General features: G+C 66.5%; 197 protein-coding genes, 6 tRNA genes and 2 pseudogenes (2 of these 205 running past the window's edge). 97 read left to right on the top strand and 108 right to left on the bottom strand.

From position 1 onward, the window contains the following. Positions 1-148 carry the final stretch of a DUF6173 family protein gene (locus tag ACLBV5_RS02640; RefSeq protein ID WP_447604728.1) on the top strand. Its footprint begins 341 nt before the window's first position, so only the last 148 of its 489 coding nucleotides appear in the window; the start codon falls outside the window, past its left edge; its stop codon occupies positions 146-148. 31 nt (positions 149-179) lie between these two features. Here the strand turns inward: ACLBV5_RS02640 and pip are convergent, their stop codons facing one another. Together pip and ACLBV5_RS02630 are read right to left on the bottom strand one after the other, a co-directional pair. After that, complete coding sequence (gene pip / locus ACLBV5_RS02635) at positions 180-1,151, bottom strand: prolyl aminopeptidase (protein ID WP_392353313.1); 972 nt, start codon at positions 1,149-1,151, stop codon at positions 180-182. Positions 1,152-1,175: 24 nt separating this feature from the next. Further along, a complete protein-coding gene (locus tag ACLBV5_RS02630) occupies positions 1,176-1,547 on the bottom strand; it encodes a DUF423 domain-containing protein (RefSeq protein WP_025976794.1) in 372 nt (123 codons plus the stop codon). 47 nt (positions 1,548-1,594) lie between these two features. Between ACLBV5_RS02630 and ACLBV5_RS02625 the strand changes: the two genes are divergently transcribed. Then, positions 1,595-2,764, top strand: coding sequence for an MFS transporter (locus ACLBV5_RS02625; protein WP_447604727.1), 1,170 nt, complete (start codon positions 1,595-1,597; stop codon positions 2,762-2,764). Here ACLBV5_RS02625 and ACLBV5_RS02620 read toward each other — a convergent pair. From ACLBV5_RS02620 to ACLBV5_RS02610, 3 genes are all read right to left on the bottom strand, one after another. Then, positions 2,750-3,349, bottom strand: coding sequence for a hypothetical protein (locus tag ACLBV5_RS02620; RefSeq protein WP_447604726.1), 600 nt, complete (start codon positions 3,347-3,349; stop codon positions 2,750-2,752). The genes ACLBV5_RS02625 and ACLBV5_RS02620 overlap by 15 nt on opposite strands. A 90-nt stretch (positions 3,350-3,439) precedes the next feature. Further along, positions 3,440-5,992, bottom strand: a complete 2,553-nt coding sequence (locus ACLBV5_RS02615) for a tipN (RefSeq protein WP_447604725.1) — start codon at positions 5,990-5,992, stop codon at positions 3,440-3,442. A gap of 145 nt (positions 5,993-6,137) precedes the next feature. Continuing rightward, on the bottom strand, positions 6,138-6,329 hold the full coding sequence (locus ACLBV5_RS02610; protein WP_447604724.1) for a hypothetical protein: 192 nt from the start codon (positions 6,327-6,329) through the stop codon (positions 6,138-6,140). A gap of 153 nt (positions 6,330-6,482) precedes the next feature. Here ACLBV5_RS02610 and ACLBV5_RS02605 point away from each other — a divergent pair, with 153 nt between their 5' ends. Then, on the top strand, positions 6,483-7,961 hold the full coding sequence (locus tag ACLBV5_RS02605) for a phospholipase D-like domain-containing protein (RefSeq protein ID WP_447604723.1): 1,479 nt from the start codon (positions 6,483-6,485) through the stop codon (positions 7,959-7,961). Here ACLBV5_RS02605 and ACLBV5_RS02600 read toward each other — a convergent pair. From ACLBV5_RS02600 to folD, 5 genes are all read right to left on the bottom strand, one after another. After that, positions 7,946-8,692, bottom strand: a complete 747-nt coding sequence (locus tag ACLBV5_RS02600) for an endonuclease/exonuclease/phosphatase family protein (protein ID WP_253121775.1) — start codon at positions 8,690-8,692, stop codon at positions 7,946-7,948. The genes ACLBV5_RS02605 and ACLBV5_RS02600 overlap by 16 nt on opposite strands. A 70-nt stretch (positions 8,693-8,762) precedes the next feature. Next, entirely contained in the window at positions 8,763-9,446 is a 684-nt protein-coding gene (locus ACLBV5_RS02595; protein ID WP_244093333.1) for a TPM domain-containing protein, read from the bottom strand. After that, positions 9,446-10,300: a TPM domain-containing protein gene (locus ACLBV5_RS02590; protein WP_025976802.1), complete on the bottom strand. Its 855-nt coding sequence runs from the start codon at positions 10,298-10,300 to the stop codon at positions 9,446-9,448. The genes ACLBV5_RS02595 and ACLBV5_RS02590 overlap by 1 nt, the downstream gene beginning before the upstream one ends. Positions 10,301-10,308: 8 nt before the next feature. Further along, positions 10,309-10,989 carry a LemA family protein gene (locus ACLBV5_RS02585; RefSeq protein WP_253121763.1) on the bottom strand — a complete coding sequence of 227 codons (681 nt, stop codon included), beginning with the start codon at positions 10,987-10,989 and terminating at the stop codon, positions 10,309-10,311. Between the two features lie 210 nt (positions 10,990-11,199). Continuing rightward, positions 11,200-12,123: a bifunctional methylenetetrahydrofolate dehydrogenase/methenyltetrahydrofolate cyclohydrolase FolD gene (gene folD, locus ACLBV5_RS02580; RefSeq protein ID WP_313632400.1), complete on the bottom strand. Its 924-nt coding sequence runs from the start codon at positions 12,121-12,123 to the stop codon at positions 11,200-11,202. On the opposite strand from folD, the gene ACLBV5_RS02575 reads away from it, so the two are divergent. Genes ACLBV5_RS02575 through ACLBV5_RS02565 form a run of 3 tightly spaced genes read left to right on the top strand, consistent with a single transcriptional unit; the run spans position 12,083 to position 15,892 of the window. After that, entirely contained in the window at positions 12,083-14,032 is a 1,950-nt protein-coding gene (locus ACLBV5_RS02575) for a PPC domain-containing protein (RefSeq protein WP_447604722.1), read from the top strand. The two genes, folD and ACLBV5_RS02575, sit on opposite strands and share 41 nt — an antisense overlap. After that, positions 14,029-15,081 (top strand): type 2 isopentenyl-diphosphate Delta-isomerase, encoded by a 1,053-nt coding sequence (gene fni / locus ACLBV5_RS02570; protein WP_447604921.1) that lies wholly within the window; start codon positions 14,029-14,031, stop codon positions 15,079-15,081. The genes ACLBV5_RS02575 and fni overlap by 4 nt, the downstream gene beginning before the upstream one ends. Positions 15,082-15,130: 49 nt before the next feature. Continuing rightward, positions 15,131-15,892: a peptidase gene (locus tag ACLBV5_RS02565; protein WP_253121747.1), complete on the top strand. Its 762-nt coding sequence runs from the start codon at positions 15,131-15,133 to the stop codon at positions 15,890-15,892. A gap of 34 nt (positions 15,893-15,926) precedes the next feature. On the opposite strand, the gene ACLBV5_RS02560 is transcribed toward ACLBV5_RS02565, so the two are convergent. The 3 genes from ACLBV5_RS02560 to hutU form a co-directional block, all read right to left on the bottom strand. Then, on the bottom strand, positions 15,927-16,427 hold the full coding sequence (locus ACLBV5_RS02560) for a hypothetical protein (RefSeq protein WP_303683255.1): 501 nt from the start codon (positions 16,425-16,427) through the stop codon (positions 15,927-15,929). Between the two features lie 56 nt (positions 16,428-16,483). Further along, positions 16,484-18,013 (bottom strand): histidine ammonia-lyase, encoded by a 1,530-nt coding sequence (hutH, locus tag ACLBV5_RS02555; protein ID WP_313632404.1) that lies wholly within the window; start codon positions 18,011-18,013, stop codon positions 16,484-16,486. A 166-nt stretch (positions 18,014-18,179) separates the two neighbouring features. Continuing rightward, positions 18,180-19,853 carry a urocanate hydratase gene (gene hutU / locus ACLBV5_RS02550; protein ID WP_447604721.1) on the bottom strand — a complete coding sequence of 558 codons (1,674 nt, stop codon included), beginning with the start codon at positions 19,851-19,853 and terminating at the stop codon, positions 18,180-18,182. Positions 19,854-19,942: 89 nt separating this feature from the next. Between hutU and ACLBV5_RS02545 the strand changes: the two genes are divergently transcribed. From ACLBV5_RS02545 to ACLBV5_RS02520, 6 genes are all read left to right on the top strand, one after another. Beyond that, positions 19,943-20,641, top strand: coding sequence for a UTRA domain-containing protein (locus ACLBV5_RS02545; RefSeq protein WP_303683252.1), 699 nt, complete (start codon positions 19,943-19,945; stop codon positions 20,639-20,641). Between the two features lie 5 nt (positions 20,642-20,646). Further along, positions 20,647-21,537, top strand: coding sequence for an agmatinase family protein (locus ACLBV5_RS02540; RefSeq protein WP_447604720.1), 891 nt, complete (start codon positions 20,647-20,649; stop codon positions 21,535-21,537). Then, the gene (gene hutI, locus ACLBV5_RS02535; RefSeq protein ID WP_447604920.1) at positions 21,537-22,754 is read left to right on the top strand and encodes an imidazolonepropionase; all 1,218 of its coding nucleotides are present in this window, start codon (positions 21,537-21,539) and stop codon (positions 22,752-22,754) included. The genes ACLBV5_RS02540 and hutI overlap by 1 nt, the downstream gene beginning before the upstream one ends. A gap of 162 nt (positions 22,755-22,916) precedes the next feature. Then, positions 22,917-26,300, top strand: coding sequence for a class I SAM-dependent DNA methyltransferase (locus tag ACLBV5_RS02530; protein ID WP_447604719.1), 3,384 nt, complete (start codon positions 22,917-22,919; stop codon positions 26,298-26,300). Positions 26,301-26,437: 137 nt separating this feature from the next. Then, on the top strand, positions 26,438-29,179 hold the full coding sequence (locus ACLBV5_RS02525) for a valine--tRNA ligase (RefSeq protein ID WP_447604718.1): 2,742 nt from the start codon (positions 26,438-26,440) through the stop codon (positions 29,177-29,179). Between the two features lie 5 nt (positions 29,180-29,184). Then, positions 29,185-29,910: a TlyA family RNA methyltransferase gene (locus ACLBV5_RS02520; RefSeq protein WP_447604717.1), complete on the top strand. Its 726-nt coding sequence runs from the start codon at positions 29,185-29,187 to the stop codon at positions 29,908-29,910. Between the two features lie 73 nt (positions 29,911-29,983). Here the strand turns inward: ACLBV5_RS02520 and ACLBV5_RS02515 are convergent, their stop codons facing one another. Beyond that, on the bottom strand, positions 29,984-30,637 hold the full coding sequence (locus ACLBV5_RS02515; protein WP_392353359.1) for a glycine zipper 2TM domain-containing protein: 654 nt from the start codon (positions 30,635-30,637) through the stop codon (positions 29,984-29,986). Positions 30,638-30,794: 157 nt separating this feature from the next. Between ACLBV5_RS02515 and ACLBV5_RS02510 the strand changes: the two genes are divergently transcribed. Next, entirely contained in the window at positions 30,795-32,036 is a 1,242-nt protein-coding gene (locus ACLBV5_RS02510; protein WP_447604919.1) for a class I SAM-dependent RNA methyltransferase, read from the top strand. Here the strand turns inward: ACLBV5_RS02510 and ACLBV5_RS02505 are convergent, their stop codons facing one another. From ACLBV5_RS02505 to ACLBV5_RS02490, 4 genes are all read right to left on the bottom strand, one after another. Further along, the gene (locus ACLBV5_RS02505) at positions 32,037-33,113 is read right to left on the bottom strand and encodes a PA0069 family radical SAM protein (RefSeq protein WP_447604716.1); all 1,077 of its coding nucleotides are present in this window, start codon (positions 33,111-33,113) and stop codon (positions 32,037-32,039) included. A gap of 80 nt (positions 33,114-33,193) precedes the next feature. Further along, on the bottom strand, positions 33,194-37,432 hold the full coding sequence (locus ACLBV5_RS02500) for a translocation/assembly module TamB domain-containing protein (RefSeq protein WP_447604715.1): 4,239 nt from the start codon (positions 37,430-37,432) through the stop codon (positions 33,194-33,196). Continuing rightward, positions 37,429-39,216, bottom strand: coding sequence for an autotransporter assembly complex protein TamA (locus ACLBV5_RS02495; protein ID WP_447604714.1), 1,788 nt, complete (start codon positions 39,214-39,216; stop codon positions 37,429-37,431). Before ACLBV5_RS02495 ends, ACLBV5_RS02500 begins: the two co-directional genes overlap by 4 nt. A gap of 56 nt (positions 39,217-39,272) precedes the next feature. Further along, complete coding sequence (locus ACLBV5_RS02490; RefSeq protein WP_447604713.1) at positions 39,273-39,545, bottom strand: hypothetical protein; 273 nt, start codon at positions 39,543-39,545, stop codon at positions 39,273-39,275. 241 nt (positions 39,546-39,786) lie between these two features. On the opposite strand from ACLBV5_RS02490, the gene ACLBV5_RS02485 reads away from it, so the two are divergent. Beyond that, positions 39,787-39,863, top strand: a tRNA-Lys gene (locus tag ACLBV5_RS02485). A gap of 87 nt (positions 39,864-39,950) precedes the next feature. On the opposite strand, the gene ACLBV5_RS02480 is transcribed toward ACLBV5_RS02485, so the two are convergent. Genes ACLBV5_RS02480 through ACLBV5_RS02465 form a run of 4 tightly spaced genes read right to left on the bottom strand, consistent with a single transcriptional unit; the run spans position 39,951 to position 45,881 of the window. Beyond that, positions 39,951-41,090, bottom strand: a complete 1,140-nt coding sequence (locus ACLBV5_RS02480) for a hybrid sensor histidine kinase/response regulator (RefSeq protein ID WP_025976823.1) — start codon at positions 41,088-41,090, stop codon at positions 39,951-39,953. Beyond that, complete coding sequence (locus tag ACLBV5_RS02475) at positions 41,087-41,662, bottom strand: chemotaxis protein CheB (protein ID WP_025976824.1); 576 nt, start codon at positions 41,660-41,662, stop codon at positions 41,087-41,089. The genes ACLBV5_RS02480 and ACLBV5_RS02475 overlap by 4 nt, the downstream gene beginning before the upstream one ends. After that, on the bottom strand, positions 41,659-42,483 hold the full coding sequence (locus ACLBV5_RS02470; RefSeq protein WP_025976825.1) for a CheR family methyltransferase: 825 nt from the start codon (positions 42,481-42,483) through the stop codon (positions 41,659-41,661). Before ACLBV5_RS02470 ends, ACLBV5_RS02475 begins: the two co-directional genes overlap by 4 nt. An 8-nt stretch (positions 42,484-42,491) precedes the next feature. Continuing rightward, a complete protein-coding gene (locus ACLBV5_RS02465; protein WP_447604712.1) occupies positions 42,492-45,881 on the bottom strand; it encodes a response regulator in 3,390 nt (1,129 codons plus the stop codon). 227 nt (positions 45,882-46,108) lie between these two features. Here ACLBV5_RS02465 and ACLBV5_RS02460 point away from each other — a divergent pair, with 227 nt between their 5' ends. Then, a complete protein-coding gene (locus tag ACLBV5_RS02460; protein WP_025976827.1) occupies positions 46,109-46,657 on the top strand; it encodes a hypothetical protein in 549 nt (182 codons plus the stop codon). Here the strand turns inward: ACLBV5_RS02460 and tgt are convergent. From tgt to queA, 4 genes are read right to left on the bottom strand one after another with little or no spacing between them, the layout of a single operon-like run. After that, positions 46,654-47,766 (bottom strand): tRNA guanosine(34) transglycosylase Tgt, encoded by a 1,113-nt coding sequence (gene tgt / locus ACLBV5_RS02455; RefSeq protein WP_134580663.1) that lies wholly within the window; start codon positions 47,764-47,766, stop codon positions 46,654-46,656. The two genes, ACLBV5_RS02460 and tgt, sit on opposite strands and share 4 nt — an antisense overlap. Before the next feature lie 55 nt (positions 47,767-47,821). Continuing rightward, entirely contained in the window at positions 47,822-48,292 is a 471-nt protein-coding gene (locus ACLBV5_RS02450) for a hypothetical protein (protein WP_278070924.1), read from the bottom strand. A gap of 9 nt (positions 48,293-48,301) precedes the next feature. Then, the gene (locus tag ACLBV5_RS02445; RefSeq protein ID WP_447604711.1) at positions 48,302-48,586 is read right to left on the bottom strand and encodes a hypothetical protein; all 285 of its coding nucleotides are present in this window, start codon (positions 48,584-48,586) and stop codon (positions 48,302-48,304) included. 18 nt (positions 48,587-48,604) lie between these two features. Continuing rightward, positions 48,605-49,690, bottom strand: coding sequence for a tRNA preQ1(34) S-adenosylmethionine ribosyltransferase-isomerase QueA (gene queA / locus ACLBV5_RS02440; protein ID WP_447604918.1), 1,086 nt, complete (start codon positions 49,688-49,690; stop codon positions 48,605-48,607). 115 nt (positions 49,691-49,805) lie between these two features. Between queA and ACLBV5_RS02435 the strand changes: the two genes are divergently transcribed. The 3 genes from ACLBV5_RS02435 to ACLBV5_RS02425 all read left to right on the top strand — a co-directional run bounded on the left by ACLBV5_RS02435 (position 49,806) and on the right by ACLBV5_RS02425 (position 52,873). Next, positions 49,806-50,264 carry a MaoC family dehydratase gene (locus tag ACLBV5_RS02435; RefSeq protein ID WP_134580667.1) on the top strand — a complete coding sequence of 153 codons (459 nt, stop codon included), beginning with the start codon at positions 49,806-49,808 and terminating at the stop codon, positions 50,262-50,264. A 49-nt stretch (positions 50,265-50,313) separates the two neighbouring features. Next, positions 50,314-51,984 carry a lysine--tRNA ligase gene (locus ACLBV5_RS02430; protein ID WP_303706133.1) on the top strand — a complete coding sequence of 557 codons (1,671 nt, stop codon included), beginning with the start codon at positions 50,314-50,316 and terminating at the stop codon, positions 51,982-51,984. Between the two features lie 409 nt (positions 51,985-52,393). After that, a complete protein-coding gene (locus ACLBV5_RS02425; RefSeq protein ID WP_025976833.1) occupies positions 52,394-52,873 on the top strand; it encodes an SH3 domain-containing protein in 480 nt (159 codons plus the stop codon). Between the two features lie 62 nt (positions 52,874-52,935). On the opposite strand, the gene ACLBV5_RS02420 is transcribed toward ACLBV5_RS02425, so the two are convergent. The 5 genes from ACLBV5_RS02420 to ACLBV5_RS02400 all read right to left on the bottom strand — a co-directional run bounded on the left by ACLBV5_RS02420 (position 52,936) and on the right by ACLBV5_RS02400 (position 55,469). Beyond that, on the bottom strand, positions 52,936-53,571 hold the full coding sequence (locus ACLBV5_RS02420; RefSeq protein ID WP_447604710.1) for a S24 family peptidase: 636 nt from the start codon (positions 53,569-53,571) through the stop codon (positions 52,936-52,938). A 41-nt stretch (positions 53,572-53,612) separates the two neighbouring features. Then, positions 53,613-54,047 (bottom strand): hypothetical protein, encoded by a 435-nt coding sequence (locus ACLBV5_RS02415; protein ID WP_025976835.1) that lies wholly within the window; start codon positions 54,045-54,047, stop codon positions 53,613-53,615. 89 nt (positions 54,048-54,136) lie between these two features. Beyond that, a complete protein-coding gene (locus ACLBV5_RS02410; RefSeq protein ID WP_003168195.1) occupies positions 54,137-54,472 on the bottom strand; it encodes a hypothetical protein in 336 nt (111 codons plus the stop codon). A 116-nt stretch (positions 54,473-54,588) separates the two neighbouring features. Next, positions 54,589-54,993: a PaaI family thioesterase gene (locus tag ACLBV5_RS02405; protein ID WP_025976836.1), complete on the bottom strand. Its 405-nt coding sequence runs from the start codon at positions 54,991-54,993 to the stop codon at positions 54,589-54,591. Next, positions 54,990-55,469 (bottom strand): PaaI family thioesterase, encoded by a 480-nt coding sequence (locus ACLBV5_RS02400; RefSeq protein WP_303683241.1) that lies wholly within the window; start codon positions 55,467-55,469, stop codon positions 54,990-54,992. The genes ACLBV5_RS02405 and ACLBV5_RS02400 overlap by 4 nt, the downstream gene beginning before the upstream one ends. 72 nt (positions 55,470-55,541) lie before the next feature. On the opposite strand from ACLBV5_RS02400, the gene ACLBV5_RS02395 reads away from it, so the two are divergent. Further along, on the top strand, positions 55,542-56,579 hold the full coding sequence (locus ACLBV5_RS02395; RefSeq protein ID WP_447604709.1) for a ligase-associated DNA damage response exonuclease: 1,038 nt from the start codon (positions 55,542-55,544) through the stop codon (positions 56,577-56,579). Between the two features lie 7 nt (positions 56,580-56,586). Here ACLBV5_RS02395 and ACLBV5_RS02390 read toward each other — a convergent pair whose 3' ends face one another. Further along, entirely contained in the window at positions 56,587-58,173 is a 1,587-nt protein-coding gene (locus ACLBV5_RS02390) for a response regulator (protein ID WP_447604708.1), read from the bottom strand. Between the two features lie 198 nt (positions 58,174-58,371). Between ACLBV5_RS02390 and queC the strand changes: the two genes are divergently transcribed. After that, entirely contained in the window at positions 58,372-59,088 is a 717-nt protein-coding gene (gene queC, locus ACLBV5_RS02385) for a 7-cyano-7-deazaguanine synthase QueC (protein WP_447604707.1), read from the top strand. Beyond that, positions 59,085-59,720 carry a 7-carboxy-7-deazaguanine synthase gene (gene queE / locus ACLBV5_RS02380; RefSeq protein WP_447604706.1) on the top strand — a complete coding sequence of 212 codons (636 nt, stop codon included), beginning with the start codon at positions 59,085-59,087 and terminating at the stop codon, positions 59,718-59,720. The genes queC and queE overlap by 4 nt, the downstream gene beginning before the upstream one ends. Before the next feature lie 4 nt (positions 59,721-59,724). Here the strand turns inward: queE and ACLBV5_RS02375 are convergent, their stop codons facing one another. From ACLBV5_RS02375 to ACLBV5_RS02365, 3 genes are all read right to left on the bottom strand, one after another. Continuing rightward, positions 59,725-59,988 carry a hypothetical protein gene (locus ACLBV5_RS02375; protein WP_025976842.1) on the bottom strand — a complete coding sequence of 88 codons (264 nt, stop codon included), beginning with the start codon at positions 59,986-59,988 and terminating at the stop codon, positions 59,725-59,727. A 96-nt stretch (positions 59,989-60,084) separates the two neighbouring features. Next, the gene (locus ACLBV5_RS02370; RefSeq protein WP_447604705.1) at positions 60,085-61,065 is read right to left on the bottom strand and encodes an RcnB family protein; all 981 of its coding nucleotides are present in this window, start codon (positions 61,063-61,065) and stop codon (positions 60,085-60,087) included. A 153-nt stretch (positions 61,066-61,218) separates the two neighbouring features. Then, complete coding sequence (locus tag ACLBV5_RS02365; protein WP_447604704.1) at positions 61,219-61,776, bottom strand: RcnB family protein; 558 nt, start codon at positions 61,774-61,776, stop codon at positions 61,219-61,221. A gap of 191 nt (positions 61,777-61,967) precedes the next feature. Here ACLBV5_RS02365 and ACLBV5_RS02360 point away from each other — a divergent pair, with 191 nt between their 5' ends. From ACLBV5_RS02360 to ACLBV5_RS02345, 4 genes are all read left to right on the top strand, one after another. Continuing rightward, positions 61,968-62,270: a hypothetical protein gene (locus ACLBV5_RS02360; RefSeq protein ID WP_003168207.1), complete on the top strand. Its 303-nt coding sequence runs from the start codon at positions 61,968-61,970 to the stop codon at positions 62,268-62,270. A 92-nt stretch (positions 62,271-62,362) separates the two neighbouring features. Further along, a complete protein-coding gene (locus ACLBV5_RS02355) occupies positions 62,363-62,668 on the top strand; it encodes an ETC complex I subunit (protein WP_134580685.1) in 306 nt (101 codons plus the stop codon). Between the two features lie 543 nt (positions 62,669-63,211). Further along, the gene (locus ACLBV5_RS02350) at positions 63,212-63,979 is read left to right on the top strand and encodes a DUF4214 domain-containing protein (RefSeq protein WP_303706141.1); all 768 of its coding nucleotides are present in this window, start codon (positions 63,212-63,214) and stop codon (positions 63,977-63,979) included. Positions 63,980-64,452: 473 nt separating this feature from the next. Further along, positions 64,453-64,529: transfer RNA gene (locus tag ACLBV5_RS02345), tRNA-Arg, on the top strand. Here the strand turns inward: ACLBV5_RS02345 and metC are convergent. From metC to ACLBV5_RS02325, 4 genes are all read right to left on the bottom strand, one after another. Then, positions 64,488-65,681: a cystathionine beta-lyase gene (metC, locus tag ACLBV5_RS02340; protein ID WP_303706328.1), complete on the bottom strand. Its 1,194-nt coding sequence runs from the start codon at positions 65,679-65,681 to the stop codon at positions 64,488-64,490. The genes ACLBV5_RS02345 and metC overlap by 42 nt on opposite strands. A gap of 151 nt (positions 65,682-65,832) precedes the next feature. After that, the gene (locus ACLBV5_RS02335; protein ID WP_447604703.1) at positions 65,833-69,222 is read right to left on the bottom strand and encodes an error-prone DNA polymerase; all 3,390 of its coding nucleotides are present in this window, start codon (positions 69,220-69,222) and stop codon (positions 65,833-65,835) included. Further along, positions 69,219-70,775 (bottom strand): Y-family DNA polymerase, encoded by a 1,557-nt coding sequence (locus tag ACLBV5_RS02330; RefSeq protein WP_447604702.1) that lies wholly within the window; start codon positions 70,773-70,775, stop codon positions 69,219-69,221. The genes ACLBV5_RS02335 and ACLBV5_RS02330 overlap by 4 nt, the downstream gene beginning before the upstream one ends. Further along, on the bottom strand, positions 70,666-71,454 hold the full coding sequence (locus tag ACLBV5_RS02325) for an ImuA family protein (RefSeq protein WP_447604701.1): 789 nt from the start codon (positions 71,452-71,454) through the stop codon (positions 70,666-70,668). Before ACLBV5_RS02325 ends, ACLBV5_RS02330 begins: the two co-directional genes overlap by 110 nt. Positions 71,455-71,804: 350 nt before the next feature. Between ACLBV5_RS02325 and ACLBV5_RS02320 the strand changes: the two genes are divergently transcribed. Next, the gene (locus ACLBV5_RS02320; RefSeq protein WP_447604700.1) at positions 71,805-73,259 is read left to right on the top strand and encodes an AMP-binding protein; all 1,455 of its coding nucleotides are present in this window, start codon (positions 71,805-71,807) and stop codon (positions 73,257-73,259) included. A gap of 25 nt (positions 73,260-73,284) precedes the next feature. On the opposite strand, the gene ACLBV5_RS02315 is transcribed toward ACLBV5_RS02320, so the two are convergent. Continuing rightward, positions 73,285-73,989, bottom strand: a complete 705-nt coding sequence (locus ACLBV5_RS02315; protein ID WP_447604699.1) for a TetR/AcrR family transcriptional regulator — start codon at positions 73,987-73,989, stop codon at positions 73,285-73,287. Between the two features lie 262 nt (positions 73,990-74,251). Here ACLBV5_RS02315 and ACLBV5_RS02310 point away from each other — a divergent pair, with 262 nt between their 5' ends. Genes ACLBV5_RS02310 through ACLBV5_RS02285 form a run of 6 tightly spaced genes read left to right on the top strand, consistent with a single transcriptional unit; the run spans position 74,252 to position 83,410 of the window. Next, on the top strand, positions 74,252-76,840 hold the full coding sequence (locus ACLBV5_RS02310) for a TonB-dependent receptor plug domain-containing protein (RefSeq protein ID WP_447604698.1): 2,589 nt from the start codon (positions 74,252-74,254) through the stop codon (positions 76,838-76,840). Positions 76,841-76,861: 21 nt separating this feature from the next. Beyond that, the gene (locus ACLBV5_RS02305; RefSeq protein WP_447604697.1) at positions 76,862-78,124 is read left to right on the top strand and encodes a serine hydrolase domain-containing protein; all 1,263 of its coding nucleotides are present in this window, start codon (positions 76,862-76,864) and stop codon (positions 78,122-78,124) included. Between the two features lie 46 nt (positions 78,125-78,170). Then, positions 78,171-79,631, top strand: a complete 1,461-nt coding sequence (locus tag ACLBV5_RS02300; protein WP_227157961.1) for an MFS transporter — start codon at positions 78,171-78,173, stop codon at positions 79,629-79,631. Positions 79,632-79,691: 60 nt separating this feature from the next. Next, on the top strand, positions 79,692-80,573 hold the full coding sequence (locus ACLBV5_RS02295; protein ID WP_447604696.1) for an SDR family NAD(P)-dependent oxidoreductase: 882 nt from the start codon (positions 79,692-79,694) through the stop codon (positions 80,571-80,573). A gap of 8 nt (positions 80,574-80,581) precedes the next feature. Next, positions 80,582-82,228 carry a carboxylesterase/lipase family protein gene (locus tag ACLBV5_RS02290; protein WP_447604695.1) on the top strand — a complete coding sequence of 549 codons (1,647 nt, stop codon included), beginning with the start codon at positions 80,582-80,584 and terminating at the stop codon, positions 82,226-82,228. A 9-nt stretch (positions 82,229-82,237) separates the two neighbouring features. Next, positions 82,238-83,410, top strand: a complete 1,173-nt coding sequence (locus ACLBV5_RS02285) for an acetyl-CoA C-acyltransferase (RefSeq protein ID WP_447604694.1) — start codon at positions 82,238-82,240, stop codon at positions 83,408-83,410. Positions 83,411-83,495: 85 nt separating this feature from the next. On the opposite strand, the gene ACLBV5_RS02280 is transcribed toward ACLBV5_RS02285, so the two are convergent. Together ACLBV5_RS02280 and ACLBV5_RS02275 are read right to left on the bottom strand one after the other, a co-directional pair. After that, positions 83,496-84,740, bottom strand: a complete 1,245-nt coding sequence (locus ACLBV5_RS02280; RefSeq protein WP_447604693.1) for a DUF6880 family protein — start codon at positions 84,738-84,740, stop codon at positions 83,496-83,498. A 185-nt stretch (positions 84,741-84,925) separates the two neighbouring features. Beyond that, a tRNA-Asn gene (locus ACLBV5_RS02275) sits at positions 84,926-85,000 on the bottom strand. Between the two features lie 111 nt (positions 85,001-85,111). On the opposite strand from ACLBV5_RS02275, the gene ACLBV5_RS02270 reads away from it, so the two are divergent. Further along, positions 85,112-85,927: a TrmH family RNA methyltransferase gene (locus ACLBV5_RS02270; protein ID WP_303683224.1), complete on the top strand. Its 816-nt coding sequence runs from the start codon at positions 85,112-85,114 to the stop codon at positions 85,925-85,927. Positions 85,928-85,976: 49 nt separating this feature from the next. Here the strand turns inward: ACLBV5_RS02270 and ACLBV5_RS02265 are convergent. After that, a tRNA-Cys gene (locus ACLBV5_RS02265) sits at positions 85,977-86,050 on the bottom strand. 131 nt (positions 86,051-86,181) lie between these two features. On the opposite strand from ACLBV5_RS02265, the gene ACLBV5_RS02260 reads away from it, so the two are divergent. From ACLBV5_RS02260 to ACLBV5_RS02250, 3 genes are all read left to right on the top strand, one after another. Further along, on the top strand, positions 86,182-86,811 hold the full coding sequence (locus tag ACLBV5_RS02260) for a protein-L-isoaspartate O-methyltransferase family protein (protein WP_278068905.1): 630 nt from the start codon (positions 86,182-86,184) through the stop codon (positions 86,809-86,811). Between the two features lie 136 nt (positions 86,812-86,947). Continuing rightward, positions 86,948-88,522 carry a TolC family outer membrane protein gene (locus ACLBV5_RS02255; protein ID WP_313632451.1) on the top strand — a complete coding sequence of 525 codons (1,575 nt, stop codon included), beginning with the start codon at positions 86,948-86,950 and terminating at the stop codon, positions 88,520-88,522. Positions 88,523-88,691: 169 nt separating this feature from the next. Next, positions 88,692-89,258, top strand: coding sequence for a DUF2497 domain-containing protein (locus ACLBV5_RS02250; RefSeq protein ID WP_253121613.1), 567 nt, complete (start codon positions 88,692-88,694; stop codon positions 89,256-89,258). Positions 89,259-89,293: 35 nt separating this feature from the next. Here ACLBV5_RS02250 and recG read toward each other — a convergent pair whose 3' ends face one another. After that, the gene (recG, locus tag ACLBV5_RS02245; RefSeq protein WP_447604692.1) at positions 89,294-91,384 is read right to left on the bottom strand and encodes an ATP-dependent DNA helicase RecG; all 2,091 of its coding nucleotides are present in this window, start codon (positions 91,382-91,384) and stop codon (positions 89,294-89,296) included. Positions 91,385-91,471: 87 nt separating this feature from the next. On the opposite strand from recG, the gene ACLBV5_RS02240 reads away from it, so the two are divergent. After that, positions 91,472-91,801 carry an FAD assembly factor SdhE gene (locus ACLBV5_RS02240; protein ID WP_024352864.1) on the top strand — a complete coding sequence of 110 codons (330 nt, stop codon included), beginning with the start codon at positions 91,472-91,474 and terminating at the stop codon, positions 91,799-91,801. Next, a complete protein-coding gene (gene mfd / locus ACLBV5_RS02235; RefSeq protein WP_447604691.1) occupies positions 91,801-95,250 on the top strand; it encodes a transcription-repair coupling factor in 3,450 nt (1,149 codons plus the stop codon). The genes ACLBV5_RS02240 and mfd overlap by 1 nt, the downstream gene beginning before the upstream one ends. Here the strand turns inward: mfd and ACLBV5_RS02230 are convergent. Further along, on the bottom strand, positions 95,247-97,523 hold the full coding sequence (locus ACLBV5_RS02230) for a fused MFS/spermidine synthase (RefSeq protein ID WP_447604690.1): 2,277 nt from the start codon (positions 97,521-97,523) through the stop codon (positions 95,247-95,249). The genes mfd and ACLBV5_RS02230 overlap by 4 nt on opposite strands. A gap of 73 nt (positions 97,524-97,596) precedes the next feature. Here ACLBV5_RS02230 and ACLBV5_RS02225 point away from each other — a divergent pair, with 73 nt between their 5' ends. Both ACLBV5_RS02225 and ACLBV5_RS02220 read left to right on the top strand, forming a co-directional pair. Next, complete coding sequence (locus ACLBV5_RS02225; RefSeq protein WP_447604689.1) at positions 97,597-98,091, top strand: CinA family protein; 495 nt, start codon at positions 97,597-97,599, stop codon at positions 98,089-98,091. Further along, positions 98,088-98,330 (top strand): sulfurtransferase TusA family protein, encoded by a 243-nt coding sequence (locus tag ACLBV5_RS02220; RefSeq protein ID WP_278068913.1) that lies wholly within the window; start codon positions 98,088-98,090, stop codon positions 98,328-98,330. The genes ACLBV5_RS02225 and ACLBV5_RS02220 overlap by 4 nt, the downstream gene beginning before the upstream one ends. Here the strand turns inward: ACLBV5_RS02220 and ACLBV5_RS02215 are convergent. Then, complete coding sequence (locus ACLBV5_RS02215) at positions 98,296-99,186, bottom strand: YihY/virulence factor BrkB family protein (RefSeq protein ID WP_447604688.1); 891 nt, start codon at positions 99,184-99,186, stop codon at positions 98,296-98,298. The genes ACLBV5_RS02220 and ACLBV5_RS02215 overlap by 35 nt on opposite strands. Before the next feature lie 221 nt (positions 99,187-99,407). On the opposite strand from ACLBV5_RS02215, the gene ACLBV5_RS02210 reads away from it, so the two are divergent. Beyond that, positions 99,408-100,715, top strand: a complete 1,308-nt coding sequence (locus ACLBV5_RS02210) for a diguanylate cyclase domain-containing protein (RefSeq protein WP_447604687.1) — start codon at positions 99,408-99,410, stop codon at positions 100,713-100,715. A gap of 4 nt (positions 100,716-100,719) precedes the next feature. Here the strand turns inward: ACLBV5_RS02210 and ACLBV5_RS02205 are convergent, their stop codons facing one another. Next, positions 100,720-101,862 (bottom strand): bifunctional 2-C-methyl-D-erythritol 4-phosphate cytidylyltransferase/2-C-methyl-D-erythritol 2,4-cyclodiphosphate synthase, encoded by a 1,143-nt coding sequence (locus ACLBV5_RS02205; protein WP_447604686.1) that lies wholly within the window; start codon positions 101,860-101,862, stop codon positions 100,720-100,722. 66 nt (positions 101,863-101,928) lie between these two features. Here ACLBV5_RS02205 and dusB point away from each other — a divergent pair, with 66 nt between their 5' ends. The 7 genes from dusB (at position 101,929) to ACLBV5_RS02170 (ending at position 110,806) form a co-directional block, all read left to right on the top strand. Next, positions 101,929-102,978, top strand: a complete 1,050-nt coding sequence (gene dusB, locus ACLBV5_RS02200) for a tRNA dihydrouridine synthase DusB (RefSeq protein ID WP_134580722.1) — start codon at positions 101,929-101,931, stop codon at positions 102,976-102,978. Beyond that, a complete protein-coding gene (locus ACLBV5_RS02195; RefSeq protein WP_447604685.1) occupies positions 102,978-105,227 on the top strand; it encodes an ATP-binding protein in 2,250 nt (749 codons plus the stop codon). Before dusB ends, ACLBV5_RS02195 begins: the two co-directional genes overlap by 1 nt. A gap of 10 nt (positions 105,228-105,237) precedes the next feature. Further along, the gene (gene ntrX / locus ACLBV5_RS02190; protein ID WP_025976988.1) at positions 105,238-106,644 is read left to right on the top strand and encodes a nitrogen assimilation response regulator NtrX; all 1,407 of its coding nucleotides are present in this window, start codon (positions 105,238-105,240) and stop codon (positions 106,642-106,644) included. Continuing rightward, positions 106,644-107,504: a D-amino-acid transaminase gene (locus tag ACLBV5_RS02185; RefSeq protein WP_447604684.1), complete on the top strand. Its 861-nt coding sequence runs from the start codon at positions 106,644-106,646 to the stop codon at positions 107,502-107,504. Before ntrX ends, ACLBV5_RS02185 begins: the two co-directional genes overlap by 1 nt. A 106-nt stretch (positions 107,505-107,610) precedes the next feature. Further along, entirely contained in the window at positions 107,611-107,856 is a 246-nt protein-coding gene (gene hfq, locus ACLBV5_RS02180; RefSeq protein ID WP_003164861.1) for an RNA chaperone Hfq, read from the top strand. Further along, positions 107,857-109,170 (top strand): GTPase HflX, encoded by a 1,314-nt coding sequence (gene hflX / locus ACLBV5_RS02175; protein WP_447604683.1) that lies wholly within the window; start codon positions 107,857-107,859, stop codon positions 109,168-109,170. Positions 109,171-109,177: 7 nt separating this feature from the next. Beyond that, positions 109,178-110,806: a Na+/H+ antiporter gene (locus ACLBV5_RS02170; RefSeq protein ID WP_313632473.1), complete on the top strand. Its 1,629-nt coding sequence runs from the start codon at positions 109,178-109,180 to the stop codon at positions 110,804-110,806. Position 110,807: 1 nt separating this feature from the next. Here ACLBV5_RS02170 and mazG read toward each other — a convergent pair whose 3' ends face one another. After that, on the bottom strand, positions 110,808-111,596 hold the full coding sequence (gene mazG, locus ACLBV5_RS02165) for a nucleoside triphosphate pyrophosphohydrolase (RefSeq protein WP_447604682.1): 789 nt from the start codon (positions 111,594-111,596) through the stop codon (positions 110,808-110,810). Further along, the gene (locus ACLBV5_RS02160) at positions 111,597-112,982 is read right to left on the bottom strand and encodes an MFS transporter (protein ID WP_447604681.1); all 1,386 of its coding nucleotides are present in this window, start codon (positions 112,980-112,982) and stop codon (positions 111,597-111,599) included. It lies immediately after the preceding gene. Positions 112,983-113,100: 118 nt separating this feature from the next. On the opposite strand from ACLBV5_RS02160, the gene ACLBV5_RS02155 reads away from it, so the two are divergent. The 3 genes from ACLBV5_RS02155 (at position 113,101) to ygiD (ending at position 115,295) form a co-directional block, all read left to right on the top strand. Beyond that, complete coding sequence (locus ACLBV5_RS02155) at positions 113,101-113,958, top strand: D-alanyl-D-alanine carboxypeptidase family protein (RefSeq protein WP_447604680.1); 858 nt, start codon at positions 113,101-113,103, stop codon at positions 113,956-113,958. Next, on the top strand, positions 113,955-114,419 hold the full coding sequence (locus tag ACLBV5_RS02150) for a hypothetical protein (RefSeq protein ID WP_253121551.1): 465 nt from the start codon (positions 113,955-113,957) through the stop codon (positions 114,417-114,419). The genes ACLBV5_RS02155 and ACLBV5_RS02150 overlap by 4 nt, the downstream gene beginning before the upstream one ends. Positions 114,420-114,539: 120 nt before the next feature. After that, complete coding sequence (gene ygiD, locus ACLBV5_RS02145) at positions 114,540-115,295, top strand: 4,5-DOPA-extradiol-dioxygenase (protein ID WP_447604679.1); 756 nt, start codon at positions 114,540-114,542, stop codon at positions 115,293-115,295. A 21-nt stretch (positions 115,296-115,316) separates the two neighbouring features. Here ygiD and ACLBV5_RS02140 read toward each other — a convergent pair whose 3' ends face one another. Both ACLBV5_RS02140 and ACLBV5_RS02135 read right to left on the bottom strand, forming a co-directional pair. Then, positions 115,317-115,727, bottom strand: coding sequence for a DoxX family protein (locus ACLBV5_RS02140; RefSeq protein ID WP_025976997.1), 411 nt, complete (start codon positions 115,725-115,727; stop codon positions 115,317-115,319). Positions 115,728-115,809: 82 nt separating this feature from the next. Continuing rightward, positions 115,810-117,366: an AMP-binding protein gene (locus ACLBV5_RS02135; protein WP_447604917.1), complete on the bottom strand. Its 1,557-nt coding sequence runs from the start codon at positions 117,364-117,366 to the stop codon at positions 115,810-115,812. Positions 117,367-117,584: 218 nt separating this feature from the next. On the opposite strand from ACLBV5_RS02135, the gene lipA reads away from it, so the two are divergent. From lipA to gcvA, 15 genes are all read left to right on the top strand, one after another. After that, positions 117,585-118,559 (top strand): lipoyl synthase, encoded by a 975-nt coding sequence (gene lipA / locus ACLBV5_RS02130; RefSeq protein WP_278068929.1) that lies wholly within the window; start codon positions 117,585-117,587, stop codon positions 118,557-118,559. Between the two features lie 4 nt (positions 118,560-118,563). Beyond that, on the top strand, positions 118,564-119,016 hold the full coding sequence (locus ACLBV5_RS02125; protein ID WP_025977000.1) for a type II toxin-antitoxin system RatA family toxin: 453 nt from the start codon (positions 118,564-118,566) through the stop codon (positions 119,014-119,016). A 5-nt stretch (positions 119,017-119,021) separates the two neighbouring features. Next, on the top strand, positions 119,022-120,143 hold the full coding sequence (locus ACLBV5_RS02120) for an NAD(P)/FAD-dependent oxidoreductase (RefSeq protein ID WP_447604678.1): 1,122 nt from the start codon (positions 119,022-119,024) through the stop codon (positions 120,141-120,143). A gap of 148 nt (positions 120,144-120,291) precedes the next feature. After that, the gene (rpmF, locus tag ACLBV5_RS02115) at positions 120,292-120,474 is read left to right on the top strand and encodes a 50S ribosomal protein L32 (RefSeq protein ID WP_024352840.1); all 183 of its coding nucleotides are present in this window, start codon (positions 120,292-120,294) and stop codon (positions 120,472-120,474) included. Positions 120,475-120,585: 111 nt separating this feature from the next. Further along, a complete protein-coding gene (locus ACLBV5_RS02110; protein WP_447604677.1) occupies positions 120,586-121,191 on the top strand; it encodes a hypothetical protein in 606 nt (201 codons plus the stop codon). An 81-nt stretch (positions 121,192-121,272) separates the two neighbouring features. After that, positions 121,273-122,550: a phosphopyruvate hydratase gene (gene eno, locus ACLBV5_RS02105; protein WP_134580740.1), complete on the top strand. Its 1,278-nt coding sequence runs from the start codon at positions 121,273-121,275 to the stop codon at positions 122,548-122,550. 153 nt (positions 122,551-122,703) lie between these two features. Further along, positions 122,704-123,024, top strand: a complete 321-nt coding sequence (locus ACLBV5_RS02100; RefSeq protein ID WP_035302209.1) for an FtsB family cell division protein — start codon at positions 122,704-122,706, stop codon at positions 123,022-123,024. A 112-nt stretch (positions 123,025-123,136) separates the two neighbouring features. Beyond that, complete coding sequence (pdhA, locus tag ACLBV5_RS02095) at positions 123,137-124,165, top strand: pyruvate dehydrogenase (acetyl-transferring) E1 component subunit alpha (protein WP_025977005.1); 1,029 nt, start codon at positions 123,137-123,139, stop codon at positions 124,163-124,165. 3 nt (positions 124,166-124,168) lie between these two features. Continuing rightward, complete coding sequence (locus ACLBV5_RS02090; protein WP_447604676.1) at positions 124,169-125,524, top strand: pyruvate dehydrogenase complex E1 component subunit beta; 1,356 nt, start codon at positions 124,169-124,171, stop codon at positions 125,522-125,524. Then, positions 125,521-125,838: a DUF5076 domain-containing protein gene (locus ACLBV5_RS02085; RefSeq protein ID WP_303684139.1), complete on the top strand. Its 318-nt coding sequence runs from the start codon at positions 125,521-125,523 to the stop codon at positions 125,836-125,838. The genes ACLBV5_RS02090 and ACLBV5_RS02085 overlap by 4 nt, the downstream gene beginning before the upstream one ends. Then, on the top strand, positions 125,838-127,106 hold the full coding sequence (locus ACLBV5_RS02080; protein WP_445083239.1) for a pyruvate dehydrogenase complex dihydrolipoamide acetyltransferase: 1,269 nt from the start codon (positions 125,838-125,840) through the stop codon (positions 127,104-127,106). Before ACLBV5_RS02085 ends, ACLBV5_RS02080 begins: the two co-directional genes overlap by 1 nt. Before the next feature lie 15 nt (positions 127,107-127,121). Then, the gene (locus ACLBV5_RS02075) at positions 127,122-127,601 is read left to right on the top strand and encodes a glutathione peroxidase (RefSeq protein WP_447604675.1); all 480 of its coding nucleotides are present in this window, start codon (positions 127,122-127,124) and stop codon (positions 127,599-127,601) included. Between the two features lie 2 nt (positions 127,602-127,603). Beyond that, a complete protein-coding gene (lpdA, locus tag ACLBV5_RS02070; protein WP_447604674.1) occupies positions 127,604-129,010 on the top strand; it encodes a dihydrolipoyl dehydrogenase in 1,407 nt (468 codons plus the stop codon). Between the two features lie 66 nt (positions 129,011-129,076). Beyond that, entirely contained in the window at positions 129,077-130,078 is a 1,002-nt protein-coding gene (locus ACLBV5_RS02065) for a cysteine synthase A (protein WP_447604673.1), read from the top strand. 1 nt (position 130,079) lies between these two features. Beyond that, on the top strand, positions 130,080-131,036 hold the full coding sequence (gene gcvA, locus ACLBV5_RS02060) for a transcriptional regulator GcvA (protein WP_278068938.1): 957 nt from the start codon (positions 130,080-130,082) through the stop codon (positions 131,034-131,036). A gap of 186 nt (positions 131,037-131,222) precedes the next feature. Here gcvA and ACLBV5_RS02055 read toward each other — a convergent pair whose 3' ends face one another. The 3 genes from ACLBV5_RS02055 to ACLBV5_RS02045 all read right to left on the bottom strand — a co-directional run bounded on the left by ACLBV5_RS02055 (position 131,223) and on the right by ACLBV5_RS02045 (position 135,756). Further along, complete coding sequence (locus tag ACLBV5_RS02055; protein ID WP_447604672.1) at positions 131,223-133,238, bottom strand: TonB-dependent receptor; 2,016 nt, start codon at positions 133,236-133,238, stop codon at positions 131,223-131,225. Between the two features lie 317 nt (positions 133,239-133,555). After that, complete coding sequence (locus tag ACLBV5_RS02050) at positions 133,556-134,692, bottom strand: zinc-dependent alcohol dehydrogenase family protein (protein WP_447604671.1); 1,137 nt, start codon at positions 134,690-134,692, stop codon at positions 133,556-133,558. A gap of 71 nt (positions 134,693-134,763) precedes the next feature. Beyond that, positions 134,764-135,756 carry a zinc-dependent alcohol dehydrogenase family protein gene (locus ACLBV5_RS02045; protein ID WP_447604670.1) on the bottom strand — a complete coding sequence of 331 codons (993 nt, stop codon included), beginning with the start codon at positions 135,754-135,756 and terminating at the stop codon, positions 134,764-134,766. Between the two features lie 137 nt (positions 135,757-135,893). Between ACLBV5_RS02045 and ACLBV5_RS02040 the strand changes: the two genes are divergently transcribed. Then, positions 135,894-136,616: an HAD family hydrolase gene (locus tag ACLBV5_RS02040; protein WP_447604669.1), complete on the top strand. Its 723-nt coding sequence runs from the start codon at positions 135,894-135,896 to the stop codon at positions 136,614-136,616. Between the two features lie 148 nt (positions 136,617-136,764). Continuing rightward, entirely contained in the window at positions 136,765-138,423 is a 1,659-nt protein-coding gene (locus ACLBV5_RS02035) for a hypothetical protein (RefSeq protein WP_447604916.1), read from the top strand. Here ACLBV5_RS02035 and ACLBV5_RS02030 read toward each other — a convergent pair. Next, complete coding sequence (locus ACLBV5_RS02030; RefSeq protein ID WP_001138082.1) at positions 138,420-141,305, bottom strand: Tn3 family transposase; 2,886 nt, start codon at positions 141,303-141,305, stop codon at positions 138,420-138,422. The genes ACLBV5_RS02035 and ACLBV5_RS02030 overlap by 4 nt on opposite strands. Positions 141,306-141,430: 125 nt before the next feature. Between ACLBV5_RS02030 and ACLBV5_RS02025 the strand changes: the two genes are divergently transcribed. The 4 genes and pseudogenes from ACLBV5_RS02025 to ACLBV5_RS02010 all read left to right on the top strand — a co-directional run. Beyond that, a complete protein-coding gene (locus tag ACLBV5_RS02025) occupies positions 141,431-142,045 on the top strand; it encodes a recombinase family protein (RefSeq protein WP_000904906.1) in 615 nt (204 codons plus the stop codon). A 65-nt stretch (positions 142,046-142,110) separates the two neighbouring features. Continuing rightward, positions 142,111-142,914 carry an aminoglycoside O-phosphotransferase APH(3'')-Ib gene (gene aph(3'')-Ib / locus ACLBV5_RS02020; protein WP_001082319.1) on the top strand — a complete coding sequence of 268 codons (804 nt, stop codon included), beginning with the start codon at positions 142,111-142,113 and terminating at the stop codon, positions 142,912-142,914. Beyond that, the gene (locus tag ACLBV5_RS02015) at positions 142,914-143,750 is read left to right on the top strand and encodes an aminoglycoside O-phosphotransferase APH(6)-Id (RefSeq protein WP_000480968.1); all 837 of its coding nucleotides are present in this window, start codon (positions 142,914-142,916) and stop codon (positions 143,748-143,750) included. The genes aph(3'')-Ib and ACLBV5_RS02015 overlap by 1 nt, the downstream gene beginning before the upstream one ends. A 106-nt stretch (positions 143,751-143,856) precedes the next feature. Continuing rightward, a pseudogene (locus ACLBV5_RS02010) lies at positions 143,857-144,060 on the top strand (integrase core domain-containing protein); the annotation flags it as partial. Positions 144,061-144,079: 19 nt separating this feature from the next. On the opposite strand, the pseudogene ACLBV5_RS02005 reads toward ACLBV5_RS02010, so the two are convergent. Continuing rightward, positions 144,080-144,166, bottom strand: a pseudogene (locus ACLBV5_RS02005) (IS5/IS1182 family transposase); the annotation flags it as partial. Positions 144,167-144,189: 23 nt separating this feature from the next. On the opposite strand from ACLBV5_RS02005, the gene ACLBV5_RS02000 reads away from it, so the two are divergent. Beyond that, positions 144,190-144,927 carry a phage nozzle protein gene (locus ACLBV5_RS02000; protein ID WP_447604915.1) on the top strand — a complete coding sequence of 246 codons (738 nt, stop codon included), beginning with the start codon at positions 144,190-144,192 and terminating at the stop codon, positions 144,925-144,927. A 14-nt stretch (positions 144,928-144,941) separates the two neighbouring features. Here ACLBV5_RS02000 and ACLBV5_RS01995 read toward each other — a convergent pair whose 3' ends face one another. Beyond that, complete coding sequence (locus ACLBV5_RS01995; protein WP_368933455.1) at positions 144,942-145,388, bottom strand: surface-adhesin E family protein; 447 nt, start codon at positions 145,386-145,388, stop codon at positions 144,942-144,944. A gap of 81 nt (positions 145,389-145,469) precedes the next feature. Between ACLBV5_RS01995 and ACLBV5_RS01990 the strand changes: the two genes are divergently transcribed. The 4 genes from ACLBV5_RS01990 to ACLBV5_RS01975 all read left to right on the top strand — a co-directional run bounded on the left by ACLBV5_RS01990 (position 145,470) and on the right by ACLBV5_RS01975 (position 156,535). Further along, entirely contained in the window at positions 145,470-145,955 is a 486-nt protein-coding gene (locus ACLBV5_RS01990) for a hypothetical protein (protein ID WP_447604668.1), read from the top strand. A 72-nt stretch (positions 145,956-146,027) separates the two neighbouring features. Beyond that, on the top strand, positions 146,028-146,243 hold the full coding sequence (locus ACLBV5_RS01985) for a hypothetical protein (RefSeq protein WP_303698347.1): 216 nt from the start codon (positions 146,028-146,030) through the stop codon (positions 146,241-146,243). Between the two features lie 859 nt (positions 146,244-147,102). Next, entirely contained in the window at positions 147,103-150,477 is a 3,375-nt protein-coding gene (locus ACLBV5_RS01980) for an STY4851/ECs_5259 family protein (protein WP_303698346.1), read from the top strand. A 43-nt stretch (positions 150,478-150,520) separates the two neighbouring features. Continuing rightward, positions 150,521-156,535, top strand: a complete 6,015-nt coding sequence (locus ACLBV5_RS01975; RefSeq protein WP_312217731.1) for a DEAD/DEAH box helicase — start codon at positions 150,521-150,523, stop codon at positions 156,533-156,535. Positions 156,536-156,760: 225 nt separating this feature from the next. Here ACLBV5_RS01975 and ACLBV5_RS01970 read toward each other — a convergent pair whose 3' ends face one another. From ACLBV5_RS01970 to ACLBV5_RS01930, 9 genes are all read right to left on the bottom strand, one after another. After that, entirely contained in the window at positions 156,761-159,922 is a 3,162-nt protein-coding gene (locus tag ACLBV5_RS01970) for a UvrD-helicase domain-containing protein (protein WP_447604667.1), read from the bottom strand. Beyond that, a complete protein-coding gene (locus ACLBV5_RS01965) occupies positions 159,919-162,591 on the bottom strand; it encodes a RecB family exonuclease (RefSeq protein ID WP_447604666.1) in 2,673 nt (890 codons plus the stop codon). The genes ACLBV5_RS01970 and ACLBV5_RS01965 overlap by 4 nt, the downstream gene beginning before the upstream one ends. 497 nt (positions 162,592-163,088) lie before the next feature. After that, positions 163,089-163,165: transfer RNA gene (locus tag ACLBV5_RS01960), tRNA-Pro, on the bottom strand. Positions 163,166-163,237: 72 nt separating this feature from the next. After that, positions 163,238-163,654 carry a MerR family transcriptional regulator gene (locus ACLBV5_RS01955; protein WP_447604665.1) on the bottom strand — a complete coding sequence of 139 codons (417 nt, stop codon included), beginning with the start codon at positions 163,652-163,654 and terminating at the stop codon, positions 163,238-163,240. A 5-nt stretch (positions 163,655-163,659) separates the two neighbouring features. Next, positions 163,660-163,968: an integration host factor subunit alpha gene (locus ACLBV5_RS01950; RefSeq protein WP_003169453.1), complete on the bottom strand. Its 309-nt coding sequence runs from the start codon at positions 163,966-163,968 to the stop codon at positions 163,660-163,662. A 68-nt stretch (positions 163,969-164,036) separates the two neighbouring features. Beyond that, the gene (locus ACLBV5_RS01945; RefSeq protein WP_447604664.1) at positions 164,037-165,014 is read right to left on the bottom strand and encodes a beta-ketoacyl-ACP synthase III; all 978 of its coding nucleotides are present in this window, start codon (positions 165,012-165,014) and stop codon (positions 164,037-164,039) included. After that, entirely contained in the window at positions 165,011-166,093 is a 1,083-nt protein-coding gene (gene plsX, locus ACLBV5_RS01940; protein ID WP_262922554.1) for a phosphate acyltransferase PlsX, read from the bottom strand. The genes ACLBV5_RS01945 and plsX overlap by 4 nt, the downstream gene beginning before the upstream one ends. A 97-nt stretch (positions 166,094-166,190) precedes the next feature. Then, complete coding sequence (locus ACLBV5_RS01935) at positions 166,191-166,724, bottom strand: YceD family protein (protein ID WP_447604663.1); 534 nt, start codon at positions 166,722-166,724, stop codon at positions 166,191-166,193. Continuing rightward, on the bottom strand, positions 166,721-167,248 hold the full coding sequence (locus ACLBV5_RS01930; RefSeq protein ID WP_447604662.1) for a ubiquinol-cytochrome C chaperone family protein: 528 nt from the start codon (positions 167,246-167,248) through the stop codon (positions 166,721-166,723). The genes ACLBV5_RS01935 and ACLBV5_RS01930 overlap by 4 nt, the downstream gene beginning before the upstream one ends. 90 nt (positions 167,249-167,338) lie before the next feature. Here ACLBV5_RS01930 and bamE point away from each other — a divergent pair, with 90 nt between their 5' ends. Continuing rightward, positions 167,339-167,818, top strand: coding sequence for an outer membrane protein assembly factor BamE domain-containing protein (gene bamE / locus ACLBV5_RS01925; RefSeq protein ID WP_025977062.1), 480 nt, complete (start codon positions 167,339-167,341; stop codon positions 167,816-167,818). A 120-nt stretch (positions 167,819-167,938) separates the two neighbouring features. Here the strand turns inward: bamE and ACLBV5_RS01920 are convergent, their stop codons facing one another. The 15 genes from ACLBV5_RS01920 to gor form a co-directional block, all read right to left on the bottom strand. After that, positions 167,939-170,089, bottom strand: a complete 2,151-nt coding sequence (locus ACLBV5_RS01920; RefSeq protein ID WP_253121464.1) for a sodium-translocating pyrophosphatase — start codon at positions 170,087-170,089, stop codon at positions 167,939-167,941. Between the two features lie 174 nt (positions 170,090-170,263). Beyond that, on the bottom strand, positions 170,264-170,686 hold the full coding sequence (locus ACLBV5_RS01915) for a hypothetical protein (RefSeq protein ID WP_447604661.1): 423 nt from the start codon (positions 170,684-170,686) through the stop codon (positions 170,264-170,266). A 40-nt stretch (positions 170,687-170,726) separates the two neighbouring features. Continuing rightward, a complete protein-coding gene (gene thiL / locus ACLBV5_RS01910) occupies positions 170,727-171,716 on the bottom strand; it encodes a thiamine-phosphate kinase (protein WP_134580797.1) in 990 nt (329 codons plus the stop codon). After that, positions 171,703-172,239: a transcription antitermination factor NusB gene (gene nusB / locus ACLBV5_RS01905; protein ID WP_035302214.1), complete on the bottom strand. Its 537-nt coding sequence runs from the start codon at positions 172,237-172,239 to the stop codon at positions 171,703-171,705. Before nusB ends, thiL begins: the two co-directional genes overlap by 14 nt. Continuing rightward, complete coding sequence (gene ribH / locus ACLBV5_RS01900) at positions 172,236-172,697, bottom strand: 6,7-dimethyl-8-ribityllumazine synthase (protein ID WP_312447761.1); 462 nt, start codon at positions 172,695-172,697, stop codon at positions 172,236-172,238. The genes nusB and ribH overlap by 4 nt, the downstream gene beginning before the upstream one ends. Next, positions 172,694-173,830, bottom strand: coding sequence for a 3,4-dihydroxy-2-butanone-4-phosphate synthase (gene ribB, locus ACLBV5_RS01895; RefSeq protein ID WP_134580800.1), 1,137 nt, complete (start codon positions 173,828-173,830; stop codon positions 172,694-172,696). The genes ribH and ribB overlap by 4 nt, the downstream gene beginning before the upstream one ends. Further along, positions 173,827-174,417 carry a riboflavin synthase gene (locus tag ACLBV5_RS01890; RefSeq protein WP_447604660.1) on the bottom strand — a complete coding sequence of 197 codons (591 nt, stop codon included), beginning with the start codon at positions 174,415-174,417 and terminating at the stop codon, positions 173,827-173,829. Before ACLBV5_RS01890 ends, ribB begins: the two co-directional genes overlap by 4 nt. Positions 174,418-174,477: 60 nt before the next feature. Continuing rightward, the gene (locus ACLBV5_RS01885) at positions 174,478-175,242 is read right to left on the bottom strand and encodes a RibD family protein (RefSeq protein WP_447604659.1); all 765 of its coding nucleotides are present in this window, start codon (positions 175,240-175,242) and stop codon (positions 174,478-174,480) included. Beyond that, positions 175,242-175,715: a transcriptional regulator NrdR gene (gene nrdR, locus ACLBV5_RS01880; RefSeq protein WP_024352817.1), complete on the bottom strand. Its 474-nt coding sequence runs from the start codon at positions 175,713-175,715 to the stop codon at positions 175,242-175,244. The genes ACLBV5_RS01885 and nrdR overlap by 1 nt, the downstream gene beginning before the upstream one ends. Positions 175,716-175,727: 12 nt before the next feature. After that, positions 175,728-177,011: a serine hydroxymethyltransferase gene (gene glyA / locus ACLBV5_RS01875; protein ID WP_447604658.1), complete on the bottom strand. Its 1,284-nt coding sequence runs from the start codon at positions 177,009-177,011 to the stop codon at positions 175,728-175,730. A 79-nt stretch (positions 177,012-177,090) separates the two neighbouring features. After that, positions 177,091-177,276: a DUF6898 family protein gene (locus tag ACLBV5_RS01870; protein ID WP_253121449.1), complete on the bottom strand. Its 186-nt coding sequence runs from the start codon at positions 177,274-177,276 to the stop codon at positions 177,091-177,093. Next, positions 177,273-178,499 (bottom strand): 5-aminolevulinate synthase, encoded by a 1,227-nt coding sequence (gene hemA / locus ACLBV5_RS01865; RefSeq protein WP_447604657.1) that lies wholly within the window; start codon positions 178,497-178,499, stop codon positions 177,273-177,275. Before hemA ends, ACLBV5_RS01870 begins: the two co-directional genes overlap by 4 nt. A 271-nt stretch (positions 178,500-178,770) precedes the next feature. After that, on the bottom strand, positions 178,771-179,667 hold the full coding sequence (mmsB, locus tag ACLBV5_RS01860; RefSeq protein WP_447604656.1) for a 3-hydroxyisobutyrate dehydrogenase: 897 nt from the start codon (positions 179,665-179,667) through the stop codon (positions 178,771-178,773). A gap of 83 nt (positions 179,668-179,750) precedes the next feature. After that, entirely contained in the window at positions 179,751-180,494 is a 744-nt protein-coding gene (locus tag ACLBV5_RS01855; RefSeq protein WP_447604655.1) for a class I SAM-dependent methyltransferase, read from the bottom strand. Between the two features lie 94 nt (positions 180,495-180,588). Beyond that, on the bottom strand, positions 180,589-181,986 hold the full coding sequence (gene gor / locus ACLBV5_RS01850; RefSeq protein ID WP_253121444.1) for a glutathione-disulfide reductase: 1,398 nt from the start codon (positions 181,984-181,986) through the stop codon (positions 180,589-180,591). A gap of 241 nt (positions 181,987-182,227) precedes the next feature. Between gor and ACLBV5_RS01845 the strand changes: the two genes are divergently transcribed. Then, positions 182,228-183,178 carry a hypothetical protein gene (locus ACLBV5_RS01845; protein WP_447604654.1) on the top strand — a complete coding sequence of 317 codons (951 nt, stop codon included), beginning with the start codon at positions 182,228-182,230 and terminating at the stop codon, positions 183,176-183,178. Here ACLBV5_RS01845 and rpiA read toward each other — a convergent pair. After that, on the bottom strand, positions 183,168-183,851 hold the full coding sequence (rpiA, locus tag ACLBV5_RS01840; protein ID WP_025977078.1) for a ribose-5-phosphate isomerase RpiA: 684 nt from the start codon (positions 183,849-183,851) through the stop codon (positions 183,168-183,170). The genes ACLBV5_RS01845 and rpiA overlap by 11 nt on opposite strands. Continuing rightward, positions 183,848-185,215 carry a bifunctional UDP-N-acetylglucosamine diphosphorylase/glucosamine-1-phosphate N-acetyltransferase GlmU gene (gene glmU / locus ACLBV5_RS01835; protein ID WP_447604653.1) on the bottom strand — a complete coding sequence of 456 codons (1,368 nt, stop codon included), beginning with the start codon at positions 185,213-185,215 and terminating at the stop codon, positions 183,848-183,850. The genes rpiA and glmU overlap by 4 nt, the downstream gene beginning before the upstream one ends. Positions 185,216-185,290: 75 nt before the next feature. Between glmU and ACLBV5_RS01830 the strand changes: the two genes are divergently transcribed. From ACLBV5_RS01830 to ACLBV5_RS01810, 5 genes are all read left to right on the top strand, one after another. Next, a complete protein-coding gene (locus tag ACLBV5_RS01830; RefSeq protein WP_447604652.1) occupies positions 185,291-185,980 on the top strand; it encodes an HAD-IA family hydrolase in 690 nt (229 codons plus the stop codon). 279 nt (positions 185,981-186,259) lie between these two features. After that, entirely contained in the window at positions 186,260-187,549 is a 1,290-nt protein-coding gene (locus ACLBV5_RS01825) for a dicarboxylate/amino acid:cation symporter (protein WP_447604651.1), read from the top strand. Between the two features lie 105 nt (positions 187,550-187,654). Further along, positions 187,655-187,729: transfer RNA gene (locus tag ACLBV5_RS01820), tRNA-Val, on the top strand. Between the two features lie 147 nt (positions 187,730-187,876). Continuing rightward, the gene (locus tag ACLBV5_RS01815) at positions 187,877-189,373 is read left to right on the top strand and encodes a sensor histidine kinase (protein WP_447604650.1); all 1,497 of its coding nucleotides are present in this window, start codon (positions 187,877-187,879) and stop codon (positions 189,371-189,373) included. After that, the gene (locus ACLBV5_RS01810; protein WP_025977083.1) at positions 189,373-189,750 is read left to right on the top strand and encodes a response regulator; all 378 of its coding nucleotides are present in this window, start codon (positions 189,373-189,375) and stop codon (positions 189,748-189,750) included. The genes ACLBV5_RS01815 and ACLBV5_RS01810 overlap by 1 nt, the downstream gene beginning before the upstream one ends. Before the next feature lie 22 nt (positions 189,751-189,772). Here the strand turns inward: ACLBV5_RS01810 and ACLBV5_RS01805 are convergent, their stop codons facing one another. The 4 genes from ACLBV5_RS01805 to kdsA are packed head-to-tail and all read right to left on the bottom strand — an operon-like array spanning position 189,773 to position 194,290. Next, on the bottom strand, positions 189,773-190,873 hold the full coding sequence (locus ACLBV5_RS01805) for a DUF3089 domain-containing protein (protein ID WP_447604649.1): 1,101 nt from the start codon (positions 190,871-190,873) through the stop codon (positions 189,773-189,775). Continuing rightward, the gene (gene rfaD / locus ACLBV5_RS01800) at positions 190,873-191,874 is read right to left on the bottom strand and encodes an ADP-glyceromanno-heptose 6-epimerase (protein WP_447604648.1); all 1,002 of its coding nucleotides are present in this window, start codon (positions 191,872-191,874) and stop codon (positions 190,873-190,875) included. Before rfaD ends, ACLBV5_RS01805 begins: the two co-directional genes overlap by 1 nt. A gap of 34 nt (positions 191,875-191,908) precedes the next feature. Further along, a complete protein-coding gene (gene rfaE2 / locus ACLBV5_RS01795; RefSeq protein WP_447604647.1) occupies positions 191,909-193,369 on the bottom strand; it encodes a D-glycero-beta-D-manno-heptose 1-phosphate adenylyltransferase in 1,461 nt (486 codons plus the stop codon). Between the two features lie 18 nt (positions 193,370-193,387). Next, positions 193,388-194,290, bottom strand: coding sequence for a 3-deoxy-8-phosphooctulonate synthase (gene kdsA / locus ACLBV5_RS01790; RefSeq protein WP_447604646.1), 903 nt, complete (start codon positions 194,288-194,290; stop codon positions 193,388-193,390). 124 nt (positions 194,291-194,414) lie between these two features. On the opposite strand from kdsA, the gene sseA reads away from it, so the two are divergent. After that, on the top strand, positions 194,415-195,254 hold the full coding sequence (gene sseA / locus ACLBV5_RS01785) for a 3-mercaptopyruvate sulfurtransferase (protein WP_447604645.1): 840 nt from the start codon (positions 194,415-194,417) through the stop codon (positions 195,252-195,254). Here sseA and ACLBV5_RS01780 read toward each other — a convergent pair. Beyond that, on the bottom strand, positions 195,251-196,576 hold the full coding sequence (locus ACLBV5_RS01780; RefSeq protein ID WP_447604644.1) for a dicarboxylate/amino acid:cation symporter: 1,326 nt from the start codon (positions 196,574-196,576) through the stop codon (positions 195,251-195,253). The genes sseA and ACLBV5_RS01780 overlap by 4 nt on opposite strands. Positions 196,577-196,607: 31 nt before the next feature. Next, positions 196,608-197,708, bottom strand: a complete 1,101-nt coding sequence (locus tag ACLBV5_RS01775) for an amino acid ABC transporter substrate-binding protein (protein WP_447604643.1) — start codon at positions 197,706-197,708, stop codon at positions 196,608-196,610. A 153-nt stretch (positions 197,709-197,861) separates the two neighbouring features. On the opposite strand from ACLBV5_RS01775, the gene ACLBV5_RS01770 reads away from it, so the two are divergent. Continuing rightward, the gene (locus ACLBV5_RS01770) at positions 197,862-198,482 is read left to right on the top strand and encodes a TetR/AcrR family transcriptional regulator (protein WP_447604914.1); all 621 of its coding nucleotides are present in this window, start codon (positions 197,862-197,864) and stop codon (positions 198,480-198,482) included. A gap of 100 nt (positions 198,483-198,582) precedes the next feature. Here ACLBV5_RS01770 and ACLBV5_RS01765 read toward each other — a convergent pair whose 3' ends face one another. Next, on the bottom strand, positions 198,583-199,404 hold the full coding sequence (locus tag ACLBV5_RS01765) for a hypothetical protein (protein WP_447604642.1): 822 nt from the start codon (positions 199,402-199,404) through the stop codon (positions 198,583-198,585). 86 nt (positions 199,405-199,490) lie between these two features. Here ACLBV5_RS01765 and ACLBV5_RS01760 point away from each other — a divergent pair, with 86 nt between their 5' ends. Both ACLBV5_RS01760 and ACLBV5_RS01755 read left to right on the top strand, forming a co-directional pair. Beyond that, positions 199,491-200,096: an LOG family protein gene (locus ACLBV5_RS01760; protein ID WP_447604641.1), complete on the top strand. Its 606-nt coding sequence runs from the start codon at positions 199,491-199,493 to the stop codon at positions 200,094-200,096. A 115-nt stretch (positions 200,097-200,211) separates the two neighbouring features. Further along, positions 200,212-200,505: a CC_3452 family protein gene (locus ACLBV5_RS01755; protein WP_025977094.1), complete on the top strand. Its 294-nt coding sequence runs from the start codon at positions 200,212-200,214 to the stop codon at positions 200,503-200,505. A 78-nt stretch (positions 200,506-200,583) separates the two neighbouring features. Here the strand turns inward: ACLBV5_RS01755 and gltX are convergent, their stop codons facing one another. The 3 genes from gltX to ACLBV5_RS01740 form a co-directional block, all read right to left on the bottom strand. Beyond that, a complete protein-coding gene (gene gltX / locus ACLBV5_RS01750; protein ID WP_447604640.1) occupies positions 200,584-201,918 on the bottom strand; it encodes a glutamate--tRNA ligase in 1,335 nt (444 codons plus the stop codon). Positions 201,919-201,998: 80 nt separating this feature from the next. Then, positions 201,999-202,433, bottom strand: coding sequence for an RNA polymerase-binding protein DksA (gene dksA, locus ACLBV5_RS01745; protein WP_082891449.1), 435 nt, complete (start codon positions 202,431-202,433; stop codon positions 201,999-202,001). A gap of 187 nt (positions 202,434-202,620) precedes the next feature. Beyond that, positions 202,621-203,049: a flagellar assembly protein FliX gene (locus ACLBV5_RS01740; protein ID WP_025977097.1), complete on the bottom strand. Its 429-nt coding sequence runs from the start codon at positions 203,047-203,049 to the stop codon at positions 202,621-202,623. Between the two features lie 183 nt (positions 203,050-203,232). Here ACLBV5_RS01740 and ACLBV5_RS01735 point away from each other — a divergent pair, with 183 nt between their 5' ends. The 4 genes from ACLBV5_RS01735 to ACLBV5_RS01720 are packed head-to-tail and all read left to right on the top strand — an operon-like array spanning position 203,233 to position 206,745. Next, positions 203,233-204,351, top strand: coding sequence for a flagellar basal body P-ring protein FlgI (locus ACLBV5_RS01735; protein ID WP_025977098.1), 1,119 nt, complete (start codon positions 203,233-203,235; stop codon positions 204,349-204,351). Continuing rightward, entirely contained in the window at positions 204,351-204,659 is a 309-nt protein-coding gene (locus ACLBV5_RS01730) for a rod-binding protein (protein ID WP_392353527.1), read from the top strand. Before ACLBV5_RS01735 ends, ACLBV5_RS01730 begins: the two co-directional genes overlap by 1 nt. Continuing rightward, positions 204,656-205,096 carry a flagellar basal-body protein FlbY gene (locus tag ACLBV5_RS01725; protein WP_392353529.1) on the top strand — a complete coding sequence of 147 codons (441 nt, stop codon included), beginning with the start codon at positions 204,656-204,658 and terminating at the stop codon, positions 205,094-205,096. Before ACLBV5_RS01730 ends, ACLBV5_RS01725 begins: the two co-directional genes overlap by 4 nt. A 47-nt stretch (positions 205,097-205,143) precedes the next feature. Continuing rightward, positions 205,144-206,745 carry an EAL domain-containing protein gene (locus tag ACLBV5_RS01720; protein ID WP_392353530.1) on the top strand — a complete coding sequence of 534 codons (1,602 nt, stop codon included), beginning with the start codon at positions 205,144-205,146 and terminating at the stop codon, positions 206,743-206,745. Here ACLBV5_RS01720 and ACLBV5_RS01715 read toward each other — a convergent pair. Beyond that, positions 206,718-208,319, bottom strand: a complete 1,602-nt coding sequence (locus ACLBV5_RS01715; protein ID WP_447604639.1) for an ABC-F family ATP-binding cassette domain-containing protein — start codon at positions 208,317-208,319, stop codon at positions 206,718-206,720. The genes ACLBV5_RS01720 and ACLBV5_RS01715 overlap by 28 nt on opposite strands. Continuing rightward, positions 208,285-208,422: a hypothetical protein gene (locus tag ACLBV5_RS01710; protein WP_167309460.1), complete on the bottom strand. Its 138-nt coding sequence runs from the start codon at positions 208,420-208,422 to the stop codon at positions 208,285-208,287. Before ACLBV5_RS01710 ends, ACLBV5_RS01715 begins: the two co-directional genes overlap by 35 nt. Before the next feature lie 167 nt (positions 208,423-208,589). On the opposite strand from ACLBV5_RS01710, the gene ACLBV5_RS01705 reads away from it, so the two are divergent. Together ACLBV5_RS01705 and uvrA are read left to right on the top strand one after the other, a co-directional pair. After that, on the top strand, positions 208,590-209,117 hold the full coding sequence (locus tag ACLBV5_RS01705) for a group III truncated hemoglobin (protein WP_029972482.1): 528 nt from the start codon (positions 208,590-208,592) through the stop codon (positions 209,115-209,117). Positions 209,118-209,213: 96 nt separating this feature from the next. Beyond that, positions 209,214-212,153 (top strand): excinuclease ABC subunit UvrA, encoded by a 2,940-nt coding sequence (gene uvrA, locus ACLBV5_RS01700; RefSeq protein ID WP_447604638.1) that lies wholly within the window; start codon positions 209,214-209,216, stop codon positions 212,151-212,153. Between the two features lie 100 nt (positions 212,154-212,253). On the opposite strand, the gene ACLBV5_RS01695 is transcribed toward uvrA, so the two are convergent. Continuing rightward, positions 212,254-213,144 (bottom strand): hypothetical protein, encoded by an 891-nt coding sequence (locus ACLBV5_RS01695; RefSeq protein WP_447604637.1) that lies wholly within the window; start codon positions 213,142-213,144, stop codon positions 212,254-212,256. 109 nt (positions 213,145-213,253) lie between these two features. Here ACLBV5_RS01695 and trmFO point away from each other — a divergent pair, with 109 nt between their 5' ends. Beyond that, a complete protein-coding gene (gene trmFO, locus ACLBV5_RS01690) occupies positions 213,254-214,672 on the top strand; it encodes a methylenetetrahydrofolate--tRNA-(uracil(54)-C(5))-methyltransferase (FADH(2)-oxidizing) TrmFO (RefSeq protein WP_303706197.1) in 1,419 nt (472 codons plus the stop codon). Here the strand turns inward: trmFO and ACLBV5_RS01685 are convergent. Further along, on the bottom strand, positions 214,669-215,916 hold the full coding sequence (locus ACLBV5_RS01685; RefSeq protein ID WP_447604636.1) for an MFS transporter: 1,248 nt from the start codon (positions 215,914-215,916) through the stop codon (positions 214,669-214,671). The genes trmFO and ACLBV5_RS01685 overlap by 4 nt on opposite strands. A gap of 22 nt (positions 215,917-215,938) precedes the next feature. Between ACLBV5_RS01685 and ACLBV5_RS01680 the strand changes: the two genes are divergently transcribed. Next, positions 215,939-216,430 carry a MarR family winged helix-turn-helix transcriptional regulator gene (locus ACLBV5_RS01680; protein WP_134580871.1) on the top strand — a complete coding sequence of 164 codons (492 nt, stop codon included), beginning with the start codon at positions 215,939-215,941 and terminating at the stop codon, positions 216,428-216,430. Here ACLBV5_RS01680 and ACLBV5_RS01675 read toward each other — a convergent pair. From ACLBV5_RS01675 to serS, 10 genes are all read right to left on the bottom strand, one after another. Then, the gene (locus ACLBV5_RS01675) at positions 216,427-216,960 is read right to left on the bottom strand and encodes a rhodanese family protein (protein ID WP_134580873.1); all 534 of its coding nucleotides are present in this window, start codon (positions 216,958-216,960) and stop codon (positions 216,427-216,429) included. The two genes, ACLBV5_RS01680 and ACLBV5_RS01675, sit on opposite strands and share 4 nt — an antisense overlap. Positions 216,961-216,988: 28 nt before the next feature. Beyond that, entirely contained in the window at positions 216,989-217,306 is a 318-nt protein-coding gene (locus ACLBV5_RS01670) for an ArsR/SmtB family transcription factor (RefSeq protein ID WP_025977110.1), read from the bottom strand. Between the two features lie 63 nt (positions 217,307-217,369). After that, complete coding sequence (locus tag ACLBV5_RS01665) at positions 217,370-217,996, bottom strand: squalene/phytoene synthase family protein (RefSeq protein WP_447604635.1); 627 nt, start codon at positions 217,994-217,996, stop codon at positions 217,370-217,372. Positions 217,997-218,101: 105 nt separating this feature from the next. Further along, positions 218,102-219,094, bottom strand: a complete 993-nt coding sequence (secF, locus tag ACLBV5_RS01660) for a protein translocase subunit SecF (protein WP_447604634.1) — start codon at positions 219,092-219,094, stop codon at positions 218,102-218,104. Beyond that, complete coding sequence (gene secD, locus ACLBV5_RS01655) at positions 219,094-220,692, bottom strand: protein translocase subunit SecD (RefSeq protein ID WP_447604633.1); 1,599 nt, start codon at positions 220,690-220,692, stop codon at positions 219,094-219,096. Before secD ends, secF begins: the two co-directional genes overlap by 1 nt. 48 nt (positions 220,693-220,740) lie before the next feature. After that, a complete protein-coding gene (gene yajC / locus ACLBV5_RS01650; RefSeq protein WP_025977114.1) occupies positions 220,741-221,055 on the bottom strand; it encodes a preprotein translocase subunit YajC in 315 nt (104 codons plus the stop codon). Between the two features lie 147 nt (positions 221,056-221,202). Next, complete coding sequence (locus tag ACLBV5_RS01645) at positions 221,203-222,273, bottom strand: peptidoglycan DD-metalloendopeptidase family protein (RefSeq protein WP_447604632.1); 1,071 nt, start codon at positions 222,271-222,273, stop codon at positions 221,203-221,205. A 116-nt stretch (positions 222,274-222,389) separates the two neighbouring features. Further along, entirely contained in the window at positions 222,390-223,034 is a 645-nt protein-coding gene (locus ACLBV5_RS01640; protein WP_003167066.1) for a protein-L-isoaspartate(D-aspartate) O-methyltransferase, read from the bottom strand. Continuing rightward, the gene (gene surE / locus ACLBV5_RS01635; protein ID WP_253121051.1) at positions 223,031-223,822 is read right to left on the bottom strand and encodes a 5'/3'-nucleotidase SurE; all 792 of its coding nucleotides are present in this window, start codon (positions 223,820-223,822) and stop codon (positions 223,031-223,033) included. The genes ACLBV5_RS01640 and surE overlap by 4 nt, the downstream gene beginning before the upstream one ends. A gap of 160 nt (positions 223,823-223,982) precedes the next feature. Next, entirely contained in the window at positions 223,983-225,452 is a 1,470-nt protein-coding gene (gene serS, locus ACLBV5_RS01630; protein WP_447604631.1) for a serine--tRNA ligase, read from the bottom strand. A 171-nt stretch (positions 225,453-225,623) separates the two neighbouring features. Here serS and ACLBV5_RS01625 point away from each other — a divergent pair, with 171 nt between their 5' ends. Further along, positions 225,624-226,319: a pirin family protein gene (locus tag ACLBV5_RS01625; RefSeq protein ID WP_447604630.1), complete on the top strand. Its 696-nt coding sequence runs from the start codon at positions 225,624-225,626 to the stop codon at positions 226,317-226,319. Positions 226,320-226,373: 54 nt separating this feature from the next. On the opposite strand, the gene gatB is transcribed toward ACLBV5_RS01625, so the two are convergent. Then, positions 226,374-226,759: the 3' end of an Asp-tRNA(Asn)/Glu-tRNA(Gln) amidotransferase subunit GatB gene (gatB, locus tag ACLBV5_RS01620; RefSeq protein ID WP_447604629.1), read on the bottom strand. 1,108 nt of this gene lie beyond the right edge of the window; only the last 386 of its 1,494 coding nucleotides appear in the window; its start codon lies off the right edge, out of view; the stop codon is at positions 226,374-226,376.

The following is a 226,759-nucleotide window of genomic DNA, read 5'->3' as shown; positions in this document are numbered from 1 at the left end:
CGGCAAGCCGGTGCGTCTGATCCAGCATTATAGCCAGATCAATGTTGTGCTGAGCGCGGTGAAAAAGCCGGAGGAGCGCGAGGCGCGCCGCATCGGCTTCCAGCTCAATGAGATGGTGCAGAAGACCAGCCCGAAACCGGCAGGCTGATCGTGTCGCGCGACGCAGCCGCCCTTCGGGCTTAAAGGGCCGCCGCCCAGTCGGTGGCGCGGATCAGGCTGTCGATGATGCCGGGTTCGGACGAGGCGTGGCCGGCGTCGCCGATGATGTCCAGCTTGGCCTCGGGCCATGCGCGGTGGAGGGACCAGGCGCCCGAGATCGGCGTCACCACGTCAAAGCGCCCCTGCGCGATCCAGCAGGGGATGTGGCGGATGGTCCCGATGTTTTCGAGGATCCAGTTCTGGCTGTCCATGAACCCGCCATTGGTGAAATACCAGTTCTCGATCCGGGCGAAGGCGACGGCGAACTCGGGATCGGCGAACTTGTCGGGCTTGCCCGAGGGGCCCTGGATGCTGACGGTCTCGCCCTCCCAGGTGGCCCACGCGACGGCGCAGCGGTTCCGTTCCTCAATGTCGTCGCCGGTCAGACGCTTGTAATAGGCGGCCATCAGGTCGCCGCGCTCAGCCTCGGGGATCGGGGCCAGGAAGCGCTCCCAGGCGTCGGGGAAGATCATCGAGGCGCCGTCCTGATAGAACCAGTGCAGTTCCTTCTTGGTCAGCAGGAAAATGCCGCGCAGCACCAGCGCCAGACAGCGATCCGGGTGTTTGATGGCGTAGGTCATCGACAGGGTCGAGCCCCACGACCCGCCGAACACGACCCATTTGTCGATGCCCAGCTTCTCGCGCAGGCGCTCGATATCGGCGACCAGGTCCCAGGTGGTGTTGTTTTCCAGCGAGGCGTTGGGTCGCGACAGGCCGCAGCCGCGCTGGTCGAACATGACGATGCGGTATTTGGCCGGGTCGAAATAGCGACGCATCCCCGGATTGACCGCCCCGCCGGGGCCGCCGTGCAGGACAATGACCGGCACGCCGTGCGGATTGCCGCTTTCCTCGTAGTAGATCTCGTGGACGCTGTCGGTCGGCATCCAGCCCGAGGCGTAGGCTTCGATCTCGGGGTAGAGGTCACGGCGGGACGTGTCGTTCACGGAAAACATGCTGGGACCCTGTTCTGCTTGTAACTAGGCGTTGTTGGGTGCGGACTTGAGGGCGGCGGCGACCACCAGGCACCAGCCCGCGATCATCATGACGCCGCCGATCGGGGCGACGGCCCCCATGACGGGCAGGCTGAGCAGTCCGATCATGGCCAGGGCGAGACAGAAGATCAGCCCCCCGGCGCTCGCCAGCCACCCAGCGAGACGCGCCAGCCGCCCGCCGCCCCTCCACAACGCCAGCGCCACCGCCAGGACCGCATGGACCATCTGATACTGGCCCCCCGTGGTCAGCAGGGTTTTGACGGCGGGCGCCGCGCCATGGGCTGCGAAGGCGCCCAGCGCCACAGCCATGGCGCCGTTGAACCCGGCGAAGACGAGGAGGTTGCGGTCGGGACTCATCACTTATGTCTAGACCACAAAACGGGGGAAGTCTGCTATGGCGCGCCATGACGTCCGCCCCGCGCCTGGCCTTGCAATACATCCTCCTGTTCGGCGCTAGCGGCGTGACGCTGCCGTTCGCCGGGCTGTGGTTTCGCAGCCAGGGACTGAGCGGAGCGCAGATCGGGGTCCTGTTGGCCATTCCCATGGTGGCTCGCGCGCTGACGGGGCCGTTGATCGCCGTCTGGGCCGACGGTTTCAGGCGCCGGCGCACGCCGATCGCCCTGCTGGGGCTGGCGATGGCGGTGGGTTACGGCGGGGTGGGGCTGGTGCAGGGGATCATCCCGTGGGCCGTCTTCTGGCTGATCGGGGCGACCGCTGCGGCCGCGTTGATCCCGCTCAGCGACGTGCTCACCCTTAAGGTCGCGGGACGAGAGGGCTTTGCATTCTCCCTGCCGCGCGGGTGCGGCTCGGCGGCCTTCGTCGTGGCCAATGTCGCTATGGGCTGGCTGCTGACGCGGATGTCGGCGGATGTGGTGATCGTCTGGGCTGTGGCGGCGTCGTTGCTGATCGCTGTGGCGGCGTGGCGCATCCTGCCGGATGAACGGGTGGGCCAAGACGGGCCGCTGTCGGGGTTCGAGCGGTTTCGCGGATTGGGGCGTCTGGCGGCGGACCCGGTGTTCATGACCGCCATCTTCGCCGTGGGGGCGGTGCAGGCGGCGCACGCCTTCTATTACGGCTTCTCCGCCATCCTGTGGCGGGCGCAGGGCGTGGCCGAGAGCATGACAGGCCTGCTGTGGGCCTTTTCCGTCCTGGTCGAGATCGGCTTCATGTGGGTGGTCGAGCCGTGGCGCCGCAGGCGGGGAATCGGGCCCTGGTTCATTCTGGCGCTGGGCGCGGGGGCGGCGGTGCTGCGCTGGTCTGTCATGGCCTTTGCGCCCCCGCTGTGGCTGCTGTGGCCGTTGCAGACGCTCCACGCCCTGACGTTTGCGGCCACCTATCTGGCGGGCGTGCAGATCGTCGAGGGCCTGTGTCCGCCCGATAGCCATACGGCGGCGCAGACTCTGAGCTCGGCCCTGTCGGCGGGGGTGCTGATCGGTCTGGCGACCCTGGCCAGCGGGCCGCTGTACGACGCCTTTGGTTCGCGCGCCTATCTCAGCATGGCCGGACTGGCGCTGGTCGGCGGAGTGACGGGACTGCTGTTGGCGCGACGGTTGGGCGGCTCAGGCCGCGCTTGAGCGGGGCAGGGGCGTGAGGTGACGCGCCATCGCCGAGGCGACGGCCTTGATGGCGGTGCGCATGGCCTCTTCTGTCGCGCCGTCGGGCGCGCGCAGCAGGCCGATGGAGGGCGAGTTCAGGCTGTCCGGCAGGTCGGCGAGGGAGCGGTAAAGAATGTAGCTGCCCGCGTCCTCTTCAGCGTCGGAGGCGGCGATGGCCGGCAGCCCTGTAGCCGTCAGATCGCGCAGCATCTCGGCCACGGGGGCGGTGACGCGCGCCACGCCTGGGCCGGTATCATCCAGTCGGCCAGAGCCCTCCAGACGCCGGTTCTCGGCCCGCATCTGCAGGCGGAAAGGCCCGGGATGGCTGGTGCGGCCGATCAGCAGCAGGCCGGCGCAGTCCTGGTCTTTCAGCGCGACGATCAGACGGTCGGCCAGGGCTTGGGCGTCCCTGTCGCCCGGGATCGGCTGGGTGCGGGCGCCCGGCGGGCTCCAAGGCTCGCCGGAGAGGTCCTCGACCAGATCCCAGGTGGGGTAATCCGGATTCCACACGCAGATGGCGAGGGCGGGGCGTCGATCAGGACGGGCGCGGGAATCCGTGTCCACCAAGGGGCGTGGCTCCTGTACGTCGGGATGGCGCTAGGTCCGGCGAGCGTGCCGGTAAAAGCGTTGTGAGGTCAAGCCTGAGCTGTTTTCTCAGCTCAAGTCGCCGACGGCGGCGTCCAGCAGCATGAAGGCGCGGCCTTCCTCCGTGGCCAACCGGGCCTGAATGTCATGGGCGTCGCCGCGCTCGGCCTGGAGCTTTAGGCCATGGGCGAACGCGCGGACATAGGCTTCGGCGTCGGCGCGCAAGCCGTCGTCGCTCAGCACGCGGCGCGAGACGCTGCGGACGGCGGCGGGCGCCACCCGGCGGACGATCTGGCGCGCGCGCGCGGGATCGCGGGCGGCGAACGCCTGGGCCGTCTCCTCGATGCGGGGGCGCGGCAACAGGGCGTTGGGGTCCACGCCCATGCGCCGGATGGCGTCGGTGATGCGCGAAGCCAGGGCGTCGATCTCGTCGGGCGAGCCGATCGGCGCCGGGCTGGTCGCCGCCAGCGCCGGGCCGCTCGCGGTCAGGTCGCTCCAGTCCAGATCGGCGGCGGGCGCGTCCCGGAGGGGCGGCGCTGCGGGCGTCGCATCCCGGGGCGGCTGCGCGGTCCGGATGGGCGGCGCGGCCGGGATCGCTTCGATGTCTCTCTCAGGCGCGTTTTGGGGGCGCAGGCGACCGCGCAGGCCGTCCTGCGGTTGCTCAGGGGACCGCTCGGACATGGCCGCGAGGCTCGAGGGACGCCGCCGCCCCCCTTCGCCGGACACGGCGCCCATCAGGCGCACGGCCTCGGTCAGCATGTCGTAGTTGCGACGCACGCGCTCCTGGAAGCCGCTTTCCAGCGCCTCTGTGTCTTCGGCCGCCTTGCGCGAGGCGGCGCTCAGGGCGGTGAGACCGTTCTCGACGGCGGCCCGAACCGATTCCACGCGGCTTTGCGCCTCCAGCGGCAGGCGGCTGGCGCGCTCATCCATGTCGGCCACGGCCTGTTCGACCTGGCTCAGGGCCTCTGTAACGCGGGTCAGGGTGGCCTGAAGGCTATCGATCAGGCGCTCGCCCGTTTGGTCCACCATTTCAGCGGTCTGGCCGATGATGCGGCGCGCGCCTTCGATGCGCGCCTCGGCGGCGGCGTCGGCCTGCTGGGCGGCGTCAAACAGGGATTCGCCCAGGCGGTCGGCGCGGATTTGCGCCTGCTCGATGGCTTTCTCGGCCGCCTGACGCTGCGCGTCGGCTGTGGCCTGAAGCGCCTCAAGCGCGCGGCGCGTCTCTTCGACCAGCAGGTCGCGGGAGTCGGCGGACAGGGCCTCGAACCGGTCTAGGGCGAGTTTGGTGGCGTGGTCGAAGCTGTCGGCCTCGCGCTGGGACATCTGCACCAGGGCCTGGAACTGATCGACCACGGCCTCGACCTGGGCCTTGATGGCGTTGGCGGCCTCTTCGCCCTTCAGGTTCAGGTCGTCGGCGGCGGTGCGGGTCTGGGACAGGTGATCCAGAAGCTGGGCGCGCTGGCTCTCCACCTGAGCCGAGAAGTCTTCCTGATCGGTGCGCAGAGCATAGGCCGCGGTGACCAGGGCGGCGCGCTGCTGTCCCAAGCCTTCCTCGACCGACTGAATCTGCTCGGCGACGCCCGTACCGGCGGTCTCAAGCCGGATGGTCTGGCGGGCCAGATCGTCGGCGGCGGCGCGGGCGGCGTCCTGCGCCTCGCTGGCGGCGGCGGCCAGGTCGGCGGCGCGGGCGGCCAGGGCGGCTTCGGCCTCGCGCAGCTGCGTCTGAGCCAGGTCTGAGGCGTCGGCCACCATGCGCGACTGGCGTTCGACCGTTTCGACCACCTTTGAGGCCTGCGTTTCCAGACGGCCGCTGAGGCCGTGCATCTGCTCCCGCTCGGCCGACATTTTTTCGGTCAGTTGGCGGGCCGTGCCGCCGGCGCGTTCGGCCGCCTCGTTCAGCAGGGCGGTTTCCTTGGCTAGGGCCTCGCGCAACAGGGCCATGTCGTTGCGCGCGCGTTCGGCGGCCTGGGCGGCCAGCTCGATATCGCCGCGCAGACCGGTCAGCACCTGGCCGGCTTCGTTGGCGGCCAGGGCCGTCGGCGCGACCAGGGCGTTCGCCATCTCGCGGGCGCGCTGGGTCTCTTGGGCCAGACCGGCGCCCTGACGCACGGCGTGGGCCAGCAGGATAGACAGGCCGACCGGCGCTAACAGGATCAGCGCGTAGACCGCCAGGCGCAGCGGATCTAACTCCATCATGCCGGAGCCGAGTTCATAGGCGAACCAGGACGCCAGTCCGCCGACCCACAGGGCCGAGGCCAGGCCGGCGATCAGATAGGCGTGATTGCCGCCGCTTTTGGCCGGTTTGCTGCGAGGGGCCGCTGGCACGGTGAGGGGCGTGGATTCGACGGTGGCGGGCGGCGCGTCGGCGGACTCGCCGAGGATGGCTAGGGTGCGCGCTGCTTTTTCCGCCTCAGCGGCGCGCTGTTCGGCGATCGCTTGCTGCTCGGCCAGGCGACGACGCTGACGCTCGGACATCGGGCGTGGAGGGGCCGCCGCATGCTGAGGCATCGCGTCGGGTGCGACCGCATCGGCCAGCGAGTCGGACGTGACGGCGGAAGCCTCGTCCTCGAGGGCGGGCTCGGGGTCGGTCAGGTTGAGCGGCGGCCGAGGGCGGGATTTCATGGGCGTCGATCTCGATTACTGGTCGCCTGGAGACGCGGGCGAGGTCGTGTGCGGAGCGACCCTAACGACTGTAACGAGAAGCGAAAAGGCTGGAGGGCGTATTATCCGGTCTGAAGCAGCGGCTTCACTGAGCCTAAGCTGTGGATCAGCAGGAGGCCGGGGCGTGGACCTGAATGTGGGTGGACGGGGCGTCGCCGCACTTCTTTTCGACCCGGTGGATCTCGCCGTCCGACTTCTTCGTCGGGCTGAGATCGACGCCGAACTGCGACAGCGCGACTGCGGCGAGCAGTGCGATGAGGCCGATCACCATTTCGATCAGAGCTTGCATGGCGGCCATAATGACAGATCACGGTTCCGGCGACAATGCGGCGAAGTGAAGGAGCGTCGCCATTGACCGTGCTGATGCGAAAATGGAACGATCTGCGGCCGCTCGACCTCTGCTGTAGAGGCCGCGCATCAAGCCGTCACGCGAATCGGCCATCGGAGGGTCATGGGGCCAGATCGTTCTTATGAAGCCAGTCTGATCGAGCCAGGTCCGGGCGTGTGGCGGTCTGCGCCTGCGCATCGTTTCGCGCCGCTGATGGAGAACAAGGCCTATTTCGACGCCTTGTCCTCGGCGCTGCACAAGGCGAAACGGTCGATCCTGATTCTGGGCTGGCAGTTCGATCCCCGCACGCGGCTCGATCCGGAGGGGCCGCTGACCGACCGCCGGGCCGAGATCGGTCATCAGTTAAAGGCCCTGGTGCGGCAAAAACCGGACCTGGACGTACGCCTGCTGATCTGGCGCTCGCCCCTGCTGATCGCCGCGTCGCAGGGCTTCTATCCGCACAAGGCCCAGAGGTGGTTCCGCCGCCGGATCGTGGAGTTCCGGCTCGACGGTCCTGGCATCCTGGGCGCCTGCCATCATCAGAAGGTGGTGGTGATCGACAATCAGATCGCCTTCTGCGGGGGCGGCGACATCTCCACCGATCGCTGGGACACCGAGGAGCATTTCTCGGGCGATCCGCGCCGGTGCGAGCCGACCGGCGTCATTCCGGCCCCGAGGCATGAGGTGATGTGCGTGCTGGACGGACCGGCGGCGCAGAACTTGGGCGACCTGGCGCGCGAACGCTGGCGGCGGGCGACGGGCGAGGTGCTGGAAATCTCCCCGCCGCGCGACGGCGACGCCTGGCCCGATGGCGTCGAGCCGACGCTGCATGATGTTCCGGTCGCCATATCCCGCACGGAACCGCAGCTCCGGGGCCGACCTGAGGTGCGCGAGAACGAGGCCCTGCACCTGCAGGCCATCCGGCAAGCGCGGTCGCTGATCTATATGGAGAACCAGTATTTCACCTCGCCCCTGCTGGCGGCGGCGCTGGCCGAGCGTCTGGCCGAGCCGGACGGCCCTGAGGTGGTGCTGGTCTCCACCGGGCGCAGCCCTAGCTGGTTCGACGGCCTGACGATGGATACGGCGCGGGCCGAGGTGCTGTATCGCCTGGAGCAGGCGGACCGTCACGACCGCTTCACCGTCTTTTACCCCGTGACCGACGAGGGCGAGCGGATCATCGTCCACGCCAAGATGACCATCATCGACGACAAGCTGCTGCGGATCGGCTCCAGCAACCTGAACAATCGCTCGATGGGGCTGGACACGGAATGCGATGTAGCCGTCGAAGCGCAGATGGATCAGCAGCGCGATGTGATCCGGCGCTTTCGCCGCCGCTCGCTGGGCCATTTCATCGGCGTGTCGGGCGAGGCCTTCGCCGAGGCGGAAACACTGCTGGGCTCGGTCGGCAAGGCGATCCAGACCTTTGGCCAGGAGCGGATGAAGCCGCTGGGCGCCGCTGAGCCGACGCGCATAGAGCGGATGTTCGCCGAGTGGCAGTTCGGTGACCCGATGGCGGCGACCGACGCCTGGCGGCCGTGGAAGCGGTTGAACCGCTCGCATCGCACGCGCCCGCAGTCCGAGGGCGGTCAGGCGCCAGGCTGAGGCTCGATCTCGAAGTCGATGACCAGAGGCAGGTGGTCTGACGCCGCTCGGGCCAGAGGCGAGTTCGGGGTGCTGGCGCCCGTCACGCGGATCTCTCGGCTGACGAAGCAGTGGTCGATGCGAATGGCCGGAAAGCTGGACGGGAAGGTTTTGATCGAAGGCCTCAGCCCCAGGCGTCGCTGAGCGTCGTCCAGCCGGCGCGCCAAGGCTTGGTAGGGGCGGGTGATGGAGGTGGCGTTGAAGTCGCCCGTCAGGATGGTCGGCCCCTGACACATCGGATCGCCCAACCAGTCGCGGCCGATCAGGGCGGCGGTTTGAAGCCTCTGCTCGCGGGGAACGAGCCCCAGGTGGGTGTTCAGGATGTTGACGATCACCCCGTCGAAATCGACTGCAGACCACAGCGCGCCGCGCGGCTCCAGCCCCTTGATGCCGCGTAGGGTGGGCAGGGCGGCGGCGCGCACCAGCCGCTCTGGCCTATGAGTCAGGATGGCGTCGCCATAAAGCTCGGCCTCGACCTTCATGGCGGGATGGAATTGCACGCTCATAGCCAGGTGTTGAGCGATGGCGCTGGCCTGATCGACATGGCCTGTGCGGGCGCGGCCGACATCCAGTTCCTGCAGGCAGACGACGTCAGGCTCATACTCGGCGATGACATCGGCGATGCGTTTCACGTCCAGCTTTCGGTCGACGCCGACGCAGCGATGGACGTTGTAGGTCAGAAGTCTCGGCATGGATTCCTTGCCCGCAATCGCAGCGACTGTCGCGGCTCAATGCGGCGGTCGCGAGGCCCTGATAGCCAGACTAGATGACAACCAGTCGGTCGGGGATCTCGTTCTGATCAGCGGGCTTGGGCGGAAAGCGTTCCGCCAGCACCCCGCCGCACAGGTTGATGGCCTGTTCGAAGCCTTCGACCGGGCGGTTGCGGCGCAGCGCGCCGGTCAGGGCGGCGACGGCGTCGGCCCAGACCTCAGGACTGACGCAGGAATGGATGCCCTCGTCAGCCACCACCTCGACCTGATGATCAGCCAGCGCGGCGAAGATCAGGACGCCGGTGCGCGCCTCGGTGACGTGCAGGCCGTGGGCCAGGAACTGCTGCATGGCGGCGCGGCGAACGCGCGTGCGGCGCAGGGCGGCTGGCGTCAGCAGTCGCCGCACCGGGGGGATCAGCGACAGGAGGAAAACGGCCAGGAACACTCCGGCTTGAACCAGTCCATACGCCGCCAGCGCGCGGCCGATCTCTACCGAGGCGGCAGGCGCATGGGCGATTTCCCAGCCCCTGCCGAATGACAGCCAGTCGCCGTTGAAACCGAGAGGGATCAGCCCCAGCGGCAGCAGCAGGGCCGCCGCCGCCGCCCAGCCCAGGCTGATGTCTCGATAGGACGACACCTGCCGCGCCACGACGCAGAAGATCTCGCCAGAGGTGCGCGCTTCGGCCTCGGCGATGGCCTGGGTCACCCGCGCGTGGTCGTCTGTTGTGAACTGCATCACCATCCCCCCGAAGCGCCGCCGCCGCCGAAGCCGCCGCCGCCTCCGCCGAAACCACCGCCGCCAAACCCGCCTCCGCCGCCCCAGCCTCCGCCGCCTCCGCGATCGCGGTCTTTCAGCGCCTCGCTAGCGGCCCAGATGAGGATGGGCGTCAGGCCGTCGCCGCGCCCGCCGCGCCGTTTGCGGCCGCCCGCCGCCGCGCCGATCATGCTGAAGAAGATGAAGGCGAACACCATCAAGATGACGACGGCGGGAATCACGGGCTTGGCGGTCGCCGTCGCCGCGCTCTTGGCCTCTTCCGCTCGCGCCTGCGCCTCGGCCGGGTCGGCGGTCAGCTGGGCGATGATGGAATCGGCGCCAGCGATGATGCCCGCAGCATAGTCGCCCTGGCGGAAGGCGGGCAGGATGTCGTTGCGGATGATGAGCGAGGAATAGGCGTCGGTCAGCACGCCCTCCAGGCCATAGCCGACCTCGATCCGCACCTTGCGCTCGTTCGGCGCGACGATCAGCAGGGCGCCGCCGTCGTTCTCTTTCTGACCGATGCCCCAGTGACGCCCGAGCTGGTAGCCGAAATCCTCGATCTCCTGATCCTGAAGCGAGGGCAGGGTGACGACGACCAACTGGTCGCCGGTCTGCTGTTCCAGCGTCGCCAGCTTGCCCGTCAGCGCCTGTTCCTGTTGCGGCGTCAAAAGCTGGGCATCGTCGACCACCCGCCCGGTCAGCGTCGGGAACTTGATTTCGGCGGCCAGACTGGCGCCGGGCAGGGCCGACAGCCACAGGACGAGGACCAGCATCACCGCAGCGAGCAAGCCGCGCGCGACGCCGGCCCTGCGGGCGAGGACGGAAGGAGTCATTTCCAAGCTTACTGCGCCGCCGGGGCGGGCGCGGGCGGCGTCGATCCGGGCGTGGTCGCAGGTGCGCCGCCGCCGGGTTGAGCGCCCAGGTCGAAGTTCACGCTGGGCGCGGACTGGGCCTCGGACGTGGCGGTGAACAGCTGCATGGGCTTGGAGCCGGCGTGCAGGGTCTTGGCCCAGATCACGCTCGGGAAGGTGCGCAGGGTGGTGTTGTAGTCGCGCACGGCCTCATTGTAGTCGCGGCGGGCTACGGAGATGCGGTTCTCGGTGCCTTCCAGCTGAGACTGCAGGGTCAGGAAGTTCTGGTTGGCCTGCAGCTGGGGGTAGGCCTCGACCGTCACCAGCAGCCGCGACAGGGCGCTGGAAAGCTCGCCTTGAGCCTGTTGATATTGCTGGAAGGCGGCGGCGTTATCGAGGTTGGAGGCGTCGATGTTGACGCTGGTGGCCTTGGCGCGGGCCTCGATCACCTGGGTCAGGGTGGTGCGTTCCTGAATGGCGGCGCCCTGAACGGTGGCGACCAGGTTCGGCACCAGATCGGCGCGGCGCTGATACTGGCTCTGGACGTCGGCCCAGGCGGCCTCGGCCCGCTCCTGCTTGGTCGGAATCGTGTTGTAGCCGCAGGCGCCCACGGCGGGGGCAAGGACGACGACAGCGGCGACGGCCGCGATGCGAGGCGAAAATCCAGCCATGAAGAAGCTCCTGCGGGCGGTCCTCATGACCGCTGATCGCTAAAGACTATCGGGGCCGAAAGGCTCCGCTTCAAGGCTGGATTTTTGCAACTTGATCCGCTCATCCCGGCGGACGCCGGGATCCAGTTCTTTGGCCGTTAGTCGCGCGGCGTGTGAAGTTCTCACTGGACCCCGGCGTCCGCCGGGGTGAGCGGGAAGAGGGAGCGACCCTCAGCCGTTCAGGTCTTCCGGCTCGACCTCCGCCGCGCGACAGGCGGCGGTGTAGGTGTTGGCCAGCAGGCAGGCGATGGTCATGGGGCCGACGCCGCCGGGGACAGGGGTGATGCGTCCGGCGACCTCGACCGCCTCGTTGAAGTCCACGTCGCCCACCACGCGGGTCTTGCCCTCGGCGGCCTTGACCGGATCGCGCGAAGGGACGCGGTTGATGCCCACGTCGATGACGGCGGCGCCCGGCTTGATCCAGTCGCCCTTGATCATTTCGGGGCGGCCGACGGCGGCCACCAGGATGTCGGCGGTGCGGCACAGGGCGGGCAGGTCGCGGGTGCGCGAATGGGCGATGGTGACGGTGCAGCTTTCGCCCAGCAGCAGTTGCGCCATCGGCTTGCCGACGATGTTGGAGCGGCCGACGATGACCGCATTCAGACCCGACAGGTCGCCCAACTGATCCTTCAGCAGCATCAGGCTGCCCAGCGGGGTGCAGGGAATCATGCCGGGCAGGCCGACGGCCAGGCGCCCGGCGTTGACGACGTGGAAGCCGTCCACGTCCTTGTCCGGCGAAATGGCGTCCAGAACGGCGGACGAATCGATGTGTTTGGGCAGCGGCAGTTGCACCAGGATGCCGTGGATGCCCGCATCGGCGTTCAACTGGGCGATCAGGGCCAGCAGCTCGTCCTGAGTCGTTTCGACCGGCAGGCGGTGGGTGTCGGAACGCATTCCGGCCTTCAGCGTCGTCTCGCCCTTATTGCGGACATAAAGCTGGCTGGCGGGGTCTTCGCCGACGATGACGACAGCCAGACCGGGCTTGACGCCGTGGGCGGATTCCAGCCGGGCGGCCGCCGCTGCGACGCGCTCCACCAAGGTCTGTGAGAAGGCCTTGCCGTCGATTACAGAGGCGCGGGCGGGTTCGACAGCCATGTTCGGCTCCATCGGTCGGGAACTGGAAAGCGTGGGCCGCGATTTACAGGCGCTGCGGTTCGGCGTCTATGATGACGCCAGCAAAGAGGTGTTTATGCGTTACTCCCTGTTCGCCGCGGCCAGCGCTGTCGCTCTCATGGTCGCTGGCGGGGCCAGCGCCCAAACGCCGGCTGACGCCCGGCTGGGAGACGACATCCGGGGGCGGCTGGAAGAGGGGGACGCCCGCACGCGCGGCGGGGACGCCTATCGCTATGACGACTATCGGCTGAATCTGCGCGCGGGACAGCGGCTGGAAGCCGAGATGACGGCGGATGATTTCGACGCCTATCTGGAAGTCTACGCCGAAGGCTCGATGCGACAGTCGCTGGCCAGCGACGACGACAGCGCAGGCGATATGAATGCGCGCCTGCGTTTCACCGCGCCGGAGGCCGGGGTCTATATCGTGCGCGCCCGCACCTTCTCGGGGATGGAGACCGGCGATTATCGGCTGTCGCTGAAGGAGCGCGCCGCGCCTCGCCTGCCGCGTCCTGGCCGCGTCGCCATAGGCCGTGACGCCTCTGGCCGCCTGGGCGCCAACAGCGCCGAGGATGACGACGGCAATCGCTACGACGCCTACGCCTTCCGGGCCTCGGCGGGCGAGCGGGTGAAAATCGATCTGGAATCAGATGACTTCGACGCCTTGCTGCGCCTCGGCCGCATTGTGAACGGCGCCTTCGTGCAGATGGCCGAGAATGACGACGGCGGGTCCAGCCTGAACGCGCGACTGGTGTTCACGGCGCCGCAGGACGGAGAATATCTGGTCCGCGCCACCTCCTATGACGGCTCGGCGCAGGGGACGTATCGACTGGCGTTGGAACAGGGGCCGCCCGCACCGACCGCTACGCCCGTCGCGGTCGGGGAGGAAACGCGCGGGCGGCTGACGCCGGACAGCGCCAGCAGCGATTCCGGCGCTCCGGCCGATCTCTACCGGTTCAGCGGCCGGGCCGGTCAACGCATCGCGGCCACCATGAAGGCCGATGGGTTCGACACCTTCCTTGAACTGTTCGACGCCAACCACAACAGCCTGGCTAGCGACGACGACAGCGCCGGGGACCTGAACTCTCGCCTGACGCACACCCTGGCCGAGGACGGCGACTATCTGATCGAGGCGCGCGCCTTCTCCAGCGGCGAGGGCCCCTACACGCTCAAGATCGAGGAGATCGCGCCGCCTCCGCCGCCCTCCGCCATCGCCTTCGGCCAGGCGGTCGAGGGCGAACTGACGAGCAGCGACGCCACCGACAACGACGGACGCCTGTATGACGCCTTCGTCTTCAGCGGGACCGAAGGCCAGCGCATTCAGGCCGTCATGCGGTCGGGCGACTTCGACGCCTATCTGCAACTGGGTCAGGACGAGGACGATTTCAGCGAGCTCGCCAGCGACGACGACGGCCTGGGTCAGGGGACGGACGCGCGTCTGATCTTCACGCTGCCTGCGAGCGGCGACTATGTGCTGCGCGCGCGCTCGTGGTCGCGTGAGGCCAAGGGCCTCTACTCGCTGGAACTGACCGATCTGGGCGGCGAGCCTGCGCCGGGCAGCCTGTTGATCGGAGCGACCGTCCGCGGACAGCTGAGCGAGCGCGCCAGCATCACCGAGGAAGGCGTCTATTTCGACGCCTATCGCTTCAAGGCCAAGGCCGACGAGAAACTGCGCTTCACCCTGATCGCCAGCAGCTTCGACGCGGTGGTCGAGGTCGGGGAGGAGAAGGACGGCGACTACTTCGAGCTGGACACGGATGACGACAGCCTGTCCGACACCCACGCCCGCCTGAGCTGGACCGCGCCGCGCGACGGGACCTATGTGCTGCGCGCCCGCAGCTTCAGCCCCAACTCGACCGGCGACTATGTGCTGATTACGGAGCGACAGCCCTGACCGACGCCAGCGACACCGCCGCCTCGGCCCTGATCCTGGGCCGCAAGGATCAGCATCTGGACGTGGTGCTGGCGGGCGGAGGGCGTCACGCTGTCTCGGCGGGGTTCGACGACTGGCGCTTCGTGCACGAAGCCCTGCCGGACGTGGATCACGCCCGCATCGATCTGGGCGTCGATTTTCTGGGGCGGCGGCTGAAGGCGCCCCTGCTGATCAGCGCCATGACCGGCGGGCCTGCCAGGGCCGAGGCGATCAACGCGCGCCTGGCCGAAGCGGCCCAGCATCTGGGCATCGCCCTGGCCGTCGGCTCGCAGCGGGCGGCGCTGGAAGGCGGCGCGGCCGGCGGGCTGGACTTTGCGCTCCGGCTCAAGGCGCCGGACACGCCGATCCTGGCCAATATCGGCGCGGCCCAGCTGACGCGCGGCTTCGGCCGGGACGAGGCGCGCCGGGCGCTGGACATGATCGGCGCCGACGCCCTGGTCGTTCACCTGAACCCTCTTCAGGAGGCCTGCCAGCCCGAGGGGGATCGCGACTGGTGGGGCGTGGGCGCGGCGCTTCAGGCCCTGATCCGCGATCTGGACGCGCCGGTCATCGTCAAGGAGACGGGGGCCGGGATCTCCGCCGTTACGGCCGAGCGCCTGATCGCCATGGGGGCGGCGGGCGTGGATGTCGCCGGAGCGGGAGGCGCCAATTGGGGCCTGATCGAAGGCGAACGGGCGACCGATCCCGCAGACAAGGCGCATGCCCTGGCCTTCGCCGGTTGGGGGATACCGACGGCCCGCGCCCTGGCCGAGGCGCGCAACGCCCTGCCGGACGCTCTGATGATCGGGTCGGGCGGGGTCCGGGACGGGGTGGACGCGGCCAAGGCGATCCGCCTGGGCGCCGACATGGTGGGCATGGCCTCAGGCGTGATTCAGGCCGCGACCGTCTCGACCGAGGCCGTCATTGACCAGTTCCAACTGGTCATAAGGCAGCTGCGTACCGTGTGTTTCTGCGTAAACGCTTCAAATTTAGCGGCGTTGAAACGAGTTCCGTTGCTTCCTGTCGCCTGAGCGGGGCATTCCCGCCTGTAAGATTCGCGTCGCACCCAAGGAGATTCCCATGCGCGCTGTGTTGATGACGTCGGTTCTGGCGTCCTCGCTGATTCTGGCCGGCGCTGCGGCTGCCCAGAGCTCCATCCGGCCGGGGCAGACCGTGAACGGGAACTTCAGCGCCAAGGACGCGCGCATGGACGACGGTTCGCACTATCGCTGCTACGTGATCCAGACCGAAGCCGGTCAGGCCTATACGGTGACTCTGCGCTCGTCCGATTTCGACACCTATCTGATGGCCGGCGCCGGGACCGACTGCGACGAGACCTCGGTGACGAACGACGACGGGCCGGACATGGGCACCGACTCGCAACTGCGCTTCATCTCGAACGGCGGGAACTGGATCATCCGCGCCAACACCCTGAGCGAAGGCGAGACCGGGTCGTTCCGCCTCACTGTGTCGGAAGGCCAGCGCCTGCGTCCGACCACCCAGATCGTGCCGATCTCGGTTGGTGAGAGCCGCCAGGGTCGTCTGGAGTTCAGCGACCGTCAGGCCGACGACGGCTCGTTCTACGACTGCTATGCCCTGAACATCGGCGCCCGGGGCAATGTGTCGATTCGGATGGATTCGGCGCAGTTCGACGCCTACCTGTCGCTGCACGAAGGCCCGCAGTGCGATGGCGAGAGCCTGGCCGCCGACGACGACAGCGGCGGCGGGACCAGCGCCCTGATCACCGAGACCCTGCGTCCCGGTTCCTATTCTTTCCGCGCCAACAGCCTCAGTTCGGCGCAGGAAGGCGACTACACCGTTTCCGTCACCACCATGCGGTGATGCGCAAAAGGCCCCGGCGAAACCGGGGCCTTTTTCAATAGAACATCTCTTCGGCCGCGGGCCGGGCTTGGGACGGGGGCCGATCCTGCAGGGCCGACTGACGCGCGGCGCGTTCGGCGGCGTAGTCCGGCTGTGGCGTATCGAAGCCGAAGCCGTAGTCGTCGCGGTCCAGCTCCGCCGCCGGTCGGGACGAGAGAGGCGGGCCATGATCGGCCAGCGTGTCATAATAGGGCGGCTGCGACGGTTCCGGCGTCAGTTCCAGCCATGCGCTTTCGACATAGGGCGCGTCCTCGCTGGAAAGGGCCGCGACGCGCTCGGCATCGTGTTCATATCCGTCGCGCAGTTCGCCCACGGCCATGATGGAGCCGGGCGGCAGGTCGGGCTCGATCGGAGGCACGACCTCGACCGTCACGCCGGAATCGGGCGCCCGCCCGCCGTGCGCGGCCGAGGTGGAGTTCCAGACGGCCCAGCCCGCCGCCCCCAGTCCGGTCAGAACCAGGGCGGCGGAGGCCAAAATGACGGCGCGTCTACTCATGATCGGCGGCATCCTGCGTTCGTGCTGATTACGAAAGCGCTCAACCGCCGTCTGGTTCAAGCTGAAGGCAGCAGATCGCCGGCGAAGGGGCGATAGCGGCCAGCACGGACGCCCTCGGTTGCACGGGCGATGTCCGGCGCAAAATAGCGGTCTTCGGTATAGGCGCCGCAGGCCTCGCGCACGATGGCGTAGGTCTGCTCCAGCTGCGGCGAGGAGGTCAGCGGACGGCGGAACTCGATGCCTTGCGCCGCGGCCAGCAGTTCGATGCCGACCACGGTCGCCGTGTTCTCGGCCATGTCCAGCAGGCGGCGCGCGCCGTGGGTGGCCATCGACACGTGGTCTTCCTGGTTGGCGCTGGTCGGCACGGTGTCGATGACGCAGGGGTGGGCGACCATGCGGTTCTCGGCCACCAGGGCCGCGGCCGTCACCTGGGCGATCATGAAGCCCGAGTTCACGCCGCTGTCCTTGACCAGGAATGCGGGCAGGTCGGTCATCTTGGGGTCGACTAGAATGGAGGTGCGGCGCTCACTGATATTGCCGATCTCGCACAGGACCATGGCGATCTGATCTGCCGCATAAGCAACAGGTTCGGCATGGAAGTTGCCGCCCGAGATGACGTCGCCGTCCTCGATGAAGACCAGCGGATTGTCGGTCACGGCGTTGGCTTCGCGCTCCAGCATGGCGGCGGCGTTGCGCAGCACGTCCAGGGTCGCGCCCATGACCTGAGGCTGGCAGCGCAGCGAGTAGGGGTCCTGCACCTTGGCGCAGTCGTGGCGGTGGCTGTCGCGGATGGCGCTGCCGGTCAGCAGTTCGCGCAGACGACGGGCCACATCAATCTGGCCCGGCTGGCCGCGCAGGGCGTGGATGCGGTGGTCGAACGGCGCGTCCGAACCCTTGAGAGCGTCGACCGACAGGGCGCCCGCAGCGATGGCGGCGGCGAACACGTCTTCGGCCGCGAACAGGCCGGTCAGGGCCAGGGCCGTCGAGCACTGGGTGCCATTCAGCAGGGCCAGGCCTTCCTTGGGGCCCAGGACGACGGGCTTCAGCCCGGCCTTGGCCAGGGCCGTCACCGCGTCCAGCGTCTGACCCTGATAGCGGGCCTCGCTGACACCGATCAGGACGCACGACATATGGGCCAGCGGCGCCAGATCGCCCGACGCGCCAACGGAACCCTTGGACGGGATCAGCGGCAGGACCTCGGCGTTGACCATGCCGATCAGGGTCTCCAGCGTATGTCGCCGAACGCCCGAGGCGCCCTTCGACAGGCTGGCGATCTTCAGCACCATCAGCAGGCGGGTGACGTTCTCGCTCAGCGGCTCGCCGACGCCGCAGGCGTGGCTGAGCACCAGGTTCTTCTGAAGGGTTTCAAGGTCTTCCGCCGCGATGCTGGTGTTAGCCAGCAGGCCGAAGCCGGTGTTGATGCCATAGACCGTGCGCCCCTCGGCCAGGATGGCGGCGACGACCGCCGCGCCCTTCTCGACATTGGCCCAGGCGGCGTCGGTCAGACTGACCGTGACGGGGCCGTCGAGGACCGTGCGAAGCTGGGCGAGGGTGAGCGGGTCTTGGCCGATAATGATCTGAGTCATTGGTAGTCCTTTGCCTTCTCCCCTTGGGGGAGAAGGTGGGCGGCGGAGCCGCTCGGATGAGGGGTAGGGTTCAGCAGGCTCGCCAGCCGACGATGAGCATGAGGACGCAGCCCCCTCATCCGCCTCGCTGCGCGAGCCACCTTCTCCCCCGAGGGGAGAAGGGATTTCATGTCAGGCTCGGCAGGTTCAGGCCATGTTCGCGCGCGGCGTCCTTGGCGATGTCGTATCCGGCGTCGGCGTGACGCATGACGCCGGTGGCCGGGTCGTTCCAGAGGACGCGCTCCAGACGTTTGGCGGCTTCCGGCGTGCCGTCGGCGACGATGACGACGCCCGAGTGCTGGCTATAGCCCATGCCGACCCCGCCGCCGTGGTGCAGCGACACCCAGGACGCGCCCGACGCGGTGTTCAGCAGGGCGTTCAGCAACGGCCAGTCGGACACAGCGTCCGAGCCGTCCATCATGGCCTCAGTCTCGCGGTTCGGGCTGGCGACGGAGCCGCTATCCAGATGGTCGCGGCCGATGACGATGGGGGCGCTCAGTTCGCCCGAGGCCACCATCTCATTGAACATCAGGCCCGCGCGGTGGCGGTCGCCCAGACCGATCCAGCAGATGCGCGCCGGCAGGCCCTGGAAGGCGATGCGCTCGCCCGCCATGTCCAGCCAGCGGTGCAGGCCGGCGTTGTCGGGGAAGAGCTTTTTCATCGCCGCATCCGTCTTGCGGATGTCCTCGGGGTCGCCCGACAGTGCGGCCCAGCGGAAGGGTCCAATGCCGCGGCAGAACAGCGGGCGGATATAGGCGGGGACGAAACCGGGGAAGTCGAAGGCGTTGCTCACGCCCTGATCGAAGGCGACCTGACGGATGTTGTTGCCGTAGTCGGTCGTCGGGACGCCCTGGGCGTGGAAATCCAGCATGGCCTGAACGTGGACGGCCATCGACTTGCGCGCGGCGGCCTCGACGGCGGCGGGGTCGCTGACGCGCTTTTCCTCCCACTCGGCGACGGTCCAGCCCGAGGGCAGGTAGCCGTTGACGGGATCGTGCGCGCTGGTCTGATCGGTCACCAGATCGGGACGGACGCCGCGCTTGACCATCTCAGGCAGAAGGTCAGCTGCATTGCCCAACAGGCCGATCGACAAGGGTTTCTTGTCCTTGAAGGACTGCTCGAGCAGGGCCAGGGCCTCGTCCAGGGTCTCGGCCATGACGTCGACATAGCGGGTGCGCAGGCGGAACTCGATGCGGCTGCGCTGGCACTCGATGGTGATGCACGACGCGCCGGCCATGGTCGCGGCCAGAGGCTGGGCGCCGCCCATGCCGCCGAGGCCCGCCGTCAGGATCCACTTGCCCGACCAGTCGCCGCCATAGGGCTGGCGACCGGCCTCCATGAAGGTCTCATAGGTGCCCTGAACGATGCCCTGGGTGCCGATGTAGATCCACGATCCGGCGGTCATCTGGCCGTACATGGCCAGACCCTTTTTATCGAGTTCGTTGAAGTGATCCCACGTCGCCCATTTGGGCACCAGGTTGGAGTTGGCAATCAGCACGCGCGGGGCGTCGGCGTGGGTACGGAACACGCCGACCGGCTTGCCCGACTGGACCAGGAGGGTCTCGTCGGCTTCCAGCTTCTGCAGCTGTTCCACGATGGTATCGAAGGCCTGCCAGTTGCGGGCCGCTTTGCCGATGCCGCCATAGACGACCAGGTCTTCGGGACGCTCGGCCACCTCGGGGTCGAGGTTGTTCATCAGCATGCGCATGGCGGCTTCGGCCGCCCAGGTCTTGGCGGTCTTTTCAGAGCCGCGCGGGCTGCGGACCACTCTTGTATTGGGGCGGGTGCTGGGCGTGGCCATTGAATCCTCCATGCGGCGTCGGCTGCCGTCGTGCGTTGGGCTCAGTGTTATGTCTAGACATTATCGCGTGCAAGGGGCAGTTTCGATCCATGGATCAGGAGCCGCTTCATCGACGGATCGCCGGCGACATCGAGCGCCGCATCGCCTCGGGCGAGTGGCGGCCCGGTTTCCGCATCCCGACCGAGGCCGAGCTGATGGCCGAATACGGCTGCGCGCGGATGACGGTGTCGCGCGCCATGTCGGACCTGTCGGCGCGAGCTCTGGTGGTGCGGCGGCGCCGCGCCGGGACGGTCGTGGCCCATCCGCCGGTGCATTCCTCCGCCCTGGTCGCCATCCCCGACATTCAGTCCGAGGTCGAGGGCAGGGGGCTGGCCTATGCCCACCGCCTGCTGGGCCGCATCGTCCGCCCGGCGCGCCCTGACGAAGGTCTGGGCGAGCGAGTGATCGAGTTGGAAACCCTGCATCTGGCCGACGACCTGCCCTTCGTCTTCGAGCGCCGTCTGATCTCCCTGACCGCCGCGCCCGAGGCCGAGGCCGCCGACTTCACCGCCCAGCCGCCCGGCGGCTGGCTGCTGGCTCACATGCCCTGGACCGAGGCCGAGCATCGCATCTCCGCCGTCGGCGCCGACCCGGAGACGGCGACCCATCTGGGTCTGGCCGACGGCGCGGCCTGCCTGCGACTGGAACGCCGCACCTGGCGCGACGGTCAGGGCGTGACCTGGGCGTGGCAGACCTTCCCCGGCGCGGCCTATGATCTGGTCGCACGCTTTTCTCCGACCAAAGGATGACCCCGATGAGCCAACCGTCTGAAGCCCTGGGGTGGCGTTCTGTCGGCGATCTGGTGGGCCATCATCCCGACGCCCCCGTCGCCCTGATCGGCGCGCCGCTGAACGAGCGGTCGCTGACGCCAGGCCGCTGTGATCTCGGGCCGAAGGCGCTGCGAGGCGTGCTGCCGCGCCTGTCGACCTATGATGTCGAAACGGGGCTCGAGCTGGACGTGCTGGTCCATGACGCCGGTGATGTGGCGCTGAAGGCCGTCTCGCCCTTCGATGCTTTCGAGCCGGTGCGCGACGCGGTGGCGGCGCAGGCCCATCGCGACCTGACCATTCTGGTCGGGGGCAACAACGCCATCACTCGGCCGGGCGCTCATGCTTTCGGTCTCGGCCGCGTCGGCGTGCTGACGCTCGACGCCCATTTCGACCTGCGCGACACGGATCGGGGCCTGACCAACGGCAACCCGATTCAGGCGCTGCTGGATGACGGCATGGACGGCCGCCGGATCAGCCAGGTCGGTCTCGCGCCCTTCGCCAACACCCGCCGCGCCCATGAGAAGGCTGAGGCGGCGGGCATCAGCGTCCGCACCGCCCGCGAGTGCCGCCAGCGCGGTCTGGCCAATATCGTGGTCGAGGAACTGGAGCGCCTGTCGTCTCTGTGCGAGGTCATCTACGTCGATTTCGACATCGACGTGATCGACCGCAGCCAGTGGCCTGCCAGCCCCGGCGCGCGGCCAGGCGGGGTGTCGGTGCATGACTTCTTCGACGCCGCCCGCGCCATCGGCGCCCATGCCAAGGTGCGCGCCGTCGACCTGACCGAATACGACCCGTCGCTGGAAGTCGGCGACCTCGGCTCCCTGACGGCGGGTCGTTGGTTCTGTGAAATCCTCAGCGGAGTGGCCGCGCGATGATCGACGCCGACCTGTTGATCACCGACTGCCACGTCGCCGCTATGACCGAGGGCGGCGAGCCCTATGGCGCGATCGAGGACGCCGCCATCCTGATCAAGGACGGGCGCATCGCCTGGGTCGGGCCGCGCGCGGATCTGCCTGTGCACAAGGCTGTGGAAACCGATCGTCTGGGCGGGCGCTGGGTCACGCCTGGGCTGATCGACTGCCACACCCATCTGGTCTTCGGCGGCGACCGCTCGGGCGAGTTCGAGCGGCGGCTGGAGGGCGCGACCTATGAGGAGATCGCCCGCGCCGGGGGCGGCATCGTCTCGTCCGTGCGCGCCACGCGCGAGGAGAGCGAGGATCAGCTCTACGTCTCGGCCCTGTCGCGGTTGGAAGGGCTCAAGGCCACCGGCGTCACCACGGTCGAGATCAAGTCCGGATATGGTCTGGATCACGACAGCGAGCTGAAGATGCTGCGCGTCGCCCGCCGCATCGGGCGCGAGGCAGGGGTGCGGGTGCGTACCTCCTATCTTGGCCTTCACGCCGTGCCGCCTGAGCATAAGGCCGACCGCGCCGCCTATGTCGACAAGGCTGTGGATGAAATCCTGCCCGCCGCCCACGCCGAGGGGTTGGTCGATGCGGTGGACGCCTATTGTGAACCCATCGCCTTCTCGGTCGAGGAGGTCGGCCGCCTGTTCGACAAGGCTGAGGAACTGGGCCTGCCGGTCAAGCTGCACGCCGACCAGTTGTCGGATGGCGGCGGCGCGGCTCTGGCCGCCCGCTATCACGCCCTGTCCGCCGACCATATCGAGCACACGACCGAGGCGGGTGTAAAGGCGATGGCCGAGGCGGGCGTGGTGGCGGTGCTGCTGCCCGGCGCCTTCCTGATGCTGCGCGAGACGCAGGTCCCGCCGATCGCCCTGCTGCGCCAGCATGGCGCGCGCATGGCGGTGGCGACGGACTGCAACCCCGGCACCTCGCCGGTCGCCTCAATGACGGCGGCGATCAACTTGGCCTGCGTCCAGTTCCGCCTGACGCCGGAAGAGGCGCTGGCGGGCGCCACGCGCAATGCAGCCCGCGCGTTAGGGTTGCACGATGAGATCGGCACGGTGGAGGCGGGCAAGGCCGCCGATCTGGCCGTCTGGGACATCAGCCGCCCGGCCGAACTGGCCTATTGGCTGGGCAAGCCCCTGCTTCACAGCCGCTATCTGGCCGGAGTCTCGTCCCGGGCCTGAGGCCGAAGACGAGGCGGCGCTAACCGCAGCCCAAAAGCCATCATCTTTCCAGCCCTTAGCCCCGGCAGACCGCCGGAACGGTCAAACACGCCTGTAATACAATGTTAAGTTGTTACAATTGACATGCTCGCGTTAAGGTCGTGTTCGTGCGAGGGACAATCTATGGACGTCGAGGCTTTTATTGCGCGCTGGAGCGAAGCGACGATCAGCGAAAGGGCGAACGGCCAGAGCTTCATTATCGAACTCTGTGCCATCCTGGGCGTCGCGGCGCCGGGGCAGCAGGCGGTTGGGGACCGTGACTACTGTTTCGAGCGCACGGTAAAATTCCCTCTCGGCGAGGGGCGCATCAGCAACAAATCCATCGACTGCTTCAAGCACGGTTCTTTCGTGATGGAGCTCAAGCTGTCGCCCCAACAGGCTACGGGCGAGGATATGGACCTGCGTCAGTTGGCAGCCTTGTTGAATGGCCCGGGACGAAAGGCGCCGAAAGGCGGCGTGGAGGCCTTGAATCGCTTGATGGGCAAGGCGCACGCTCAAGCCGAAAACTATGCGGCGGCCCTGCCGGAATGTCCGCCGTTTTTGATGATGGTCGATGTCGGCGCGGCCATTCACCTGTGGGCTGACTTCGAGCGGGCGGGGAGGGGCTATGCGCCGTTTCCAGATGTGAAGAGCAGCCGCATCGATCTGACGGATTTGCGTGATCCGTCGATCAGGGAACGTCTGCGACGGGTATGGGACGACCCGCACAGCCTTGATCCGCAACGCCCGGTGAACGCGGCGACGCACGAGATTTCGGGCCTGCTTGGGCGACTGGTCCGTTCAATGCGGGATCGGGTGTTGCAGGATCCATCGCAGGCGTTTCAGCCGATCACGGATCGCCGCATCTTCATGTTCGTGATGCAGTGCATTCTGGCGATGTACGCCGACAGCGTCGGTCTGATCCGCCACAAGGGTTTTCTGACGTTGCTGGAAAGCTATCGCGGAAATGCGGCCCGCTTTCACCTGAGCGCGGCGACCGTATTCCGCAATCTGGCGCGCGGAGGCCACTGCGCCGCCTTGCGTCAGGATGTGCCGGCATTCGGCAGCGGCCTGTTCCGCGAGGAGGTGGCGCTGCCGCTCAGCGAGGCTGATCTGGAGGTATTGATACGCGCCGCGGCCTGCGACTGGTCGGCCGTAGAGCCTGCTGTTTTCGGAAGCTTTCTGGAGCGCGCGCTGGAACCCGGCGACCGCACCGAACTCGGCGCGCATTACACGCCAAGAGCCTATGTGCAGCGGCTGGTGGATGCCACGATCATAGAACCTCTGCGGGCGGACTGGGAGGCGGTGCGAGCCTGCGCGGTCAGCGATTACGCCCGGGGCGAAGCCGTGGCTGCTCGAGCGGCGGTCCGGCGGTTCCAGCGGCGCCTCTGCGCGATCCGGGTGCTGGACCCCGCCTGCGGAACAGGCAACTTCCTCTATGTCGCCATGACCATGATGAAGGACCTGGAGCGGGAGGTCCTCAGCGTCTTGCAGCGGCTCGGGGGCGAGACGACCGACGGGGCTGTGCGCCGCAAGATCAGCCCGGCCCAGTTCTGGGGCATTGAGAAATCCGATCACGCGGCCTCGATCGCCGAGGTCGTTATGTGGATCGGATACCTGCAATGGCGCGTCCGCAACGGCGAGGCGCCGTCCCAACTGGCCGCTGCCGGCCTACTGGCGCCAAGACGGGGGCGCGACCGTATTATCCGGGCCGACGCTCTGCTGGTATCGGCGGGCGAAGACCTGCGTCGCGATGCGCGCGGTCGCCCGATCAGTCTGTGGCGGTTCAACCAGGAAACAGAGGTCGTGCAATATCGTCAGCCCCAGCCGACCCAATGGCCTGTGGCGCACTTCATCATCGGCAATCCGCCCTTTATTGCGGCCAAGAATCTGCGGCGGGAGCTGGGCGACGGGTATGTCGACGCCCTGTGGCGGGTGCGGCAGGGGCGGTTCCGCTCGGCCGACCTGGTCATGGCGTGGTGGGATCGGGCGGCCGAGATTCTGACGGCGCCGAACAGCCAGTTGCGTCGGTTCGGCTTCATCACCACCAACTCCATCACCCAGGATTTCTCGCGCCGCGTGCTGGAGCATCATCTGAACGGTGAGCCGCCGATGCGGCTGACCTTCGCCATTCCTGACCATCCTTGGAGCAAGTGCGAGGAGCGCGGCGCTGAGGTGCGCATCGCCATGACGGTGGCCGAGCGAGGAGGCCCGAACGGACAGGGGCGTCTGCTGACGATCCGTGAGGAGCGTCCGGATGCCGGGGGCGAGATCGGCCCTCAGTTCGATGAACAGCGCGGCGATATCGGCGTCGATCTGACCATAGGCGGCGGGGTGTCCTTCGCGCAGCCATTGAGGGCGAACGCACTCCTGTGTTCGCCGGGCGTCAAGCTGCACGGCGCGGGCTTTATCGTCTCGGAAGGCGAGGCCGACGAACTGGCGCGCGATTGCGTGGATGCGCCGCCGATCCGCGCCTATCGGAACGGGCGCGATCTGGCCGCCAGCCCCCGCGGCGTGAAGGTGATCGACCTGTACGGCCTGGAGGAGGCCGAAGTCCGGCGCTCCTGGCCACAGCTTTTTCGGCGCCTGGCGGACACAGTGAAGGTCGAGCGTGACCGGAACAGTCGGGCTGCCTATCGCCACAAATGGTGGGTGTTCGGCGAGCCGCGAGGCGCCTTCCGCGACGCCTTGCGCGGGCTGCCCCGCTACATCGCCACGGTCGAGAAATCCAAGCACCGCTGGTTCCGCTTTCTGGATGCGGATGTTCTGCCCGACAACACGGTGGTGGCGGTTGCGTCGGATGATCCGCGCATTCTGGGCGTGCTGTCCTCGCGGGCGCACGGCGTTTGGGCGCTGGCGATGGGCGGGCGTCTGGAAGATCGTCCGGTCTATAACAAGAAGGTTTGCTTCGACGCCTTTCCTTTCCCTCCGCTGGACGGCGCCGTGGGGCACGAGATCGGCGTGATCGCAGATGAGATCGACGCCTTGCGAAATGAGTTGATGGTTCAGGATCGCTCGCTGACGATGACGGAACTCTACAATCGGCGAGATTCACCTCGCTTCGGCGTTCTTGACCACTTGCACCGGCGCTTGGACGCCGAGGTCCAGCGGGCATACGGCTGGCCCTCCGCGATGACGGATGAGGATACGCTGACCGCTCTGCTGGAGCTGAACAAGGTTCGCGCCGATCAGGAGGGGAAGGGGCATGTCCTCTTTCTGCGTCCGGATTATCAGCAGGATCGTGTGAAGCCGGCGCGACGGGACCGCGCGGCGCAGGCGCAGGCGCCGCGCTCGCGTGTGGCCGATGTTAAACCCCTGCCAGAGGCCCCGGAAGAAATGGCCGCAGAGGTTCTGGATGTTCTGCGGCTCGAGGACGGGCCGCTGTCGCTGGGTGAACTGTCGAGCCGTTTCGCCGGGCCGAACGGCCGCCGCAAGATGGATCGTTTGGAACAGATGCTGGCGATCCTGGCCGCAGTGGGGTCGGTTCAGCGCGCGGGAGAAGGTTGGTTCTCACCGCGCGGCTTCTGATTTGACCTAGCCGTGAGCTGCGGCGATCATTAAGTCACTTAAGGGCGGTTCCGGCGGGGCCGCCCTTTGCTTTACCGAAGAATTCCAGCCTCGATCGGCGGCGCATTCGCGCTGCGCCGCGGGGAAACGAGATGACCATGCTTGAGAAGACGTTCGAACCCAAGGCCGCCGAGCCGCGCATCTACGCCCAGTGGGAGGAGAGCGGCCTGTTCGCCCCGCGCGCGGCCAAGCCCACTGACGGGGCTGCAGACGCCTATTCGATCGTCATTCCGCCGCCGAACGTAACGGGCAGCCTGCATATCGGCCACGCCCTGAACAACACGCTGCAGGACATTCTGGCCCGCTATCACCGGATGAAGGGCAAGGCGGTGCTGTGGCTGCCGGGCACCGACCACGCGGGCATCGCCACCCAGATGGTGGTCGAGCGCAAGCTGGCGGCCGAGGGCGCGCCGGGGCGGCGCGACATGGGCCGCGACGCCTTCATCGAGAAAGTGTGGGAGTGGAAGGCCGAATCCGGCGGGACCATCGTGCGCCAGCTGCGTCGCCTGGGCGCATCGTGCGACTGGAGCCGCGAACGCTTCACCCTGGACGAAGGGCTGAACGCCGCCGTCCGCAAGGTCTTCGTCCAACTGCACAAGGACGGCCTGATCTATCGCGACAAGCGTCTGGTGAACTGGGACCCGCATTTCCAGACGGCCATCTCGGACCTGGAGGTCGAGCAGAAGGAGGTCGACGGCGCCTATTGGCACTTCGCCTATCCGCTGGCCGACGGCGTAACCTATCAGCACCCGGTCGCCTTCGACGAGGACGGCAAGGCGACCGAGTTCGAGACGCGCGGCTTCATCGTCGTCGCCACGACCCGGCCGGAGACCATGCTGGGCGACACCGGCGTGGCCGTTCACCCGGAGGATGAGCGCTACAAGGGTCTGGTCGGCAAGTTCGTGACCCTGCCGATCACTGGTCGTCGCGTGCCGATCGTCGCTGACGACTACGCCGATCCGACCAAGGGCTCGGGCGCGGTGAAGATCACGCCTGCGCATGATTTCAACGACTTCGGTGTCGGAAAGCGTGCAGGACTTGAAGCCCTGAACGTCATGGACGCCTTCGGTCGCATCACCGCCGCCGAAACGCCGGACGTGCCCGCCGAGTACGAGGGCATGGACCGCTTCGCCGCGCGCAAGGCCATCGTCGTCCGCGCCGAGGAAGAAGGCTGGCTGCGCGAGATCGAGAAGACCAAGCACATGGTCCCGCACGGCGACCGCTCGGGCGTCGTCATCGAGCCGTGGATGACGGACCAGTGGTACGTCGACGCCAAGGTCATGGCCCAGCCCGCCCTGAAGGCGGTCGAGGACGGCGCGACCGTCTTCGAGCCGAAGTCCTACGAGAAAATCTACTTCGAATGGCTGCGCAACATCGAGCCGTGGTGCATCTCGCGCCAGCTGTGGTGGGGGCACCGCATCCCGGCCTGGTACGGCCCGAACGGCGAGATCTACGTCGCCGAGACGGAAGAGGACGCCCGCGAACAGGCGATGTCGGACTATGATTCTGAGGTCGTGCTGACCCAGGACGAAGACGTTCTGGACACCTGGTTCAGCTCGGCCCTGTGGCCCTTCTCGACGATGGGCTGGCCGGAAAAGACCGAGGATCTGGAGCGCTTCTATCCGACCAGCGATCTGGTGACGGCGGCGGACATCATCTTCTTCTGGGTCGCCCGGATGATGATGATGGGCCTGCATTTCATGGACGGCGAAGTCCCGTTCAAGCGCGTCATCATCAACGGTCTGGTCCGCGACGAGAAGGGCCAGAAGATGTCGAAGTCCAAGGGCAACGTCATCGACCCGCTGAACATCATCGACGAACTGGGCGCCGATCCGCTGCGCTTTACGATGGCGATCCTGTCGGGCACGCGCGACATCAAGTTGTCGAAGCAGCGCATTGAAGGTTATCGCAATTTCGGCACCAAGCTGTGGAACGCGGCTCGCTTCAGCCAGATGAACGAGGCGCGCCGTGTCGAGGGCTTCGACCCGGCCGGCGTGCAGCAGACGATCAACCGCTGGATTCGCGGCGAACTGACCAAGGCCGAGCGCCAGGTGTCGGACGCCATCGAGGGCGGGCGTTTCGACGACGCGGCGGGCGCCTTGTACCGCTTCATCTGGAACGTGTTCTGCGATTGGTATCTGGAACTGGCCAAGCCGGTGTTCAACGGTTCGGACGAAGCGGCCAAGGCCGAGACCCGCGCCATGACCGCCTGGACCATCGACCAGACGCTGAAGCTGCTGCATCCGGTCATGCCCTACATCACCGAGGAGCTGTGGGCCGAACTGGGCAAGGAAGGCCCGGCGCGCGACGGCCTGCTGATCGGCGAGACGTGGCCGGTGCTGCCGGACGCCTTCGTCGATGCGGAGGCAGAGGCCGAGATCGGCTGGCTGGTGGATCTGATCGGCGAGATCCGCGCCTTGCGGGCCGAGATGAACGTGCCGCCGTCGGCCAAGCCGCCGCTGGCCTTCGTCGCCCCGGACGCCGCCACGGCCGAGCGCATCGCGCGCCACCGCGACCTGATCCTGACCCTGGGCCGCGTGTCCGAGGTGGCCGTGGCCGAGGCCGCGCCCGCCGGGGCTGTGACCTTCGTCTCGGGCGGGGCAACGGTCGCCCTGTCGCTGGCCGGGATCATCGACCTGGCCGCCGAACGCGTGCGCCTAGAGAAGGAGATCGCCGCCTTCGACAGCGACATCGGCCATGTGAACAAGAAGCTGGGCAACCCCAATTTCGTCGCCCGCGCCGCCGCCGAAGTGGTCGAGGAGCAGCGCGCCAAACTGGCCGAAGCGGAGGAGGGCAAGGCCCGCCTGCAGGCGGCGCTGAAGCGGTTGGAAGCTCTGTAAAGCGCATGAGGATCGACCAGCTTCTTGTCGCGCGGGGCGTCTTCGACAGCCGCGCCCGCGCCCGCGCCGCCATCGAGGCTGGGTTGGTGAAAGCCGACGGCCGCACGGTCGCAAAGCCGTCGGAAAAGGTCGCGGAGGACGCCGTCATCGAGGCCGAGGCCGCCCATCGCTGGGTCGGACGCGGCGCGCTGAAGCTGGAGCGGGCGCTGGACCTGTGGCCGGTCGCGCTCGAGGGGCGGGTCGTGCTCGACGTCGGCGCCTCGACTGGCGGCTTCACCGAGGTTTGTCTGGATCGCGGCGCGGCCCGGATCTTCGCCGTGGATGTCGGCACGGGGCAACTGCATCCCTCGGTCGCCGACGATCCCCGCGTGATCAATCTGGAAAAGACCGACGCCCGCGACCTGACGCCCGAGATCATCACCGAGGCGCCGTCCCTGATCGTCTGCGACGCCAGCTTCATCAGTCTGGCGAAGGTGCTGCCCGTCGCCCTCGAACTGGCGGCGCCGGGGGCGGACCTGATCACCCTGGTGAAGCCTCAATTCGAGGCGGAAGGCCCCAAGGCGGTTGGCAAGAAGGGCGTGGTCAAGGACCCCGAGGCCCACGCCGCAGCCGTGACCAAGGTGCGCGACTGGCTGGAGGAATGCGGCTGGACCGTGCGCGAGGTCGCCGACAGTCCGATCATCGGCGGCGACGGAAATGTCGAGTTCCTGCTCTGGGCCCAGAAGGCGTGAGCCGAAACGATTTGAGGGCCGCCGGATCGCCGACGGCCCTCTTCACATCGTCGATTGACAGGGGGGCTGAAACTTAATCGACGACGCGATAACGGCCCGATTGGTCCATGCAGGTGCGCACATAGCGCGTCTCCATGCGACCGTCGGGAAGACGGATGTTGCTCTCGGCCAGGCGGCACTGATCGGCGTCGCGGGGCGCAGAGGCGTAGGTGTCGGGGTAGTCCCGATAATAGTCGTAGCTGTCGCGGCGGTCGTCATAACGACGGTCATAGGCGCGATTGTCATAGCTGCGGCTGTCGTAGCCTCGGTTGTCATAACCATAGGCCGGCGGGACATACGTCCCCTGATAGCCGTAGTCGGCGTCGCGGCGGTAGCGGCTGTCGCAGGCGGCCGAGCTGTTGCCCACGCCCGCGCCGATCGCGGCGCCCAGAACCCCGCCCAAGGCGCTGCCCTCGGTGCGACGGCCGCGCGCGGCCATTTGGGACCCGGCGATGGCGCCGATGGCGGCGCCCAGAACGCCGCCGGTCGTGGCGCGCTGACGCTGATCGCGGACGCAAGGATCGTAATAGGTCCCCTGACTGTGCCCGCTGTTGCCGTAACCATAGGCAGGCGGATAGTCGTAGCCATAGCTCTGGGCCGAGGCGACGCCAGGCAGGGCGACGGCCGAGGCGCAGGCCAGGGCGGCGATGGCGGCGGCCGAGGCTTTTTTCGAGATGAGAGCGATCATCGTTCTTTTCCTTCGACGGAGGCCGCACCTGAACGGATCAGGTCGCCGTCTGTTGCAGCCATTGATAGGGCGGCGAAGCTGAACGGCTTTTGAGCGCGTCGTTCATCTTCGTTCATGTTTCGATTTTCGCGCGGAAGCCGCTAGAAGCCGCCTCATGATGCAGACGCTGACCATCGCCCGCATGGGCCATCAGGGCGACGGGATCGCCGACACCGCCGACGGCCCGGTCTTCGTGCCCGGCGCCTTGCCGGGCGAAGTCGTCGCCGCCGAGGTCAAGGACGGCCGGGCCGAGCGCTTCGACCTGATCGAGGCCAGCCCTGATCGGCGCCCGATCCACTCGCAGACCTATGCCGAATGCGGCGTGGCGCCGCTGCAGCACTGGGCCGAGGAACCCTATCTGGCGTGGAAGCGCGAGGTGGTGATCCAGACGCTGGCGCGCGAAGGCTTGGAGACTGAGGTCGAGGCGGCCGTGGCCACGCCGCTGGCCAGCCGCCGTCGCCTGGCGCTGCACGCGCGCAAGCTGCCGGACGGGCGGGTCATTCTGGGGTTCAAGGCGCGCAAGTCGTGGCGGGTGGTCGAACTGACAGACTGTCCATTGTCGGATCCGCAACTGACGGCGGCTCTGCCTGCGCTCGCCAAGATCGCCGCGCCCTTGCTGGGGCATCCCAAATCGGCGCCGACCCTGCATGTCACCCTGACGGACAGCGGTCTGGACGTCGATGTGACCGGCGTGGAGAAGCGGTCAGGCGGCCTCAATGGAGATCAACTGGCGCTCGCCATCGCGGCGGCGGCGGAGGCCGATCTGGCGCGGCTCAGTCTGGATGGCGAGACGCTGGTCATGGCGCGCCAGCCGCGCGTGCGGTTCGGGCGTGCGTCAGTGCCTTTGCCGCCGGGCGCTTTTCTTCAGGCGTCGCCTGCCGCGGAAGCAGCCATGGTCGCGCGCGCGGTCGCGGCGGTGAAAGGGGCCAAGAAGGTCGCCGACCTGTTCTGTGGGGCCGGAACCTTCACCTTCCCGCTGGCGGAGGTGGCCAGCGTCATGGCCGCCGATTCCGCCGCCGCCTCCATCGCGGCCCTGAAGGCGGGCGTGAGTACGGCCCAAGGCCTGAAGGGTATCGAGGCGCAGGCGCGCGATCTGTTCCGTCGTCCCTTGTCACCCTATGACCTCAAGGGCTGCGAAGCCATCGTTCTGGACCCGCCGCGCGCGGGCGCGTTGGAGCAGACGCAGCAACTGCCCGGCACGAAGGCGTCGGTCATCGTTGGCGTGTCGTGCAACCCTCAGACCTTCGCTCGGGACGCGCGGGTGCTGGTCGACGCCGGTTTCCGGCTGGAGAAGGTTACGCCGATCGATCAGTTCATCTGGTCGACTCATATCGAACTGGTCGGCGTGTTTCGGCGCTGATCAGGACGCCAGATCGAACAGGTCCAGTTGCGGTCGGGCGTCTGCCGGGACGCGGAACTGGGTCATGTCGAGCGCATGACGGGGTCCATCCAGCCCATAGCGTTTGACCGCCGCCTTGAAGCGCGCAGCGATCAGTTCGGCGACGGGGCCGGTTCCCTTCATCCGTTGCGACCAGTCGGGATCATAGTCCTTGCCGCCGCGCGTCTGGCGGATCAGGGACATGACGCGCGCCGCCCGCTCGGGGCGGGCGTCGGCCAGCCATTCGCGGAACAGGTCCTTGATCTCAAGCGGCAGGCGCAGGGTCACATACATGGCCGATGTCGCGCCGGCCTTCTGAGCCGCCTCCAGCACCGATTCCAGCTCATGGTCGTTCAGGCCAGGGATGACGGGGGCGAAGCCGACGCCGACCGGGCAGCCGGCGTCAGCGAGGCGGCTGATCGCCTCCAGCCGCTTGGCGGGGGTTGAGGCGCGCGGCTCCATCGCCCGCGCCAGCTTGCGGTCCAGGGTGGTGATGGAGACGAAGGCGGAGGCCAGGCCCTTTCGTCCCATGTCGCCCAGAATGTCGGCGTCGCGCGCGATCAGCACCGACTTGGTGATGATGCTGAAGGGGTGGTTGAACCGCTGCATCACCTCAAGGATCGAGCGCGTGGAAGCTGTCTCGCGCTCGACCGGCTGATAGGGGTCGGTATTGCCCCCTATGTGGATACGCCGACAGACGTACCGGGGCTTTGAGAGCTCTTGTTCCAGCAGACGCGCGGCGTCGGGCTTGAAGAAGATCCGGCTCTCGAAATCCAGGCCCGGGGATAGGCCCATCCAGGCATGGGACGGACGGGCGTAGCAGTAGATGCAGCCATGTTCGCAGCCCTTGTAGGGGTTGATGGAGCGATCGAAGCCGATATCGGGACTCGTGTTCTTGGCGATGATGGTGCGAGCGCGTTCCGGGGACAGGGTGGTGCGAAGCGGGGCCACCGCCTCGTCCTGATCCGTCCAGCCGTCGTCATAGGCCTCGCGTCGGTCGGCTTCGTACCGACCCGAGGCGTTGGAGCGTGCGCCGCGTCCGTTAATCGCCTTACTCATGACTGCAGGATGCAGGACGAGATAGAACAAAGCAAGAACAAATAGCGCGACGGGCGACAGGCGCGCCGATCTGCCTCGGATTAGCGTCGAGCGGAGGCGTTAGGCCTGCGGTCGCGGCGTTCGCCGCCGGGGCGGGGGCCTTCGCGCCGCCAGCGCACGGACAAGGAGGTGTCGCCTTCGCCGCCGAACTTAGAGGCCACGGCGAGGTTGCGGCGCACCTGCCACTCGACGCTGACCGCAGCACCGCGTTCTCCGCCGCCGATGACTTCCAGGTAGACGTCGTCGGTGATGTAGCGGCCGCCCGCGACGGTGAGGCTGGAGGCCTCGCCGCTGAAGGACAGGCGGTCCAGCCCGGCCAGTTCGCGCAGGTTGCCGATCACGTCGAAGCCCCCGCCGCCGGCCAAGGACGCCACCGCCGAGGCGAGCTGGGCCGCCTCGAACGGCGACAACTGCGCCGCCGATCGGCCGAAGAGCACCTGCGACAGGATTTCATCCTGGGGCAGGGCAGGAGTGGAGGTCAGCTGGATCTTGGGTTCGGCCGCGGTCCCGGTGACCTTGATCACGGCGGTGAGCGCCGGGTCTTCGCGGACAGCCTCAAGGTTCAGACGAATCCGCGCCAGGTCGGTCGACAAGGTGACGGAGCCGCGATCATCAAAGACAAAGCGCTTGCCTGCGAACTCATAGTCGCCGCGCACGACGTTGGCCGTGCCGGACAACTGGGGATCGGCGATGGTGCCGCGCACGCGCGCATTGGCGGACAGTTCGACGTTCAGCCCGCGTCCGCGCACGTGGATCTCACGTCCGGTCAGGTTGAGGTTCAGGCCGATCCTGGGACCGCCCCGCGCCTTCTCCTCGGCTTCGACAGGGTCGCCGCCGGGGCGGTTGATCTCGACCACGTCCATTTTGACGATGCCGTTGGAGCCGGGCAGGTTCGGCGAGATCTCGGCCTCGTCGATGTTCAGGTCGCCGGTCAGCTGGATGTTGCCGTCGGCGCCGCGCACGGCGGTCAAGCGGCCGTTGGCGCGGGCCTGGGCGATGTCGTTGTCGATGATGCGGAAGCGCGTCAGCTCTAGGCGCAAGGTCGAGGGCGAACCTTGACGCAGGCCCAGATCGCCATTGCCGGACACCTCGCCTTTCAGCCCATCGGTAGCCTGGAAACGCTCGATGACGGCCTGGCTGTCGTTGAAGCGGCTGGCGAGGGTCACATTCTCCAGGCGCAGGCCCGAGGCGCTGTCGCGGAAGGCGCCTTGCGTCATGTCCAGTCGGCCGTTCAGGCGCGGCGCGTTCAGCGTGCCCGCCAGCGTGGCCTGACCGTTCACCTGACCGGACAGGGATTGGGCGCCGCCCAGGAACAGGTCCCAAATCGGCTGGATCTGCCCACGAATAGCCACCTGGCCCGACATGTCCCGGGTCCGGGCGATGGCTAGACGCAAGGGGGCGGCCGAGGTTTCGACCGGCAGGCTGACGTCGGCTGTCGCCTGGACGGCGGTTCCGTCATGGGCCTGGGCGCGCAGGCGCAGGACGTCGCCGGTCAGATCGGCGTTCAGCGTGCCGTCGACCGCCAGACCGCGCGGCGCGTCGATGCTGCGCAGCTGTCTCAGGTCCACATTGGCCGAGCCGCGCAGAGCGTCGCCTTGGCCTTGCATCGAGATGCGGCCGGTGACCTGACCGCGAAGATCGGGGAGCAGCGAACCCATTTCGACATTGGTCATGTCGGCTTGAATGGCCGCACCCTGCTTGTCCTGCTTCAGTTCGCCGGTCAGGACGCCGCCGCCGACGCCCAGGTCCAGGCGCGCCACGCGGCCATCGCCGTTGATGGCGAAGACTGCGGGGGCGCGGGTGGTGAAGGCGATGTCGCGCACGCGGCCGCCGCCGCGCAGCGTCAGGCTCTGCGCCGGGCCCTGGCGGGAATATTCGCCCGCGCCGTTGAACTGGACCGGATTGGCGCCGCCCACGTCGGCGGCCACGGTGAAGGGCAGGCGGTCCAGCGTGCCCTGGCCCTTCAGCGACAGGTTGCGCAGGGTCCAGTCCTGACCCGTCAGGCGCACGTTGCGGCCGGTCACGTCCAGCACGGCGGTCTGATCGCCCGCGCCCTCGGTCAGGCGCACGCGGCCGTTGGCCTCGCCCGAGGCCAGGAAGGCGCCCTGGCGCGCGGTGAAGGTCAGATCGGCGCTGGAGGGGAAGTTGTTCGACAGGGCCACGTCGCCCTGGGCCGTGACCCCGCCGGCGTTCACGTCGACATCCGACAGGCGCAGACGCGGACCGCCCAGATAGAAGTTGCCCGAGGCGCGCGCCGGTCCGTAGTTCGAGCCGGAGGTCAGTAAGATGCGGCCGTCAGAGGCGTCGGCGCCCTTGCGGAAGCTGAGGATCAAGTCAGCGTTGGTCAGGATCAGCCCGCCCGCAGCCACCCTGTCGAAGGCGGCGCGCAGGTCGGCGCGCGGCTGGGCCAGGGTGCCGGTCAGGGCGCCGTCGCCCGACATGGCGCCGTCGATGGCGACCGGGCCGACGCCGAACGGGCCGCGCGCGTCCCAGTCCAGGGCGAGGCGCAGTTTAGAGCCTTCGATACGCCCCTTGGCGCCTGCGCGTCCGGCGGCGCCGGTCAGTTCGCCGGTGTTGATGGAGACGACGCCGTCGTTCAGCGAACCGGCCAGTTGCAGACGCGGTTGGGCGCCCAGCAGACGATCCAGCTCTTCCATGCCGATGGCCATGCGAGAGCCGCGCCCGTCGAAGCTGAGGACCCAGGGCGCGCCGGCTCTTGCCGAGGAAGCGCGGATCGGTCCGCCGAAGGTGCCCCTAGCGCCGTTTCGGATGCGCGACAGGTCTGTCAGTTCGGCGCGACCCGTAAAGTTCAGGCCGCCGTTCAGGCTGCGTCCGCCCGAGCCGGTCAGGGTCAGGCCCTGGCCGCGTGCATCGACCTTCTTCAATAGCATGGCGCCATCGGCCATGCGGGCGCCCTCCATCTGGATACGCGGCGTCGAGCCCAGGAGGGCCCCGATGATGCCTGCTGACGAACCGCCGACAGCGCGAACGTCTGTCGTCACGTCGATGCGGCCTTTGTTAGCGGCGATATTGACCGGGCCGGAGATGCGCGTGGCGCGATAGGAGGCGATGTCAGCGTTGAGCAGGCTGGCGGAGCCCTGCAGGCTCCAGGCCTGAGCGTCGCCCTTGAAGACGCCGGTATAGGCGGCCGGACCGGCGACCGGGCTGCCGACCAGACGGCTGAGCGACGGCGTCGTCACTTCCAGGTTGATGCCTTCCGGCGCGGTGTTGTCCGTCGTGCGGATCAGGCCGCGCGCGCTGGATTCGATGTTGTCGGCGTACAGGCGCCAGGCCACGCCCTGATAGCCCTCACGTTTGGCGTCCGGCGTCATGGCGAAGCCGAAGCGCGCGGTGCGGCCGATGCGCTCGACGAACGGCTGCAGCAGGTCGGAGCCCGAGAAGTCGGCATAGCCCGAGACCTTGGCGCCGTTGTCGCCATAGGTCCCCTTGACCAGCAGGGGGCGGAATTGGCCGGTCTGCACGGTCACGTCGATGACCTCGCCGTTCACCACGGCGACGGCCGAGAAGGGCTGATCGGGAGAATAGCCCAGCGAACCTGCGATCGGCCCGCCCTGGGCCTCATTGGCGCGCAGGTTGACGCGCAGGTCTTCGGGCTTATCGCCGAAGGCGGCGGCCAGGCGCAGGTAGTCGCCCTTGCGGTTCAGACTATAGGCGTTGACGTTGGCGGTCTTGACGCCCTTGCGCGGAATGGCGGCGTCGCCACTCAGCGTCCAGCGGCCGTATTCCTTGGAGAAATCCTCCATCAATTCGACGCTGGCGCTGAAGCGGTCGATGTCGATGGAGATGGCTTGCGGGCCGCCCGGCTCGGTGGGCGCCTCCAGCTCCGGGCGACGCAGCAGACGGATCTGACCCGCGCTGATTTCGGTGGCGTGAAAACGTCGCGCCAGAAGGGGCCAATAGGACCAGTCGACGCGCACGTCGGTCGCTTCGAGCCAGACGCCCTTTTCGTCGGTCACGGTGATGCGCCTCAGGCGGAAATCGTTGAACAGGTCGCCCTGCAGGCCTTCGACGTTGATGCGTCCGTAGCGGCTGATCTTCTTGCCGGCGACGAAGCTGGTGATCAGTTCGCGGCCCGGATCGGAAACCAGATACATCCGCCCGCCGACCAGGGCGACGATGACCAGCGCCAGAACGCCAGCCGAAACGATCCCTGCGATGAAGGCGGCCAGTTGAAGCCGGGTGCGTTTGCGCTTCGCCTTTTCAGCGGGCGTGTCGGCGACGTCTGCGCCCGTTTCGTGAGGCGGAGGAGTGTCGGTCAAAACGCCTGGCCGATGCTGATGTAGAGCTGGAATCCGGAATCGCCTTCGCGCTTGTTCAGCGGGAAGGCGATGTCGGCGCGGACGGGACCGAACGGCAGCTTGTAGCGGACGCCGACCCCTGCGCCGTAACGCATGTTGCTGAAGTTCGGCGTTTCCTGAAAGCCGACGGCGCCGCCGTCGACAAAGGCGACAGCCTGGAACTTCTCGCCGATATCGCGTCGCACCTCCAGCGAGGTTTCAAACAGCGACAGGCCGCCGCGCGGACGGTTGTCCGGCAGGCGCGGGTTGATGCTCTGATAGGAATAGCCGCGCACCGAGCCGCCGCCGCCGGAGTAGAACAGGCGGTCAGAGGGCACCGTCAGCTCTTCGCCGCCGATGATCGAGCCGATACGGGCGCGCCCGGCCAGAACCGTCTTGGCGCCGTCCTGCAGCGGCAGATAGGCGCTGGCCTGACCCTCGGTGCGCAGGAACATGACCGTATCCTCGCCCGTCACGGCGGTCGGCTGGGCCGAAACGGACAGGCGGTAGCCGGTCGTCGGGTTCAGCGGATCATTGGAGCGGTCCATATAGGCGCTGCCCCGCAGGGTGACGATGGCCAGATCCCGGTCCAGGGTGATCGGTGTCTGCGTCTCGGGATCGAAGCGGTATTCCGTGTATCGCCCGGCGTCCACGCCAACCCCGTAGCTGAACCATGAGGTCTTGCCGAGCCGCTGCGACAGGTCCGCGGCCATGGTCAGGGCGCTGCGGTCATAGGCGTCGGTCTGTTCGTTGACGATGAAGGACGACAGTTTCAGCGTCCGACCCGCACGCCGCCAGTGGGGCTGCGACCACTCGCCGCCGATACGGCTGTCGATGCTGGCGATCCGCGCGCCGTACCGCAGCGTGTCGGCGCGGCCGAATCGGTTGTAGCGGGTGCGGAAGACATCGACGCCGACGCCTTCGTAGGTCGAATAGCTGGCGCCCGCCTCAAGCAGGCTGACCGGCCGATCCGCCAGGGTGACGACAACCGGCCTCAAGCCGTCCGGGCGCGTATCGTCCAGCGACGACAGGGCGACGCCCACGCCGTCATAGACCCCGGTGTCCAGCAGGCGGCGCTCAAGCTCGGCGACGTCTTCTGGATCGTAGCGGTCGCCTTCACGCCAGGGGACAAGGCTCTGGACCCAATCGGGCTTGGTCGGCCCGCGCGTGCGCAACTGGATGCCGTCCAGCCGCACCAGTTCTCCCGACGCCACATTGAAGCCAGGCTCCACCAGAAAAGTCGCGTGATCAACAACGACGCGGCGGGGCTGGGCAACGGCGTCGGCATAGCCGCGCCGGGTCAGATCGGCGATCAAGCGTCCCTCAGCCGCCAGCACGTCGGCCGCTCGGCCCGGCTCGCCGGGCTTCAGCTTGATGTTTTCTATCACCGCCGCGCTGGTGTCTGCGTCCGGGGCAGGCGCGCTCCAGTTGACCTTGGCTTCGCCCAGAAGGAACCGGCGGCCGGGCGTGACCTCGACGATGGCGACAGGCGTTTCCTCGCCTTCGACCTGATCGTGGACCGTGGCCTGATAATAGCCCTCAGACCGCAGCAGGGCCTGCGCCGATTCCAGCGCCGCCCGCGCGCGACGACGGGCTTCAAAGCGATTGGCCGGCGCGCCGTCGACCTGGCCCACCGCCTGTTCCAGCTGTCGTTTCAGATCGGCGTCGATCTCGCCGCGAATCTGGGCCCTCGGCTCGGCAGCCGCCTGTGTGGCGAAGGCGCACAGGGCCGCGGTGGCGAGAAGGAGGGGGAGCCTCGACGTCAAATCTGAACCCTGTGTAGTGGTGAACGCGCCGCACTTAGCCGTCTACGCCGATGGAATCAGTAAAACAGCGTATCGCTTTCAGGCTGCACCGTCTCCTCGGACGACCGCTGGTCGGGCGGCAGGGCCTCGACAGGCGCGGTCGGCGGCGTGTCGGGGGCTTCTGCTGCTGTCGGCGCGGCGGCGTCCTCGGCGGCGGGGGTTTCGGGTTCAACAACCGGCGCGGGAGCAGGGGCCGGTTCCCGGCTAGGCTCCTCACAGGCCGCCAGCGCAGCAACGCCGCCCAGGGCGACGGCGCCGAGCAGCAAACGCTTCGGAATGAATTGGCTCATGGAGATTCCCCCTTTCAGGGGCTGGAAACGTGAAAAAGGGCGCGGAGGTTCCCGCTCGACACGGTGTGGCTCCGACTCTCTGAACGCAATCTGAACCTGAACGATGATTGCGGCGCCTCTTCCAGACCCTTTCCGGCCTGGCATATCCGGGGTGTTTGTTTTCCCACAAATTTTCCGAAATATCGGCTTGCCGGATCAGAAACTCGACCGTATGTTCCGCGCCTCTTCGCAGACGCGATGTGCGCCCCTAGCTCAGTTGGTTAGAGCATCTGACTTTTAATCAGAGGGTCCCCGGTTCGAGCCCGGGGGGGCGTACCACTTCCCACTCAGAAATCATTGCATGGTGAGGCGGCTTGTCGGCGTCGTGACCTGAAACAGCGCCTTGGCGAGACGCTGGTCCATATGTCACGCGCTGAGCGGCAAACGCACCGTGAAGCAACTGCCCCGGCCAGGGCCTTCGCTGACGAGATCGATCGTGCCTTCGTGCAGTTCGACCAACTGCTTGACCAGAGCCAGGCCGATGCCCAGGCCGTCGCGGGAGCGGTCGTCGGGGCCTTTGGACTGGGCGAACAGTTCAAAGATTCGGCCTTTCAGCTCAGGCGAGACGCCGATGCCGTTGTCGGCGACATTAATTCGGATCTGGTCTTCCTCGCTGTCGACGGACAGGTGGATGCGGCCTTTGCACGGGGTGTATTTGGCGGCGTTGGCGAGCAGGTTGCTGATCACCTGGGACAGGCGCGTGAAGTCGCCGTGCAACCACACCGGTTCGGGCGGCACGGAGACCGTTAGCTCGTGCGACGCCGCCTCGATTTTCGGGCGGCTGGTGTCGATGGCGGAGTCGATGACGCTTTGCAGGCTTATCCGTTCGCGTTTGAGCGAAATTTTGCCTTGGTCGATGCGGGCGACGTCCAGAAGGTCTTCGATCAGACGCGAAAGGTGATGAGCCTGGACCTCCATGCGGGCGTGAATCACCGCCTTGCGCTCTTCGTCCGACTGGCGTTGCAGCAGCTGAAGTCCGGCGTGAATAGCCATGATGGGATTGCGCAGTTCATGGCCCAGCATGGCGATGAAATCGTTCTTGCGCCGATCCGCCTCGCGCAGGGCGTTGGCGTATGCCTTTAGTTCGTCGCGCTGGGCGAGGCTTTCCATGCGCTGGCGATACAGGTCGATGAAGACCTTGGCCTTGCTGCGCAGTATGTCCGCCTCGATCGGTTTTTGGATGAAGTCCACCGCGCCCGCTTCGTAGCCCCTGAAGCGGCGCTGAAGGTCGGCGCTCCCAGCCGTGACGAAGATGATAGGGATATGGCGGACGTTCACATTGCCGCGCATGAACTCGGCCAACTGAAAACCGTCCATGCCAGGCATCTGCACGTCGAGCAGGGCCAGGGCGACATCATGAACCAGCAAAAGTTCCAGCGCTTCGTCGCCCGAACGGGCCTTCAGGCAGACGACGCCCTCGCTTTTCAGCAGAGCTTCCAGCGCCAGCAGGTTTTCCTCCAGATCGTCGACCAGCAGGAGATGAATCGGCTGTTCCGTGCTGGTCATTCTCTGTCGAGACCTTTCAGATAGTCGGCGATGCGTTCGAGCGGCAGCACGAGCGCGGCGTTACAGGCCTGATAGGCAGCCTGAGGCATGGCCCGGGCATAGGCGGCCGCCGGGTCCTGCACCAGGGCGACGCCGCCCGCGGCGTGCACCGCCTTGAGCCCGGCTGCTCCGTCATTGTTAGCGCCAGTCAGGATGATGCCGATCAAGCCCTCGCCATAGGCGTCCGCCGCGCTCTCGAACAGCACGTCAATGGAGGGGCGTGAATAGTTGATCGCTTCGTCGGATGACAGGGCCAGGTCGCCGTTTTCTTCAACCAGGAGATGGTAATCGGAGGGGGCGAAGTAGACCACTCCAGGACGGGCCGTTTCCTTGTCCTCGGCCTCCTTCACCTTGAGCCCGCATTTGGCCTCGAAAAGAGGCGCCAGAACATTGCTGCGGTCGGCCGGGACGTGAAGGACGACGAAGATCGGCCAGGGAAAGTCTGCAGGCAAGGCGGGCAGCAGGGCGAGCAGAGCCTGGACGCCCCCGGCGGAGGCGCCGATCACCACGGCCCGGTCCGAGGCGCGGCTCATGGCTCGCGTTTCCTGTAGATTTTTTCTTCGGGCACAAACTCGGTGAAGGCGGCTGCGTGCTTCGAAAAGCGCAGGCTTTCCTTAGACCCCACGCCCAGGAACCCTTGTCGCGCCAGAGAATCCTTGAACAGCCCGACGGCCCGGTCCTGAAGACCTCGGTCGAAATAGATCATCACGTTGCGGCAGGAGATCAACTGCATCTCCGCAAAGACGGCGTCCGTGACCAGGCTGTGATCCGAGAAGACGACATTGGCGCGTAGCGACTTGTCGAAGACGGCCCGCCCATAGTCCGCCGTGTAGTAGTCGGAGAGGGATGATCGCCCGCCTGAATTTTGATGGTTTTCAGTGAATTTGCGGATGCGGTCGAGCGGATATATCCCGGCCTCGGCGGCCCTCAGGGCCTCAGGATTGATGTCCGTGGCGTAGAACAGGGTACGGTCGAACAGGCCTTCTTCGCGAAACAGAATGGCCATGGAATAGAGCTCTTCGCCGGCGCTGCAACCCGCGATCCAGACCTTCAGCGACGGATAGGTGCGCAGGTGAGGCAGAACCTGTTCGCGCAGGGCTCGGAAATAGCCGGGATCGCGGAACATCTCGCTGACCTGAACGGTCAGAAATGCGAGAAGACGCGGCAGCATTTCGGGATCGTGCAGCACGCGTTCCTGAAGAGCCGTCAGGCTGGGCATGTTGAAATGGCTGCGCGCCTGCAACAGGCGACGTTTAATGGACGCCCGCGCGTAGTGGCGGAAGTCGTAATGGTAGCGCTGGTATAACGCTTCCAGCAGCAGGCCGATCTCGATGTCTTCGGTCTGGTGGGGCATGAACGGGCTCAGCGCGGCATCCAGACGCGCACGAGGGACAGCAGCTTGTCCACGTCCAGCGGCTTGGCCATGTAGTCGTTGGCGCCGGCCGCCATGCAGCGTTCCTGATCGTCCGGCATGGCCTTGGCCGTAAGCATCAGCACCGGCAAAGTCTTCCAGCGCGGGTCTTTTCTCAGCTCGCGGGTCGCCGTCAGACCGTCCATGACCGGCATCATCACATCCATCAGAACCAGATCGACCGCCTGGGACGGGTCGGTTGATGAGCGCTCCAGCGCCTCCAGCGCCTCCTTGCCGTTGCGGGCGATCTCGACCAGGGCGCCGCGCGGTTCGAGCACATTGGTCAAGGAATAGACGTTACGCACGTCGTCCTCGACGATCAGAATGCGGCGGCCCTCGAGAACAGCGTCGCGGTTGCGGGCCTTGCGGATCATCTTCTGCTGCTCGGGCGGCAGTTCCGAAACGACCTGGTGCAGGAACAGGGAGACCTCGTCCAGAAGCCGTTCCGGCGACTTGGCGCCCTTGATGATGATGGAGCTGGAATAGCGGCGCAGCTGTTGTTCGTGATCAGGCGACAGATCCCGGCCGGTGTAGACGATGACCGGCGGGAAGCTGTGGCCGGTGTCGCGGCTGAGGGTCTCCAGAAGAGAGAAGCCCGAGGCGTCCGGCAGCGTCAGGTCCAGCACCATGCAGTCGAAAGTCTGGGTCTTGAGTTGCTCCAGACACTCTGCGGCGGTGCCGACGCCGACCGTCTCGACGTCGCCGGAACTCAGCAGACGGCTGACCGCATCGCGCTGAACCAGGTCGTCCTCGACGATCAGGACGCGCCGGACGGTGCGGGTCAGCTTTTCCTCCAGGTTGCGCAGGACCTCGGCGAGGTCTTCCCGCTTCACCGGTTTGATCAGATAGCCGATCGCGCCCAGCGAAAGGGCGGTCTGGCTGTGATCCTCGCCCGAGACGACGTGGATGGGGATGTGGCGGGTGTCGTCGTCGCGCTTGAGTTCGTCCAGAACGGTCAGGCCGGACTGGTCGGGCAGGCCGATATCCAGCACGACCGCGCTGGGGCGATGGCGTTTCGCCAGCTTCAGCGCTTCTTCCGCCGTACCGGCGACGATGCATTTGAAGCCCAGTTCGCGGGACAGATCGCGCACGATGGCGGCGAACCGGCCGTCGTCTTCGACCACCAGCAGCAGCCGTCGGTTTCCGGCGAGGTTGTCCCGGTCGTCCTCAACGCTCGCGGACAGAGGGCGAGGGGCGGCGGGCCTGGGGTTTGACGCCGCCGGGGAAGGCGGCGGGGGCGCGGCCGCGAACGCAGCCTGACGCGAAGCCACCCGTCCGGCGTCATAGGTCCGCGGGAGAACAAGGGTGAACACGCTGCCTTCGCCCACGCGGCTTTTCAGCTCGATTCGGCCGCCCAGAAGACGCGCCAGTTCGCGCGAGATTGAGAGCCCCAGCCCTGTTCCGCCGTATTTGCGGCTGATGGTGCCGTCCGCCTGCTGGAAGGCCTCGAAAACGCCCTTCTGCTGCTCGGGTGAAATGCCGATGCCGGTGTCTGAGACCGCGAAGGCGATTTCGTCGCCAGGCAGGGCGGATATGCCCAGTTTAACCAAGCCGCTTTCGGTAAATTTGAAGGCGTTGGACAACAGGTTCTTGAGAATTTGCTCAAGCCGCTGACGGTCCGTCTCCATCAGATCGACGCTCGCATCCACCTCAATCTCGAACGGCAGGCCGCGATCATCGGCGATGGGCTGGAAGGTCTGACGGAGGTCCTCGGTCAGCCGCTGCATCGAGACGGCTTCCGGGTGCGCCTGGATGTGGCCGGCCTCGATCTTGGACAGGTCCAAGATGTCGTTGATCAGGGCCAGAAGATCGTTCCCCGACGACTGAATGGTGCGGGCGTAGTTGACCTGTTCCTCCGACAGGCTCCCCTCGGGATTGTCCGCCAGCAACTTGGACAGGATCAGCAGAGAATTCAGCGGCGTCCGCAACTCGTGGGACATGTTGGCCAGGAAGTCGGACTTGTACTGGCTGGCTTGCTCCAGTTCGCGGGCCTTGAGCGTGAGGGCGGCGGCGCCGCGCTCCAGGTCGTCGCGCTGGGTTTCCAGTATCTGAGCCTGTTCCTCCAGCTGGCTGTTGGTCTGTTCCAATTCAGCCTGCTGCTGTTCGAGGCGGAACTGGGATTCCTTGAGCGCCCGGCCCTGTTCTTCCAGCTCTTCGTTAGAGACGCGGAGCTCCTCGCTTTGAACCTGGAGCTCCTCGGATTGGCGCTGGGTTTCCTCCAACATATTCTGCAACTGGGCGCGATAGCGGGCCGAGCGCAGGGCGGTTCCGATGGCGGGGCCGACCTCTTCGAGCAGGGAGACCAGTCGGTCATCCGGCGCATGGAGGAAGCCTAGCTCCATCACCGCGTTTACGGCGCCGTCAGCCCGCGCCGGGGCGATAACCAGATGGCGGGGCTTATCGCGCCCGAGCGCCGAGCCGATTGTCAGATAGCCGTCCGGCACATCGGTTATGGTCAGGATTTCGCCCTCTGAGGCCACTTGGCCCAGCAGGCCTTCCCGCTGACCAAATCGCTGGGGAACGGAAGCGTCGGAGGGAACGCCGAGCGCTGCGACTCGCCGGTAAAGGCCGCCCTCGCCCTTGAAAAGCGCCGCCGCCTGGACCCCGGTATAGCGACCGAGATAGGCCAGGATGTTGTCGGCGAGCATCTCAAGCGACTGATCGCCCATCATCGCCGAGGCCAGACCCACCTGGCCTTCATGCAACCATTCCTGCCGCGCGCGGCTGCGTGCAGAGCGGCGGATCAGGGTGAAAACGCTTACGCTCAGCACCGCTCCCAGCAGCCCGGACAACAGGCCGCTGATCAGCGCCGTGCGATAAGCAGCGTCCATTTCGTTCAGGCGCAGGCGCCGGACGCGTTGTTCTTCCTGACGCATCAACGCGATCTGGTCGCGAATGGCGTCCATCTCGCGAAGGCCGTGACCGGAGGACATGCGTGAGATCGCCCCCTGAACGCCTTCGGCGCGGCGGGCTTGAAGCGTGGCGTCCAGCTCGCTCATCTTGGCGGCGAGATGACGGCGCAGCTCATTCAGGTGCGCCTGCTGCGTCGGGTTGTCGCGGGTTAAACCCGTCAACTTTTCCAGCTGGTGCGTCAGGTCGCGCGACGCCGCCTCGTATGGCTCCAGATATTGCACATCGCCGGTCAGCAGATAGCCCCGCTGCCCGGTTTCGGCGTTTTGCGCCGCCGACAGCAGCTCGTCGACGGCGACGATCACCTCGTGGGTGTGAATGATCTGCCGGTTGTTTGCGCGCAGAACATCGACATTGCGCCACGCGACAAGGCCGGTAGCGAGGAAAAACGCCAGGACGAGCGCCATTCCGAGCGTCGCCAGTTTTTCCATCTTCGACCCTGCGGACGGACGGCTTGGTGATTTCATTACGAAGAGCCTCTGTGACGACCGTGCTCGAGCCCCATCCGGGCGCGTCACCGACGCAGCCATATCCTAGGATGGATTCGACGCACAGTACTCGATGCACTTGCGCGGCTGCGCGCCGTCAAAAAGCAGGGCGCCAATGATCAGAGGCAGCTGCCTGGCGTGCCGGAGGGTGTCGTGATTTAACGCGGGCCATGCGATCTCTCATTTTGCCCGCCGTCGCCGTTTCCCTTGCTCTTTGCGGCTGTAACGCGGGCGCTTCTGCGCGCGGGGGCGCGCAGAAGGTCGGAGCTGGGCTGGGCGACGCCGTCACCGCGCCGCTGGAAGACCTGAACCTGCGCCGCGATGAAATCCCGACCATTCTTCTGCAAGCTGAAGCCAATCCCTATGACCTGCGCAACTTGAATAGCTGCCGCACCATCGGGGCCGAGATCGCCCGGCTGGACGAGGCGCTGGGGCCTGACACGGATGGACCGCCGTCGCAGGACGGCTCCTATATGAGCGAGCGGGCGGCCGATGCTGCGGCTGGGGCGACGCTTGACGCCGTTCGCGGGACAGTCACCGATTTTATCCCGGCGCGCAGCTGGGTTCGTCGCCTGACCGGCGCCGACGCGCATAGCAAGCACGTGCAGTCGGCGATTCAGGCGGGCCTGCGTCGCCGCTCTTTCCTGAAGGGCGTGGGGATGCAGCGGAACTGCGCGCCGCCGGCCGCGCCTGCCGGCTTCGTCCCCCGTCGAGGCTAGGCTTTCAGGTGCCGCGCACGGAATTCGCGGCGGAACTGTTCAAACCGGCCCTCGGCTATGGCGGCGCGCATGGCGGCCGTCAGCGCCTGGAAGAAGGCGATGTTGTGCCAGCTGAGCAGGATCTTGCCGAGGATCTCGTCGGCGCGGATCAGGTGATGCAGGTAAGCCTTTGAATAGTCCTGCGACGCGGGGCAGGGAACCTCAGGATCCAGCGGGTCCTGATCCTCGGCGAAGCGGGCGTTCTTGAGGTTCAGCGGGCCGTCCCAGGTCCAGGCCTGGCCGTGACGCCCGGCGCGGGTCGGCAGGACGCAGTCGAACATGTCGACGCCACGATAGACCGCCTCGACCAGGTCGATGGGCTTGCCGACGCCCATCAAATAGCGCGGCCGGTCCTTGGGCAGGAACTCGGGGGCATAGTCCAGCACCTCGCACATGGCCTCATGGCCTTCGCCAACGGCCAGACCGCCGATGGCGTAGCCGTCGAAGCCGATCTCCTGCAGGCGTTCCGAGGATTCGCGGCGCAGGTTTTCATAGGTCGAACCCTGCTGGATGCCGAACAAGGCCTGCGCATCGCGCGTGCCGAAGGCGTTCTTGGATCGCTGGGCCCAGCGCGCCGACAGCTCCATGCCCTCGCGGGCGCGCTTTTCCTCGGCGGGCCAGGCGACGCATTCGTCCAACTGCATGACGATGTCGGAGCCGAGACGGTCGGCCTGAATCTGGATCGAGCGTTCGGGCGTCAGGACGTGCTTGGAGCCGTCGATGTGGCTGGAGAAGGTGACGGCTTCCTCGGTCAGCTTGGAAATACCCGACAGGCTCATGACCTGAAAGCCGCCTGAGTCCGTCAGGATCGGCTTGTCCCAGCGCATGAAGTTATGCAGGCCGCCCAGACGCTCCATCCGCTCCGGGCCCGGCCGCAGCATCAGGTGATAGGTATTGCCCAGAATGATGTCCGCGCCCGTCTGTTTGACCTGATCCAAGGTCATGGCCTTGACCGTGGCGGCGGTGCCGACGGGCATGAAGGCGGGGGTGCGGATGTCGCCGCGCGGCGTTTTCAGCACGCCGGTGCGGGCGCGGCCTTCGGCAGCGGAAATTTCAAACGGGAAAGGCATTAAGCGTTCCTTGCAGCGGAGCCGCGTCTTAGGCCCTCTGTTTCTGAACCGCCAGTCAGCGCAGCAGCGTCGCCAGCCGCTCTGCGCGTTGCAGATCCTTGGGGCGGCCAAACAGGCGGCATTTCTCGATCTGTTCGGCGACCGTGGGAACATAGAGCGTCCCGCCGTCCAGGGCGATCGGCTGGCGCGTGGTGAAAATGACCGGCGTCCAGTCCGCGCCTGCGCGCACATCCATCTGCGCCATCACCTCGACCGGGACGGGCGTGGTCAGGATTTGGCCGAAGACCTGAGAGCGGAACAGGCCCTCGCCGGGGTCTTCGACCGCTTCGCCGTGCAGGGTCTCGATCAGGCGGCGGGCGTCGCGCGGGCTGGTCATGACATCGACGTCCGGCACATGCCATTCCGACAGGCCCGACAGCGCCATGCCTGCGCCGCCGAACACCCACCAGGGGTCCTGAAGCTCGCTCGCCGCAGACGCCAGGATGTCAAAGGTGGCGGCCAGGTTTTCGGGCAGTTGGTCGATCATGGCTGTCTTCTAGGCTGATTTCGTCTCCGGCAGGAAGTGTCTGATCCCCATGACCACCAAGGCGCCGAGCGCGGAGATGGCGGCATTTATGCACAGGCCGAAGACCAAGAGGAAGATGAGCACGCCGATGGCGCCAAGCGCCGACGTCGCTGGAGCGCCGTTCATGTGAAACAGGCCGGGTGATAGAAACGCCAGCAGGACGCCAAGGATGGAGAAAGCGATCTGAAAGGCGGCGGCGACGCCGAATGTCACGGTGAACAGGCCCCCGAACGAGGCCGTCTTCAGATAGTGCATGGTCGTTCCCCTGTTGCGCTACTGTCTGAACAGCAGGCTTCCGTCCCCATAAGAATAGAAGCGGTAACCCCTGTCGATGGCGTGGGCGTAGGCGGCGCGCATCGTCTCCAGTCCCGCGAAGGCGCTGACCAGCATGAACAGCGTCGATTTCGGCAGGTGGAAGTTGGTCATCAGCACGTCGCAGGCGCGGAAGCGGTAGCCCGGCGTGATGAAGATGGCCGTGTCGCCGTGGAAGGGCTGGACCACGCCGTCCTCGCTTGTGGCGCTCTCCAGCAGGCGAAGCGAGGTGGTGCCGACGCAGACGATGCGCCCTCCCGCGGCGCGCACGCCGTTCAGGGCGGCGGCGGTCTCGGCCGAGACCTCGCCCCACTCGGAATGCATCTTGTGATCGGCGGTGTCGTCGGCCTTGACCGGCAGGAAGGTGCCGGCGCCGACATGCAGGGTTACGGCATGGGTCGTCACGCCGCGCGCCCGGATGGCGTCCAGCAGGGCGGGGGTGAAGTGCAGGCCCGCCGTCGGCGCCGCGACCGAGCCGTCATGCTCGGCGAAGACGGTCTGATAGTCCTTCAGGTCCTGATCGTCCTCGGCTCGCTTGGCGGCGATATAGGGGGGCAGGGGCATGACACCGACCTCGCGGATGGCGTCGTCCAGCGCCGGCCCGGCTAGGTCGAAGCGCAGGGTGACGAGGCCGTCCTCGCCCTTGGCGGTGATCTCGGCGTCGACCTGGCCCAGGAAGCAGGCGTTGTCTTCCTCGCGCCCGAAACGCACCCGGTCGCCGACCTTCAGCCGCTTGCCGGGCTTCATGAAGGCGCTCCAGACATCGGGCGCGTCGCGGTGGTGAAGGGTGGCCTCGACCGGCACCGACAGTCGTTCGCCCTCCGGTCCGGTGCGGTGGCGCACGCCGGACAGACGGGCGGGGATCACGCGGGTGTCGTTGAAGACCAGGACGTCGCCGGGCTGCAGAAAGCCGGGCAGGTCGCGGATGACCCGGTCCTGAAGCTCGCCGCCCTTCACCACCAGCAGGCGCGCTGAGTCGCGCGGGTCGGCGGGGCGCAGGGCGATGCACGCCTCGGGCAGGTCGAAGTCGAAATCGGAGGTCCGCATGGGGCGGGGAATGCTCACGCCGCGCCTTTGCGGTCAAGCGAGGCGCAGCCGAAAGTCGACTGGCGAAAACCTATCCAGCCGCTATGTCAGGCGCAGCCAATGGGAGTTTGAGTGCATGACCGATCGCTATCTGGACGACCTGACCGTCGGCGAAAGCTGGACCAGCGAGCCCTTCACCATGACCGAGGCGGAGATCATCGCGTTCGCGACCGAGTTCGACCCCCAACCCATGCACATCGACAAGGCGGCGGCCGAGGCGGGACGGTTCGGCGGCCTGATCGCCAGCGGCTGGCACGTCTGCTCGCGCGTGATGCGTCAGTTCGTGGATGAAGCCTATTTCGGCGACACTCCGCTGCTGGGCATGAACGTCGACGCCCTCTGGTGGGTGCGGCCCGTGCGGCCCGGCGACACCCTGACGGTGCGCCGCGAGATCATCGAGATCCGTCCGTCCAAGAGCCAGCCTGATCGCGGGGTCGTCCGCACCAAGACGACGGTGACCAATCAGGACGGCGACCTGGCCATGAGCTTTGAGAACCAGATGCAACTGCCGCGGAACGCCGAAGCGCAGCTGTAAAACGCGGCTGCTGTTGACCCCGGGCCTTCAAGGCGTCAAAGCCCGGTACATGCTACAGAACCTCGAAACCCTGTCCCGTGAGGCCCGTTCGTGGCCGTTTGAGCAAGCGCGCAACCTGCTGGCCCACGTGCTCAAAAAACGGCTGTCGGACGCGGAGCGTGATGCGGCCAAGCTGCTGATCGACGCGGGCAAGACGGACGAGGCTCTGGCCGCCTTTGAGGCGCTGAACAAGCCGGTGATCCTGGAGACAGGTTACGGCCCGTCGGGCCTGCCGCACATGGGCACCTTCGGCGAGGTGGCGCGCACGACCATGGTGCGCAACGCGTTTCGCGCCCTGACCGGCGATCACTGGGCCACGCGTCTGATCGCCTTCAGCGATGACATGGACGGCCTGCGCAAGGTGCCCGAGGGCATCCCCAACCCGGAGATGCTGCGCGAAGACCTGCATCTGCCGCTGACCAAGGTGCGCGATCCGTTCGGCACGCACGACAGCTTCGGCGCGCACAACAACGCCCGCCTGCGCGCCTTCCTCGATAACTTCGGCTTCGAATATGAGTTCATGTCCTCGACCGAGACCTATCGGTCGGGTCGGTTCGACGCAGCCCTGCTGACCATGCTGGAGCGCTTTGACAAGGTCATGGGCATCATGCTGCCGACCCTGGGCGAAGAGCGCCGGGCGACCTATTCGCCGTTCCTGCCGATCAGCCCGATCACTGGCCATGTGCTGCAGGTGCCGACGCTCGAGCGTAACGTCGAAAAGGGCACGATCGTCTTTGACGACCCTGCGGGCGGTCGCACCGAGGTTCCCGTCACCGGCGGCCATGTAAAGCTGCAGTGGAAGCCCGACTGGGCCATGCGCTGGACCGCGCTCGACGTTGACTATGAGATGTCGGGCAAGGATCTGATCGAGAGCGTGCGCGAGTCGTCCAAGCTGTGCCGCGCCATCGGCGGGGTTCCCCCCGAAGGCTTCAACTACGAGCTCTTCCTCGACATCGAAGGTAAGAAGATCTCCAAGTCCAAGGGCAATGGCCTGACGATGGAGGACTGGCTGCGCTACGGCACGCCCGAGAGCCTGTCCTGGTACATGTTCCAGTCGCCGAAGTCCGCCAAGAGCCTGCACTTCAACGTCATTCCGCGCGCGACGGACGACTATCTGTCCTTCATCGAGCAGTACAAGACGCAGGAACCGGCCAAGCGGATGGACAACGCCGTGTGGCACATCCATTCGGGCCAGCCGCCTGAGAGCGCCTCGCCAGTCTCCTTCGCCCTGCTGCTGAATCTGGTGGGCGTAGCCAACGCCTCGACCAAGGATCAACTGTGGGCCTATTTCGCCAAATACCTGCCGGACGCCACGCCTGAGAGCGAGCCCGTGCTGGACCGGCTGATGGGCTATGCGCTGAACTACTACGAGGACTTCGTGAAGCCCTCGAAGACCTATCGTCTGCCCGACGACAAGGAGAAGGCGGCGCTGCTGGATCTGGCCGAACGGCTGAAGGCTCTGCCGGCCGACACCACCGACGGCGAGGTCATCCAGGGCGAGGTCTATGCGGTCGGCAAGGCGCATGAGTTCGAGCCGCTGCGGGCCTGGTTCCAGGCGCTGTACGAGGTGCTTCTGGGCGCGTCGCAGGGGCCGCGCTTCGGGTCGTTCGCGGCCATCTACGGCCTGCCGCAGACGATCTCCCTGCTCGAGGCGGGCGCCAACGGCGAACTGGCCGCCTGACCTTGACCGTCATCCCGGCCGAAGCCGCAAGGCGTAGAGCCGGGACCGCCCAAAGCTCGAGGAGCAGCGCTTCCCGTGGTCCCGGATAATGGCTCCGCCGTTTCCGGGATGGCGCTGGGGTGGCCTCAAGCAGCGCTATGCGCGGCCGGCCCACTGAGCATGGCCTCAAGTAGCCCGAAGGGCGGTAGGCCCACTGAGCATGGCCTCAAGTAGCCCGAAGGGCGGTAGGCCCACTGAGCATGGCCTCAAGTAGCGCGAAGGGCGGTAGGCCCACTGAGCATGGCCTCAAGTAGCGCGAAGCGCGGTAGGCCCACTAAACATGAACACAACATAACGGCGAGGCTGGGGGAGCCTTCAGCTTCGCCGGTGCATTGTCCCTCCATCGACAACTCGATGACAGGAGAGACATATGTCGAAGATGTTCAAGGCGGGTCTGGCCGCCACCGCAATGTTCGCCGCCCTGGGTTCCGCCGCCGTGCCGATGAGCGCCGCCGCCATGCCTCAGGCCAACGGCATCACCAACTGCGACGCGCCCGGCGGTCGCCAGCAGGCAGGCGCCGCGATCGGCGCCGTTCTGGGCGGCCTGGCCGGCAGCCAGGTTTCCAAGAATGAGCGCGCGCTCGGCGCGGTGGTCGGCGCCGGTGCCGGCGCTGCGGCGGGCTCCTACATCGGCTGTAACCAGCAACGTGCGCGTTCGGCCAATCAGGCGGGCGCCAACTCCTACCGCGCGACCTCCAATCTGCGCATTCGCACGGGCCCGGGCGCCAACTATCGCCAGACCGGCAGCCTGTCGGCCGGTCAGCCGTTCACCGCCATCGGCTCGCAGGGCGAGTGGGTCCAGATCGCCGGCGGCGGTTGGGTGAACGCCCACTACGTCGCGCCGAACTGATCGATTTTCTCCCCCGCATCGATCAGAGCGAAGGCCGTCCCGAAAGGGGCGGCCTTTACGTCTTATTGGCTGACCCAAAGGATGCGCGCCATCCAGAGAATCTGATCGCGCGCGATGGTGCGCGGGGGATATTCGGGGTTGATCGAGGCCAGGACGATCTCTCGCGCGTCCAATAGAGCCGCTTCTTTCGCCAGCGTTTCGCCGCTTCGCGTCCGCAACGCCACGCGGTCTCCTCGCCGAACGTCCGTGGCGTCCAGATCGACAATCACCCGGTCGCCGGGGCGATACAGGGGCGTCATCGAGTCGCCCTCGATCCGCAGGCTGAACAGGCTGTCCTTGCGCGTGGGCAGAGCCGTCTGCTCCCAGCCTTCGGCCAAGGGCAGGCCCGCGTCGTCGAAGAAGCCTTCGTCGCCAGCGCGCGCCAGGCCGAGCAAGGGAATAGGCAGGGCGCGAGGTCCAGCGTCGTCTGCCAGATCCGCGAACTCGCCCAGGCTGAGGCCTGTCGCCTGCAAGACGCGCATCAGGCTTTCGCTGGAGGGCCATCTGGGCCGCGTCGGGGTCCCGGCGCCAAACCGCTTTGAAGGATTGAAGCTGGTGGGATCCAGGCCCGCCCGGCGCGCCAGTCCCGAGGCCGACAGGCCCTCGCGGCGCGCCAGCGCATCAATCGCGTTCCAAATCTGCGTGTGTGACAGGGGCATATGCAACCCTATCACGCCAGGCGGTGTATAGGAATATTAGCCTATTCGGTATCCTGGCCGACGGCTCGACGCTCCTGCCAGGCCAAAAAGGCGCCCACAGCGATTGCGATCATGATGCCATAGGCCGTCATGTTCAGCACGGTGTAGAAGGCGGAAACCGTCGGTTTCATCTTCATGAAAACCATGACGTGGCTGGCCACGGTCAACAACTGAAGCGCACTGGCCCAAACGGGCCAGGAGCGAGGCGACTTCCACACCAAGGCGACGAAAACGCCCAGAACCACCAGATCGATCACGAACATCGGCCACTGGACGCCCGCATAGCCGATGTAGTTCTGGGTCAGGATCGATAAAAACCAAGCGAAAAGCATGGTCGCAGCGCCGATCCGCTCGGGTCGCCCGCCCTTGGCGAGTGCGAACAGCCCTATCGCGAGCATGATCGTCATGCCGACGTACTCGGACATGAAGCTGAACATGAAAAACCCCCTCCGCCGTGAGCGAAGGGGGTATCATGTCACCAAAGCGCAGGAAACGCATCCAACACTATGGCTGGATTAGATTAAATTCACGCAACCCGCAGGTGGCCCATCGGGCGGTCGTCCCACTCGTCGGGCTTGGCCACCGGGCCGGCGGCGTAGACGCCGTAGCCCATGCGGCGGTGATCCTTGGCCATTTCGTTATGGCTGGCGACGATGGCTTCGCGCGCGGCGCTCAGGGCGGCGATGGCTTCCATCGCCTTGGCCTGCGACACCGTTCCGGCCACGGCTGACACGTTGAGCGCGGAGCGGGCGCCGATCATCGACTGCACGAGGGCGGTCGCCTGCACGATCGCGTCGTCGATCGCCTTCTCAGCAGAGTGCAGATCACCGGCGACTGCGGCGATGACTTCGTTACGTTGCATAGCTTACCCCTCATCTAAAGAACGAATAGGCAATAGTTAACATGCATTAACGATCTTCGGTAGTGTTTTGTTTACCATTCTTTACGTTGCGACCGGCTGTCAGACGACCCGGCTCCTCAGGCTGAGGCCGCTTCGTCCAGCAGGAAATGCGCCGTCAAACTGGCGATCGGCTGGGCGTGGTTTTCCTGCCAGGCCTCGGCGATGACATAGGCGACGCGGCGTCCGGCGCGGTTGATGCGGGCGCGGGCGAATACGTCGACGGGCTTGCCCGAGCGCAGATAGGCCACCGTTACGTTGATCGGGCGCGGCAGGCGCAGGCCGGGATAGGTCAGAGAGACCTGGGCCATAGCCGTCATCTCCAACAGGGCGGCGGTGGACCCTCCATGCAGGGCAGGCAGGAGCGGGTTGCCGATCAGCTTGTCGTCAAACGGCATGGTGACGGTGACTTCATCGCCGTTCACCTGTGTCTGGAGGCCGAGAAATTGGGCGTAGGGCAGGGAGTCCAGCAGGGCGGCGGTCATGCGGCGTCCTTGGCTCTGCGGGGCTTAAGATTTGCGCCGGTGCGGCTGTCGCCTTCGGCGCTGACCATATAGGCGGACTGGGCGGCAGCGACGGGGTCGGCAGGATCATCCTCGAACGCCCAGGCCCGCACGAAAGCCAGATTGCGCGTCAGGCGATAGCAGCGGGCCTCGGCCAACAGGTCGCGCCCCGGCTGGGCGGCGCGCATGTAGTCGACCCGCAGGTCCAGCGTCGCGATAGGCCGGAAGGCGTCCAGCGCCACCCAGACCGCCAGACCGCCCGCATGGTCCAGCAGGGTGGTGACTAGCCCGCCCGCCAGCACGCCCGTCTCGGGATCGCCGACCAGATCCTGGCGATAGGGCACGCGCATCCGCACCCGATCGCCCTCCAGCCCTTCATAGGCAAAGCCCAGGGCGTGGGTGTGGGCGGCCCCCGAAGCCAGTTGAGGCAGCAGGGTGGTAAGGAACGATTCCGTCATCAAGGCGTCCTTTGTGAGCGTCGCCTTTGGTCGCCTGCCCGAGGTTGTCTTGTCCAGCCACACTGTGAATCGATGATGCGTCCTCAGGATCTTTTGCGCCCTACGCCCGCAGGCCTTTATTGCCCGCCGGGAGATTTCTATGTCGATCCGGTGCGGCCGGTGGACCGGGCGGTGATCACGCATGGTCATTCGGACCATGCGCGCGCCGGACATGGGGCGGTGCTGGCGACGCCCGAGACCCTGGCGATCATGGCGGTTCGCTACGGCGCGGATTTCGCAGGGCGCACGCAGGCGGCGGGCTATGGCGAGACCATATCCATCGGCGGCGTCGAGGTGCGGCTGATCCCGGCGGGACACGTCCTGGGCTCGGCGCAGGCGGTCGTTAGTCAGAGCGGCCTGATCATGACGGTGTCAGGCGATTATAAACGCCGCCGCGATCCGACCTGCGCTGCTTTCGAGGCGGCGCCGTGTCATGTCTTCATTTCGGAGGCGACGTTCGGCTTGCCGGTCTTCGTTCATCCGCCGGACACAGAAGAGATCCAGCGGCTTGTGTCGTCTCTGGCGCAGTTTCCCGAGCGGGCGCACCTGGTCGGCGCCTATGCGCTGGGCAAGGCGCAGCGAATCATACGGCTGTTACGTGAAGCGGGTTGGGAACGGCTCATCTATGTCCACGGCGCGCTGGAGCGGCTGAACGACCTCTATCAGGCGTCAGGCGTGCCGCTAGGGCCGCTGGCGCCTGCGACGGGGCTGAAGGCCGGAGCCTTGGGTGGGGAGGTGGTCATTGCGCCGCCGTCGGCCATTCAGGATCGCTGGGCGCGCAGGTTCGCCGAGCCGATCGCGGCGTTTGCATCGGGCTGGATGGGCGTGCGCGCGCGCGCGCGTCAGCGCGGGGTGGAACTGCCGCTGGTGATTTCCGACCATGCCGACTGGCCGGAACTGACGCAGACGTTCGAAGAGATCACGCCGGAAGAAGTTTGGATCACCCACGGCCGGGAGGAAGGCCTGCTGCGTTGGTGCGAACTGAAGGGAATGCGGGCGCGCGCCTTGCGTCTTGTCGGCTATGACGAAGAAGGCGAGGACGAGCAGAACGTGCTGGAGGACGCAGGTTGAGCCGAGGTCAGGCGGCCCCGCGATCCTTGTGTGCAACGCTCTCTTCTGCAGGATCCAGAGCCGTGTTCATCGCCAGGCGCAGCCTTTCAGGCTTGATAGGCTTTTCGACCACGGCGGCCATGCCTGCGGCCAGATAGCCCTTGGCGTCGTCCGGATCAGCGTTGGCGGTGAGGGCGATGATGGGGATTTGGCCAGCCGGTCCCGACAGGGCGCGGATTGCGCGCGTCGCGCCGACGCCGTCGAGGCGCGGCATCTTGATGTCCATCAGGATTAGATCGAACGGCCGTGACTGCACGGCTTCGACAGCTTCCTGGCCGTCCTCGACGGTTTCCGAGGTGCAGCCGAACATTTCGCACAGGGCCTGGGCCACGACGCGGTTGGTAGCATTGTCGTCGGCGATAAGGATGTGCGGCTGGGCCTGCAGGTGCAGATGTTCCAGGTCCGCGACGTTGGATGGCGTTTCCTGCTCCATCAAGGCGATGGGGGCTTCGATTTCAAAGGCGAAGGTCGCGCCCCGACCGGCGTTGTGCTCCGCGCGCAACTCGCCGGCCATGTATTGAACCAGACGGCGGCTGACCATCAGTCCCAGGTCGCCGCCCTGTTCGGCCGCGTCGTCGAACCGGGCCGGGTCGGCCGCGCCGTCGTCGCGGACGCGGGCCTCGATCACCACCTGATCGCCTCGAGCGTGAGCCTTCAGGCTGGCTTCGACCATGCCGTGACGCGCATTGCCCAGGGCGGCGCCGATCAGGTTGTTGAACACCTGTTTCAGGCGCTCGGCGTCCAGAATGGCCGCCAGTTCGGTGTCGCCCTCATAGCCGACCATCAGGGTCACGCCGTCCTGGGCGGCGCGCGGAGACCAGTGGGTCTGAAGCTGGTCCATCAGGGTGCGTAGCGGCGTAGGCGCCGGGGACAGCTGCAGCTCGCCCGCCTCGGCCCGAGCCAGGTCTAGGGCATCGTGCAGATTGCCTAAGAGGTCTTCGGCCGATTCCATGATGGTGCGCGCGTGCGCCTTGGCCGCTTCATTCAGCGGATGTCGATGCAGGAGCTCCGCGACGGCCAGCACGCCGTTCATGGAGGTGCTCAGCTCGCGATTGAGCAGGCCCATGAAACGGCTCTTCTCACGGGCGGCGGTCTGCATGGCGTGATCGGCGTCAACGGCGGCGCGGGCCTGCTCTGCCAGCCGCTGGTTTTCATGCCTCTGCTGTTCGTTGACGGCGCGAAGCAGGGCCACGGCCGTGCCGACTCCGCGATAGGCGCCGTTGCGGGTGACGATGAAGCCTCGCATCAGCGCGCCGGGACCGCTTTTCAGGATGATGTCGGCGAAAGCGTCAATGCGAACGCCCGCTTCGACCACCGCCGGTTCCGCGTCCATCAGGTGAGAGACCTCGCGCCCGCCGTACAGGCTGACGCCCAGCGGACCGGCCAGCTTCATCAGGAAGTCGCTGCGTTCGATCAGGCCGACCGGGCGATCTCCGTCCACGACTGCAATCGCCAGGGTGTCCGGCTCCCGCTCGAAACGTGCAAACACCTCTCCTGTCTTGGCAGAAGGGAGTACGGGCTCCGCCCTGTCGGTCAGCACTTCGATGGTCGGCATTCGGCCGGACTCCTACTGAGGCTATTTTACATTCGCTTATGATTGTTTGCTGAACCGTTAAGCCAGCCCCGCAAATGACGGCGGCCGGTTTCTTTTGCGACGCGGACAGGTCTGGTCTATGGGTCTTGACCACCCATCTTCCTGATCCTGGAACGTCCTCTGGATGCGCGCGGCCGACCGGCCGACCGCAGATTTGTCATGAGCGAAATCGACCTTCACCCCGCTGCCTCCGCCCTGATCCTCTTTTCCGGAGGACAGGACAGCGCCACCTGTCTGGCCTGGGCGCTGGAGAGGTTTGAGCGGGTGGAGACTGTCGGCTTTGATTACGGCCAGCGCCACGCGGTCGAGATGGAGGCGCGCCAGGCGGTCCGGCGCGAAGTGACTAAGGCCCTGCCGCAATGGGCGGGCAGGCTGGGCGACGATCATGTGGTCGATCTGACAGGCTTCGGCGCCATCGGCGAGACGGCCATGACCACCGAGCGCGCCATTGAGGCCGACGCGCGCGGCCTACCCAACACCTTTGTTCCGGGGCGGAATCTGATCTTCCTGGTCGCCGCGGCGGCTTTGGCTGACCGGCGGGGGCTGGAAGCCTTGATCGGCGGCATGTGCGAGACGGACTATTCCGGCTATCCCGACTGCCGCAACGACACCATTCAAGCCACGGCCCGCGCCCTGTCGCTGGGCCTGGACAAGCCCGTGCCGGTCGAGACTCCGCTGATGTTCCTGACCAAGGCGCAGACGTGGGAACTGGCCGAGCGGATCGGCGGCCGCGCCCTGATCGAAGCGATCATCGAGTTCAGCCATACCTGCTATCTGGGCGACCGGACCCGCCGCCACGCCTGGGGCTATGGCTGCGGGACGTGCCCGGCCTGCGAACTGCGCGCGGCGGGCTATGCCGAATGGGCGGCCGCATGACCTATTCGGCCAAGGAAGTCTTTCTGACGGTGCAGGGCGAGGGCGGGCAGGCGGGCCGCCCGGCGGTCTTCCTGCGCTTTGCCGGATGCAATCTGTGGAGCGGGCTGGAGCGGGATCGCGCTGCCGCCGTCTGCACCTTCTGCGACACCGATTTCGTCGGCGTGGACGGCGATGGCGGCGGCAAGTTCAAGACCGCCGATCTGATGGCCGATCACGTCGCCGGGATGTGGCGCGGTCGCCAGGGCGACCCCAAGCTGGTGGTCTGCACCGGCGGCGAGCCCTTGATGCAGTTGGACGCGCCGCTGATCGACGCCCTGCATGCGCGCGGTTTCCAGATCGCCATCGAAAGCAACGGCACCATGGCGGCGCCCGTAGGGATCGACTGGATCTGCATCAGCCCCAAGGCCGACGCCCCTGTGGTTCAGACCTCGGGTCAGGAACTGAAGCTGGTCTTTCCTCAGCCGCTGGCCATGCCCGACCGGTTCGAACACCTCGATTTCGAGCATTTCTGGCTTCAGCCGATGGATGGACCGGACCAGGCCGCCAACACGGCCGCCGCCATTGAATACTGCCTGACCCATCCGAAATGGCGGCTCAGCGTCCAGACGCACAAATATATCGGGGTGCGGTAGGCCTTTAGCAGTCCTTGCCGCGCTTCTGTCTCTGTTCGCAGCGGCGTTGCTCACGCTCCCAGGCGCGCTGTTCGCGTTCGCGTTTGGCCTTGGTTTCCTCATCCGAGGTGGTGACGGCGTCGAAGCCTGCACCTACGGCTGCGCCGGTCACCTTGGCCGCGCCGCCGACCACAGCGGCCCCGGCGCCGACGACGGCGCCCGCGACGCAGCCCTGAAGCATCAGGGCGGTGGTCAGGCAGAGGGCGAGGGTAGGTAAGCGCGTGATCATGGGGATAGTCTGCCTGCCCCGGCTGCATCTGTCAGCGTGGAAAAAAGAAAGACCCCGGAGATCGCTCTCCGGGGTCTCTTGCTAGGGTCCGTCCGCTTACCAGCTCCAGGCGTCGCGGACGACTTCGATGATGTAGCCGTCGTAGTCGTCGATCAGATAGATCGCATTGTCGACGTAGACCCACCGCGTGCCGGGAGGCGGATAGCCCAGGCCATAGGTGCGCCAGTCATTCACCTGATAGCGCCAGAAGACATCCGGCAGGTACTGACCGACGGAGTACTGCCGGTTCCAATAGGTGCGCGGCACGCTGTAGTAGCCGTAGCCCGGTGCGAAATAGAAGCCGACGCGCACACCGCTCCAGCCCCGGAAGCGGCTGTCGTAACGCCACCAATCGCTGCGATGACGACGGTCCCAGTCACGGCGCCACTGGTCGCGGTTCCAACGATTGTGGAACTCGCGATAGTCCCGATCCCGGTTCCAACCGGGACGATCCGGCCGGTGCGGACGATTGACGTCAGGGCGGCCCGGGCGGTTCCAGTCAGGACGGTTCGGGCGGCTGGCGTCTGGACGATTCGGACGGTTCCAGTCGGGCCGCTCGGGCCGATCGGGACGCGTCGCACCCGGTCGATCAGGACGGTCCGGTCTTTCCGGCCGTTGCGGACGGTCAGGACGATCCGGGCGGCCAGGCTGGTTCGGCTGATTCCAGTCGGGACGGTTGGGACGCTCGGGCCGCTGTCCTTCTGGACGATCCGGGCGGTTGGGCCGTTGATGATCAGGGCGTTGGCCCGAGGGACGTTCGCCTTCGGGCCGCTGCGGACGCGGGCCGTCCGGCGTTTGGGGGCGAGGCTGATCGGGACGAGGTTGCACGCTCTGGCGCGGGGTTTCGTGACGCTCGCGCGGCCGCATGGCCATATCGCCGCGATCGCGCTGCGGCGCGGCGCGGCGTTCAGAGCGGCGGGGACCGTCCTCGCGGGTCTGGGCGCGTTCAGGGCGCTCCTGGGCCAGGGCCGACAGGGGGGCTGCGGCGGGCACGAGGAAGGCGGAAACCGCCGCGAACATGAGAAGAGAACGTTTCATGGCCAAAGTCCTCGCACACCCAGATTGGGCGGCTTGAACGGAAAATAGACGGCTGAGCATGAACTGCGGCTGAACGGCGGTCACAGATCGCCGTCATGAAAAAGCCCCGCAAGACAAATGCTTGCGGGACTGACCGACTGCGCAGGTGCAGGTTTAGTAGACGTTGTTCATCACGCTGGCGATCAGGCCGGTGGCGACCGCGATCATCAAGATGTCATTGCCGGCGTGGACGTAGCGGTAACCGCGCGGCGCAGGGCGCAGGCCATAGAAATAGGGGTCGCTGACATAGTAGCTGCGATACGCTTGCGGCAGGTATCCGCCCGTGCGCCAGCGATAACCGTAATAACGCGGCTCGACCCGATAGTAGCCATGGCCCGGCGCATACCAATAGCCGTTGCGCGCGCCGCGATAGTCGCGGAATTCGGGGCGTCCGCGCCACCAGTCGCGGTTGTCGCGGCTCCAGCGATCGTAGCGGCGCTGCTCCTGGCGCCACTCGCGCTGGTCAGAGCGACGGTCCTGACGCCACTCGCGACGATCTTGGCGCCATTCGCGACGGTCGTCTCGTCGATCCTGACGCCACTCGCGGCGATCATCCCGGCGGTCCTGGCGCCATTCACGGCGGTCGTGGCGATCCTGGGCCTGCGCCATCATGGGAGCGGCCGTGGTCGCCAGCGCCAGGGCGATGACGGCGGCCTTGGTCAGGCGGTTCATGTTAAACTCCATGCAAAGCGGCGAAACCCTGTCATGAGCCAGCTTCGGCGGTGGCGAATGAACCGCGGCTGAACCGGTCTGTCAGCCTCGCGTCCGCGGGCGCATGGCGCGTTAACTCTAATTTCAAACCGCCGGTATTTGAATGCGGGTCCGACAGCGGCGCAGAATGTGCTTCTCAGGAGGACCTAGCGATGAACGCCCATGATACGGCGCGCGAACAGACCGACTACGCGCCCCTGCCCCTGCCCACGCCGGATATGGACGGCGATGCGCTGTTCCGGTTGGGTCTGGCCTATTCGTCCGGCCTGGACGGATGCCCGATCGACCGGGTGTCGGCCCATATGATCTTCAACCTGGCGGCCATGAAGGGTTCGCTCGAGGCGAAAGGGTATCGCCGCGACCTCAGCCAGGAGATGGAACACGACGAGATCGCCGAGGCCCAGCGCGCCGCGCGTCGTTGGATAGACGCCGGTTCATCGTCTCTGGCGGCCTGATTTCGAGCGGACCGAGACGGCTTCGGCGTCTGGACCGGGCGGCGACGGCGGGGTATGCACCCGGCAAGTTCTCCGTCCGAAGGATTCCGTCCATGCTCGCTCGCATCTATCGCCCGGCCAAGACCGCGATGCAGTCCGGCAAGGCCAAGACGCGCGACTGGCGCCTGGAGTTCGAGCCCGCCTCGGCGCGCACGATCGACCCGCTGATGGGCTGGACCAGCTCGACCGACATGAACGGCCAGGTGCGCCTGACCTTCGACACCAAGGAAGAGGCGATCGAATACGCCGAGCGCCACGGCATCGCCTTCCGCCTGCATGAGCCGAACGAAGCGCCGGTCATCATCAAGGCCTACGCCGACAATTTCGCGACCGACCGCAAGCAGTCCTGGACCCACTAAGGTCCGCCGCGGCCCCTGGCCCCCATAGCTCAAGGGGCGGACTGCGCGAGTCTGACGGCTCCAGCGCTGTGTGCGACCACGGCAGGACGCGCCGCCGCGATGTCTCGCTGCACATATCCATAGAGCTGAGAGCCCAGCCACGCGATTAGGCTGCCGACGATGGCGGCTAGCATCCCAAGGCCGTTCGGATGGCCGTCTTGATGGCCTCCGTATCGCGCTCATGGCTGTCCCCCCGCACCGGCTAAGTCCCGCCGAAACCCGTCAGATGCCCGTAGGCGCTCAGGGTCGCCCTCTCTAACAGCAGCATCGACGCACGCAGCGTGGGCTTGACGAACGGCGCGGTCGGCATCGGTTCCGTCCTTTGTGACTTGCCCAATCGCGGGGCGACGCCAGCGATCAGATCCAGCTTCTGCGGATGGGCTTCGGAGATGCCGCACCATCCGGCAGGGAAGGGTGCTCAACAAAGCGCGCCGACTTTCGTGGGGAAGCCGCCCTTGTTTTTCGCGCGTTACCTCGCCCATAGTTCACCGAACGGAGAACTTGATGAGCGACATTATCAGACTGCCTGGCGGCGTTGAAACCAACCTGCGCCGCCTCAACGTCGGCTGCGGCTTTGACATTCGCCCCGACTACATCAACGTTGATATGAACGACTTCCACAGCCCAGACGTGGTGGCTGACATCGTGGACCTGGACGGCTTTCCCGACGGCCAGTTCGACGAGGTTTTCGCAAAGGACGTGCTGGAGCATTTCCTGTGGCGCATGACGCCCTTGGCGCTCCGGTCCTGGAACCGCGTGCTGCGCGTCGGTGGGAAGCTGGTGCTCACCACGACCTACCTGCCCGGTCTGGCGCAGCGTATTTTCTCCCCAGGCTACATGACCGATCTGCGGACCCAGCACATCACTCTGGTCAACCTCTTCTCGAGCCAAGGGTATCCGGGCGATACGCACTACACCGCCTTTACCGAGCGGCAGTTGCGTTTTCACGCGCACAACGCGGGCTTCGGCGTCGAACATGTTGAGCTGGATGGCGGATGGCTTATCCGCATGACGATGGTGAAGGAGGAGGAGCGCTCGAACCCCGATATTACCACCGGCGACGATGGTGAGTTCGTGCACCGTATGTATCGCGACATCCTCGGGCGAGAACCTGACGCCGAAGGCACGGAAAGCTGGATGCACCGCCTTTCAGCAGGCGAGTTCGATCGTAAGGGTGTCCTGCTTCAGTTCATCGGCTCTACCGAACGGCAAGAGATCGACATGCGGGCGATGGACGCATTTGAACCTGGGCCGCTGACGCTGGGGATTTAGGCGTCAGTCCATATGGTGAATAGATATAAGATCGCCGGGGTCAACGCCAAGCGTGGCGGGGCTTTGCGCCGAAACTCCCCGCCTTTCCGGCGTTGTGGGCGCCACCCCCTCCTGACGATGCTTGCTGCATCGGGGCCCCCGCTGGCTCGACCTTGGCCGTGAAGGCGTCGCGCACGAAACGGCTCGTCGGTCGCGCCGTCGATCGCCGTGCTGATCTGGCGCCCATGGCGCGGGTCTGTAGGCCGACATCAGACGCGACCGCGACAATGGCCAGCGCGAACGATATCCTGAAGGTCTCTATGTCGCGCAACAGCCGCGTGGCGAGGAACGAGCAGCGGAAGCGGGGGCTGGTGGCATGAACATCCAGGACGCACGAGTCCGACGGTCGGGTCGTACGGGAGTCTGACAGTCGCGGTTCGTTCTCTTGCCGCCGTCGCCGAAACCCCTTACGGAGCAACACTTTCCGGCCCTAGGCGCCCATAGCTCAACCGGATAGAGCACCCGCCTTCTAAGCGGACGGTTGCAGGTTCGAGTCCTGCTGGGCGCGCCACGCCTCTAATCCACGCGTCAGATCGGCGAGCAGATCGGCCGGATCCTCCAACCCGATATGCAGGCGCAGCAGTTGGCCGGGCAGGTCGGGCGCGTGCTGCCGATAGGCCAACTGCGGCGTCTCGTAAGTGATCAGGCTCTCGAAGCCTCCCCAGGAATAGCCCATGCCGAACAGGTTGAGCGCGCGCATGAAGGCGTGGGCCGCCGCCTTGTCGCCGCCCTTCATCACCACGCCCATCAAGGACGCCGCGCCGTCGAAATCCCTGCGCCAAAGCGCGTGCCCGACCGAGTCGGGCAGGGGCGGGTACAGCACGCGGGAGACCTCGGGCTGTTCCTGAAGCCATTCAGCGACCTGCAGGGCAGCGCGCGCCTGGGCCTCATAGCGCAGCGGCAGGGTGCGCAGCCCGCGCAGCGCCAGCCAGGCGTCGTCTGGCGAGACATGCCAGCCCATGTCCTCGATGACGTTGCTGATGGCTCGGATGATTTCGGGCGCCTGCGCCGCGACGCCGCCCATCAGAAGGTCCGAATGCCCCCCTGCGTATTTCGTCAGGGCCTGAACGCTGACATCGACGCCGTGGGCGAGCGGGCGAAAGGCCAGACCGGCCGCCCAGGTGTTGTCCATCACCGTCAGCACGCCACGCGCCCTGCAGGCCGATGCGAGAGCAGGCACATCCATCATTTCAAAGGTGAGGGAGCCGGGCGCTTCGATCAGCAGCACCCGCGTCCGGTCATGCACCTGATCCATCACCGCTTCGACAGAGGCCCCGGCCGGGTGAAAGCGCGCGGCGACGCCTCTGTCGGCCATGTGGCGTGTCAGAAACCGCCGCGTTGGGCCATAGACGGCCTCGGTCGTCAGCACTTCGTCGCCCGGCCGCAGAAGGGCGGTGAGGGGCACGGTGACCGCCGCCAGGCCGGACGGAACCAGAAAGGCCTCGCTTGCCCCCTCGAGGTCGGCGAGAGCCGCCCGCAGCTCACGCGCCGCGCTGGTCCCATCCAGCCCATAGACAGGCCCGTCGCTCGGGTCCTGCATCGCCGCCGGATCGTCGCTCAGCATCGTGGAGGCGCGTTCGATCGGCGGATTGACCGGCCGGCGACCCAGGCCGCGTCGCGTGGCGCCGGCGATCAGTCGCGTGCGGTCCGACAGCTTCGGCATAGGGGCTCCGAGTAGTGTGGGCGTTCAAGGCCATGTTGGCGTTCGATGGCGAGGCCGACAAGGCGCGCGATGGCTCGGCGTGGCGGGGGGGGGCTGCCGACCTGAGGCGGGCGGGCGCAGCAACCATTGGAGCAGCCGCCAAGAACTCAGATCAATGAAAATCCCGCGAGCCCGGCAGGATGCGCACGTCGCGCGGGTGCCGGTGGGACGGGTGGCGCGACGGCTGCGGGTGAGCGACGACGTCAGCGCGAGACAGTTGAATGTGGGCCTCGTGGTCCTCCGACAGGCGGGACAGTTCTGCGCTGCGGTCGAGGATGCGGCGGGCGACCACGTGGACGACGCCTTCAGGGCTTTTCTCGACCACGCCTTCGACCTGCATCAGGCGGGCGCCCATGACCTCGCGCCGGAACTGGTCCAGCATCCGCGCCCACAGGACCACGTTGGTGATGCCCGTCTCGTCCTCCAGGGTGACGAAGACGGCGGCGCCCTTGCCCGGCCGCTGACGCACCAGGACCACGCCTGCGACCTGTACGACGGAACCGCCGCGCTTGGCCTCGGTCGCCGCGCAGGTCAGCACGCGGTCAGCGGCGAAGACGGGGCGCAAGATGGCCATGGGGTGGGCCTTCAGCGACAGGCGCGCGGTCTGATAGTCGGCGGCGACGTGCTCGCCCAGCGGCATCAGGGGCAGATGAGCGTCGGGTTCAGCCCCCAGTTCGCGGGCGCCGCGCTCGCGCGCCTCGGCGGCGGCGAACAGGGGCAGAGGATCATCGTCGGGCAGGCGACGCACCGTCCACAAGGCCTCGCGACGGTCCTTACCTAAGGAGCGGAAGGCGTCCGCGTCGGCCAGCTTGCGCATGGCGGCGCCGGGCAATTCGGCGCGTCGGGCCAGGGTTTCGATATCGACGAAGGGCCTTTCGGCCCGCGCTGTCGACAAGGCGTTGGCCCAGTCCTCTCTGAAGCCGTCGATCTGGCGAAGACCCAGGCGCAGAATGGGCGCGTCGGCAGGGCCCTCCAGACTGTTGTCCCAGTGGCTGTATGAGACGTCGATGGCCCTCACTTCGACCTTTCCGACCTCCTGCGCCTCGCGCACGATCTGGGCGGGCGCATAGAAGCCCATGGGCTGGCTGTTCAGCAGGGCGCAGGCGAAGGCCGCCGGGTGGCGGTGCTTGATCCACGACGAAACGTAGACCAGCCGGGCGAAACTGGCGGCGTGGCTTTCGGGGAAGCCGTAGGAGCCGAAGCCCTTGATCTGGTCGAAGCAGCGCTGGGCGAAGGCTGGATCATAGCCGCGCGCGACCATCCGACTGACCATGCGAGTTTCATAGGCGTGCAGTTTTCCGTCGCCGCGGAACGTGCCCATGGCCTTGCGCAGGCCATTGGCCTCGCGGTCGCTGAATTCGGCGGCGACGATGGCCAGTTTCATCGCCTGCTCCTGAAACAAGGGCACGCCGAGGGTCTTGCGCAACACCTGTTCCAGTTCGTCGGGCGGGCCGTGATCGGGGGAGGGCGAGGAATAGACGACCTCCTCCTCCTTGTTGCGGCGACGCAGATAGGGGTGGACCATGTCGCCCTGAATCGGGCCAGGGCGGACAATGGCGACCTGGATGACGAGATCGTAGAGGCAGCGTGGCCTTAGGCGGGGCAGCATGTTGATCTGGGCCCGGCTTTCGACCTGGAAGACCCCGATGGACTGGCCCCGACACAGCATGTCGTAAACGGCTGGGTCCTCGCGCGGGACGGTGTGCAATTCCCAGTCCTCATGCTCATGCGTGCGGATCAGGTCGAAGGCCTTGCGGATGCAGGTCAGCATGCCGAGCGCCAGAACATCGACCTTCATCAGGCGCAGGGCGTCGATGTCGTCCTTGTCCCATTCGATGAAAGTCCGGTTCGGCATGGCGGCGTTGCCGATGGGGACCATCTCGTCCAGCCGGTCCTGGGTCAGGACGAAGCCTCCGACGTGCTGGCTGAGATGACGGGGAAAGTTCAGCAGGCGAGACGCCATCTCGACCGCGCGGGCGATCATGGGGTTGGCGGCGTCCAGTCCCGCCTGAACGACGTGGCGATCGTCGATCTCGGTTCCCCAACTGCCCCAGTGGCTGGCGGCCAGACGGGCGGTGAGGTCCTCGGTCAGGCCCAGGACCTTGCCCACCTCGCGGATGGCGCTGCGGGGGCGGAAGTGGATGACGGTGGCGGCGATGCCGGCGCGGTGGCGCCCATAGCGTTCGTAGATGTGCTGGATGATCTCTTCGCGCCGCTCATGCTCGAAATCGACATCGATGTCGGGCGGTTCGTTACGGTCTTCGGACAAGAAGCGCTCGAACAGCAGATCGGAGTCCATCGGATCCACCGAGGTGATGCCCAGGACGTAGCAGACCGCCGAGTTGGCGGCCGAGCCGCGCCCCTGACACAGGATGCGCTTGTCACGCGCCACGCGGACGATGTCGAAGATGGTCAGGAAATAGGGGGCGATATCCTTGCGGGCGATAAAGGCCAGTTCCTTGTCCAGCAGGGCCTGGACCTTGTCGGGAACGCCGTCGGGATAGCGCATGGCGGCGTGACGCCCCGTAAGCTCTTCCAGCCAGGCCTGTGGGGTCCAATCGGGCGGGACCGGCTCTTCCGGGTATTGATAGCTGAGTTCGGACAGATCGAAGGTCGCGCGCGACAGGAAGGCCGTCGTCTCGGCTGCCGCCTCGGGCGCGTCTTTGAACAGATGGACCATTTCGTCCACGGGCTTCAGCCAGCGTTCAGCGTTGGCTTCCAGCCGACGGCCGGCGGTCTCGATGGTCACGCCTTCGCGGATGCAGGTCAGGACGTCCTGCAGGTCGCGGTCATCGGGCGCGGCGTAGAGGGCGTCGTTCAGCGCCAGCAGCGGAACGTCCGCCCACGCCGCCATGGCCTTCAGCCGGGCCAGCCGGCGCCGGTCGTCGCCGCGCCTGTGCAGGGCGGCGCCCAGCCAGACCGCGCCCGGCGCCGCCTCGGTCATGCGAGTCAGCACCTCTTCCAGCCCTGTCAGCCGATCGGGCGGGACGAGGATCAGCAGCAGGTCTTCAGGATCGGCCAGCAGGTCGCGCAGGCCGATCTCGCACTCGCCCTTTTTCGTCCGGCGATTGCCCAGGGTCAGCAGGCGCGTCAGGCGGCCCCAGCCCGCGCGCGTTTCGGGATAGGCGATGACGTCCGGCGTCCCGTCGTTGAAGACCAGCCGCGCGCCGGTCAGCAGGCGGAAGTCCGCCGCGCGCCGCTTTACCTCTTCGGACAGGGCCGGATCGTTCAGCGGATTCTCGATGAAGGCGATCTCGCCCGGACTGCCGCCCTCGCGCACCTTGTCCGGCGGAGCCAGACCTTCGGCCCGTAGCTCCTTCAGCGCGCTCCAGGCTCGCACCACGCCCGCTACGGTGTTGCGATCGGCCAGCCCCAGTCCGGCGTGGCCGCGCAGGATCGCGGTCAGCACCAGATCCTTGGGATGCGAAGCGCCGCGCAGGAAGGAGAAGTTGCTGGCCGTCGCCAGTTCGGCGTAGGCGCCGTCATGGTCGAGCGCGTTCATGCGAAAAGGCCATGGATGAACCAGCGCGGCTCGGGCGTCTCGCCATAGAGACCCTGGCGGAACAGCCAGAAGCGACGGCCGTCCCGGTCCTCGACCCGGTAGTAGTCGCGGGTGCGTTGGCCCGGAGCGCGCCACCATTCGCCGCTGATCCGCTCGGGTCCTTCGGCGCGCGTCACCTCGTGCAGGACGCGGCGCCAGCGGAACTTCAGAGGATAGCCGTCAGGGACTTCGGCCAGGGTTTCGACCGGCTGGGGCGGATCGAACATCTGCAAGGGCCGCAAGGGCGGATCGTCGGGATCGAGGTCGGGCCAGGTCTCGGCGCCATGGCGGGCCGAGGCCGGAACCAGCCGCGCCGCCCGTTCGGGAATGTGCGAGGCGAAGGGCTCGAAACGCAGCACGGCCTCTGGCCCCAGGCGCGCGGTCAGCCGGTCGACCAAATGACTGAAGGCCTCCTCGCCGGGCATCTCGCGCTCCAGTCCCTGCTGGGCCGGCGCCAGGATCTGGGTCCAGGGCACGGACATCCGCATCTGGTCGAAACCGAAGCCGGGGTCCAGCGGGACGGCCAGGGCCGCCATCCGCTCGCGGAACAGCCGCAGGGTCGCGTGCGCGTCGCGGGTCGGACGGCCGGTGCGGACGGCGATCCGACGCGTCTCGCCGTCCACGCGATAGAAGCCGGCCTCGAAGGCTCGGCCGCCTAGGCCTGTCTGGCTCAGTCGGTCCATGGTCTCGATCAGCAGGTCGGACAGAACCCGCTCGATGTCTTCAGGCGCCGAGATCGGCTCGAAGAAGACGCGGTCGACCACGACGGGTGCGGCCGGACGATGCGGGGAGATGCGCACGTCCTCGTCGCCCAGAACTCGCGCCAGCCGGGCGGGAAAATCGGCGCCGAAACGGGCGGCCAAAGGCGCGCGGGGCCGGTCGTCCAAGTCAGCCAGACGTTTCAGCCCTGCGCGGCGCAGGGCCTGCTCCTCCTTTTGCGGCAACTCCAGAGCGGCGACGGGCAGGCGGCGTGCGGCGGCGCGCTCCTCCCCGGGCTCGAACCGCCCGCCGGATCCGAAACGCGCCAGGGCGCGAGCGACCTGAGGCGTTGCGGCCAGGGCGCATCGCGTTTGAAGCCCGGCGCGTTCGGCACGCGTCTGAACCGTCCGCATCAGGTCCGCTTCGCCGCCGAACAGGTGCGTGCAGCCGGTCACGTCCAGCATCAGGCCGTGCGGCGGGTCGAGCGCGATCATGGGGGTGAAGCGGCCGAAGTCCTCCAACACCCGTCCCAGCAGGGCGTCCTCCAGGTCCGGTCGATGGGCGACGACGCGCAAGGCGGGAGTCCGCGCCCGCGCATCGGCCAGGGCGAGGCCGGGGGTCAGTCCCGCTCGCGCGGCCGTCGGATCGACCGCCGCTAGCCGCAGGGCGCCCTTGATCTTCTCGGCCAGGACGACGGGCGTATCCTCAGGCGGCGCGTCTTCGCGCTGCTCCTGACGCCGCAGTCGGTCGCTGGGCAGCCAGAGGAACCAGACCGCCAGATAGCGGCGTGGGTGCGCGGAAGGTTCGCTGTTCACGATCCCACTCCATGATCCAGGTTCCGGTCGCCCCGCCGCCGCGCCGCCGCAGCAGGGTCGCCGAAAAAGACGGCCGCCCCGGCGCCTCGCCTTCCAAGGGTTCTGAAGCGCAGGACGCCACTGACCAGCGGGTCTCGGCCGCGCTGGGGCAGGGCAGGGCGCCCGCCCGCGCCAGGAACAGGGTCGCGCCGCCTGCCTCGGCCGCCAGAGCCAGTCGCCGGCTGGCCGTCAGGCTGAAGGCCTTGGCCTCGCCCCAGGCGCTCAACAGCACGGCGCCCACGGCGGGACTGCGGAGGGCCTCTTCACCCGCGGCCAGCAGGGTCTGTACGTCGCGCGCCCGCACCAGCAGCAAGTCCCGCGGCGACAGCCCCATCTCATGCAGGCCTGGACCGTGCGGCCGCCCCGCCTCCTGGGCCATCATCTCATGCAGGCCCCAGACGATGGGCCGCTCCGCCGCCGCCCGCAGCGCCATGCCCAGTCCGAAGGCGTTGACCGCCACCGCGTCGGCGGGCGCAGCGGCGTAGAGATCGTGAACCACGCCGGTCGCCAGAGGGGCGAAGACATCCTCACCCGCATGACGTTCAGGTGTAGCGACGCGTCGTGCGCCACATCGCTCAAGCGCCTCCAGCCGCGCCTTCAGCGCAGTCAGCGCTTCTGGTTGTGAACAAATGTTCCTCATTTGTTCTATATGCGCTCCTGCCCATGGGAGGAGTCAAGCGAGGCAGAAAGATTATCCAGCCGTGAGCTTAGGCCCGGCGATCTCCGTTTAGCGCCCTGCAATGATAAGACGGCGGCGCCGCTTTGAGATGATGTTTGGGTGACGGGCGACGTGTTGCCACACGCTACGACTCCTGGGCCTAAGATGGAGCGCGCTTGGTCGTGCTGGGGCAACGCAACGGGGCGGCGGCCCTAAGGTATTTTGGTGCTCGGTTAGGTCATACGGCTTTTCATTCATTTAGCGCTAAGTTAATGAATGGAGGCCGGAGAGGGTTCTAGAGGCCAGCCCGGCGTATGGGAGGCTTCAAAAACGTGACTGATAACACTGTGCCGCTGTGCTCGATCCTCGCTCATCACGCGGCGAGGAATCCTGGGCGCCTTGCGCTCATCATGGACGACCTGCGTCTGACCTATGCGGAGTTGGACGCGCGCTCGACGAAGCGCGCGCGCTTCATGCAGGCTCGTGGGGTGGGGCAGGACGACTACGTCACCGTGGCGCTGCCGAACGGGCTGGACTTCTACGAAACGATCTTTGGTATCTGGAAGCTGGGGGCGACCCCGAACGTGGTGTCCGCTCGCCTGGCGCCGGTCGAGTTGGAGCACATCCTCGACCTGGTGGGGCCGCGCCTGTTCGTCGGCCAATGCCCGCGTGAGGACATCCCCACGGTAGATGGCGCCTTCGACGGGTATCAGGCGCTTTCGGCCGAACCTCTGCCGCCGGCTATCGCCAGGAACTGGAAGGCCATGACGAGCGGGGGGTCCACAGGGCGGCCCAAGGTGATCGTCGACGCCATGCCTGCGCAGTGGAACACCACCGAGGGTTTCCTGCACCAGCAACCCGGCGAGGTCGTCCTGAACCCAGGGCCGCTGTATCACAACGCGCCGTTCCACTGCATCACCATGGCCATCTTCACCGGCAACACCATTGTGGAGATGCAGAAGTTCGACGCCCAGCGGGCCCTCGATCTGATCGAAGAGCATGGCGTAAACTGGGTGACGATGGTCCCGACCATGATGCATCGGATCTGGCAGCTGGGGCCGGAGGTCCTGGGCCGCTACAAGCTTCCGACCCTGCGCATGATGCTGCACATGGCGGCGCCCTGCGCGCCCTGGCTCAAGGAAGCCTGGATCGACTGGTTGGGGAGCGATCGCGTCTGGGAATATTACGGCACCACAGAGGCGACAGGCTCGACCATTATTTCCGGGACCGACTGGCTGCAGCGCAAGGGTTCGGTGGGCAAGGTCCGGCCGGGTTATGACCTCAAAATCCTGGACGCCGATGGCCGTGAATGTGCGGTGGGCGAGGTGGGCGAGGTCTTTTTCCGACCAGAAACCGGACCGTCGTCGACCTACCATTATCTGGGCAGCGACTCGCGCCTGGTCGGCGAATACGAGACCATGGGCGACCTCGGCAGCGTGGATGCGGATGGCTATCTGTATCTGTCGGACCGTCGCAACGACCTGATCATCTCGGGCGGCGCCAATATCTATCCGGCCGAAGTCGAGGCGGCGCTGGAAGCTCACCCGGACGTGCGCGGCAGCGCCGTGATCGGGTTGCCGCACGACGAATGGGGTTCAGTGGTGCATGCCATCGTGCAGCCGATGGACGGCTCGACCCTCAGCGAACAGGTTTTGCTGGAGTTCATCAGCGCGACGCTGAGCCGGTACAAGATGCCGAAACGCATTGAGTTCACCAACGAGGCCTTACGTGACGAAGCCGGCAAGGTCCGGCGCGCCGCTTTGAGGCAGGCGCGCCTGCCTCAATAAGGACTGCGGCCGGTCGGGACGCGCGTCAGCTAGACTGGGGCGCGTCCTTTTTCTTGCTGGCGGCGAAGACGGCGGCGAAGCCCGCGGCCATGAAGGTGACGAAACGCTCCCGCACGGCTTGAAAGTCGTCAGAAATGCAAGCGCCGTTCGATAGCCGGTCAATCCGGCCCGTGCGCGACAGTATGAGGGTGTAGGCGCCGGACGTCAGTTGGAAACACCAGAAGAGGTCTTCGTCGCTCGCATCAGGGACGGCCTTCTTCAGCAGTTCGATCAGGCGCAGCACCAGGGGATCGAAATACTCGTCCATCAGCTCCGTGCCGTAGCCGGGCGCATTGTTGACCTGGGCGAAGATGCGGCCAAAGCTGCGCCAGCCTTCTTCGCCATGGATATAGGCGTCAAAGGCGTTGTCGTAGAAAGCGCGCAGGGCCCCCTCGATGGTCACGTCGTCGCCGACGGCATTGGCGTAATCTTCCAGCCCGGCGATACGCGCCGACACCGCCAGTTCAACCCGCCGCTCCCACACGGACTCGAACAATGACTGCTTGCCGTCGTGGTAGTAGTGGATCAGGGCGGGGTGGATGCCCATGGCGTCTGCGACATCCTTGATCGTGACGCCGAAGTAGCCGCGTTGAGAGAATAGATCCTCCGCCGTGTCGAGAATCAGTTTTTCGGTCGCTGCGCGTTGTTCAGCGCGCGAGCGGCGGACTTTTTTCTCAGGCGTGGTGGCCATTGGGGCGGGACTCTCCAGTAGGCGCTCCGACGTGACGGGCTGGATGAAACGGTACCCATCCGAGCGGCTGGCGCGATGCTCCGTCATGAATAACACGCATTTCATTTAGCTGCGACAAAATGAACTTGACGGGAAAGTTTCATTTAGTGCTAAGTGAATGAATGGGTGGCTGGCCGAGGCGGCGGCCACGAACTAGAGCGGCCAAAGTCGCCATCGGGAGGTCAATTTGAAAGTCGTTCGTCATTCGACGAAGCGCGCAGCCGTGTGCGGCGCTTCTCTGCTCACCCTCATGCTGGCGGCCGGCCAGGTTCAGGCCCAAGAGGCCGGGCCGGACGAAGAGGCTGTCGCCGTCGACGAGATCATCGTCACGGGTACGAGCATCCGCGGCGTGCCCCCCGTGGGCTCCAACCTCATCGGCGTGAGCCGCGCGGATGTCGAGCGTCTTGGTGCGGCCAATACGCCGGACATTCTGGCGTCCGTGCCCCAGCTGAACAGCTTCAACACCGCGCCTGTGGCCGCCAGCGGCGGTTTCGGCACCTTTGCGCCGGGCATGCGCGGCCTGCCGTCCAGCGCCACCTTGCCGCTGATGAACGGTCACCGCCTGGTGGCGGCTGCAGCCAATGACACCGCGCCCGACTATCCGCTGATCCCGGCTCTGGCGATCGAGCGTGTGGAGGTCGTGGCCGACGGCGCCTCTTCGATCTACGGCTCCGACGCTGTCACGGGCGTGGTCAACTTCATCACCCGTCGCCGTGTCGACGGCGTCGAGGCGAGCGCCAACTACGGCGTCGGCGACGCCTATTATCAGGGCCACTTCGGCGTGCTGGCCGGCAAGACGTTCGCGCGCGGCTCGGCGCTGGTCGCCTATCAGTACACCCAGAACGACAGCATCACCGGCGGCGACCGCGACTTTCGTACGCAGGACTTCACCAAACAGGGCGGTCTGGACGCGCGTGCGGTCAACTGCCCGGCGCCGAACGTGCTTTACGATACGAGCTTCTACGCCGTGTATCACGCGGCGCCGGGCCTGGTCGCCGGCACGAAGAACTATTGCGACAACGGCGCCGTGGTCGATCTCTACCCCTCGACCGAGCTGCACAGCCTGTTCGCGTCGGGCGAGTATCTCGTATCGGACAAGATCCGACTGTGGGGCGAGGCCCTCTATGCTGATCGCCATGACGAAATGCGCGTGGGGCTGCCGGTTCAATCGGTGGCGATGAGCGCCGCCAATCCCTTCTTCAGAGGCCCGGCGGGTGGCGCGGCCAATGTGGCCTATGTGCTGTTCCGCCCGGACAACATCGTCGGCGCCGACCACTTCATCAACCGGGACGACAAGCAGGTCTTCAACGGCTCGGCGGGCGTTGATTTCCAGCTGCCGCGCGAGTTTGAACTGACGCTGGGCGGCACGTTCGGCCGGACGGACAACGACGCCTATATTCCGGCCATCAACACTGCGGCGATCACGGCGGCGGGTTTCGGAACCACGGCGGCGACGGCGCTGGATCCGTTCGGCAACGGCACTTCGGAAGCGGTCAAACAGGCCATCCTCTCCAATGCGGCTACGGCTGTGGGCATCACTCAGACCATGGACATGGCTTCGGCCCGTTTGAGCGGTCCGCTGTTCGAGCTGCCCGGCGGCACGATGAAGATCGCTCTGGGCGCCGAGTACCGCAAGGAAACCTTCGAGCAGCGCGGGGTCGTGGGGGCCTCTCCGGTGCCCGAAAAACTCGATCGCGATATCAGCTCATTCTACGGCGAAATCTTTGCCCCGCTGGTCAGCGAAGCCAACGCCCTGCCGCTGGTGCAGAAGCTGTCGCTGTCGCTGTCGGGCCGCTACGACAAATACAGCGACTTCGGCGAAACCTCGAACCCGAAGGTCGGCGTGAACTGGACGCCTGCAGACGGTCTGGACCTGCGCGCCTCTTACGGCCAATCGTTCCGTGCGCCGGGCATGCGCCAGATCGGCGCGACGGTCGGGGCCTACTATCTGGATGCGGCCACGTCGGTCGTCGGCGCCAATGACCCGACGCGCGGATCCAATCAGGTCGCCACCATCTATCTGCTGGGCGGGAACAAGAACCTGCAGCCGGAAGAGGCGGAAACCTGGTCGCTGGGCGCGGACTGGACGCCGTCGTTCGCACCCAACTTCAAGGCCAGCGTCACCTACTACAACATCGAGTACATCAACACGATCGGCGTGCCCTCGGCCGCCATGGTCTTCACCGACCCGACCTTCTCCAAGGTCATCCAGCGCGACCCGACCCCGAGCGAGCTTCAGGCCCTGTTGGCCGGCCATGTGAACGTCAACGTTCCGTCGGCGATCCCGGCGGCCGTGAACTTCCTCGACCTGCGCCTCAACAACTTCGGGATGCGCAGCACCGACGGTCTGGACATGTTCTTCCGCTACAACTGGCCGACCGATTTCGGGCTGGTCTATGCGGACCTGTCGGCCAACTACATCTTGAACTACGACGTCAAACAGACGCCGAACTCGGCGGTGGCCGACAGCCTGGACCTGGGCATTCCGCAAACGACGGCGCGCTTCACCCTTGGCGCCGACGTGGGCGCCTGGAGCGTGGCGAGCTTCGTCAACTTCCGCGGCGAATACACCAACAACTACGCCACCCCGACCGGCGTGGCTCAGTACACTTCGTCTCCGTACGTGACGGTCGACCTGCGCGTGTCCTGGACGCTGCCCGACGCCGGCTGGTCGCAAGGCATGACAGCTTCGCTTCAGGTCAATGACCTGCTGGACGAGACCCCGCCATACTTCCCCGCCACCGACGGCATCGGCGGGGCCTACAACCCCATCGGTCGTTTCGTTGCGCTGAACCTACGCAAGAAGTTCTAAGCAGCGACCTGTGGTGGCGTGATGAGTCATGAAGCACTGGCCCGGTCTCTGGGCTTTCATCCGGAAGCCCTGAAGGCCATTCGCCCGAAATTGCAGGCCTTCGTCGATCGAGACGAACTGGCCGGGATGGTGGCGCTGGCCTCGCGTAACGGGCAGGTCTTCTATGAGGAGCAAATCGGCTGGCAGGACCGCGAGGCTGAAAAGCCGATGCGTCCGGACAGCGAGTTCCGCATCGCCTCGATGAGCAAGCCGGTGACCTCGGTCCTGGCCATGATGCTGGTCGAAGAAGGGCGGATGGCGCTCGAGGATCCGGTCACGCGCTGGATCCCCGAGCTGGCCAATCGTCAGGTTCTGCTCGACCCCGCCGGGCCGCTGGACCAGACCGAGCCGGCTCACCGCGACATCACGGTCGAGGACCTTCTGACCCACCGGTCGGGACTGGCCTATGCGCCCTTCTCCGAAGGGCCCATCCAGGCGGCCTACAACGCGGCGCTTGGGGATCCCGGCATCAATGAAAAGTCGGTCGATGAATGGCTGGCGGGGCTGGGGACGTTGCCGCTGTCGTGCCAGCCGGGGCATCATTTCCACTATGGGCATTCGACCGAGGTTCTCGGCTTCCTGATCGGCCGCGTCCTCGGCGTCTCGGTGCGAGAGGCCATGCTGAAGAAGGTGCTGCATCCGCTGGGGATGATGGACACCGACTTCTGGCTGCCGAAAGACAAGCTGGATCGTCTGGCCAGCCTCTATGCCTATCGGGAGGGCGTGGATGGACTGGCCCGGGTGGACATCCCGGTCTTCGACGCCCCGCCCGAATATACGCCTGCGGGCGGCGGACTGGTGTCGACCGCACCAGACTATCACCGCTTCGCTCGCATGCTGCTGAACGGCGGCGAGCTGGACGGCGTTCGTCTGCTCAAGCCAGAGACGGTCGAGCTGATGCTGACCAACCGCCTGACGCCGGAACAGCGGGCGTATCCGTTCGCGGGCATGGACCTGTGGACCAAGTCAGGCTTCGGCCTGGGTCTGGCGATCACCGAGGACCTGACCGACAACCCCTATGGCTACGGCGAAGTCGGCAGCTTCACCTGGCCGGGCGTGTTCGGCACGTGGTGGCAGGCCGATCCGGCCAACGACATGGTGATGATCTTCCTGATCCAGCACCAGGTGCCGGTTTCCGCCAACAGCGGCTCGACGATCGCCACGGGGCGCGGCGCCGCCGGGCGCAAGGCCCTGCCGGTGTTCCAGCAAGGCATCTATGGCGCACTCAACGGGGCCGGGCGCTAGGCGCGTCTGGCCGTGGAGTTCGGGGCGAAAGCATGTGGGGAGCGGCATGAGTCACACGAGTAATCCAGCGACACGGGCGGCGCTGCGTAGCCAGCCGCTCAAACGCGTTTTCAAACTCACCTACGGTTCGGGAGCCTTGGCCGACGGCATTGTCGTCGCTGGCTTCGGCTTCTTCCTGCTGTTCTTCCTCACGGCCGTCTGCGGCATGAGCGGCACCATGGCCGGGCTGGCCAAGATGATCGCTCTGCTGGTGGACGGGGTGGCCGATCCGGCCATCGGCCTGGCCAGCGACCGGCTGAAATCCCGCTATGGCCGCCGCGTGCCCTTCATGGCGCTGGGCCTGATCCCCTTCGTCCTGTCGTTCGGCCTGCTGTTCTCCATGCCCGAAAGCCTGACCGGAGCGGCGCAGTTCATCTACGCCACCGTCTGTCTGGTGGTGCTGCGGGTCTCCCTGTCCGGTTTCGTGCTGCCCTATACGGCCGTCGGCGCCGAGGTGACCGACAACCATACGGAGCGGGCCAGCATCGTGGCCTATCGCCTGTCGTTCCAGAACGCCGGCATCCTGCTCGGCGTGGTCCTGGGTCTGGGCGTCTTCATGTCCGGCGCCACGGGGATGTTGGAGCGCGAAAACTATGTTCCGTTCGGCTGGACATGCGCCTTCGCCATGTTCCTGGCGGGCATGATCGCCATTCGTTCGGTCTGGTCGGTTCAGCCCCGCCTGCATGGGCCGGAGGAGAGCAAGGAAAACCTGCTGCTGGGCTTCTTCCGCGAGATGAAGGAGTTGAAGCGCAACCGCTCCTTCATGCTGCTGTTCGGAACGGTGCTGCTGTATTTTCTGGCCTATTCGACCCATTCGTCGCTGGCCCTGCATTCAAGCCGCTACTTCTGGGGGCTGGATACGACGGCTATCCAGATGATCCTGCTGAGCGCCTGTCTGGGGCCGGTCCTGGGAGCGCCGCTCAGCACGCTGATATTGCGTCGGATGGAGAAGCGGACGCTGTCGCTGATCGCCTATTTCGCCATTGCCGTCCTGCTGTTCTGGCCGCCGCTTTACCAGGTCCTGTCGCCGGTGAAACTGACGCCGGACGCGGCGGCTATCGTGCTGCTGATCAACGGCATGCTCATGGGCACGGCCATCATGGTCGGCGGCGTCGGCTTCCAGTCGATGATGGCCGACACCGCGGACGAGCATGAGTATCTGTTCGGCGTGCGCCGCGAAGGGCTGTTCTTCTCGGGTCTGACGCTGGCGTTCAAGGCGGCCTCGGGCGTCGGGGGCCTGATCGCCGGCGTGGCGCTGGACCTGATCCGCTTCCCCACGGACATCGCTTCGCGTCCGGATCTGGTGATCCCCAGCGAGGTCCTGACCAAGCTGGCGCTGGCGTCCGGCCCGCTGCCTGCCCTGATCGCCTTCCTCGCGCCGCTGTTCCTGTTTGGCTATCGCCTGACACGCAAGCGCCACGCGGAAATCATCGCCGCTCTGGACGCCCGCAAGGCCGGCGCCGAGTGACGGCGCGGCCAGCCGGGACGGGGCGCCTGGCTGGCCGCTTTACGACAATGGAGAAACCTCGTGATCAGACTTGACGGCCAGGTAGCCATTGTGACCGGCGCCGGCGGCGGCCTGGGTCGCTCCCACGCCCTGCTGTTGGCCAAGCGCGGGGCCAAGGTGGTCGTCAACGACATGGGCGCCGGCGCAGACGCGGTCGTGGCCGAGATCAAGGCCGCGGGCGGCGAGGCGATGGCCGCCATCGGCTCCGTCACGGACGAGGCCTTCATCAACGCCATGGTCAAGTCGGCCCATGAGCAATGGGGCCGGATCGATATTCTGGTGAACAACGCCGGCATCCTGCGCGACAAGAGCTTCGGCAAGATGGACCTCGACTCGTTCCGCCTGATCCTGGATGTGCATGTCATGGGTTCGGTCATTCCGACCAAGGCGGTCTGGGAGATCATGCGGGCCCAGAACTATGGCCGGATCGTCATGACCAGCTCGTCGTCGGGCATTTTCGGCAATTTCGGCCAGGCCAACTACAGCGCCGCCAAGATGGCCGTGGTCGGCTTCATGCAGACGCTGGGGCTGGAAGGCGAGCGCTACAACATCCGCGTCAATGCGCTGGCGCCGACCGCCGCTACGCAGATGATGGAAGGCCTGATGCCTCAGGAGACGGTGGACCTGATCCGGCCAGAGTTCGTTTCGCCGGCCGTGCTGGCGCTTGTGCATGCCGATGCGCCCAACCGCACCATCATCTGCGCCGGAGCCAAGAGCTTTGAGGCCGCACGTATCTCCATGACTCGTGGCATCCACGTGCCGGCCGATGCCGAGGATATCGCTGAGATCCTGGTCGAACGGTTCGACGAGCTGATCGACCCGGCCAACGATATCGTCCCCCATCAAGCCTTTGACCAGTCGAAGCTGGAACTGGGCAAGGCCGGTTTCGGCCCCGGTATCTGAGGATGCAGATGAGCAGTCTTCGATCTTTCCTTGTCGCGGGCGTGTTGTCGCTGGCCCTGCTGCCGGCGACGGCCCTGGCCGGTTCGCCGGTGGCGATGACCACGGCCGGTCAGGTCAGGGGTCAGGTCGAGGGCCGCCTTGCCGTGTTCAAGGGCGTTCCCTTCGCAAAACCGCCCGTCGGCGACTTGCGATGGCGCGCGCCTCAGCCGGTGGAGGCGTGGAACGGGGTGCAGGACGCCACACGCTTCGGCGCGGCGTGCATGCAGGCCAAGACGCCGGTCGCGGACTATGAAGCCATCAGCGAAGACTGCCTTTATCTCAACGTCTGGGCGCCAGAGGGCGCCAAGGACCTGCCCGTGATGGTCTGGATCCACGGCGGGTCGCTGAGCATGGGGGCAGGGCACGAGCCCTTTTACGACGGCGCCGCCCTGGCGCGCGAGGGGCTGGTCGTCGTCACCATCAACTATCGCCTCGGCGTGTTCGGCTGGCTGGCCCACCCGGCGCTGAGCGCCGAGACGCCTGAGAACATCTCCGGCAACTATGGTCTGCTGGACCAGGTTGCGGCCATGGAGTGGGTCAGGGACAACATCGCCGCCTTTGGCGGGGGCGCCGGTCGCGTGACCATCGCGGGCGAGAGCGCGGGCGCGCTCAGCGTCATGTACCTGATGACCTCGCCCAGGGCTGAGGGGCTGTTCCACGGCGCCATCGCTCAGAGCCCCTATATGATCACCTCGCCTGTGTTGCGCGACACGCCCTATGTCGGCTGGCCGGACTCTGAGCTGGCGGGGACGACCGTGGCCACGGCGCTTGGGGCCCAGACGGCTGACGAGCTTCGCGCCCTCTCTGCCGACGAGATTTTGGCCAAGCTGCCGGCGACCGGCTACTTCCCCATGGGGACTGTGGACGGCCACATCCTGCCCAAGCAGGTGATCGACGTCATCGACGCGGGCGAACAGGCTAAGGCGCCGGTTCTGGCGGGCTTCAATGAGGGTGAAATCCGCTCCTTGCGGATTCTCCTGCCGCCCAAGCCCGAGAGCCAGGAGGATTGGGTCCGCGAGATCCGGACCCGCTATGGCGACCTGGCCGGTCCTTTCCTTGACCTGTATCCGGGGGACGACCTCGACGCCTCCATGTTGGCGGCCACGCGCGACGGTCTGTATGGCTGGAGCGCCGAACGGCTGGTCGAGGGACAGCAGAAAGTCGGGCTAAATAGCTATCTCTACTATTGGGATCAGGGCTACCCGGCCCAGGAGGCCCGTAATCTGCGGGCCTTCCACGCTTCGGAAATCCCTTACGTGTTCGGGACAGCCGATCGCCTGCCCGCCTACTGGCCGCGCCCGCCTGCGACCCCGGACGAAGACGGACTGTCCCAGGCTATGACCCGCTACTGGGCCAGCTTCGTAAAGGCGGGCCGCCCTCTGGCTGAGGGAGAGACCGACTGGCCCGCCTATGGCGACGCACGCGCCTATCTGGCCCTCGAAGACAGGCCATTGGCCCGCGTCAACACCCAGAACGGTTACGACCTACATGAGGAGGTGGTCTGTCGCCTGCGGGCCGCCGGAGATCTGGCGTGGTTCTGGAATATCGGGTTGATTGCTCCATCCGTGCCGCAGACTGAAACCTGTTCGCCCGCCTTCAACACCCCTGCCAAGTGAGGACCCGCCATGCGTGAAGCCGTAATCGTCTCGACCGCCCGCACCCCGATCGGCCGAGCCTATCGTGGGGCCTTCAACGACACCCCGTCGCCGACCCTGATGGCCCATGCGCTGAAGGCCGCCGTCACCCGCGCCGGTATTGATCCGGCTGAGATCGACGACTGCATCATCGGCTCGGCGCTGCCGCAGGGCGTGCAGCACACCATCGGCCGCACGGCGGCGCTGGCGGCCGGCTTCCCCGTCAGCGTGGCGGGTATGACCATCGATCGGCAGTGCGCCTCCGGCCTCATGGCCATAGCCACGGCGGCCAAGCAGATCATCACCGACCAGATGCCCATCGTCGTGGCGGGCGGCGTGGAAAGCATCTCCATGGTCCAGGACGCGGCCCTGCGGGTCAGCACGGACCCTTCAGTTCTGGCCCAGGCACCGGACGCCTATATGCCCATGCTGCAAACCGCCGAGGTGGTGGCACAGCGCTATGGCATCGTGCGCGAGGCGTGCGACGCTTATGGCCTGCAATCCCAGCAGCGCACGGCGGCGGCCCAGGCCGCGGGCAAGTTCGACGACGAGATCGTCCCCCTGACCAGCCGCATGAAGGTCGTGGACAAGGCCACGGGCGAGGTCTCCTATCGCGACGTCACGCTGGAGAAGGACGAGGGCAATCGCGCCGACACCACGCTGGAGGGCTTGCAGGGCCTGCGCACCGTGATCGAGGGCGGCATCATCACGGCGGGCAACGCCAGCCAGCTGTCAGACGGGGCCTCGGCCTGTGTTCTGATGGAGGCAGGGGAGGCGGCGCGCCGCGGTCTGCAGCCCCTCGGTCGCTATGTCGGCATGGCCGTGGCGGGCACCGAACCGGACGAGATGGGCATCGGCCCAGTCTTCGCCGTGCCGCGTCTTCTGGAACGCTTCGGCCTCAAGGTCTCCGACATCGGCCTATGGGAACTGAACGAAGCTTTTGCGGTCCAGGTGCTGTATTGCCGCGACCGTTTGGGCATTCCGGATGATAGGCTGAACGTCAACGGCGGCGCCATTTCGATCGGCCATCCCTACGGCATGTCGGGCGCCCGCATGGTCGGCCACGCCCTGATCGAAGCCAAGCGGCGGGGCGAACGTTATGCCGTCGTCACCATGTGCGTCGGCGGCGGCATGGGCGCGGCGGGATTGTTCGAAGTTCTCTGAGTGTGTCTCAAACCGCTGCGTGAGGATTGGCCGAGCGAGGCGGCTTCTTGCGGAGACCGGCAACGACCCTTTCTGCCGGCTATTCTCAATGGCCCGAGGGCCGCCGGAGCTTCTTCAGGGACGGGGAAGGCGACTGGTTTGTGAGGACTTCGGCGGCCTCGGGATAACGCTGGGCCAGGCGCGCCTTCCAGTCGCCTGACTGTGGTCGGGGCAGCCGGGCTTCACGGGGACGCGCCAGAACGAGCGCCGCGGCCTCCCTGTGGGCGGGCCAATCCATCAGCAGCCGCATGGCCGCCTCGAAGTCCGGATGAGCCGCGGCGTAGGCGAACGCCCGGTCCAGCGCTTCGACATCATCGAAGTCGGGCAGTCGCGAAAGGTAATCGCGAAGAACGGGCGCCGACCGGTCGCGCTCGAACAGGCTCCAGCGCAGATCCTGGGCCTCCTGGCGGTGTCCTTCGGCGTCGAGCACGTCGATGGATGCGGCTTCCCAGGCCGGGGTCAGGCGCGGGGCGCCGTCCGTCGGATTGTGGCCGAAGGTCCAGCGACGGTTGAGCGGTGAAGGGGTGAGGGCGCCTTCAAGGGCGGCGCGGGCTTCCGCAACGCGTCCCGCGGCGAGGAGACGGCGGGCGATGTCGGCGGCGATGTCGGGCGACCCGGCCTGCTCCGGCGTGACGAGCGAGAGCCAGAGGTCGAGGTCCTCCGCCTTGTCCGCCAGGCGGCGAAGCAGGTTGCGGCCCGACGGGGTTTTCGTGGCCGAAGCGTCCAGACTGGCCAGCAGCCGACGCGCCGTAAGCGGGCCGAGGGCCTCGCCGGCGGCTAAGACCCAGCGCGCGTAATCCTGCGGACGTCGGCCCAGAGCGTCGATCAGGTCGCGCAATGCATGATCGTCTACGGTCTCGGCAAGAGCGAAGAGATCCGGCGCGGCGGCCTCGAAGGCGGCGGGCAGTTCCCCCTTGGTGTCCTTCACGCGGGCGGCCAGGCCAGGATAGAGGTCGAACCAGCGAATGAGGACGGCGAGCGCCTCGCCCGGGGCCTCGGGCGCCAGGCGCTCCACGATCATGTCGCGGTGCGTGTTCAGATCATCGATCAGTTCGCCGCGCTTGCGCCAGGATACACGCGTGCGGGCGACGGAGACGGCGGCGATGCGCTTGTCGATCTCAAGGGCGAGGAGGTCGGGACCGGCCTCGGCCGCCAGTTCAAGACGAAGGCGGCGCTTGAGATTGGCGTTCCCGGCGCCGGCCTCGATCAGCAGGTCCGCCAGGCGAGGCGCCCCGAGATGGACGAGGTTGGCTGCGGACAGTCTGGCCGAGATCCTGGGTTGTCGCGCCATGAGGTCCCTCGGGAGGAGCGGAGTCGTCCTAAGCAGCGCCTATAGCACGGGCTCCAACAGCGATTCGTCACCGCAACCGGCGTTGCGGGGTGAGGAGGGAGGGGGATCCATGGAGACGGGGCGGCGGCGTCATTTGAGCGCTGCGGTCTCGTCGTGAGATTGTTTTGGGATTTCAATCCCCCGAGTGGCTCCGCGGGTAGGATTCGAACCTACGACCAGCCGATTAACAGTCGGCTGCTCTACCACTGAGCTACCGCGGAACATCCCCTCGGGGGAGGCCGGCGTATAGCAGCGCCTTTTCGATTCATGCAACGGGTAAAACGCAGAAATCGCCAAATTTTTTCGCAAAGCCCTGCGCTACAAGGGTCAGCATGACTCCGATCACTGTTTTCGATCCTGATGATCCCCGCGTCGCCGCCTTTCGCGATGTGAAAGAGCGCGACCTGACCGGGCGGCAGGGGCTGTTCGTCGCCGAGGGAGAGGTGGTTCTGCGCGTCCTGGCGTCCAGGGCGTCGCTGTGCGCGCCTGTGTCAGTGCTGATCGCCGAGAAGCGGCTGGAGGGGCTGAGAGAGGTGCTGGAGCGTCTTCCGTCCGACGTGCCCGTCCATGTGGCGCCTCAAGCGGTTCTGAACGCGGTGGCGGGGTTTGATCTGCACCGGGGCGTCCTCGCCCTAGGCCGCAAGCCGGACCCGGTCGAGCCGGGCGCTCTACTGGATCGACTGCCGGAGCGGGCCGTGGTCGTGATGGCGTGCGGAATCGGCAATCACGACAATATGGGCGGGCTGTTTCGTAACGCCGCCGCCTTCGGAGCCGGGGCGGTGCTGCTGGATCGGACCTGTTGCGATCCGTTTTACCGCAAGGCGATCCGGGTTTCGGTCGGCGCGGTCCTGCGCACGCCCATGGCGACGGGACTGGACGCTGAGGCCATGGTCGATCTGCTGCAGGGTAGAGGATTTGAGGTTCTGGCTCTGACGCCGTCGGCGGATCAGGCGCTGGCCGAGCTGGCGCCCGCGCCACGCACTGCGATTCTGTTGGGCAGCGAGGGGCCGGGCTTGCCGGGGGAGATCATCGCGCGCTGCCGCCCCGTCGGCATCCGCATGGCGGGAGGATTCGATTCGCTGAACGTGGCGGCCACCAGCGCCGTGGCCTTGCATCACATCACGACGGCGAAGTTGGCTGAAGGCTGAAAACAAGAAAGCCGCCCCGAGGGACGGCTTTCTCGATGTTTCATCGCGATGGAGGCCTGACCGGGAATCGAACCCGGGTGCAAGGATTTGCAGTCCTCTGCGTCACCACTCCGCCATCAGGCCGTGGCCCCCGTTTCCAGAGGCCCCGCCATCGCGAGGGCCGTCAGCTATCAGATCGGATTGTCCGCTGCAACGCACGGACCTATAAGCGCGTCACATTTCTTCGCCTAAGCCGACCTGAAGGACTTCGGATTATGGATTTCGCCGCCGCCCGCAAGGTGATGCTGGACTCGCAAGTCCGCGTGAACGACGTCACCGACCGCCAACTGCACGCCGCCATCGGCGCTGTGCAGCGCGAGCGATTCTGCGCCCCTGACCGCGCCTTCTCGGCCTATGCCGACGTCGAGCCGGAGATCGTGAACGGTCGCCGCCTGATGCTGCCGCGCGATGTGGCCAAGCTGCTGCAGGGGCTAGACGCCCGTTCGGGCGAGAAGGCGCTGGCCATCGCCGCCCCCTATGCGGCCGCCGTGCTGGCGCAGATGGGCCTGCAGGTGACGGCTCAGGAATCAGATGCGGCCGTGTTCGACGTGGTCGGCGCGGCCCTGGCCGAGGCCGGCGTCGAGACGGCGGTCGCGCCGCTGAGCCAGCCGCAGGGTGAAGGTTATGACCTGATCGTCAGCGAAGGCGCGGTGATCGAGCGTCCCGATTCCTGGATCGCGGCCCTGCGTCCCGGCGGCCGTCTGGCCGTGGTGGAGCGCGACGGCGCCAGCGGCGCGGCGGTTCTTTATGTGCGCGGCCGTGAAGGCGTGTCGCGCCGCGAACTGTTCGATGCGGCGCCTGACCTGCTGCCGGAAATGACGCCGGCGCCGGCGTTTGCGCTTTAACGCCTGCTTCGCGACGGAACAGGCATCGCGCTGCGTGAAAAAAACTTAACTGGCGTCGGGCGAGGCTAGCCGCCAACTACGCCGTTAGAAGGCACTACAGGCGCGCCGAACGGGGGCGTCAGGCAGGGACAGGTTCATGTTGAAACGCTCGCGCGCGCTCGCTTCGGTCGCTCTGGTCGCACTGACGATGGGGGCGACGCCGGTTCTGGCCGAGTCGCTCCAGGAAGCGATCGGTCTGGCCTATCGGACCAATCCGTCCCTGCTGGCCCAACGCGCCAATCAACGCGCCCTGGACGAATCCATTGTTCAGGCGCGCGCCGGGCTGCGGCCGACCATCAACGCCTCTGCGGGCGTGGATTACAGCCGCACCCGCACGGATCGCGTGACCACGACCATTCCCGGCCAGACCATCACGATCGATACGAACGGCGACGGCGTGCCGGACGCCACGGGCACGCTGCCGGGCAGCACCACCACCAGCGGCGGCACGATCGAAAGCGACGGCGCCAGCGCCAGCGTCAGCCTGAGCCAGAACATCTGGACGGCGGGCCGGGTGTCGCACGGCATTTCGGCTGCGGAGGCCAACGTCATGGCGGGTCGTGAAAACCTGCGTCAGGTCGAGCAGCAGGTGATGACTTCGGTTGTCCAGGCCTATACCGATGTCGTGCGCGATCTGGAGATCCTGCGTATCCGCCAGGAGAACCTCCAGGTCCTGCGTCGCCAGCTGGACGAATCGAACGCCCGTTTTGAAGTGGGCGAGATCACCCGCACCGACGTGGCCCAGTCAGAAGCCCGTCTGGCGCAATCCGAATCCGACCTGGCCGGCGCTCAGGCGCAGTTATCCGTCTCGCGCGCGGCCTACGCCGCCGTGGTGGGGCAGGCGCCGTCCAACCTTCAGGCCTTGCCGATCCTGCCGGGTCTGCCGTCGGATTTCGATGCGGCGATGGATGTGGGCCTGGCTGAGAACCCCGGCGTTCTGGCCGCCCTCTACGCCCAGCAGGCGGCTGAGGCGAACGTGGCCGCCGCGCGATCGGAATATCTGCCTTCGGCGCGCCTGACGGCCTCCTACGGCGGTGCGGCCAACGACCTGTCCGGCTTTGATTTGACGGACCGCACCAGCTTCACCGCAGGGGCTTCGGTCTCGGTGCCGCTGTTCACGGGCGGGCTGAACCGGTCGCGCGTCGCGCAGGCTCTTGAGCGCGCCAACGCCGCCCAGATCAACGTCGAGGGCCAGCGCCGCACCGTGCTGCAAGCGGTCAGCTCGGCCTATGCTCAAAGCGCCTCGGCGAGGTCCAGCGTCGCCGCCGGTCAGGAGGCCGTCCGCGCCGCGTCGGTCGCCGCTGAGGGCGTGCGCCAGGAAGCGCAGGTCGGCCTGCGCACCACTCTGGACGTGCTGAACGCCGAACTGGAACTGCGCAGCGCCGAGGTCGCCCTGGCCAGCGCGCGCCGCAATGAATATGTGGCTCAGGCTCAGCTGCTGGCGGCGATGGGGCGGCTGGGCGGGCCCAACCTGGACCCGGCTATCGACGCCTACGATCCGGCCGACAACTACAACGCCATCCGCAATCGCGGCGCTCTGCCGTGGGACGGCCTGCTGGAGACGCTGGACCGGGTCGCTGCGCCGGCTGTGACGCCCGCTGCTGACGCCGAAGACGCGCCAGTCGACCGCCAGTTGAAGGGCGAAGTCGTTCGCACGGCGCCGCAAGGCTGAGGCCTCGCCCGCGCGGACGGATGAAAACGTTCGTTGATTCCGGCCGAGGTTGATGCGACGACAGGGCAGGGGCGAGGCGAGTCTGTATCGGCCGCGCCCGTTCGCCCTGCGCCCTTTCCGGTTCAGCGGGTGATCACCGAGATCGAGCACCGAGGTTTAAGGCTCCGACATGACCGACCAGTCCGCTCAGGAACCCACGATGGAAGAAATCCTGGCGTCGATTCGCCGGATTATTTCTGAAGACGACGCCCCGGCGGAGACCGCCGCTGCGCCTGAGCCGGAACCTGCCCCTGCGCCCGAACCAGAGCCCGCTCCGATCGCGGCCGCCGAGGAAGACGTTCTTGAGCTGACCGAGCCTTATGAGGCCCCGGCTGCTGAGGCCATCGGCGATCTGGAAGTCGCCGACGCAGCACCCTTCCCGGTCGAGGCCCCTGTCGTCGCACCTGAGCCTGCGCCCGTCGCCGCCGCGCCTGAGACGGACGCCCTGGTCGGCGAAAGCGCCGCCGCCAGCGCCGCCTCGGCCTTCGCCGGCCTGGCCGCCAGCTTCCAGAAGCCGGAACCGGCGCCTGTCGCCGCCACGGGCGACATGCCCTTCATGAGCGGCAACACCGTTGAGGCCATGGTCCGCGAGATGTTGCGCCCGATGTTGAAGGACTGGCTGGACGCCAATCTGCCGGCCATCGTCGAGGCCCAGGTGCGCAAGGAAGTCGAGCGCATCGCCCGCAGCGCGGGCTGATCGCTCGGACATCGCCGAGTTTTTTTCGACGCCCCTCAGTCCGCTGAGGGGCGTTCGTTTTTCCAGTCGAACAGGGCTTCCAGCAGGCGCACGGCCTGGCCGCGCTCGCTGGTCAGGTCGGGATCGCGGCCTAGCAGCAGGCGCGCGTCATCGGCCGCCGCCAGCAGCAGGGAGCGGTGCCGGATCGGGTCGGCGAAGCGATAGGCCGGGAAGCCGCTCTGCTTCAGGCCCAGCGGGTCGCCGCCACCGCGCAGACGGAAGTCCTCTTCGGCGATGACGAAGCCGTCCTCGGTGCGGCGCAGGGTCTCCAGCCGCTCCTTGGCTGTCTCGCCCAGCGCGCCGTCCTCGCCGCCATACAGCAGGATGCAGGAACTGGCCTTGGCGCCGCGCCCCACGCGCCCGCGCAACTGGTGAAGCTGCGCCAGACCGAAACGGTCAGCGTGCTCGATCACCATGATGGAGGCGTTGGGCACGTCGACGCCGACCTCGACCACGGTCGTGGCGACGAGGACGGGCAGGCGGCCCGCCGCGAACGCAGCCATAACCGCCTCGCGCTCGGCCCCCGGCATCTGGCCGTGGGCCAGGCCGACCTCGGTTCCCAGCAGTTTGCGCAGGTCGTTGGCCCGATCCTCGGCGGCGGCCAGGTCGATGGCTTCGGATTCGGCCACCAGAGGACAGATCCAGTAGGCCTGAGCGCCCGCCTCGACCGCCGCCTTCAACCGTTTCGCCACCTCGCCGATACGCGCCAGCGGCAGGACGGCCGTGGTGACAGGCGTGCGGCCCGGCGGCTTCTCCATCAGGCGGCTTACCTCCAGCTCGCCGTACTGCGTCAGCTCCAGCGTGCGGGGGATGGGCGTCGCCGACATGGTCAGCAGGTGGACGCCGCCCAGGCGCGGGTCGCCCTTGGCCTGCAAACGCTGACGCTCGCGCACGCCGAAGCGGTGCTGTTCATCGATGACGGCCAGCGCCAGCCGGTGGAACTGCACCGCATCCTGAAACAGGGCGTGGGTGCCGATGGCGACCTGAGCCTCGCCGGAGGCGAGCGCGGCCAGCTTACCGCGCCGTTCGGCCGGGGTGTCGCGGCCTGTCAGCAACAGGCTGGACACGCCCGCCTGATCCAGCAGGGGCGAGAGCTTGTCATGGTGCTGGCGCGCTAGAATCTCGGTCGGCGCCATTAGTGCGGCCTGAAAGCCGCTGCTGGCCGCGTCGGCCAAAGCCAGCGCCGCGACGGCTGTCTTGCCGGAACCCACATCGCCCTGCAGCAGCCGCCCCATCTGTTCGCCGGAAGCCAGATCGGCGCGGATTTCGGCGACGGCCTGTTCCTGTGCGCTGGTCAGGGCGAAGGGCAGGGCGGCCAGCAGGCGGGCGGAGACTTCGCCCGGCGCGATGCGGGCGGCGGGCGTGATCTGGCGGGCGCGACGGCGGCGCGCCAGGGCCAACTGGTGCGCGAACAGTTCGTCATAGGCCAGACGCTGGCGCACCGGGGCGTCCGGCGTCAGGTCGGCCTCGTTCGTCGGGGCGTGCAGGGTCTCCAGCGCCGCGCGCCAGCCGACCCAACGCCGCGCCGCAAGCCAGTTCGGTTCCTGCCACTCGGGAAGCTCGGGCGCGAGGGCCAACGCCCCCTGCGCCAGCTTGCGAATCTGGCGCGAGGTCAGCCCCTGCGTCGCTGGATAGACGGGTTCGGACAACGGAATCTCATCCGCCTTCTCGACCGGCAGGATGTAGTCGGGGTGGGCGATTTGAACTTCGCTGTTGAAGCGCTCGACCTTGCCCGTCACCAGACGCCGGGACCCGCGCGGAGCGAGGCTCTCAATATGGCGCGGCGACCCGGCGAACCAGATCAGATGGATGAAGCCCGTCTCGTCGATAGCGCGCACCTTGATCGGCGCCCCGGGCTTGTGCGGTGGAATCAGGCGGTCGATCACGACCTCGAAAACGCCGATCTCGCCATCGACGGCCTCCATCGCCGTGGTGCGGCGCCGCTGGATCACGCCGCTGGGCGACAGGAACAGCACGTCGCGCACCAGCGGACCCGCCACCTTCTGCACTAGGGGCGCGCTGCGCGGCCCCACGCCTTTCAGCGTGGTGACGTCCGCGAACAGGGGAAAGAGAATCTCGGGCCTCATGATGGTGCAGCATAGCTGGCGCAGCGGCGTCTGGAACGCTATCTGATCCGCCTCTTACCGAAGTGAACGGACAGGCAAGGAAACAGCGTGGCCGATATCGACGCACGTCCTGAGGACGCCCAGAACACCGACGACCGCAAGACGCGCCTGGGGCGCCTGTCCTTCCGCGCCTGGCGCCGGGGCTTTCGCGAGGCCGACATGGTGCTGGGGCCGTTCACCGACCAGGTCGCGCCGACGCTGAACGACGACGAATTGACCGAACTCGAGACCCTGCTGGATGAAGAGGATCAATACCTCTACGCCTGGATCATCGAGCGCGAACCGACCCCGCCTGAGTTCGACGGACCGATGATCGCCCGCATCCGCGCCTTCATGCGCGAGCACGTGGCGGCCGAAGTCGCCAAGGGCATCGGCTGATGGACGGCTCGCCGGCGCGGGCCGACATGGAGCTGGGCGGCGCGCCTGAGGGACTAGACGCCCTGATCGTCGCTGATCGCATCAAGGCGCAGGGCGGGACCGCCCTGTTCGTGGCGCGCGATTATCAGCGTACGGGAAACTTCATTCAGGCGTTTCGTTTTTTCGACAAGGATGTTGAAGTTCTTGAATATCCGTCTTGGGACTGCCTGCCTTACGACCGGCTGAGCCCAACGGCTTCGGTCGCCGCTCAGCGCATGGCGACGCTGACCCGGCTGGCGGCGCGCGATCCGGCGGACAGGACGCCGCTGCTGGTGGTCGCCACTGTCGCCGCCGCCGCCCAGCGCACGCCGCCGCGCAGCGCCGTGACCGGCGCGGGGTTCGCGGCCAAGGTCGGCGCCGATCTCGATACGGCTGCTCTGGAACGCTACGTTTCGACTAACGGCTATATGCGGGCCTCGACTGTGTCTGAGCGTGGCGAATACGCCATTCGCGGCGGGGTGATCGACGTCTTCCCGCCAGGCTTCGACGAGCCGGTCCGCCTCGACATGTTCGGTTCGGAACTGGAATCGATCCGCGCCTTCGATCCCGAGACCCAGCGCTCAACGCGCCAGCTGAAGGCGGTTTCCCTGTCGCCGGTGTCGGAGGTGCTGCTGGACGCCGACGCTATCTCGCGGTTCCGCAGCGGCTATCTAAACCTGTTCGGCGCGCCCGGCGACGAGCCGATGTACGCCGCCGTCAGCGAGGGCGCGCGCCGTCAGGGCGTCGAGCACTGGTTGCCCCTCTTCTACGACCGGCTGGATACGCTGTTCGATTATCTGCCAGACGCGGCGCCGGTTTTCCTAGACAGCCAGACGGAGCAGGCGCGCGCAGAGCGCTGGAACCTGACCGTCGACGCCTATGAGGCGCGCAAGGAGGCGGCGCGCGGCAAGGGCGGGGCCGCCTATCGCGCCCTGCCGCCCGCGCGGCTTTATCTGGACGAGGGCGACTGGAACAGCGCCCTGGCGGGTCGCGCCGTGCGTCGTCTGTCGCCGCTGGCCGCCGGTTCGGGCGAGGACGCAGGCGGCCGTCTGGGCCGCAGCTTCGCCGCCGAACGGTCGCAGGACAGCGTCAACCTGTTCGCCGCCGTGGCCCAGCACGCCGAGGCGCTGAAGGCGCAGGGCAAGCGCGTTCTGTTCGCCTCCTGGTCCGAAGGTTCGGCCGAGCGTCTGGCCGCCATGCTGGGCGATCACGGCCTGACGCACGTCGTGGCGGTGCGCGACTGGGACGACGTGCAAGTGGCGCCCGAGGGGGTCTATCTGCGCGCGGTGCTGCCGGTCGAGCACGGCTTCGTGACCGACGACCTGGCCGTCATCTCCGAGACCGACATCCTGGGCGACCGGCTGGCGCGGCCGAAACGCAAGCGGCGGGCGTCCAACTTCCTGGCCGAGGCCTCGGCTCTGACGGCGGGCGATCTGGTCGTCCACCTGGATCACGGCATCGGCCGCTACGAGGGCCTGCGCACGCTGGAGATCCAAGAGGCGCCGCACGATTGCCTGGAACTCCTCTACGCCGGTGAGAGCAAGCTGTACCTGCCGGTTGAAAACATTGACCTTCTGACGCGCTACGGCACAGACGCCGAAGGGGTTCAGCTGGACCGTCTGGGCGGCGCGGGCTGGCAGGCGCGCAAGGCCAAGGCCAAGGAACGCCTGCGCGCCATGGCCGAAGGACTGATCGCCCTGGCCGCCAAGCGCGCGCTGCGGGTGTCCGACGCAATCACGCCGCCCGCCGGTCTGTTCGACGAGTTCTGCGCCCGCTTCCCTTACGAGGAGACGGACGACCAACTGAACGCCATCGGCGACGTGCTGGAAGACCTGGGCAAGGGCACGCCGATGGATCGTCTGATCTGCGGCGACGTCGGCTTCGGCAAGACGGAGGTCGCCCTGCGCGCAGCCTTCGTCGTCGCCATGACGGGGCAACAGGTCGCCATTGTCTGTCCGACGACGCTGCTGGCCCGCCAGCACTTCAAGACCTTCAGCGAACGCTTCGCCGGTTGGCCGATCAAGGTGCGTCACCTGTCGCGCATGGTCACGGCCAAGGACGCCAACGAGACGCGCGCCGGCCTGAAGGACGGCAGCTTCGAGATCGTCGTCGGAACCCACGCCGTGCTGGCCGATCAGGTCGGCTTCAAGGACCTCGGCCTCGTCATCGTCGATGAGGAGCAGCACTTCGGCGTGAAGCACAAGGAGAAGCTGAAGTCCCTGCGGGCCGATGTTCACCTGCTAACCCTGACGGCCACGCCGATCCCGCGCACCCTGCAGATGGCGCTGTCGGGCATCCGCGAGATGTCGATCATCGCCACCCCGCCGGTCGACCGCCTGGCGGTGCGGACCTATGTGACGCCATGGGATCCGGTGCTGGTGCGCGAGGCCCTGCTGCGCGAGAAGTATCGCGGCGGCCAGGCCTATTACGTCGCGCCGCGCCTGAAGGACCTGCCGGACATCGAGCGATTCCTGCGCGAACAGGTGCCAGAGGTGAAGTTCGTCGTCGGCCACGGCCAGATGAGCCCGACCCAACTGGAGGAGGTGATGAGCGCCTTCTATGACGGGGAGTATGACGTGCTGGTCTCGACCACCATCGTCGAGAGCGGCATCGACATTCCGACGGCCAACACCCTGATCGTGCACCGTGCTGACATGTTCGGTCTGGCCCAACTGCATCAGATCCGGGGCCGCATCGGCCGTTCCAAGGCGCGGGCCTTCGCCTATCTGACGACCGATCCGACCAAGCCGCTGAGCCTGTCGGCCGAGCGGCGGCTGCAGGTGCTGCAGTCTCTGGACAACCTAGGCGCGGGCTTCCAACTGGCCAGCCACGATCTGGACCAGCGCGGCGGCGGCAATCTGCTGGGCGACGAACAGTCGGGCCACATCCGCGAGGTGGGCGTCGAACTGTATCAGCAGATGTTGGAAGACGCCGTCGCCGAACTGCGCGAGCAGGGCGAGGCGGCGCCGGATCGCGGCTGGTCGCCCTCGATCAATGTCGGCGCGGCTGTATTGATTCCAGAGGATTACGTCCCGGACCTCAACCTTCGCCTCAGCCTTTATCGTCGCCTGTCGGACGCGGAGAATATGGAGGATCGCGAGGCGCTCGCGGCCGAGCTGATCGACCGGTTCGGCCCGCTGCCGGACGAGGCGCAGCAACTCTTGCGGATCGTCGGCGTCAAGGCCAACTGCCGGACGGCCTGCATCGAGAAGATCGACATCGGGCCCAAGGGCGCGGTGCTGACGCTGCGCAACAACACCTTCCCCAACCCGATGGGCTTGGTGGGTCTGATCCAGAAGAACCACGCCTTCTGGAAGATCCGGCCGGACCAGAAGATCGTAGTGAAGGGCGAATGGCCCACGCCCGACGACCGTCTGAGGGTCGCCGAGCGCATCACCGCCGATCTGGCGCGGGTGGCGGGTGCGGCCTAGCCCGCGCGCCCCCTCATGCTGCGCACAAGGGCGCCGAACAGATTGACGTAGTCGTCGGTCCAGGGGCGCACTTCGGTCGGCTCCAGCTTGCGCCAGCGACCGTCGGCCTTGAAGTCGGCCAGACCGTCGGGCGTAGGCGAGATGACCAGGGCCTCTGTCGACGCTTCGGCCATCAGGGCGGCGTCGGGGTGCTCGATGTAGATCTGGTGCAGTTCGGTGGCGCCGAGTTCGCGCGCGGCGGCGACGGCGGGCAGGGTGATCTCCAGGTTGCGATTGGACAGGTGCAGCACCACGACGCCCGTCGGCTTCAGGAGCTTGAGATAGCCCTCGATCGCCTCGCGCGTTAGCAGATGGGTCGGCACCGCGTCGGATGAGAAGGCGTCGATGACCAGCAGATCGTAGGAGCGGGGAGCTTCCTTGTTCAGCGTCAACCGCGCATCGCCCAGGACGGTGCGGACCGGGCCTTGAGCGCAGTTCGAGATGAAGGTGAACCACTTTGGATCGCGCGACAGCCGGTCGACCATCGGATCGATCTCGAAGAAGGTCATCTGATCCGAGGCGCGCTTATAGGCCGCCATTGCGCCCGAGCCCTGACCCACCACGCCGATAACGGCGCCCGGGCCGCGGGCCTGGATCAGTTCGGCCGCCTGCCCGAGAGGCGTGGTCTCGGCATAGTACATGGTCGGGGCGCAGGCGAAGTCGGGGTTGCGCGCCTGGGCGCCGTGCAGGGTCGTGCCGTGCATCAGCACGTGAACGTCGCCGCCCATCTTGGGGTCGGGCGTGACTGCCACACGCATGACGCCGAAGAAGCTGCGCTCGGACAGGCTCCAGTCGTAACCGCGGCCGATGTAGTGGGCCGACAGCGTCATGGCGGCGACGACAGCCGTGAACATCAGCACGCGATCGCGGATCAGGAAGGCGCAGATGGCGGCGCCGCCGAGGATGATCTGCGCCGTTGCAGTCAGGCCGAAGTCGCTGAACACTGTGCGCAACGATGCATCATAGCGCATCATCTCGAACAGCAGCGGTACAGATACGGCGATCGTCAGGCCCGCCGTCATCAGCCAGACTTCATGTTTGGCGGGACGTCCTCCCAGCCACGGCCGCGCCAGACAGACCAGCACCATGACCAGCGGATATTCGAGCACGGTCTCGAACAGCGTCGGCGCCAGCAAGGCTGTGAATGCCCCGCCCAGCACCCCGCCCAGCGACATCAACAGGTAGAACTCGGTCAGCCGGTCCGGCGCCGGGCGTCGGGCGGCCAACTGCTGGTGGCACATCAGGGTCGTGAAGAAGAAGGCGGCCAGGTGCGCCCCCAGCAGCATCAGCCAATGCCCTGTCGTCATGCCGACCATGGCGCCGATCATCACGGTGAAGGTCGCCTGCAGGATCAGGCTGACGGACAGAGGAATCCACGGCCGCGTCTGGAAGGCGATGACGAAGGTCAGCAGGTAGAGCGCCAGCGGCGCGACCCACAGGAAGGGGGCCGAAGCCACGTCTGTCGAAAGGTGCGCAGTCACCCCCAGCATCAGGCTGGAGGGCGTAGCGGCCAGCAGGATCAGGATAATCTTGCGCGTCCAGGGGATTGGCGGGCTACGCTCGTCCGAGGCGGCGGTGCGCGCGGCGCCCAGACCGCGCGGCAGGAGGACCGCCAGCACCACGATCATGGCGGCGAAGACGCCGTATCCCACCGTCCAGCCGATCCTTTGCCCGGACAGGGACGCCAGCGGCTCGATCAGGACCGGATAAGCCAGAAGCGCCAGAAAGCTGCCGAGGTTGGAGGCGGCGTACAGCACATAGGGGTTGGCTCCGTCGGGGCGACCGACGCGAGCGCGCGCATACCAGGCCTGCAGCAGCGGCGCGGTGGCTGACAGTATGGCGAAGGGCGCGCCGACCGATAGCAACAGAGCTCCCAGCAGCCAGCCGATCGGGGCGGCTGGATCAGGATCCCCCAACGCCTCAGTAATGCTCAGCGGCAGGAAAACGGCCGCCGCCGTCAACAGCGCCAGATGCGTCACGGCCTGCCACCGGACCGACGGTATCCGTTGCAGCAGGTGGGCGTAGAGATAGCCCGCCAGCAGCGCCGCCTGGAAGAAGACCATGGCGGTGTTCCACACCGACGGCGATCCGCCCAGCAACGGCAGCACCAGCTTTGTCGCCATCGGCTGAACCAGGAAAACCAGGCTGGCCGAGGTGAAGATGGCGACGGCGAAGGCGGCAGGTGTTATCGCGTCGATCCTGCGATGCGCCGGGGACAGGACGTGTTCGGTCATGCGCTGCTTTTGACCTCGAGCGGGTGATTCCGCAGGTCGAGGCTAGGACGACTCGAGGATGGAGCGAATTCCCATGTTGCCGCAGGATATCGAGGCGACCGCTGGAAAGGTGATCGGCCATGCGATCAAGGCTGGTCTGATGATCGCTACGGCCGAAAGCTGCACCGGCGGGCTGGTGGCGGGCGCCCTGACGGCGATCGCGGGGTCTTCGGCCGTCGTGGATCGGGGCTTCGTCACCTATAGCAACGAGGCCAAGATGGAGATGGTGGGCGTGCCGCAGGACGTGCTGGCGCGTTTCGGGGCGGTGTCGGAACCGACGGCGCGGGCCATGGCCGAGGGAGCGAAGGCGCGCTCGCGGGCCCAGGTCGCGGTGTCGGTCACCGGCATCGCCGGGCCAGGCGGCGGCTCGGATGATAAGCCGGTCGGCCTGGTTCACTTCGCCATCGCGCGGGCCGACGGGTCCGTCGCCCATGTTGAAAAGCGCTTCGGCGCCATCGGGCGGGACCAAGTGCGGTTGGAAAGCGTGCGCGTGGCCTTGGGCCTGTTGCACGACGCCGTGGCGGGATGAGCGACCCGATCGTCGTCGACGCGCGCGGTCATAAATGTCCCGTGCCCAGCCTGAGGCTATGCAAGGCGATGGAGGGAGCCCGCGCGGGCGAGCAATGGACGTTGCTGGCGACCGATCCGATGGCGCGGATCGACGTACCCTTCCTGATGCAGGAGTTGGGCGGTCAGGTCATTGGGATCGAAGAGTCGGACGGCGTGCTTCAGATCACTGTCGAGAGCGGCGACGCTCGGACAGGCTGACAACCGTATCGGGATAGGCCTCGGGCGGGGGCAGGGCGGCGCGCTTTTCCCAGTCGATCTCCAGTTCCGTGGCGAAGGCGCCGCCATAGAAGACGGCGTTCACGTTCCACGATAGCCAGATCAGCAGCACCACCACGGCGCCGACCGAGCCGTAGGTCGCGCCCAGATGTACGATCTGCTCGACATAGATGGTGCACAGCCACGAGAAGAAGCTGGACATGACCGTGGCGACCAGGCCGCCGATGACGGCGGCCTTCCAGGCGACGCGCTTGGCGTGCGCCATGGCGTATCGATAGAGCATGGTCAGCCCCAGCCACAGCCCGAGAGCGGGCCACAAGCCATCGAGCGGCAGGGTCATCCAGCCGCCTGGTTGGTCGACATAGGCGTGCTCCATCAAGCGCGAGGTGACGACGGCGCCCGACACCACGGTGAACAGCACGAAGGCCGCAAGCGCGACCAGGAAGGCCAGCAGGTTGAACTTGAAAAAGCCCAGCGGCTTGGTCTCGTCGTGGATCAGGTTCAGCCCCGCCAGCAAGGCCTTGAAGCCCCGATGCGCGGCGTAGGCGCCGATCACCAGGGCGATCGCGCTCTGCAGCGACACGGTCCGCGCCGAAGTATTGGCCAGGCGGTCGATCTCGTTCAGGAACAGGGTGCGCGCGGCCGAGGGGATGACGTCCGCCAGCGCCGCCGCCTGCTCGCTCACCTGTCCTATCGTCAGGACGGCCTTATAGAAGCCGATCAGGATGGCGATGGCCGGGAACAGGGCCAGCAGGGCGAAAAAGGAAACCCCGCCGGTGTAGAGCATGACGTCCCGGCCCCAGCTTCTGGCGAAGGCGCGGCCTGCGAGGCGCGCCATGTGCACGGGCAGGTCCGCGAGCGGTAAGGGCTGGGTCAATCCAAGGCCTCGTCGTCGAACAAGCGGGGGGATTAACCCCATTCGGCATGAAGTTGGAACCCCTGATCCGTCGCCCGGCGATATGTCGCCTTGCCCATTGCGGGCGGCCGCTGCGCCGGTATCATGCCCCAAGGCTCGGATACGGCGGCGGGGGCGGCCGGTCGAAGCCAGGAGATCCTTGCTTGCATCCCAATCCGCGCGTGCTGGTCGTCGCCGGCGCTGACGACTCCCTGGATTCTCTGTGCGAAGGCCTGGATCAACTGGGTTGGCGAACCCTGACCGCGCGCGATCTCGATGCGGCTGTCCTGGCGCTGGACGACCTGACGATTGACGCCGCCGTGGTCGATACGTCGCTGCTGGACGCCTCGGCGATCGCGCGGCTGCGATCCGCGACCGACGCGCGCTATCTGACCATTCTCGGCGTCGGCGCGCCGAGCGGGGCCGGTCTCAACGGCTGCGATCTGACGCTGTCCAAGGCTCCGCACCCCGCTCAGGCGGCCATGCGTCTGGAGCAGATGACCCGTGCGGCGGTGGCGGAGGAAGAATTCGTTCTGCGCCAGGCCACGTTCAGCCAGCACGGCGTCAACCTGGCGGCGCCTGACATGGAATCGGCGCCGCTGAACATCCTGACGGCTGGTGCTGCAGATCGTCGCTTCCTGGCGCTTTCTAACGCCCTGGTGGCGTTGGGGGCTGAGGTGGTGGCGGCGCCGACGCCATATACTGCGTTTGACTATCTGCATGAGCGCGCGTTCGACGGCGCCGTGCTGTGGGGCGATCGCTCTCACGCGCCGGCCTTGGCGATCGCTGCGGGAATGCGCCGCAACACGCGTCTCTATCATATCCCGCTGACGCTCTACCTGCGGGACGAGGAGGCGGGGGAGGCCCTGGGCGACCTTTACCGGCGGGGGTTCGCCGACGTCGCCGATCCGACCACGCCGGAAGAAGACGCCGCAGCCCGCATTGTCGCGCTGGCGCGCAACCATCGCCGCCAGCAGGGACTGCGCCGGGCGCTGGATGCGGTGCGTAGCAGCGAACTGATGGACGCGGCGACGGGGCTGTTCAGCCGCGACCTCTTCGCCTCGCATCTGGCCCGACTGGCGGACGGCGCCCGACTGCGCTCGCGGCATTTGTCTGTGGGCGTTCTGCGCGTCGCGGAACGTCAGCAGTTGGGCGAGCTGCGGGCGGGCGGTTGGCTGGAGAAGGCCATGCCCCAGGTCGGCGCCATGGTGTCGCGCCTGGTGAGGGTCGAGGACACCGCTGCGCGCCTGTCGAGCGAGACGTTCGCACTGGCCTTGCCCGCCGCCGACGAAGCCTCGGCCCGCGTCACGGCTGAGCGGATCGCGGCCGTCATCGCCTGCACCGCCTTCGACGCCGGCAAGGATCGCCCTCCATTCGTCGTGGAACTGGACGTAGGGGTGGCCCAGTTGAGGCCCGACGACACAGCGCTGACCCTGCTTGAGCGAGCCGCCGCCGGACTGGCGCGCGTCTGAAGCCTTAGCCGGGCAGTTCGACCGAGGCGGCGGCCTGGGCCGCCAGACCTTCGCCGCGTCCCGTTAAGCCAAGGCCCTCGCTGGTGGTCGCTTTCACGCTGACGGCGTCCAGCGGCAAGTTCAGCAGATCCGCCAGGCGCTCGCGCATCGCCTGTCGATGAGGCTTCACCTTGGGCTGCTCGCAGATCAGGGTGACGTCCACGTTGACGATGCGCCCGCCGCGCGCCGCCACCCGCTCGGCCGCATAGACCAGGAAACGGTCCGAGGCGGCGCCCTTCCATTGCGGGTCGCTGGGCGGGAAATGGTCGCCGATGTCGCCGTCGGCGATCGCGCCAAGAATAGCGTCGGTCAGGGCGTGCAGGCCCGCATCGGCGTCCGAATGGCCGATCAGGGTCTGGTCGTGCGGAATCTCGACCCCGCACAGCCAGACCGACGAACCGGGGCCCCAGCGATGGACATCGAAGCCCTGTCCGATGCGAACGACAGTGCGGGGAGCGGCGAGCGCCTCGGCCATGGCGAAGTCCTCAGGGTAGGTCAGTTTCAAAAGGCGGGGATCGCCGGGGATCAAGCGGACGCGGCCGCCGGCGCGCTCGACCACGGCGGCTTCGTCGGTCGCCGTCTCATTGTTCGGCCATGCGGCATAGGCGTCGCGGATGGTCTTCAGGCGGAAGGCCTGCGGCGTCTGGGCGCGCCAGAGGTTGTCGCGATCGACGCCGCCGACAATGAAATCATCCTCGGCGCGACGCAGGCTGTCGGCGACGGCAAGGGCGGGCAGGGCGCCGTCGGCGTCCTTAAGGCCCTGCAGCAGCGCCTCTATGATGTCGGCGCTCAGGAACGGCCGGGCGGCGTCGTGGATCAGCACGGGCTCGGCGTCATCCGCCGTCAGCGCCGACAGGCCGGCCTGAACCGAGGCGGCCCGGGTCGCGCCGCCGGGCACGGCGCGCCAGCCGGACAGCGCGGCCAGAGCCGTCTGAGCCATCGGCGCGGCGTCGGCGGCGATCACCACCACGACCTCACGCGCGCCGGCCTTCAGCAAAGCCTCGACCGACCAGGCGATGACCGGGCGTCCGGCGACGACGCGCCACTGCTTGGCGCCTCCGGCCCGCGAACCCGAACCGGCGGCGACGACAATCGCTGAGAATCCCATGACGGCCTTCTAGGCGTCCCGGTTCCGCTTGACGAGAGGGGGCGCCTTCGGTGCTAAGGGAGCCGTATGAAGACTGGCCTGCAAATTGGGGACGTAAGGATCGACGGGCGGGTGCTGATGGCGCCTATGACCGGGATCACGGACCTGCCGTTCCGGGTGCTGGCCTCGCAGCTGGGCGCCTCTTACGTGGCGACCGAAATGGTGGCGGCGGCCGAGTTGGCGCGCGCGCGGCCGGACGTGGTGCGGCGCGCCGCCGTCGGCGGGGGCCTGCCGCTGACGGTGATCCAGCTGGTCGGCGGCGACGCCGAGGCGATGGCCGAGGGCGCGCGTATGGCGCAGAAGGCCGGCGCCGACATCATCGATCTGAACTTCGGCTGTCCGGCGAAGGAAGTCACCGGCGCCGCCTGCGGCTCGGCCCTGATGCGGACGCCGGATCAGGCGGCGCGGATCATGGAGGCGGTCGTACAAGCCGTCAGTCGGCCGGTGACGGTCAAGATGCGGCTCGGCTGGGACGACAACAGTCTGAACGCCGCCGATCTGGCGCGTCGGGCCGAGGGGCTGGGCGTGGCGGCGGTGACGGTGCACGGCCGCACCCGCAAGCAGTTCTACACCGGGATCGCCGACTGGGACGCGGTAGCCGAGGTGAAGCAGGCGGTAGGCGTTCCCGTCATCGTCAACGGCGACATCATCACCGCTGAACAGGCGCGCGAGGCCTTGGCGCGATCCGGCGCCGACGCCCTGATGCTGGGTCGAGGCGTCTATGGGCGGCCGTGGCTGGCCGCGCATCTGGAGCGCGCCCTGATCGACGGGACGCAACTGCGCGAGCCGGATCGGGAGGAACGGCTGGCGATCGTCATCCGGCATCTGCGGGCGTCGGCTGACTTCTACGGCCTGCCGCTGGGGCTGAAGATGTTCCGCAAACATCTGGGCTGGTACATCGAACAGGCGCCCTGGCCGGCCGATCCAACCGAGCGACGAGCGGCCAAGGCGCGTCTTTGCCGGCTGGAGACGCCAGAGGAGGTCGAGGAGGCGCTGACGGCGCTGTGGCTTGATGTGAAGCATTCTCGCAACTTGGCTGTTGAAAATAAGCCACAGGTGGTTGAAGCTATCGCTTGATGTCGAACCCCGCCGCCCCGGCTGATCACCACAACTCGGAGCTTTCGCTCTGGGGGCGGTTGGCTGGCGGTCGGGCGCGCGCCCTGTTCGGCACAGCCTATGCGATCGCCTTCATCGTCACGGCGGCGGCGATCTGGCTGGTCGCCATCGCGCCCGGCGCGACCGTCGGCGGAGATGCGCGCTCAGCGGCCAGTCAGGCCGTGCTGTTCATCTTGCTGGCCAATCTGGTCCTGATCTTCGGACTGGCCTTTGTGATCGGCGGTCGGGTGCTGCGCCTGTTCCGTAACCGCTACAACCCGGGCGCGCGGCTGCATCTGCGCTTTGTGACCCTGTTCTCGCTGGTTTCGGTCGTGCCCGCCGTTCTGATCGCCCTGGTGTTCGGGGTCCTGGTCAACCGCGGCGTCGATCAGTGGTTCAGCGCCAATGTCCAGTCGGCGGTCAGGAACGGGGCCGAGATCGGCCGGGCCTATGTCGCCGACGTCGGCAGCGGACTTGAGGCGGACATGGAGACCATGTCCACCGAACTGGGCGGGGTGCGGGGCCTGTTCGACAACCGTATCCAGTTTTCCCGCGCCCTGGCTCAGATCGGCGACTTCTTCGGCTATCCGGCGCTTTATATCTTGGACGAGAACGGCCGCGTGCTAGCCAGTGGCGAGCGGCCCGGGGCCCCGCCTTATGTCGCGCCGCCCCGCGAAGCCTTGGAGACGGTCGCGGGCGGCGAGGTGGCCCCCACGACGGTGACGGAGAACCCCGACACGGTTCGCGCCCTCTATCCGCTGCCTGACTATGGCGACGCCTATCTCTACGTCGTGCGCCCGTTGGCGCCGGGCCTGATCCAGCGGATGCGCAACGGCGAGGAATCCATCACCGCCTATCGCGAGGCCGAGGAAAGCCGCGCCCGCATCCAGGCGGCTTTCGCCCTTAGCTATCTCGAGACGGCCCTGCTGGTGCTGGTCGGCGCGGTGTGGCTAGCCATGTCGGCGGCCAGTTCGATTTCGGCGCCGATCGGGCGATTGGTCCGGGCGGCCGACCAGGTCGCCGGCGGCGATCTGGACGCAAGGGTCGACAATGCCGAGGCGCCGGCAGAGCTGATCGTCCTGTCCGAAGCGTTCAACCGCATGACGCAGGACATCAAGACCCAGCAGGCCGCCTTGAAGACCGCGTCCGACGAGGCTCAGGCCCGAAGCCTGTTCATTGAAACCGTGCTGTCGGGCGTCAGCGCGGGCGTCATCGGTCTGGATCGCAAGCGCCGCATCTCGGCCATCAACGACAGCGCCAGCTATCTGTTGGGGCTGGACGCCGAGCATGTGCAGGGACGGCGGCTGGCCGAGGTGGCGCCGGAATTGGGCGAGCTGTCCGAGCGCGGCGAGGCCCATATCGAAGAAGACATCGACATCGACCGCAACGGCGATGCCCTGCGCCTGCGGGTCCGGATCGAAGGCGGGCAGGGCGGCGAGATGGTGCTGACCTTCGACGATATCACGCGTCTGGTCACGGCCCAGCGCAACGCCGCCTGGCGCGATGTGGCGCGGCGCATCGCCCATGAAATCAAGAACCCGCTGACCCCGATCCAGCTGTCGGCCGAACGCTTGCGTCGCCGCTATCGCGAGCAGGTCGGCGAGGATGTCGAAGTCTTCGATCGCTGTACCGAGACCATTATCCGCCAGGTCGGCGATATCGGACGGATGGTGGACGAATTCTCGTCCTTCGCGCGGATGCCCGCGCCTCGTTTCTCACGCGAGAACCCGGCCGAAATGCTGCGCGAGGCGGTGTTCGCCCAGCGCGTTGCGGCGGGGGATATCGGCGTCGATCTGATCGAGCCCCTGCCGGACGTCGTGATGCAGGCTGACGGTCGCATGGTGCGTCAGGCCCTCGCCAACATCCTGAAGAACGCAGGCGAGGCGGTGGCCGGTCGACGCGAGCGGGACGGGGTGACGGAGCCCGGTCTGGGCATCATCGCCCGTCTGACGGTCGAGGACGGTTTCGCGTCCTTCGTCATCGAGGACGACGGCGTCGGCCTGCCGGCCAAGGATCGGGACCGGCTGACCGAGCCCTATGTGACCACGCGCGAGAAGGGGACGGGCCTGGGCCTGGCCATCGTCAAGCGCATTTGTGAAGACCACGGCGGAGAGCTGAAGCTGGCCGACGCCGAAACCTTGTCAGGCGCGCGCGTGTGCCTGACCTTCCCCCTGAGCCAGGATCATAAGGCCGTCGCTCGCGCGTCTAGCGCGATGCGGACGGCGGAGTAAGAGAGGCGTCATGAAAAGCACCGGTGCCGACATTCTGGTCGTCGACGACGAAGCCGATATCCGCGAGCTGGTTTCCGGCCTGCTGGAGGACGAAGGCCACGCGGTCCGCACGGCCGCCAACTCGGACGAGGCCCTGGCCGCCATCAAGGCGCGCAAGCCTTCGCTGGCGGTCCTGGACATCTGGATGCAGGGCGGCGGACTGGACGGCCTGGAATTGCTGGATGTCGTGCGCGAACTGGATGAGGACCTGCCGGTCGTCATGATTTCGGGTCACGGCAATATTGAAACGGCGGTCAGCGCCCTGAAGCGCGGCGCCTATGACTTCATCGAAAAGCCGTTCAAGTCCGACCGGCTGGTGGTGGTGGTCGAGCGGGCGCTGGAAGCGGCGTCCCTGAAGCGCGAGAACCGTCGCCTGCGCGCCCAGACCCTGACGCCCACCGGCCTGATCGGCAAGTCTGTAGCGGCGCAGGCGCTGCGCAGCACCATCTCCAAGGTGGCGCCCGCCAACAGCCGCATCCTCATCGCCGGGCCCCCGGGCTCGGGCAAGGAACTGGTCGCGCGCCAGATCCACGACGCCAGCCCGCGCGCCAGGGCCGAGTTCGTAGCGATCTCGGCCGCCGGGATGACGCCCGAGCGCCTTGACGTGGAACTGTTCGGGGAAGAAGGCGGCGATGGGCGCCCGCGCAAGATCGGCGTCTTTGAACAGGCTCATAACGGCACCCTGTTCCTGGACGACGTGGCCGACATGCCCCGCGAGAGCCAGAGCCGTATCCTGCGCGTTCTGGTCGAGCAGCGGTTCCGCCGCGTCGGCGGCGAGCAGGATGTTCAGGTCGACGTGCGGGTCATCAGCTCGACCTCGCGCGATCTGCGTCTGGAGATCAGCGAAGGGCGCTTCCGCGAGGACCTGTTCCACCGCCTGAACGTGGTGCCGATTCGCGTTCCGCCGCTGTCCGAACGTCGCGAGGATATCAGCGAACTGGTCGAGTATTTCGTCGATAACCTTTCCGCGTCGCAGGGGCTGCCGCATCGCCGCATCGCCGATGACGCCCTGGCTGTGCTGCAGGTCCACCCGTGGCCCGGCAACGTCCGACAACTGCGCAACAATGTCGAACGCCTGCTGATCCTGGCGACCGGGACGGCGGACGAGCCGATAACGGCGGACATGCTGCCGCAGGAGGTGGCGTCGTCCGCCAGCCCCGCCTCGCTGAGCGCCGATCGCATCATCGCCCTGCCGCTGCGTGAAGCCAGGGAGGTGTTCGAGCGGGAATATCTGTCGGCGCAGATCATGCGCTTCGGCGGCAACATCTCGCGCACGGCCGCCTTCATCGGCATGGAGCGGTCGGCGCTGCATCGCAAGCTTAAGTCGCTGGGCGTGTCGCCCGCACGCGGCGGAGACGAAGAAGGAGAGGGCGCCTGATGTCCAGGGTCGCCTATGTAAACGGCGTTTATCAGCCGCACGGTCAGGCCGTGGTTCACATCGAGGATCGCGGGTTTCAGTTCGCCGATGGCGTCTATGAGGTTTGGTCGGTGTTTGACGGCAGGCTGGCTGACTATCAGGGCCACCTGAGCCGGTTGGCGCGCAGCCTGACCGAGCTGCGCATCGACATTCCCATGTCGGCCCAGTCGCTGGGCATCGTGCTGCGCGAGACGATCCGCCGGAACCGGGTGCGCAACGGCATCGTCTATATCCAGATCACGCGCGGCACGGCGCCCCGCGATCACGCCTTCCCGACAGACGTGGCGCCCAGCGTCATCATCACCGCCAAGTCGATCGACCTGAAGAAGGGCGAAGCCCTGGCGGCCAAGGGGGCGGCAGGCGTCACGCATCCGGACCTGCGCTGGGGCCGTTGCGACATCAAGACCGTCGGCCTGCTGCCCAACGCCATCGCCAAACAGGCGGCTCGCGAGCGCGGGGCCTATGAGGCTATCCTGTTCGACGAAATGGGCATGGTGACCGAGGGCTCCTCGACCAACGCCTGGATCGTTGACGAGAACGGCAAGCTGCGGACCCGCGACACTCAAGCCAACATCCTGCGCGGCATCACCCGCGCGGCGATCCTGAAGCTGGTGGAGGCGGAAGGCATCGAACTGGAAGAGCGCGCCTTCAGCGTCGAGGAGGCCAAGCGCGCGCGTGAAATCTTCGTCACGGCGGCCAGTTCTTTCGTCATGCCGATCGTGTCTCTGGACGGGGTCCGCATCGGCGAGGGCAAGCCCGGCCCGGTGGCGACCCGTTTGCGCGAGATTTATCTGGAACAGGCGCGCCGCGAGGCCATTTAAGGCGTTGCCGCACCGGCGAGGGGGTGGCTAAGGTCGCTGACGCGGGCGGCGCGTCCGCCTCGGCCTCCCTGCCGATGAAAAAGACCAAGAACAGGATCAACCTGCCATGTCGCAAGACAAACGACAGAACCTTCAGGACACCTTCCTGAACAGCGTCCGCAAGACGAAAACTCCGCTGACCATCTTCCTGGTGAACGGCGTCAAGCTTCAGGGCATTGTGACCTGGTTCGACAACTTCTGTGTGCTTCTGCGTCGGGACGGCCAGTCGCAACTGGTGTATAAGCACGCCATCTCGACCATCATGCCGTCCGCGCCCGTGCAGTTGTACGAGCCCGACGCCGAAGAAGACTGATTGACCTCCAAACTCATTGACCACGCCGTCCCGCTGATCCGGGCCGTCGTTATCCATCCCGACCGTCGCGGCGACAATGCGCGCCACGCTTCCGAACGCCTGGAAGAAGCCGTGGGCCTGGCCCAGGCGCTGGATCTTGATGTCCGAGCGCAGGAGATCGTTCGCCTGCGCTCCGTCACGCCCGCCACCCTGATCGGACGAGGCAAGCTGGAAGAAATCGGGGCCCTGATCCTGGCGGCCGACGCCGAGGCGGTCGTCGTCGACGACCAGCTGACTCCGGTGCAGCAGCGCAACCTGGAACGGTTCTGGGACATCAAGGTCATCGACCGGACCGGGCTGATCCTCGAGATCTTCGGCCGTCGCGCCCGCACGCGTGAAGGTCGCCTCCAGGTCGAGCTGGCCCGGCTGGAATACGAACGCTCGCGCCTTGTCCGCACCTGGACCCACCTGGAGCGCCAACGCGGCGGCACGGGCGGCGTCGGCGGTCCCGGCGAAACCCAGATCGAGCTGGACCGGCGGATGATCGCCGACCGCATCGTCCGGTTGAAGGCCGAACTGGAAGAGGTGCGCCGCACGCGCGGCCTGCACCGCAAGGCGCGCAAACAGGTCCCGTTCCCGTCTGTCGCCCTGGTCGGTTACACCAATGCTGGGAAGTCCACGCTGTTCAACCGGCTGACCGGGGCCGAGGTGATGGCCAAGGACCTGCTGTTCGCCACCCTGGACACCACCCAGCGCACCATCCGCCTGCCGCAGGGGCGTCCGGCCATCATCGCCGACACCGTGGGCTTTGTCTCCGACCTGCCGCACGAACTGGTCGAGAGCTTCCGCGCCACGTTGGAGGAGGTGGGCGAGGCGGACCTGATCCTGCACGTGCGCGACATCGCCTCGCCCGACAGCGCCGCCCAGGCCAAGGACGTCGAGACGGTGCTGGAGCAGATCCCGACGCCGGAAGGCAAGACGCGCCGCATCCTTGAGGTCTGGAACAAGATCGACCTGCTGGAACCAGAGACGCGGGAAACCGTGGGCGGTCAGGCCGAACGTCTGGCGCGCGAGGGATCGGCGGTGGCTGTGTCCGCGTGGACAGGCGAGGGGATCGAGGCGCTTCGCGAAACCATCGCAGCCCTGATCGACGACGACCCCGAGACGCAGCTTACGGTCGAACCGCATCGCGGCGACCTGCTGGCGTGGCTCTACGCCAACGGCCGGGTGACGGGGCGCGAGACGGATGATGACGGCCGGGTCCATCTGACGGTTCGACTGCATCCCGCCGCGCTGGGGCGACTTGAACGGTTGTATCCGGACGTGATCGACTGATCCCGTCATGCACCTGATCGAGACCATCCTCTTCCTGTTGCTGGCCGTGGTGCTGTCGGGATGGGTGGCTCGCATCACGCGCATCGCCCTGCCTCTGGTGCAGATCGCGCTGGGGGCCGGGGTGGTGCTGATCACCGGCGAGTCGGTCGATCTGAAGCCGGACGTCTTCTTCCTGCTGTTCCTTCCGCCGCTGCTGTTCGTGGACGGCTGGCGCATCCCCAAGGAGGCGCTGTTCCGCGACCGGGTGGTGATCCTGGAACTGGCGCTGGGACTGGTGGTCTTCACCGTTCTGGGGCTGGGCTTTCTGATCCACTGGATGATCCCGACCATGCCCCTGGCGGTGGCCTTCGCCCTGGCGGCCATCCTGTCGCCGACCGACCCGATAGCCGTCCAGGCCATCGCTGGGCGGGCGCCGATACCCAAGCGGCTGATGCACATCCTGGAAGGCGAATCGCTGCTGAACGACGCCAGCGGCCTGACCTGCATGCGGATCGCCGTGATCGCGGCGACGACAGGCGCCTTTTCCCTGAGCAGCGCTTTTGGGACCTTCGCCTGGCTGGCTCTGGCGGGCGTGGCGGTCGGCATCGGCGTCACCCTGGCTATAGGGCTGGTGAAGGCCTTCATCAGCCGTCGCTGGGGCGAGGATGTCGGCGGCCAGATCCTGATCAGCCTGCTGATGCCCTTCGCGGCCTATCTGGCGGCGGAAACCATCCATGCTTCGGGCATCCTGGCGGCGGTGGCGGCGGGCGTGACCATGAGCTTCGCCGAGCGGCAGGGATCGGCCCTGGCCGCGACCCGCATTCGCCGCGCCGTGGTGTGGGACACGGTCCAGTTCGTCGGCAACGGCCTGATCTTCGTCATCCTGGGCGAGCAGATGCCCTCCATTATGGCGCGCGCGGCCGAGGTGATCCGCACGACCCAGCACAGCGAACTATGGTGGCTGGCCGTTTACGTCTTCGCCATCGTCGCGGCCCTGGCCGCGTTGCGCTTCGTCTGGGTGTGGACCTCGCTGAAGCTGACCCTGTTCCGCCGCAAGGGCCGTCGCGCCCAGCCCAAGGTCGGTTTGAGGCTCGTGGCGGTCATGTCTCTGGCGGGCGTGCGCGGAGCGATCACCCTGGCCGGTATCCTGACCTTGCCCTTGTATCTGGGCGACGGGTCGCCGATGCCGGCGCGCAACCTGGCCATCTTTCTGGCGGCGGGCGTGATCATCGTCTCGCTGGTGCTGGCGACCATCGCCCTGCCGCGCCTGTTGAAAGGCGTCCAACTGCCGCCCGAGGATGACCATGAGGCCGAGGAAAACCGCTCTCGTGTCGCCGCCGCCTGGGCCGCCATCCGCGCCATCGAGGACGCCCAGCACTTGATGGCCGAGGGCAAGGCGGACCCCGACTTCTACACCGAAACCGCGACACGGGTCATGGAGGTCTATCGGCACCGCATCGACATGCGCGCCAGCATGGAGGATGACGCCGTGGTCCAGGCTCGCCGCTCCGATGACATCGAGCGCCGCCTTCGACTGGCAGGGCTTGCCGCCGAGCGAGAGGAACTGGTCCGCCTCGGCCGCCAACGGCTCATTGATGAAGAAACGGCCCGCAAGCTGATCCGCGAGATCGACCTGCAGGAGTTGCGCTACATCTAGCTCAGGCTCGCTCGGCCGCCTTTGCGGCGTCCCACAGGGCGTCCATTTCTGGCAGGTCGGACTGTTCCGGCGTACGGCCGTCCTTTTTCAGCTCGGTTTCAATGAACGCGAAGCGACGCACGAATTTTGCGTTGGCGGCGCGCAGGGCGTCTTCCGGTTCGACTTCCAGTTTGCGGGCCAGGTTGGCGACCACGAACAGCAGGTCGCCCAACTCTTCACGCGCCTTGTCCTTGTCGCCCGCCGCGATTTCGGCGCGCAGTTCCTCGACCTCTTCAGCCAGTTTGTCGAACACCTCGTCGGTCGAGGGCCAGTCGAAGCCGACGCGGCCTGCGCGCTTGGTCAGCTTGGCGGCGCGGGTCAGGGCGGGCAGGCCGACCGGCACGTCGTCCAGCACGCCATGCTGTTCCTTGGCCTTGCGCTCGGCGGCCTTGATGTCTTCCCAGCGGGCCTTCTGGGCCGGGCCGGTGGCCTTGGCGGCCTCGTCGCCGAAGACGTGCGGATGGCGCCGGACCAGCTTGTCGGCCATAGCCTCGGCCACGTCCTCCAGCCGGAAATGTCCGGCCTCCTCGGCCATGCGCGAGTGGAAAACGACCTGGAACAGCAGGTCGCCCAGTTCGACTCTCAGCTCGTCCATGTCGCCGCGCTCGATGGCGTCGGCGACCTCATAGGCCTCCTCGATCGTATAGGGGGAGATGGTCTGAAAGGTCTGCTCCACGTCCCACGGGCAGCCGCCGTTCGGATCGCGCAGGCGAACCATGATCTCTTTCAGGCGGTCGACGGGATGGGTCATTCAGGCGTGTCCGGCGTCTCTTTGCGCCAGGGCGGCGCGGATTTCATCGTGCCGCTGAGCGGTCAGGGGATAGCCCTTCAGCACCCAGGCGGTGGCCGCCAATAGCAGGCCCGGCACGGCGATGAACAGGATCTGCAGGATCAACAGCGAGAAGTCGCTGTTCCCCTCTGGCCCCGGCAGAGGTTTGAACCCGACCAAGGGCAGGATTGCGTAGGGCAGCAGGGCGAAGACGTGTCCCATCTTGGTCGTGGCCGACAGAATGGAGAACATCAGGCCGGTGCGGTCCACGCCCGTCTCCAGCCGCACCTCGTCGCCGGCGTCCGCCATCATGGCGCGCAGCAGGAACAGGCCCGCCGCATAGGGCAGGCCGGCGATGAACATGGCGACCGCCGTCAGGGCGAAGTTCCCGCCTGGAACCAAGGTCGCGCCTACGTAGAAGACGGCGAAGATCAGGCTGGCCACGGCCAGGGCGCGATCCTTGCCGATCCGGGTCGCCAGCCAGGCCCAGATGGGCGCGCCTACCAGCCCGGCCATGAAGTAGATCAGCATGAACAGCGACGCCTGGGTGTGGTCGTAACCCTTGATCTGTCCGAAGAAGAAGAACAGCAGCGACCCGGTGATGCCCGGCGCAATGCCCAGCAGCAGGTCGGCGATCAGCAGCTTGCGCACCGTCTTCATCCTGAACAGGGCCAGATAGGCGCGCGGACCGCCGTGCGGCGCGGCGCCTGCGTTGACCGGCTCGGGCACGGCCGCCATCGCCAGGCCGATGGTCAGGGGCAGGGCGATGATGATGGCCCAGCCCATGATACGCACCCCGTCGACGTAGTCCCCCAGGCCCGTCTTCACCACGATGGTCGGCAGGATCAGGATCAGGATCACGCCGATGATGTTGAACACCTGCCACCAGCCATAGACGCGGCTGCGCTGGTCGTACTGAGGCGCCAGAACGGCGGCCCAGCCCAGCTGGCCCAGCGTTCCCATCGAAAAACCGAGGTAGAGCACCAGCAGCCAGGCGAACAGGTAGATCGGCCCGGCGCCCGGCTGGACCGTCACGAACATCATCAGCGCGGCCAGCATCAGGATGGGCGTCGCCACGGCCATCCATGGGCGATAGCGGCCCAGCCGCGTGCGCGTCCTGTCCATGCCCCAGCCGATAAAGGGGTCGAAGACGATATCGATCAGCCGCACCGCCATGAAGACAGCCGCCACCATGCCCATCTCGATCCCGACATGGGTGGCGTAGAACTCCGGCAGGGTGACGGGCAGGGCCACGCCAAATGCCGCCAGCGGCAGGCACGGCCCTGAGAAGGCGGCCAGGATGGCGTTGGAGCGGCGCGGCGCGTCGGGCGCAGCTGTGGCGGACGAAGGCGCGGCGGTTGCGGTCATGCGGTCACAGCCCGGTCGCGGCGCGAGTCGGCCGCAATCCTCAGCATGCAGGTTTTCGGCGCAGGCGCGAAGACCGCGAGGGCTTGCGGCGACTCTCATCCTGAGGCCTGCTGCGGGCATGTGGAAAGCGTCTGCCTTCGTTATCGCCGCCTTGGCCGCCGCCGTCGCCGGACAGGCTTACGCCGAGGCGCCCGAACCCGCACCGACCGCCCAGATCTGCGACCGGGCGCCCGGCGCCTGGGACGATACGGCCGAGGCGAACGCCATCTCTCTCTATGCGCTTGAGTGGGTTCCGTTCGGGCCGTCGGAACTGGGCTGGGAAGCCTATGTGCCGCTGATCCAGCATGAGGTCGGCTCGCCCTGCGATCCGACATCGGCAGGGTTCGCGGAGGCCTTGGCGGGGTTTCAGGGGCGTTACGGACTGGCGGCCAGCGGGCGCTTCGATCAGGCGACGTTTCAGGTGTTGCGGGGCCTGTGGCAGGAGCGGCGGCCCTTTGTCATGGCGCGGGTGAGGGGAGAGTGCCCTGATCCGCCGCCCGTCTCCGACCTGGCCTATCTGACGACAGGCGAGGAACACGCCGAGCGTCTGACGCGCCTGCTGCGTCGCGACGTGCTGGACGCCTATCGCGCGATGGCCGCGGCGGCGCGCGCCGAAGTCCCCGAGATCGCCGCCGAGCCGGAACTGCTGCGCGTCTTCTCGTCCTTTCGCGACCCGGAGGCCGACGCCTCTAGATGCGCGCGCGACGGCAATTGCGACGGCCTGCGCCGCGCCGTCTGCTCGCCCCACCGGACCGGCACGGCGCTGGATCTGTATGTCGGCCACCTGCAGGGCATGGGGGTCGATTCCACCGATGTTCACAGCCGCCGCCACATGAGCCAGACGCCGACCTATCGCTGGCTGGTCAAGAACGCCGGGCGGTTCGGCTTCGTGCCCTACGTCTATGAGCCCTGGCACTGGGAGTGGGTCGGTCGATGATCCGCCCCTTGGCGCACGGCGAAGCGGCGCTGGCGCGCGAGGTGTTCGGACGCGACCTGCGGCTGGACGACATCCGCTTTCTGGGCTCGCCCTGGCCGTTCGATCGCGCCTTCGTGCCGGGGCGCTGGTTTGGACGTCACTGGATCGTCTGGCCCAGTGCGACGCTGGCGCCGGACCTGTCGCAGGCGCCGCTAAGAACGCAGGCGGTTTTCATCCACGAACTGGTTCATGTCTGGCAGGCGCAGAACGGCGTCAATCTGCTGACCGGCAAGCTGAAGGCGGGCGACGGGCCGGGCGCCTACGCTTATCCGGTTGATGACCGCTGTGAATGGATCGGCCTGAACATCGAACAGCAGGCCATGGTGGTCGAGCATCGCTTTCTGCTGTCGCGAGGCGCGCGGGTTCCGGGCGAGCCGGCGTTCTATCAGCGCATCTGCCCCATCGGCCTGGAGGATTCTTGATGGAGCCTCTTGCCGCTCCGGATAGAGCGCCTAGATTAGGCACCAACACAGTTGCTGTATAAGCATCGTATTTCACTCTCCCCGGAGCCGTAACGCCCAAGAAGCAGCACGGTTAAGATCATGCGCCAACCCGCAGTCTTTTTTGGTCATGGTTCGCCCATGAACGCTCTAGGCGGCCCTTTCGCCCACGCCTGGCGGACCTTGGGGCAGGAGATCGGAAAGCCGACAGGCGTGGTCATGATCTCGGCTCACTGGGAGACGCAGGGTCTGGGCGTGACGGCGCAGGAACGACCGGAAACTATCCATGATTTCGGTGGCTTTCCGGCTGAACTTCATGCCATGCAATATCCCGCGCCAGGGTCTCCCGCCTTGGCCAGTCGCGTGTCGGAACTGACCGGCGCCGTGCAGACAACCCAGTGGGGCCTCGATCACGGAACCTGGTCCGTGCTGGCGCACGTCTGGCCCGACGCCGACGTGCCCGTGGTGCAACTGTCGCTGGATCGCACCATTGACGCCCGTGGTCATTATGAACTGGCCAAGCGCCTGCGCCCCTTGCGGGACGAAGGCGTGATCGTCGCTGGTTCGGGCGACTTCGTGCACAATCTGCGGACGTGGAAGCGGGCGGGCGGCGAGCCGTACGACTGGGCGGTCGATTTCAATGAGGCGGTGAAACGCGCCTTCATGGCCGGCGACCATGACGCCCTGATCGACTGGGTCCATCTGGCCGAACAGGCGCAGCTCAGCGTGCCGACGGACGAGCACTATCTGCCGCTGCTTTATGTCGCCGCCCAGCAGGCGCCCGGCGAGCCCTTGAGCTTCTTCAATGATGTGATCGACGGCGGTTCGATCTCGATGACGGGCGTCCGGATCGGCTGACCGGACGCCGCGTCGCGCGTGTCAGCGTCGGCCGCCGCGCAGGGCGCTGTCCAGAGACCACGGCCCCGGCCCCGCGAAGACCAGATACAGAAAGACGAAGCAGTAGAGGGCCGCCAGCTCCCCGCCGTTGTTGATGGGGTAGGGGCTCTGCGGCGCGTGCACCATCCAGTAGGCTGCGGCGGTGAAGCCGGACAGGATGAAGGCGGTCGGGCGGCTGAACAGGCCCAGCACCATCAGCACGCCGCCGACCAGTTCGATTGGTCCGGACCAGCCCGCCAGCGTCGACAGGTCAATCCCGCCGCCGCGTCCGCCGGGGGGAAAGCCGAGGACCTTCTGCGCGCCGTGCTGAAGCAGCAGCAGGCCGGAGACAAGTCTGAGAAGGCTGAGGAAATGCGGCTCCCAGCCGGCCAAGGATGTCGAACGTCGAGCCATGAAGTCTCCTCGGTCGTGGCGTCCCGAGAGCGGGACCGAACCGTCGAGGTTATGACACTGGCGGCGAACGGCAAGCGCCTTGTCAGGCGCCCTTCAATTCATCCTCGACCCGCTTCTGGATCGTCACATAGTCGGTCTTGCCCGTGCCCAAGACGGGAATGCTGTCGACCTTGATGATCCGCTTCGGCACGGCCAGTTCGGGCGCTCCGTTCTCGCGGGCCCACTCCGTCAGCTGGGCGCTCTCGGCTCCTGCGACGTCGGTGACCAACACCAGGCGCTCGCCCTTCTTGCTGTCAGGGATGGCGACCACCGCGTGGTGGCCAACCGGCCAGACGGCGCCGGCCATGCCTTCGACGGCGGTCAGAGACACCATCTCGCCGCCGATCTTGGCGAAGCGCTTCACGCGCCCCAAGATGGTGATGTAGCCCTCGGCGTCGATGTCGACGATGTCGCCCGTGTCGTGCCAACCGTCTGCCAGAGGCTCCAAATTGTCCGGGTCGTTCGGCGAGATATAGCCTTCCATCACGTTCGGGCCGCGCAGGAACAGGCGGCCGCCGACCGCAATGCCCTCGACCGGTTCGATCCGGTACTCCATGCCCGGCAGGATCTGGCCCACCGTGCCCGGCCGGTTGCGGTCGGGATGGTTCACGGCCACGACCGGCGCCGCCTCGGTCGCGCCGTAGCCTTCCAGCAGGGTCAGGCCGCCGAACTTGGCGTCGAAGGCGGCGCGGGTTTCTTCGCGCACCTTCTCGGCGCCCGCCACGGCGAACTTCAGGGTGGCGAAGTCGCCGGCCTCGGCCACGCGGGCGTACTGGTTCAGGAAGGTGTCGGTGGCGAACAGGATCGACGCCTTCACCTGGGGCAGCAGGTCGGTGATCTGCTTGGCGTGCAGCGGAGAGGGGTATTCAAACGCCTTCAGCCCCTGCAACAGGGGCAGCAGCACCCCGCCGGTCAGACCGAAGCAGTGGAAGGTCGGCAGAGGGTTGAACATGACCCAGTCGGGGTCCAGGTTGATGTGGGCCGCCACCTGACGTGCGTTGGCGACCAGGTTCTTCTGGCTCAGCACCACCCCCTTGGGCGCGCCGAAGCTGCCCGAGGTGAACAGCACGACACCTGCCGAATCCGGGTCGGTCTTCACGCGAAACCGCTTGGGCGCCATGCCGGCGCTGAGGCCGTACAGCTTGTCGGCCAGGCCGATCGTCTTGCGGATGTCGTCCAGCCAGACGATCTCGGAGACCTCGCCGAGGGTCTCCATCAGGTCGTCCAGCTTGGCCTGGGTCACGAAGCGCTTGGCCGACAGGATCTTCTTGACGCCCGCCGTCTTCAGCGCAGCCTTCAGATTGGCCTCGCCCGAGGTGAAGTTCAGCATGACCGGCACCCGGCCGAAGGCGTGCAGGGCGAAGAAGGTCACCACCACGCCCGCGCTGGACGGCAGCAGCACGCCGACGCGCTCGCCCGGCTTTGTCAGTTTGGCGATCTTGCGGCCCAGCACGAAGGCGGCGCGGATCAGGCCTGTATAGGTCAGGGGGTGGCGATCCTGGTCCTCCAGAATCTCCTTGTCGCCATAGCGGGCGCGCGCATCGACCAGCGCGTCGAACAGGGTCTCTTCATAGACCTTGGGGTCCAGGGCTGCCCGCAGCAAGCACGTCCTCCTTCGGAGGGCTCTAAAGACGGCCCTCTCGGTTACAAGAGGCCGGAACCTAGTGACGTAAGGTCTGCTTGAAAAGATGCGTAACGCCGCGTGAGGCTGTTCCGGCGTCGGACTGAAACGCAGTGTGCCTTGCGTTTGCACTGCGGAAAGCCGACATAGCATCGGAAATCCGGCCGCCCTCGAAAACAGGATTCAGACCACCGACAATGGTCACGCTGATCGACACCTTGCAGAAGAAGCCGTCCGAGCTTCGTCACCCGGAAAAGCAGAACCGGCCGGATTCGGTCGTGCTGAAAAAGCCGGACTGGCTGCGCGTGAAGGCGCCCGGCTCGGGCCAGTATAACGCGACCAAGGAGATCGTGCGCTCCAAGGGGCTGGTGACGGTCTGTGAAGAGGCCGCCTGCCCGAACATCGGCGAGTGCTGGAGCCAGAAGCACGCCACCCTGATGATCATGGGCGACACCTGCACGCGGGCCTGCGCCTTCTGCAACGTCAAGACCGGCCTGCCGCAACCGCTCGACCCGGAAGAGCCCGCCAAGGTCGGCCTGGCTGTGGCCCAGATGGGCCTGAACCACGTCGTCATCACCTCGGTGGACCGCGACGACGTGTCGGACGGCGGCGCCGCCCACTTCGCCGAGGTGGTGCGACAGATCCGCCTGCAGGCGCCGAACACCACGGTCGAGATCCTGACGCCTGACTTCCTGCGCAAGGACGGCGCGGCCGAGGTGATGATCGACGCCACGCCCGACGTCTTCAACCACAACCTCGAGACGGTTCCGCGCCTGTATCTGAAGATCCGGCCGGGCGCCCGCTACTTCCACTCGTTGCGCCTGCTGCAGATGGTCAAGGAGCGCGACCCGAACCAGTTCACCAAGTCGGGCATCATGGTCGGTCTGGGCGAGACCAAGGAAGAGGTCATGCAGGTGATGGACGACATGCGGTCCGCCGGCGTCGACTTCATCACCATCGGCCAGTACCTGCAGCCGACGCGCAAGCACGCCCCGATCGACCGCTTCGTCACGCCTGAAGAGTTCAAGGCCTATGAGGCGATCGCGCGGGCCAAGGGCTTCCTGATGGTGTCGTCGTCGCCGCTGACGCGCTCGTCGCACCACGCGGGCGACGACTTCGCCCGGTTGAAGGCGGCGCGCGAGGCTCAGCTGTCGTCCCGGAACGGCCGCTGATCCTTTGGCCGTCCATCGCGTAACGCGCATTCTGCCCTATGCGCCGGAACAGCTCGCCGCCCTGGTGGCGGACGTGCGCGCCTATCCCGACTTCGTGCCGTGGATCACCTCCATGCGCGTCTGGAACGTGCGCGACGAGGCGCCGGGCCTGCATCTGCTGGACGCCGAGGCCGGCGTCGGCTTCGCCTTCCTGACCGAGAAGTTCTCGACCTGGGTCCGCCATGACGTCCATGCGCCCAAGGTCGAGGTCGGCCTGATCCGCGGCCCGTTCAAACACCTGAAGAACCGCTGGGAGTTCCATCCCCACCCCCAGGGGACGCGCCTGGAATTCTTTATCGACTTCGCCTTCAAGTCGCGCATGCTGGACATGATGCTTCAGGCGAACTTCGACCGGGCGGTCGACAAGCTGATCCAGTGTTTCGAGGGCCGCGCCAAGGCCCTCTACGGCAAGAGGTAAAGACCATGGGCGCGCCTTTCGACTTCGATGCGACGGTCGTGGGCGCGGGGGCTGTGGGGCTGGCCTGCGGACGGGCGCTGTCGCGGCGCGGCCTGACGGTGCTGGTCCTGGAGAAGGAGGCGCACATCGGCCAGGGCGTCTCCTCGCGCAATTCCGAGGTGATCCACGGCGGGCTGTACTACCCGACCGGCTCGCTGAAGGCGAAGTTCTGCGTCGAAGGGCGGCGCGCCCTCTATGACTTCCTGGAGAGTCGCAAGGTCGATCACTGGAAGTGCGGCAAGCTGGTCGTGGCGACCGAGGAAGCCGAGGTCGAAGGCATCGAGGCCATCTTCCAGCAGGCCGTGACCAATGGCGTCGAGAACCTGGAGCACCTGACCGGCGCGCAGGCGCGGGCGCTGGAGCCGGAACTGAACGCCCACGCCGCCATCCTGTCGCCCGAGAGCGGGGTGTTCGACAGCCATGGCTATATGCTGGCCCTTCAAGGCGAGATCGAGGACGCGGGCGGCTCGGTCGTCGTCTCGGCGCCGTTCGAAGGCGCCGAAAGCCTGCCGGCCGGCGGCTTTTCAATTCGCGTGGGCGGGGAGGGGGCGATGACCCTGACCAGTCGCCTTCTGATCACTGCGCCCGGCCTGTCGGCTCAGGATGTCGCGGTCCGAATCGAGGGCTATCCGGCCACGGATGTTCCCGCGCGTCATCTGGGCAAGGGAATCTACTTCCGCCTGACCGGCGCGGCGCCGTTCAATCGCCTGATCTATCCGCCTCCCATTCCCGGCGCGCTGGGCACCCATTACCGCAAGGATTTGGGCGGGCAGGGCGTGTTCGGCCCTGATCTGGCCTATGTCCAAACTGAGGACTATTCCGTCGATCCAGCCAAGGCGGAGGAGTTCGCCCGCTACATCCGCCGGTTCTGGCCGGGCGTGACAGTCGAGCGGCTGACGCCCGACTACGCCGGCATCCGGCCCAAGCTGCACGGGCCGGGCGAGCCACAGCCTGACTTTCAGCTTCACGGCGCAGCGAATCACGGAATCGATGGGCTGATGGCGCTTTTCGGCATCGAAAGCCCCGGTCTGACCAGCTCGCTGGCCATCGGCGAGGCCGTGGCGCAAAGCCTGACGGCAAGGGTTTGACGGCCATTGGAACTGACGGTTCCGAGGGTCTTGAAATCGGCTGCGTCTTCATGCATAAGCCCGGCCTCGCGTGGCGGCTCTTATCGGGGGGCCGCCGCTGTTGTTTTCGCGTCTTTACCGGCGCACCGACTTAGAGATTGAGACGGACATGGCCGTTCCGAAGCGCAAAACTTCCCCCTCGCGTCGCAACATGCGTCGCGCTCATGACGCCCTGGGCGCCAACACCTATGTCGAAGACAAGGACACCGGCGAACTGCGTCGTCCGCACCACATCGACCTGAAGACCGGCATGTACAAAGGCCGTCAGGTCCTGACCCAGCAGGAAGACTAAGTCTTTCGGGTCTGACCGGCTTCGGCCGGGCGAAAGTTTTGACGGCGCGCGATGACATCGCGCGCCGTTTTCGTGCGTTATGGCCGGCGTGTCCCAGAAAGAGCGCCATTCATGATCCGTAACGCCGTCCTCAGTTCCGTCGCCCTGTTGGCCTTGGCCGCCTGCAACGCTCCGGAAACCGCCAAAACGCCTGAAGCCGAATCCCCTGTTTCTGTTCCAGCGGCCCCGACGGCTGCTGCGGATGTTCTGACGCCTCAAGGGTATGGGCCGCTCCGAATCGGCATGACCCAGGCTGAGGTGGACGCCGCCGTCGGCCCGCCTCCCGCAAACGCCGCCGACGCCGAGCCTTCGGAATGCCGTCAGTATCAGCCGCCGCGCGGCCCCAAGGGCGTTCTGGTCATGCTGGAGCAGGGCGTCCTGACGCGCCTGACCGCCATCAAGGGATCGGATGTGAAGACCGAGACCGGGATCGGCGTCGGCTCTGACGGCGAGCAGGTGAAGGCTCTCTACGGCGCCGCCGCCGAAGTGACGCCTCACAAGTATCAGGACGCGCCGGCCGCCTATGTCACCATCTGGCCGGGCAGAAACGATCTGTTGAACACCCACGTCATGGACCCCGCTGCCCGCGGCCTGCGTTTCGAGATCGGTCAGGACGGCAAGGTCGCCTTCATTCACGCGGGCGGGCCCAGCATTCAGTATGTCGAGGGATGTTCCTGATCGCGGGCGGCGGTTGGAGATTCCGCACGGTCGGGCTAAACGCCTCGAACAACTCCCACCATTCACTACAGAGTGTCTTTCATGACCGACATCGTCGACATCGTCGCCCGCCAGATCCTCGACAGCCGGGGCAATCCGACGGTTGAAGTGGATGTGATGCTGGAAGACGGCAGCTTCGGCCGCGCGGCGGTGCCGTCGGGCGCTTCGACGGGCGCGCATGAAGCCGTTGAGCTGCGCGACGGCGACATGGACGTCTGGGGCGGCAAGGGCGTCGAGAAGGCGGTTGACGCCGTCAACGGCGAAATCTTCGACGCCCTGTCCGGCATGGACGCCGAGGACCAGCGCCGCATCGACGATGCCCTGATCGAACTGGACGGCACCGAGAACAAGTCGCGCCTGGGCGCCAACGCCATGTTGGGCGTGTCGCTGGCCGTGGCCAAGGCCAGCGCCATTTCGGCCGGCCTGCCGCTGCACCGCTACATCGGCGGCGTCTCGGCCCGCATCCTGCCGACGCCGATGATGAACATCATCAACGGCGGCGCCCACGCCGACAACCCGATCGACATCCAGGAATTCATGATCATGCCGACCGGCGCCGAGAGCTTCTCGGAAGGCCTGCGCATGGGCGCCGAAATCTTCCACGCTCTGAAGAAGGCGCTGAAGGATGCAGGTCACAACACCAACGTCGGCGACGAGGGCGGTTTCGCCCCGAACCTGGCTTCGGCCGACGAAGCCCTGACCTTCATCACCAAGGCGGGTCAGGCGGCCGGCTATCTGGCGGGCGAGGACTTCCACCTGGCGCTGGACGTCGCCTCGACCGAGTTCTTCAAGAACGGCAAGTATGAACTGACCGGCGAGGGCAAGTCCTTCGACGCCGAGGGCATGGTCAACTACCTGGCCGACCTGGTCGAGCGCTTCCCGATCGTCTCGATCGAGGACGGCTGCGCCGAAGACGACTTCGACGGCTGGAAGCTGCTGACGGACCGTCTGGGCGACCGGGTGCAACTGGTCGGCGACGACCTGTTCGTGACCAACCCGCGCCGTCTGGCCGCCGGCATCGGCGAAGGTCTGGCTAACTCCATCCTGATCAAGGTGAACCAGATCGGCACCCTGTCCGAAACGCTGGACGCCGTCGATATGGCCCACCGTGCGGGCTACACCGCCGTCATGTCGCACCGTTCGGGCGAGACCGAGGACTCCACCATCGCCGACCTGGCCGTGGCCACCAACTGCGGTCAGATCAAGACCGGCTCGCTGGCCCGTTCGGACCGGACCGCGAAATACAACCAGCTGCTGCGCATCGAAGAGATGCTGGGCGACCAGGCCGCCTATTTCGGCGACGGCATGCTGCTGAAATAAGCCTCATCACAACGATGCGCCGGGCGCCGCCTCCGAACCTCGGGGGCGGCGTTCGCAATTACGGCCAAGCTACGGTTCGTTAGGCATTTTCGGTCACTGATAGGTCACCGTGTTTGTGCGCGCTCAGAAGGAGCGTCCGTTGTGCCCGAGCAGATGAAGCCATACCTGCCGACCGTGCTGTTGCTGCTGCTGATCGCCTATCTGGGCGTGCAGGCCCTGACGGGTGAGCGCGGTCTGCTAAGCGGTTCGGAACGCGACGCCCTATTGGCCAAGCGCCAGGCTCAGCTGGCCCGCCTGAATGAGCAGCGTCAGGATCTGGAGGTGCGTGTCCGGTATCTGCGCACCGAGAGCCTTTCCAGGGACCTGCTGGAAGAGCGGGCGAGGGCGGTCATCGGCTTCGCTGACCCGCGCGACTATGTCGTGCGGCTGAACGGCCCCGCAGGACGCGCCTCTGAGGCGACGCGCGCCTCCTGAACTATTGTTACAGCGTAGCCGGCTGCTTTGGTTTCGGGAACGAAGGCTGCTAAAGCCCCTTTCCGTAACGATAAGAGTCCCTGATACAGGGGTGTAAGCCGGGAGATGCCGGATGGCGAAAGCCGCCGCTCAGAAAAACTCGCCCAGCGCGGGCGACAAGATTCCGAATACGCCTCAGGCTTCCAAGGAAGACCTGCTGCGTTTCTATCGCGAGATGGTCCTGATCCGACGCTTCGAAGAGCGCGCTGGCCAGCTGTACGGCATGGGCCTGATCGGGGGCTTCTGCCACCTGTACATCGGCCAGGAAGCCGTGGCCGTCGGCGTTCAAGAGAGCGTCAAGCAGGGCTACGACAAGATCATCACCGGCTATCGCGACCACGGCCACATGCTGGCCGCGGGCATGGATCCCAATGAGGTCATGGCCGAGCTGACCGGCCGTATCGGCGGCTCGGCGCGCGGCAAGGGCGGGTCGATGCACATGTTCGACGTGCCGACCGGATTCTACGGCGGCCACGGCATCGTCGGTGCTCAGGTGGCGCTGGGCACCGGCCTGGCTTTCGCGGGCAAGTATCGCGGCGACGACTCGGTCAGCTTCGTCTATTTCGGCGACGGCGCGGCCAACCAGGGCCAGGTCTACGAGAGCTTCAACATGGCCCAGCTGTGGAAGCTGCCGGCCATCTACATCATCGAGAACAACCAGTACGCCATGGGCACGAGCATCGAGCGCTCGTCCTCGACGACCGAGCTGTACCAGCGCGGCGCCAGCTTCGGCATCCCGGGCGAACAGGTCGACGGCATGGACGTGCTGGCCGTGCGCGACGCCGCCGCCCGCGCCGTCGCCCGCGCCCGCGCCGGCGAAGGCCCCTATATCCTTGAAGTGAAGACCTACCGCTATCGCGGCCACTCGATGTCCGACCCCGCCAAATACCGGACCAAGGAAGAGGTGGACGAGGTCAAGAAGACCCGCGACCCGATCGACCATATCAAGATGCTGCTCGCCGCCGCCAAGGCGACCGAGGAAGAGCTGAAGGCGATCGACAACGAAGTGAAGGCCATCGTGGCCGAAGCTGTGCAGTTCGCTCAAGAAAGCCCTGAGCCGGATCCGTCCGAGCTCTACACCGACGTCTACGTGGAGGCCTGATACGTGACGGACATTCTGATGCCGGCGCTGTCCCCCACGATGGAAGAGGGCACGCTGACCAAGTGGCACATCAAGGCTGGCGACGTCGTGTCGGCCGGTCAGGTGATCGCCGAGATCGAGACCGACAAGGCGACGATGGAAGTCGAAGCCGTCGATGAGGGCGAGGTCCTCGAAATCCTGGTGCCGGAAGGCTCCGAGGGCGTGAAGGTCAATACGCCGATTGCGCGCCTGGCGGGCGAAGACGGCGCTGCTGCGCCCGCGCCCAAGGCCGAGGCTGCTGCGGCCGCCGCCCCCGAGGTCAAGGCGGAAGGCGCGCCCGCCGACGCCCCGGTGAAACCGAAGGTCGAACTGCGTGACCCGGAAATTCCGGCGGACGCCAAGCTGGTGAAGACGACCATCCGCGACGCGCTGCGCGACGCCATGGCCGAAGAAATGCGCCGCGACGAGAACGTCTTCCTGATGGGCGAGGAAGTCGCCCAGTATCAGGGGGCCTATAAGGTCAGCCGCGACCTGTTGCAGGAATTCGGCGACCGCCGCGTGGTCGACACCCCGATCACCGAGCACGGCTTCGCCGGCCTGGGCGTCGGTGCCGCCTTCGCGGGCTTGAAGCCGATTGTCGAGTTTATGACCTGGAACTTCGCCATGCAGGCGATCGACCACATCATCAACTCGGCGGCCAAGACGCTGTACATGTCGGGCGGCCAGATGGGCTGTCCCATCGTGTTCCGCGGCCCCAACGGCGCGGCCTCGCGCGTGGCGGCCCAGCACAGCCAGGACTATTCCGCCTGGTACGCTCAGATCCCGGGCCTGAAGGTCGTGGCGCCCTATGACGCCGCCGACGCCAAGGGCCTGCTGAAGGCTGCGATCCGCGACCCGAACCCGATCGTCTTCCTCGAACACGAGATGATGTACGGCCACGAGTTCGACGTCCCGGACGTCGAGGACTACATCGTGCCGATCGGCAAGGCCAAGGTTCGCCGCGAAGGTACGGACGTGACGATCACGGCCCACAGCCGCATGGTCGGCTTCGCCCTGCAGGCCGCCGAACAACTGGCCGGCGAGGGCATTTCGGTCGAGGTCGTCGACATTCGCACCCTGCGTCCGCTGGACCACGAGACCATCGTCGAGAGCGTCAAGAAGACCAACCGCCTGGTCTCGGCCGAAGAGGGCTGGGGTCCGATGGGCGTCGGCGCCGAAGTGGTCGCCCGCGTGATCGAGCACGCCTTCGACTACCTGGACGCCCCGCCGCTGCGCGTGCACCAGGAAGACGTGCCGCTGCCCTACGCCGCCAATCTGGAGGCCCTGTCTCTGCCGGGCGTCGACAAGATCGTCGCCGCCGTGAAGAAGGTGATGGCGTGACGGAGGCCGCAGAGTTCGAACTGGCCGTGCCGGACAGCGTCGCTGCTGACGCCGCTGCGGTCGAGCTGCTGCGCATGTGGTGGTCGAACAACGAGCCGGTGATGTCGGTGAAGCCCGCCTTCGCCGACCCCATCAAGTTCGGGGAACTGCTGGCTTATGCCGCGCGCCACATGGCGCATGGCTACGCCGTGCGTCACGGCCACAATGAGAAGGCCGCCTATGACCGCATCCTTCAAGGGCTCAGCGACGTGATCAAGGCCGATAACGTCCGCACCGTCGCCGAGCCGGTTTCACCGCAAGCGGGGAACGCCTGATGACCGATATCCTGATGCCAGCCCTGTCCCCGACGATGGAAGAGGGCGTGCTGGCCAAGTGGCACGTCAAGGTCGGCGACACCGTCTCGGCCGGCGACGTGATCGCCGAAATCGAGACCGACAAGGCGACGATGGAAGTGGAAGCTGTCGATGAAGGCGAAGTGCTGGAAATCCTGGTGCCGGAAGGCTCTGAGGGCGTGAAGGTCAATACGCCGATCGCCCGCCTGTCCGGCGACGATGTGGCGCCCGCGCCCAAGAAGGCTGACGCTCCGGCAGAGGCCCCCAAGGCTGAAGCGCCGAAGGCGGAGGCTCCCAAGGCTGAGACCGCGCCCGCTCCGGCCGCGCCGAAGTCTGACGACGGCGGACGCATCTTCGCCTCGCCGCTGGCGCGCCGTCTGGCCGCCCAGGCCGGTCTGGACCTGAAGACCGTCAAGGGGACCGGCCCGCACGGCCGCATCGTCAAGCGCGACGTGGAGGCCGCAGGCAAGGGCGGCGCTCAACCGGCCGCCGCTGCTGCGCCCGCGACCTCCGCTGAACCGCGCAAGGCTCTGTCGTTGGCTCAGATGGGCATTGCGGACGGAACCTACGACCTGATCCCGCTGGACGGCATGAAGAAGGCCGTCGCCCGCCGCATGGTGGACAGCGTTCAGAACGTGCCGCACTTCCCGCTGTTCATCGACGTCGAGATCGACCAGCTGATGGCTGTCCGCGCCAAGGTCAACAAGATGCTGGAGCCGCAGGGGATCAAGGTCTCCGTCAACGACTTCGTCATCAAGGCGGCCGCTCTGGCGCTGAAGATGGTGCCGGAGGCCAACGCCTCCTACACCCCCGAAGGCATCGCCATGCACCACAACGCTGACGTCTCGATGGCGGTGGCGATCGACGGCGGCCTGATCACCCCGATCATCAAGAAGGCCGAGACCAAGGGCCTGGCGCAGATCGCGACCGAGTCCAAGGACCTGGCCAAGCGCGCGCGTGAGCGCAAGCTGAAGCCGGAAGAGTTCCAGGGCGGCACTTTCTCGGTGTCCAACCTGGGCATGTTCGGCATCAAGCAGTTCACCTCGATCATCAATGAGCCGCAGGGCTGCATTATGAGCGTGGGCGCCGGCGAACAACGCCCGGTCGTCAAGGACGGTCAACTGGCCGTGGCCACGGTCATGACCGTCACCCTGACCTGCGATCACCGCGTGGTCGACGGCGCGACGGGCGCTCGCTTCCTGCAGGTGTTCAAGCCGCTGATCGAAGATCCCGTGGCGATGCTGGCGTAAGGGAGCCGAGAGGTCATGGCGTCCGTCTATGACTTCTCCGCCCGGGCCATCGATGGCGCGGACGTGTCGCTGGACCGCTTTCGCGGTCAGGCGCTGCTGATCGTCAATACGGCGTCGAAATGCGGCTTCACCGGCCAATACGCCGGGCTGGAGAAGCTGCATCGCGATCTGATTGACGCGCCGTTCGAAGTCCTGGGCTTTCCCTGCAACCAGTTCGGCCAGCAGGAGCCGGGCAGGGCGGCGGAAATCGTGGCTTTCTGCGCCAGCAGTTTCGACGTGACCTTCCCGTTGTTCGACAAGGTCGAGGTCAACGGACCGGCGCGCCACCCGCTTTACGCCTGGCTGACGGCCCAGAAGAAGGGCTTCCTCGGCTCGCGCGCCATCAAGTGGAACTTCACCAAGTTCCTGACCGACCGCGAAGGCCGCGTCGTCGCGCGCTATTCGCCCCAGACTGAACCCGAGGCCATCAAGGCCGACATCGAAAAGTTGATCTGATCATGGCTGCTGAATTTGATCTCGTCGTCATCGGCTCGGGCCCCGGCGGTTACGTCGCGGCCATCCGCGCCAGCCAACTGGGCCAGAAGGTCGCCATCGTCGAGCGCGAGAACCTCGGCGGCATCTGCCTGAACTGGGGCTGCATCCCGACGAAGGCCCTGCTGAAGTCCGGCGAGAAGTTCGAAAGCCTGTCGCATTTGAAGGACTACGGCCTGTCCGCCTCGGGCGCGTCCTTCGACTTCGACGCCATCATCCAGCGTTCGCGCGGCGTGGCAAAACAGCTGAATCAGGGCGTGGGCTTCCTGATGAAGAAGAACAAGATCGAGGTCATCGAGGGCGAGGCCAAGCTTCAGAAAGGCGCCGCTGCGCCCAAGGTCGTCGTGGCTCTGAAGGCCGGCGGCTCGCGCACGATCGAAGCCAAGACCGTTATGCTGGCCGTCGGCGCCCGCGCCCGCGCCCTGCCGCAGATCGGGCTTGAGGCCGACGGCGACAAGATCTGGGCCTATCGCGACGCGCTGGCGCCGAAGAAATTGCCCAAGACCTTCGTGGTCATCGGCTCGGGCGCCATCGGCATCGAGTTCGCCAGCTTCTATCGCGCCCTGGGCGCCGAGGTGACGGTCATTGAAGCCGTCGACCGCATCATGCCGGTCGAAGATGAGGAGGTCTCCAAGGCCGCTCAGAAGGGCTTCGAAAAGCGCGGCATCAAGTTCAAGCTCGGCGCCAAGGTGACGAAGGTCTCCAAGGATTCCAAGGGCGTGAAGGTCGATCTTGAAATCAACGGTAAGGTCGAAAGCCTGGAGGCCGAGGTCTGCATCTCGGCCGTCGGCATCACCGCCAACACCGACGGCATCGGCCTTGAGGCGCTGGGCGTCGAACTGGACCGCGGCCATATCAAGACCGACAGCCACTGCCAGACCAATGTGAAGGGCCTGTACGCCATCGGCGACTGCGCCGGCGCGCCCTGGCTGGCGCACAAGGCGTCGCACGAAGGCATTCACGCCGCCGAACACATCGCCGGCTACAAGACGCCGAACGTCCATTCGCCTATCGCGGGCTGCACCTACGCCCAGCCGCAGGTCGCTTCGGTCGGCGTGACGGAGCAGGGGGCCAAGGCCGAGAAGCGCGAGGTCAAGATCGGCCGCTTCCCGTTCAAGGTGAACGGCAAGGCCATCGCGGCGGGCGAAACCGAAGGCTTCGTCAAGGTCATCTTCGACGCCAAGACCGGCGCCCTGATCGGCGCCCATATGATCGGCGCCGACGTCACCGAGATGATCCAGGGCTACGTCACCGCCATCACCATGGAAGCGACCGAGGAAGACATCCACGGCATCGTCTATCCGCACCCGACCATGTCCGAGGCCATGCACGAGGCCGCGCTCGACGCCTATGGACGCGTCATCCACATCTAAGGCCGGTTGTTAGAAAATCTGAACTGTGGCTAAGAGGAGCGCTCCTCCCCATGGTTCGGATTTTCCATGATTGTCGCGCCTGACGTCCTCGGCCTGATCGGCAACACGCCTCTGGTGCGCCTCAAGCGCGCCTCGGAGGCGACGGGCTGTGAAATTCTGGGCAAGGCCGAGTTTCTGAACGTCGGGGGCTCGATCAAGGATCGCGCCGCGCTCAGCATCATCCGGGCCGCGCGGGCGTCTGGCGCTCTCAGGCCCCGCGGGACAATTGTCGAAGGCACGGCCGGCAACACGGGCGTGGGCCTGGGGCTGGTTGGCGCGGCCCTGGGCCACCCCGTCGTCATCGTCATGCCGCGCACCCAGACCGAAGAGAAGAAACGCGCCGTCCGCCTTCATGGCGCGCGCCTGATCGAGGTCGATCCGGCGCCCTTCGCCAGCCCCAACCACTTCGTCCATTTTTCACGGCGTCTTGCAGAAGAACTGAACGAAAGCGAACCGAACGGCGCCTTCTACGCCGACCAGTTCGACAATCAGGCCAACCGCCTGGCCCACTATGAGGCCACCGGCCCGGAGATTTGGAAACAGACCGACGGCCGCGTCGACGCCTTCATCTGCGCCGTCGGTTCGGGCGGAACCCTTGCAGGCACGGCCGCCTATCTGCGCGAACGCAAGGCTGATGTGCGCATCGGTCTGGCCGACGTGCCGGGCGCCTCGCTCTACAGCTGGTTCACCGAGGGCGTGCTGAAAGGCGAGGGGACTTCCATCGCCGAGGGCATCGGCGTCAACCGCATCACGGGCAATCTGCAGGGCCTGTCAGTCGACCATGCCTATCGGATCGAAGACGCCGAATTCCTGCCAATCCTGTTCGACCTGGTGAGAGAAGAAGGCCTGTCGCTTGGCCCGTCCAGCGGCGTCAACATCGCCGGCGCCATCCGACTGGCCCGCGATCTTGGCCCCGGCCGCACCATCGTGACGGTGCTGTGCGACTCTGGCCAGCGCTACGGCAGCAAGATCTATGACCCGGCCTTCCTGGCCGCTCGAAACCTGCCCACGCCCCAGTGGATGAGCTGAGATGACGCGCCGCAAGACCCCATCCGCGCAGGAAAGCCGCATCCCGCCGCTGAATGCGCTCAAGGCGTTCGAGGCGGCGGCCAGACGCCTGAACATCACTCGCGCGGCCGAGGAACTGTCCGTCACGCCCGGCGCCGTCAGCCAGCAGATCCGCATCCTCGAGGAACACGCCGGAGCGCCTCTGTTTCACCGCGATGGCCGTCAGATCGCCCTGACTGAGCTGGGCGCCGAGCTCTATCCTTTGCTGCGCGACGGTTTCGACTATCTGAAACGGGCAGGGGACCTGCTCTATCGTCCAGAGCGTCGCCACGCCCTGTCGATCAGCGTGCCGCCGTCGTTCGCCGCCAAATGGCTGGCGCCGCGCATTGCGCGCTTCTCGGCAGCCCATCCCGAGGTCGAGGTCTGGATGTCGGCCGACATGCGGCTGGCTGACGTCAGCGGAGGCCGGGTCGATGTCGCGGTGCGCTATGGCCGGGGCGATTATGCTGGCGTGCGATCCGAATATCTTCTGAACGCCGACGTAACGCCGGTTTGCGCGCCCAGCCTGATGGCGGGCTCAAGGCCGCTGCGAAAAGCGGCTGATCTGGCGCAGCATGTGTTGATCCACCTGAGGCCCAGCGAACTGGAAGAGCCGCGCCCGGATTGGAGCGCCTGGCTGAAAGCACGCGGGCTGGGCGACATCGATGTTCAGGCTGGACCGCGTTTCGATCAGACAGCCCTGGCGATCGAAGCAGCGGCTCACGGTCAGGGCGTCGCTCTGGCGCCATACGCCTTCGTCGCCGACGACCTGGCGGCTGGCCGACTGGTAGCGCCGTTCGCCGATGGAGCCTTGACGACCGATTTCGCGTACCACGTCCTAATCAAACGCAGCGGGGCTACGGCGGCCGCACGGACGTTCGTGACCTGGCTGAAAGACGAAGTGCGCGCAGCGGCTGAGGCCGGAGTGGACGATCTGTAGGGAGTTAGATCCGGTTGTCGCCTAAGGTATATTATGCGAAATGAAAGGGACCTGAATGCTCCCCTTCAGTCCGATCCTCGCCGGATCGTCTCTCGCGGACGAAGGGATGGATGAGGCCGAAAAAATGCAGCCACTCCGTTCGCAAGGCCATCCAGACAAAGCTTACAACCCGGTCTGTCGAGACGCTCAATAGCTCCAGCGAACGCCCAGGCGCAGGTTGCGCGGCGGGCTGTAGCCCTCGACGCCGGTTCCCGTCTCGGACACCTCGACCGCTTCGTCGAACAGGTTGTCGGCGGCGACCCAGATCATGGCGGCGGGCGTCAGCCTCCATTCGGCGCGCGCGTCCACCGCGACGGCGGCGTCCAGAACGCGGCTGTTCAGATCGTCTTCGAACCGTTTGCTCTCATAGCGAGCCTGGGCGGCCAGGGTCAGGCGGTCGCTGGCGCGCCAGTCCAGCCCCGCTGTGGCGCTCCAGATCGGCGCCTGAGCCGGACGCAGGCCCGTCAGCTGCGGCGCCGCCGAGCCGCCGTCCATGCGGGCGTCGGTGACGGAAACGGCGCCGTCCAGGCTCAGACCGCCGGGCAGGCTGCGGCGCGCCGTCAGCTCGATCCCTGTCGCCTCGATAGTCCCGGCGTTCTGACGCTGGCGCAGCACGCCGCCGGCCGGAACAAAGCCTGCGCGCGGGAAAGTCCCCGCACCCTCGCCGATGGTCACATTGACGATCGCGTCCTCGATCCGGTTCCAGAACAGGGTCGCGCCGAAGGCCGCGATCGGCCCCTCATAGGCCAGCCCTGCCTCCACGCCCTGAAGGGTCTCGGGGACCAGGGCGGCGTTGGCCTCGGTCAGGTCGTTGCCGACCCGGAACGGGCGGTGCAGCTCGTTCAGGGTGGCGGGCCGAAATCCGGAATAGGCCGCCGCCCGCCCCGCCCAGCCGCCGCCGAGGAAACGCCGCGCCGCCAGACGCGCGCTGACCACCTCGCCCGAGCGGTCGGGATCGGTCTCGTCCAGGGTCGCCGCGCCGTCGGCCCGATCACGCTCCAGACGGCGGCCGTTCTTATTGTTCCAGCCGTCCAGACGCAGGCCCCCGGCCACCAGCCACAGATCGTCGCGCCACGACGCCTCGCCATACAGACCCGCCACTGCAGTCTCGCCGCCCGCGATGCGGTCGCGGGCGAAGGCGCCGTCCATGAAGCGGAAGCGTTCGCGGGTCTCGCCTTCGTTGAAGCGGGCGTCGGCCCCCAGCTCCCATTCCAGCCGCCCGCCCGCCAGATCGCGCGAGGCGCGGCGCAGCGCGGCGTTGACGCCCCAGCCGGTTGCAGGCGTCTCATACTGATCATTGGCGGGCGTGGTCGCGTTGCGGTCCGCCGCAACCGCGACGGAGGTGTTGGCGAAGTCGCTCGCGCGTCGCCAGGCCTGCAATCGCCAGCCATAGTCGCCGTCCTGCGGCCGCTTCGCCGCCGTGGCCGACAGCAGGTGGCCGCTGGCGCTGGACCGCGCGCCCATGAGGCCCGAGCCGCGCTCTTCGTCATAGGCCGAGGCGCGCAGCGACAGACGGGCCTCGCCCAGCGGCGCGTCCAGCCGCAGCGCCGCCGCCTTGCTCGTCAGATCCAGCGGCGTGTCCGCCGCCCCGGCCGCCGCGCCGCGCACGGGCGTATAGCCGTCGCTGGTCTCATAAAGAGCCGAGCCCGTCAGGCGCAGCGGGCCGGCGTCGAGCCCGCCCGCCCCGGCCAGGCGCGCCCCGCCCCTTTCGGCGATCGAAGCGTCCAGCACCCCGCCGCGTTCCCGTTCGCGCAGTTGGATCACCCCGGTCAGGGCGCCCGCGCCATAGGGACCGGCCCCGGCGCCGCGTATGATATCGAGGCTTTCCAGGGCCTCAGTCGGCAGTTGCGACCACAGGACCCAGCCGCCGAACGGATCATTCAACGGCACGCCGTCCAGGGTCACCAGGGTGCGCCCCGCCCCTGACGGCGCGATGGCGCGCAGGGAGATCCCCTGCGTCGTCGGATTGGCGGACAGGCTGGTGGTTCGTCGGAACAGGGAGACCGCAGGCACGCTGGCCAGAGCCTCGTCCAGCCGCGCCGAGCGATCCAGCGCAAGCCCATCCAGCCGCACGACCGAAAAGGCCGCCTCCCCCGCCGCCGGCGGCAGACGCGCCGCTGTGACCACGACTTCGTCCACGGAAACCGGCTGAGACTCGAACACTCTACTTCTCCTGAGACGCTACCTGGGCGGCAAGGCCTTAGCGAGATACGCGATGACGGCGTCGATGTCGTCCGCCGAGGCCGGCGTGCCCTTGGCTTCCATCCGAGCCACGATGGAACCCCACTCGGGCTCTGTATGTCCCGCCGTCAAAAGGACGAGGGCGCGGCCCGATGACCTCGTTCACATAACCACGCGCGACGCTGTCCTGCCCCGTCTTTGAAAAGCACCGGGATGCCTTGCCCCGCTAGCACACAACGGCGCCCGGACGCGCCCGCCCGTTCTGTCTGAGCGGGATCCTGTCGCCAAGGTCGGATGCTTCAGCCCGCGTTGATGATCACCTTCAGCGCCTTGGTCTCGGCCGCGCGGCCGAAAGCGTCATAAGCCTCCAGGATTTGGTCGAGCGCGAACCGGTGCGTGATCAGGCGGGTCGGGTCGATCTTTCCGGATTGCACCGTCTTCATGAGCATCGGCGTCGTCGAGGTGTCGACCAGCCTGGTCGTGATGGCGATATTGCGCGACCATAGGGTTTCCAGGTGCAGCTGGGCCGGCTTGCCGTGGACGCCGATGTTCGCGATGACGCCGCCGGGAGCCACCAGGGACTCGCACAGTTCAAAGGTGGCCGGGATGCCCACCGCTTCAATCGCGGTATCGACGCCGCGCCCTCCGGTGAGCTTCAAAACCTGGTCGGCGGCATCGACGGCGCTGCTGTTGATTGTCTGCGTAGCGCCGAAGCGACGCGCAACGTCCAGACGGTTGTCATCGAGATCGATCATGATGATCTCGGCGGGAGAGTAGAGTTGGGCGGTCAGCAGAGCGGCCAGCCCGATCGGCCCCGCCCCGACGATGGCGACGCTCGCGCCCGGCGCGACCTTGCCGTTTAGAACCCCGCATTCGAAGCCCGTCGGCAGAATGTCGCTGAGCATCGCCATCGCCTCCTCGTCCGCACCATCAGGCAGAGGATAGAGACTGGTCTCCGCGTGAGGGATTCGAACGTATTCGGCTTGGGTCCCGTCAATGGCGTTTCCCAGGATCCAACCGCCCGTCGAGCAATGGGAATACATGCCCCGGCGGCAGTAATCGCACTTTCCGCAGGACGAAATGCAGGAGATGAGAACCCGGTCCCCAGGCTTGAAGGTCGTGATGGCTGCGCCGACCGTTTCGATGATCCCCACGCCTTCATGGCCCAGAATCCGCCCCGGCGCGCAGGTTGGAACATCCCCCTTGAGAATATGCAGATCGGTGCCGCAAATCGTGGTTTTGACCATCTTGACGACGGCGTCGTCAGGAGCCTGGATTACGGGGATTGGACGGTCCTCGAGCGCCTTCTGGCCGGGCCCTTTGTAGACAAGCGCCTTCATAGCGGCCTCCTCCGGCATGATATTGAAAAGCCGCATCACCAGCGGCTTGGCCCAATCATCGCGCCTTGGCGCCAGTCCTGACTTGATCGACGTCAAGTTTTGCGATCCGCAGGGCCGAATTCGAACGCAGGCGGCCGTCCGCCCATCCAGATTAGCCGACAGAGAGATCATCTACCCGGCGGAATGAGCACCCCTGCCCCGACAAAGGCGCCGCGGCGCAGGTCGTCAAGCGCCTGATTAGCCCGGAACAGCGGATAGGTCGTGACCGTGGGGCGCACGCCGGCCCGCGCGGCGCGGGGAAGATAGTCTCCGCCGTCCTGGCGGGTCAGGTTGGCGACCGAGACGAGCCGTCGTTCCTCCCACAGCAAGGCATAGGGAAACGAAGGTATATCGCTCATGCAGATGCCTCCGCAGACAACGACGCCGCCCTTGCGCACCGCCTTGAGCGCGAGGGGAACCAAGTCTCCGACCGGCGCGAAGATAACGGCTGCATCGAGGGCGACAGGCGCCGCTTCATCAGAGCCCCCCGCCCAGCTGCAGCCAAGCGTGAGCGCAAGCTCCTGGGCGGCGACGTCGGCGGGCCGCGTAAAGGCGTAGATGGACTGTCCCTCGAAAATCGCCAGTTGCGCCAGAAGATGGGCCGCCGCGCCGAAGCCGTAGAGCCCCAGATGACGCACCGGCCTGTGCTCGCAGGCCTTGCGCCAGGCTCGAAACCCGATCAGGCCGGCGCACAACAGGGGCGCCGCCTCGACATCGCCCAGGGCTGATGGGATGGGCAGGCAGTAATCCGCGCGTGCGATCATCTGGTCGGCGTAGCCGCCGTCGCGGGTCCAGCCGTTGAAGGCGGGATGATCGCACAGGTTCTCCTCTCCATCCCGGCAGTATCGGCACAAACCGCAAGTCTGGGCGAGCCAGGGAGCGCCGACCCGGTCCCCGATCTTGAGCCCCTGCGCCTGCGAGCCGACAGCCTCCACAATCCCGACGACTTCGTGACCGGGAACAAGCGGTCTTCTCCGGGGAGGAAGGTCGCCGTCCACGACATGAAGATCTGGCCGACACACGCCGCAGGCCCGGACCTGCAACCGGACCTCGCCCGGCCCCGGTTCGGGGTCCGGTCGGGCGACCTCGACGAGCCGCATGCCGGGCGCAGACAGAGACATGGCGATCGTCGCCTCATGAGACTCCGTTTCCCCATGCTCGCCTTGACCATCGTCAAGGCGGCGGCTCGCGGCAGACCTCAGACTCGACAATCCGCGAGGTCGCTTGTTTTCTCGCTGGGCCCATGGGAGGCGAAATCTTGAACGCAGGCCGCCATCGGTTTGGGGTGCGCGCCCTGATCCTGGACGTCGACGGCGTCTTGCTGGATTCTCCTCATGAGCAGGCCTGGCGCGACGCCCTGACGGGGCTTGTCGATCCTTCGCGGTTCACCTCTCGGATCTACCGGGAAGAGGTCGCCGGAAAGCCTCGGTTGCAAGGCGCTGTTTCCGCTCTAGAAGCCCTAGGCGTCGCGAACGCCGAAGGCGAGGCTGACGACTATGCAGTCCGCAAACAGGCCCGACTGGAGGCCCTGATCCAAAGCGGCGGCGTTCGGCCCTTTCTGGATGGGCTGCGTTTTGTCGAGCGCGCCGCTGCGGCCGGCCTGCCGATGGCGGTCGCCTCCGCATCCCGCAACGCAGACGCCATGCTGAGACGCTGCAAGCGCTCGGACGGCGGGTCCTTGCTAGAATACTTCAGCGTCAATCTGAACGGCTGTGACGACGGTCCCGGAAAGCCAGATCCCTGGATCGTCCTGCGCGCCGCCGCTGAACTCAGGATCCCGCCGCGGGCCTGCCTGGTCGTAGAAGACGCGCCGACGGGCGTGAGGGCGGCGCGCGCTGCGAGCGCCCTGGTGCTGGGCGTGGCGCGATCGGGCGACGCCGGCCCCCTCCGCGCAGCCGGCGCCTGTCGCGTCGTGTCCAGTCTGGACCCGGTCGATATCGAAGGCCTGACGAGCGGCCTGTGGATGGACGCTTGCGCATGAGCCGAGTCTGGGTCCCCGAAGCCGTTTTCACCCCAACCGCCGATCCGACGTGGCGGCTGTCGCAGGTGGGCTACGACCCCCTGCGTGAAAGCAGCCAAGCCTCGCGCTTCGCGGTCAGCAACGGCTTTCTCGGCATCAGGGGCGAGCGATCCTTCACACGGGGCCGCCGGGGGCCTTCCCGAACGCCGCCTATGTGGCGGGCCTTTTCGACCGCACTGGCGAAGCTGGCGGCGTCCCTGTGCTGTTGCCCATCGCTGACTGGCTGCAGGTGCATCTCCAGATCGACGGCGTCGGCTTCGTCGAGGACCCGGCTGACGCGCCATCCCACAGGATGGAGCTGGATATGCGCCGCGGGATGGTCCTCAGCGATTGCATCCACGTCGTCGGCGGCTTGCGCGCCCGCACCCGCACGCTTCGTCTCGTGTCGCTCAGGGATCGCGCCATAGGACTTCAGCTGATCCGGATGGACATGCTGGACGGCGCGCAGGAGGTGGTCCTGGAAGCGTCGCTCGACGGGGCGCATCACGGCCTGGTTCACCGCGTCACTGAGCCGGGCCTGACGCTGTGGCGAACGCGACGGTCGGGCATCGAAATCGCCATCACAACGGCCCCGACTCTGAAGATCGATGGATGGACGTCAGCGCCGACAATGATTGGCCCCCTGCGCTCCGTCTGGGCGTGGAAGACCCAGCCCGGTCAGGTGGTGGAGTTCCAGCGCATAGTCAGTGTCGCCCGCGCCGGCGATGACGCCGCCGCCGCCGCGCATTCAGCGCTTAGCCGTGCCGTCCGGCGCGGCCCGGCAGGCCTGGTCGCGGATCATGAGACGGCCTGGTCAGAGCGCTGGGCCTGCAGCGCCATTGAGATCGACGGCGACCCCGCAGCCCAGCGCGCCCTGCGCTTCGCCGCATACCATCTCAACAGCGCCGCCAATCCAAGCGACGCCCATGTCTCCATTGGCGCTCGGGGGCTCACAGGGAGCGACTATGGGGGGCATGTCTTCTGGGATACGGAAATCTTTCTGCTGCCCTTCTACTGCGCCGTCTGGCCCGAAGCGGCGCGTGCTCTGCTGATGTATCGCTTCCACACTCTAGAGGCCGCCCGGCGGAAGGCGGCGCGTCTGGGCTGGCGCGGCGCCCTGTACGCATGGGAGTCGGCCGACACCGGAGATGAGGCCGCCCCCCCCTTCTCCATCGCGCCGGATCGCCAGGTTCTCGGCATCCTGACCGGAACGCGGGAGCAGCACATCAGCGCGGATGTGGCCTACGGCGTTTGGCGGTATTGGATCGCCACCGGGGATGAGGGATTTTTACGCGAAGCGGGCGCTGAAATTTTGCTGGAGACCGCTCGGTTCTGGGTCAGCCGCGCCGTTCCAGAGCCGGACGGTCGCCGCCACATCCGCAATGTGATCGGACCAGACGAATATCACGAGGGGATCGACGACAACGCCTTCACCAATCTTATGGCGCGCTGGAACATCTATCGCGGGATCGAAGCAGCTTCCCTTCTTCAGAGTCGGTGGCCCCGGCGTTGGACAGAACTCTCCGACCAACTGGAATTGGAGGCGGGCGAAATCGACCAGTGGCGCATCGCGGCCGAGACGATAGAGACAGGCTTCGACCCGGGCGCCGGCCTCTATGAGCAGTTCGCGGGTTTCTTCGACCTGGAGCCGATCGATCTCTCCCGATATGCGGGACGCAGCGTGCCGATGGACATTGTCCTGGGACGAGAGCGGACGCGACGAAGCCAGGTGATCAAGCAGGCGGACGTACTGGGGTCGTTTGCGGGAGGGGGCGGAATCCTACGCTAAGGCTTTGGCCAGCGATATTCTCCGGTGAGATTGATGTGTTCCCATCCGAGCGGCGAAACATGGGCCAAGAGATCGGGCGATAGCAGCTTTCCATCGCGTTTCTGGTTTGCAACGACCTCGCCGAGCTTCATGGTGTTCCAGAAGATGATGATGGCGGCGAGCAGATTCATGCCGGCGATGCGGTAATGCTGGCCTTCGGCGGAACGGTCGCGGATTTCACCGCGGCGGTGGAAGCTGATTGCCCGCTTCAGCGCATGATGAGCTTCGCCTTTGTTGAGCCCGATCTGGGCACGCCGTTGGAGTTCGGCATCCAGAATCCAGTCGATCATGAACAGGGTGCGCTCGACGCGACCGACTTCCCGCAGGGCTGTCGCGAGCTCGTTCTGCCGCGGATAGGAGGCGAGTTTCCGCAGAATCTGGCTTGGCGCGACGGTCCCGGCAGCAATGGTGGCGGCGATGCGCAGGATGTCGGGCCAATTGCGCTCGATCATGGCTTGGTTGACCTTTCCGCCGATCAACGCTCGCAGGTGCGCCGGGGCGGCCGACGGATTGAACGCGTAGAGCCGTTTGGATGGCAGGTCGCGGATGCGCGGAGCGAACCGGTAGCCGAGAATGGCACATGCGGCAAAGACGTGATCGGTGAAGCCGCCCGTGTCGGTGAACTGCTCGCGGATATGGCGTCCAGCATCGTTCATCAGCAGGCCATCGAGGATGTAAGGCGCTTCGCTTGCCGTTGCAGGAATCACCTGGGTTGCGAACGGCGCATATTGGTCGGAGACGTGGCTATAGGCTTTCAGGCCCGGGGTATTGCCATATTTCGCGTTGACCAGGTTCATGGCCTCACCTTGCTCTGTAGCGACGAAGAACTGTCCGTCGCTCGAAGCCGACGTGCCCATGCCCCAGAACCGGGCCATGGGTAACGCTGCCTGTGCCTCGACCACCATGGCCAGCGCCCGGTCATAGGCTTCGCCCTCGACATGCCACCGTCCAATGCGGATCAATTCCCAGAAGGTGTGGGTGTTTGTCGCATCCGCCATTTTGCGCAAGCCGAGGTTGATCCCTTCCGCCAAGATAACGTTCATTAGCCCGATCCGGTCAGCGCAGGGTGCTCCTGTGCGCAGATGGGTGAACGCTTCGGTGAAGCCGGTCGCCGCATCCACCTCCAGCAGGAGATCGGTGATGCGCGTGGGCGGGATCTGCTTGTAGAGATCGAGCACCAGATCTTCGGCGCCTGTCGGCGCGGCGGCTTCGAGTTTCTCGATATGCAGAACGCCGTTTTCAATCGACCCGCCCGGGATCGTGCCTGCGCGAGCGGCACGGCCAAGCTCGCGCAACCGCATGTCGAGGCGAGCTTGCCGGTCTGCCAGCCATTCCTCCGGCCGCAATGGCACAGCGAGACGACCGCCTTCCGCGATGGATTGTGCCGGAACGAGTGCGTGTTTCAGATCGCCATAGCGCCGGGACCTAGTAAGCCAGACATCTCCGGAGCGGAACGCATCGCGCAGATGGAACAGCACCGCGATCTCCCATAGGCGAGCGTCGCCAGCCCTCTGGGCCCGAAGGTGGCGATGCCATTTCGAGCTGGGCCGCAAGAAGCTGGTCATCGCGGCATCGTTCAAACCGGTACGAAGGGCCGTCACCGCTTCCAGAAGCGGCAGTGCAACGGGCGCAGCTCGCAGATCGAGCAGGCGCAACATGCGTGGAGCGTATCGGCGGAAGCGGTGATAACCGTCGAGCACATGATTGAGCGGATCGTCGGCCATGGTGGCGGTCAGCCTGGTTGCCATTGCAACAAGGGTTTTTAAGCCGTCCCACCCTGACCCACTCGCGATGACATCGCCCAGCGGCTGGCCATCATCCTGTGCATCGACCAGGGCGCCCCCGATCTCGGCGAAGGATTTCAGGGTGTCACGCACCACCCCCGCTTCGTCTGCGACCTTTGCATGGCAAATACGCTCCGAAGCACGGTAGAGACGGCCGACGATCCGGTCGTGGGTTTCGACCACTGCGTCGGCCAACATCGCCTGCCATTCCGAGACGCAAACAGCCAAGATCGCAAGCCGCCTGTCCTCCGGGAGATCGCGCATGCCGTCGGCATAATACCGTTCACCCTGCCTGCGCAGACGAGTCACCCGATGGGCAGGAACGCCGGCAAGCAGATCCTCGGGGAGATCGATGCGTTGCAGATATTCGAGCCGGTCGAGCAGCCGGTTGGCCGACGAAGAGTTCGAGCCAGGCTCGAACTGGCGCAGCCACACAAAACGGGTCACCCGATCATCAGCCGTCTCCTCGAGCAATGCCAGCAACTGTTCTCGGATCGACATAGGCAGCCGACTGGCGATCCTCGTCTCGATGCGTCGCTCGGCATCGACGAGAGCCGCGGCACAAAGCCGCTCGATCGTGGATGTCGCGGGAAGGACAGTGCGGGTGCGTCGGCACTCGGCTACGAAGCGACGGGCGATATCCTCGTTCGACACCGCCATCTCGGCTTCTCGGAACAACCATTCCTTCAGCTCGCTCGCACCACGTCCGGAGAAGGTGCGGAAGCCGTAGAGCCCCCGTAACTCGGCAAGATGCTCGTGCCGTGTTTCCTCGCGGGCAGCATAGTCTACGAGATCGTCGGCACCCAGGCCAAGCTGCGCTCCGATAAATTCGATGACCTCTGCAGGGATCAGTTCGCCTGGAGCCAGCACCCGGCCGGGATAGCGCAGGACACACAATTGCAGGGCGAAGCCGAACCTGTTGTGAGCGCGCCGACGCAGCCTGATATGCCCAAGGTCTTCATCACTCAGCGTATAGTGCTTGAGCAAATCCGTCTGTGAAGTCGGCAAGCGCAACAGCGCGTCTTTCTGCCGATCGGTTAGAGTGACGCGACGCGGCATACATGTTCCTTTTTCAAAATCTGATAGCGTTCAAGACGCTTTGTTTATGAAGCTGGTTGAGATACATTTCCAGAGGTCAATGCAATCGTGGCCGAAGCGCCGCCTCAAACCAACGTTTGTGATACATGCTGATCGGATATGCCCGCGTCTCCAAAGCCGATGGCTCGCAGTCTCTCGACCTGCAGCACGACGCCTTGCGCGCCGCAGGTGTCGAACGGGACAATATCTATGATGATCTTGCTTCCGGCGGTCGTGATGATCGCCCTGGCTTGACTGCCTGCCTCAAGTCATTGCGTGACGGCGATGTGCTGGTGGTCTGGAAGCTCGATCGCCTCGGACGATCGCTTGCCCATCTGGTCAACACGGTGAAGGAGCTGTCAGACCGCAAGATCGGCCTGCGGGTTCTGACTGGAAAGGGCGCTCAGATCGACACCACGACTGCGTCCGGTCGCATGGTGTTCGGAATCTTCGCCACCTTGGCCGAGTTCGAGCGGGATCTGATCCGAGAGCGCACCATGGCGGGTCTCGCCTCCGCGAGAGCGCGCGGTCGCAAGGGCGGACGAAAATTCGCGCTCACCAAAGCTCAGGTGCGTCTCGCGCAAGCCGCCATGGCCCAGCGCGATACTTCAGTTTCCGATCTCTGCAAGGAACTCGGCATCGAGCGCGTCACTCTCTACCGATATGTCGGTCCCAAAGGCGAGCTCAGAGACCATGGAAAGCATGTTCTCGGACTTACGTAGCAACTCGTTTCTTTTCGCAGGTTGAGCCACCTCCGCGCTTCATCAGAAAACTGAAGGAACCTCCATTGAATCGAACTAATATTTTTTTTGGTGAATCGCATTCTGACTGGTTGCCTGTCAGAGGCGGAGAATCTGGTGATTTTGTTTTTCGACGTGGTGACGGGCATGCCTTCGCGAAAATCGCACCTGCTTCCCGCCGCGGTGAGCTCGCTGGAGAGCGTGACCGCCTCATTTGGCTCAAAGGTCGAGGTGTGGCTTGCCCCGAGGTGATCAACTGGCAGGAGGAACAGGAGGGTGCATGCTTGGTGATAACGGCAATTCCGGGAGTACCGGCGGCTGATCTGTCTGGAGCGGATTTGCTCAAAGCGTGGCCGTCAATGGGGCAGCAACTTGGCGCTGTTCACAGCCTATCGGTTGATCAATGTCCGTTTGAGCGCAGGCTGTCGCGAATGTTCGGACGCGCCGTTGATGTGGTGTCCCGCAATGCCGTCAATCCCGACTTCTTACCGGACGAGGACAAGAGTACGCCGCAGCTCGATCTTTTGGCTCGTGTCGAACGAGAGCTACCGGTGCGGCTCGACCAAGAGCGCACCGATATGGTTGTTTGCCATGGTGATCCCTGCATGCCGAACTTCATGGTGGACCCTAAAACTCTTCAATGCACGGGTCTGATCGACCTTGGGCGGCTCGGAACAGCAGATCGCTATGCCGATTTGGCACTCATGATTGCTAACGCCGAAGAGAACTGGGCAGCGCCAGATGAAGCAGAGCGCGCCTTCGCTGTCCTATTCAATGTATTGGGGATCGAAGCCCCCGACCGCGAACGCCTTGCCTTCTATCTGCGATTGGACCCTCTGACTTGGGGTTGATGTTCATGCCGCCTGTTTTTCCTGCTCATTGGCACGTTTCGCAACCTGTTCTCATTGCGGACACCTTTTCCAGCCTCGTTTGGAAAGTTTCATTGCCAGACGGGACTCCTGCAATCGTCAAGGGATTGAAACCTATAGAAGACATTGCTGATGAACTGCGCGGGGCCGACTATCTGGTATGGCGCAATGGGAGGGGAGCAGTCCGGTTGCTCGGTCGTGAGAACAATCTGATGTTGCTCGAATATGCCGGGGAGCGAATGCTCTCTCACATCGTTGCCGAGCACGGCGACTACCAGGCGACCGAAATTGCAGCGGAACTAATGGCGAAGCTGTATGCCGCATCTGAGGAACCCCTGCCTTCTGCCCTTCTCCCGATCCGGGATCGCTTTGCAGCTTTGTTTCAGCGGGCGCGCGATGATCAAAACGCAGGTTGTCAAACTGACTACGTCCACGCGGCGATTATAGCCGATCAAATGATGAGCAATGCCTCGGAACTGCGTGGGCTACATGGCGATCTGCATCATGAAAACATCATGTTCTCCAGTCGCGGCTGGCTGGTGATAGATCCCGTCGGTCTGGTCGGTGAAGTGGGCTTTGGCGCCGCCAATATGTTCTACGATCCGGCTGACAGAGACGACCTTTGTCTCGATCCTAGACGCATTGCACAGATGGCGGACGCATTCTCTCGTGCGCTGGACGTCGATCCGCGTCGCCTGCTCGACCAGGCGTACGCTTATGGGTGCCTTTCCGCAGCTTGGAACGCGGATGGAGAAGAGGAGCAACGCGATCTAGCTATCGCGGCCGCGATCAAGCAGGTGCGACAGACGTCATACTAGATATCAAGCGACTTCTCCTATCCCCTGGGAACACATCAATCTTACCGGAGAATATCGTTGGCCAAAGCCTTAGCGTAGGATTTCGCCCTCTCCCGCAAACGACCCCCAGAAGGTCGCTGCCTGGGCGCTGGACTACAACACACGCCGGCCGCACTCATCGATCGGCTACCTCACCCCGGAGGCTTTTGCCGCCAGCCTGACCGCAACAGGCCGACCCGCTGCGCAGTATGAAAGCTGCGCGGCCCGGCCTGTTGCTCACCCCACGCTGCGAGGCGTAACTAACCCAAGGACTCTGGTCGCCGCTGGATGAAAACTCAGAGGCACGTCAGACCGAACATGATTTCGATGCGGTTGCGTCGTTTGTATCTGCGCTTGTCATACCGGATGGGCTCGGTGCGGGTTTTACGTCCGGGAATGGGCGTTCCCGGCTGACACGAAGATCGTCAGCGGAGCCTACCTCAAGGGCTACCTCTACCTCGTCATCAACCGCAACGATGGCCTGTATCTGGAGCGCATCGATCTCCAGCCGGGGGCGCATCCGAAGGAGACGACCAACCAAGTCCATCTGGATCGCCGGGCCGCTGTCCAAGGCACCTACCATACGGCCGAAGATCGGACTGAGTTTGTCCTGCCCTATGCGCCGAACCGCTCGACCTTCCAAATCGTGCGGGGCGACGGGTTCGTGAATCGTCGTGAGACGCTGATCGATCCTGAGACCTACCAATGGGTGGCCGCTACGGTCGTCTCGGTTCCGGGTGACGAGCGAGCCGCTAAGGTGGTGATCGGCGAAGGCTATGACTTCGCCTTCGAGTTCTCGACGCAATATGTCCGCACCCAGCGCGGCGAAGCCATCACCACGGGACGAACCCAGCTTCGGACCTTCACCGTGAACTTCACCGGCACGGCCTACTTCAAGACTGAGGTTTCACCCCACGGTTTCAATCCGACCGTTGAGGAAGTGCTACCCGCCAAGCTGGCGGAATTCACCGGCAAGACCCTTGGTTCGGAGAGCCTGAAACTGAACGTCCCTGCCTATCGAACGGGAAGTTACCGATTTCAGGTTTACGGGCAGAACACCTCGGCCCGCATCCGCATCAGCAATGACACCCATGTCGGCTCGACCTTCGTCAGCGCAGAGTGGGAAGCGCAGTATCACAACCGTTCAAGAACAAGCTGACCGCCTTCGGGCGGTTAGTTTCGGCCTCGCCGGGCGCGAGCAGCGGCCTTGCTTTCTTCATTGAACATTTCTGAAAGAGTCGAAGCGATTGTGTCCGATGAAAATTCACCGTCGCAAGCAGCAAGAACTACACTGTTACCCAACGAATCTGGGGGAGGGACTTTAAAGCCTTCAGTCATTTCAGAGCTTCTGACTAGAGAGCCGTCGGCTCGATAATTGTAAAGATAGGCCATTCGCATAGTTCCAGAGGAACAAATAAACTCAGTCCGAACGACAGCGAAATCTATGTCAGGATCAGGGTCAGTATTAGTCCGGTCCGACCCATAAATAAAACCAACCCAAGCTGATGTCGAATAAGTGCCGGAGCGTAACGAAGAGGCGTCAATTAGAGTGATGGCATTATCGCTAGCTCCAACCACACGCCAATCTCCCGCGTGAGCGGCGCCAGCCACCAACGACATCGCCATCACGGCGCAAGCCATCAACTTCATTTTCGCCCCCGTTTCAGACGCCCTCTGATAACAGCGGCATCAAAATAAATCATGATTAAATTCCACAACCTCGCCGGAGTGTCGGCCGAGCAGGTCCACGCATGGCTGGAAGTCATCGCCGCCGATCTGCGCCCCGGCGACCGTGACGAAATGCGCGCCACCAGTCCGCTCCTGACCATCGGCGATCCCGATCCGGTCCTCGTCCTCATGGTGTCGATCATGCAATCCGAGGATGCGTGGATCATCAAGTTCCTCGACCGCCCCGGCGAGAGCGGCAACTGGCACTACTACGTCCAGATTTTCTTCAACGTCGGCAACATGAGCACCCAATCGGTGACGGCTCGCTACGGCAAGCTGACCGAGATGAAGAACAACACCTCCAACCTTGGGCCGGGCACCGGCTCTGGCGCGGGCGTTGGCTCCGGCGGGGGCGTTGGCTCCGGCGGGGGCACAGGCGGCGGTGGCGGCGGCGGGGAAATCGACCCCGGCGGACCGGGCGGCGGCGGTGGAGAGATTGAGCAGCCCATCATCAACTGAACTTAGTGAGCGGACTTATCGCTTTCGCCCAAACCATAAATAAAACAACACCTTCAACTGCCTTGGAGAACTATGTCGAACCCTTCCGCTGCTGAGCAAATCCAGCAGATCATCCAACAGCAATCGTCGCTCCTGACCCAAAAGGCCTTGCTCACTGAGCAACTGGAAATGACGAGCAAAAACCTCAACGAAGTGCGAGCCGTCCTTCACGGCATCGAACTCGGTCGCCAGTTCGCACAGCAAGAAGCTGAGCGGGCCAACGAAGCGGCTTCCACCCAAGGCGATTAAGCCATGAGCGGGTCAATCACTCCCGCTCTCGTCCAGCAAATCCAAGACTTGATGAACGTCTGGAACACGCACCAAGCGCAGCTTGGCACGTGGCTGCGATGGGCGACAGCATGTATGTTATAGCGGCCGCCCGCCTCATCCCCAGCGCCCCGCGCCTGCGTGATCAGCTTCTGCCTCTGCTGGACAATATCTGGGGCGCATTGAACGACAACGACCACACCCTTGCGCGGATGGGTCCATGGAGTCAGCTGTCCACTAGAGCGGCTGTTAAGGCCGGTCCGGACGAGTGACCGCTAGGGGGGAGAAAAGTTGGAACATGTCGTCCCAGGAACCGGTGCCGGGGTCACTTTTTCAGAGAACGCTAAAAAACGTGGGGGGGTCGAACGGTCAGAGCCATGGAGTCATTTGTCCCATGGTTCCCGCGCATCGTGAGGATTCTGTCCATGGAATCGTCGACTCCATGGTGGTCGTCGAGAGCAAACGCGGACGTACTACGACGACCCCGCCCGTTCGGATGAAATTCCCTGCGCCATCGCGACACGCGCCTACATCCAACGGAAATCAGCGCCGGAGCGGTCGCGCGCAGTCCACGTCCGGTTCTTTCCTGAATGCATCTCCGATCATAGCCTCGGCACCGAGTGAACCGTGACACCCCCGACTTCAGCGCGGGAGCTCGAGCAAACTCCATGCCGCCGGTATTCAGCCTTCGTGGCCGTCCCGTTTTTTCGCCGGCCGGAATTCAATCGCCTTCGAGACAGTGCCCTGCCGCCGCAGTAACGCGGCTGCGTCGGCGGGATATATCATCGGTCGCTTTACGAAGTCGTTTTCGTGCGCTTACCTGTCCTTTGGGGGGGGCGTGGTGGACGAATCTGAAATTACGGCGGAAATCGCTGCAGCAAAGCGCTCGGGCGACGCTGCTCGGTTGAGAACCATTGCGGCGGGCCTTGATGGCCGCACCGAAAGTTGGGTCACCTTGGCCAAGATCAAGGCGATCGCAGCTGGTCGTGCTCTCGAGGCTGCCCACGCGGGCGGACAACCACCAGCAACGACCATTCCGGATCGATCGCACTGGCTAAGCCGATACGGCCTGCCGCGACCGGATGGCCGCCCTCTCCACCGTTATGCCCTGAGTGACGCGGCGTACGCGCAGGTCGAGGCGGACCTGAGGGCCAGGGCGGCCAGTATCAATGCGGAACTCTCCAGCGACCACGATGCGGCCCTGTTCGTCCTGTGGGCCGCCGAATGGTTTCGTCGCAACTATGCCGGCGGTCTGCAGCGTTGGGCGGATGTCGGCCGTGCGGTCAATGTAAGCCTGGAACAGTCCTCCTGGCGGAAGCTGGCGGATCGCGGCCTGAGGTACTGGCGTTTGCCCGAACTCCGACTGAACGGCATGCACCGGCGGCTTGCCGCGATCGCCCGTCAGGGAGGATTTCCGGTCGCGGCGATCGGCGGAGCTCAGGGCGGATGGGCTGCAAACTTTCTACAGAAACTCATCGTGCAGCTTCTGGAGCATCCGGAGCCGACGACAGCAGTGGCGGAGGAGCTCGGCCGAGAGCATGAGCTCGCGATCCCTGGGCTATGGCGGCACGAAGAGATCTTTGCGGTCTCCGCTGAACTCGCCATCGGCATCGTTGAACTGCGTCGTGAGGCCGAAGCGGGCGGCGTGACGGAAGGTGTTTTGATCTCAGCATGGCTGGACAAGACGCATCCCGACTGGCGCCGGAACCTGCCTCTAGCGGTCGACGACGCGGGCGCCCGCCAGTTGGTCGACGGGCTGATAAGCGTCGAGCGCCTCAAGGGCGGAGCGGGAGCAATCCGCGCTCGCCGTTTTCTCTTGGCTCAAGGGAGCGTTTGGCGCGAACAGGTAGAGCTCCACCTGGACGGAGATCTCGTCAGCGCCGACCCGACTCATAGCTTCAAGTCGCTTGCTCGGGACTGGAGCCGTCTGCGGCTGTTCGCCTCGGACGAAGCAGCCCAGTACATTTCGGGCGAACTGGCGGTCGTAGAGCCCTCCCAGGACGGTCGGTGGACCTGTATGGCGTCGCGTCCTTCGCTTCGCTTTGATGTGCCTGCCCATGTGCCGCTGACGGCCGAACTCCGCGGCGAAGGCGTGCGTGTCATGGCCCCGTTCCTTCTTCCCGGGGGGGAAGCGGGCGGAAGAGAGCTCAGGGTCTGCACCGCTGAAGATGTCGCGCCCGATGGTTCACCCACCCGGCTGGAGGTCATCGGTTACGGCAGCGGCGGCTATCGCGCCGAGCCCATCTATCTGGACGCTCCCGCAACATGGGTTGCGGAGCCGCACGAAACCGACAGCGCATGCCGCGATCTGAGCTCGGATGCGAATTCCGACCGAAGACTCTGGGAAGTCTTCGGCGCCGTCGTCGTAGGAGGAGAGGACGGCGACCGGTTCCTCGTAAGGGCGGGGCAGACAGGCGATCAACGCGATCAGATTGTTTTAGACGGCGCAGCTCCTGAAGGCTGCGTTTCAGGCGATGGCCGCGCATTGTACTGCGGCGTCCCCACGATCCGTCTTCGCCAGGGCCCTCAGATGCGTATGCCGCGAGGCCGGGAAATCTGGTGGCGTCTGAAGGGCGAGAGAGAATGGAGGTCACAGACCCAAGGCCGCCCCTTGGGGTCCTGCGAGTTCGCGTGGAGGGACGAGGCCACGCTCCATGTCCGGTGCAAGACCGAGGCGATAGTTCTGCCTGTCGACTTCGGGGTTCGCCGAAGTTTGTCCGGCCCTTGGGTTATGATGACCATCGACGGCTGGCCCCACGACGTGACGGCGACCTGTGGAGAGCCGAACGGCGGGCTCGAGTGGCGTTTCCATCGCGAGCACACGGCCTTCAGCCATTTCGAGTTCGACCTGCGGTTTCCTGGCGGGAGTGAAACGGCGCAGATCCGCGCCCCGCTCAAGGGTCATGCTTGGATATATGAGTGGACCGGACGACGGCTGCAGCGGGATGGGCGGCTTTCATTGGCGACGCTGAACCAGTTCGTCGCCCGCACCCCGAGCCGTATCGAGCTGTGGGCCGAGTTGCTGGACGCCAACAGGCGCCCGGTTCCTCAGGCCAACGCCCGTTGGATCATCGACGAAGAACTGCCCATGTCGGTGATCGCCGACGACCTGGCGGTCATGCTGCGATCTAGTGGAAGGTTGGACGCCAGGGTGCGTCTGGATTTCAACGACAGCCAGGATCATCACTGGTACGTCTCCGAGTTCGCCCATGAACTCGATAGTGATCCTGCAGGGCTGACGCCGCGCCCCGCGGTGTTGGATCCTCTGGCCCGCATAGTCGGTCGGCCTTTCGCCGATGCGGCCCGAGAGACCGATTTCGGTCCGTACGGCGAGCGCGAACAGCTCAATCCTCGTCCTATCGATCTCAACCCCGGCCCGGGCGCGTGGTTGATATATCTACGCGCCAATGACCGCGTTCTAAGCCGGCCCCGCGTCGTGAACGGATCGGAAGCCCCGCGGATGGCGCCGACCGCCTTGGGCCGGGCGATGTTGAGCGATCCGTCAGAGCGATCCGCCGTCCTGGCCGCGCTTGTGGATCGCGCTCTGGCGGATCCGGGTCATGAGGACTCGCGGGAAATCATCCGGTCCATCGCAAAGCTCGCAGTTTCGCTCAACGGCCTGCCGCCCAGCACGTTCGACGTCTTCAGGCTGCTGGAGACCTTCCCTCTCCTCGGTCCGATGATACTCTACGGCGCCGCGGCCAATGAGATCGAACCGATCCTCCGCCTGGCCGATAACCTGAAAATGGCTTGGTGTCTGGTGCCCCAATCCTATTGGAAGGAGGCTTGGGAGGTCTGGGGCGAACATTTCTCCGCGACGTTCCCCGACAATCTCGGTGACGTCGCGAAGCTGATGACAGGCAAGCGGGCCGCACTGCTTCACCATGAGCCCTCGCTGGCGCCGCTTCTCGGCATGTCCGGCTCTTCCGAGCCGATCACCGTGATCGCCAATAGCTTTCTCAACCGATCGGGAGATCGCATCCGCACGGAAATCTCCAATCCTTTCCGGCCGCGCTTCGAAGCGCTGCTGCCGAACTGGCCGTTCGGACGACAGTTCTGGCGCGCTGCGGATGCTCCGATCCTGGCCGCCCGCATCGCGCGTGGTGAAATGACCGAACCCTTGGGTGATGACGAGCTCACCGCCATCAAAGATATAGCCCGCGCTCATCCGCGTTACTTCACCGCCGCCTTCGCGGCCCAATTCGGAGCCTGGTGAATTGTCGTCCAGCTTGAGCCCTGCGTCAGTGCCTTCTCCCCTGGTGATCGACCGCCGCCTTCGTGAACGGATCGCCGATGCGGTGATCGCACAGGCGAACAGTCGTGATGCAGATCTGAATGCCTTTTTGCGGGAACGGCTGTCGGGGCGGGACATCAGCCGCGGCGCCTTGCTGTCAGAGCCCGTCTTCGAGGGGGCGGCGGGTTACCGGTCTTCCGGCCGAACGCCGCAAAGCCTGGCCGGAGAGGTGCTGCATTCCGACGTTGCCGCAGCCTTGGCTGCGGGTGCTCCGGGCGACGACTACCGTTTCGACTATCCGGCCTACGAGCACCAGCTCGCGGCCTGGAAGCTGCTGACCGCAGAGCAGCGGAACTCGGTGCTCGTTTCCAGCGGCACGGGTTCGGGTAAGACCGAATGCTTTCTGGTGCCTTTGCTCAACGATCTCGCCATTGAGAGCGCTCAATCGGGTCGGCTTTCAGGCGTGCGCGCACTCATGCTCTATCCGCTCAACGCGCTCATTGCGAGCCAGGAGGAGCGGCTTCGGCAATGGACCCGTCCGTTCAACGGCCGCATCCGATTCGGTCTCTACAACGGGCTGATGCCCGACCGTCGGAAGTCGGATCGCGAGCGCGATGAGGCGTCTACGCCCGAGCAGGTGCTCTACCGGACGACTCTCCGCGCCGATCCGCCGCCGATCCTGGTCACGAACAGCACGATGCTGGAATACATGACCATCCGTAGGCAGGACAAACCTCTCGTTGATCGGTCCCGCGGAATGCTCCGCTGGATCATTATCGACGAAGCCCACAGCTACGTCGGATCCGCCGCCGCTGAGGTTTCGCTTCTGCTCAGGCGGGTTCTGCACACCTTCGGTGTAAAAGCCTCCGACGTCCGGTTCGTCGCCACCTCAGCCACGATCGGCGGTTCGGATGATCAGGCGAAACGTGATCTGCAACGGTACCTCGCCGATCTCGCCGGCGTCGATATCGATCGGGTTCATGTGGTCTTCGGCCACCGCGAAGTCGTCGCCCTGCCCCCGCCGGGTCCGGCATGCGAGCTGACGCCAACCGGAGGCTCGAGCGAGTTGGCGCGGAACCCTGCGGTCCAGGCTGTCGTCAGACAGGCGGAAGCGGGGGCTATCGCGTTGTCCGACGCCGTCCGACATGCCGGTTCCGCAGGAACAACGGCCGAGGCGCTCTTGGAAAGCATCGCGGCCAAGCCCGAGGATGAAAAGCGCCCTCTGCTGCCGATGCGGGTTCACAACTTCGTCCGTGCCGTTCCAGGGCTTTGGTCCTGCCTCGACACGGAGTGCCCGGGCGACAAACCTGTCGGCTGGCCCTTCGGCGGTATCCTGTTCGATCGATCCGATGTCTGTCCGCATTGTGCTGGAGCCGTTTTCGAGCTCCTGAACTGCACGGAGTGCGGCGAGCCATGGCTCAACGCCTATGACTACGGCGATCGCCTTTCGCCGCTCGCAACCTCGGTCGGCGAGGACGACTTCGCGACCGCCGGGGCAATGAGCACGGGCGCATTCGAGACGGACGAAGACGGCGATGTTCCGGCGGCGGCCGAAGCCTCGGTATCACTAGGGCGCAGAAGGCTTCTGGGGCTTCGTCCATTCGCCGGATGCAAGGAGGTGGCGGTCGACCCGAAAACGGGAACGCTGCTCGAGCGACGCACGGCAGGGAGCACCGTGTGGGCAAGCCAACAGTTGGTCGACGACGCCTGCCCGAGCTGCGGCGTGGGCACGACCGCCGAGACCCGCTCCCCTCTGTGGCCCTTCCGCTTCGGAGCCCCCTTCCTGCTCCAGAACGCCGCGCCCACGCTGCTGGAGGGCGTCAACGCCCATTCGTCAGATCAGAAGCTGGTCCCCGGCGAGGGCCGTCAACTCTTGTCGTTCACCGACAGCCGCCAGGGGACCGCCCGGTTTGCGGCCAATATCGAAACCCAGTCCGAGCGTGGGTACGTCCGGGCGTTCATTTACCATCTGACTCAGAAGGCGCTTGCGAAGGGCTCGGATCCGGAAAAGCGTGCATCCATCGAGATGAGGATCGCTAAGTTCGCACCGCTTGCTGCGGACGATCCCGACTTCGCGCAGATGCTGGATCAAGCGCGCGAAGAGCTTGCCGCTCTGGACAAGGTGCCAGCTGTTGCCTGGGCCGATGCTGTACAGGGGCTCGCCGATGATCCGACGGTCAAGCAGTGGATTCGAAAAGTCTGGTCAGGGCGGGACGAGCGCTACCGTGACTCTCCCGAGGCCTTCGCTGAGTTCCTCATGCTTCGCGAACTCGCCCGCCGCCCCCGGCGCGCGAATGCGGTCGAGACCATGGGTCTGGCGCGACTGAGCTTCGCTTCGATCGAGGCGCTCTCGGAGCGCGCCCTTCCCTCTCAGTTCCGGGAAAAAGGCCTCAGCCTGCAGGATTGGCGGGACTTCCTCTATTTTCTGATCGATGTCTCCATCCGCAACCTCTTCGTCGTGCGCATGGATCGACGGGACGCACGGTGGCTGCTGCCAAGACAGGCCTTCCTGAAAAATATCGTCGGGCCCAATGATCTTCCTGCCAACGCCTCGGATCGCTCATGGCCCGCTGCGCGGGCGGGTTCCGCCAAGTCGAACGCCGTGAAGCTGTTGGAGCGCACGCTGAAGCTGGACGCCGCCGACCCGGCCGACAGAGCCGTCCTGAACGAAGTTCTGGAGCGCGCATGGCAGGGCGTGCGTCCGGTGCTCGAGAGCAATGCCAGCACCTATGCCCTCGACTTCTCGCGAGCCTCGCTCGAACCTGTCCTGGACGCCTGGCTTTGTCCGGTGACCAACAGGGTTCTGCCCAGGCCGGCTCTCGGAATTTCGCCCTATGCCCTACGGAGCACCCTGCCGGCGGCGCAGAGAAAACCCGAGCCGATCAGAATGCCGATCCTGCCGATCGCATTCCCACGCAACGCCGAGGACCGCAGCGTGATCTCGGATTTCTTGGTGGAAGACCCAGTCACAGCCGAGCTTCGGGATCGCGGCGTCTGGAGCGACCTGCACACCCGCGCGGCCACCTTCGCCCCCTACATCCGGGCGGAAGAACACTCAGCGCAGCAACCGCCGAGCCGCCTCCGTGGATTTGAAGAAGAGTTCAAGCGTCACGAGATCAATCTGCTGGCCTGCTCGACAACCATGGAGATGGGCGTCGACATCGGAGCCGTTGAAGCGGTCCTGAACACGAACGTCCCGCCCTCCATCGCCAACTATCGTCAACGGGTCGGCCGCGCCGGTCGCCGCGGGCAGAGCTTCTCGACATCACTCACCTTTGCTCGGGACACGCCCCTGGATCGAGAAGCCTTCCTCAAGCCGATCGATTACCTGAAGCGTGAGCTGCGCGCGCCGCTCGTGAAGCTCGATTCCGTCCGAATCGTGCAGCGTCACGTCAACGCGCTTCTCCTGGCGCGCTGGTTCGCCGAAGCTGACGGCCAACTCGTGAAAACAAAGAGCGGCGATTTCTTCGGCTGCCCCCCGATTCTGGCCGCCGAGAAAGCGGTCGATTCCCCGGTGGCGCTCTTCGCCCGCTGGCTCGATGAACCGAGCACCGAGCAGATCCTGCGGCCATCGATTGCCGCCCTTACCGTGGGCACGATACTTGAGTTCCGGCGCGATCTTCTGGAAGTCGCCCGGGACGCGTTTCTGGATGCGGCAACCGCATTTGAGAAGAGCTGGACGACGCTCCAGGAGCAGGCCCGCGACGTTGCGCCGGAGGCCGTCGCCAGCTTGGAGAAGCGGATCCGCCGGATGTGCGGAGAATCGCTCCTCAAGGAGCTGGCCAACCGTTCGCTACTTCCCGGTCACGGTTTTCCCACTTCGGTGGTGCCGTTCGTTAACGACTGCGCAGAGACGCGGGATCAGGACCGTGCCGCGCAGGATGGCGACGACGATCGGCGTAACGACCGCCGCTACGACTATCCGAGCCGCAACGCGGATGTGGCCATCCGTGAATATGCTCCCGGCGCCGAGGTCGTGATCGACGGACTTGTCTGGACATCCGCCGGCGTGACCCTGAACTGGCAGCGGCCCGCCACTGATCTGGAAGCGCGGGAGGTTCAGAGCCTCCGCTGCTTCTGGCGCTGCGAGACCTGCAAGGCTCCCGGCTCCGGCCATTCGCTTCCAGCTTCCTGCCCGGAATGCGGGGCCGACGGTCTGACGTTCCGTCGGTTCCTCGAGCCTTCAGGATTCCGCGTCGCCTGGTCGGACAAGCCTCATGCCCACACGGACTCGGCTCAGTACATCGAGCCCGAGCCGCCCTCGGTTTCAGCAGCCGGCGCCGCCTGGGCTCCGCTCCTGGACGCCGATCTGGGCCGATATCGGTCGAGCCACGAAGGACGAGTCTTTCATCTGTCGAACGGCCCCGCGAAGGCGGGCTATCGCGTCTGTCTGGAATGCGGCCGCGCCGCTTCGGACTCCGGCCCCGGTCTGGCCGAGCACGATGCGCTCACGCCTCGTAAGGGAACCTTCGGACGCTGCCCCGGCAACGATCGCACCTACGCGATAACCGAACCGATAGCCCTGGGCCACGAGGTTCTCACCGACGTCGCCGAGCTACAGCCATCGGGTCTGTCCGATGCAGGAACCGCTTGGGCGCTGGCTTCTGCATTGCGGGAATCCCTGGCCCGCTCGCTCGGCATCGAGACGCGGGAACTCGGACTGGCCGTGGAGCCTCGTTCCGGCCTCCTCGGCGATCTCACCCACTCCATCTTCCTGTTCGACCAATCATCGGGCGGGGCCGGCTATGCGCCTCAGCTTTTCGCCGACATCCCGAGGCTCCTCGCCGCCGTGGCCCAACGGTTGGATTGTTCCGCCCGCTGCGAACGAGGGTGTTCGTCCTGCGTCCTCGCTTCCGACCTCTTCGCACAGCAGGAGATCGTCGATCGCAAGGCGGCACTGGAATTTGTGACGCAGCTGCGGAGCGAGCTGGCGGCGCCGAAGGACGACGACAAAGTCGCCGCGCACGCTGCGCTGAGCGGGCCCGTCGCAGACGCCATCGTGCGGAAACTGAAGAGCGACCAGATCATAACCCTGCTCATGTCCGAGGACCTCGACGTATCGGCGCTTTATCAGCCACCGCTGTCGAGCTTGTTCGAGAAAGCTCACCGGCTCGGCGCAGAAGTACGACTCGCATTGCCTCAGGCAGCGTTCAGCGCCATGGACGATGCGACCCGTCGCGGCCTGCGGAACGCTTCACACCGCTTCTGTTTCGTGCCGGTCATCCTGGATATGCAGCCGGCCGCCAACGGCGCCTGGCTGGTCGCCTCGACCGAGGATCGCGAGGGCGGTCTCGGCTACTATTGCCGCGATCCCCTGAGCCGCGCGGCCGGAGACCGATGGGGCGTCGGCATCGAACATCCGATCGTGACGGTGCGCATGCAACCGCCGTCAGGCGTTCCGATCGGAGAGGAAGATCTCGAGCGGAGCGAAACGACAGGCGATCGCGTAAGGGAACTGAAGGCAGCGCTTTCGCGGCCGGCGCACCAGTTCGGCGAGGGGCTGGTGAAGAACCTTCTCAAGCCCGAGCTCGAAGCGGCCGACCTCTGGAAGGCAGGGCGGCTTACCTCCATCGAATACACCGACCGCTACCTTGTCGCGCCTTTGCCGGCCCTGCTGATGGCCCGCACGCTTGCCGTGTTTCGCGATCAACTAGCCCCGAGAGGCGCTTCGCCCGAAGTGACGATCATTACGGCGCCGATGCGCAAGGACAGCTTCCGGGGGCCGCCGACACAGTTGAACAACAACTGGCTCAACGAAGAGGATCGGGAACAGACCATCCGTGCGCTCCTTGCGAACTTCAACCTCGATGCCCGCTACATGGGACGGGGGGCCGCTCATCACCGCCGGCTCATGCTCGAATACGACGACGGCTCCACGGCCGTCATCTTTTTCGACCAGGGCTTCGGCTATTGGCGGGTGGCGGCCGGCGGCCGGCACGATTTCAATCGAAGTCCTGCCGCACAAGCCAAGGCGTTGAGCGAATGTTCGGCCTTCATCAGCGGTCAGGGGGAGAGCTTCGTCGCCGTAACTCGTCGGTGATGACGGCGTCCCCAGCAGCCTGATCCGTCGAGCCCTGGGGGCCTATTTCTTCCGCTTTCGTCCGGCCGCACAGCGATGGGGTGCCAGGTGCGGGAATAAGCTGCGGGCCCGTCGAGACGCTGTGCCTCTGGCACAGCGCTCCTCCCCCGCAGTTAGCCATGCTGCCCCACTGCCTCGAGGTCGCCAACGCGCGGCCCTAAGCCCCATAGGGCCGTCGGTGCCGGGTCAAACCTTCAGTTCCACACGCGTCATTAGCCCGGAAATCGGCTGATGGATCCAGTATTCTATCCGAGCCTTCCCTGTGATCCGCGTCAAGGCACGACCATAGGCGGAAAGCTGGCCGCCCACGGTGCGAAACCGGTGGTCATCCAGGGCAAGGGCGCCGGGGAAACTCTTGTGATCGACGATGGCATAGCCGTCATCGAGGTCGATAAGTAGGTCCGCGCGTCCCGCCAGGACCTGGATCCCATCGACTGCGTGCACCGGCCATTCAGCCAGCCGCGGGGCTGTCCCAAACCGCGCTTGCGCAAACGCGCTCAAACGATCGGCAATCAACACCAGGTCGGCAGGCGGCATCTGGGGCACGCCCCAGCGTTCCAGCGTCGCGGCGGCGTGCGCCAGCCGCCCCTCGCTGTCGGCGGCAGCGTTGTCACTGGCAAGATAGCGGTGGATGGCCTCGCCGAGCTGCCGCAGGTCCGGCCCTCCCACCAAGGCGATCCGCTCCCCAAGACTGTGAGTTTCGGCGATCGTCGCTGCGCCTTGCGCCAGCATCATGTCACTGGGCCTAAGGCGGAGCGGCGGGTGGTCGCCGCCCATGACCAGGCGGGTGTACTCGACGGCGTCGTCGGCGCCGCAAGCCTCAGACGGCTCGGGTGCGCCGCGAGCGGGGAAGGCCTCCGAGCCGACCATGATGGCGTCTTCTCCCAGCCGCACCAAAGGCTGATCATCGTCTCCGACCAGTTCGTCGAGCCAAGCCTGCGAGCCGCCGGTCGTCGTCAACGCCAGGTGGTCGCGGGCTCGGGTGAGGCCGACGTAGAGTACCCGGGTGCGCTCCAGGCACTCATCCGACAACGCGGCCACGCCCTCGGGGCTCAACGGCGCGGCCACATCGAGCTCCAAATCCTTTTTTTGCTCGCCGTAAGGCCATGGCCAGAAGCGCAGGACGCGCTGGCCTAAGGGGACGCGCCAGTCAGGCTCGCCTTCATCGACCGCGAACAAGCCAAACGGTGAGCCCTTTGCGCTGGATTCGAGTTCGGTCAGGATGACGATCGGCCATTCCAGCCCCTTAGCCTTATGATATGTCATGATGTTGACGGCGTCGGGGTGGCGGCTGGGCGGCTGGGAGGCCTCCTTCTGAGCTGACAGCCATTGGCAAAGGCCGGTCAGCGTCACGGCTTGGCGCTCTGTCCGCTGCTCATCTTGATAGGCCTTAATCCGATCTCTCACGGCCTCGAGGTTCTGCAGCCGTTGTTCCGCGCCTCCCCATCGCATGACCGTGGCCAGCAGCGTGTCAGCGTGCAACAGGGCGTCGAAGGCCTCCAGCGGCGTCAATTGGCGAGCCCGGTCACGAATGGCGTCCAGGGTGGCGACCAAGGGCGTGCGGGCGGCAAGGCCGGTGCGCGCATCGTCCTCGAAAACAGCGTCGAACCAGCCGTCGTCATCCGTCGCCAGACGCGTCAGTTCCGCCAAGGCCAGGGTGTCGCTGACGTCGGCGAGCCAACGCAAGGCTGCGAGCGTGAATTCGACCTCCGGCTGATCCATGAGGCCCGAACGCTCGACCGCGACCCGCACGCCCAGGCCGGAGAGCGCCGCCCCGAGGCGCGCGACTTCCCTGTTGCCCCGGCACAGCACGGCAATGTCACCGCCCTGCGCCGCCCGGCTTGCGCCGTTCGGCAGCGCCACCGGCCAGGTGCCGGGATCACCAAGCAGACCGGCGATGCGTCCGGCCAGCAGCGCCGAACGCACGTCTTTATTGGGGCCGGGAATGGACCATGTCGAAAGCGCGGGCGGCGCGCCGTGAGGTTCTTCACGGGCGCAGGCGTCGAACTTGATCTCCGCCTCGCTCATGCCGACCCGCAGCATGTTCGGAGCGATAGCCGCGTTGACGAACTCGGTCAGCATGGGGCGCGAGCGGTATGAGCGTTGCAGGTAACGGGTCTGGCCACCCGTCGCCGCGACGATCGCCGCTGAAGCCGCGCTGGTCAAAGCCGGGTCGGCGTCGCGAAAGCCGTAGATGGACTGTTTGGGATCGCCCACCCAGACATTCTGCCGGGCGATGCGGGACAAGGCGGTGAAGATGGCGATCTGGATCGGACTGGAGTCCTGGAACTCGTCGACGAAGACCGCGCCGATCATCTCGCGCAAGCGGCTCGCGTTGGCTGGATCTTCGATGATCTGCAGGGCGAGCATTTCCTGGTCGGTGAAGTCGAGCAGGCCGCGCGCATGCTTGTAAGCCGAAAAGTCGGCCATGCAGTGCGTGGCGCAATCGAAAATCCGATGGATATAGTCCTCGAGATCAGCCCTCAAACGCGGGTGGCGGGCATGGGCGGCCGCCGCTGCGCGGACTTCCGCGAACAGGGGCGCGTCGGCCTTCGTCGCACCGGGCTTGGCCAGGCGCGCCCAATCCGGCCACGCTATCGGTTCGCCCGCGGCGACGGCTCTGATCGCCCGCTCGACGACGGGCACGTCGGTTTTGAGCGTACCGCTCTTCAGGGTCGCACGATTGGCTTCGATCCGCTGCATACAAACGGCTAGGGCTTGGGCGAGCGCCTCATCGAGCGCCTGCGCCGTCTCGCCGGGCGCGGCCCGGGGCAGCAGGCCCAGCAGTCCGGCGGCCGAGAAGTCGGCGCACTGCTGCAATCGGTCCGGCGTGATCCCGTTGGATCGGGCCAGGTTCACGGCCGTGCGCACCTCGTCCTGCCAGCCGCGGACATAACGTTCATGGGCCGTATAGCCGCGCGCCCGGATTCCGAAACGGTCGGCGATGCTTGAGATGGCCTCGCCGCACGCGTCGATCGCCGGTCCCGTGGCACGTGCGAAAACTGTCTCGTGGCTGTCCTCAGCGATCACCTGAGTCAGAGGCGAGCGTCCAAGCTCAAAGGCGAATTCAGCGATCAGAGCGCCGCACACCGCGTTGATCGTGCCGATCCTGGCGGAGAGCATGGACACCGCAAGATCGGGACGTCCACGCTCGATGAGCACGGCCCGGATACGCCCCTGCAGCTCGGCCGCCGCCGCCTTCGTGAAGGTGGTCGCCACCAGACGGTGGGGTTCCAGGCCGCCCTCGACGGCCGCGACGATGTCTTGGACCAATCGATAGGTTTTGCCGGTGCCGGCGCTGGCGATGATGGTGTCGACACGATGTTGCACGGCTGCCTCTTCGGTCATGCCAAGCCCTTTACGCGACAGAGGGTGGAGTAATCGCAGTAGTCGCAGCGTACCTCGCGGCGCACCGTCAGGCCCGCCGGGAGCACGGATTCATAGCCGTCGACACCGGACGCCAGGAGCCGGCCTTGGCCGGCGCTCTGCCGCCACGCCGCCCAATCGCTTCGAATGCCATCCCAGGTCTCAGCGAACGATCGCGAGCCGTCGACAAGGCGACCGACAAGGCCGCTGTTGCGCAGAGTTAGGAATTGGCGCTGGTTGAGAAGGAAGTAGCCCGCCCGGTAGGGGGCGTCGCGAGACAGCAGCGCGCCGTAGGTGGCCAACTGCACAGCCAAGCCCTCCTTGAGTTCGGCGACGCGCTTGACCTCGCTGCGCGTCCATTTCAGATCGATGATCACGATCCGTCCGGAACGATCGCGTGTCACCAGATCGATCGCCCCCCGCAGCGACAGCAGGTTTTCGAATGCCTCGCTGACCTGGAGTTCGGCGGCCTCGACGACGAGGTCATTGTCGGCCAGCGAAAGGGCCAGCGCCGCCATAGCCGCCGGCAGGCGTTGCCGGGCGAAAGTCAGTTCCGTCGCGGCTTCGGGATGCCGAAGCGGCGCGGCCAGTTCATCGATGCGCCCTTCCAGCAGGGCCGCGGCCTGGGCCGAGGCGGCCTGTGGGTCCGGCGGCGGCCCGGGCGTGAAGACCTCGCGCGCGATTGCGTGCGCGAGATTGCCGAGCAGCTGGTTGGCGTCGGAAATGGAGCGGACCCGCCCAGGACGCAGTCTTGCAACATGCCGCAGAGCCCACATCAGCTGGCAGGATAGCAGGCATTCGAGCGAGGTCGCCGACTGCGTGACGTTGTCGGCCCGGGCCGAGAACCCTTCCGGTGCCGTCCATTCGAAGCGGGCCGCAGGCAGGGGCCGCGGCACGATGGGCAAGCGCTCCAACGGCACGCCGGCCAAGGTGAGGACCGGCTGCCTGAGCGCCGTCTCCAAAGCCATGCGCACGCCGACGACGTCCAGAGCGGCCTTGAGGCGATGGGCCAGGGGATGGACCTGCTCGTCACTGCAACAGTCCAAGCCGCCGGCGAAGAGGGTCAGGGTCTCACGCGCGTTCAGAACCGCGCGCTCCCAGGCGGCGCTCGCGGCGGCCGCCGGCAGCGTCGGCGGATCCGAGCGGCAACCGGCCGCGATGAGCTCGTCGCGCTCGGCCTGCGTCCACGGCGTCTTGGCGGCTCCTTCGACGGTACGGGTGAAGTTCCACCACACCAAGCGGGACGTGGGTCCCCATACGGCGCCGGCGTGCAACACGGACCGCCAGGAAGAGGCTTCGGCGAAGGCGCCCGGATTGGCGAGTCCGTCAGCCATGGCCTGGTCGATTACCCGCTCGACCAGCAGCCTGGGGAGCCTCTCGCGACCGAGAGCCGCCAGGGCGCTGCGGACCTGTCCCGCCAAGCTGGCCGTGGCCGCATGTAGCGCGTCTTGTGTCGCCGCCAGACGTCGCGCGGCCCAAGCGCCTACCTGGTCGCAAAGCGACAGGGCCTGGGCGAGCTCCATGCCGGCGATGGGGTCGGCGACTTGCGGCTCGGCCCACGCGCGCCAGCGCGCCAGCCTGGGCGCGATGAGGGCCAGTCGGTCAGCATCGCCGTCGGCAAGCTCGTATTCGCGCTCTTCGATTTCCGTCCAGGAGTTCGTCCATTCAGGACCGCCTCGCCCGGGTGCCTCCTCGAGCGCGCCGGCCAACCGGCGGGCAGCTCGCGGCGCGATAGGCGAGTCCGGGAAAACCAACAGCTCCATCAGGGCGTGTGGATTAAACGGCGCCCAGGCGCCCTTGAAGGCCAGCAGCAGAAGTTGAAGGGAACCGCGGTGCACCGATCTGATGCTGCGACCTGCCCTCGGCTGCCCCGCGCTGGCCAGGCCGTGGTCGAGCAGATCGGTGTCGGCGTCTTGAGCGATGAGCGTCGCTCCGCCTTCGCCGACCTGCGCGAACCATTGCCCGACGACCTCGGCGGCCAGGGGCCCGCTGGCCGATGACGCCAGGGTGACAGTCCCGTCGGCGCGTTCGGCGTCGGTGATCTCGCAGGCACCCAGAAGCCACCGCTGCAGCTTACCCAAGGACGTGTGAGGCGGGGCGGCGGGTGCCGGGTGGATGACCTCGATATTGCAGCCTAGCGCGGCCAGCCGCTCGACCAGTCGTCGCAGCGGTGAGGCCATCACCTCCGGTCGATCGATCAGGCGAAGCCTCGCCAGAGGCGCCAACGTACGGACTTCTAGACAGCGCAGGAGGCCTGCGATCCGGTCCGTCAGGCCGTCGGGCATGAATTCCGCGGCCCGCGAGACGGCCGCAAGGTCGCGCAACCTGGGGGCCGTCCAATCGCGGTCATGGCACCAGCCAAGTCCGACCAATTCGTCGCGCCAGGCGAGCAGAGTCTGGGCCGTGGACCAAGGGTCGGTCGCCAATGATGACGACCAGAAGCGGGTCCCGTCGAGACTTTCGAGCGCGGCTTGGAACGCGGCCACGCGAACGACCTGCGGTGCGGCCGGCCCGCCGAGGCCCAGCTGGGTCTCAAGAAGATCGACCAGTCCGAGCGGTCCCAGGACCGGCTGGCCGAGCGCGCCGGTCGGCCCACCGCCGTGGTCCGGACTCGCGCCGCCGTCCGCCCATAAGCCGAAAACCACGTCCATCGCGCCCTCCCCTTCCGCGCGCGCCTGAGCGCCGTCGCACAGCTGCAGAAAGCTAGACTATACGCGAGGGTCAGGCCATCCATCGGGTCTTCGACGCAGCATGGTCCCACTACCTCATCGGCACGGCCAGGTCCTTTGACTTCTGCGTTCTCCGGCGCAGAGGCACTGGAATCATGCCGGCGCATATCGCCCGCCACTTGGCCCGCGACGTTAACCCGCCTCCTGATGGATCAGAGCCTGGCAGAGGCTGCTGGAACTCGGCCGGCGACTTTTTGAAGTCTAAGGGTCAGATTCGGCCGCGACGGGCGCTCTGTATTTAGGTCCAGCGAAGCGCCCAGCAGCGGCCCCCAGTTCAGCGACACACCCGCGCCCTCCAGAACTGCGGCGCCGCCGACGATGGCACTATCCATTTGTGACTAAATTTGTGACCAAGGGGCCAAATTGCGAAGGGGCCGCCTGGAGGCGACCCCTTAACCAACCGATTTTCCTAAGGAAAATGGTCGGAGCGACAGGATTCGAACCTGCGACCCCTTGACCCCCAGTCAAGTGCGCTACCAGGCTGCGCCACGCTCCGAAGGCGCTCCGTATAGACGGGGGTTTGTCGCTCCGCAAACCCTAAAACGCATTATCGACAACAACTTCCGCCCTATCGGCGCAGAACCACCTCAAGCCGCGCATGCGCCGCTTCCAACTCGGCTAAAACCCGCGTCAATCGCTCATGATCAGGTGCTGACGAGACCGTTGGGGCGTCCGGCGCAGGTGAAAGGCCCGAATCAATTTCCAGCGTTGCGCCCGGGTCGCCATAGGCGGCCACGCGCGCCAAGCCCTGATCCTTCACCAGGCGCTGGACGCCGCGAATGGTCAGGCCCTCGTCATGCAGCAAACGTCGAACGGCCTTCAGCACCATCACATCATCCGGGCGATAGAAACGCCGTCCGCCCGCCCGCTTCACCGGGACGATGAAATCGAACTTCGTCTCCCAGAAGCGCAGAACATGCTGAGGCGCGCCGACTTCTTCGGCGGCTTCGGAGATCGTGCGGAAGGCGCTGGGGCTTTTAGCCAATGAACTCAGGTCTCTACGACGGCGTCGTGCACCCGGCCCTTCATGATCTGAGAGGCGCGGAAGCTGATGACGCGACGGGGGTTGATGGCGGCGGGTTCGCCGGTCTTGGGGTTGCGCCCCATGCGAGCGCGCTTTTCGCGCACCTGGAAGACGCCGAATCCGGACAGTTTGACCGTCTCGCCGCTTTCAAGCGACTCAACGATCAGTTCAAGCGTCCGTTCGACCATGCCGGAACATTCCTGGCGCGACAGGCCGACCTCTTCGTGAACGGCCTCGCACAGATCAGCCCGAGTAAGGGTCTGGGACACTGGCATCTCCCCGCTTTCCAATGGCGGGGCATTGAAGGGCAAAATGAATGAAAATCAAAGCCCTCAATGAAAATCTAGAATCGGAAGGCGCAGGCGCCCCACGTCAGGCCGCCGCCCATGGCCTCGACCAGCACCAGATCGCCCTTCTTGATGCGTCCGTCCCGGATGGCGACATCCATCGCCAGCGGGATGGAGGCGGCCGAGGTGTTGGCGTGCATGGCCACGGTCGAGATGACCTTGTCCTCGTCCAGGCCCAGGCGGTCGCCGACGCCCTTGATGATCCGCTGATTGGCTTGGTGCGGCACGAACCAGTCGATCTCGGGGATATCGACGCCCGCAACCTCGGCGGCAGCGGTGATCGCCTCGGCGATGTTGACCACGGCGTGGCGGAACACCTGGTTGCCCAGCATCCGCAGGTGGCCGACCGTGCCGGTCGTGGCGGGACCGCCATCGACGTAGAGCATGTCGGACTTGGCGCCCTCGCAGCGCAGGGCGAAGCCCAGCACGCCGCGATCATCCTTGGTCCCCTGCCCTTCGCCGGGCTCCAGCACGAAGGCGCCGGCGCCGTCGCCGAACAGGACGCAGGTGGTGCGGTCCGTCCAGTCCATCAGCCGGGTCATTTCCTCGGCGCCGATGACCAGGGCGCATTTGGCCTGGCCGCGCGCGACGAAGCCGTCGGCGATGCTCATGGCGTAGACGAACCCTGAGCAAACCGCCTGAACGTCGAAGGCGATGCCGACGGGGGCGCCCAGCTTGCGCTGGACGATGGCGGCGGTGGCGGGGAAGGTCTGGTCCGGGGTGGTCGTGGCGACGATGATCAGATCGACGTCCGCCGCCGTCTTGCCGGCGTCGGCCAGGGCGCGCTCGGCGGCCTTGAGCGCCAGGTCGCTGGTGGGCTCATCGTCACGGGCCTTGTGGCGCTGGCGAATGCCGGTGCGCTCGACGATCCACTCGTCGGAGGTGTCGACGATTTTGGTCAGATCGGCGTTGGTGACCACCTGTTCGGGCAGGAAGGAGCCGACCCCGGTGACGACGCTGCGGATGACGCTCACGACTGGATCTCTCCCGTTTGCTCTTTGTCGGACGCGGCCTCAGCCGTATCCAGAACGGCCGACAGACGCGCGAAATTGGCGCTGACCTTGGTCAGATAATCACTCCGGGCCAGATCGACAGCCACACGGATGGCGTTTCCATAACCCTCGGCCGTGGCGCCGCCGTGGCTCTTCACCACGATGCCGTTCAGGCCCAGCAGGGGGCCGCCGTTGACGCTGCTGGGGTCGATGCGGCGCGCCATCTTCTTCAGCGCGGGCATGGCGATCAAGGCGCCCATCTTGGCCATCGGGCCCGAGGTCAAAGCCTCTTTCAGCAGGCCGGAAATGAACCGGGCCGTGCCTTCGGCCGTCTTCAAGGCCACATTGCCGGTGAAGCCGTCGGTCACCACCACGTCCACCGTGCCGGCGGCGATATCGTGGCCCTCGACAAAGCCGGTGTAGTTCACAGGCACCGCATCGGTGCGCAGGACGGCATGGGCCTCGCGAACCTCTTCATGACCCTTCATGTCTTCGGAGCCGACATTCAGAATGCCGACGGTAGGCTTCTCCACGCCGTGGACGGCCGACTGGAAAGCCTCGCCCATGATGGCGAACTCGACCAGCTGACGCGCATCGCTGCCGATGTTCGCGCCGACGTCGAGCACGGCGGTGAAGCCGCGTTTCGTCGGCCAGCTGGCGACAATGGCGGGCCGCTCCAGCCCGTCCACCGCCATACGCAGCAGCAGCTTCGAGATAGCCATCAGGGCGCCGGTGTTGCCGGCCGATACGGCGGCCTGAGCTTCGCCGAGCTTGACCGCCTCAATGGCGTTCCACAGGCTGGAGCCCTTGCCCCGGCGCATGGCCTGGGCGGGCTTTTCGTCCATGCCCACGACCTTGTCCGTGTGGCGGATTTCGCAGACATCCGCCGGCAGGCCATTGCGCGCGACCTCGGCGCGGATAGCCGTCTCATCGCCATGCAGTTGAAAACGAACGCCTTCGCCGCCGTAACGGTCGATATAAGCCTTTACGCCCCCCACCACGACGGAAGGCCCATGGTCCCCGCCCATGGCGTCGAGCGAGATCAGTATCGGTGATGCCAAGTGAAAATCGACTCCGTCGCCGTCTTGCCGCGGCGCTTCAGTTTAAGGCGAGCGGACGAAAATGTCGCACCGTGGATGAGGCTTGAGCGACCTAAGGTCAACTCTTGTCGGTTTGCCCGTTTGGCTTCAGCGCCTTGAGCACGCCGAAGGGTGAGATTTCTCCGGGCTCCGGCGGCTGTTGGAACACCGCGCCTTCCTTGCGGGGATAGGGATCCAGATGCAGGGCCAGTTGCTCGACCGCATACTGGCCCAGGTCGATCTGACCATTTTCCACCACGTCGGCCGAGTCGTCGTCCAGCTCCAGATCGATCTCGCCTTCCTCGTTGGCCTGAATCTCGGGCGCCGTTTCGGTCAGGTTGATCGAGAACGTCTCATCAATGACGACAGGCAGCGGCTCTAGCGTCAGGACACACGCCTGAACGGCGTCGGCCTGGACCCGGCCGTCCATGCGCCAACCCGACACGGTGGGGACGATCTCCATATCGGCGACGAATCGGTCGAGCGATTTCAGGCTCAAGGCCCGCGCGATTCGCGCGCGCGCTGCGTCGTCCGGTTCCAGCCGGCGGCTCAGGGATACGCCGACCTGATGCAGGCGGATAGGTTCGCTATAGGGGAGAGCAGGAAGGGTCATGCGACGATCATCGCCCAGTCCGGCGCCTTTTCCACGGCGGCCGACGGCTGTCGGGCCAGCCTTTCATGCGAATCGATGGTGTAGCGCGCCAGCGCCGCGCCAGCGGCGACGTCTTCGCTCTCAAAGACATTGCGGGCGATCGAGGCCTGAAGGCCCTCGCGATCCCCTGCCCTCAGCGCCTTTTCATAGGCGCTCATGCGGCCATAGAGGGCTTCGCCCAGCTTGCGCATCTTCTTGCCCACCGAGACATCGCCCACGCCCAGTTCGCGCAGCACGTTGTCCAGCGCCGACACATAGGCGTCGAACAGCTTCTGGGACAGGCCAGCGCCACGCTCTCCGTCCTGCTTCAGCCGCACGAACAGCAGCAGCACATGCAGGGTGTAGAGTTCGAAACGCGCGTCGATGCGGTCCGCAACGCCCAGGCGCGTGTAAAAATCAGGCTGGCGGGCCTGATCGACGGCCAGGGCGTACAAGGCCTGGACATGGCGATCTTGCGTCTGGCGCTTGAAGAGTGTCTTGAACATAGGATTTCACGGCCCCTTTTCCGCCGCGCCGTTGCACTAGGACGCAGCGACGGTTAGGTCAAAGACCTTATTTCTTGAGGCCCATCGCCGATGCCCCGTTTTACGTCGCTCATCATCGCCGCCTCGCTCGCCGCCGCCGCCGGCGCCTGCGCGCCAGTCGTCGCCACCCAGGGCTTTCAGGCCGTGGACGTCAAACCTCAGGATATCGAGGCTGGCGTCGACACGCGGGAGACCGTGCTGACAAAGCTGGGCACGCCCTCCACCGCCTCGACCTTTGAGGCGGAGAACGTCTGGTACTACCTGACCCAGACGACCCAGCGCTACACCTACAACAAGCCGAAGGTGTCGCAGCGCACGGTGACGGAGATCACCTTCAACGAGGCGGACGGCAAGGTCGCCACGGTGCGCAATCTGGGCCTGGAAGACGGCCGCCAGATCGCCATGGAAAGCCGCGAGACCCCGACGCGCGGCCGCCAGCTGACCATCCTCGAGCAACTGCTCGGCAACGTCGGCCGCGGCCAACTGCCGCGCACCGAAGACGACGTTCCCGGCCAGCGCCGCCCGGACTAACGGCCACAGCATACGGTCGCCCTAAAGCCGCGAGCGACCGCGTCACGAGCATAGGGCGCAAAAAAAGATAACGCCCCGGAGATCGCTCTCCGGGGCGTTTTCAGTTCCAGCTGAGCGCTGTCAGACGATCTTGCCGCTCGCCAGCACCGCCAGCAGCAGCAGCGCCACGATGTTGGTGATCTTGATCATCGGATTCACCGCCGGGCCGGAGGTGTCCTTGTAGGGATCCCCCACAGTGTCGCCGGTGACGGCGGCCTTGTGCGCTTCCGAGCCCTTGCCGTGGACCACGCCGTTTTTGTCAGTGAAGCCTTCCTCGATCAGCTTCTTGGCGTTGTCCCAGGCGCCGCCGCCCGACGTCATGGAGATGGCGACGAACAGGCCCGTCACGATCACCCCCATCAGCATGGCCCCAAGCGCAGCGAAGGCGTTGGCCTTGTCCGGCTGGATGAACAGGATGACGACGAACAGGACGATCGGCGAGAGCACCGGCAGCAGCGACGGCACGATCATCTCGCGGATGGCCGCGCTGGTCAGGATATCGACCGCCCGGCCGTATTCCGGCTTCGTTTCGTAGGTCATGATTCCGGGATTTTCCCGGAACTGACGCCGGACCTCGGCCACAACGGCCTCTGCGGCGCGCCCCACGGCCGTCATCGCCAGCCCTCCGAACAGGAAGGGCAGCAAGCCGCCGAACAGCAGGCCGACCACGACATAGGGGTTGGACAGATCGAACGCGACCTCCCCCAGACCGTAGAAGAAGCTGCCCGGCTGAGCCTCGGCTGCGAAGAACTTCAGGTCCTCCACATAGGCGGCGAACAGGACCAGCGCCCCCAGGCCTGCTGAACCGATGGCGTAGCCCTTGGTCACGGCCTTGGTGGTGTTGCCCACGGCGTCCAGGGCGTCGGTCGAGACGCGCACTTCCGGCGGCAGGCCCGCCATCTCGGCGATGCCGCCCGCGTTGTCCGTGACCGGTCCGAAGGCGTCCAGCGCCACGATCATCCCCGCCACGCCCAGCATGGTCGTGGTGGCGATGGCGATGCCGAACAGGCCCGCCAACTGGAAGGCCGCGACGATGCCCACGATGATGGTCAGGGCCGGAAGCGCCGTGGACTCCAGCGACATGGCCAGGCCCTGGATCACGTTGGTGCCGTGCCCCGAGACCGAGGCGTTGGCCACCGACTTAACCGGACGGAAGCCCGTGCCGGTGTAGTATTCGGTGATGACCACGATGGCCGCCGTGACCAGCAGGCCGACGACGCCGGCCCAGAAGAGGCTCATCGGCTGGATCAGCAACCCGCCCGAGGTTTCGACCGCCCCCGGTAGAAGCTGGTTGATCACCCACCAGACGGCGACCAGCGACAGCAGGCCGGTCACGATCAGCCCTTGATACAGGGCCCCCATGATGTTGCCGCTCTTGCCCAGACGGACAAAGAAGGTGCCGATGATCGAGGTCACGATGCAGACGCCGCAGATCGCCAGCGGCAGCAGCATCAGCACGTCGACATAGGGCTGGTTGCGGAAGAAGATGGCCGCCAGCACCATGGTCGCCACCGTGGTGACGGCATAGGTTTCGAACAGGTCGGCGGCCATGCCGGCGCAGTCGCCGACGTTGTCGCCCACATTGTCCGCGATGGTGGCGGCGTTGCGGGGATCGTCCTCAGGGATGCCGGCCTCGACCTTGCCGACCATGTCGCCGCCGACGTCGGCCCCCTTGGTGAAGATGCCGCCGCCCAGTCGCGCAAAGATGGAGATCAGCGAGGCGCCGAAGCCCAGCGCCACCAGGCCGTCGATGACCTCGCGGCTGGTCGAGGCATGGCCCATTCCCTGGGTCATGAAGGCGTAGTAGCCGGACACGCCCAGAAGAGCGCCGCCCGCCACGAACATGCCGGTGATGGCGCCCGAGCGGAAGGCCAGGTCCAGGCCCTTGGACAGACTCTGCGACGCGGCTTGGGCCGTGCGGACGTTTGCGCGCACGGAGATCAGCATCCCCGCATAGCCCGCCGCGCCCGACAGGACCGCGCCGATCAGGAAGCCGAGCGCCGCCCATATCCCGATAAGAAAAAAGGCCGCGACCAAGATCACGACCCCTACAATGCCAATCGTTGTGTACTGACGCTTCAGATAGGCGGATGCCCCTTCCTGGATCGCCGCGGCGATCTCACGCATCCGTTCATTACCACTGTCGGCCTTCATCAGGGCGGCAGTCTGGACGGCGCCGTAAAGCACCCCCAAAGCGCCGGCCGCGATGACCAGCCAAAGATATGACGTCATGGCGTTTCCAAGCCCTATGCAACTAGACGCGCGGATCCATGGGCTGCGCTACGGGCGTTGTCGCCTCTCGGCCGCCTTCCGGTCCCCCCGTGCGCTTACAGACGTAAATTCACGCCCCTCGGGAATTGCGGCTAAATCGTGCCAAAAGCAGAGCCGTGGCGCAACAGCGCTCTTTTAGAGGGCGCGCACAGTCGTGCGGCGGCGCGCGGCCTGGCTGACGACCTCGACACGGGCGATCGCCCCCTTGCCGATCAGGCTGTCGGCCTCGCGGATCAGGCTGGCGCTCAGCGCTGCCGCGTCCAACTGATTCCAGTCGTCGGCCAGAACGAAGGGGGTCCGGTGCCCGGCGCGGACAAGGGCGTCGCGCAGATGGGGCTCCTTGGCCCTGACCGCATCCAGGGTTTGGCCCTCGCCCAGATACAGTTTCAGTTCTGCAAAGACGTAGTTGCGGACGCGGCCGCCCACGATGATCGGCAGGCCCACGCCGGTGAGGTTGAAGCTCGCGGGCTCGGCGGGCGTTTCCGCCGACGGCGAAGCGAGCGCCGAACCCGACAGGGCGGCGACGGCGACGGCGAGGATCAGGGCGCGGCGGTTCATGAACTCAGACTGACCCTTCCCCGTTAGGATTCCGTTGCGCTCAGCCGTGGGTCCAGCCGGTGCGGGTCGGGGTGATGGCCTGGCCCAGATAGCGAGGCGACAGCCCCCTGCCCTCGGTCACGCGACCGATGCAAGTCAGGCGCAGGTGGCGGCGCTCGGCCTCGCGGCGCAATGCGTTCTCGGCGCCCGCCGGGACGGTCAGCAGGATCTCATAGTCGTCGCCGCCGCTGGCCAGCAGCTCCAGCGCCGCCTGAGGGTCGACACGTCCCTCGAACCAGGCCTGGGCCGCCGCTGACATCGGCAGCACCTCCAGATCGATCTCGAGTCGCACGCCGCTGGCTTCGGCGATGTGGGCGGCGTCGGCCAGAAGACCGTCGGACACGTCGGCGCTGGCCGTGGCGAGGCCCAGAACGACGGGCGCGAACTCCACGCGCGGCATGGGGGTGCGATAGGCGGCCTCCAGCGCGTCCATGCGTTCGGGCTCCAGCGTCAGGGTCGCCTGGGCGGCCTGAAGGCCCAGCCAGCCGTCGCCGATGGTTCCGGTGACGAAGACCAGATCGCCCGGCCGCGCGCCCCCCCGGCTGACCGCTGCGCCTGAAGGCGCCCAGCCCATCATCGTCGCCGAGAAACTGGCCGGGCCCGGCGTCTTCACCGTGTCGCCGCCCAGCAGGAAAATGTCGAAAATGGCCTGATCGCGCCGCAGCCCGGCGACGAAAGCCTCGCGCTCGGGCCAGCCGCAGCGCTCTGACCAATGACAGGCCAGCAGGTAGCCGAACGGCTCGGCGCCCTTGGCCGCCAGATCGGACAGGTTCACGCGCAAAAGCTTCTGCGCCACCGTGTCCAGCGGGTCGTCGGGCAGGAAGTGGACGCCCTCGACGATCGCGTCCTTGGTCAGGACCAGGTCGTGTCCCGGTCGCGAGGGCAACGCGGCCACGTCGTCGGCCAGCCCCCTCGCCCATTCCGGGTGCGCCAGCGGCTTCAGCAGCCGCTGGATGGTCTCGAATTCACCCGCGACGTCAATCGCGGGCATCGCGCGCCACGCCATCCAGCGCCGCGTTCACGAACTTCGCCTCCGCGTCGTCGAAGAAGGCCTTGGCCAGTTCGACGTACTCGTCGATGACGATTTCACGCGGCACGTCCGGCTTGTGCTTCAGCTCCCACGCGCCGCAGCGCAGCAGAGCCCGCAGCGTGGCGTCCAGACGCTCCAGCCGCCAGTTGGAGGCCAAGCGCGCCTTGATCGCCTCATCGATGCCGCGCTGATCCTCGACCACGCCGTGGACGATCTCGGAGAACCAGTCCTCGTCAGCTTCGGCCAGAGGGGCGCCGTCGATGTCGGCGTCGAAGCGGTGATTGCGGAACTCGCGCACGACGCTGTCGACGCCCTCGCCCGCCAGCTCCATCTGATACAGGGCCTGAACGGCGGCCAGACGGGCGACCGTGCGGGCGCGGCGCTGGCGGCTGGTCAGCTGGGGTTCGGCCCGGGCTTTTTCAGCCTCGGCCAGTTGAGCCATGACTTCGGCGACGGTCGCCGGGGCGCTGGTCGGTTCGGTCACGAGGCCAGGCCCCCACGCAGGCGTTTACGGATAGAGATCAGGTCCAGGCAGGCGCGGGCGGCGAAGCCGCCCTTGTCGCCCTCGCTGAGGCGGGCGCGGGCCCAGGCCTGCTCCTCGTCCTCGGTCGTCAGGATGCCGTTGCCGATAGCCACGCCCTTGAGGCCCAGGTTGCGGATGCCGGCGGCCGACTGGTCCGAGACGATCTCGAAGTGGTAGGTCTCGCCGCGGATCACGCAGCCCAGGGCGACATAGCCGTCGTAGCGCGGCGCGGTCGGATAGCGCCCGGCCTCCTCGGCCATGGCGATCACGGTCGGCACTTCCAGAGCGCCGGGCACGGTCACGACGTCATACTGTACGCCTTGCGCGCGCAGGGCGTCCCTCGCCCCTTCCAGAAGGGCGTCGGCAAGTTCGTCGTAGAAGCGCGCCTCGACGATGAGGACGCGAGTGGGGTCGTTCAAGATTGGTCTTCTCCGTCCATGTCGCGCCAGCCGACGATGCGCAGGCCATAGCCCTCAAGCGCCGTCGGATTAGGTCGCGTCGAACTCATCACGATCATGTCTTTGACGCCGAGGTCGAGCAGAATCTGCGCCCCGACGCCATAGGCTTTCAGCGAACGATCCGCCGCCGCGGGCTTGGCCACGCCGCCGAGCCGTTCGGCCAGACCATGCAGGTCGGGATCGCGCAGGAAGACGACGACGCCCGGGCCGTCATGGGCCGCCAGCGCCTGCATCGCCTTCGGAATATAGTCCTGGCGGGCCTCGACATGGCCCAGCAGGTCGGCGGCGAAGTCGATCTGGTGCATGCGCACGACAGTCGGCTTGGCCGGATCGATATCGCCGCGCACCAGGGCGACGTGCTCCGCGCCCTCGATGGTGTTGCGGTACAGGATCAGCTTGAACTCGCCGCCGTGGACGCTCTGGAACGGCGTCTCCATCACGCGCTCGACAAAGCGCTCGGTGCGGCGGCGATAGGCGATCAGGTCGGCGATGGTGCCGATTTTCAGCCCGTGCAACTGGGCGAAGGCGATCAGATCAGGCATCCGCGCCATCTCGCCGTCGTCCTTGATGATCTCGCAGATCACCCCGGCGGGGATCAGGCCGGCCATGCGGCTGATGTCCACAGCGGCCTCGGTGTGGCCGGTGCGCACCAGGACGCCGCCGTCGCGCGCGACCAGCGGGAAGATGTGGCCCGGCGAGACGATGTCGTCGGCGGTGCGCGACGGGTCGGCGGCCACCTGGACCGTGTGAGCGCGGTCAGCGGCCGAGATGCCGGTCGTGACGCCTTCCTTGGCCTCGATCGAGATGGTGAAGGCCGTGCCCATGCTCTCGCGGTTCTCGGCGGCCATCGGGGGCAGGCGCAACTGCTTGGCGCGCTCGGCCGTCATGGCCAGGCACACCAGCCCGCGCGCATAGCGGATCATGAAGTTGATCTGTTCCGGCGTGGCGAACTGGGCCGGAATGACGATGTCGCCCTCGTTCTCGCGGTCCTCGGCGTCCACCAGGATGTAGGGGCGGCCGTTGCGGGCGTCCTCGATAATGTCCTCGATCGAGCTGATCGGGCTGTCGGTATTGTGGACGGCCAGTTTCATCATGCGGTCTCCTGCCACCGCGCGAGGTAACGCGCCAGCATGTCGATCTCCAGATTGACCCTTTCGCCGACCTTCAGGCCGCCGAGGGTGGTCGCATTCCACGTATGCGGGATGATGTTCACGTCGAAGCGGCGCTCATGCACCCCATTCACCGTCAGGGAAACCCCATCGACCGTGATTGAGCCCTTTGGGGCGATGAATCTGTGCAGGGGCGCCGGCGCTTCGATCACGATGCGGTGCGATCCGCCCTCGGGCGTGATGGACACGACCTCACCCAGACCATCGACATGGCCCGAGACGATATGGCCGCCCAGCTCGTCGCCCAGCTTGGCGGCGCGTTCCAGATTGATGCGGCTGCCCTCGGTCCAGTCGCCCAGCTTGGTCTTGGACAGGGTCTCGCCCGAGACCTCGACGGCGAACCAGCCTTCGCCCTTTTCCGTCACCGTCAGGCAGCAGCCCGCGTGGCTGATCGAGGCCCCCAGGTTGATGCCCGCCGTGTCCCACACGGTCTCGATCTCATAGCGACGGTCGCGGTCGGTTTGGCGGACGCTGCGGACGCGGCCGATGTCGGTGACGATGCCGGTAAACATGGAAACTCCGGTCCCTTCGGACCCAAAAAACATAGTCTGAATAGTCTGAATCGCCTGAAATCAGCCGTCGAAGCGCGCGTAGCGTTCCCACAGGTCGTCTCCGACAGGCTCGACGCCCAGACGACGGAACTTGGGGGCGTCGGCCAGCTTTGCAAGCGCCAGGGAGGCGACGCAGGGCCGCCCCTCCCCGCCCAGCAGGATCGGGGCGCGGAACCACTCGATGGCGTCGACTGCGCCCGCCTGGATGAAGGAGGCGGCGACCCGGCCACCTCCTTCGATCAGGACGGAGGTGATGGCGCGGGCGGACAGGGCGTCGAGGACGGCGGAAATGGCGGGGCGGCCGTCATCTGCGGCGACGGTGATGACGTCGGCTTGTCCGATGGGATGGGGCGTCGCCGTGGTGAAAATCACGGTGTTTCCGCTCGCAACCTTGGCCGTCGCGGGTGTTCTGAGCCGACTGTCCAGCACGACTCGTAGCGGGTTCCTTCTCCCCTCGTGGGAGAAGGTGGGCGGCGGAGCCGCTCGGATGAGGGGGACGCCAGATGCGCCCTCATCGTCAGCCGTTTCATGTGAGGACAGAACCCCCTCATCCGTCCCGCTGCGCGAGCCACCTTCTCCCCCGAGGGGAGAAGGAAGACGGACGGTCAGTTCGGGATCGTCGGCCAGCACCGTCTCGACGCCGACCAGAATGGCGTCATGCGTCGCGCGCAGGCGGTGGCCTTGCAGACGGGCTTCGGGCCCGGTGATCCACTGGCTTTCGCCCGTGGCCGTGGCGATGCGGCCGTCCAGCGACGTGGCCAGCTTGAGGGTGACGCGCGGGCGCATCAGTCCTGGCCGGACTTGGTCTCGTCGAAACCCTCGTCGCCGAGGAATTTGGCGAAATCGCTGGTGTGGCGGAAGTCCTTGTAGACCGAGGCGTAGCGGACGTAGGCCACCTCATCGACCGACTTCAGCGCCTTCATGATGAAGTCGCCGACGATGCTGGACGGGATCTCCGTCTCGCCCAGGCTTTCCAGCTGGCGCACGATGCGGCTGACCAGCAGCTCGACCTGATCGGGCTGGACCGGGCGTTTGCGCAGGGCGATGCCCAGCGAGCGTTCCAGCTTGTCGCGGTCGAAGGGGGTGCGGCGGCCGTTCCGTTTCAGGATGACCAGTTCGCGCAGCTGCACCCGCTCGAAGGTGGTGAAGCGCCCGTTGCACTGCGGGCACGACCGACGGCGCCGGATGGCCGCGCCGTCGTCAGACGGCCGGCTGTCCTTCACCTGGGTGTCGGCGTTTCCGCAGAAGGGGCACTTCATCCGATGGACCTCTTAGCGATAGATCGGGAAGCGCGCGGTCAGTTCGCGCACCTGAGCCGCCACGCCCGCCACGACGGCTGGATCGGCTTCGTCGCCGCCGTTCATCGAGGAGACGACGTCGGCGATCCAGTGGCCGATCTGCTTGAACTCTTCCTCGCCGAAGCCGCGCGTGGTGCCCGCCGGGGTGCCCAGACGGACGCCCGAGGTGACGGTGAAGGGCGCGGTGTCGAACGGCACGCCGTTCTTGTTGCAGGTCATCAGGGCCTTTTCGAGCTCATGCTCGGTGGCCTTGCCGGTCACGCCCTTGGGACGCAGATCGACCAGCATCAGGTGGCTGTCGGTGCCGCCCGAAACGATGGCCAGGCCGCGCTCGACCAGCACGCCCGCCAGGGCCTGAGCGTTCTTCACGACCTGCTGGGCGTAGAGCTTGAACTCGGGCTTCAGCGCTTCGCCGAAGGCCACGGCCTTGGCGGCGATGACGTGCTCCAGCGGGCCGCCCTGCAGGCCGGGGAAGACCGCCGAGTTGATCTTCTTGCCCAGGTCTAGGTCGTTGGACAGGATCATGCCGCCGCGCGGGCCGCGCAGGGTCTTGTGCGTCGTGGTGGTGACGACGTGGGCGTGGGGCATCGGGTCGGGATAGGCGCCGCCCGCGATCAGACCCGCATAGTGAGCCATGTCGACCATCAGATAGGCGCCGACGCTGTCTGCGATCTCGCGGAAACGCCTGAAGTCGATGTGGCGGCTGTAGGCCGAGGCGCCGGCCAGAATCAGCTTCGGCTTTTCCTTCTGGGCCATTTCGGCGACGTGATCATAATCAATCAGATGGTCGTCTTCGTTCACCTTGTAGGTGACGGGGCGGAACCACTTGCCCGACTGGTTGGCGGGCGAGCCGTGGGTCAGGTGGCCGCCGCAGGCCAGGTCCATGCCCAGGAAGGTGTCGCCCGGCTGCAGCAGGGAGAAGAAGACGGCCTGGTTGGCCTGGGCGCCCGAGTGGGGCTGGACGTTCACATAGGCGGCGCCGAACAGCTCCTTGGCGCGCTCGCGGGCCAGGTCTTCGGTGATGTCGACGAACTCGCAGCCGCCATAGTAGCGACGACCCGGATAGCCCTCAGCGTATTTGTTGGTCAGGACCGAGCCTTGCGCGTCCAGCACCGCCTGAGAGACGATGTTTTCCGAAGCGATCAGCTCGATCTGCTCCTTCTGGCGACCGAGCTCGCCCTGAATGCCCTTGAAGATCGCCGGATCAGCATCGGCGAGGCTCTTGGTGAAATAGGAATCGTGCGTGAAGGCGGTCACTGGAGGCATCCCGGAGGCTGAAGGCTGAAACGGCGCTCCCTTCTAGGCCGCGCCGCCGAACACCACAACATCTAGGGGGTCAGCGCTGTGACAACGCTCGTTTCAGTTTGGCGATCGCCACGCGTTCGACCGCGCGCGGCTCGGCAGCGGGGCCTATGGCGGAGACCTCCACGCCCGTGGCCGTGTGGACGGCGGAGCATTTCACATAGGGGCCGTTTCGGACGAACTCGACGATGATCTCGCCGAGGTCAGCGCCGGCCGTCACGCCGCGACCGGACGCCGCGCAACGTTACAGTGGGACCACAGCTTGTCCATCGCATCGACCAGCTTGTCGATCATCGCATCATCATGATCGGGCGACGGAGTGAAGCGAAGGCGCTCGGTCCCCTTGGGCACGGTGGGATAGTTGATCGGCTGGACGTAGATGCCGTGTTCTTCCAGCAGCATGTCAGAGATCAGCTTGCAGTGCACCGGGTTGCCGACGTGGACCGGCACGATGTGGCTGACGCTGGGCACGACCGGGATCCCCGCCTCGGACAGACGGCGCTTCAGGGTGGCGGCGCGCTCCTGATGGGCGTCGCGCAGTTCGGGGTGCGCCTTCAGGTGACGCACCGAGGCCAAGGCGCCGGCGGTCAGGGCGGGCGGCAGGCTGGTGGTGAAGATGAAGCCCGAGGCCCAGCTGCGCACAGCGTCCACGATCACCGCGTCGGCGGCGATATAGCCGCCCATGACGCCGATGGCCTTGCCCAGGGTGCATTCGACGATGTCGATGCCGTCCAGCACGCCGTCGCGCTCGGCGACGCCTGCGCCGGTCGCGCCGTACAGACCCACGGCGTGGACTTCGTCCAGATAGGTCAGGGCGCCGTATTTCTTGGCCAGGGCGATGGTGCCCGCCAGGTCGGCGATGTCGCCGTCCATCGAATAGACGCTCTCGAAGGCGATCAGCTTGGGCGCGTTGACCGGCGCGGCCGCCAGCAGTTCCTCAAGATGTTCAAGGTCGTTGTGGCGGAAGATGTGGCGTTCGCCGCCGCCGTTGCGGATGCCCGCGATCATGGAGGCGTGGTTCAGCGCGTCCGAGAAGATGATCAGGCCCGGCAAAATCTTCTGCAGCGTCGATAGCGTCGCCTCATTGGCCACATAGCCCGAGGTGAACAGCAGGGCGGCTTCCTTCTGGTGCCAGCTGGCCAGCTCGGCTTCCAGGTCGACGGCCGAGCGCGTGGTGCCCGAGATGTTGCGGGTGCCCCCTGCCCCGGCGCCGCTGAGATCGATCGCCGTCTTCATCGCCTCGACCACGGCCGGATGCTGGCCCATGCCGAGGTAGTCGTTCGAGCACCAGACCACCACATCCTGGTGCGTGCCGTCCGCGCGCCGACGGCGGGCAAGAGGAAATTGCCCGCGCACCCGCTTCAGATCGGCGAAGACACGGTAACGGCCTTCGCTGCGGACCTGATCCACAGAGTTCTGAAAGGCGGACTTATAGTCGAACAAGGCGGCGCTTCTTTCGCTTATGCAGCTTTGCGAGCCTAATTGCGCGCGCCGCCCGGTCTTGTCCATGTCAGGCGCAGGACAAAACGTCTCAACCCCTTAATTGATAACGGTTCTCAGCTTTGGAAAGCCCGTGATTTCCTCCCCATGCCAAATGGGGAGGTGGATCGGACGCGGAGCGGTCGAGACGGAAGGGCTGCTTGGTTCCGCCGTCGTCAGGCCCCCACCACTTCGTGGTCCCCCTCCCCATTGGCATGGGGAGGAAAGCCATGGCTCAGCTCAGCGTATCGATCCGCCCGCGCAGCATCTGGACCATGGCGGAGAAGTCCTTGCCGCCGTAGCCGAGGCCGTTGAACAGGGCGTAGAGGGCCTCGGCCTGGGCGCCCAGCGGCGTCGAGGCGCCGGCCTTGGCCGCGGCGTCCTGAGCCAGCTTGAGGTCTTTCAGCATCATGGCGGTGGCGAAGCCGCCTTCATAATCGCGGTTCGACGGGGCGGTCGGCACCGGACCGGCCCAGGGGTAGTAGCTGGTCACGCTCCAGCACTGGCCCGACGACTTGGAGGCGATCTCGAAGAAGCGCTCGGGTTCGAGCCCCAGCTTCTCGGCCAGGGCGATGGCCTCGCAGGTCCCGATCATGCTGATGCCCAGCAGCATGTTGTTGCAGATCTTGGCCGCCTGCCCTGCGCCGTGGTCGCCGGCGCGGATGGTGATGCGGCTCATCGGCTCCAGCGCCGGTTCGACGCGGGCGAAATCGGCCTCGTCGCAGCCGACCATGAAGGCCAGGGTCCCGGCGTCAGCGGCGGCCGTGCCGCCCGAAACGGGCGCGTCGGCGAAGGCGTAGCCCGCTTCCTTGGCCAGAGCGGCGACCTTGCGCGCGGTTTCCACGTCAATGGTCGAGCAGTCCAGCAGGAGCGCGCTGGAGGGCGCCGCGCCGATGATCTGTTCGGAATAGACGCTGAGGACGTGCGGCCCGGCGGGCAGCATGGTGATGACCACCTCGGCGTCCTTCACGGCCTCGGCGACCGAACCGACGGTGCGGCAACCAGCCTCGGCGGCGCGCTCCAGCGCGGCGGGCGACAGGTCGAAGGCGGCGACGTCATGCCCGGCCTTGGCCTGATTAGCGGCCATGCCGCCGCCCATGTTGCCCAGGCCGATGAAGGCGATGCGAGTCATCTGTGCGTTTCCCTTATGGATTTTGGCCGAGGGTTAGCGCCGCACGACCCGCTTCGCCAGTCACCAATTTGAGACGAGACGCCTCAGTTCGGCTTGCGGAAGCGATAGACGAACTGGTCGGTCTTGCCCCGGATCGCCTCGTCGAAGACGTTCAGGCTGTGGTCGTCGGCGGAGTTGGCGACGGCCGTGCTTTCGCCGTCAAAGACGAAGCCGGCGGCTTCGACCTCCTTGCGAAGCTGGGCGCCCTCGATTCGGTGCAGGGTCTCGACCACGGTGTTGGCGGCGCCAGGCGCGGCCTGGTGGTCGATGACGACATAGAGGCCGCCGGGCTTCAGCGCCTTGAAGATGTCGGCGTTCATCTTGGCCACGTCCACGCCGAAACGGGGGATGTGGAAGTCGTGATATTCCTGGCTCATGAAGACCAGATCCAGCGGCTGGTCGAAGCTCATGGCGTCCAGGTCGCCGTTGACGCGGCTGACGTTGGGATAGGCGGCGACCAGGGCGTCGGCGCGCGGATTCTCGCGCTCGGCCGTGCGGTTCGGCACGAAGGCGTAGACGTGGCCGCCCTCGCCCACGACGCGCGCGAACAGGCGGGTGAAATAGCCCGCGCCGGGGCGGATGTCGGCGATGCGCTGGCCCGGCTTCACCTGAGCGAAGGCCAGCATCTCGGCGGGATGACGCAGGGCGTCGCGCTCGACCTCGTCGGCGGGGCGTAGAGAGTCGGCGACGGCGGCCTGATAGGCAGGCGCGGCGGCGTCCTGGGCCACAACAGGCGCGGCGGCCAGGAAGGCGGCGGCGACGGCGGCGGCGAGCAGATGCGGTTTCATGACGAATTCCTTGATCTTGCGGCTGCCCCGGTCGGGGCCTTCAGACATCATAAGGCGCGGGGTCGGAGGGGCTGGCAAGCCGCCTCGTCGCATATCAGCCGGCCGTCATGGCCGCCGCGGCCTGCTTCTCTCTCAGTGTGACCAACTCCTCGGCCATCGTCGGGTGAACGGCGCAGGTGGCGTCCCACTGAGCCTTGGTCAGGCCGGCCTTTACGGCGATGGCGGCCAACTGGATCATCTCGGGGCTGTCAGGGCCGACGATATGGCAGCCGACGACGCGCTGGGTTTCGGCCTCGACCACCAGCTTCATCAGGACCCGCTCGTCCGAGCCCGTGAAGGCGTATTTCATCGGGCGGAAGCGGGTGACGTAGACGTCCACCTCGCCCGGACAGGCGTGGCGGGCCTCGGCCTCGGTCAGGCCGACGACGCCGACGGGCGGCTGGCTGAACACGGCTGTGGCGACGGCTTCATAGTCGAACCGCTGAGGGTTGTTCTTGAACACCGTCTCATGGAAGGCCACGCCCTCGCGGATGGCGACGGGGGTCAGGTTCATCCGGTCGGTGACGTCGCCGATGGCCCAGATGTTGTCGGCCGTAGTCTTGGAATATTCGTCGACCTTGATGGCGCCGTTCTCGTTCAGCTCGACCCCGGCGGTTTCCAGCCCCAGCCCCTCAACATAGGGCGCGCGGCCGGTGGCGAACATGACCACGTCGGTCTCGATCTTCATGCCGTTTTCGAGATGATTGATCAGGCCCGCCTCGGTCTTCTCGATCGATTCATGCTGGCAGCCGAGGATGACCTTAATGCCGCGCTTCTCGATCTCGCCCGCCAGATGGGCGCGCACGTCGTCGTCGAAGCCGCGCAGGATGTTGGGTCCGCGATAGATCAGGGTCGTCTCGACCCCCAGCCCGGCGAAGATGCCCGCAAACTCCACCGCGATATAGCCGCCGCCGACGACGAGGACGCGCTTGGGCAGTTCGGGCAGATGGAAGGCTTCTTCGGAGGTGATGGCGTGTTCGATGCCCGGCAGGCTGTCCGGCTTCCACGGGCGGCCGCCGGTGGCGATCAGGATCTTCTCGGCCGTGATCGTCTGCTTGTCGCCGCCGTCCTTGCCGATGACCTCGACGGTGTGGGCGTCCTTCAGAACGGCGCGGCCATGCAGAAGGTCCACGCCCGCCTTGCCCAGATTGGCGGCGTAGATCCCGGACAGACGGGCGATCTCGACATCCTTCGCCTGAAGGAAGGTCGGCCAGTCGAACTTGGCGTTCTCGAACGACCAGCCGTAGCCCTCGGCGATCTCAAGCGCGTGGCTGACCTCGGCGGCCATGACCATGAACTTCTTGGGGACGCAGCCGCGAATGACGCAGGTGCCGCCCACCCGATACTCTTCGGCGATGGCGACCTTCTTGCCGCCCAACGCCGTCAGCCGCGCCGCCCGCACCCCGCCCGAACCGGCGCCGATGACGAAGAGGTCGTAGTCGTATTGGCTCATCGGGGGCTCCGGCTGGCTGGACCCAAAAAAAATAGAGTCCAATTCGTCTGAATCGTCTGAAATCGCGCGGTTGAACCGCAGCGCTGACCCCGACTTAGGCGCCCGGATGCGAGGGGGCAAGGCGCGAGGCAGGCCCGTGTCAAAGAAGCCCGAGCGGGCGAAGGACAGCCACCGCCCCGCTTTCACCAGACGCGGTTATGAAATACTGTGGCTGGGTCAGAATATGTCGTGAGGCCAGGTGATGATCGCAGCCCTTCTCGCTCTTGCGCTCAGCGCCAGCGCCCCACCCGCTCAGTCAGCTCAGTCGGCCGCGCCCGCCCCTGAGGATCAAGCGGTTCGGCTGGAAGATATCCAGGTCTCTGGCCGACGCCTTGACGACCTGATCCAGAGCTTCGTCAGCGAAGTCGCAGCGCCCAATCGCGGGCGCGGCATCGCCCGATGGGACCGCAGCGTCTGCGTGGGCGCCGTCAATCTGCGCCGCGAAGCCGCGCAATATCTGGTGGACCGCGTTTCGACCGTGGCGGAAGACCTTGGATTGAATGCGGGCGACCCCGGCTGCACGCCCAATCTGCTGATCGTCGCGACCGCCGATGGCGACGCCTTTGCGCGGGAGCTGGTGGAACGCCGCCGTCGCGCCCTGCGCATGGGCGGCTCCGGCATGGATCGCGGCGCCGCGGCGCTGAGAGACTTCCAGGAGACGAGCCGCCCCGTCCGCTGGTGGCAGGTCAGCATGCCGGTCGATTCCGAAACGGGCCAGCGCGCGGTCCGCATTCCCGGAGAATGCGCGGACGCCTGCTCGGGGCCGATGGACTATGCTCCGGCCATCAACGTCTTCGCAGCTTCGCGGCTGACGACCCAGATCGTCGACAACATCTTCCGGGCCATCATCGTCGTCGATGTCAGCAAGACCGGCGCGGTCAATTCGGTGCAACTGGCGGACTATATCGCCATGGTGTCGCTGGCGCAGATCGACCCGACGGCGGACACCAGCGCCTATGCCTCGATCCTGAACGTCTTCAACGATCCGGGCAGCGCTCCTTATCTGACCGAGTGGGACAAGGCTTATCTGGACGGCCTGTACGGCGCCCAGCGCACTCGACAGAACGTGCGGGCGGGCAAGTCGGAGATCCAGTCCTCGATCCGTCGCGCGCATGCCCGACTGGCCGATGAGGCGCCGCCGCCTACGGATTGATCGTATAGACGCCCTCGTCCGTGCCGATGACGGCCAGGTCAGTCAGGTCGAGGAACAGGCCATGCTCGACCACGCCGGTCAGGCTCTTGAGGTCGGAGGCGAGGCGGGTCGGCTCGGCGATCAGCTTGCAGGCGGCGTCGTAGATCAGGTTGCCGCCGTCGGTGCGGATCAGGCCGCGCTCGGCCTCGCGCACGCGGGCCGGCGAAGCGATGTCATGATCGGCAAGAACGTCGGCGATGCGGTTGGCGGTCGTCTTGTGGCCGAAAGCGACGACCTCGATCGGCAGGGGGAAGGTTCCCAGCGCCGGAACCACCTTGGCCGCGTCGGCGATGCAGATGCAGCGGGCGGACGCCTCCCACACCAGCTTCTCGCGCAGCAGGGCCGCGCCGCCTCCCTTGATGAGGGCGAGGCCGGGGCCGATCTCGTCGGCGCCGTCGACGGTCAGGTCGATGCGCGGCGTGTCCTCCAGCGTCGACAGGGTCAGACCCAACTCGCGCGCCAGATCGGCCGTGCGCTCGGACGTCGGGACGCAGCGCAGGTCGGGCAGGTTGCGGGCGGCCAGCGCCTTGACGAACCAGGCGGCGGTCGAGCCGGTGCCCAGGCCGACGACCATTCCGGCCTCGACGTATTGAGCGGCGGCTTCGCCGGCGTTCTTCTTCTGCAGGTCGCTCATTGGGATTTCGCCGCCTTCTTCGCGCGCATGGTTTCCATGAAGCGGGCGGCCCAGCCCGGCTTCGTCGTCTGCTGACCGCGCGCCAGGGCCAGGTCGCCGGGCGCGACATCCTTGGTCACCACGGAACCGGAGCCGACCATGGCGCCTGCGCCGATGGTCACGGGGGCGACCAGCGAGGCGTTCGAGCCGACGAAGGCGCCCTCGCCCACCGTGGTGCGGTGTTTGAAGAAGCCGTCGTAGTTACAAAAGATCGTGCCGGCGCCGATGTTGGCTTTCGCCCCCACCTCGCCGTCGCCGAGGTAGGCCAGATGATTGGCCTTGGCGCCCGCGTCCATGCGGACGTTCTTGACCTCAACGAAGTTGCCGATCTTGACGCCCTCGCCCAGGTCAGCGCCGGGGCGCAGGCGGGCGTAGGGGCCGATCTCGGCGCCGCTGGCGATTTTGGCGCCCTCGATATGGCTGAAGCTGCGGATGCGGGCGCCCTCGGCCACGCGGGCGCCGGGGCCGAAGACGACGAAGGGCTCGATGGTCGCGCCGGCGCCGATGTCCGTGTCCCAGGCGAAGTGGACGGTGTCGGGGGCGCTCATGGTCACGCCCTGCGCCAGGAAATACTCGCGCTGGGTCTTCTGGAACAGGGCCTCGGCCTGGGCCAGCTCGCCTTGGGCGTTGACGCCCATGACGGAGTCTTCGGCGGCGAAGACGGCGCGGGTCGGGGCGCCGCGCTTGCGGGCCAGTTCGACCACGTCGGTCAGATAGTATTCGCCCTTGGCGTTGTCGTTGCGGACCTCGGCCAGCAGGTCGAACAACAGGCCGACCGGCGCGGCCATGACGCCCGAGTTGCAGGCGGTGACGGCCAGGACGTCAGCAGACGCCTCCTTGGCCTCGGTGATGGCCAGCAGGTCGTCGCCGTCGAGGATCAGGCGTCCGTAGGCCCCGGGATCGCGGGCCTCGAAGCCGATGACGGTGACGCCTTCATGAGCATCAGCGAAGACCGGCTCGATGTCAGCGGCCTTCAGTAGGGGCACGTCGCCGTAGGTGACGACCACATGGCCGACGAAGTCGCCCAGCACGGCCTCGGCGGCGCGGACGGCATGGCCGGTGCCGAGCGGCGGGTCCTGAACGGCGATGCTGTCGGCGCCGAGGCGCTTTTCGACGTGTGCGCGGACCTCGGGCGAATGAGAGCCCACCACGACGACGATGCGTTCGCAGCCCAGAGCCTCGGCCGCGTCGATGGCGTGGTCCAGCATGGCGCGGGCGCCGACCGGATGCAGCACCTTGGGCAGCGGCGACTTCATCCGCGTGCCTTGCCCCGCGGCGAGGATGATGGCGGCCCTAGGATGACTCTGGGGATGGGGTGCGGTCATGAATCGATCCGGCGACTTGTCGTTGCCTGCGATCTAGCCCATTGCCGGCGTCTTCGCGAGCCGGGAGACAGATGAGTGAGCATTGAGCGCGACCTGGAAGGCTGGACCATCGCCTTCGATCTGGACGGGACGCTGGTGGACTCGGCGCCCGACCTGATCGGCACGTTGAACCGGATGCTGGCGGAGTATGAGTTGCCGCCCGTGCCCATGTCTTCGACCCGGCATCTGGTCGGGCACGGCGCGATGGCCATGTTGCGCCACGGCTTCATGGAAGCGGGCGCCGCCTGGGACGAGGCCCATGCGCCCGGTCTGTTCGAGCGTTTCATCGAGGACTACCTGGCCCATATCGCCGACGAGAGCCGCCCGTTCGACGGCTGCGTCGCGGCGTTGGACCGCTTGAGCGCGCGCGGGGCGATCCTGTGCGTGGCGACCAACAAGAGCACGGACCTGTCGGTGGCGCTGATCGAGGCGCTGGGGCTGACGCGCCATTTCGCCTTCGTCGCTGGCCCGGATGCGGTCTCGGCCCGCAAGCCCAGCGGCGCCCACATCATCGAGGCGGTCCGCAAGGCGGGCGGCGATCCGGCGCGGTGCGTCATGGTCGGCGACAGCACCACGGACACCAGGGCGGCCAAGGATGCGGGCGTGCCCTGCATCGCCGTCAGCTTCGGTTACAACGACGTGCCGCATAATGAATTGGGCGGCGATGTGATGATTGATCACTACGATGCGTTCGAAGCGGCGCTGGCTGAGGTGATGAGAGCATAACTCTCCCTTCTCCCCTTGAGGGAGAAGGTGGCCCGTCAGGGCCGGATGAGGGGTGTCTGCGCGACGGTTGAAAGTCGCGTGATCGTGCGGCTGTTGGATCGGATACGAGGCGCCGGCGCCCCTCATCCGAGCGCCTCCGGCGCCCACCTTCTCCCTCAAGGGGAGAAGGAAAAACTATCGAACACTTTAGAACTTCTGCACCCCATCTGGGCCCGTCGCTGTTGCCGTCTTCGCGTCTGCGAAACACATAGGTCGACCTGTTCCTCCCCAAGGGTCGTCATGCTTCGTCGCTTCTTCGCCATTCCCCTGTGGCAGCGCACCGCCGCCGGTTTCGCCCTGGGCATTATCGCCGGCCTGATCCTGCGGGAGCAGGCGACCGTCTGGCTGCAGCCCATCGGGGACGTCTATCTGAACCTGATCCGCATGGTGGTAGCGCCGCTGGTGCTGTTCACCATCGCCAGCTCGATCGCCAAGCTGGGCGAAGGCGTCGGCGCGGTGCGGCTGGGGGTGCGGACCATCGTTTGGTTCGCCGTCACCTCCCTGCTGGCCGTGCTGGTCGGTTTTGCGTTCGGCCACATCATCAATCCGGGCGTCGGCCTGTCCGACCTGCCGCTGGGCGAGGTGAAGGCGCGCGAGATCCCCTCGCCGTTGCAGGTGCTGCTGGGCGTCGTGCCGACCAATCCCTTCGCCTCGCTGGCTGAGGGCAAGGTGCTGCAGATCATCTTCTTCTCGGCGCTGCTGGGCGCGGCGCTGGTGGCGCTGGGCGACCGGGCGCAGGCCGCGCGCAGGCTGGTGGATGAGGGCGCGGCCCTGATCTTCCGCATCACCCGCTGGGTGATCCAGCTGACCCCGTTCGGGGTGTTCGGCCTGATCGGTTCGGTCGTCGGCGGCTACGGCTGGGAGGCGCTGCTGCCGCTGGGCAAGTTCATCTTCGCCATCTACGCGGCCTGCCTGTTCCACATCTTCGTCGTCTATTCGGGCCTGCTGAAGCTGCACGGTCTGAAGGTGGTCAGCTTCTTCCGCGGCGCGGGCGCGGCCATGCAGACGGCCTTCGCCACCTCCTCGTCTCTGGGGACCCTGCCCGTCACCCTGCGTCAGACGGTCGAGCGGCTGGGCGTGCCGCAGGCCTACGCCTCCTTCGCCGTGCCGCTTGGGGCCAATGTGAAGATGGACGGGTGCGGCGCCATCTATCCGGCCATCGCCTCCATCTTCATCGCCCAGTATTTCCAGATCGAGCTGACCCTGACCCAATACGTCCTGATCGGCCTGACGGCGGTGCTGGGCTCGCTGGGCACGGCGGGCGTGCCGGGGACCAGCATCGTCATGCTGACCCTGACGCTGTCGACAGCGGGCCTGCCGCTGGAAGGCGTGGGCTACATCATCGCCATCGACCGCATCATCGACATGATGCGCACCGCCACCAACGTCACCGGCCAGATGGTCGTGCCCGTCCTGGTTGCGAAGGAAGAAGGCATCCTGAACCAGGACATCTATGACGGCCACGTGGCCTGGCTGCCCGGCGATCCGGAGGACGAAACGCCGGACGGCGTGCGGGCGGCGGGAATCTGAGCAAGCGACGCACCGATTTGATGAATTGAGGCTTGCCGTCGTCGGAATCGCGGGCTATGTCCCCGCCTCCCGACGGCGCAGTCACTGAATGCCCCGTTCCCAGGCGGACGCGTAGCTCAGCGGGAGAGCACCTCGTTCACACCGAGGGGGTCACAGGTTCAATCCCTGTCGCGTCCACCATTCCTCCTCCCGATGATTTCTTGCTTCCGACAAGCTGCCGTCAGCTTGACGCTTAAGAACGCTCGTCTTTACAGTTTTCCTGTTTCAACAGCAGGCCGTGCACCCTTTCCGCGCGCGTTGCGTTAGGGACCCAACAGGACGGGGGGCGTGTTGAAGACACTGGCCAAAACGATTGACCTAGTCGCGGCCTTCGACGCCTCGCCTAACCCCTATATGCTGCTGGATCGCGACCTGAGATTTGCAGGGATGAACCAGGCCTATCTGGATGTCACCCAGCGCACGCGCGAAGAGCTGATCGGCGCCCACGTCATGGACGTCTTCGGGGCGGCGGCGGACGGCCCTGGTCGTGAAGACAGCCAGCGGCTGGAAGCGTCCTTCAGAAAAGTGCTGGGGAGCGGGCAGTCCGATCATCTGGCCCTGCTTCACTATCCGATCCGGACGACAGGGGCCCACGGCCAGGCCGTGTTCGAAGAGCGCTACTGGAGTTGCACCCACACGCCGATCAAGAACGATCAGGGCGAAGTCACCCACATCCTGCAGCACACCAGCGATGTCACCGACCTTATCAGGGCGCGGCCGACCCAGGATGGTTCAGGCAACGCCCTCGATGAAATGCTAGGCGGCGGGGTCTTCCGTCGCGCGCTGAAGGTCGAGGCCGACAATCAGAGGCTGGAGGCCGAACGGCGGCAGCTATCGGACGTGCTGTTGAACGCGCCAGGCTTTGTAGCCGTTCTGAGCGGACCAGATCATGTCGTGCAGTTCTGTAATGAGGCCTGTTACCGGCTCGTCAATCATCGCGACATCCTGGGCAGCACCGTCAAAGACGCCCTGCCCGAGTTGGGCGAGCAAGGTCATCTCGACTTCCTGAACGACGTTTACGAGACTGGGGAACCGGTCATGGGCCGGCAGCGCGCGTTCAGCCTGCAGCATTCGCCCGACGGACCGGCCGCCAATCGCTACATCGACTTCGCCTATCAACCCATTCGGGACGAGAACGCGCGCGTGATCGGCGTGTTTGTTCAGGGGCATGACGTGACGGATGTCGTCATGGCCGCCGAACGGCAGAAGCTGATGATCGACGAGCTCAATCATCGCGTGAAGAACACCTTGGCCACCGTTCAATCGATCGCCATGCAGACGGCGCGCACCCATCAGGACCCCCGCTCGTTCGCCGAAGCCTTTGAGGCGCGGCTGATGGCCCTGTCGCACACCCACGACCTGCTCACGAAGAGCCACTGGGAAGGAGCGGACCTGCGCGCGGTGTTGGAACATGAGACGTGGGCGCATGGCGTGGGGCGACTGAGCCTGAACGGGCCTCACATCGCCTTGTCGCCCGCCCGCGCCCTGTCGCTGGGCATGATCTTCCATGAACTGGCCACCAATGCCGCGAAGTACGGCGCCCTGGCTCATGGCGACGGTCGGGTGTCGGTCGACTGGCGCGTGATCCCTCATGCCTCGCCCCAGTTGGAGATCATCTGGAGCGAAAAAGTCGGTCGGCCTGTGAAGAAGCCAGAGCGGCGCGGTTTCGGCACTCGCCTGATCGAACGCAATGTTCGTCACGACCTGCGCGGCGCCGTCGATATGAGTTACACAGAAGACGGCCTGAGCGCCCGATTCACCCTGCCGCTGGAGACAGAAGCCTGATGACCGATATCTTTTCCGGCAGACGCGTGCTCATCGTTGAGGACGAGTCCCTGGTGGCCATGCTGCTGGAGACGATCCTGGCCGATCTGGGCTGCGACGTGGTCGGCCCGGAATCCAACATCGAGGACGGGCTGAACGTCGCGTCAGGGACCGCGCCGCTCGACGCCGCCCTGCTGGACGTCAACGTCGCGGGGCGAGAAATCTTCCCGGTGGCCGAGGCGCTGAAGGCCAGGGGCGTGCCGTTCGTGTTCTCGACCGGCTATGGCGAGGCGGGGCTGCCGGAACATTGGCGCGGCAACCCCACAGTGCAGAAGCCCTTCACTGAAGGCGCCATTCGCGACGCCTTGATGACGGCGCTGAACATGCAAAGGGCCTGAGCGCCGAGGGGCTGACGCGCGCTTATGACGGATGCAGCGCCGACCATGCCGAAAGGCGGGCCATCGCATCCGCTTCTATGTCCGCATAGAAAGGGTTGTAGGGCGGGATCTTGCGCTGTTCCGCCCAGGCGCCGGTCGGTCGGAAGGACTCTGAACTCAGGCGTGACCGCCACAGGACGCCGTCGCGGCACTCGGCGGCGACGATACGACGCTGCAGGGCGGGACGTACGCCCCACTCCAGATTGGTGGCGTTGGTGGCGCCGCGGCTTTCGCGCATTTCAGAGCGCGGGGCGTTCGCTGATCCCGTCACCGGATTGACGCAGGCCGAGGCCAGGCCGTCGAACGTCACCAGAGTTCCCCGGTCGTCCCATGTCAGAGCCCGCCGCAGCGCGCGGCGCGCCTCGCTCTCGTTGTTCTCCTCCAGCGAGCGCCAGGTTATGACGCAGCCAGCCTGCTCGCGGCTGCTGCACAGGGGAATGGTGGTGAAGCGAGACGTCGGAGCCAGGTGCTCCATCAGGTAGGCGGCGACCAGACGCGAGCGCAGGGCGGGATCGGGCGCGATCCGTTCATGCAGCAGGCGGTCGGCCAGTTCGGCGCCCTGCTCTACCCCGGCCAGGATAATGGGGCCGTCCGGATGGCGTTTCAGCCAGGCGCCGAAGGCGGCGGATATGTCCTGATAGGCGAAGGCGCGCGCCTCTCGGGCGTCTTCGCGCAGGGTCAGGCGGGTGTAGAGGCTGGCCTGGCGATACAGGGGCGCGCTGACGTCTCCAGCCAGGGCCAGAGGCCCGGCGTAGTTGGGCAGGACCGCGCCGCGCAGCCCGGCCAGGGCGCGGGCGTCATCAACGGCCCCGTTCCACTCCTTGCCGCCGTTATAGGTGGTGGAATGGACGAAGAAGACGTGTGCAGGACCGGCCGTCGGCGTGCGCGCGTCCAGCAGCGCCCAGGCGTCCGTCTGCGCATAGTCAGGCGTGGCCGGCGGCTGATAGGTCTGGAACGGCACCTGCGGATCCAGAGCTGAGCGCAGGATATCGCCGCGCCAGACGACGACCGCCGCCGTCAGAATGAAGACGAGCGCAAAGCCCGCGTAGCCGACCCACTGGCGCGCAGTCAGCCGGGGCAGCATCAGCGGTACGTGTCCGACTGGGCCAGGAAGTCCTGGACGTAGCGGCGGACGCCTTCCTCCAGTGGGGTCGACTGGCCGCCGTAGCCGAGGGCGCGGATGCGATCCATGCGGGCCTCGGTGAAGTACTGATAGCGGTCGCGGATCGCCTCGGGCATGTCGATATAGGCGATGGACGGCTCCTTGCCCGCCGCGGCGAAGGTCGCCCGCGCCAGATCGGCGAAGGAGCGCGCCTGGCCGGATCCGGCGTTGAACACGCCCGAGATGTCTTCACGCTCCAGCAGCCACAGGATGATGTTCACCACGTCGTCGACGAAGACGAAGTCGCGCAGCTGGCCGCCGTCGGGGTAGTTCGGGTTATGCGAGCGGAACAGGCTGACCGTCTCGCCCGCCTGAACCTTGGGCCAGATCTGGGCCACGACCGACTTCATGCCGCCCTTGTGGCCCTCGTTCGGGCCATAGACGTTGAAGAACTTCAGCCCCGCCCACTGACGCGGCGCCTCGTCGCGATCGGCCTGCCGGACGGCGTATTGGTCGAACAAGTATTTCGAATAGCCATAGGCGTTTAGGGGCCGAAGCGAATTCAGGCTCTCAGGATCGTCGCGATCCTCGAACCCCGCCTCGCCGTCGCCGTAGGTGGCGGCCGAGGAGGCGTAGATCATCCGCACGTTGCGCACCGCGCACCAGTCCCAGATGTCGCGCGACAGGCTGAAGTTGGTGCGCAGGATCAGGTCGGCGTCCGGCTCGGTCGTCGAGGAGATGGCGCCCAAGTGGATCACCGCCTCGATGCGGTCGGCGTGACGCTCCAGCTGGTCGAACAGCTCTTCGGGCGCCCACAGATCGGCGATGGGGTGTTTGGCGATGTTCTTCCACTTGGCGAGGTCGGCCGTCTCCAGCCGGTCGCAGACGACCACGTCCCAGGCACCGCTCTCGCACAGGCGGGCGACGATGTTGGAGCCGATGAAGCCCGCGCCGCCGGTCACCACAATCATGCGAGGCGTCATTTTTGATCCCCTACCGCTGCGCTGCTTAAGGGGGTCATTCGGGAGCTCCGGTCATCTTCTCGATGGTCTTGGTCGTGGAATAGCCGTCGGCGAAGTCGGCCAGACGGACTTCGCCGCCCCAGCTTTCGACCTCGGCGGCGCCGACGACCTTGTCCTTGGTGTAGTCCGCGCCCTTGATCAGCACGTCGGGCTTCAGCCGCTCGATCAGGGCGATGGGGGTCGGGTCGTCGAAGGCGGTGACGCGATCGACGCTGGCCAGACCGCCGATGACGGCGGCGCGGCTGTCGAGGTCGTTGACGGGACGGCCCTCGCCCTTCAGGCGGCGCACCGAGGCGTCGGTGTTCAGCGCCACGACCAGCCGGTCGCACCAGCTGCGCGCTTGGGCCAGATAGGCGACGTGGCCGCGGTGGAGGATGTCGAAACAGCCGTTGGTGAAGCCGACCTTCAGGCCCTGACGCTTCCACGCTTCGACCTGATCGGCCAGTTCGTCCAGCGGCGTGACCTTGGACTGGGCGAGCGCCGCGTGCTGGCTCATCTCGGCCTCGATAAGTTCGGCCGGGGTGACGACGGCGGTGCCGCTCTTGCCCACGACGACGCCCGAGGCGAGGATGGCGAACTGCACCGCCTGTTCCAGCGTCGCGCCCGCGCCCAGCGCCAGACCCAGCGCGGCGAGGCAGGTGTCGCCCGCGCCCGAGACGTCGAACACTTCGCGCGCCCGGCCGGGGAAGTGGGTGACGCCCCCACCCCGCCTCGCCAGGGCCATGCCCTTGCCCGCGCGGGTGACGATGACGGCCTTGGCCGTGGTGGCGTCCAGCAGGGCGGCCAGCGCCGCCTCGACCTGTTCGTCGGTTTCGGTCGGCAGGCCGGTGGCGCCCGCCAGTTCGCTGGCGTTCGGCTTGATGACGTCGACCGCGCCATAGCGGGCGAAGTCGCGGCCCTTGGGGTCGACGATGACCGGCGCGCCGTATTCAGCCCCGGCCCACAGCGCCGCCTGAATGGCGCCGTCGTCCACCACGCCCTTGGCGTAGTCGGACAGCAGGATGGCGCCCGCGCCCTGGAACACCGCCTTGTCGGCATAGCCCGAATGGGTCGCGGCCTCGTCGTCCAGACGGAGCAGCTGCTGGCCGGCGGCGACGAAGCGCGTCTTGACGATGGTGGCGGCGCCTTCGGGCCGGATCAGGGCGTCCTCTATCCGGTCCTCGGCGGCGATCAGCTCGGCCAGTTCGGCGCCGGCCGGGTCATGGCCCGCGACCGCGCCCAGACGGGCCCGACCGCCCAGGGCCGCGACGTTGCGCGCCACATTGCCCACGCCGCCGGGCATGGCCACGGTGCGGCGCGCGCGCAGGACCGGGATCGGCGCCTCGGGCGAGATGCGGCTGACCTCGCCATAGACATAGCGATCCAGCATCAGATCGCCGACGCAGGCGACCTTCAGGTCGTGCACGCGCTCCAGCAGGGACTGCAGGGCGCCGAGATCGAGAGAACGTTCAGCCATGACGCCGAACTAGCGGATTCACGCCGTCTTCGCCATCGGCCCCTTGTGACCCAGCTTGATGGCCAGGTCGTCGAAGGCGATCAGTTCGGCGGCCAGGGCCTCGAACTGGCTGAGCGGCACCATGTTGGGGCCGTCCGAGGGGGCGTTGTCCGGGTCTTCGTGCGTCTCCATGAAGACGGCGTCGACGCCGACCGAGACGGCCGCGCGCGCCAGCACCGGCACGAACTCGCGTTGGCCGCCCGAGGAGGTCCCCTGTCCGCCCGGCTGCTGGACGCTGTGGGTGGCGTCAAAGACGACCGGACAGCCGATCTCGCGCAGGATCGGCAGGGCGCGCATATCGCTGACCAGGGTGTTGTAGCCGAAGCTGGCGCCGCGCTCGCAGGCCATGACGTTGGGGTTGCCGGCGCCTGTGACCTTGGCGATGACGTTCTTCATGTCCCAAGGGGCCAGGAACTGGCCCTTCTTGATGTTGATCGCCTTGTCCGTGGCGGCGGCGGCCAGCAGCAGGTCGGTCTGGCGCGACAGGAAGGCCGGGATCTGCACCACATCGACAGCCTCGCCCACGGGCGCGCACTGGGCCTCGGAGTGGACGTCGGTCAGGGTCGGCAGGCCGGTGACTTCCCGGATTTCGGCGAAGATCGGCAGGGCGTCCTTCAGGCCGATGCCGCGCGCGGCGCTGGCGCTGGTGCGGTTCGCCTTGTCGAAGCTGGTCTTGTAGATGATGCCGAGGTTCAGCCGCTCGCCGATCTCCTTCAGCTGATGGGCCGTCTCAAGCGCGTGCTGGCGGCTTTCCATCTGGCAGGGGCCGGCGATGAAGACGATGCGGGCGCCGCCGCCGATGACGACGGGGGTCTTGAGGCCTTCGGACAGGGTGATGACGGCGTTCGGAGAGGTCACGGCGGCGCTTTCGACTGGTTTCAACGGCGGTTCGCGAGCCTATGCCGCGACTTTGAGTCGGACAGGTGGCGTCGCGGATGCGTTTGCGCAACTTATCCGGCGACTCGGGCCCTGACCATCGTTCGCGCGATCGTGGTAATCTGAGGCCATGAACACGCCCGACACGCCCCTGATCTCGACCGAAGCCCTCGCCGCGCAGATGACCAAGCCGGACCTGCGCATCATCGACGCCAACTGGTGGCTGGATGGACGGGACGCGCGCGCGGATTTCGAGCGCGAGCGGCTGCCGGGGGCCGTCTTCTTCGATCTGGACGCACTGTCGGATCGGGAAAGCCCCTATCCCCACATGCTGCCCTCACCGAACGCCTTCGCCGATGCGATGGGGGCGATGGGCGTGTCCGAGAGCGACGACATTGTGGTCTATGACGCGCAGGGGCTGTTCTCGGCGGCGCGGGTCTGGTGGACGTTGCGGACGATGGGCGCCGAGCGCGTGCGCGTGCTGGATGGCGGGCTGCCGAAATGGAAGGCCGAAGGGCGACCGCTGGAAGGCGGCGCGGCCGGGGCGCCGGTCCCGACGCCGTTTGAAGCGCGGTTCGATGCGGACGCCGTGGCGGACTTCGGTCAGGTCGGCGCCGCGCTGGCCGAGGGGCTTCAGGTGGTCGATGCGCGCGGGGCGCCCCGCTTTCGGGGCGAAGCGGCCGAACCGCGTCCCGGCGTGCGCGCGGGTCATATGCCGGGGGCGCTGAACCTGCCGTTCGGCGATCTGCTGAATGCGGACGGGACGCTTAAACAGGGTCAGGCGCTGGAAGGCGCCTTTCGCGCGGCGGGCGTCGATCTGGAGCGGCGGGTCATCACCAGCTGCGGCTCGGGCGTGACGGCGGCGATCCTGACCCTGGGGCTGGCCGTGCTGGGGCGGCCGTCGCGGCTTTATGACGGGTCGTGGGCCGAATGGGGCGCGCGGCCGGACGCGCCCCTGGCGACCGGCTAGGCCGCGCCTGCCGCCAGCGGCGGCGCGGGCGCGTCCGGCTCGTCTTCGTCGGTTTCGCCGCGCGAAACGATGGTGGCGATCACCAGGTCGCCGGTGACGTTCAGCGAGGTCCTGCACATGTCCAGGAAGCGGTCGACGCCCAGGATCAGGCCGATGCCCTCGGGCGGCACGCCCACCATGGCCAGGATCATGGCGATGACCGGCAGGCTGCCGGCCGGCACCCCTGCCGTGCCGACCCCGCCCAGGATGCAGACCAGCATGACGATGACCTGCTGACCCAGCGTCAGGTCGACGCCGAAGAACTGGGCCAGGAACAGCACCGTAACGCCCTCGAACAGGGCGGTGCCGTTCTGGTTGGCGGTGGCGCCGACGGTCAGGACGAAGCGGGCGATCTTGCGCGGCAGGCCCAGTTCCTGCTCGGCGACGCGCAGCGACACGGGCAGGCTGGCGTTCGAGGAGGCGGTGGAGAAGGACACCACCATGGCCTCGCGGATGGAGCGGAAAAACTTCACGGGCGACATGCCGCCGGCCAGCCACACGAACAGCGGATAGACGACGAACATGTGGATCGCCATCGCGCCCACGGCGACGGCGACGAAGGCGCCTAACCGGATCAGCAGATCCCAGCCGAACAGGGCCGCCAGGTTGAACATCAGACAGGCGATGGCGATAGGCGCGACGCGGATGACGAGGTTGATGAGCTTCATCATCACTTCGAACAGGCCTTCGATCGTCTGTTGCAGGCGGTCGGTGGCCGGACTCTTGGCCATGACCAGGCCGACGCCGAAGAAGAGGGCGAAGACCATGACCGGCAGGATCTGGTTCTCGGCCGCCGCCGTGAAGACGTTCGAGGGGATCAGGTCGAGGAAGAAGTCGCCGGCCTGGACCGAGGTCGGCGCATTGCCGATGATGGAGGCGGCCCCGGCGCGCCCCTGATCCAGCAGTTGCTGGGCGAGGACCGGATCCACGCCGTCGCCCGGCCTGAACACATTGACCATGACCATGCCGATCAGCACGGCCATGGCGGAAATCACTACGGTGTAGATGAGGCTGCGCGATCCCGCGCGGCCGAGGGCCTTGAGGTCGCCCATCTCGGCCACGCCGATGACCAGGGCCGAGAACAGCAGGGGCAGCACCAGCATGAACAGCAGGCGAAGGAAGATCTGGCCTGCCGGTCCTGTAATGTTGGAGGTCAGCCACTGAACCCAGCCGACATCGCCGCCGACGGTCAGATTGACGATGAGGCCGCCGATGAGGCCGACCAGAAATCCGATCAGCATCAGCATGTGAAGCGGCAGTCCGCGCTTGGCTGTAGTCTCCATCCGGTCCCTTCCCTGCTCCCCCCTTACAGGACTAGCGGACAGGAAGGCCGTAGATCAACCCGCCAGGTCGAGCGGACCATTGAGCATTTAGTCCCCGCTCGAGATCAAGCGACGACTGTTCGCCCAGGTTTCGATTGAAGATTTCGCCGTAGTTTCCGCTGGCTGTGATCGCATCCAGCGCCCATGTGCGCGGCAGATCGATGCTGGGGCCGAAGTCGCCTTCCACGCCAAGCAGGCGTCGCACTCTTGGATCCGCCGAATTCTTCGCCAGGTCAGCAGCGTTGTCGCGGGTGACGCCGAGTTCCTCAGCCAGGATCAACGCATTCAGCGTCCAGCGGATCACCGCCAGCCAGCGGTCGTCTCCACTGCGCACGACCGGTCCCAGCGGTTCCTTGGAGATCACGTCGGGCAGGATCATGTGTTGCTGCGGGTTGGGCAGGGTCGTGCGCGCAGCGGCCAGGGCCGAGATGTCGGCGGTGAAGGCGTCGCACGCCTCGCGCGCGTAGGCCTGCCGCGCCTCGCCTTCGGTGGCGACGACGACCGGGCGGTATTCAATGCCTCGACGACGGAAGTAGTCCTCGACGTTCAGTTCGGTCGTCGAGCCGGATTGGACGCAGATGCGCGCGCCGTTCAACTCGGCCGCGCTGGTCAGGTTGAGCGAGCGGCGGACCATGAAGCCCTGGCCGTCATAGTAGTTCACGCCGGCGAAACTGAGATCCGAAGCCGTGTCGCGGCTCATGGTCCAGGACGTATTGCGCCACAGCACGTCCACGCGACCGGCGCGGACGGCGTCGAAGCGCTGCTCTGTCGTGAGCGGCGCGAAACGCACCGCATCCGGGTCGCCGAAGATGGCCGCCGCCGTGGCGCGGCAGAAATCCACGTCAAAGCCCCGCCAGGCGCCCCGGTTGTCGGTATAGGCGAAACCGACCAGACCTTCGTGCACGCCGCAGTTCAGGCGGCCGCGCTGGCGGACCGCCGCCAGGGTCGGACTTTCCTTGACCTCGGGCAGGGCCGCGGGGGCGCGGGGGGTCGGGTCGCGCATAGCGTCGGTCTGCGGTTCGTCCTGCTTTCCGCAAGCTCCCAGAAGCACAAGCGTCGCCGCCAGTCCCGGTCCGATCCACTGCGCCTTCATGCCGTTCACCGCCTCTTACTCGCCCCGCCTCTAGTTAGGCCGCGCCGAACGCGCACCGCAACCCGCACGGAACGACAAAGCCGCCGCCTCTGATCCCTTGCAGTCGAATCGGGCGGGCCGTAAGAAATCGGACTTCGTAAAGGTCGTTCCTTGATGCCGCTCTCCGTCGCAGACAAGCCCCGGCGTCGCCGCCGTTCGCCTGACGAAGCCCGCCGCGAAGCCATCAGCTCGGCGCGAGACCTGCTGCTGACCCAAGGTCCGAGCGCCGTCACCCTGACCTCCGTCGCACGCGAGATCGGCGTCACCCATGCCAATCTGATCCATCATTTCGGCTCTGTCGCCGGGCTTCAGTCCGCCTTGATGGCTTCGATGACTGCTGATCTGAGCGACGCCCTGGACGCCGCAATCGTTCGGCTGAGGACCGATGACGGCGCGCCGCTGGAGGTGGTCAACGCCGTCTTCGCCGCCTTCTCGACCGGCGGCGCCGGGCGGCTCGCCGCCTGGATCGCGATGTCGGGAGATCTGTCTCACCTCGAGCCTGTGCGGGCGGCGGTGCGCAACCTGGTCGCGGCCATCAAGGAGAAGATCGGCGCCAGCGACGGCCAGGCGGACGGCGTCATCGGCTCGGCCGTCCTCTTCATCGCCCTGAGCGCCTTCGGCGACGCCCTGATCGGCGATCCTCTGCGCGATATGCTGGGCCAGGACGCCGACGCCGGACGCCAGGTCGTCGCTGGGCTGCTGGCGCGAATGTTGGCCGATTACTCAGCCCTGTGACCCAAAAAAGAGAGCCCGACGCCAGGCGCCGGGCTTAAAGTCATTCGGTGATGGTGGGTGTCCTCCCAAAAGAAGACAGCCCGTAGATCAACTGGTTTGGTTAATGCGGCGTTAACGACGTTTCGGAAGCCGCCGTGGAGCCCGCCCTGTCGGGAAACCAGCTGGTCTGGCGCGCGGCGTCGGACAAAGCGCGCGTGACCCGCCATCCCTTTCCGGCGCGTTCCGCCCGTCCTGTCGCAGGGCCCGGTCCGGGATAGGCGTAACGCTCGCCCCCGACCTCGATCTGCACCGCTCGGTCCCCGGCCCGTGAGAGCGGCGCGGTCCACAGGCCGGCTTCGTCGGCCACGGCCACCGCCGTTTCGCCTTCGCTTTTCACTTCCACGCGCTGGCCCGGCGTTGAACGGCCGGACGCCAGCAGGGCGCGGCCATCGCCGTCCACCGCGTCCAGAGCGGGTCCGTCCGTCAGTCGACGGCTGGGACCGCCGTCGATCAGCAAGGCGGCGACGATGGCGCCGTCTCCGGCCAGGAAAAGGCGTTCCGGGCCCGGAGTCGGGGTCTGGCCGATCTGGATTTCGGGGGTCAGGACATGGCCGAGCGCTTCCCGGCCGACCCGCAGTTCAAAACGCCCCTGCGAATCGGCGCCTGCCGCCATCGCCTGGCCCAGGGCGTTGCTGAGAATGACGCGCGCGCCCGCCGGAGCCTGGCCGCTGACCACAACGCCGGAGCCCTGTAGGGTGACCTTATCGATATGCGGCGCGGCGGCCCAGTTGTCCTGATCTGCCTGCTTCGGCTCTTCCATGGGCTGACGCGGCCCGCTGCAGCCGACGATGGTCAGGCCGAGACACGTGGCCAACGACAGCTTCAGTCCGCCTCGGCCCCACGCCGCCATCGCCTTCATCTCTTCGCCCTTCGTTCGTTCCATCCTGGCTCGCATCACTATAGGTTGCTACCTCATCCAGGCCAGCCGGTTCGTGCTGGAGCTTAACCGTAAAGGTCGTCAGACACTCCATGTCCCTGCCCCCCGTCAACATCGCCCCCTTCGAGGGTCGCTCTGTCTGTCTGTTCTGCGGCTCGTCCGATGGCACGGACGCCAAATATGTCGAGGCGGCGGCGGCCTTCGGCAAGGCGACGGCCGAGGCGGGGTGGCGGTTCGTTTACGGCGGCGGCGGCGTGGGGCTTATGGGCGCCTCGGCCCGCGCGGCCCATGCGGCGGGCGGCCGCGTCGTCGGCATCATGCCCGCCTTCCTGCGCAGCCGCGAGCGCCTGTTCGACGAGGTCGAGACGATCGTCGTCACCTCCATGCATGAGCGCAAACAGCTGATGTACGACGAGTCCGACGTCTTCGTCGTCGCGCCCGGCGGCGTCGGCACGCTAGAGGAAGTGGTGGAGCTGCTGTCGTGGAAGCGGCTGGACCTGCACGCCAAGCCGGTCATCTTCCTGAATCTGGACGGCTTTTGGGACGGCTTCTTCACCCTGATCGAGCACACGGTCGAGAAGGGCATGACGCCGCGCAGCTTCCTGGACGCCTATGTCAGCGTCGATTCGGTCGAAGGCGCGATCGAGGCCATGAAATCGGCGCAGGACACGCCCCACTTGCAACATGATCGCCGGTAAGTAAACGTGCGTCAGTAACGCCGGTCCGTCGGGCGAGAAGCTGGATTGACAGTTTTCTTAAACAACGGTCTATGGCGTTGCTGGGCGTGCGCCCTACCCTTATCGGAGACTGTCCATGCGTGCTCTTCTCGCCGCCGCCGTCCTGTTCGCGGCCGCTCCCGCCTTCGCCCAGGCGCCCGTTACCAGCGCCACCCTGGCGGACGCCGCCAGCGCGCCCTCGGGCCGCGTCATTGTCGACGGCGCGACCTGGCGTTGTGAAGGCGACGCCTGCACCGCCACGGGCGGCTCCAGCCAGCCGGCGACGCGCGCCTGCCGCCGCGTGGTCGCCAAGCTCGGCCCCGTGACGAGCTTCACCTACAAGGGTCAGAGCCTGAACGAAGAAGAAATCGCCGCCTGCAACGCGGCCTGATCCAGACTTCAGCGCCAGATAAAAAAGGCCGCCTTCACGACGAAGGCGGCCTTTCTTGTATCCGTGAGACGAAGCCTGTCAGGCGGCCTCGCCCTTCAGCCGCTGAACCAGACGGGCTCGGCCGATCAGCGGGATCATGGCGGCCATGTCCGGTCCATGCGCCTGACCGGTCAGCGCCAGACGCAGCGGCATGAACAGGCCCTTGCCCTTGGCCCCGGTCTTGTCCTTCACCGCTGCGGTCCAGGCCGACCAGGCGTCGGCGTCGATGGTGTCCGGCAGCAGCTCCAGGGCGGCGGCGGCGAATGCGGCATCCTCGATCACCGGCGTGACCGGCCCGGTGACGATCTTCGCCATATCAACGACATCGCCGAACTTGTTGAGGTTGCCCTTCACCGTGTTCCAGAAGGTCTCGCCCAGATCGACGCCCAGAGCCTCCAGGCGCGGCTTGGCCTCGGCGTAGTCGATCGCGTGCACCGCCTGGGCGTTCAGACGATCCAGATCGGCCGTGTCGTACCGCGCGGGCGAGCGGCCCATCTTGGAGAAGGCGAAGGCGGCGCCCAGGTCTGCCAGCGAGGCGGCGACTTCCAGATTGTCCGAGGTGCCGATCTTGCCCAGGTGGCTGGTGATGGCGATCGGCTCATAGCCGTCGGCGCGCATGTCCATGATGGCCAGCGAGCCCAGACGCTTGGACAGGGCCGTGCCGTCCGCGCCGACCAGCAGCGGCATGTGAGCGAAACCGGGAACCTTGGCCCCCAGCGCCTCGAAGATCTCGATCTGTGCGCCGGTGTTGGTGACGTGGTCCTCGCCCCGGATGATGTGGGTGATCTCCATGTCGATGTCGTCGACGACCGACGGCAGCGTATAGAGGAACAGCCCGTCCTCGCGGATCAGCACCGGGTCGGACATGGAGGCGGTGTCCACCTCGGCGTGGCCGCGCGCCAGATCTTCCCAGGCGACGCGCTTGCCTTCCAGCTTGAAGCGCCAGTGCGGGCGGCGGCCTTCGGCCTCGAAGGCGGCCTTCTCAGCGTCGGTCAGCGACAGGGCGGCGCGATCGTAGATGGGCGGCTGGCCGCGCGACAACTGCACCTTGCGGCGACGGTCCAGTTCGTCGGCGGTTTCATAGCAGGGATAGAGGCGGCCCTCGGCCTTCAGGCGGGCGGCGGCCTCTTCATAGCGGTCGAACCGCTTGGACTGATTGTAGCGCTCGTCCCAGGCCAGACCGAGCCACTTCAGGTCGATCTCGATGTTGTCTTCCGACTCCTGGGTCGAGCGGACAAGGTCGGTGTCGTCGATGCGCAGCACGAAGCTGCCGCCCTGCCCCTTGGCAAACAGCCAGTTCACCAGAGCCGTGCGGACATTGCCGACGTGCAGCTTACCCGTGGGAGACGGAGCGAAACGAACCTTGACGGACATGGGGATCAACGACCTCGATAGGAAGGCGGCTTGGTCGCGCCGCCGTCCGCTCAAGTCAAGCCGAACCGCCCGTAAAGACGTCAGTCGTCGCGGTGGACCCGCTCGCGGCGTTCGTGACGCTCCTGCGCCTCGACCGACAGAGTGGCGGTCGGGCGGGCCTCAAGGCGTCCCAGGCCGATCGGCTCGCCGGTGTCTTCGCAATAGCCGTAGGAGCCGTCCTCGATCCGGCGCAGGGCCTCATCGATCTTGGAGATCAGCTTGCGTTGACGGTCACGGGTCCGAAGTTCCAGCGCACGATCCGATTCCGACGAGGCCCGGTCCACCAGGTCGGGGTGGTTTTCGGTCTCGGCTTTCAGATTGGTGACCGTACCCTTCGATTCACGAAGGATATCGTCCTTCCAGGCCAGGAGCTTGTTCTTGAAATAGGCGACCTGCCGCTCGTTCATGAACGGTTCGTCGTCGGACGGCCGATAAACAGCCGCGTCCCCAGACACTACAGAGGCCAATGCGGTCATCGCACTCACACTCATTTCCCTATCGCGCCCCCCTGCGGCGCATGGGCCGTATAGGCAAGGGCAAGAGTCGCGGCAATGGCGTTCGCGTTTCCGTGATATGGCTAAGCTGCATTCACCCTGAGGTAGTGTGACGAATTATCCTCACAAAGCCGATCTTGGACGATAAAAGACTGAAGTTTCGTCGCCTTTAGGCGCGAATGCGGCTCATTTCCGCTTTGGCCAATTCCACCGAGGCGCGCAGGTCGATCTGGTCCAGCACGGCGGTCAGACCCGGCTCGACCTCTTCGTCACGCTGTTCCCGAATATCGCGGGCCAGACGGCTCAGAGCCGCCCCGCCGTCCTGACCGCCCAGCAGTGCCAGCTTCAGTTCGTCCAGACGGTCCAGCAGGCCGGAGCCGCGACGGATGGCGCGGCGCCGACGCTCGGTCGGATCCTCGACGCCCTGGAGCGCCATCAGGGCTGCGGCGCCCGCCACGCCCGAGGCGGAGGATGTCGCGCCGGCCTGCGCTGAGGCGGCCGCGCCGCCCGTGGCCGGCAGGGCGAAACCGCCGGCGGCGCGAGCCGCAGGTCGTGTGGTCGGCGTTGAAGCGGCGCCCAAGGGTCCGGTGACCTTCATGCAAGACGTCTCCTTCTACGCCGCCACCTTGACGGCAGGGGCTGAACTCTTGGTTAACGGCTAGGCAAATCCTGCCCGCAGGCGCCCGAGCGTAAGCCAGCAATCGTTGTAATTGCTTATGTTTTCAAGCGGCACGATCCTCGCATGGTTAATGGCGAACGCTCACGCAGGGACGTCCGTCGCATGCAGAAGTTGCTTACCGCCCTTATCGCCCCGGCCATTGCGGCCGTCGCCCTCACCGTCGCGCCCGGCGCGGCAGAGGCCCAGTCGCGCATCAAGGACATCGTCTCGATCGAGGGCGTCCGCTCGAACCAGCTGGTCGGCTATGGGCTGGTGGTCGGGCTGAACGGCACCGGCGACAGCGTCCGCAACTCGCCCTTCACCCGCCAATCGCTGGAGGGGATGATGGAGCGCCAGGGCGTCAACATCCGGGGCGCCAACCTGAACACCAAGAATGTGGCGGCGGTCATGGTTACAGCCGAGCTGCCGCCCTTCGCCACGCCGGGCTCGCGACTCGACGTCAGCGTCTCGGCGATGGGCGACGCCAAGAGCCTGTTGGGCGGGACATTGCTGGTCACGGCCCTGCAAGGCGCCGATGGCGAGGTCTACGCCGTGTCGCAGGGGGCGGTGCAGACGGGCGCGGTTTCGGCCTCGGGATCGTCCGGGTCGTCGATCACGCGCGGCGTGCCCACAGCGGGCCGCATCGCCTCGGGCGGGGTGGTTGAGCGCGAGACCGGCTTTGACCTGGCGTCCATGCCTTCGGTGCGGCTGACCCTGCGCAACCCGGACTTCACCACGGCCCAGCGCATCGCCGCCGCCATCAATGAGACCTACCCCCAGACCGCCTTCGCCGAGAACGGCACGGTCGTCGCTATTCGCGCGCCTCAGAACTTCGGCATGGCGGGCTTCCTGAGCCGGGTCGAGAATCTGCCGGTCCAGATCGATTCCCCGGCCAGGGTCATCATCGACGAGGTCAACGGCGTGATCGTCATGGGCGAGGCCGTGCGGATCTCCACCGTCGCCGTGGCGCAGGGCAATCTGACCGTGTCGGTGCAGGAAACGCCGATGGTCAGCCAGCCCGAGCCGTTCAGCCGCGGCGGCCAGACTGTCGTGGTGCCGCAGTCGGATGTCAGCATCAGCGAAGACGCAGGTCGCGAAATGCGGCTGGTGGGCGGCTCCACCTCTCTGTCGACGCTGGTTAATGGCCTGAATGCGCTGGGCGTCAGCCCGCGCGACATGATCAGCATCCTGCAGGCCATCAAGGCCGCCGGGGCCCTCCAGGCCGAAATCGAGGTGATCTGATGAGCCCCCTCGCCGCCTCTCCCGACCTGTTGCGCGATCCCGCCTCGGCCCTGCCCGGCCAGCCGAAGAACCTGGAAGGCCTGCGCCGCACGGCAGAGGCCTTTGAGGCCAACTTCCTGTCGCAGATGATGAAGCCCATGTTCGAGGGCCTGAGCACCGAGGCGCCGTTCGGCGGCGGCGCAGGCGAAGCCGCCTGGCGCGGCTTTCTGGTGGACGCGATGGCGCAGCAGACGGTGAAAGCCGGCGGCGTCGGCTTGGCCGACAGCGTTCTGGCGCAGATGATCAAGATGCAGGAGCAAGGCGCATGACCGCCGATGTCGAGACCGCCGCCCTACGCGTGCAGCACCTGACGCGCCTGACCCGCGACCTGACCGACCGGCTGTCGCTGGAAATGGACGCCTTGCGCGCCCACCGCGCCCAGGACCTGAGCGAGGGCATGGCCCAAACGCAGGAGATGGCGAACCTCTATCGGCGCGAGTCGGCCCAGGTGAAGGCCAATCCGGCCGCCATCGCCGCCGCGCCAGAGGCTGACCGCCGCGCGCTGATCGAGGCCACGGAAGCCTTTGAATCCATCCTGGCCGAGCACGCCGTGACCGTGGAGGCGGCCCGTCAGATTTCTGAGGGACTGGTGCGCACCATCGCCGCCGAGGTGGCGGGCGCCCGCGCGCAGGGGGTCGGCTACGGCGCCTCCGGTCAGGCGATGCAGGGAGACGGCCGGGCGGTGGCGCTGAATCGCACGGCCTGAGGCGCGGCGTCGCCTTTCTTTAACGGCCTCCATTCTATGAATTCGGCATGACCCTGACCCCTCGCCTGCTCGGACTGGCTTTCGCCGCCGCCGACGCCCTGATCGAAGTCGATCAACATGGGGTGGTTCGCTTTGCGCTCGGCTCGGGCGCTGTGGCGGGACAGCAGACGGCCGCCTGGGTCGGCCAACCCTTCAGCGAGCGTTTGTCGATCAACAGCGCCGCGGCGCTGCAGACCCTGCTGGACGGCCTGAGCCCGGGTCGGCGCGGCCCCGCGACCGAGGTCCTGGTGGACTGCGGCGACGGCCGGATGCGTCGCGCGACCCTGCGCGCCTTCGCCCTGCCCGACATCGCCCCGGCCCGGTCGTGCGCCCTGTCCTATGAAGGCGAGCCTTTCCTCGTCGATGGGGGGCCGCTTGAGATCGGCGCCCCGCCGCCGGATGCTGAGGGGTTTCTGAGCCATGCCCGCGCGACCCTGGCCGGCGGAGATGCGGACGCCCTGCAGCGTCTGGCTTTGGCTTTTATCGATCTGAGCGGCCTGGAGGGCGTAGACGCGCCGACCCTGCAGCGGATCCACAGCCGTATCGGCGCAACGCTCAGCGCCGCGTCGCACGACGGGGCCAGCGCGGGCCGACTGACGACGGATCGCTACGCCTTGATCCGTCAGGCGGACGATCAACGCGACCTGGCCAATGAGATGCGGATGGCCGGTGAGGCGGAAGGCGTGGCCCTGAGCGCCGTCGCCAGCCAGGCCGGTTTGGGCCGGGACTCCGCCTCGGCGCTGCGCGCCATGCGGTTCGCCATCGAAGGCTGCTTGAAGGAAGGCGGGCTGGACCAGCCGGAGCTGTCCTTCGCCGATTCCCTGCAACGCACGCTGGCGGACGCGGACCGTTTCCGCAGCATCGTGCGCGACCGGGAGTTCGCCCTCTACTATCAGCCGATCGTCGACCTGAAGACGCGAGCCGTGCACCATTTCGAGGCTCTGGCGCGCTTCGGCAAGGGATCGGGGCCCGCCGCCGCCATCCGCATGGCCGAGGAACTGGCCCTGATCGACGGCTTCGATCTGGTGGTTGCGGAAAAAGCCGTTCGACGGCTGCGCGAACCGGGCGGGGGTCTGTTGAAGATCGCCGTGAATGTATCGGGCGCCTCGCTGGCCAACGACGCCTATGTCGCCGCCCTGATGAAGATGACCGCCTCAGCGCCCGAGGATCGGCGGCGTCTGATGGTCGAGGTGACGGAGACCGCCGCACTGGCCGATCTGGCCGCCGCGGACCGACGGCTCGGAGCCCTGCGCAACGCCGGGATCAAGGTTTGCATAGACGATTTCGGGGCGGGTTCGGCCTCCTTCGACTATCTGCGGGGCCTGTCGGTCGATGCGGTGAAGATCGACGGAGGTCTGGTGCGCGATATCGACATCGACGCCCGCACCCGCACGATGGTCGCCCATCTGGTCGAGCTTTGCGGCTCGCTGGAACTGGAGACCATCGCCGAGATGATCGAGACGGATGAGGTCGCCGACGCCCTGCGCGATCTGGGCGTCACCCACGGCCAGGGGTGGCTGTTCGGGCGGGCCGAGGCCGAACCGCGCACCGTGCTGAACACCCCGGCGATCCGCGGACGCCGTCAGGGCGTGGTCGAAGGCTGGAGCTGACCTGACTTCAGCACGATGGTCCGATCGACGCGGAGGTTCTGAATGAAATCAACGTCGTGGCTGACCACCACCAGAGCGCCGTCATAGCCTGACAGCGCCGCCTCCACCGCCTCGACGGCGTCGATGTCCAGATGGTTGGTCGGCTCGTCCAGCACCAGCAGCTGCGGCGGCTGGGCGCCCGTCATGACGCAGGCCAGTGCCGCGCGCAGCCGCTCTCCGCCTGACAGTTCGCCGACGCGCCGATCCGCCTGCACATTGCGAAACAGAAAACGCGCCAGCGCCGCCCGCGCCGCATTGGGCGTCCCTTGCGGGTTCAGCCGCAGCCAGCCCTCGACCAGGGTTTCGTCAGCCTTCAGCATGTTCGCCTGCTGATCCAGCAGGGCGGCGCGAACCGGCCGTTCCACGCTGCCCGACGAGGGCTCGATCAATCCCGCGATCAGCTTCAACAGCGTCGTCTTACCGGCGCCGTTGGGGCCGACGACGGCGACGCGCTCAGGCCCGGTCAGACGCAGGCAGAGCGGTCCCAGCAGGCGACGGTCGTCCTCGACGGTCACGACCGCCTCGGTCAGGTTCAGCACCACTCGGCCGGCCGGCAGGCCTGTGGAGGGCATGGACAGCGCCAGTTGTCGCACCCGCTCGACCCGTTCGCGCGCCTGAGCCAGGTCAGCCTCGACGGCCTGACGCTTGCGTTCGGCCAGCCGCTGGCCGCGCGCGCCGGATTCCTCGGCGCGTTGGGCCTGGGCGTCGAGCAGGATCTTGGGATCGGAGTTGTTGGCGCGCGCCGCCTTGCCTGTGCGATCGCGCCGGGCCTGACGCTCCTGCGCCATCTGGGTTTCGCGCTGCACCCGGCCGATGGCGCGCTCGGCCTGTTCCAGGTCGCGTTCAGCGGCGGCCCGTTCGGCGTCGCGGCGCTCGATAAAGAGATCCCAGCCGCCGCCATGCACCCGCGCGCCCAGACTGGAAAGCTCCACGATGCGATCCACGCGCCGCAACAGGGCGCGGTCGTGACTGACCAGCACCACCCCGCCCGGCCAGTCGCCCACGACATCGGCGATCATGGCGCGGGCCTCGGCGTCCAGATGATTGGTGGGCTCGTCCAGAACCAGCAGATCCCGCGCGGCCAGCTTCAGCCCCGCCAAGCGCAGGCGCGTCTGCTCCCCGCCGCTCAGGTCGGCGGTGCGCCGATCCAGCGGCAGGACAGCCAGACCGACCTCGGCCAGAGCGGTCTGCATCCGCTCTTCCAGCGTCCAGTCCGCCTCGGCCATGTCGTCCAGCGAACCGTCGCCCGCCAGAACGCGTTGCAGAATCGCCAGACACCCGGCGACGCCCAGCGTATCGGCGATGGTTTCGTCGTCGGCCGGCGTCTGGGCCTGCGCCAGCCAGCCGACGCTTCCGACGCGCGTGACCGAACCCTCGGCGGGCTCAGACAGACCGGCGACAAGGCGAAGCAGCGTGGTCTTGCCCACGCCGTTGCGCCCCACGACGGCCGTGCGTTCGCGCCCGAAGGCGAGCGTCAGATTGTCGAAGAGGCCTCGGCCGTCAGGCGTGCGGGCCGCGACGCCGTTGAGCGTCACGAGTGCGGACGCGGACCGGTTTGGGCTTGGGTTGAGCGAGGACATAGGCGAGCGCGAGCAGCGGCATGGAAAGGGCGAAACCGATTTCCAGAGTGCTGATCATGATCGTCGTGCCTCCTCACTGATGCGTTGGCTGAGTGAAGGATGGGGACGGACGTTTCGTAACGCAACCCCAAAACTGCGGCTCCGCTTTCACTCCGCGACGTGAAGGACCGCCTTGGACAATCCGCGTCATGGCCTTTGCAAGCGTCGCTTCCTATGTTGGCGGACATGGACACGCCCGAGCGCACCCTCGCCTTCCGCATCGACCGTCCCGCGCCGGACCGGGCCGAGGCCGCCGCCCGCCGCGAAGCCGCCGTGGCCCGCATCCGCGCCGAGACCGGCATCGACGAGGCCATGATCGACGCCCTGGTCGAAGGCTTCTACGCCAAGGTGCGTGAGGATGACTTCATAGGTCCGATCTTCGCCGAGCGCATCGACGACTGGGGTCCGCACCTGGCGCAGATGAAGCTGTTCTGGTCGTCCGTGGCCCTGTCGACCGGCGTCTATCAGGGGCGGCCCATGCCGAAGCACCTGCCCCTGCCGATCGACGCCCGCCACTTCGATCACTGGCTGAAGCTGTTCGAGGCGACTGCGCATGAGCTGTGCCCGCCCGTCGCCGCCGAACACTTCGTCGTCCGCGCCCGCCGCATCGCCGAAAGCCTGGAACTGGGCGTCGCCAACGCCAACGGCGTGATGGTCGGTCCCGGCGAACGCTATCGACGACCGGAAACGCCGTGGGCGCCGGAAGTCGGCTAAAAGTTCTTATATTGTTCTTGCTGTATCGGACGAATTGATCCCCATATAGCGTCGTCGCCCCGGACCGTTTCGGGGTCTTCCGCGTTCCCGGATTCCATGACCGAAAAGCATAACTTCATTCGCGTTCGCGGCGCCCGCGAGCACAATCTCAAAGGCGTCGATCTCGACATTCCGCGCGAGCAGCTGGTGGTCATGACCGGCCTGTCGGGGTCGGGCAAATCCTCGCTGGCGTTCGACACCATCTACGCCGAGGGGCAACGGCGCTATGTCGAGAGCCTGTCGGCCTATGCGCGCCAGTTCCTGGAGCTGATGGGCAAGCCGGACGTGGACCTGATCGAGGGCCTGTCCCCGGCCATCTCCATCGAGCAGAAGACCACGTCCAAGAACCCGCGCTCGACCGTCGGCACCGTCACCGAAATCCACGACTACATGCGTCTGCTCTGGGCGCGCGTGGGCGTGCCCTATTCGCCGGCCACGGGCCTGCCGATCGAGAGCCAGACCGTCAGCCAGATGGTGGACAAGCTGACCGCCCTGCCCGACGGCGAGCGCATCCTGCTGCTGGCCCCGGTCGTGCGCGGCCGCAAGGGCGAGTACAAGAAGGAGATGGCCGAGTGGCAGCGTCAGGGCTTCCAGCGGCTGAAGATCGACGGCGAGTTCTACGCCATCGAGGACGCCCCCGCGCTCGACAAGAAGTTCAAGCATGACATCGACATCGTCGTCGATCGCATTGTAACCAAAGAAGGTCTTGAGCCGCGCTATGCCGACAGCATCCAGACCGCTCTGGCTCTGGCCGACGGCATCGCCACCGCCGAATGGGCCAAGGCGCCCGAGGGCGAAGAGCCGCGCCGGATCGTCTTTTCCGAGAAGTTCGCCTGCCCTGTTTCGGGCTTCACCATCAGCGAGATCGAGCCGCGGCTGTTCTCGTTCAACAATCCGTTCGGCGCCTGTCCGGCGTGCGACGGTCTGGGCGTCAAGCTGGCCTTCGACGCCGATCTGGTAATCCCCGACCGCGACAAGACCCTGCACAAGGGAGCGGTGGCGCCGTGGGCGCGCGGTCCCTCGCCGCTCTATACGCAGACGCTGCAGTCGCTGGCCCTGCACTACGGCTTCTCGATGGACAAGGCGTGGCGCGACCTGCCGGAGAAGGCGCAGGCCGTCATCCTGCGCGGCTCGGGCGGCGACAAGATCAAGTTCGTCTATGACGACAACGCCCGCAAATACGAGGTCTCCAAGCCATTCGAGGGGGTGCTGCCGAACCTTGAGCGCCGCTGGCGCGAGACCGACAGCGCTTGGGTGCGTGAGGAACTGGGCCGCTATCAGTCCGAAACCCCGTGCGAGGTCTGCGGCGGCAAGCGCCTGAAGCCCGAGGCCCTGGCGGTCAAGGTCGGCGGCGAGGACATCGCCGACATCTCCAACCTGTCGATCTCCAAGGCCTTCCTGTGGTTCTCGACCCTGGAAGAGGCGCTGACCGACAAGCAGGTCGAGATCGCTCGGCGCATCCTGAAGGAGATCACCGACCGGCTGCGGTTCCTGAACAACGTCGGGCTCGACTATCTCAACCTGTCGCGCTCGTCCGGCACCCTGTCGGGCGGCGAGAGCCAGCGCATCCGACTGGCCTCGCAGATCGGTTCGGGCCTGACCGGCGTCCTCTATGTGCTGGACGAGCCGTCCATCGGCCTGCACCAGCGCGACAACACCCGCCTGCTGGACAGCCTGAAGGGGCTGCGCGACCTCGGCAACTCCGTCTTGGTGGTCGAGCATGACGAAGAGGCGATCCTGACGGCCGACTACGTCATCGACATGGGCCCGGCCGCCGGCGTCCACGGCGGCGAGGTCTGCGCCCAGGGTACGCCTGCCGAGGTCATGGCCAATCCAAACTCCCTGACCGGCCAATACCTGACCGGGGCGCGCGAGATCGAACTGCCGCCAGAGGGACGCCGCCCCATCGACCGCAAGCGGATGCTGAAAGTCTCGGGCGCCACAGGCAACAACCTGAAGAACGTCACGGGCGAGATCCCGGTCGGCGTCTTCACCTGCGTCACCGGCGTGTCGGGCGGCGGGAAGTCGACCTTCACCATCGAGACGCTGTACAAGGCCGCCGCACGGCGTCTGAACAATGCGTCCGACGCCCCCGCCCCCTTCGACCGGATCGAGGGGCTCGAGCATTTCGACAAGGTCATCGACATCGACCAGTCGCCGATCGGCCGAACCCCGCGCTCGAACCCGGCCACCTATACCGGCGCCTTCGGACCGATCCGCGACTGGTATGCGGGCCTGCCGGAATCCAAGGCGCGCGGCTATGGCCCCGGCCGCTTCAGCTTCAACGTCAAGGGCGGCCGCTGCGAGGCCTGTCAGGGCGACGGCGTCATCAAGATCGAGATGCACTTCCTGCCCGACGTTTATGTCACCTGCGACGTCTGCAAGGGCAAACGCTACAACCGCGAAACGCTAGAAATCGTCTTCAAGGGCAAGAGCATATCCGACGTTCTGGACATGACGGTCGAAGAGGCGGCGCGCTTCTTCACCGCGGTGCCGTCAATCCGCGACAAGATGCTGACGCTGGAGCGCGTAGGCCTGGGCTACGTCAAGGTCGGCCAGCCCGCCACCACCCTGTCCGGCGGCGAGGCCCAGCGGGTCAAGCTGTCGAAGGAGCTATCGAAACGGGCGACTGGCAAGACGCTGTACATCCTCGACGAGCCGACGACCGGCCTGCATTTCGAGGATACGAGGAAGCTGCTGGAGGTGCTGCAGGAGCTGGTCGAGAACGGCAACACCATCGTCGTGATCGAGCACAACCTGGATGTCATCAAGGTCGCCGACCACCTGCTGGACTTCGGTCCCGAGGGCGGCGACGGCGGGGGCGAGATCGTCGCCGTCGGCACGCCGGAACAGGTCGCCGAGAACCCCGCCAGCTGGACCGGCCGCTATCTGAAGGAGGTGCTGGACCGGCACGAGGAGCGTCGCAAGGGCCGCGTCGCAGCCCTGACCGCCGAGCCTGCGCCCGCCAAGCGCGCCAAGGCGCGCAAAACCGCCTGAACGGCTGCCGATCCGCTCGCCGCTTGTGCGGGACCCTAAAAAACAGAAACGCCGCGCCCCTGTCGGAGCGCGGCGTTTTTCGTTCAGCGATGCCGCCTGGTCAGACGCGCGTCTGGCCCTTCAGGCCGAGATAGGCCGACGAGAAGGGCGCGTAGATGATGGCCGCCTGCGCGGCGGACAGCAGTGCGTTGACCACGCCCCAGATCAGCAGGGCCGGCCAGAACCGGGCGACCAGCGCAACGACATTGGTCGTCTCGGCGCCGATCAGGCTGTTCAGGCCGCCGAAAATCAGGTTCAGCGGAGCGATAACGATGGAGCCCAGCAAGCCCACCAGAATGGACATGATCCCAGCCAGGATCGCCATACCCAACAGCGGCCAGAAACGGCCCTTGGTCATGGTCCAGCTTTCCTTGATGGCGATCTTCTGCTCGGCGAAGGTCACAGGCACGACCAAGCTGAGTCGCACAGCCAGCCAGATGGCGACCGCAACAATCGCCAGCCCGCCCAGGACAGCGGGAATTAGCAGCCATGACGCCCCCGTACCGGCGGCCATTCCGGCCAGCACGCCGACAACCAAGGCGCCGCCCATCGTCACGACGAACATCAGAACGGCGACCAACAGGGTCGCGCCCAGAACGCGCAGTTCTTCTCGGCCGAGACGCAGATAGCCGAAACGCTTGTCCTGCGGCCGGATGACCGAGCGCGCGACCGCCGTAGCGAGCACGGCGCCGAACAACAGCGACAGCGGCAGGGCCAGCCCCATCATGGCGCCGTAGGCCTGACCCAGCATGGTCAGGTCGCTCATTGACGGCGACGGATTCTGCTCGACCCGTTCGGCCAGGCTGATGATGTTGACGAGGTTCCCACCCGCCACAGCGAAGAAGACCAGGAAGAAGGCGACATAGGCGCCCGCCCAGGCCAGGATGGCGAGCGGCGCCCGCCGCGCTAGGCGGAAGCCTTCGAAGGCGGACTCTGTGGCGTTGAAACTCATGCTGGCTCCTCGATTCCTGATCAGCTTAACGCAGCCGCAGCCCATGCGACAGCGCCGACCACGACAGGCGCCGCATGACAGGACTGCGTCGCCCGGCTAGAAGGCCGCCATGTCGAACGCGTCCTCTACTCCCCGCCCCGTCCCCGCGCCTGTGCACGTCATCGGCGGCGGCCTCGCCGGATCCGAAGCAGCCTGGCAGATCGCCCAGGCGGGCGTGCCCGTCATCCTGCACGAAATGCGCCGGGACGAACCGGAACAGGTGCGCACCGACGCCCACCACACGACGGGCCTGGCAGAGCTGGTCTGCTCAAACTCGTTCCGGTCGGACGACTGGGAGTTCAACGCCGTCGGCCTGCTGCACGCCGAGATGCGGGCGCTGGACAGCCTGATCATGGCCTGCGGCGACGCCAATCAGGTGCCGGCGGGCGGCGCGCTGGCGGTCGACCGCGTCGCCTTCTCGGACGCGGTGACGGCCAAGCTGGAAGCGCACCCGCTGGTGACCATCGTGCGCGAGGAGATCGCAGGCATTCCGCCCGAAGAGTGGGATAATGTGATCGTCGCCACCGGGCCGCTGACCTCGCCCGCACTGGCCGAGGCGATCCTGAAGGCGACGGGCGAAGAGAGCCTCAGCTTCTTCGACGCCATCGCCCCGATCATCCACACCGACAGCATCAACTTCGACGTGGCCTGGCGTCAGTCGCGCTATGACAAGGAAGGGCCCAGCGGCGACAAGGCGGCCTACGTCAACTGTCCGATGGACAAGGCGCAGTACGAGGCCTTCATCGACGCCCTGCTGGACGGCCCCAAGGCTGACTTCAAGGAATGGGAGAACGTGCCCTATTTCGACGGCTGCCTGCCGATCGAGGTCATGGCCGAGCGCGGGCGCGAGACCCTGCGTCACGGCCCGATGAAGCCGGTCGGCCTGACCAACCAGCACAACCCGACGGTCAAGCCGTACGCCATCGTGCAACTGCGTCAGGACAATGCGCTGGGCACCCTGTTCAACATGGTCGGCTTCCAGACCAAGCTGAAGTACGGGGCGCAGACCGACGTCTTCCGCATGATCCCCGGTCTAGAGAACGCCCAGTTCGCGCGTCTGGGGGGCCTGCACCGCAACACCTTCCTGAACAGCCCCAAGCTGCTGGACAAGCAGATGCGGCTGAAGGCTCTGCCGCGCCTGCGCTTCGCCGGTCAGGTGACGGGGGTCGAGGGCTATGTCGAGAGCGCGTCAATGGGCCTGCTGACGGGCCGGTTGGCCGCCGCTCAGGCGCTGGGGCGCGATCTGGCCCCGCCGCCGCCGGAAACGGCCATGGGCGCCCTGGTCGAGCACATCACCGGCGGGCACCTGGAAGGGTCGAAGTTCCAGCCGATGAACATCAACTACGGCCTGCTGCCGCCGCTGGAGGCGCCCAAGGTCGATGAGGAAGGCAAGCGCATCCATCCCAAGGAGCGCGGCCGCGCCAAGAAGCGCCTGCAGAGCATTCGCGCCATCGAGGCGCTGAAGGCCTGGCGCGACGCCGCGGCCTAACGCAGCTTGGCGCCGCCGGGGCGGAAGGTCAGGGTCATTGCGGCCATGACCAGAAGGCCCAGTCCCATCAGCATCCAGGCCTGACTGAGGTCCGACAGCCGGTCGCGCAGCAGCCCGGCCGCCAGCGGCGACAGGCTGGCGATGATGTAGCCGCCGCCCTGAACGAAGGCGAGAAGGTCTCCGGAGCGCACCGGGTCGTCGATCTGGTCCATCGCCAGGATCAGGGTCAGGGGAAAGACGGCGCCGATCCCCAGACCCAGCAGCAGCATGACCGGGACCGCCAGACTGACCGGCGTCAGCACCAGTCCGGCCAGACCGATCAGGGCCAGGGCCACGGCCAGCAGCATCGGCCCGCGCCGGTCGGGAAAGCGCGCGATGAACAGCGACACCAGCACGCCCGCCAGCACCTCGGCGCCCGTCATGCCGCTGAGCAGGAATCCCGCCGTCGCCCTCGCCTGCCCCATGTCGACATAGTAGGGCGGCAACCAGGCCAGCACGAGCGTATAGGCCGAGGTGCCCAGCCCCAGAATGGGAACCAGCGCCCAGGCGCGGGGCTGTTTCCAGAACGGAACCTCGGGATCGGTCCCTTCGGCCACGGCCAGGCGGTTCGGTTCTTCGGCGGCCGGGGTGCGCGAGGCGATGAGCCAGACGACGGCCGCGGCAAGGGCCGGAACCGACCATAGCGCCAGCGCGACGGCCCAACCGAACGCCTCGGCGAAGCCCGCCGCCGTCGCCGCCGCCACGGCGGCGCCGCCCATGATGCCGGTCGTATAGACGGCCATCACCGTACCGAACCGCGTCGGAAAGGCGCGCTTGATGACGACGGGCGCCAGGGCCTGAATGAGGGCCACGCCGACGCCGACCACCACGGCGCTGAGGATCAGTCCGCCCGCGCTGCTGAACGGCCAGCGAGCCAGACAGGCCAGGGCGATGAGAACGGCGCCGAGCAGTATGCCCATCCGCTCGCCCAGACGGCGTCGCAAGGGGCGGATCGACAGAGCTCCGACGCCGATCATCGCCACCGGCAGGGTGGTCAGCAGGCTGGCCGTGGTCGAATCCATGCCAGTCGTCGCCTCGATCAGGTCGAGCAGCGGCCCGACCGCCGCCATCGCCGGGCGCAGGTTCAGCGCCAGGGCGAAGATCGCCGCGATCAACAACAGGCCCGCGCCGCGCGACGGCGGCGAGGCGTTCGACTGATCCATCCGAGATGACTCCGGCAGCAGAAGGCGATAGTATCTCGACATCGAATATCTTGATGTCAAGGCAATGACCGATCGCGCCGCCCGCGCCGCCGCCCAGTGGGCCGTTGCGCGCCCAGACCTGGACCTGTTGGCGATGGAGACGCTGGGCCGTCTGCATGAGGCGTCCATCCTGGTCGCGCGCGAGCGGCAGGCCCCGTTGTATGCGCGCTATGGGCTGCAGCATGGCGAGTTCGATGTGCTGGCGACGCTGCGTCGTGCGCCTTCGCCCGACGGTCTGACGCCGACCGCCCTCTATGAGGCGACGATGATGTCGTCCGGCGGCATGACGGCGCGGCTGGATCGGTTGCAGAAATCCGGCCTGATCGAGCGCACGCCCCACCCCGGCGACCGCCGCGCCTCACTGGTCCGGCTGACGCCCAAGGGATTCGATCTGATCGAGGCCATGATGCCGCTGCACATGGCGGAAAGTCAGGCCATCCTGGCCGATCTGTCGCGCGAAGAGCAGGCCGCGCTGGGCGCCCTGCTCGCGCGGTTGATTGCGACGGTCGAGGCTTAGGCCCGCTTCATCCGACGGTTCCAGGGCATGACCGCCAGCAGCCGCGCCATGCCGCAGAAGCCGGTCGCCCCGGCCACGAACAGGCCAGCCCCGACAAAGGCGCTGATCCCCCAGAAGCCGGGATGGACCATGACGCCCAGCGCCCCGCCCAGCAGGATGAGTCCGCCCGCCGCCATCTGCACCTGACGCATCAGCTCCAGCGGCTGCTTGCGGTCGGCCACGACCGGCAGGCCCGCCTTCTTCCAGGCGTCCAGACCGCCCGCCAGAACGTGCGACGGGCCGTCGATGCGGGCGGCCAGACGATCACAGTTGCCGGCCGTGCGGTTGCCGCTGCGGCACATGAAGATGACGTCCTTGCCGGGCTTGAGGCTGAGATCGGCGCTTTCAAAAGCGGACAGGGGCGCAGTTACGGCGCCGGCGATGTGTTCGCGCGCATGTTCGTCAGGCTCGCGCACGTCGATCAGCACGGCCGCGCCCGCCTTCAGGCGAGCGGCGACATCGGCGGGGGAAAGGGAAACCAGCGGGTTCATCGTAAAATCCTTGAGGAAGCGGCGGCGCTCAATGCGCCTCAGGCGGGCAGAAGATCTCGGCCAGGACGGCGATCACCTTCAGGGCGGCGGGGTCGGCGATGCGATAGAAGACGGCGGTGCCGCTCTTGCGCGCGCTGACCAGGCCGTCGTCGCGCAGGCGCGCCAGATGCTGGGACAGGGCCGATTGCGACAGGCCGACCTGCAGGTCGGCGACCTGACGTTCTCCCTCACCGATCTGGCAGAGGATCATCAGGCGGTGCTCATTGGACAGCGCCTTCAGCAGCCGCGAGGCGTCGCCCGCGTTGGCCTGAAAACGCTCCAGTCCCATAAGTTCGAGATCAACCATGGCCCGAATATATGCCATGATTCTAAATTAGCAATGTCTAATATGGAACACGGCACGCGCCGCTCAGATCCGGCCGCGCAGCACCGCCCAGAACAGACGCAGCCGCTTGAACGGCTCCGGCGCATCCGGTTTGATCAGAGCGGCGGAGGCCACGGCCGGAAAAGCGGCGGCAGGCAAGGCGCGCAGGGCCTTGTTAGCGTCGCGGCGGGAAGCGCGCGCGTGATCGACCTGTCCGGTCTGGGCCAGTGCGCGCACGCGACCAGCGGCCGCGGCCGCCGCCTCATGCCCCTGCCCTGCGAGGATCCGCACCGCCCCCTGCATCGGCCCGATGTAGAAGGCGTCCAGATCGTGCGGCTCGCCATGCACCCGGCCGATGTGGGCCTCGATAAGCGCATCGAACGGCGCGCGCTCCAGACCATGACGCCCGACCGCCGCCGTCAGCGCCTCCAGCACGGGGTGACCCAGACGCGGCGTGTCGGAGAAGACGCCGTCCATCTGTTCCGACCACCAGGCGTAACGCATCTCGGCCAACAGCGGCTGGGTCACGCGCGTGGGAATGGCCATCAGTTCCGCCTCGAAGGCGTACAGCGCGATCAGATCGGCGCGCGCCTTTTCATCGGACACGAAGCGGCTGGCCAGCCAGCGGTCGAGGTCGGCGGCGCGAACCTGGGCGTCAAGATCAACAGTCATGGCGACGGCCCTTCGGCCATTGAGGCGGGGGCATCAAGCCCGGAATGCACACGGCCCGCCTCCCCTGCGGAAGACGGGCCGTGATCAGTAAGCCGTTAGAGCTGTTTACGGCCGGCTGGCCATGCCCAGCTTGACCGGAGTGGCGTCAGCCTTGCCGCCGCCGCTGCGGTCCACGCCCCACAGCAGGATGATCGGCGCGCCCACATAGATGGACGAGAAGGTGCCGATGATCACGCCGAAGGCCAGGGTGATGGAGAAGCCGCGCAGGGCCTCGCCGCCGAAAACGGCTAGGACGATCAGAACGATCACGGTCGTAAGGCCCGTGATGATGGTCCGCGACAAGGTCTCGTTAATCGACAGGTCGATCACGTCACGCAGCGGCATGGTCTTATATTTGCGAAGGTTTTCGCGCAGGCGGTCGAACACGACGACGGTGTCGTTCATCGAATAGCCGATGACCGTGAGCAGGGCCGCGACCAAGTTCAGGCTGAACTCCATGCGCAGGGCGACGATGAGGCCGAACGTCAGGGCCACGTCGTGCAGCAGCCCCGCCACGGCGCCGATGCCGAACTGCCAGGGGAAGCGGAAGGCGATGTAGAGGAACATCAGCACCACGGCCGACACCAGGGCCAGGACCCCATTGGTCAGCAGTTCGCCCGAGACCTTGGAGCCGACGACGCTGACGCCGGAATAGGTGACTTGGCCGACGGCGTCGCTGATGGCGGTTTCAACCTTCTCGACGACGGCAGTCTGGTCCTGGTCCGGCGGCACCTGGAAGCGAACGATGGCGGTCGAGCCGTCATCGAGGTTGGTGTCGCGTCGGGCGATCCCCTGCACCTGCACGTCGCCCAGATCCAGTCCGCTGACCGAGCCGCGCAGCTTGTCCAGCTCAAGCACCTGACCGGCAGGCTTGGCGACCTCCATCGAGGCGCCCCCGCGGAAGTCGATGCCGAGGTTCAGGCCGGGATAGAAACAGCCGATGATCGCCGCCACCGTCAGGATCGCCGACAGTACGGCGAAGCCCTTGGCGTATTTGACGAACTGAAAATTCGTCTTGTGCGGCAGTAGTTTGATAATAGGCCAACCGTTCATCGACATCACTCCGCGATCGGCAGTTTCTTGGGCTTGGCGACCTTCAGCCAGTAACCAAGCAGGACCTGGGCGACCAGGACGGATGAGAAGACCGAGGTGAACACACCGATGGTCAGCGTCCAGGCGAAGCCCCGCACGGGGCCGGCGCCGAACATGAACATGATCAAAGCCGCGACCAGGGTGGTCAGGTTGGCGTCGACGATGGTGCCCATGGCGCGGTTGAACCCGGCATCCATCGAGGCCACGACCGAGCGTCCCTGACGCGCTTCGTCACGCATCCGCTCATAGATCAGTACGTTGGCGTCAACGGCGACGGCGAAGGTCAGGATCAGACCGGCGATGCCGGGCAGGGTCAGCGTCGCCTGGGTCAACGACATGGCCGCGACGATCAGGATGCCGTTCAGGATCAGGCCGATGACCGACACGCCCCCGAACAGGAAGCCGTAGGCCAGGATCATGAAGACGACGATGACGACGAAGCCCAGGGCGGTCGACAGGGCGCCTGCGGCCACGGCGTCGGCGCCCAGTTCGGCGGTGACGACGCGGCGCTCTTCGACGTTCAGCGGGGCCGGAAGGGCGCCGCCGTTCAGCAGGTTCACCAGCTCCGAAGCCGAGGCGATCGTATAACTGCCTGTGATCTGTCCGCTGCCGCCGGTGATGGCCGACTGGATGGTCGGGGCCGAGATCACCTTGCCGTCCAGGACGATGGCGAAGGGCTTGCCGAGATTCTGCGAGGTGGCCTCGGCGAAGCGGCGGGCGCCCTGGCCGTCGAACTGGAAGTCGATGGCGGTGCGCTGGTTCTGGTCCGTGCCGATGCCGGCGCGCGTCAGGTTCTCGCCCGACACCAGGATGCGCTTCTTGACCAGGTAAGGCGTGCCCTGGTCGTCGGTCAGAAGTTCGGCGTCCGGCGGCACGCGGCCGGCCAGGGCGTCGTTCAGGCCCGTCGGCGAGGTGTCGACCATCTGGAAGGTCAGCTGGGCCGTCTGACCGACCAGGCGCTCCAGCTCGGCCGGATCGCTCTGGCCCGGCGCCTGGACGACGATGCGGTCGGCACCCTGACGGGTGATGGCGATTTCCTTGGTGCCCGAGCTGTCCAGACGGCGACGCACCACCTCGATCGACTGATCGACCGCCGTGGCGCCCATGCTGTTCAGAGCGGCTTCGGTGAAGGCGTAACGAATACGGCCTCCGCCCAGCTTAGTCGCCACGCGGTCGGGCTGACCGGTCGCGCCCATGCCCTGTTGAGCCATGGTCCGCAGGGTGTTGAACGCCGTGTCATAGGCGGCGCCCTCGGCGACGGTGACGACGACCCCGCCCGGTTCGCGCTGCATGCCGACGATGTTGACCTGGTCTTCGCGGAGGGAGACGCGAACGTCTTCCATCAGGTTGGAGACGCGCTTTTCGCGCATCTCGGGCACGTCGACCTCGAGCAGGAGATATGAGCCCCCCTGCAGGTCCAGGCCCAGGTTCAGGCCGTTGCTCGGCAGCCAGCTCGGCAGAGCCTCGCGCTGCGCCGGCGACAGCACGCTCGGGTAGGCCAGGAACAACCCGAGGACGAGCGATAGCGCGACCAGGGTGATCTTCCAGCGTGAAAGCTGAATCATGTCTCGGTTCTCTTCAGGGCCGGCGCGCGCCGCGCCGAGGCGAGGCTATCAGCCCTTGTCGTTGGCGGCGATGGCGGTGCGGTTGCGCACCTCGGCGATCATCGCCTTGACCACGCGGACGTTCACGCCCTGCGAAATTTCGACCATGGCCTCGGCGTCCTCGACGCGCGTGACCTTGCCGACCATGCCGTTGGACAGGACGACCTCGTCGCCGCGCTTCACGCCAGCGATCAGGGCCTGATGCGCCTTCATCCGCTTCTGCTGCGGGCGGATCATCAGGAAATAGAACAGGATGAAGATCGCGACGATCGGCGCGATCTGAACGACAAGAGCCATCAGGCCGCCGTCTTGGGCTGCAGTCATTAGGAAACTCCCCGACGCGGGCCGCGCCTTCATTGGGGGCCCTTCGAAATCAAGGCGCGGAAACTAGGGTGCGCCGGGCCGTTTTGCAACGCGACCTGATGACAAGAACGTCCGGACGCAGCCGCCCGGACGCCTCATTTCACATCCTCAGCGCGGCAGGACCGTCAGAGGGTCCAGCGCGACCGGATCATCGCCGCGCATCTGGCGCACTTCATAATGGATCGAGGGACGGCCGTCGCCGGCGGTCAGGCCGACTGTGCCGATGGCCTGGCCGGCCCGCACCTGCGCCCCGTCGCGCACGGTGGCGGAGCCCAGATGGCCGTAGACCGTGCGCCAGCCGTCGCGGTGAACGATCAGGACCGTCAGCCCCTGCCCCACGATATCGTCGCCGACATAGGCCACGGTTCCGTCGGCCGAAGCCTTGACCTCGGTTCCCGCCGAGGCGCCGATATTGATGCCGTTGTTGCGCTCGCCCATGCCCACCGGGCCGAAGCGACGCAGGATGTCGCCGCGCACTGGCCATTGCAGGGCCAGCGGCTGGCCGATGGGGGTTGCAGGAGCCGTCGGGGCCGTGGCCGCAGGCGCGCGCGTCGGCGGCGGCGGCAGGGGCGCGTTGCCGCTGGGCGGCGGAGGCGGTGGCGGGGCCATGCCGTTGTTCGGCGTGCGGACGCCGACCGGCGACGGGCCGGTCGCGTAGGGGTCGGAGCCCCCGTCCACGGCGCTGTCAGGCAGGATGATGCGCTGTCCGGCCGAAATGGCGCCGCGCGGCCCCAGGCCGTTCAGGTCGATCAGAATCTGAACCGGCGTACGGAAGCGTCGGCCGACCCCCGAAATCGTATCGCCAAGCTGAATGACATAAGTCGCGCCCGGCATGGCGGGATTGCCGGCGGCGGGGGGCGGCGTCACCGTGACCGGCGCGCCGGTCGACGGATAGGCCGGACCGCCAGGGGGCGGCAGGCCGCCGCCCTCGATATTGCCCGCCGGAGCGCGCGGCCCTTCTTCGATCGGCGGTTGTACGGGCTGCTGCGGTTGCGCCGGCTGATAATAGGGATTGTTCGGATAGGCGCCCGGCTGCTGGCCTTGCGGCTGCGGATAGCCGCCCGCCCCCATCGGCCGGGTCGAATAGCGCGGCTCGCTCGGATAGGTCGAACAGGCCGTGACCGCCAGCGCCCCGCCGACGACCGCCGCCGCCCTGATCCAGCCTGTGAAGCCGCTCATGCGTCTCTCCGTATTAACCATGCTTGTCGGTTTGCCCCGACCCGTCGGAGAATCCAACCCGCTAACCCGCGCAAAAGTGGGGCGGAAAGGTTAATGGAGCGGTGAGATTTCGCTCCTCAGCCCTCTTTCGCCGTCCCTTCGACCAGGGGCACGAAGCGGACTTCGCACAGGCTTTCGCGCTGGAAGCTGCCGTCCGGCTGGCCGGTGTAGCGGTTCAGCATCTGCACCGAGGTGCGGCCGACCGGAGCGACCAGAACGCCGCCGGGCTTCAGCTGTTTCAGCAGTTCGGTCGGCTCGTGCGGCGAGGCCGCCGTCACCATGATGCGGTCGAACGGCGCCTGTTCCGGCCAGCCCTGCCCGCCGTCGCCGTGGCGAGTGAAGACATTGTCGATGCCGAGGATTTTCAGTCGGTTCTCGGCCTCAGTTAAGAGGCTCTTATAACGCTCGACCGAGTAGACGAAGCGCGCCATGCGGCTGAGCACAGCGCACTGATACCCGCTGCCGGTCCCAATCTCGAGCACCCGGTGGCGCGGCTGGACGTCCAGCGCCTGGGTCATCAGGCCGACAATATAGGGCTGGCTGATCGTCTGGGCGCAGTCGATCGGCAGGGCCTGATCCTCCCACGCCTGATCGAGGAATTTCTCATGGACGAAGACGGCGCGGTCGATGGATTCCATTGCCTTCAGAACCCGCGCGTCCGTCACCCCCTGACGCCGCAGCGACAGGATCAAGCGGCCCGCGCGGTCGTCCCTGAGACTCATTTCTCGTGCGGCCCCTTGGGCGGAGCGCCGCCCAGCACCTTCTTCAGGTCGTTGACCGACTGCATGTGCGTCAGGTCGATGTGCAGCGGCGTGACCGAGATGCGGCCTTCATCCATGGCGCGCAGGTCGGTGCCGTCGGCGTGCTCCTGCGGCGCGCCCCGGAAAGCCATCCAGTAGTAGTCTCGGCCGCGCAGGTCGGTGCGGCGGATGGCGTGCATCTCGCCGATGTCGCGGAAGCCCTGACGCGTCACCTCGACCGACTTGACCAGTTCGGGCGGCAGGCGCGGGAAGTTGACGTTCATGACCACGCCCTCCCCCCATTTCTGCTCCAGCAGGCGAGCCACGATGCCCGGACCGAAAGCTTCGGCGGTCTCCCAATGCGCCACCACGTCGTCGTGGAAACGCTCCAGCGACTGCGACAGGGCGATGGAGCGGATGCCGAAGGCCATGCCCTGCAGCGCGCCGGCCACCGTGCCGGAATAGCTGACGTCTTCGCCCACGTTGTGGCCGCGATTGACGCCCGACAGCACCAGGTCGGGCTTGTCAGGCATGATGTCGTTGACGGCCAGGATGACGCAGTCGGTCGGGGTGCCGGTCACGGCGAACCGCTTGTCGCCCAGCTTGTTGACGCGCAGCGGCTCGGTCAGGGTGATGCCCCGCCCCTTGGCCGACTGCTCGGTCTGGGGCGCCACGACCCAGACGTCGTCCGACAGGGTGCGGGCGATCTTCTCGAGGCAGGCTAGGCCCTCGGCCTCGATGCCGTCGTCGTTGGTAAGGAGAATTCTCATGCGTCGTACTCGTATGCCTTCTCCCCTTGGGGGAGAAGGTGGGCGCCGCAGGCGCTCGGATGAGGGGTAGGTTTCAAGAGGCGGACCGGCGAGAGTGCGGACACAGCCCCCTCAACCGTCGTGCTCCGCACGCCACCTTCTCCCCCGAGGGGAGAAGGGTTCATGCAGCGCCCCCGACCACTTTCAACCCGCCCATATAGGGCTGCAGGGCGACCGGAACCGCGATGGCGCCGTCCTCCTGCTGATAGTTCTCCATCACCGCGACCAGGGTGCGGCCGACCGCCAGGCCCGAGCCGTTCAGGGTGTGCAGATATTCGGTCTTCTTCTCGCCCGCGCGCTTGAACCGGGCGTCCATGCGCCGGGCCTGGAAGTCGCCGCAGTTGGAGCAGGAGCTGATCTCGCGATAGGTGTTCTGAGAAGGCAGCCAGACCTCGAGGTCATAGGTCTTCTGCGCCGAGAAGCCCATGTCGCCCTTGCACAGCAGCACCTTGCGATAGGGCAGTTCCAGCGCCTGCAGCACCGCCTCGGCGCAACCCGTCATACGCTCGTGCTCGGCCTCGGAATCCTCCGGGCGGCAGATGGAGACCATCTCGACCTTGGAGAACTGGTGCTGGCGGATCAGGCCACGCGTATCGCGCCCCGCCGAACCGGCTTCAGCGCGGAAGCAGGGCGTCAGGGCGGTCAGGCGCATGGGCTGGGCGACCTCGTCCTCGGACAGGATTTGCTCGCGCACAAGGTTGGTCAGGGACACTTCGGCGGTGGGGATGAGCCAGAAACGACCGGACTGGGCATCGAAAATTTGAGCAAGTTCCGCATCCGGGATTTCAAGGATGCTTTCTGCTGCTTCCTGTCGCTGGATCAGTTCCTCGCCGTGCTCCGCACTGCCGTTCCAGATGCGCATGAAGGCGTGGCGCTGGATAGTTGATACGTAATCAGAAGCGGTCTGCTGACCGTTGAAACTTAGAAACTGGTCGTCACGAAACTTCGGCAACTGCCCCGTGCCGAACATCGCCTCGTCGCGCACCAGATAAGGCGGGTTCACTTCCTGATACCCGTGCTTGTCGGTCTGCGTATCCAGCATGAACTGGCCGATGGCGCGCTCCAGACGCGCCAGTTGGCCTTTCAGCACGGCGAAGCGCGAGCCGGACATCTTGGCGGCGGCTTCAAAGTCCAGCAGGCCCAGGGCCTCGCCCAGATCGGCGTGATCCTTGGCTGGGCCGGTCGTGCGGGGTTCGCCCCACTTCAGGACCTCGACGTTGTCGTTCTCGTCTTCGCCGTCCGGCACGTCGGCGGCGGCCAGATTCTTCAGCCCGGCCAGCAGGTCGCGCAGTTCGGCGCCCTTGGCGGTTTCGGCCTCACCGGCCTCGGCGATCTCGCCCTTGAGGACCTCGACCTCAGCCTTCAGGCGGTCGGCCTCGGCCATGTCCTTCTTGCCCATGGCGGCGCCGATGGCCTTGGAAGCAGCGTTGCGTTTGGCAAGGGCGTCCTGACCGCGTGTCTGGGCGGCGCGCAGGTCCACGTCCAGCGCCAGAATGTGCGCGACGACATCGGCGGCGTCATCCACGCCGCGCGACGACCAGCCCGCAACGAAGGCTTCGGGATTGTCGCGAATGGCTCGGATATCGTGCATGGCGTCGCTCTTTCGGCGCTCAGGGGAAGGAGAGCCGAAGGCTGTAGCGCCCCGCGCGGAGTCGGGCAAATGCTGAGGCCGGTTTCAGCGACCCCTTTTCGTAACAGTCTTAGTTGCCTATATGGTTTTCCAACGGCGCGGCGCAGGCTGCGCACAATCGGAGAGCGCACAATGATCGACGTCAGACCCTTCAACACCCTCGGCGGCGCCAACCACGGCTGGCTGAACGCCAAGCATCACTTCTCGTTCGCCAACTACTACGATCCGAAGCGCATGGGCTGGGGCCGTCTTCGCGTCTGGAACGACGATGAGATCGCCGCGCAGTCGGGCTTTCCGCCCCACCCGCACGCCGACATGGAAATCATCACCTATGTCCGCACCGGAGCGATCACCCACCAGGACTCGATGGGCAACACCGGCCGCACCGGGGCGGGCGACGTTCAGGTGATGAGCGCCGGGACCGGCGTGCGTCACGCCGAATACAATATGGAGAACGAGCTCACGACGCTGTTCCAGATCTGGATCGAGACGGATCGGCCGGGCGCCCAGCCGTCGTGGGGGCAACGCGAGTTCCCCAAAAGCGACCGTTCGGGCCGTTTCACCGTCGTCGCCTCGGGCGATCCGGCGGACGAGGCGCTGACGACCAACGCCGACGCCAGGGTGCTGGCCGCCACGCTGAAGGCAGGCGAAAGCCTGTCTTATGATCTGGCCAGCGGGCGTCGCGCCTATCTGGTCCCCGCCGTGGGTCAGGTGGAGGTCAACGGCACGACGCTGAACGCGCGCGACGGCGCGGGCATCATCGACGAGCCGACGATCACCATCACGGCCAAGGCCGACGCCGAACTGGTGATGGTCGACAGCCTGTAACCCTGTCGAGGACGCTGATCCTGGGAGCGACGGCCCCCAGGATCAGCCGCCGGATCAGAGACCCAGCTTGGCCTTCAGGATGTCGTTGACGGCGGCCGGGTTGGCCTTGCCGCCGGTGGCCTTCATGACCTGACCGACGAACCAGCCGATGGCCTGAGGCTTCTCGGCGACGGCGGCGGCCTTGTCGGGGTTGGCGGCGATGATCTCGTCCACCGCCTTCTCGATGGCGCCGGTGTCCGTGACCTGCTTCAAGCCGTGCTTCTCGACGACCTCGGCGGGCGAGCCTTCGCCGTTCCAGACGTGGTCGAACACTTCCTTGGCGATCTTGGACGAGATGACGTTCGTCTCGATCAGCTCGACCAACTGGGCCACATGGGCGGCGGGCAGCGGGTTGTCGCTGAAGTCCTTGCTGTCGGCCGCCAGACGCGCCGAGACCTCGT

Source organism: Brevundimonas sp. M1A4_2e, from assembly GCF_053345555.1.
The sequence above is the reverse complement of the archived record's forward strand: the minus strand, read 5'-3'. Positions and strand labels throughout refer to the sequence as shown.

What these genes read in the sequence shown, in the direction of transcription:
- queE (WP_447604706.1), top strand. Translation starts at nt 59,085, where the DNA reads ATGACCTATTCGGCCAAGGAAGTCTTTCTGACGGTGCAGGGCGAGGGC.
- ACLBV5_RS01730 (WP_392353527.1), top strand. Translation starts at nt 204,351, where the DNA reads ATGAGCCCCCTCGCCGCCTCTCCCGACCTGTTGCGCGATCCCGCCTCG.
- gor (WP_253121444.1), bottom strand. Translation starts at nt 181,986, where the DNA reads ATGAGCCAATACGACTACGACCTCTTCGTCATCGGCGCCGGTTCGGGC.
- ACLBV5_RS02395 (WP_447604709.1), top strand. Translation starts at nt 55,542, where the DNA reads ATGATGCGTCCTCAGGATCTTTTGCGCCCTACGCCCGCAGGCCTTTAT.
- ACLBV5_RS02475 (WP_025976824.1), bottom strand. Translation starts at nt 41,662, where the DNA reads ATGAGCCGCGCCTCGGACCGGGCCGTGGTGATCGGCGCCTCCGCCGGG.
- sseA (WP_447604645.1), top strand. Translation starts at nt 194,415, where the DNA reads ATGAACACGCCCGACACGCCCCTGATCTCGACCGAAGCCCTCGCCGCG.
- ACLBV5_RS01645 (WP_447604632.1), bottom strand. Translation starts at nt 222,273, where the DNA reads ATGAGCGGCTTCACAGGCTGGATCAGGGCGGCGGCGGTCGTCGGCGGG.
- ACLBV5_RS01735 (WP_025977098.1), top strand. Translation starts at nt 203,233, where the DNA reads ATGCAGAAGTTGCTTACCGCCCTTATCGCCCCGGCCATTGCGGCCGTC.
- ACLBV5_RS02325 (WP_447604701.1), bottom strand. Translation starts at nt 71,454, where the DNA reads ATGAGGAACATTTGTTCACAACCAGAAGCGCTGACTGCGCTGAAGGCG.
- ACLBV5_RS01770 (WP_447604914.1), top strand. Translation starts at nt 197,862, where the DNA reads ATGCCGCTCTCCGTCGCAGACAAGCCCCGGCGTCGCCGCCGTTCGCCT.
- hutU (WP_447604721.1), bottom strand. Translation starts at nt 19,853, where the DNA reads ATGGCCACGCCCAGCACCCGCCCCAATACAAGAGTGGTCCGCAGCCCG.
- ACLBV5_RS01855 (WP_447604655.1), bottom strand. Translation starts at nt 180,494, where the DNA reads ATGAAACCGCATCTGCTCGCCGCCGCCGTCGCCGCCGCCTTCCTGGCC.
- ACLBV5_RS02450 (WP_278070924.1), bottom strand. Translation starts at nt 48,292, where the DNA reads ATGATCGACCAACTGCCCGAAAACCTGGCCGCCACCTTTGACATCCTG.
- ACLBV5_RS02480 (WP_025976823.1), bottom strand. Translation starts at nt 41,090, where the DNA reads ATGACCAGCACGGAACAGCCGATTCATCTCCTGCTGGTCGACGATCTG.
- ACLBV5_RS02170 (WP_313632473.1), top strand. Translation starts at nt 109,178, where the DNA reads ATGCACCTGATCGAGACCATCCTCTTCCTGTTGCTGGCCGTGGTGCTG.
- ACLBV5_RS02595 (WP_244093333.1), bottom strand. Translation starts at nt 9,446, where the DNA reads ATGCAGTTCACAACAGACGACCACGCGCGGGTGACCCAGGCCATCGCC.
- folD (WP_313632400.1), bottom strand. Translation starts at nt 12,123, where the DNA reads ATGGCTGTCGAACCCGCCCGCGCCTCTGTAATCGACGGCAAGGCCTTC.
- queA (WP_447604918.1), bottom strand. Translation starts at nt 49,690, where the DNA reads ATGCGGACCTCCGATTTCGACTTCGACCTGCCCGAGGCGTGCATCGCC.
- ACLBV5_RS02445 (WP_447604711.1), bottom strand. Translation starts at nt 48,586, where the DNA reads ATGCACTATCTGAAGACGGCCTCGTTCGGGGGCCTGTTCACCGTGACA.
- ACLBV5_RS02030 (WP_001138082.1), bottom strand. Translation starts at nt 141,305, where the DNA reads ATGCCGCGTCGCGTCACTCTAACCGATCGGCAGAAAGACGCGCTGTTG.
- ACLBV5_RS02360 (WP_003168207.1), top strand. Translation starts at nt 61,968, where the DNA reads ATGAACGCCCATGATACGGCGCGCGAACAGACCGACTACGCGCCCCTG.
- rfaD (WP_447604648.1), bottom strand. Translation starts at nt 191,874, where the DNA reads ATGACGCCTCGCATGATTGTGGTGACCGGCGGCGCGGGCTTCATCGGC.
- ACLBV5_RS02435 (WP_134580667.1), top strand. Translation starts at nt 49,806, where the DNA reads ATGACCGATCGCTATCTGGACGACCTGACCGTCGGCGAAAGCTGGACC.
- ACLBV5_RS01985 (WP_303698347.1), top strand. Translation starts at nt 146,028, where the DNA reads ATGTCGAACCCTTCCGCTGCTGAGCAAATCCAGCAGATCATCCAACAG.
- ACLBV5_RS02610 (WP_447604724.1), bottom strand. Translation starts at nt 6,329, where the DNA reads ATGGCCGCCATGCAAGCTCTGATCGAAATGGTGATCGGCCTCATCGCA.
- ACLBV5_RS02390 (WP_447604708.1), bottom strand. Translation starts at nt 58,173, where the DNA reads ATGCCGACCATCGAAGTGCTGACCGACAGGGCGGAGCCCGTACTCCCT.
- ACLBV5_RS02525 (WP_447604718.1), top strand. Translation starts at nt 26,438, where the DNA reads ATGCTTGAGAAGACGTTCGAACCCAAGGCCGCCGAGCCGCGCATCTAC.
- dusB (WP_134580722.1), top strand. Translation starts at nt 101,929, where the DNA reads ATGAAGACTGGCCTGCAAATTGGGGACGTAAGGATCGACGGGCGGGTG.
- metC (WP_303706328.1), bottom strand. Translation starts at nt 65,681, where the DNA reads ATGCCGAAGCTGTCGGACCGCACGCGACTGATCGCCGGCGCCACGCGA.
- ACLBV5_RS02225 (WP_447604689.1), top strand. Translation starts at nt 97,597, where the DNA reads ATGTTGCCGCAGGATATCGAGGCGACCGCTGGAAAGGTGATCGGCCAT.
- ACLBV5_RS02350 (WP_303706141.1), top strand. Translation starts at nt 63,212, where the DNA reads ATGAGCGACATTATCAGACTGCCTGGCGGCGTTGAAACCAACCTGCGC.
- ACLBV5_RS02260 (WP_278068905.1), top strand. Translation starts at nt 86,182, where the DNA reads ATGGATTTCGCCGCCGCCCGCAAGGTGATGCTGGACTCGCAAGTCCGC.
- ACLBV5_RS02195 (WP_447604685.1), top strand. Translation starts at nt 102,978, where the DNA reads ATGTCGAACCCCGCCGCCCCGGCTGATCACCACAACTCGGAGCTTTCG.
- eno (WP_134580740.1), top strand. Translation starts at nt 121,273, where the DNA reads ATGACCGACATCGTCGACATCGTCGCCCGCCAGATCCTCGACAGCCGG.
- ACLBV5_RS02140 (WP_025976997.1), bottom strand. Translation starts at nt 115,727, where the DNA reads ATGGCTCGACGTTCGACATCCTTGGCCGGCTGGGAGCCGCATTTCCTC.
- ACLBV5_RS01760 (WP_447604641.1), top strand. Translation starts at nt 199,491, where the DNA reads ATGTCCCTGCCCCCCGTCAACATCGCCCCCTTCGAGGGTCGCTCTGTC.
- ACLBV5_RS01990 (WP_447604668.1), top strand. Translation starts at nt 145,470, where the DNA reads ATGATTAAATTCCACAACCTCGCCGGAGTGTCGGCCGAGCAGGTCCAC.
- ACLBV5_RS02505 (WP_447604716.1), bottom strand. Translation starts at nt 33,113, where the DNA reads ATGAGTAAGGCGATTAACGGACGCGGCGCACGCTCCAACGCCTCGGGT.
- ACLBV5_RS02100 (WP_035302209.1), top strand. Translation starts at nt 122,704, where the DNA reads ATGAAGCCATACCTGCCGACCGTGCTGTTGCTGCTGCTGATCGCCTAT.
- ACLBV5_RS01885 (WP_447604659.1), bottom strand. Translation starts at nt 175,242, where the DNA reads ATGCGCCCGCGCGTCACCCTCAAGCTGGCCACGTCGCTGGACGGCCGC.
- ACLBV5_RS02355 (WP_134580685.1), top strand. Translation starts at nt 62,363, where the DNA reads ATGCTCGCTCGCATCTATCGCCCGGCCAAGACCGCGATGCAGTCCGGC.
- ACLBV5_RS02510 (WP_447604919.1), top strand. Translation starts at nt 30,795, where the DNA reads ATGCAGACGCTGACCATCGCCCGCATGGGCCATCAGGGCGACGGGATC.
- ACLBV5_RS02420 (WP_447604710.1), bottom strand. Translation starts at nt 53,571, where the DNA reads ATGCCCCTGTCACACACGCAGATTTGGAACGCGATTGATGCGCTGGCG.
- ACLBV5_RS02155 (WP_447604680.1), top strand. Translation starts at nt 113,101, where the DNA reads ATGTGGAAAGCGTCTGCCTTCGTTATCGCCGCCTTGGCCGCCGCCGTC.
- ACLBV5_RS02185 (WP_447604684.1), top strand. Translation starts at nt 106,644, where the DNA reads ATGTCCAGGGTCGCCTATGTAAACGGCGTTTATCAGCCGCACGGTCAG.
- ACLBV5_RS01775 (WP_447604643.1), bottom strand. Translation starts at nt 197,708, where the DNA reads ATGAAGGCGCAGTGGATCGGACCGGGACTGGCGGCGACGCTTGTGCTT.
- ACLBV5_RS02335 (WP_447604703.1), bottom strand. Translation starts at nt 69,222, where the DNA reads ATGAACGCGCTCGACCATGACGGCGCCTACGCCGAACTGGCGACGGCC.
- ACLBV5_RS01725 (WP_392353529.1), top strand. Translation starts at nt 204,656, where the DNA reads ATGACCGCCGATGTCGAGACCGCCGCCCTACGCGTGCAGCACCTGACG.
- ACLBV5_RS02565 (WP_253121747.1), top strand. Translation starts at nt 15,131, where the DNA reads ATGCGCGCTGTGTTGATGACGTCGGTTCTGGCGTCCTCGCTGATTCTG.
- dksA (WP_082891449.1), bottom strand. Translation starts at nt 202,433, where the DNA reads ATGACCGCATTGGCCTCTGTAGTGTCTGGGGACGCGGCTGTTTATCGG.
- ACLBV5_RS01755 (WP_025977094.1), top strand. Translation starts at nt 200,212, where the DNA reads ATGCGTGCTCTTCTCGCCGCCGCCGTCCTGTTCGCGGCCGCTCCCGCC.
- ACLBV5_RS02465 (WP_447604712.1), bottom strand. Translation starts at nt 45,881, where the DNA reads ATGGAAAAACTGGCGACGCTCGGAATGGCGCTCGTCCTGGCGTTTTTC.
- ntrX (WP_025976988.1), top strand. Translation starts at nt 105,238, where the DNA reads ATGAAAAGCACCGGTGCCGACATTCTGGTCGTCGACGACGAAGCCGAT.
- ACLBV5_RS01675 (WP_134580873.1), bottom strand. Translation starts at nt 216,960, where the DNA reads ATGAACCCGCTGGTTTCCCTTTCCCCCGCCGATGTCGCCGCTCGCCTG.
- ACLBV5_RS01890 (WP_447604660.1), bottom strand. Translation starts at nt 174,417, where the DNA reads ATGTTTACCGGCATCGTCACCGACATCGGCCGCGTCCGCAGCGTCCGC.
- ACLBV5_RS01710 (WP_167309460.1), bottom strand. Translation starts at nt 208,422, where the DNA reads ATGATCAGCACTCTGGAAATCGGTTTCGCCCTTTCCATGCCGCTGCTC.
- recG (WP_447604692.1), bottom strand. Translation starts at nt 91,384, where the DNA reads ATGAGGCCCGAGATTCTCTTTCCCCTGTTCGCGGACGTCACCACGCTG.
- ACLBV5_RS02045 (WP_447604670.1), bottom strand. Translation starts at nt 135,756, where the DNA reads ATGTCTCTGTCTGCGCCCGGCATGCGGCTCGTCGAGGTCGCCCGACCG.
- ACLBV5_RS01950 (WP_003169453.1), bottom strand. Translation starts at nt 163,968, where the DNA reads ATGCCAGTGTCCCAGACCCTTACTCGGGCTGATCTGTGCGAGGCCGTT.
- ACLBV5_RS02590 (WP_025976802.1), bottom strand. Translation starts at nt 10,300, where the DNA reads ATGACTCCTTCCGTCCTCGCCCGCAGGGCCGGCGTCGCGCGCGGCTTG.
- ACLBV5_RS02470 (WP_025976825.1), bottom strand. Translation starts at nt 42,483, where the DNA reads ATGCCCCACCAGACCGAAGACATCGAGATCGGCCTGCTGCTGGAAGCG.
- mazG (WP_447604682.1), bottom strand. Translation starts at nt 111,596, where the DNA reads ATGACCCATCCCGTCGACCGCCTGAAAGAGATCATGGTTCGCCTGCGC.
- ACLBV5_RS02120 (WP_447604678.1), top strand. Translation starts at nt 119,022, where the DNA reads ATGGGCGCGCCTTTCGACTTCGATGCGACGGTCGTGGGCGCGGGGGCT.
- ACLBV5_RS02365 (WP_447604704.1), bottom strand. Translation starts at nt 61,776, where the DNA reads ATGAACCGCCTGACCAAGGCCGCCGTCATCGCCCTGGCGCTGGCGACC.
- ACLBV5_RS01740 (WP_025977097.1), bottom strand. Translation starts at nt 203,049, where the DNA reads ATGAAGGTCACCGGACCCTTGGGCGCCGCTTCAACGCCGACCACACGA.
- ACLBV5_RS02285 (WP_447604694.1), top strand. Translation starts at nt 82,238, where the DNA reads ATGCGTGAAGCCGTAATCGTCTCGACCGCCCGCACCCCGATCGGCCGA.
- hutH (WP_313632404.1), bottom strand. Translation starts at nt 18,013, where the DNA reads ATGACTCAGATCATTATCGGCCAAGACCCGCTCACCCTCGCCCAGCTT.
- ACLBV5_RS01845 (WP_447604654.1), top strand. Translation starts at nt 182,228, where the DNA reads ATGATCGCAGCCCTTCTCGCTCTTGCGCTCAGCGCCAGCGCCCCACCC.
- ACLBV5_RS01665 (WP_447604635.1), bottom strand. Translation starts at nt 217,996, where the DNA reads ATGACTGTTGATCTTGACGCCCAGGTTCGCGCCGCCGACCTCGACCGC.
- nrdR (WP_024352817.1), bottom strand. Translation starts at nt 175,715, where the DNA reads ATGAAGTGCCCCTTCTGCGGAAACGCCGACACCCAGGTGAAGGACAGC.
- ACLBV5_RS01705 (WP_029972482.1), top strand. Translation starts at nt 208,590, where the DNA reads ATGGACACGCCCGAGCGCACCCTCGCCTTCCGCATCGACCGTCCCGCG.
- ygiD (WP_447604679.1), top strand. Translation starts at nt 114,540, where the DNA reads ATGCGCCAACCCGCAGTCTTTTTTGGTCATGGTTCGCCCATGAACGCT.
- ACLBV5_RS02560 (WP_303683255.1), bottom strand. Translation starts at nt 16,427, where the DNA reads ATGAGTAGACGCGCCGTCATTTTGGCCTCCGCCGCCCTGGTTCTGACC.
- ACLBV5_RS02270 (WP_303683224.1), top strand. Translation starts at nt 85,112, where the DNA reads ATGACTCCGATCACTGTTTTCGATCCTGATGATCCCCGCGTCGCCGCC.
- ACLBV5_RS02600 (WP_253121775.1), bottom strand. Translation starts at nt 8,692, where the DNA reads ATGCCGAGACTTCTGACCTACAACGTCCATCGCTGCGTCGGCGTCGAC.
- ACLBV5_RS01685 (WP_447604636.1), bottom strand. Translation starts at nt 215,916, where the DNA reads ATGTCGAGATACTATCGCCTTCTGCTGCCGGAGTCATCTCGGATGGAT.
- ribB (WP_134580800.1), bottom strand. Translation starts at nt 173,830, where the DNA reads ATGATGAAACTGGCCGTCCACAATACCGACAGCCCGATCAGCTCGATC.
- ACLBV5_RS02460 (WP_025976827.1), top strand. Translation starts at nt 46,109, where the DNA reads ATGCGATCTCTCATTTTGCCCGCCGTCGCCGTTTCCCTTGCTCTTTGC.
- ACLBV5_RS02530 (WP_447604719.1), top strand. Translation starts at nt 22,917, where the DNA reads ATGGACGTCGAGGCTTTTATTGCGCGCTGGAGCGAAGCGACGATCAGC.
- ACLBV5_RS01720 (WP_392353530.1), top strand. Translation starts at nt 205,144, where the DNA reads ATGACCCTGACCCCTCGCCTGCTCGGACTGGCTTTCGCCGCCGCCGAC.
- rpiA (WP_025977078.1), bottom strand. Translation starts at nt 183,851, where the DNA reads ATGAGCGACCTGCAGAAGAAGAACGCCGGCGAAGCCGCCGCTCAATAC.
- ACLBV5_RS02405 (WP_025976836.1), bottom strand. Translation starts at nt 54,993, where the DNA reads ATGACCGCCGCCCTGCTGGACTCCCTGCCCTACGCCCAATTTCTCGGC.
- ACLBV5_RS02430 (WP_303706133.1), top strand. Translation starts at nt 50,314, where the DNA reads ATGCTACAGAACCTCGAAACCCTGTCCCGTGAGGCCCGTTCGTGGCCG.
- ACLBV5_RS02300 (WP_227157961.1), top strand. Translation starts at nt 78,171, where the DNA reads ATGAGTCACACGAGTAATCCAGCGACACGGGCGGCGCTGCGTAGCCAG.
- ACLBV5_RS02490 (WP_447604713.1), bottom strand. Translation starts at nt 39,545, where the DNA reads ATGAGCCAATTCATTCCGAAGCGTTTGCTGCTCGGCGCCGTCGCCCTG.
- ACLBV5_RS02515 (WP_392353359.1), bottom strand. Translation starts at nt 30,637, where the DNA reads ATGATCGCTCTCATCTCGAAAAAAGCCTCGGCCGCCGCCATCGCCGCC.
- tgt (WP_134580663.1), bottom strand. Translation starts at nt 47,766, where the DNA reads ATGCCTTTCCCGTTTGAAATTTCCGCTGCCGAAGGCCGCGCCCGCACC.
- ACLBV5_RS02545 (WP_303683252.1), top strand. Translation starts at nt 19,943, where the DNA reads ATGGATCAGGAGCCGCTTCATCGACGGATCGCCGGCGACATCGAGCGC.
- ACLBV5_RS02370 (WP_447604705.1), bottom strand. Translation starts at nt 61,065, where the DNA reads ATGAAACGTTCTCTTCTCATGTTCGCGGCGGTTTCCGCCTTCCTCGTG.
- secF (WP_447604634.1), bottom strand. Translation starts at nt 219,094, where the DNA reads ATGTCGATGAACGGTTGGCCTATTATCAAACTACTGCCGCACAAGACG.
- ACLBV5_RS02220 (WP_278068913.1), top strand. Translation starts at nt 98,088, where the DNA reads ATGAGCGACCCGATCGTCGTCGACGCGCGCGGTCATAAATGTCCCGTG.
- ACLBV5_RS01935 (WP_447604663.1), bottom strand. Translation starts at nt 166,724, where the DNA reads ATGACCCTTCCTGCTCTCCCCTATAGCGAACCTATCCGCCTGCATCAG.
- mmsB (WP_447604656.1), bottom strand. Translation starts at nt 179,667, where the DNA reads ATGACTCGCATCGCCTTCATCGGCCTGGGCAACATGGGCGGCGGCATG.
- ACLBV5_RS01640 (WP_003167066.1), bottom strand. Translation starts at nt 223,034, where the DNA reads ATGAGTCTCAGGGACGACCGCGCGGGCCGCTTGATCCTGTCGCTGCGG.
- ACLBV5_RS02605 (WP_447604723.1), top strand. Translation starts at nt 6,483, where the DNA reads ATGGGGCCAGATCGTTCTTATGAAGCCAGTCTGATCGAGCCAGGTCCG.
- ACLBV5_RS01670 (WP_025977110.1), bottom strand. Translation starts at nt 217,306, where the DNA reads ATGGTTGATCTCGAACTTATGGGACTGGAGCGTTTTCAGGCCAACGCG.
- ACLBV5_RS02015 (WP_000480968.1), top strand. Translation starts at nt 142,914, where the DNA reads ATGTTCATGCCGCCTGTTTTTCCTGCTCATTGGCACGTTTCGCAACCT.
- ACLBV5_RS02025 (WP_000904906.1), top strand. Translation starts at nt 141,431, where the DNA reads ATGCTGATCGGATATGCCCGCGTCTCCAAAGCCGATGGCTCGCAGTCT.
- ACLBV5_RS02160 (WP_447604681.1), bottom strand. Translation starts at nt 112,982, where the DNA reads ATGACCGCAACCGCCGCGCCTTCGTCCGCCACAGCTGCGCCCGACGCG.
- ACLBV5_RS02305 (WP_447604697.1), top strand. Translation starts at nt 76,862, where the DNA reads ATGAGTCATGAAGCACTGGCCCGGTCTCTGGGCTTTCATCCGGAAGCC.
- ACLBV5_RS02315 (WP_447604699.1), bottom strand. Translation starts at nt 73,989, where the DNA reads ATGGCCACCACGCCTGAGAAAAAAGTCCGCCGCTCGCGCGCTGAACAA.
- ACLBV5_RS01680 (WP_134580871.1), top strand. Translation starts at nt 215,939, where the DNA reads ATGACCGATCGCGCCGCCCGCGCCGCCGCCCAGTGGGCCGTTGCGCGC.
- ACLBV5_RS01930 (WP_447604662.1), bottom strand. Translation starts at nt 167,248, where the DNA reads ATGTTCAAGACACTCTTCAAGCGCCAGACGCAAGATCGCCATGTCCAG.
- rpmF (WP_024352840.1), top strand. Translation starts at nt 120,292, where the DNA reads ATGGCCGTTCCGAAGCGCAAAACTTCCCCCTCGCGTCGCAACATGCGT.
- glmU (WP_447604653.1), bottom strand. Translation starts at nt 185,215, where the DNA reads ATGACCGCACCCCATCCCCAGAGTCATCCTAGGGCCGCCATCATCCTC.
- ACLBV5_RS02290 (WP_447604695.1), top strand. Translation starts at nt 80,582, where the DNA reads ATGAGCAGTCTTCGATCTTTCCTTGTCGCGGGCGTGTTGTCGCTGGCC.
- bamE (WP_025977062.1), top strand. Translation starts at nt 167,339, where the DNA reads ATGCCCCGTTTTACGTCGCTCATCATCGCCGCCTCGCTCGCCGCCGCC.
- thiL (WP_134580797.1), bottom strand. Translation starts at nt 171,716, where the DNA reads ATGCCCGCGATTGACGTCGCGGGTGAATTCGAGACCATCCAGCGGCTG.
- ACLBV5_RS01920 (WP_253121464.1), bottom strand. Translation starts at nt 170,089, where the DNA reads ATGACGTCATATCTTTGGCTGGTCATCGCGGCCGGCGCTTTGGGGGTG.
- ACLBV5_RS01810 (WP_025977083.1), top strand. Translation starts at nt 189,373, where the DNA reads ATGACCGATATCTTTTCCGGCAGACGCGTGCTCATCGTTGAGGACGAG.
- mfd (WP_447604691.1), top strand. Translation starts at nt 91,801, where the DNA reads ATGGACGGCTCGCCGGCGCGGGCCGACATGGAGCTGGGCGGCGCGCCT.
- ACLBV5_RS02410 (WP_003168195.1), bottom strand. Translation starts at nt 54,472, where the DNA reads ATGCAACGTAACGAAGTCATCGCCGCAGTCGCCGGTGATCTGCACTCT.
- ACLBV5_RS02400 (WP_303683241.1), bottom strand. Translation starts at nt 55,469, where the DNA reads ATGACGGAATCGTTCCTTACCACCCTGCTGCCTCAACTGGCTTCGGGG.
- surE (WP_253121051.1), bottom strand. Translation starts at nt 223,822, where the DNA reads ATGAGAATTCTCCTTACCAACGACGACGGCATCGAGGCCGAGGGCCTA.
- ACLBV5_RS02250 (WP_253121613.1), top strand. Translation starts at nt 88,692, where the DNA reads ATGACCGACCAGTCCGCTCAGGAACCCACGATGGAAGAAATCCTGGCG.
- yajC (WP_025977114.1), bottom strand. Translation starts at nt 221,055, where the DNA reads ATGACTGCAGCCCAAGACGGCGGCCTGATGGCTCTTGTCGTTCAGATC.
- ACLBV5_RS01625 (WP_447604630.1), top strand. Translation starts at nt 225,624, where the DNA reads ATGATCGACGTCAGACCCTTCAACACCCTCGGCGGCGCCAACCACGGC.
- hfq (WP_003164861.1), top strand. Translation starts at nt 107,611, where the DNA reads ATGTCGCAAGACAAACGACAGAACCTTCAGGACACCTTCCTGAACAGC.
- lipA (WP_278068929.1), top strand. Translation starts at nt 117,585, where the DNA reads ATGGTCACGCTGATCGACACCTTGCAGAAGAAGCCGTCCGAGCTTCGT.
- ACLBV5_RS02585 (WP_253121763.1), bottom strand. Translation starts at nt 10,989, where the DNA reads ATGGCTGGATTTTCGCCTCGCATCGCGGCCGTCGCCGCTGTCGTCGTC.
- ACLBV5_RS01970 (WP_447604667.1), bottom strand. Translation starts at nt 159,922, where the DNA reads ATGACCGAAGAGGCAGCCGTGCAACATCGTGTCGACACCATCATCGCC.
- ACLBV5_RS02615 (WP_447604725.1), bottom strand. Translation starts at nt 5,992, where the DNA reads ATGAAATCCCGCCCTCGGCCGCCGCTCAACCTGACCGACCCCGAGCCC.
- gcvA (WP_278068938.1), top strand. Translation starts at nt 130,080, where the DNA reads ATGACGCGCCGCAAGACCCCATCCGCGCAGGAAAGCCGCATCCCGCCG.
- ACLBV5_RS02425 (WP_025976833.1), top strand. Translation starts at nt 52,394, where the DNA reads ATGTCGAAGATGTTCAAGGCGGGTCTGGCCGCCACCGCAATGTTCGCC.
- ACLBV5_RS01765 (WP_447604642.1), bottom strand. Translation starts at nt 199,404, where the DNA reads ATGGAACGAACGAAGGGCGAAGAGATGAAGGCGATGGCGGCGTGGGGC.
- ACLBV5_RS02150 (WP_253121551.1), top strand. Translation starts at nt 113,955, where the DNA reads ATGATCCGCCCCTTGGCGCACGGCGAAGCGGCGCTGGCGCGCGAGGTG.
- ACLBV5_RS02205 (WP_447604686.1), bottom strand. Translation starts at nt 101,862, where the DNA reads ATGGGATTCTCAGCGATTGTCGTCGCCGCCGGTTCGGGTTCGCGGGCC.
- ACLBV5_RS02520 (WP_447604717.1), top strand. Translation starts at nt 29,185, where the DNA reads ATGAGGATCGACCAGCTTCTTGTCGCGCGGGGCGTCTTCGACAGCCGC.
- ACLBV5_RS02540 (WP_447604720.1), top strand. Translation starts at nt 20,647, where the DNA reads ATGAGCCAACCGTCTGAAGCCCTGGGGTGGCGTTCTGTCGGCGATCTG.
- ACLBV5_RS01695 (WP_447604637.1), bottom strand. Translation starts at nt 213,144, where the DNA reads ATGAGTTTCAACGCCACAGAGTCCGCCTTCGAAGGCTTCCGCCTAGCG.
- pdhA (WP_025977005.1), top strand. Translation starts at nt 123,137, where the DNA reads ATGGCGAAAGCCGCCGCTCAGAAAAACTCGCCCAGCGCGGGCGACAAG.
- pip (WP_392353313.1), bottom strand. Translation starts at nt 1,151, where the DNA reads ATGTTTTCCGTGAACGACACGTCCCGCCGTGACCTCTACCCCGAGATC.
- ACLBV5_RS02215 (WP_447604688.1), bottom strand. Translation starts at nt 99,186, where the DNA reads ATGGCGCGCCTCGCAGGCCGCGCCTTCGCCAGAAGCTGGGGCCGGGAC.
- ACLBV5_RS02110 (WP_447604677.1), top strand. Translation starts at nt 120,586, where the DNA reads ATGATCCGTAACGCCGTCCTCAGTTCCGTCGCCCTGTTGGCCTTGGCC.
- lpdA (WP_447604674.1), top strand. Translation starts at nt 127,604, where the DNA reads ATGGCTGCTGAATTTGATCTCGTCGTCATCGGCTCGGGCCCCGGCGGT.
- uvrA (WP_447604638.1), top strand. Translation starts at nt 209,214, where the DNA reads ATGACCGAAAAGCATAACTTCATTCGCGTTCGCGGCGCCCGCGAGCAC.
- ACLBV5_RS02065 (WP_447604673.1), top strand. Translation starts at nt 129,077, where the DNA reads ATGATTGTCGCGCCTGACGTCCTCGGCCTGATCGGCAACACGCCTCTG.
- ACLBV5_RS01825 (WP_447604651.1), top strand. Translation starts at nt 186,260, where the DNA reads ATGCTTCGTCGCTTCTTCGCCATTCCCCTGTGGCAGCGCACCGCCGCC.
- rfaE2 (WP_447604647.1), bottom strand. Translation starts at nt 193,369, where the DNA reads ATGGCTGAACGTTCTCTCGATCTCGGCGCCCTGCAGTCCCTGCTGGAG.
- gltX (WP_447604640.1), bottom strand. Translation starts at nt 201,918, where the DNA reads ATGTCCGTCAAGGTTCGTTTCGCTCCGTCTCCCACGGGTAAGCTGCAC.
- ACLBV5_RS02080 (WP_445083239.1), top strand. Translation starts at nt 125,838, where the DNA reads ATGACCGATATCCTGATGCCAGCCCTGTCCCCGACGATGGAAGAGGGC.
- ACLBV5_RS02375 (WP_025976842.1), bottom strand. Translation starts at nt 59,988, where the DNA reads ATGATCACGCGCTTACCTACCCTCGCCCTCTGCCTGACCACCGCCCTG.
- ACLBV5_RS02255 (WP_313632451.1), top strand. Translation starts at nt 86,948, where the DNA reads ATGTTGAAACGCTCGCGCGCGCTCGCTTCGGTCGCTCTGGTCGCACTG.
- secD (WP_447604633.1), bottom strand. Translation starts at nt 220,692, where the DNA reads ATGATTCAGCTTTCACGCTGGAAGATCACCCTGGTCGCGCTATCGCTC.
- ACLBV5_RS02630 (WP_025976794.1), bottom strand. Translation starts at nt 1,547, where the DNA reads ATGAGTCCCGACCGCAACCTCCTCGTCTTCGCCGGGTTCAACGGCGCC.
- ACLBV5_RS01965 (WP_447604666.1), bottom strand. Translation starts at nt 162,591, where the DNA reads ATGGACGTGGTTTTCGGCTTATGGGCGGACGGCGGCGCGAGTCCGGAC.
- ACLBV5_RS02075 (WP_447604675.1), top strand. Translation starts at nt 127,122, where the DNA reads ATGGCGTCCGTCTATGACTTCTCCGCCCGGGCCATCGATGGCGCGGAC.
- queC (WP_447604707.1), top strand. Translation starts at nt 58,372, where the DNA reads ATGAGCGAAATCGACCTTCACCCCGCTGCCTCCGCCCTGATCCTCTTT.
- trmFO (WP_303706197.1), top strand. Translation starts at nt 213,254, where the DNA reads ATGTCGAACGCGTCCTCTACTCCCCGCCCCGTCCCCGCGCCTGTGCAC.
- ACLBV5_RS01995 (WP_368933455.1), bottom strand. Translation starts at nt 145,388, where the DNA reads ATGTCGTTGGTGGCTGGCGCCGCTCACGCGGGAGATTGGCGTGTGGTT.
- ACLBV5_RS02415 (WP_025976835.1), bottom strand. Translation starts at nt 54,047, where the DNA reads ATGTTCAGCTTCATGTCCGAGTACGTCGGCATGACGATCATGCTCGCG.
- ACLBV5_RS02230 (WP_447604690.1), bottom strand. Translation starts at nt 97,523, where the DNA reads ATGACCGAACACGTCCTGTCCCCGGCGCATCGCAGGATCGACGCGATA.
- ACLBV5_RS01915 (WP_447604661.1), bottom strand. Translation starts at nt 170,686, where the DNA reads ATGAACCGCCGCGCCCTGATCCTCGCCGTCGCCGTCGCCGCCCTGTCG.
- ACLBV5_RS01805 (WP_447604649.1), bottom strand. Translation starts at nt 190,873, where the DNA reads ATGCTGCCCCGGCTGACTGCGCGCCAGTGGGTCGGCTACGCGGGCTTT.
- ACLBV5_RS02625 (WP_447604727.1), top strand. Translation starts at nt 1,595, where the DNA reads ATGACGTCCGCCCCGCGCCTGGCCTTGCAATACATCCTCCTGTTCGGC.
- ACLBV5_RS01780 (WP_447604644.1), bottom strand. Translation starts at nt 196,576, where the DNA reads ATGGAGACTACAGCCAAGCGCGGACTGCCGCTTCACATGCTGATGCTG.
- serS (WP_447604631.1), bottom strand. Translation starts at nt 225,452, where the DNA reads ATGCACGATATCCGAGCCATTCGCGACAATCCCGAAGCCTTCGTTGCG.
- ACLBV5_RS02280 (WP_447604693.1), bottom strand. Translation starts at nt 84,740, where the DNA reads ATGGCGCGACAACCCAGGATCTCGGCCAGACTGTCCGCAGCCAACCTC.